The 183,006-nt window shown below is 58.8% G+C and carries 172 protein-coding genes, 4 tRNA genes, 1 pseudogene and 1 riboswitch (1 of these 178 only partly in view); of the genes and pseudogenes, 90 read left to right on the plus strand and 87 right to left on the minus strand.

Annotation, left to right across the window (positions count from 1 at the left end; all coding sequences use genetic code 11):
* Both GS605_RS07370 and GS605_RS07375 read right to left on the minus strand, forming a co-directional pair.
* Window positions 1-47: transfer RNA gene (locus GS605_RS07370), tRNA-His, on the minus strand; it reaches 30 nt to the left of the window's first position.
* A gap of 47 nt (window positions 48-94) precedes the next feature.
* Window positions 95-577, minus strand: a complete 483-nt coding sequence (locus GS605_RS07375) for a GNAT family N-acetyltransferase (RefSeq protein WP_171723516.1) — start codon at window positions 575-577, stop codon at window positions 95-97.
* Window positions 578-654: 77 nt separating this feature from the next.
* Here GS605_RS07375 and GS605_RS07380 point away from each other — a divergent pair, with 77 nt between their 5' ends.
* Window positions 655-843: a DUF6324 family protein gene (locus tag GS605_RS07380; RefSeq protein ID WP_152457562.1), complete on the plus strand. Its 189-nt coding sequence runs from the start codon at window positions 655-657 to the stop codon at window positions 841-843.
* A 2-nt stretch (window positions 844-845) separates the two neighbouring features.
* On the opposite strand, the gene GS605_RS07385 is transcribed toward GS605_RS07380, so the two are convergent.
* Window positions 846-1,277, minus strand: a complete 432-nt coding sequence (locus GS605_RS07385; protein ID WP_152457561.1) for an MmcB family DNA repair protein — start codon at window positions 1,275-1,277, stop codon at window positions 846-848.
* 114 nt (window positions 1,278-1,391) lie between these two features.
* Between GS605_RS07385 and GS605_RS07390 the strand changes: the two genes are divergently transcribed.
* Together GS605_RS07390 and GS605_RS07395 are read left to right on the plus strand one after the other, a co-directional pair.
* Complete coding sequence (locus GS605_RS07390; RefSeq protein ID WP_171723517.1) at window positions 1,392-1,715, plus strand: helix-turn-helix transcriptional regulator; 324 nt, start codon at window positions 1,392-1,394, stop codon at window positions 1,713-1,715.
* Window positions 1,708-2,133, plus strand: coding sequence for an SRPBCC domain-containing protein (locus GS605_RS07395; protein ID WP_171633406.1), 426 nt, complete (start codon window positions 1,708-1,710; stop codon window positions 2,131-2,133). The genes GS605_RS07390 and GS605_RS07395 overlap by 8 nt, the downstream gene beginning before the upstream one ends.
* A gap of 214 nt (window positions 2,134-2,347) precedes the next feature.
* On the opposite strand, the gene GS605_RS07400 is transcribed toward GS605_RS07395, so the two are convergent.
* The 5 genes from GS605_RS07400 to GS605_RS07420 form a co-directional block, all read right to left on the minus strand.
* Window positions 2,348-2,653, minus strand: coding sequence for a hypothetical protein (locus GS605_RS07400; RefSeq protein WP_171723518.1), 306 nt, complete (start codon window positions 2,651-2,653; stop codon window positions 2,348-2,350).
* A 59-nt stretch (window positions 2,654-2,712) separates the two neighbouring features.
* Window positions 2,713-3,195, minus strand: a complete 483-nt coding sequence (nusB, locus tag GS605_RS07405; RefSeq protein WP_171119535.1) for a transcription antitermination factor NusB — start codon at window positions 3,193-3,195, stop codon at window positions 2,713-2,715.
* Entirely contained in the window at window positions 3,192-3,743 is a 552-nt protein-coding gene (locus GS605_RS07410) for a 6,7-dimethyl-8-ribityllumazine synthase (protein ID WP_171723519.1), read from the minus strand. Before GS605_RS07410 ends, nusB begins: the two co-directional genes overlap by 4 nt.
* Window positions 3,744-3,745: 2 nt before the next feature.
* Window positions 3,746-4,867, minus strand: a complete 1,122-nt coding sequence (gene ribB / locus GS605_RS07415) for a 3,4-dihydroxy-2-butanone-4-phosphate synthase (protein WP_171723520.1) — start codon at window positions 4,865-4,867, stop codon at window positions 3,746-3,748.
* A 99-nt stretch (window positions 4,868-4,966) separates the two neighbouring features.
* On the minus strand, window positions 4,967-5,554 hold the full coding sequence (locus tag GS605_RS07420; RefSeq protein WP_171723521.1) for a riboflavin synthase: 588 nt from the start codon (window positions 5,552-5,554) through the stop codon (window positions 4,967-4,969).
* Window positions 5,555-5,706: 152 nt separating this feature from the next.
* Between GS605_RS07420 and GS605_RS07425 the strand changes: the two genes are divergently transcribed.
* The 3 genes from GS605_RS07425 to GS605_RS07435 all read left to right on the plus strand — a co-directional run bounded on the left by GS605_RS07425 (window position 5,707) and on the right by GS605_RS07435 (window position 10,214).
* Entirely contained in the window at window positions 5,707-6,996 is a 1,290-nt protein-coding gene (locus GS605_RS07425) for a capsule biosynthesis protein (protein WP_371807731.1), read from the plus strand.
* Window positions 6,997-7,076: 80 nt separating this feature from the next.
* On the plus strand, window positions 7,077-8,210 hold the full coding sequence (locus tag GS605_RS07430) for a polysaccharide biosynthesis/export family protein (RefSeq protein WP_348539510.1): 1,134 nt from the start codon (window positions 7,077-7,079) through the stop codon (window positions 8,208-8,210).
* 3 nt (window positions 8,211-8,213) lie between these two features.
* Window positions 8,214-10,214 (plus strand): capsular polysaccharide biosynthesis protein, encoded by a 2,001-nt coding sequence (locus GS605_RS07435; protein WP_171723523.1) that lies wholly within the window; start codon window positions 8,214-8,216, stop codon window positions 10,212-10,214.
* A 2-nt stretch (window positions 10,215-10,216) separates the two neighbouring features.
* On the opposite strand, the gene ribD is transcribed toward GS605_RS07435, so the two are convergent.
* The 4 genes from ribD to GS605_RS07455 form a co-directional block, all read right to left on the minus strand.
* Window positions 10,217-11,317 (minus strand): bifunctional diaminohydroxyphosphoribosylaminopyrimidine deaminase/5-amino-6-(5-phosphoribosylamino)uracil reductase RibD, encoded by a 1,101-nt coding sequence (gene ribD / locus GS605_RS07440; RefSeq protein ID WP_171723524.1) that lies wholly within the window; start codon window positions 11,315-11,317, stop codon window positions 10,217-10,219.
* Window positions 11,314-11,784 (minus strand): transcriptional regulator NrdR, encoded by a 471-nt coding sequence (gene nrdR, locus GS605_RS07445; RefSeq protein WP_117869416.1) that lies wholly within the window; start codon window positions 11,782-11,784, stop codon window positions 11,314-11,316. The genes ribD and nrdR overlap by 4 nt, the downstream gene beginning before the upstream one ends.
* Before the next feature lie 120 nt (window positions 11,785-11,904).
* Complete coding sequence (locus GS605_RS07450; protein ID WP_171206899.1) at window positions 11,905-12,318, minus strand: secondary thiamine-phosphate synthase enzyme YjbQ; 414 nt, start codon at window positions 12,316-12,318, stop codon at window positions 11,905-11,907.
* A 21-nt stretch (window positions 12,319-12,339) separates the two neighbouring features.
* Window positions 12,340-12,744 (minus strand): hypothetical protein, encoded by a 405-nt coding sequence (locus GS605_RS07455; RefSeq protein WP_171723525.1) that lies wholly within the window; start codon window positions 12,742-12,744, stop codon window positions 12,340-12,342.
* A 458-nt stretch (window positions 12,745-13,202) separates the two neighbouring features.
* Here GS605_RS07455 and GS605_RS07460 point away from each other — a divergent pair, with 458 nt between their 5' ends.
* Entirely contained in the window at window positions 13,203-14,243 is a 1,041-nt protein-coding gene (locus GS605_RS07460) for an AraC family transcriptional regulator (protein ID WP_171723526.1), read from the plus strand.
* A gap of 178 nt (window positions 14,244-14,421) precedes the next feature.
* Here the strand turns inward: GS605_RS07460 and rpoD are convergent, their stop codons facing one another.
* The 4 genes from rpoD to GS605_RS07480 all read right to left on the minus strand — a co-directional run bounded on the left by rpoD (window position 14,422) and on the right by GS605_RS07480 (window position 20,397).
* Window positions 14,422-16,410 (minus strand): RNA polymerase sigma factor RpoD, encoded by a 1,989-nt coding sequence (gene rpoD, locus GS605_RS07465; RefSeq protein ID WP_171633431.1) that lies wholly within the window; start codon window positions 16,408-16,410, stop codon window positions 14,422-14,424.
* Between the two features lie 113 nt (window positions 16,411-16,523).
* Window positions 16,524-18,470, minus strand: a complete 1,947-nt coding sequence (gene dnaG / locus GS605_RS07470) for a DNA primase (protein WP_171723527.1) — start codon at window positions 18,468-18,470, stop codon at window positions 16,524-16,526.
* Window positions 18,471-18,550: 80 nt separating this feature from the next.
* Window positions 18,551-18,847, minus strand: coding sequence for a hypothetical protein (locus GS605_RS07475; protein WP_152457544.1), 297 nt, complete (start codon window positions 18,845-18,847; stop codon window positions 18,551-18,553).
* A gap of 119 nt (window positions 18,848-18,966) precedes the next feature.
* Window positions 18,967-20,397, minus strand: coding sequence for a Glu/Leu/Phe/Val dehydrogenase (locus GS605_RS07480; protein ID WP_171723528.1), 1,431 nt, complete (start codon window positions 20,395-20,397; stop codon window positions 18,967-18,969).
* Window positions 20,398-20,732: 335 nt separating this feature from the next.
* On the opposite strand from GS605_RS07480, the gene GS605_RS07485 reads away from it, so the two are divergent.
* From GS605_RS07485 to GS605_RS07495, 3 genes are read left to right on the plus strand one after another with little or no spacing between them, the layout of a single operon-like run.
* Window positions 20,733-22,370: a TadE/TadG family type IV pilus assembly protein gene (locus GS605_RS07485; RefSeq protein ID WP_171723529.1), complete on the plus strand. Its 1,638-nt coding sequence runs from the start codon at window positions 20,733-20,735 to the stop codon at window positions 22,368-22,370.
* Entirely contained in the window at window positions 22,367-22,897 is a 531-nt protein-coding gene (locus tag GS605_RS07490; RefSeq protein ID WP_171723530.1) for a TadE/TadG family type IV pilus assembly protein, read from the plus strand. Before GS605_RS07485 ends, GS605_RS07490 begins: the two co-directional genes overlap by 4 nt.
* 4 nt (window positions 22,898-22,901) lie before the next feature.
* Window positions 22,902-23,498, plus strand: coding sequence for a TadE/TadG family type IV pilus assembly protein (locus GS605_RS07495; protein ID WP_171723531.1), 597 nt, complete (start codon window positions 22,902-22,904; stop codon window positions 23,496-23,498).
* Here GS605_RS07495 and GS605_RS07500 read toward each other — a convergent pair.
* Entirely contained in the window at window positions 23,460-23,939 is a 480-nt protein-coding gene (locus tag GS605_RS07500; protein ID WP_171723532.1) for a hypothetical protein, read from the minus strand. The two genes, GS605_RS07495 and GS605_RS07500, sit on opposite strands and share 39 nt — an antisense overlap.
* Window positions 23,940-24,096: 157 nt before the next feature.
* Between GS605_RS07500 and GS605_RS07505 the strand changes: the two genes are divergently transcribed.
* The gene (locus tag GS605_RS07505; protein ID WP_171723533.1) at window positions 24,097-25,008 is read left to right on the plus strand and encodes a pirin family protein; all 912 of its coding nucleotides are present in this window, start codon (window positions 24,097-24,099) and stop codon (window positions 25,006-25,008) included.
* A 21-nt stretch (window positions 25,009-25,029) separates the two neighbouring features.
* On the opposite strand, the gene GS605_RS07510 is transcribed toward GS605_RS07505, so the two are convergent.
* Entirely contained in the window at window positions 25,030-25,617 is a 588-nt protein-coding gene (locus GS605_RS07510) for a TetR/AcrR family transcriptional regulator (protein ID WP_171723534.1), read from the minus strand.
* A gap of 102 nt (window positions 25,618-25,719) precedes the next feature.
* Between GS605_RS07510 and GS605_RS07515 the strand changes: the two genes are divergently transcribed.
* From GS605_RS07515 to GS605_RS07540, 6 genes are all read left to right on the plus strand, one after another.
* The gene (locus GS605_RS07515) at window positions 25,720-25,968 is read left to right on the plus strand and encodes a hypothetical protein (RefSeq protein WP_171170524.1); all 249 of its coding nucleotides are present in this window, start codon (window positions 25,720-25,722) and stop codon (window positions 25,966-25,968) included.
* Between the two features lie 127 nt (window positions 25,969-26,095).
* Window positions 26,096-27,382 carry a homoserine dehydrogenase gene (locus GS605_RS07520; RefSeq protein WP_171723535.1) on the plus strand — a complete coding sequence of 429 codons (1,287 nt, stop codon included), beginning with the start codon at window positions 26,096-26,098 and terminating at the stop codon, window positions 27,380-27,382.
* 69 nt (window positions 27,383-27,451) lie between these two features.
* A complete protein-coding gene (gene glpX / locus GS605_RS07525) occupies window positions 27,452-28,435 on the plus strand; it encodes a class II fructose-bisphosphatase (protein WP_171633455.1) in 984 nt (327 codons plus the stop codon).
* Between the two features lie 93 nt (window positions 28,436-28,528).
* Window positions 28,529-30,271, plus strand: coding sequence for a single-stranded-DNA-specific exonuclease RecJ (gene recJ, locus GS605_RS07530; protein WP_171723536.1), 1,743 nt, complete (start codon window positions 28,529-28,531; stop codon window positions 30,269-30,271).
* 98 nt (window positions 30,272-30,369) lie between these two features.
* Window positions 30,370-30,444 (plus strand) — tRNA-Glu (locus GS605_RS07535).
* 24 nt (window positions 30,445-30,468) lie between these two features.
* Window positions 30,469-30,543, plus strand: a tRNA-Glu gene (locus GS605_RS07540).
* A gap of 10 nt (window positions 30,544-30,553) precedes the next feature.
* Here the strand turns inward: GS605_RS07540 and GS605_RS07545 are convergent.
* Genes GS605_RS07545 through GS605_RS07575 form a run of 7 tightly spaced genes read right to left on the minus strand, consistent with a single transcriptional unit; the run spans window position 30,554 to window position 37,940 of the window.
* Complete coding sequence (locus GS605_RS07545) at window positions 30,554-32,395, minus strand: V-type ATP synthase subunit A (RefSeq protein WP_171723537.1); 1,842 nt, start codon at window positions 32,393-32,395, stop codon at window positions 30,554-30,556.
* Complete coding sequence (locus tag GS605_RS07550; RefSeq protein ID WP_171723538.1) at window positions 32,392-33,084, minus strand: hypothetical protein; 693 nt, start codon at window positions 33,082-33,084, stop codon at window positions 32,392-32,394. Before GS605_RS07550 ends, GS605_RS07545 begins: the two co-directional genes overlap by 4 nt.
* A gap of 1 nt (window position 33,085) precedes the next feature.
* Entirely contained in the window at window positions 33,086-33,763 is a 678-nt protein-coding gene (locus GS605_RS07555) for a hypothetical protein (protein WP_171633464.1), read from the minus strand.
* Window positions 33,763-34,206: an ATP synthase subunit C gene (locus GS605_RS07560; RefSeq protein ID WP_152457528.1), complete on the minus strand. Its 444-nt coding sequence runs from the start codon at window positions 34,204-34,206 to the stop codon at window positions 33,763-33,765. Before GS605_RS07560 ends, GS605_RS07555 begins: the two co-directional genes overlap by 1 nt.
* Window positions 34,203-35,999: a V-type ATP synthase subunit I gene (locus tag GS605_RS07565; RefSeq protein WP_171723539.1), complete on the minus strand. Its 1,797-nt coding sequence runs from the start codon at window positions 35,997-35,999 to the stop codon at window positions 34,203-34,205. Before GS605_RS07565 ends, GS605_RS07560 begins: the two co-directional genes overlap by 4 nt.
* Complete coding sequence (locus GS605_RS07570) at window positions 35,996-36,601, minus strand: V-type ATP synthase subunit D (protein WP_171723540.1); 606 nt, start codon at window positions 36,599-36,601, stop codon at window positions 35,996-35,998. The genes GS605_RS07565 and GS605_RS07570 overlap by 4 nt, the downstream gene beginning before the upstream one ends.
* Window positions 36,579-37,940, minus strand: coding sequence for a V-type ATP synthase subunit B (locus GS605_RS07575; protein WP_171723541.1), 1,362 nt, complete (start codon window positions 37,938-37,940; stop codon window positions 36,579-36,581). The genes GS605_RS07570 and GS605_RS07575 overlap by 23 nt, the downstream gene beginning before the upstream one ends.
* A 245-nt stretch (window positions 37,941-38,185) precedes the next feature.
* Between GS605_RS07575 and GS605_RS07580 the strand changes: the two genes are divergently transcribed.
* The 8 genes from GS605_RS07580 to GS605_RS07615 all read left to right on the plus strand — a co-directional run bounded on the left by GS605_RS07580 (window position 38,186) and on the right by GS605_RS07615 (window position 45,744).
* Window positions 38,186-39,925: an ABC transporter substrate-binding protein gene (locus tag GS605_RS07580; RefSeq protein WP_171633478.1), complete on the plus strand. Its 1,740-nt coding sequence runs from the start codon at window positions 38,186-38,188 to the stop codon at window positions 39,923-39,925.
* Window positions 39,926-40,007: 82 nt separating this feature from the next.
* Window positions 40,008-41,057 carry an ABC transporter ATP-binding protein gene (locus GS605_RS07585; RefSeq protein WP_171723542.1) on the plus strand — a complete coding sequence of 350 codons (1,050 nt, stop codon included), beginning with the start codon at window positions 40,008-40,010 and terminating at the stop codon, window positions 41,055-41,057.
* A gap of 1 nt (window position 41,058) precedes the next feature.
* On the plus strand, window positions 41,059-42,135 hold the full coding sequence (locus GS605_RS07590; RefSeq protein ID WP_171723543.1) for an ABC transporter ATP-binding protein: 1,077 nt from the start codon (window positions 41,059-41,061) through the stop codon (window positions 42,133-42,135).
* On the plus strand, window positions 42,132-42,995 hold the full coding sequence (locus tag GS605_RS07595; RefSeq protein ID WP_152457521.1) for a carbohydrate ABC transporter permease: 864 nt from the start codon (window positions 42,132-42,134) through the stop codon (window positions 42,993-42,995). The genes GS605_RS07590 and GS605_RS07595 overlap by 4 nt, the downstream gene beginning before the upstream one ends.
* Window positions 42,992-43,789, plus strand: a complete 798-nt coding sequence (locus GS605_RS07600) for a carbohydrate ABC transporter permease (protein ID WP_152457520.1) — start codon at window positions 42,992-42,994, stop codon at window positions 43,787-43,789. The genes GS605_RS07595 and GS605_RS07600 overlap by 4 nt, the downstream gene beginning before the upstream one ends.
* A gap of 8 nt (window positions 43,790-43,797) precedes the next feature.
* Complete coding sequence (locus tag GS605_RS07605; RefSeq protein ID WP_171633483.1) at window positions 43,798-44,199, plus strand: DUF2160 domain-containing protein; 402 nt, start codon at window positions 43,798-43,800, stop codon at window positions 44,197-44,199.
* 65 nt (window positions 44,200-44,264) lie between these two features.
* Window positions 44,265-44,660 (plus strand): BlaI/MecI/CopY family transcriptional regulator, encoded by a 396-nt coding sequence (locus GS605_RS07610; protein ID WP_170346648.1) that lies wholly within the window; start codon window positions 44,265-44,267, stop codon window positions 44,658-44,660.
* Complete coding sequence (locus GS605_RS07615) at window positions 44,647-45,744, plus strand: M56 family metallopeptidase (protein ID WP_171633486.1); 1,098 nt, start codon at window positions 44,647-44,649, stop codon at window positions 45,742-45,744. Before GS605_RS07610 ends, GS605_RS07615 begins: the two co-directional genes overlap by 14 nt.
* A gap of 10 nt (window positions 45,745-45,754) precedes the next feature.
* Here GS605_RS07615 and GS605_RS07620 read toward each other — a convergent pair whose 3' ends face one another.
* From GS605_RS07620 to xylF, 5 genes are all read right to left on the minus strand, one after another.
* On the minus strand, window positions 45,755-47,110 hold the full coding sequence (locus GS605_RS07620; RefSeq protein WP_171723658.1) for an MATE family efflux transporter: 1,356 nt from the start codon (window positions 47,108-47,110) through the stop codon (window positions 45,755-45,757).
* Between the two features lie 198 nt (window positions 47,111-47,308).
* The gene (xylA, locus tag GS605_RS07625) at window positions 47,309-48,616 is read right to left on the minus strand and encodes a xylose isomerase (protein WP_171633489.1); all 1,308 of its coding nucleotides are present in this window, start codon (window positions 48,614-48,616) and stop codon (window positions 47,309-47,311) included.
* Window positions 48,617-48,626: 10 nt separating this feature from the next.
* The gene (locus tag GS605_RS07630) at window positions 48,627-49,424 is read right to left on the minus strand and encodes an ATP-binding cassette domain-containing protein (protein WP_171633864.1); all 798 of its coding nucleotides are present in this window, start codon (window positions 49,422-49,424) and stop codon (window positions 48,627-48,629) included.
* Entirely contained in the window at window positions 49,424-50,722 is a 1,299-nt protein-coding gene (locus GS605_RS07635) for a sugar ABC transporter permease (protein WP_171723544.1), read from the minus strand. The genes GS605_RS07630 and GS605_RS07635 overlap by 1 nt, the downstream gene beginning before the upstream one ends.
* A 75-nt stretch (window positions 50,723-50,797) precedes the next feature.
* Window positions 50,798-51,817 carry a D-xylose ABC transporter substrate-binding protein gene (gene xylF / locus GS605_RS07640; RefSeq protein WP_171723545.1) on the minus strand — a complete coding sequence of 340 codons (1,020 nt, stop codon included), beginning with the start codon at window positions 51,815-51,817 and terminating at the stop codon, window positions 50,798-50,800.
* Between the two features lie 153 nt (window positions 51,818-51,970).
* On the opposite strand from xylF, the gene GS605_RS07645 reads away from it, so the two are divergent.
* The gene (locus GS605_RS07645; protein WP_171633497.1) at window positions 51,971-53,188 is read left to right on the plus strand and encodes an ROK family transcriptional regulator; all 1,218 of its coding nucleotides are present in this window, start codon (window positions 51,971-51,973) and stop codon (window positions 53,186-53,188) included.
* 1 nt (window position 53,189) lies between these two features.
* Window positions 53,190-54,689, plus strand: a complete 1,500-nt coding sequence (locus tag GS605_RS07650) for a CRTAC1 family protein (RefSeq protein ID WP_253283243.1) — start codon at window positions 53,190-53,192, stop codon at window positions 54,687-54,689.
* On the opposite strand, the gene GS605_RS07655 is transcribed toward GS605_RS07650, so the two are convergent.
* From GS605_RS07655 to xylB, 3 genes are read right to left on the minus strand one after another with little or no spacing between them, the layout of a single operon-like run.
* The gene (locus GS605_RS07655; RefSeq protein WP_371807732.1) at window positions 54,690-55,988 is read right to left on the minus strand and encodes a cytochrome-c peroxidase; all 1,299 of its coding nucleotides are present in this window, start codon (window positions 55,986-55,988) and stop codon (window positions 54,690-54,692) included.
* Entirely contained in the window at window positions 55,985-56,932 is a 948-nt protein-coding gene (locus GS605_RS07660; protein ID WP_171723547.1) for an aldose epimerase family protein, read from the minus strand. The genes GS605_RS07655 and GS605_RS07660 overlap by 4 nt, the downstream gene beginning before the upstream one ends.
* Entirely contained in the window at window positions 56,932-58,389 is a 1,458-nt protein-coding gene (xylB, locus tag GS605_RS07665; protein WP_171723548.1) for a xylulokinase, read from the minus strand. The genes GS605_RS07660 and xylB overlap by 1 nt, the downstream gene beginning before the upstream one ends.
* Before the next feature lie 322 nt (window positions 58,390-58,711).
* Here xylB and GS605_RS07670 point away from each other — a divergent pair, with 322 nt between their 5' ends.
* Both GS605_RS07670 and GS605_RS07675 read left to right on the plus strand, forming a co-directional pair.
* A complete protein-coding gene (locus GS605_RS07670; RefSeq protein ID WP_171723549.1) occupies window positions 58,712-61,141 on the plus strand; it encodes an FAD-dependent oxidoreductase in 2,430 nt (809 codons plus the stop codon).
* A gap of 30 nt (window positions 61,142-61,171) precedes the next feature.
* Entirely contained in the window at window positions 61,172-62,176 is a 1,005-nt protein-coding gene (locus GS605_RS07675; RefSeq protein ID WP_171633509.1) for an Ldh family oxidoreductase, read from the plus strand.
* A gap of 62 nt (window positions 62,177-62,238) precedes the next feature.
* Here GS605_RS07675 and GS605_RS07680 read toward each other — a convergent pair whose 3' ends face one another.
* The 13 genes from GS605_RS07680 to GS605_RS07740 all read right to left on the minus strand — a co-directional run bounded on the left by GS605_RS07680 (window position 62,239) and on the right by GS605_RS07740 (window position 73,617).
* A complete protein-coding gene (locus tag GS605_RS07680; RefSeq protein ID WP_171723550.1) occupies window positions 62,239-62,946 on the minus strand; it encodes an ABC transporter ATP-binding protein in 708 nt (235 codons plus the stop codon).
* Entirely contained in the window at window positions 62,946-63,677 is a 732-nt protein-coding gene (locus tag GS605_RS07685) for an ABC transporter ATP-binding protein (protein WP_171119617.1), read from the minus strand. Before GS605_RS07685 ends, GS605_RS07680 begins: the two co-directional genes overlap by 1 nt.
* Window positions 63,674-64,621 (minus strand): branched-chain amino acid ABC transporter permease, encoded by a 948-nt coding sequence (locus tag GS605_RS07690; RefSeq protein ID WP_171119494.1) that lies wholly within the window; start codon window positions 64,619-64,621, stop codon window positions 63,674-63,676. The genes GS605_RS07685 and GS605_RS07690 overlap by 4 nt, the downstream gene beginning before the upstream one ends.
* Window position 64,622: 1 nt before the next feature.
* Window positions 64,623-65,474, minus strand: coding sequence for a branched-chain amino acid ABC transporter permease (locus GS605_RS07695; RefSeq protein WP_171633515.1), 852 nt, complete (start codon window positions 65,472-65,474; stop codon window positions 64,623-64,625).
* A gap of 65 nt (window positions 65,475-65,539) precedes the next feature.
* Window positions 65,540-66,820, minus strand: a complete 1,281-nt coding sequence (locus tag GS605_RS07700; protein WP_171723551.1) for an ABC transporter substrate-binding protein — start codon at window positions 66,818-66,820, stop codon at window positions 65,540-65,542.
* 95 nt (window positions 66,821-66,915) lie between these two features.
* Window positions 66,916-67,326: a Rid family hydrolase gene (locus GS605_RS07705; protein WP_171723552.1), complete on the minus strand. Its 411-nt coding sequence runs from the start codon at window positions 67,324-67,326 to the stop codon at window positions 66,916-66,918.
* Window positions 67,323-68,504, minus strand: coding sequence for a malate dehydrogenase (locus GS605_RS07710; RefSeq protein ID WP_171723553.1), 1,182 nt, complete (start codon window positions 68,502-68,504; stop codon window positions 67,323-67,325). Before GS605_RS07710 ends, GS605_RS07705 begins: the two co-directional genes overlap by 4 nt.
* Window positions 68,504-69,127 carry a BMC domain-containing protein gene (locus GS605_RS07715; protein ID WP_171633523.1) on the minus strand — a complete coding sequence of 208 codons (624 nt, stop codon included), beginning with the start codon at window positions 69,125-69,127 and terminating at the stop codon, window positions 68,504-68,506. Before GS605_RS07715 ends, GS605_RS07710 begins: the two co-directional genes overlap by 1 nt.
* Window positions 69,124-70,503 carry an aldehyde dehydrogenase family protein gene (locus GS605_RS07720; RefSeq protein ID WP_171723554.1) on the minus strand — a complete coding sequence of 460 codons (1,380 nt, stop codon included), beginning with the start codon at window positions 70,501-70,503 and terminating at the stop codon, window positions 69,124-69,126. Before GS605_RS07720 ends, GS605_RS07715 begins: the two co-directional genes overlap by 4 nt.
* The gene (locus GS605_RS07725) at window positions 70,503-71,687 is read right to left on the minus strand and encodes a hypothetical protein (RefSeq protein WP_171723555.1); all 1,185 of its coding nucleotides are present in this window, start codon (window positions 71,685-71,687) and stop codon (window positions 70,503-70,505) included. Before GS605_RS07725 ends, GS605_RS07720 begins: the two co-directional genes overlap by 1 nt.
* Before the next feature lie 22 nt (window positions 71,688-71,709).
* Window positions 71,710-72,018: a BMC domain-containing protein gene (locus GS605_RS07730; protein WP_117869464.1), complete on the minus strand. Its 309-nt coding sequence runs from the start codon at window positions 72,016-72,018 to the stop codon at window positions 71,710-71,712.
* Window positions 72,019-72,058: 40 nt separating this feature from the next.
* Complete coding sequence (locus tag GS605_RS07735; protein ID WP_152457497.1) at window positions 72,059-72,325, minus strand: EutN/CcmL family microcompartment protein; 267 nt, start codon at window positions 72,323-72,325, stop codon at window positions 72,059-72,061.
* Window positions 72,325-73,617 (minus strand): glutamine synthetase family protein, encoded by a 1,293-nt coding sequence (locus tag GS605_RS07740; protein ID WP_171723556.1) that lies wholly within the window; start codon window positions 73,615-73,617, stop codon window positions 72,325-72,327. Before GS605_RS07740 ends, GS605_RS07735 begins: the two co-directional genes overlap by 1 nt.
* A gap of 91 nt (window positions 73,618-73,708) precedes the next feature.
* Between GS605_RS07740 and GS605_RS07745 the strand changes: the two genes are divergently transcribed.
* The gene (locus tag GS605_RS07745) at window positions 73,709-74,848 is read left to right on the plus strand and encodes an FAD-dependent oxidoreductase (protein ID WP_171723557.1); all 1,140 of its coding nucleotides are present in this window, start codon (window positions 73,709-73,711) and stop codon (window positions 74,846-74,848) included.
* Here GS605_RS07745 and GS605_RS07750 read toward each other — a convergent pair.
* The 5 genes from GS605_RS07750 to GS605_RS07770 form a co-directional block, all read right to left on the minus strand.
* The gene (locus GS605_RS07750; RefSeq protein WP_171633536.1) at window positions 74,845-75,195 is read right to left on the minus strand and encodes a DUF1127 domain-containing protein; all 351 of its coding nucleotides are present in this window, start codon (window positions 75,193-75,195) and stop codon (window positions 74,845-74,847) included. The genes GS605_RS07745 and GS605_RS07750 overlap by 4 nt on opposite strands.
* 87 nt (window positions 75,196-75,282) lie before the next feature.
* On the minus strand, window positions 75,283-75,978 hold the full coding sequence (locus GS605_RS07755) for a type 1 glutamine amidotransferase (RefSeq protein ID WP_171723558.1): 696 nt from the start codon (window positions 75,976-75,978) through the stop codon (window positions 75,283-75,285).
* Complete coding sequence (locus tag GS605_RS07760; RefSeq protein ID WP_152457492.1) at window positions 75,975-77,399, minus strand: FMN-binding glutamate synthase family protein; 1,425 nt, start codon at window positions 77,397-77,399, stop codon at window positions 75,975-75,977. The genes GS605_RS07755 and GS605_RS07760 overlap by 4 nt, the downstream gene beginning before the upstream one ends.
* Complete coding sequence (locus tag GS605_RS07765) at window positions 77,384-78,097, minus strand: glutamate synthase (RefSeq protein WP_152457491.1); 714 nt, start codon at window positions 78,095-78,097, stop codon at window positions 77,384-77,386. Before GS605_RS07765 ends, GS605_RS07760 begins: the two co-directional genes overlap by 16 nt.
* Entirely contained in the window at window positions 78,094-79,038 is a 945-nt protein-coding gene (locus GS605_RS07770) for a glutamine amidotransferase (RefSeq protein WP_171723559.1), read from the minus strand. The genes GS605_RS07765 and GS605_RS07770 overlap by 4 nt, the downstream gene beginning before the upstream one ends.
* A 128-nt stretch (window positions 79,039-79,166) precedes the next feature.
* Between GS605_RS07770 and GS605_RS07775 the strand changes: the two genes are divergently transcribed.
* The 3 genes from GS605_RS07775 (at window position 79,167) to GS605_RS07785 (ending at window position 84,812) form a co-directional block, all read left to right on the plus strand.
* Window positions 79,167-79,838, plus strand: coding sequence for a GntR family transcriptional regulator (locus GS605_RS07775; protein WP_171633543.1), 672 nt, complete (start codon window positions 79,167-79,169; stop codon window positions 79,836-79,838).
* A gap of 253 nt (window positions 79,839-80,091) precedes the next feature.
* Entirely contained in the window at window positions 80,092-80,484 is a 393-nt protein-coding gene (locus GS605_RS07780) for a hypothetical protein (RefSeq protein WP_171723560.1), read from the plus strand.
* A 38-nt stretch (window positions 80,485-80,522) separates the two neighbouring features.
* Complete coding sequence (locus GS605_RS07785) at window positions 80,523-84,812, plus strand: thiopeptide-type bacteriocin biosynthesis protein (RefSeq protein WP_171723561.1); 4,290 nt, start codon at window positions 80,523-80,525, stop codon at window positions 84,810-84,812.
* Between the two features lie 168 nt (window positions 84,813-84,980).
* Here the strand turns inward: GS605_RS07785 and GS605_RS07790 are convergent, their stop codons facing one another.
* The 4 genes from GS605_RS07790 to GS605_RS07805 are packed head-to-tail and all read right to left on the minus strand — an operon-like array spanning window position 84,981 to window position 89,608.
* Window positions 84,981-87,203: a geranylgeranyl reductase family protein gene (locus GS605_RS07790; RefSeq protein WP_171723562.1), complete on the minus strand. Its 2,223-nt coding sequence runs from the start codon at window positions 87,201-87,203 to the stop codon at window positions 84,981-84,983.
* 1 nt (window position 87,204) lies between these two features.
* Window positions 87,205-88,179 carry a polyprenyl synthetase family protein gene (locus tag GS605_RS07795; RefSeq protein WP_171723563.1) on the minus strand — a complete coding sequence of 325 codons (975 nt, stop codon included), beginning with the start codon at window positions 88,177-88,179 and terminating at the stop codon, window positions 87,205-87,207.
* On the minus strand, window positions 88,172-88,627 hold the full coding sequence (locus GS605_RS07800) for a hypothetical protein (protein ID WP_171633556.1): 456 nt from the start codon (window positions 88,625-88,627) through the stop codon (window positions 88,172-88,174). The genes GS605_RS07795 and GS605_RS07800 overlap by 8 nt, the downstream gene beginning before the upstream one ends.
* Window positions 88,628-88,657: 30 nt before the next feature.
* Window positions 88,658-89,608 (minus strand): S8 family serine peptidase, encoded by a 951-nt coding sequence (locus tag GS605_RS07805; RefSeq protein ID WP_171723564.1) that lies wholly within the window; start codon window positions 89,606-89,608, stop codon window positions 88,658-88,660.
* Between GS605_RS07805 and GS605_RS07810 the strand changes: the two genes are divergently transcribed.
* The gene (locus GS605_RS07810) at window positions 89,594-90,046 is read left to right on the plus strand and encodes a hypothetical protein (protein WP_171723565.1); all 453 of its coding nucleotides are present in this window, start codon (window positions 89,594-89,596) and stop codon (window positions 90,044-90,046) included. The genes GS605_RS07805 and GS605_RS07810 overlap by 15 nt on opposite strands.
* Window positions 90,047-90,071: 25 nt before the next feature.
* Here the strand turns inward: GS605_RS07810 and GS605_RS07815 are convergent, their stop codons facing one another.
* Both GS605_RS07815 and GS605_RS07820 read right to left on the minus strand, forming a co-directional pair.
* Window positions 90,072-94,301, minus strand: coding sequence for a PKD domain-containing protein (locus GS605_RS07815; protein WP_171723566.1), 4,230 nt, complete (start codon window positions 94,299-94,301; stop codon window positions 90,072-90,074).
* A 48-nt stretch (window positions 94,302-94,349) separates the two neighbouring features.
* Window positions 94,350-95,093, minus strand: coding sequence for a hypothetical protein (locus GS605_RS07820; protein WP_171723567.1), 744 nt, complete (start codon window positions 95,091-95,093; stop codon window positions 94,350-94,352).
* Window positions 95,094-95,447: 354 nt separating this feature from the next.
* Here GS605_RS07820 and parE point away from each other — a divergent pair, with 354 nt between their 5' ends.
* The 4 genes from parE (at window position 95,448) to GS605_RS07840 (ending at window position 99,423) form a co-directional block, all read left to right on the plus strand.
* On the plus strand, window positions 95,448-97,406 hold the full coding sequence (parE, locus tag GS605_RS07825) for a DNA topoisomerase IV subunit B (RefSeq protein WP_171723568.1): 1,959 nt from the start codon (window positions 95,448-95,450) through the stop codon (window positions 97,404-97,406).
* Entirely contained in the window at window positions 97,399-97,680 is a 282-nt protein-coding gene (locus tag GS605_RS07830) for a hypothetical protein (protein WP_171723569.1), read from the plus strand. The genes parE and GS605_RS07830 overlap by 8 nt, the downstream gene beginning before the upstream one ends.
* 12 nt (window positions 97,681-97,692) lie before the next feature.
* The gene (locus GS605_RS07835) at window positions 97,693-98,094 is read left to right on the plus strand and encodes a hypothetical protein (protein ID WP_171723570.1); all 402 of its coding nucleotides are present in this window, start codon (window positions 97,693-97,695) and stop codon (window positions 98,092-98,094) included.
* A 360-nt stretch (window positions 98,095-98,454) separates the two neighbouring features.
* Complete coding sequence (locus tag GS605_RS07840) at window positions 98,455-99,423, plus strand: UDP-glucuronic acid decarboxylase family protein (RefSeq protein ID WP_171723571.1); 969 nt, start codon at window positions 98,455-98,457, stop codon at window positions 99,421-99,423.
* 83 nt (window positions 99,424-99,506) lie between these two features.
* On the opposite strand, the gene GS605_RS07845 is transcribed toward GS605_RS07840, so the two are convergent.
* On the minus strand, window positions 99,507-100,118 hold the full coding sequence (locus GS605_RS07845) for a hypothetical protein (RefSeq protein WP_171633575.1): 612 nt from the start codon (window positions 100,116-100,118) through the stop codon (window positions 99,507-99,509).
* 144 nt (window positions 100,119-100,262) lie between these two features.
* Between GS605_RS07845 and GS605_RS07850 the strand changes: the two genes are divergently transcribed.
* Window positions 100,263-100,610: a hypothetical protein gene (locus GS605_RS07850; protein ID WP_171723572.1), complete on the plus strand. Its 348-nt coding sequence runs from the start codon at window positions 100,263-100,265 to the stop codon at window positions 100,608-100,610.
* A 39-nt stretch (window positions 100,611-100,649) separates the two neighbouring features.
* Here GS605_RS07850 and GS605_RS07855 read toward each other — a convergent pair whose 3' ends face one another.
* Both GS605_RS07855 and GS605_RS07860 read right to left on the minus strand, forming a co-directional pair.
* A complete protein-coding gene (locus GS605_RS07855) occupies window positions 100,650-101,489 on the minus strand; it encodes a DMT family transporter (RefSeq protein ID WP_171633580.1) in 840 nt (279 codons plus the stop codon).
* A 98-nt stretch (window positions 101,490-101,587) separates the two neighbouring features.
* The gene (locus GS605_RS07860) at window positions 101,588-102,358 is read right to left on the minus strand and encodes an alpha/beta hydrolase (protein WP_171723573.1); all 771 of its coding nucleotides are present in this window, start codon (window positions 102,356-102,358) and stop codon (window positions 101,588-101,590) included.
* A 103-nt stretch (window positions 102,359-102,461) separates the two neighbouring features.
* Between GS605_RS07860 and GS605_RS07865 the strand changes: the two are divergent.
* Window positions 102,462-103,217: pseudogene (locus tag GS605_RS07865) on the plus strand (hypothetical protein); the annotation flags it as partial.
* 7 nt (window positions 103,218-103,224) lie between these two features.
* On the opposite strand, the gene GS605_RS07870 reads toward GS605_RS07865, so the two are convergent.
* A complete protein-coding gene (locus tag GS605_RS07870) occupies window positions 103,225-103,899 on the minus strand; it encodes a TIGR04283 family arsenosugar biosynthesis glycosyltransferase (RefSeq protein ID WP_171723574.1) in 675 nt (224 codons plus the stop codon).
* A 73-nt stretch (window positions 103,900-103,972) separates the two neighbouring features.
* On the opposite strand from GS605_RS07870, the gene GS605_RS07875 reads away from it, so the two are divergent.
* Both GS605_RS07875 and GS605_RS07880 read left to right on the plus strand, forming a co-directional pair.
* Window positions 103,973-104,710, plus strand: a complete 738-nt coding sequence (locus GS605_RS07875) for a folate-binding protein YgfZ (RefSeq protein WP_171723575.1) — start codon at window positions 103,973-103,975, stop codon at window positions 104,708-104,710.
* A gap of 113 nt (window positions 104,711-104,823) precedes the next feature.
* Window positions 104,824-105,765: an ABC transporter transmembrane domain-containing protein gene (locus tag GS605_RS07880; RefSeq protein WP_171633590.1), complete on the plus strand. Its 942-nt coding sequence runs from the start codon at window positions 104,824-104,826 to the stop codon at window positions 105,763-105,765.
* A gap of 53 nt (window positions 105,766-105,818) precedes the next feature.
* On the opposite strand, the gene efp is transcribed toward GS605_RS07880, so the two are convergent.
* On the minus strand, window positions 105,819-106,382 hold the full coding sequence (gene efp, locus GS605_RS07885) for an elongation factor P (protein ID WP_170346480.1): 564 nt from the start codon (window positions 106,380-106,382) through the stop codon (window positions 105,819-105,821).
* 218 nt (window positions 106,383-106,600) lie between these two features.
* On the opposite strand from efp, the gene GS605_RS07890 reads away from it, so the two are divergent.
* The gene (locus GS605_RS07890; protein ID WP_037310273.1) at window positions 106,601-106,921 is read left to right on the plus strand and encodes a DUF6280 family protein; all 321 of its coding nucleotides are present in this window, start codon (window positions 106,601-106,603) and stop codon (window positions 106,919-106,921) included.
* An 87-nt stretch (window positions 106,922-107,008) separates the two neighbouring features.
* Here the strand turns inward: GS605_RS07890 and GS605_RS07895 are convergent, their stop codons facing one another.
* The gene (locus GS605_RS07895; RefSeq protein WP_171723576.1) at window positions 107,009-107,578 is read right to left on the minus strand and encodes a cobalamin biosynthesis protein CobQ; all 570 of its coding nucleotides are present in this window, start codon (window positions 107,576-107,578) and stop codon (window positions 107,009-107,011) included.
* 62 nt (window positions 107,579-107,640) lie between these two features.
* On the opposite strand from GS605_RS07895, the gene GS605_RS07900 reads away from it, so the two are divergent.
* The gene (locus tag GS605_RS07900; RefSeq protein ID WP_171723577.1) at window positions 107,641-109,098 is read left to right on the plus strand and encodes a cobyric acid synthase; all 1,458 of its coding nucleotides are present in this window, start codon (window positions 107,641-107,643) and stop codon (window positions 109,096-109,098) included.
* Window positions 109,099-109,101: 3 nt separating this feature from the next.
* Here the strand turns inward: GS605_RS07900 and GS605_RS07905 are convergent, their stop codons facing one another.
* From GS605_RS07905 to GS605_RS07915, 3 genes are all read right to left on the minus strand, one after another.
* A complete protein-coding gene (locus GS605_RS07905) occupies window positions 109,102-109,875 on the minus strand; it encodes a hypothetical protein (RefSeq protein ID WP_171723578.1) in 774 nt (257 codons plus the stop codon).
* 73 nt (window positions 109,876-109,948) lie between these two features.
* Entirely contained in the window at window positions 109,949-111,367 is a 1,419-nt protein-coding gene (locus GS605_RS07910) for a TolC family outer membrane protein (protein ID WP_171633600.1), read from the minus strand.
* A 94-nt stretch (window positions 111,368-111,461) separates the two neighbouring features.
* The gene (locus GS605_RS07915) at window positions 111,462-112,115 is read right to left on the minus strand and encodes a protein-L-isoaspartate O-methyltransferase (protein WP_171723579.1); all 654 of its coding nucleotides are present in this window, start codon (window positions 112,113-112,115) and stop codon (window positions 111,462-111,464) included.
* A gap of 225 nt (window positions 112,116-112,340) precedes the next feature.
* Here GS605_RS07915 and GS605_RS07920 point away from each other — a divergent pair.
* Window positions 112,341-112,414: transfer RNA gene (locus tag GS605_RS07920), tRNA-Cys, on the plus strand.
* Between the two features lie 56 nt (window positions 112,415-112,470).
* Here the strand turns inward: GS605_RS07920 and GS605_RS07925 are convergent.
* Complete coding sequence (locus GS605_RS07925) at window positions 112,471-112,854, minus strand: hypothetical protein (RefSeq protein WP_171723580.1); 384 nt, start codon at window positions 112,852-112,854, stop codon at window positions 112,471-112,473.
* A gap of 189 nt (window positions 112,855-113,043) precedes the next feature.
* Between GS605_RS07925 and GS605_RS07930 the strand changes: the two genes are divergently transcribed.
* The 8 genes from GS605_RS07930 to cobJ all read left to right on the plus strand — a co-directional run bounded on the left by GS605_RS07930 (window position 113,044) and on the right by cobJ (window position 123,385).
* Window positions 113,044-114,900, plus strand: coding sequence for an SLC13 family permease (locus GS605_RS07930; RefSeq protein WP_171723660.1), 1,857 nt, complete (start codon window positions 113,044-113,046; stop codon window positions 114,898-114,900).
* Window positions 114,901-115,127: 227 nt separating this feature from the next.
* A riboswitch (cobalamin riboswitch) is annotated at window positions 115,128-115,335 on the plus strand.
* Window positions 115,336-115,426: 91 nt separating this feature from the next.
* The gene (locus GS605_RS07935) at window positions 115,427-115,798 is read left to right on the plus strand and encodes a DUF1636 domain-containing protein (protein WP_171633608.1); all 372 of its coding nucleotides are present in this window, start codon (window positions 115,427-115,429) and stop codon (window positions 115,796-115,798) included.
* Window position 115,799: 1 nt separating this feature from the next.
* Window positions 115,800-116,855, plus strand: a complete 1,056-nt coding sequence (gene cobW / locus GS605_RS07940; RefSeq protein ID WP_171231961.1) for a cobalamin biosynthesis protein CobW — start codon at window positions 115,800-115,802, stop codon at window positions 116,853-116,855.
* Window positions 116,856-116,858: 3 nt separating this feature from the next.
* A complete protein-coding gene (gene cobN / locus GS605_RS07945; RefSeq protein WP_171723581.1) occupies window positions 116,859-120,152 on the plus strand; it encodes a cobaltochelatase subunit CobN in 3,294 nt (1,097 codons plus the stop codon).
* Window positions 120,149-121,270 carry a cobalamin biosynthesis protein CobG gene (locus GS605_RS07950; RefSeq protein ID WP_171723582.1) on the plus strand — a complete coding sequence of 374 codons (1,122 nt, stop codon included), beginning with the start codon at window positions 120,149-120,151 and terminating at the stop codon, window positions 121,268-121,270. Before cobN ends, GS605_RS07950 begins: the two co-directional genes overlap by 4 nt.
* Complete coding sequence (locus tag GS605_RS07955; protein ID WP_152457460.1) at window positions 121,270-121,899, plus strand: precorrin-8X methylmutase; 630 nt, start codon at window positions 121,270-121,272, stop codon at window positions 121,897-121,899. The genes GS605_RS07950 and GS605_RS07955 overlap by 1 nt, the downstream gene beginning before the upstream one ends.
* Complete coding sequence (locus tag GS605_RS07960) at window positions 121,896-122,624, plus strand: precorrin-2 C(20)-methyltransferase (RefSeq protein WP_171723583.1); 729 nt, start codon at window positions 121,896-121,898, stop codon at window positions 122,622-122,624. Before GS605_RS07955 ends, GS605_RS07960 begins: the two co-directional genes overlap by 4 nt.
* Entirely contained in the window at window positions 122,621-123,385 is a 765-nt protein-coding gene (gene cobJ / locus GS605_RS07965) for a precorrin-3B C(17)-methyltransferase (protein ID WP_171723584.1), read from the plus strand. The genes GS605_RS07960 and cobJ overlap by 4 nt, the downstream gene beginning before the upstream one ends.
* Here cobJ and GS605_RS07970 read toward each other — a convergent pair.
* The gene (locus tag GS605_RS07970) at window positions 123,376-124,107 is read right to left on the minus strand and encodes a cobalt-precorrin-6A reductase (RefSeq protein ID WP_171723585.1); all 732 of its coding nucleotides are present in this window, start codon (window positions 124,105-124,107) and stop codon (window positions 123,376-123,378) included. The genes cobJ and GS605_RS07970 overlap by 10 nt on opposite strands.
* Here GS605_RS07970 and cbiE point away from each other — a divergent pair.
* The 13 genes from cbiE (at window position 124,106) to mdoH (ending at window position 138,816) form a co-directional block, all read left to right on the plus strand.
* Entirely contained in the window at window positions 124,106-125,305 is a 1,200-nt protein-coding gene (gene cbiE / locus GS605_RS07975; RefSeq protein WP_171633622.1) for a precorrin-6y C5,15-methyltransferase (decarboxylating) subunit CbiE, read from the plus strand. The genes GS605_RS07970 and cbiE overlap by 2 nt on opposite strands.
* Window positions 125,302-125,682, plus strand: coding sequence for a cobalamin biosynthesis protein (locus GS605_RS07980; protein ID WP_171723586.1), 381 nt, complete (start codon window positions 125,302-125,304; stop codon window positions 125,680-125,682). Before cbiE ends, GS605_RS07980 begins: the two co-directional genes overlap by 4 nt.
* Window positions 125,679-126,473 (plus strand): precorrin-4 C(11)-methyltransferase, encoded by a 795-nt coding sequence (cobM, locus tag GS605_RS07985; RefSeq protein WP_171723587.1) that lies wholly within the window; start codon window positions 125,679-125,681, stop codon window positions 126,471-126,473. Before GS605_RS07980 ends, cobM begins: the two co-directional genes overlap by 4 nt.
* Window positions 126,460-127,782, plus strand: coding sequence for a cobyrinate a,c-diamide synthase (locus GS605_RS07990; protein WP_171723588.1), 1,323 nt, complete (start codon window positions 126,460-126,462; stop codon window positions 127,780-127,782). The genes cobM and GS605_RS07990 overlap by 14 nt, the downstream gene beginning before the upstream one ends.
* Window positions 127,779-128,507, plus strand: a complete 729-nt coding sequence (cobA, locus tag GS605_RS07995; protein ID WP_171723589.1) for a uroporphyrinogen-III C-methyltransferase — start codon at window positions 127,779-127,781, stop codon at window positions 128,505-128,507. The genes GS605_RS07990 and cobA overlap by 4 nt, the downstream gene beginning before the upstream one ends.
* Entirely contained in the window at window positions 128,500-129,270 is a 771-nt protein-coding gene (gene cobF / locus GS605_RS08000) for a precorrin-6A synthase (deacetylating) (protein ID WP_171633636.1), read from the plus strand. The genes cobA and cobF overlap by 8 nt, the downstream gene beginning before the upstream one ends.
* A gap of 58 nt (window positions 129,271-129,328) precedes the next feature.
* Window positions 129,329-129,787: a DUF302 domain-containing protein gene (locus GS605_RS08005; protein WP_171613504.1), complete on the plus strand. Its 459-nt coding sequence runs from the start codon at window positions 129,329-129,331 to the stop codon at window positions 129,785-129,787.
* A gap of 78 nt (window positions 129,788-129,865) precedes the next feature.
* Entirely contained in the window at window positions 129,866-131,485 is a 1,620-nt protein-coding gene (locus GS605_RS08010; protein ID WP_171723590.1) for a thiamine pyrophosphate-binding protein, read from the plus strand.
* Window positions 131,472-132,656 carry a CaiB/BaiF CoA-transferase family protein gene (locus GS605_RS08015; RefSeq protein WP_171723591.1) on the plus strand — a complete coding sequence of 395 codons (1,185 nt, stop codon included), beginning with the start codon at window positions 131,472-131,474 and terminating at the stop codon, window positions 132,654-132,656. The genes GS605_RS08010 and GS605_RS08015 overlap by 14 nt, the downstream gene beginning before the upstream one ends.
* Window positions 132,657-132,835: 179 nt before the next feature.
* Window positions 132,836-134,206: a tetratricopeptide repeat protein gene (locus GS605_RS08020; RefSeq protein ID WP_171723592.1), complete on the plus strand. Its 1,371-nt coding sequence runs from the start codon at window positions 132,836-132,838 to the stop codon at window positions 134,204-134,206.
* A gap of 28 nt (window positions 134,207-134,234) precedes the next feature.
* Entirely contained in the window at window positions 134,235-135,452 is a 1,218-nt protein-coding gene (locus GS605_RS08025) for an OpgC family protein (protein WP_171723593.1), read from the plus strand.
* Window positions 135,449-136,948, plus strand: coding sequence for a glucan biosynthesis protein (locus GS605_RS08030; RefSeq protein WP_171723594.1), 1,500 nt, complete (start codon window positions 135,449-135,451; stop codon window positions 136,946-136,948). Before GS605_RS08025 ends, GS605_RS08030 begins: the two co-directional genes overlap by 4 nt.
* On the plus strand, window positions 136,945-138,816 hold the full coding sequence (gene mdoH / locus GS605_RS08035; protein ID WP_171723595.1) for a glucans biosynthesis glucosyltransferase MdoH: 1,872 nt from the start codon (window positions 136,945-136,947) through the stop codon (window positions 138,814-138,816). Before GS605_RS08030 ends, mdoH begins: the two co-directional genes overlap by 4 nt.
* On the opposite strand, the gene GS605_RS08040 is transcribed toward mdoH, so the two are convergent.
* Together GS605_RS08040 and GS605_RS08045 are read right to left on the minus strand one after the other, a co-directional pair.
* Entirely contained in the window at window positions 138,817-139,641 is an 825-nt protein-coding gene (locus tag GS605_RS08040) for a PHB depolymerase family esterase (RefSeq protein WP_171723596.1), read from the minus strand.
* Window positions 139,638-140,078: a rhodanese-like domain-containing protein gene (locus GS605_RS08045; RefSeq protein ID WP_171723661.1), complete on the minus strand. Its 441-nt coding sequence runs from the start codon at window positions 140,076-140,078 to the stop codon at window positions 139,638-139,640. Before GS605_RS08045 ends, GS605_RS08040 begins: the two co-directional genes overlap by 4 nt.
* Before the next feature lie 256 nt (window positions 140,079-140,334).
* On the opposite strand from GS605_RS08045, the gene GS605_RS08050 reads away from it, so the two are divergent.
* From GS605_RS08050 to selD, 7 genes are read left to right on the plus strand one after another with little or no spacing between them, the layout of a single operon-like run.
* Window positions 140,335-143,205: a monovalent cation/H+ antiporter subunit A gene (locus GS605_RS08050; RefSeq protein WP_171723597.1), complete on the plus strand. Its 2,871-nt coding sequence runs from the start codon at window positions 140,335-140,337 to the stop codon at window positions 143,203-143,205.
* Window positions 143,205-143,564: a Na+/H+ antiporter subunit C gene (locus tag GS605_RS08055; protein ID WP_171633661.1), complete on the plus strand. Its 360-nt coding sequence runs from the start codon at window positions 143,205-143,207 to the stop codon at window positions 143,562-143,564. Before GS605_RS08050 ends, GS605_RS08055 begins: the two co-directional genes overlap by 1 nt.
* The gene (locus GS605_RS08060) at window positions 143,561-145,105 is read left to right on the plus strand and encodes a monovalent cation/H+ antiporter subunit D (RefSeq protein WP_171723598.1); all 1,545 of its coding nucleotides are present in this window, start codon (window positions 143,561-143,563) and stop codon (window positions 145,103-145,105) included. The genes GS605_RS08055 and GS605_RS08060 overlap by 4 nt, the downstream gene beginning before the upstream one ends.
* Entirely contained in the window at window positions 145,105-145,602 is a 498-nt protein-coding gene (locus GS605_RS08065) for a Na+/H+ antiporter subunit E (protein WP_171633666.1), read from the plus strand. Before GS605_RS08060 ends, GS605_RS08065 begins: the two co-directional genes overlap by 1 nt.
* Window positions 145,599-145,868: a K+/H+ antiporter subunit F gene (locus GS605_RS08070; RefSeq protein WP_152457439.1), complete on the plus strand. Its 270-nt coding sequence runs from the start codon at window positions 145,599-145,601 to the stop codon at window positions 145,866-145,868. Before GS605_RS08065 ends, GS605_RS08070 begins: the two co-directional genes overlap by 4 nt.
* Window positions 145,869-145,875: 7 nt before the next feature.
* Entirely contained in the window at window positions 145,876-146,262 is a 387-nt protein-coding gene (locus GS605_RS08075; protein WP_171633669.1) for a Na+/H+ antiporter subunit G, read from the plus strand.
* 5 nt (window positions 146,263-146,267) lie between these two features.
* Window positions 146,268-148,427 carry a selenide, water dikinase SelD gene (selD, locus tag GS605_RS08080; RefSeq protein ID WP_171723599.1) on the plus strand — a complete coding sequence of 720 codons (2,160 nt, stop codon included), beginning with the start codon at window positions 146,268-146,270 and terminating at the stop codon, window positions 148,425-148,427.
* Here selD and mnmH read toward each other — a convergent pair.
* Genes mnmH through GS605_RS21005 form a run of 3 tightly spaced genes read right to left on the minus strand, consistent with a single transcriptional unit; the run spans window position 148,418 to window position 150,598 of the window.
* Window positions 148,418-149,470, minus strand: a complete 1,053-nt coding sequence (gene mnmH, locus GS605_RS08085) for a tRNA 2-selenouridine(34) synthase MnmH (RefSeq protein ID WP_171723600.1) — start codon at window positions 149,468-149,470, stop codon at window positions 148,418-148,420. The two genes, selD and mnmH, sit on opposite strands and share 10 nt — an antisense overlap.
* Window positions 149,471-149,517: 47 nt before the next feature.
* The gene (locus tag GS605_RS08090) at window positions 149,518-150,183 is read right to left on the minus strand and encodes an SOS response-associated peptidase (RefSeq protein ID WP_171633676.1); all 666 of its coding nucleotides are present in this window, start codon (window positions 150,181-150,183) and stop codon (window positions 149,518-149,520) included.
* 43 nt (window positions 150,184-150,226) lie between these two features.
* On the minus strand, window positions 150,227-150,598 hold the full coding sequence (locus GS605_RS21005; RefSeq protein WP_253283244.1) for a hypothetical protein: 372 nt from the start codon (window positions 150,596-150,598) through the stop codon (window positions 150,227-150,229).
* Between the two features lie 69 nt (window positions 150,599-150,667).
* Between GS605_RS21005 and GS605_RS08095 the strand changes: the two genes are divergently transcribed.
* Window positions 150,668-151,891 (plus strand): sulfotransferase, encoded by a 1,224-nt coding sequence (locus GS605_RS08095; RefSeq protein WP_253283245.1) that lies wholly within the window; start codon window positions 150,668-150,670, stop codon window positions 151,889-151,891.
* A 61-nt stretch (window positions 151,892-151,952) separates the two neighbouring features.
* Here GS605_RS08095 and GS605_RS08100 read toward each other — a convergent pair whose 3' ends face one another.
* Window positions 151,953-153,530 carry a bifunctional UDP-sugar hydrolase/5'-nucleotidase gene (locus GS605_RS08100; RefSeq protein WP_171723601.1) on the minus strand — a complete coding sequence of 526 codons (1,578 nt, stop codon included), beginning with the start codon at window positions 153,528-153,530 and terminating at the stop codon, window positions 151,953-151,955.
* A 107-nt stretch (window positions 153,531-153,637) separates the two neighbouring features.
* On the opposite strand from GS605_RS08100, the gene GS605_RS08105 reads away from it, so the two are divergent.
* Genes GS605_RS08105 through arsC form a run of 4 tightly spaced genes read left to right on the plus strand, consistent with a single transcriptional unit; the run spans window position 153,638 to window position 155,797 of the window.
* Window positions 153,638-153,976 (plus strand): DUF952 domain-containing protein, encoded by a 339-nt coding sequence (locus GS605_RS08105; RefSeq protein ID WP_152457432.1) that lies wholly within the window; start codon window positions 153,638-153,640, stop codon window positions 153,974-153,976.
* Window positions 153,973-154,404 (plus strand): DUF1330 domain-containing protein, encoded by a 432-nt coding sequence (locus GS605_RS08110; RefSeq protein ID WP_171723602.1) that lies wholly within the window; start codon window positions 153,973-153,975, stop codon window positions 154,402-154,404. The genes GS605_RS08105 and GS605_RS08110 overlap by 4 nt, the downstream gene beginning before the upstream one ends.
* Window positions 154,401-155,459: a quinone-dependent dihydroorotate dehydrogenase gene (locus GS605_RS08115; protein ID WP_171723603.1), complete on the plus strand. Its 1,059-nt coding sequence runs from the start codon at window positions 154,401-154,403 to the stop codon at window positions 155,457-155,459. The genes GS605_RS08110 and GS605_RS08115 overlap by 4 nt, the downstream gene beginning before the upstream one ends.
* On the plus strand, window positions 155,456-155,797 hold the full coding sequence (arsC, locus tag GS605_RS08120; protein WP_171723604.1) for an arsenate reductase (glutaredoxin): 342 nt from the start codon (window positions 155,456-155,458) through the stop codon (window positions 155,795-155,797). Before GS605_RS08115 ends, arsC begins: the two co-directional genes overlap by 4 nt.
* On the opposite strand, the gene GS605_RS08125 is transcribed toward arsC, so the two are convergent.
* From GS605_RS08125 to GS605_RS08135, 3 genes are read right to left on the minus strand one after another with little or no spacing between them, the layout of a single operon-like run.
* Window positions 155,794-157,110 (minus strand): MATE family efflux transporter, encoded by a 1,317-nt coding sequence (locus tag GS605_RS08125; RefSeq protein ID WP_171723605.1) that lies wholly within the window; start codon window positions 157,108-157,110, stop codon window positions 155,794-155,796. The genes arsC and GS605_RS08125 overlap by 4 nt on opposite strands.
* A gap of 2 nt (window positions 157,111-157,112) precedes the next feature.
* The gene (locus GS605_RS08130; protein WP_152457427.1) at window positions 157,113-157,631 is read right to left on the minus strand and encodes a PaaI family thioesterase; all 519 of its coding nucleotides are present in this window, start codon (window positions 157,629-157,631) and stop codon (window positions 157,113-157,115) included.
* Between the two features lies 1 nt (window position 157,632).
* Window positions 157,633-158,052: a PaaI family thioesterase gene (locus GS605_RS08135; RefSeq protein WP_171723606.1), complete on the minus strand. Its 420-nt coding sequence runs from the start codon at window positions 158,050-158,052 to the stop codon at window positions 157,633-157,635.
* A gap of 115 nt (window positions 158,053-158,167) precedes the next feature.
* On the opposite strand from GS605_RS08135, the gene GS605_RS08140 reads away from it, so the two are divergent.
* From GS605_RS08140 to GS605_RS08175, 8 genes are all read left to right on the plus strand, one after another.
* The gene (locus GS605_RS08140) at window positions 158,168-158,536 is read left to right on the plus strand and encodes a MerR family DNA-binding transcriptional regulator (RefSeq protein ID WP_117869541.1); all 369 of its coding nucleotides are present in this window, start codon (window positions 158,168-158,170) and stop codon (window positions 158,534-158,536) included.
* A 267-nt stretch (window positions 158,537-158,803) separates the two neighbouring features.
* The gene (locus tag GS605_RS08145; RefSeq protein ID WP_152457424.1) at window positions 158,804-159,205 is read left to right on the plus strand and encodes a MerR family DNA-binding transcriptional regulator; all 402 of its coding nucleotides are present in this window, start codon (window positions 158,804-158,806) and stop codon (window positions 159,203-159,205) included.
* Between the two features lie 42 nt (window positions 159,206-159,247).
* Window positions 159,248-161,029 carry an acyl-CoA dehydrogenase C-terminal domain-containing protein gene (locus tag GS605_RS08150; RefSeq protein ID WP_171723607.1) on the plus strand — a complete coding sequence of 594 codons (1,782 nt, stop codon included), beginning with the start codon at window positions 159,248-159,250 and terminating at the stop codon, window positions 161,027-161,029.
* Window positions 161,030-161,082: 53 nt separating this feature from the next.
* Window positions 161,083-161,295, plus strand: a complete 213-nt coding sequence (locus tag GS605_RS08155) for a hypothetical protein (protein ID WP_152457422.1) — start codon at window positions 161,083-161,085, stop codon at window positions 161,293-161,295.
* 60 nt (window positions 161,296-161,355) lie between these two features.
* Entirely contained in the window at window positions 161,356-161,994 is a 639-nt protein-coding gene (locus GS605_RS08160) for a glutathione S-transferase family protein (protein ID WP_171723608.1), read from the plus strand.
* A gap of 11 nt (window positions 161,995-162,005) precedes the next feature.
* Window positions 162,006-163,217, plus strand: coding sequence for an acetyl-CoA C-acetyltransferase (locus tag GS605_RS08165; RefSeq protein WP_171633703.1), 1,212 nt, complete (start codon window positions 162,006-162,008; stop codon window positions 163,215-163,217).
* A complete protein-coding gene (locus GS605_RS08170) occupies window positions 163,217-163,705 on the plus strand; it encodes a cupin domain-containing protein (protein WP_152457419.1) in 489 nt (162 codons plus the stop codon). Before GS605_RS08165 ends, GS605_RS08170 begins: the two co-directional genes overlap by 1 nt.
* A complete protein-coding gene (locus GS605_RS08175) occupies window positions 163,698-165,899 on the plus strand; it encodes a 3-hydroxyacyl-CoA dehydrogenase NAD-binding domain-containing protein (protein ID WP_171723609.1) in 2,202 nt (733 codons plus the stop codon). The genes GS605_RS08170 and GS605_RS08175 overlap by 8 nt, the downstream gene beginning before the upstream one ends.
* 56 nt (window positions 165,900-165,955) lie before the next feature.
* Here the strand turns inward: GS605_RS08175 and GS605_RS08180 are convergent, their stop codons facing one another.
* Window positions 165,956-166,729 carry a Hint domain-containing protein gene (locus GS605_RS08180; protein ID WP_348539514.1) on the minus strand — a complete coding sequence of 258 codons (774 nt, stop codon included), beginning with the start codon at window positions 166,727-166,729 and terminating at the stop codon, window positions 165,956-165,958.
* 282 nt (window positions 166,730-167,011) lie between these two features.
* A complete protein-coding gene (locus GS605_RS08185) occupies window positions 167,012-167,947 on the minus strand; it encodes a DMT family transporter (protein ID WP_171723610.1) in 936 nt (311 codons plus the stop codon).
* Window positions 167,948-168,094: 147 nt separating this feature from the next.
* On the opposite strand from GS605_RS08185, the gene GS605_RS08190 reads away from it, so the two are divergent.
* Entirely contained in the window at window positions 168,095-169,108 is a 1,014-nt protein-coding gene (locus GS605_RS08190; protein ID WP_171723611.1) for a hypothetical protein, read from the plus strand.
* 6 nt (window positions 169,109-169,114) lie between these two features.
* Here the strand turns inward: GS605_RS08190 and upp are convergent, their stop codons facing one another.
* The 7 genes from upp to GS605_RS08225 form a co-directional block, all read right to left on the minus strand.
* On the minus strand, window positions 169,115-169,747 hold the full coding sequence (upp, locus tag GS605_RS08195; RefSeq protein WP_171633718.1) for a uracil phosphoribosyltransferase: 633 nt from the start codon (window positions 169,745-169,747) through the stop codon (window positions 169,115-169,117).
* On the minus strand, window positions 169,744-170,730 hold the full coding sequence (locus GS605_RS08200; protein ID WP_171723612.1) for an adenosine deaminase: 987 nt from the start codon (window positions 170,728-170,730) through the stop codon (window positions 169,744-169,746). Before GS605_RS08200 ends, upp begins: the two co-directional genes overlap by 4 nt.
* On the minus strand, window positions 170,727-171,938 hold the full coding sequence (locus GS605_RS08205) for a phosphopentomutase (RefSeq protein WP_171723613.1): 1,212 nt from the start codon (window positions 171,936-171,938) through the stop codon (window positions 170,727-170,729). Before GS605_RS08205 ends, GS605_RS08200 begins: the two co-directional genes overlap by 4 nt.
* Window positions 171,935-173,242 (minus strand): thymidine phosphorylase, encoded by a 1,308-nt coding sequence (locus GS605_RS08210; protein ID WP_171723614.1) that lies wholly within the window; start codon window positions 173,240-173,242, stop codon window positions 171,935-171,937. The genes GS605_RS08205 and GS605_RS08210 overlap by 4 nt, the downstream gene beginning before the upstream one ends.
* A gap of 4 nt (window positions 173,243-173,246) precedes the next feature.
* Window positions 173,247-173,663 (minus strand): cytidine deaminase, encoded by a 417-nt coding sequence (locus tag GS605_RS08215; RefSeq protein WP_171723615.1) that lies wholly within the window; start codon window positions 173,661-173,663, stop codon window positions 173,247-173,249.
* A 68-nt stretch (window positions 173,664-173,731) separates the two neighbouring features.
* On the minus strand, window positions 173,732-174,835 hold the full coding sequence (locus tag GS605_RS08220) for a cupin domain-containing protein (RefSeq protein ID WP_171633728.1): 1,104 nt from the start codon (window positions 174,833-174,835) through the stop codon (window positions 173,732-173,734).
* A complete protein-coding gene (locus tag GS605_RS08225; protein WP_171723616.1) occupies window positions 174,798-175,502 on the minus strand; it encodes a hypothetical protein in 705 nt (234 codons plus the stop codon). The genes GS605_RS08220 and GS605_RS08225 overlap by 38 nt, the downstream gene beginning before the upstream one ends.
* Window positions 175,503-175,687: 185 nt before the next feature.
* On the opposite strand from GS605_RS08225, the gene GS605_RS08230 reads away from it, so the two are divergent.
* From GS605_RS08230 to GS605_RS08240, 3 genes are all read left to right on the plus strand, one after another.
* Entirely contained in the window at window positions 175,688-177,961 is a 2,274-nt protein-coding gene (locus GS605_RS08230) for an NADP-dependent malic enzyme (RefSeq protein ID WP_171723617.1), read from the plus strand.
* A gap of 365 nt (window positions 177,962-178,326) precedes the next feature.
* Entirely contained in the window at window positions 178,327-180,216 is a 1,890-nt protein-coding gene (gene prpE / locus GS605_RS08235; protein ID WP_171633735.1) for a propionate-CoA ligase PrpE, read from the plus strand.
* 89 nt (window positions 180,217-180,305) lie between these two features.
* Window positions 180,306-181,757 carry an amidase family protein gene (locus GS605_RS08240; protein WP_171723618.1) on the plus strand — a complete coding sequence of 484 codons (1,452 nt, stop codon included), beginning with the start codon at window positions 180,306-180,308 and terminating at the stop codon, window positions 181,755-181,757.
* 241 nt (window positions 181,758-181,998) lie between these two features.
* On the opposite strand, the gene GS605_RS08245 is transcribed toward GS605_RS08240, so the two are convergent.
* Entirely contained in the window at window positions 181,999-182,760 is a 762-nt protein-coding gene (locus GS605_RS08245) for an NAD kinase (protein WP_245217987.1), read from the minus strand.
* Window positions 182,761-183,006 lie beyond the last annotated feature (246 nt).

The raw sequence follows: 183,006 nt of genomic DNA on the forward strand, positions 1-183,006 counted from the left end.
CCTCTGGATCCACAATCCAGCGCTCTAACCAACTGAGCTAAGGCGGCACTCGTGAGGGGCGATGTACCGAACACGCCCGCGGAATGCAAGAGGATTAAAGCCGAAATTTCCAGCTTTGTTCGACAAGGTCGACACCGAAGGAATGCACCGCTTTGCTGTCTGTCAATTCCCAGCCGGACGCCTTGTAAAGTGCGCAGGCGGCAGTATGGCTTTCGTGCGTCCACAGAACCATTTCTTTGTATCCTGCCCCGCGTGCGAAGGCAGTGCATGCTTGCAACAGGCGCTTTCCCAGCCCCAGCCCTCGTGCTTTCGGGACAAGCAGAAACAGCCGCAACTTGGCGGTATTCCGGTCAACAGCAACGCAGAAAATACTGCCCAGACGCTGCCCGTCCTGCTCGGCGATCCAGCCTCTTTCAAGCTCGGGGTCACTGTTGGCGATGAAGTCGTCAAGGATGCTGGCCACCAAGGGCGCAAAGCTGTCATCAAACCCTTCGTCGCGCGCATAAAGCAGACCGTGCTGTTCAACCAGCCACCCGGCGTCATCGGGGTGAAAGGGTCTGAGAACGGCGTCTTCCATATCTCATCTGACCGCAAAGGTGACTTGATTCTCAACCCCGTGCGCGCTAGCAGGAACGCTCAGTCTCGGAGGCACAGATGGGCATCAATACCGAACGCGACATTCAGGCAAACCTGCAAATCGGTCCGACCGATCAGGGTATGGTCCGCCTGTTCATCGAAGCTGACGGCATCGAAATACCGATGGATTTTGACCCGGAAGAAGCAGAAGAAATCGCCGACGAAATTCGCGCTGCGGTACAAGCCGCCCTTGCGGTCAAAGGCTGACCTTACAGCCTGGGATCCCGAAGCGCGTGTAAACGGCGCGCGGCATCCGTTGCAAATTTCTGGATCATCTTCTTGCGCCGCGCCGGTGCGATTTTGTCCTCGGGCGCCATACGCACGATTTCCGCATCATAGGCATCGGCGATGATCAGGCCTGTTTCATCAGGCAACAGATCGGTCGGGAATTCTGTATCGACGGCCCAGAAGAATCGGTCACACCATTCCAAATAGCCCTGCCATTTCGAATCCGACTGATAATCGGCACGGCTGGATTTGCACTCAATCACCCACAACTCACCCTTTGGCCCCAGCCCCATCACGTCCACGCGCAACCCGCGCGCAGGCACAAATTCTTCTACGGAAACAAAGCCATGCGCCGCAAGATGCCGAGCGACGCCACGTGCCAGTCTCTGTCCAGGTTGCAGATCCAAAGTCATAGCCGAAAATGTGAACAATTAGCGAACAAAAGTAAAGCACCTTTGCGTCTTGACATAGTACCTTTTGGTATCGCATTAATATAGTACCAAACGGTACTATTCCTGAGGTTGCTTATGGAGAACCAAACTCAAAACGCGTTTCGCGCGCTGGCCGATCCCACACGCCGGAACATCGTGCGACTGCTCTCGTCACAGGACATGACGATCGGGCAGTTGACGGACCGGTTCGACATAACTCGGGCTGCGGTCAAAAAACACCTGACGATTCTGTCCGACGGTGGGTTGATCACAGTCGAAGCGCGCGGCCGGGAACGCATCAATCGACTTGAACCACAGGGTATGGCCCCGGTGCTCGACTGGCTCAGCTATTTTGACCAGTTCTGGGATGATCGCCTCAACTCTCTCAAGGAAGCTATTGAAAGGAAACAAAATGACTGATGCCGTATTGAAGAAATCGATTTTCCTCAGGGCGGAACCGGAAACCGTTTGGGCTTATCTGACAGAACCTGACCATCTGGCGGAATGGTTCCACAAACCGGAAAGAACACTGGCAGAAGGTCAGAAGCTTGAGATGTTCGGCACGACAAGCGGCGACTTACTGATCTGGGGAGAGGTCCGTATCGCCCGCCCCCCCAAATATCTTGAACACACCTTTACCGTCAAACCGATGGGGGACGCTGTAAGCGTGGTCAAATGGACATTGGAACCGGTCTTGGGCGGCACACGTCTTGAGCTTGTGCACGAAGGATTACCGCAAGGCGTCGCAGCATTTGATCTGATCCTGGCTCTGGACAAAGGGTGGGATGAACATTTCGGCAAGTTGCGTGTGTCATTGCACGAAACTGTTGACGCCTGACCTCTTGCGCGAACCCGTCAGACACCCTACTTAAGCGCGTGGCGGGTTCTGCCCTTCTTGTGACAGGTAGCATTCTGGTGGCCTTAAGCAATTCCGAGGGGGCTGGCTCTGTTCAGGTCTTGGCCTGATTACCCGGCGCCCACCTGTACATACAGGTCCTCGGGAATCAAACCGCACGGTTGACTGGTGGTCCCGCCGCACTTTCTCTGAAATATCAGCGCCCTGCGTGGGCTTCCTGTTTCACGGTTGCCGGCTCGAAGCTGTGTGCGACCGGTGTTCCCCGACGCGGCCCCTGCGGCTTTTCCGCCATGCTCATGATCTTGTACGCGAACTGAACGCCGGCAAAGACGATGCCGTTCATGAACCAGATCATCACCAACGCGATCAGCCCGATTTCCGACCCGGAGATCAGATGCCGAAGGTTCGCGACGTTCAGCGCCAAGAGCACCCCGACAAACACGGCCGAAATGACAAAACCCCAGGCGACTTGCGTGATATACAGGCGGATCAGTTTGGGCATGGCGAACCTCCTTGCGCTTCGACAACAATGCTAGCGCATGTCTGGTTCAGGTAAACGTGTCAGAACGCCTCGGGCTGCGCCTCGCGCGCCATGTGATCCAGCACGGCATTGACGAATTTGGGTTCTTTACCTTCTGGAAAAAAGGCACGTGCCACATCGACAAACTCGGTGATCACCACTTTGGGCGGTGTGCCGCTTTGGGTCAGTTCCGCACCCGCCGCGCGAAACAGCGCGCGCAGGGTCGGGTCGATGCGCGCGATCGGCCATTTCGCCACCAGCGCGCGGTCGGTCATCTGGTCGATCGGCGCCTGATAGTTCACGGCGTCATCCACCAGCTTGCGGAACAGCGTGCTGTCGCCCTCAAGCATCTCGTCGCCCTCGTAGACCGCGCCGAACCGGTGGTCCAGAAACTCGTTGACCACCTGCTCGGTCGTCTGGCCCGACTGCTCCATCTGGAACAGCGCCTGCACGGCATAAAGCCGCGCTGCGGATTTCATCAGGCGTTTCCGGTTTGCCGGTTTCGGCGTGTCTGTCTGGGTCATGTTGTCGTTGATCCGTTGCTGTCGCCCGCCACCAGGATGGACTCGGACGGCGGCTTGAATCCGACGCCCTTTTTCGAAGCGCCCCACTTACGGCTGAGCGCGATCAGATGCAAGGCCGCAGCGGCCGCGCCACCCCCTTTATTCATCTTTTCCGGATCGGCGCGGACTTCGGCCTGCTCGTCATTCTCGACCGTCAGGATGCCGTTGCCGATGCACAGCCCCTGTAGGCCCAGCAGCTGGATCGCGCGGCTGGAGTCGTTGCAGACGGTTTCGTAATGCGTGGTCTCACCGCGGATGACGCAGCCAAGCGCGACATAGCCGTCAAAGTTGCACTGTCGGTCGGCCATGGCGATGGCCGTGGGAATTTCCAGCGCGCCGGGCACTTCGACCACTTCGCAGGTGCCGCCAGCCGCTTCGATCTCGGCCGTGGCACCCGCAATCAGGTTGTCGGCGATCGAGCGGTAGAACGGAGCGGCCACGATCAGCAGTTTCACCGGCTTGTCGAAGCTGGGTGTCGGCAGAATTCCGTGTTTGTCTTGTTCAGCCATGTTCAGTCTTCCTTCAGAATCGAGCGGGTGCCGACGATTGACAGGCCAAACGCGTCCAGCCCAAGATACACCGTTTCAGGAGAGTCGGTCAGAAGCACCAGTTCCTGAATCCCCATCTTGGACAGGATCTGCGCCCCAAGACCGGTTTGCTTGATGGTGCGCGGGCCTTCATCCTCGACCGCATACAACGAGTTGCGCGGCTGGCGGAACAGGCAGACCACTCCGCGGCCCTCTTCGGCGATCTTTTCCATCGCGCGCGGCAACTCGCGGGATGATTTCGGACCAAGCCCCAGGATATCCGGCGCTTCATGCAGGGCGTGCGTGCGCGTCAGAACGGGCTCGGGCGTGGTGATGTCGCCTTTGATCATGACAACATGTTCAATGCCGTGGGTCTGATCGGTGAAAATCCGCATTTCCCACTCACCGCCGTATTCCGAGGTGACTGTTTGACGAGAAGTCTCGACAACCAGATTGTCATTGCGCGACCGATAGCTGATCAGATCGCTGATCGTGCCGATTTTCATGTTGTGGTTTTTGGCGAACTCGACCAGATCCGGCAGGCGCGCCATGGTTCCGTCTTCATTCATGATCTCGCAGATCACGCCTGACGGGTTCAGCCCGGCAAGACGCGAGATATCCACGGCGGCCTCGGTATGGCCTGCGCGCACCAGCACCCCGCCCCGCTTTGCCCGCAACGGGAAGACATGGCCCGGGGTGGCGATATGCGCCATCGTGTTCTGTTCGTTGATTGCGGTCGCCACGGTCAGCGCCCGGTCGGCGGCTGAAATCCCGGTGCTGACACCTTCGCGCGCCTCAATCGAAACCGTAAAGGCCGTCTCGTGGCGGGATGAGTTGTTCACGGCCATCATCGGCAGGCCCAGCGCATCTATCCGTTCCGCCGTCATCGGCAGACAGATCAGGCCGCGCCCGTGGGTCGCCATGAAGTTGATCGCCTCGGCATCCGCAAACTCCGCCGGGATCACCAGATCGCCTTCGTTCTCGCGATCTTCGTGATCGACCAGAATGTACATCCGGCCGGCGCGCGCCTCTTCGATGATTTCTTCGATCGGGCTGATCGCGTCACGCAACTGGGCCTCGACCGGTCCGGGGGTTTCAAAGCTCATGGGGCAGCCTTTCACATGGCAGGTTTGCTCGGCGGAATAGACCACTGAGGGCGCAAAGACCAGTCCACAAACGGCGCTGGGGTTTTCCGACGCGACGTATCAGGACATCTCGGCCAGGCGCGCGACGTACCGGGCCAGTGTATCGATCTCAAGATTGACGCGATCGCCCACACCGACATCGCCCCATGTCGTGACTTCCTTGGTGTGAGGGATGAAATTGATGCCAAACTCGCAATCATTCACGTCATTGACCGTCAGCGATGTCCCGTTCAGCGCAACCGACCCTTTGGGCGCTATGAACCGCGCCAGTTCCTTCGGTGCACGCAAGGTGACACGTGTGCTGTCGCCTTCATCTTCGACCGCGACCACATCGGCCACGCCATCCACATGACCCGAAACGATGTGACCGCCCAGTTCATCACCGACTTTCAGCGCTCGCTCCAGATTGACACGTTTGCCGACGGCCCAGGTATCAAGATTGGTCTTCGAAACCGTCTCGGCGCTGATCTGAACATCATACCAATCGTCGCCCAGCGCGATCACCGTCAGGCACACACCATCACTGGCAATCGAGGCTCCGATATCGATACCGGCCGTGTCATAGGCCGTCTTGATCCGGGCGCGCAGATCCCCCTGCTGTTCCAGCTCGGTGACGGTGCCGATGTCGGTGACGATCCCTGTGAACATTCCGTTAACCCTCAGTTCATAACCTGTGCCTGCTTTTCACCGTCGAGGTAAGCCCAATGGGCCGCGCGGGCAAGCCCCGCCTTGCCGTACAAGGCCCAAACGGGCATAGTTTCGGCAACAAAACCAAAAAAAGAGCAGTCCAGATGCCGCAAATGCCTTCAGGCTCAGACAAACGGGTCTTCCTGTTTCTTCAGGGACCTCACGGGCCGTTTTTCTCGACACTCGGGCAGATGTTGCGCGCCACGGGGGCACAGGTCTGGCGGGTTGGGTTCAATGCGGGGGATCAGGCGTTCTGGTTCGACAAGGCAAGTTTCATCGCATTCCGGAACACGCCCGGCGATTGGCCCGAGACATTGAACAGGTTGATTGCCGACAAAGGCGTCACGGATATCGTTCTTTATGGCGACACGAGACCGGTCCACGCCCGCGCAGTTGAGATTGCGAAGTCTCAAGGGCTGACAGTTCACGTTTTCGAAGAAGGCTACCTGCGGCCCTGGTGGGTCACGTACGAGCGGGACGGGTCAAACGGGCATTCGCGCCTGATGTCACTGGATGTCGACCAGATGCGGCAGGCTCTGGCCCGGTCGGACAGCAAAACGCCCCCGCCACCGTCGCATTGGGGGGATATGCGGCAACACATATTCTACGGTGCCCTCTATCATTGGTTCGTCATGTTCCTGAACAAGAGATACCGCAATTTCCGGCCTCATCGTGATCTGTCGGTTTCACAGGAATTCCGGTTGTATTTCAAACGTCTGATGCTGATGCCTGTTCATCGCCTGCAACGCGGCATTGCCACGGCGCGCGTCAGATGGGGGGGCTTCCCCTATCACCTCGTGTTGCTGCAACTGGGGCATGACAGTTCGGTTCAGGCCCATTCCGAATTCTCCTGCATGTCCGATTTTCTGGAACTGGTCATCGCAGGATTCGCGCAAGGCGCACCGGCACATCACAGGCTGGTCGTGAAAGAGCACCCTTTGGAAAACCACCGTGAACCATTGCACCTGCGCGCCATGGAGATTGCCAGGAAACACGGGGTGCAGAACCGTGTTCACTATGTCCCAGGCGGAAAACTGGCAGGTTTGCTGGATGAGGCAAATTCGGCCGTCACCGTGAATTCCACTGCGGGGCAGCAGGTCTTGTGGCGGGGTATTCCGCTGCGTATTTTCGGACGTTCGGTTTATGACAAGACCGACTTCGTATCACAGCAGTCGATCGCCGCATTTTTTGCTGAACCAGACGCGCCGGATGTCGACGCCTATCGCTGTTACCGGCAATTCCTGCTGGAAACCAGCCAGGTTCCGGGCGGGTTTTATTCCCGGCGCGGCAGGCGGCAGTTGCTGCGCCGCGCCGTGGACATGATGCTCAGCAGCAGTGACCCTTATCAGGCCCTTCTGAACAAGAAAGAGGCACCGACGCCACAGTTGAAAATCGTCGAGTAATTCGGTCGCCCTGTGACTGGAAGTTGTGCTGCTTACCGGCTAATCTTCCCGCAACAACAAAAGACTGAGGATATCCGGCAGTGCAATTCTCTCCTAAGCGATGGATGCGGGGGGTTTCCCTTGTGGCCGCAATCGGCTTGATGGCGGCCTGCCAACTTCCGAAATCCGGGCCGAACAAGACCGAAATTCTGGCGGGTGCAGTCCAGAATGGCGGCAACGCGTTTGTCGTCGAAGTCGATGACCGCGTGACACGCCTTACATCCGCCGTGCCTCAGTTTGGCTTTTCGTCCTCGTTCAGCAGCGCCCAGGCCTTGACCGCCGACACTGTCCGCCCCGGTGACGTGCTGGGCCTGACCATATGGGAAAACGTGGACGACGGGTTGCTGTCCGGCGAAACCGGTGCGGCGACCATTCTGGATGAAGTTCAGGTCGACAGCGATGGTTTCATTTTCGTCCCCTATGCGGGTCGGATTCGGGCCGCGGGCAACACGCCCGAACAGCTTCGCGTTTTGATCACGAACAAGCTGCGGGAACAGACACCCGACCCACAGATCGAAGTGCGGCGTGTTGCGGGTGACGGTTCCACCGTCTCGCTGACGGGTACAGTCGCAACCCCCGGCATCTATCCGATCGAACGCCCAACCCGTTCCTTGCTTGGCATGCTGTCCAAGGCGGGCGGGGTCTCAGTAGCGTCAGATATCGCGTTGGTGACGCTGATCCGGGGGGATCAAAAGGGCACCGTCTGGTACGAAGATCTGTTCCGCAACCCAAAACTGGACGTCGCTTTGCGTGGCGGCGACCGCATCTTGGTGGAAGAAGACAGCAGATCTTACATCGCTCTCGGCGCGACCGGGGGTCAGTCTCGCGTGGCCTTTGACAGTCAGGACCTTACCGCCTTGGAAGCTTTGGCTCAGGTCGGTGGTCTGCTAACACTGTCCTCTGATCCAACCGGCATTTTCATTCTGCGGAAAGAGCGTCAGGACATCGCGCGCAGCATCACGGGACGCGCCGACTTGAAGGGGGATCAACGCATGATCTACCTGCTGAACCTGACGGCCCCCAACGGCCTGTTCATCGCGCGGGATTTCGTGATCCGCGACGATGATACGATTTATGTGACCGAAGCACCCTATGCACAGTGGAGCAAATCGATCTCGCTGATCGCTGGTGGCCTGACCCCCATCGCAAACGTCGCCACGCTGACCGGCAACTGATGCATGGTAGCCGATCCGGACAGCGCAGCCGGGGCCGAGCGCACCCGGCTGTTCGTCTACAACGGCGGGTTTCTTACGCAAAAACGCCTGAGACGGATTCTGACGCTTGCCGGATATGACATTCGTCTGGGTCTTCCCAAGGATGGCGATTGCGTGGGCATTTGGGGCAACAGCCCGACCGCGTATCGGGGCCTGCGCATCGCCGAAAAACACCGCGCCCCGGTTCTGCGGGTCGAGGATGCCTTTCTCAGGTCTCTGCACCCGGGGCGCGCCGGTGAACCGCCCTTGGGTCTTTTGCTGGACCGTTCGGGCCCGCATTTCGATGCAGCCGCACCTTCGGACCTTGAGAAGCTGCTGAACACCGATCCCTTGGACGACACCGCGCTGCTGAACCGCGCACGTGCCGCGATGGAGCGGGTCAGGGAATTGCACCTCAGCAAGTATTCCGCGTTTGACCCCGATCTTGCCGCACCTGACCCCGGTTATGTACTGGTCATCGATCAGACGGTTGGCGATGCCGCCGTCTCGGCAAGCGGTGCCGATCGTGCCCGTTTTCTTGAAATGCTTGTGGTCGCGCAGGAGGAAAACCCAGGCGCGCGCATTCTGATCAAGACACATCCAGAAACGATGGCAGGTCATCGTCAGGGGCATTTCACCGATCAGGACCTGTCAGACCGGGTCACGTGGTTTGACAAGCCCATCAGCCCCTGGCCCCTGCTCGAGGGCGCCGTTGCGGTTTATACCGTTTCCTCGCAGCTGGGCTTTGAAGCAATCCTGGCCGGTCACAAACCGCGCGTTTTCGGTCAACCGTTCTATGCCGGGTGGGGCCTGACGCAGGATGAGTTCCCAGTCCAGCGCCGTCAGCGCAACCTGACCCGCGCGCAACTGTTCGCGGCCGCGATGCTGCTTTACCCGACCTGGTACGACCCCTTTCGCGATCAGCTGTGCGAACTGGAAACGGTTCTGGACATTTTGGAGGCGCAGACCCGCGCATGGCGGCAGGACAGGCACGGTTGGACGGCCGCCGGTATGCGCCTGTGGAAACGCAGGCACATGCAGCAGATTTTCGGGCGGCATGGCACGTTGCGCTTTACGGCCACACAACCTGATGCCTCGGATCGCCCCCACATGGTCTGGGCCAGTCAGGCGCGCGACAGCGAAGGGGCCGTTCGTGTGGAAGACGGTTTTTTGCGTTCCCGCGGACTTGGGGCGGCGCTTGTTCCGCCCCTATCCCTGGTAACCGACGAAGTCGGTATCTACTATGACCCCACAAAGCCCAGCCAGTTGGAAAACCTGATCAGCGAGCGTGCAACTTTGCGCCCGGATCAGGAATTGCGCGTTGAACGGCTTATTGAGAGATTGCTGGCCGATGGTTTGAGCAAATACAACACGGGCCAATCCGCGCCGGTTCTGCCCCATGGGCACCGAATTCTGGTGCCCGGACAGGTTGAAAATGACGCCTCGATCCTGCTGGGCACCAACACGGTGCGCAGCAATCTGGACCTGCTGAACACGGCGCGCGAGGCCAACCCCGAAGCTATCCTGATCTACAAACCGCACCCTGATGTCGAAGCTGGGTTGCGGGATGGCCAGATAGACGCAGAGTCAATTGCGGACCTTGTCGTGACCCGAACTGACCCTGCCTCGCTGCTGACGCAGGTGGACGAGGTGTGGACGATGACATCGCTATTGGGGTTCGAGGCATTGTTGCGCGGGGTGAAGGTCACGACTCTGGGCGCGCCCTTCTATGCGGGATGGGGCCTGACCACCGATCTGGATACCGTCCCCGTCAGGCGAGGTGCACGGCCGTCGCTGATGGGCTTGGTACACGCCACCTTGATTGACTATCCACGCTATTTCGATCCGATCACCAGACAACCCTGCCCTGTCGAAGTGGCTGTTGAACGTTTGGCGCTGGGGTATTCGGCACCGTCCGGTCCGTTCAACCGGTTTCTGTCAAAGCTTCAGGGCGCGTTCGCGACGCACGCTCATCTTTGGCGTTGACGTTATTCCGACGCTCTGCGCCAACGGTGCAATACATCCCCGCCGACCGCCTGCGTTTCGATCAATTCGAACCTCGGCGCGGCCTCCAGCGTCTCCAGGCCAAGTGTCCCGACCGCGGCCAGTCCTTCGGCCCCGATGGTTAAACCGGCAGTGAACCCGACCAGCTCGTCCACCAGATCTTCGGCCAGCAGCGAGGCCGCAAGCGCAGCTCCGCCTTCGCAGAAGACGCTGGTCAAACCGGCCTGACCCAGTTGCTGAAGCAGATCCACTGCATCGATATGATGGTCCTTCAACACGCAGGGGATCAGCTTTGCCCCCAATCCCTCCCACGCCTGTGCACGCTCGGCATCCGGGTGATGCGCATGGCAGAGCCAGACAGGTATCCTTGAGGCCGTGCGCGCCAGCTGACCCATCAGGGATATGTCCATATGGCGGGACACCACGACGCGGACAGGCTGATGCTCAACGCCAAGATCCCGAACGGTCAGCGAGGGGTCGTCGGCGCGCGCCGTCCCTGCCCCGACCATCACCGCATCGTGACGTGCGCGCATGGCATGGACCACACGACGTGCCTGCGGTCCGGTGATCCATTGGCTGTGCCCTGTCGAGGTTGCGATGCGCCCGTCGAAACTGCTGGCCATCTTCAGCGTCACAAAAGGTCGGCCTTGTTCAGTCTTGAGGAAGAAGCCTTCCAGATCCCGTTCTGCCTGTTCCGCAAGAACGCCGGTTACGACTTCAATCCCCGCCTCGCGCAACATGGCAAAACCCTGCCCGGCCACGCGCGGATCGCTATCTTCCACAGCGGCTACAACGCGGGATACCCCTGCCGCAATCAAGGCCTGGGCACAGGGCGGCGTCTTGCCGTGATGGGCACAGGGTTCCAGCGTTACATAGGCGGTCGCACCACGTGCGCCCTGCCCGGCCTGAGCCAACGCTTCGGTCTCGGCATGAGGGCGGCCACCCGGTTGCGTCCAGCCCCGCCCAATGATCCGGTCATCACGAACAATGACACACCCCACGGCGGGGTTCGGCCAGCACGTCCCCTGACCGCGCCGCCCCAAAGACAGGGCAAGCGCCATGAATCGCTTATCTGTTTCGTTCACTCGTCAGTCGAAGGCTGCGGCGGGCGCAGTTCGTGGACGAACTCCTCGAAATCATCGGCCGCCTGGAAATTCTTGTACACACTCGCAAAGCGAACATAGGCGACAGTGTCGATCCGCGCCAGAGCTTCCATAACGATCTCACCGATCTTGTTGGACGGGATATCCGTGTCGCCCATGCTTTCCAGACGGCGCACGATGCCCGAAATCATCTGATCGATCCGTTCGGGATCAACGGGGCGTTTCTGCATCGAGATGCGGATCGAACGCTCCAGCTTGTCGCGATCGAAATCTTCGCGTTTACCATTGGTCTTTATGACAACCAGATCACGCAGTTGCACACGTTCGTAGGTCGTGAACCGTCCGCCACAGGCCGGACAGAACCGGCGTCGGCGGATTGCCACGTGGTCCTCTGCCGGGCGTGAATCTTTCACCTGAGTGTCGATATTTCCGCAAAACGGGCAGCGCATCCGCCGTCTCCTCGTCCCATGTTCGGCCTCTTTTTGTAAGCGCTGCGGCTTACTTATCCACAACTATAGGGCAGCCGCTAGGGTTTGGGTAGTCGGAAATTCAAACCGCTAAATAGCGGGTCAGGCCAGATACGCCGCAACCTTCCTTTGATGCGGCGCAGTGCGGTGTTCAAACAGGTAAATCCCTTGCCATGTTCCCAGAACGGGTCGTCCCTGCGACACCGGGATCGTCAACGAAACCGGCAAGAGCGCGGCCTTGATATGCGCAGGCATATCGTCCGGGCCTTCGTAGGTGTGCCGCAGATACGACATGGCGGGGTTGTCTGACGGTGGAACCAGCCGTTCAAAGAACGCCTGAAGATCTGTTTGAACTTCGGGGTCCGCGTTTTCCTGGATCAGCAATGAGCAGGAAGTGTGGCGAACGAACAGGGTCAAGACCCCATCTTTCGCCACCCGTTCAAGCCATTGCAGAACGTCGGACGTGAATTCGTAAAGCCCCGGTCCATGGGTGTGCAAAACGAACTCGGTCTGCATCGTGACTATCCTGCGGGTTGGTCAGTCGTTGAAGAACGGTCGATAATTACACCGTGCATTCGCACCTTGTACAGATTCACTGTTGCCAGGCTGAAACCCGAACGAGACAAAGCTGCTTGGTTGTGCATCGACCGTTTGAGGTTGTTTGATGGAAAACTGAACCGCTGTTCTGCGACCGGTTGTGACACTAGGCCCGTATCCTCGCAACACGTAAATCCGGTCCGTCCAGCCCAATCCCAAGGTTCGACGTGCATAATCCGCGGCGGCGCACCAATAGCCTTCGGCGCGCATGTCGCCGCGGGGGATGACCTCGAAATCCGTGGCGTTTATGGGTTCAGTTCGAAACCCGTTCCGTGCAGCGTCTGCTGTCAATGGAACACTGAAGGCCAAGGCTGCCAACGCGGCGAAAGTGTATGACTGTTTCATGGTAATTTCTTCCCTGATTGCTTGTTCCAAATTGTGACCTCTGAATAGGTTAGTCGAACTTCACTGCGCGCACAGGGTGCCTCACGATCAATTCAGCCCGCCTGGTACATAGCGTGATCCGGCGTGAGCCAGCCTTGACAGCGGATCAGCAGGCCCAAGCCCGGCGTCGCAGAACAACGCGTCACTTGCAGAAAAAGAGCGTGCCGGGGAGCCCTGAGCAGAGATTGGTGATTTCTCCGAGGCTCTGACCTCATCCCCATGAAGGTCCCGACCCGGCAACAAAGCTGATTTGGACAGCCGCGCGCTACACTTCATGCGCGTTCCGGTCAAAACCTTTCGAGAACTTGCCAACAAGTAGTACTCAAGTGCAAAATCCTTTCTGCCAAAAGCCAAAGTCAACAAAGGGATTTCCCTGATAAACTGTTAATGTATTTGAGAACGTAAGGTGTTGTACCACGATGGATGTAGATATCGACCGACTACATTTTTTGATCCAGGCGCTGGATCGCCACGCCGGCAACAGCGAAGTATCCCAGCGGGTATTGCAACAGACCGGGCTGTGTCAGCAGGATATCGCGCCCCCTGCCGCAGTCTACAGCGCACATAAAGAGGCCCTGTTCATCCGGCACGCCTGTGACGCCGTTGGTGACATCACATTTGCGGCGCGCACTGGGCTCGAGGTCACGTCGGCCTCGACCGTAACAGGGTATATCAGTAAATACTCACGCGATTTGAGGCAGGTGATGGAAAACCTGTCCCGTTTTCATGGCATCATCGATCCGGCCATCGGGCTCAGCTTTCGTGTTGCCGGCAACTTCGCGGCCCTTGAGGCCGATTGGAAAGACGCCAGCTTTGCCCGCTATCATCGGCGCACGGAATTCCTGTTGTTCGCTGCGCTGGCCAGGATGAGAAACCTCACGCAGGTGAAGTTGCACCCGATCGAGATGCGCTTTCAGCACAAAGTTGGAAGCCACGCCAAAACCTACGAAAAGCTGGCAGGCTGCCCGGTGGTTTTCAACGCTGAAAAAATCGAGATCATTCTGCCGCTATCTGCGCTGGAATTGAAAGTGCCGACCTATGATCCAAAGCTGCGTGAGCATTTGCTGGAATACGGTGAACGTCTGCTGGCCGAAAAACCACCCCCCAAGCACAAGACCCGCGCCCGTGTCGAAGGTCTGATCACCCGATCCCTGCCCGGCGCAATCCTGCAAGCCGAAGATGCGGCGGCTGATCTGGGGATGAGCCTCAGAACCTTCAGTCGACGCCTCAAGGATGAAGGCACAAGCTATCGCGATATTGTGGACGATCTAAGATGTGATCTGGCCCAGACTTTCATCACAAATGGCATGACTCTGTCTGAAATCTCATACGCGCTGGGGTATGCCGATCAGGCTGCTTTTTCGACCGCCTTCAAACGGTGGACAGGTCAGCCGCCCAGCGCCTTCAAGACCCGAGTGGAACATCCCATTCGGACAGCTGGCCGGGGGTCATCAGCCTGAAAAACCTCGCCCCGGCCTGTCCCATGAGTGGACAAGACCGATATAGAAAGGCACACCGCCACGGCCTTGTGCTATCGCGCCAACGTGATGCGAGAATCAGCCAATGTGAACAAAAAAAGGCGCCTCTGACGGGGCGCCTTTGTTCTGATAGATCTTTTGTTCTGATAGATCTTTGTTCTTATTGATCCAGGAAAGACCGGAGTTTTCGTGAACGGCTGGGATGCTTCAGCTTCCGCAGCGCCTTGGCCTCGATCTGACGGATCCGTTCGCGGGTCACGCTGAACTGTTGGCCGACTTCTTCCAAAGTATGGTCGGTGTTCATACCGATGCCAAAACGCATCCGCAGAACCCGTTCTTCGCGCGGGGTGAGCGAGGCCAGAACCCTTGTGGTGGTTTCCTTGAGGTTTTCCTGAATGGCGCTGTCCAGGGGCAGCACGGCATTCTTGTCCTCGATGAAATCGCCCAGTTGGCTGTCTTCCTCGTCGCCGATGGGTGTTTCCAGAGAAATCGGCTCTTTGGCGATCTTCATCACCTTGCGCACCTTCTCGAGCGGCATCTGCAGCTTTTCGGCCAGTTCTTCCGGCGTCGGCTCACGGCCGATTTCATGCAGCATCTGACGGCCCGTGCGCACCAGCTTGTTGATCGTTTCGATCATGTGAACCGGAATACGGATCGTGCGGGCCTGATCCGCGATCGAGCGGGTGATCGCCTGGCGGATCCACCAGGTCGCATAGGTCGAGAACTTATAGCCACGACGGTATTCGAACTTGTCCACCGCCTTCATCAGGCCGATGTTGCCTTCCTGAATAAGATCAAGGAATTGCAGGCCACGGTTGGTGTACTTTTTGGCGATCGAGATCACCAGGCGCAGGTTGGCTTCGACCATTTCCTTCTTGGCCTGCCGCGCCTCTTTCTCGCCCTTCTGAACCTGCTGCACAATACGGCGGAATTCCGAGATATCCAGACCGACATACTGGCCGACCTGAGCCATGTCGTTGCGCAGCTCTTCGACCTTCGCGGTCGAGCGTTCGATGAACATCTGCCATCCCCGGCCCGGCTTTTCGGCCATCTCGGCCAGCCAGTTCGGATCCAGTTCACGGCCCCGATACGCTTCGATGAACTCACGGCGGTTGATGCGTGCCTGATCGGCCAGCTTGACCATCGCGCTGTCCAGAGACATGACGCGGCGGTTGATGCCATAAAGCTGGTCGATCAGCGCCTCGATCCGGTTGTTGTGCAGGTGAAGGCCATTCACCAGTTCGACGATCTCAGCCCGCAGTTTCTGATAGGTTTCTTCATCCTTTTCACTGAACGTACCGTCTTCGTTCAGCGTGGCCGAAATCCGGCTGTCCTGCATTTCAGACAGCATCGAGAAGTCGGTCGAGATACGCTCCAACGTGGTCAAGACCTGATCCTTCAGCGCCGCTTCCATCGCGGCCAGCGACATGTTGGCCTGATCGTCGTCATCGTCATCGTCATCGTTGTTCAGCGGGTTGCCATCCGCATCCAGCTCGGGGCCGGTATCCTTGGCTGGCTTGTTCGCCTGCACGGCCGAGGTATCGACGACCGGCTCTTCAACGTCACCGTCTTCGTCCAACTGGTTTCCGAACGTGGTTTCCAGATCAATGACGTCCCGCAAAAGAATGTCTTCGGACAACAATTCGTCATGCCAGATTGTGATCGCCTGAAAGGTCAGCGGGCTTTCACACAGGCCCGCAATCATCGTATTGCGACCGGCTTCGATCCGCTTGGCGATTGCGATCTCACCCTCGCGGCTCAGCAGTTCGACCGACCCCATCTCACGCAGATACATGCGCACAGGGTCGTCGGTGCGATCCAGCTTTTCTGTACCGGAACCGGCCAGTGCAACCTCACGGTTGCTTTCCGCGGCAACCAGTTCGGTCGAGCCTTTGTTCTCTTCTTCTTCGGCCTCTTCATCTTCGATGATGTTGATGCCCATCTCGGACAGCATCGACATTACGTCTTCGATCTGTTCAGAACTGACCTGATCAGGCGGCAAGACCTGATTGAGCTGGTCGTAGGTAATGTAACCTTTCTCGCGAGCCTCGGCGATCATCTTCTTGACGTTCGCTTGGCTCATGTCCAGCGAGATTTCCTGTTCCTGCTCGTCGGATTTGCGGTCTTCGTTCGTATCCTTGGCGGCCATTCAATGCTCCTGCAGGGATGGGTGATTCGTCTCAGCCGAATCATTAGCGCGTATAAGTGATTCGGCCACCCGTTTACCCGTTTTTCTTTTCCAGTGCCTTACGAAAACACCACTTATCGGCGTTTCCGCTCGAATTTGATGCCAGACATGATCGCCGCAAACGCGTCTTTCTCGTCACGATTGATTCGCGCCCCATTGTCAGCAATGTCGAAAACGGCCCTATCCTCGTTCTGGCTTCGACTCGTGCGGTTGCGCTCTTCGGCGGCTTGCGCCAGCCGGTAAGTCAGCGCCTCATCGGGCAGATCAGACAACTCTTCTGCCGCTTCGGCAATCTCGGCATCCAACCCCCGGAGCGCTTTGATCTTTGCGAGTTCCTCGGCCAGTGTCATCTCGGCCTTTTCAACGTCGCCTGGCTTGGACACACAGGGGATGACTGCCACATGGCGAAGGGTCAGCAGGTTTTCAAGGGCGTCAGGCCCCATTGATGCGATAATGTGGTCTTTCAGGTTGTCCGGGTCATCAATTGCGTGACGCAGGACAGCATCGCGCAATGCCGCATAGTCAGGATTGTGACATTCCATTTCTTCCAACTGTTGCTCAAATTGGACAACAACCTTGGGATTCAGAATTGAGATCGCCAGAATAGCGGCTTCGCGCAGCTGGATATCCGCGTTTTCCGATGAGGCCAGAAACGAACTGCGCGCGCCCGGCGTCGCGGTCTGCTGCGGCTGCCATTTTCCCCGCGGTTGCCACGGACGGTTTTGAGGTTGTCGTCGCGGGCGGAACAGTTGCCAGCGCAGGTCTTTGATTTCCTGACCGTAATGCAAGCGGATCGAGGGATCTTGGATCAGCTTGATCTTGTCCCGCAGTGCCTTGTCCAGTGCTGCCTTGCGTTCCGGGCTGTCGAATACCTTTCCTTCGGTTTCGCGCTGCCACAACAGTTTGACCATCGGTATGGCCCCTTCCAGAACGGCCTGAACGGCGCCCGGGCCTTCCGTGCGCAACAGATCGTCCGGGTCCTTGCCTTCGGGCATCAAGGCAAAACGCAAGGATTTTCCGGCCTCCAGCAGCGGCAGTGCCAGATCAACCGCCCGCATGGCCGCCCGCAGACCCGCGGCATCCCCGTCTAGTGCAATGATCGGTTCATCCGCGATCCGCCAGAGCAGGTGCAACTGATGTTCAGTAATGGCCGTTCCCAAAGGTGCAACCGACGCGCTAAACCCCGCCTCGGCCAGCGCGATCACGTCCATATACCCTTCGGCCACAATCAGCGGCTGCCCTTTGCCCGCCGCCTGCCGCGCCGGACCTTGATTGTAAAGGCTGCGCCCCTTGTCGAACAACTCGGTCTCGGGCGAGTTCAGGTATTTCGCGTTGTCATTCGGATCCATCGCGCGGCCACCGAATGCAATGCAGCGCCCACGCGGATCCCGGATCGGGAACAATATCCGGTTGCGGAAGGTGTCATAGGGTTTTTTGCCTTTGTTTGAAGGCTTGGCCAGCCCGGCGCCAAGGATCAGTTCCTCTGGGATGCTCTTGCCGCGCAGGTGATCCCAAAGCGCCTGCCAACTGTCCGGCGCAAACCCGATCTCCCACCGATCCAGCGCGCTTTGATCCAAACCCCGGCGCGACAGGTAATCCCGTGCCTCTGCCCCCGCCGCTGTTTTCAGCTGCAAGCGGAAAAACTGCACCGCCTGTTCCATCACATCGGCAAGCTGACTGCGGCGATCCTGCTTTTCCTGTGCTTTCGGATCCCGCGCAGGCATCGGCATGCCAGCCTCTCGGGCGAGGATTTCAACCGCTTCGATGAACGAAACATTTTCCGTTTCTTTCACAAAGCTGATCGCGTCGCCCTTGGCGTGACAGCCGAAGCAGTAATAAAACCCCTTCTGATCATCGACATGGAATGAGGCCGTCTTTTCGTGATGAAACGGGCAAGGCGCCCACATGTCACCTTTGCCTTGATTGGATTTGCGCTGATCCCACATCACCTTGCGCCCGACGACCTGAGACAGGCTCAGGCGGGTGCGCAGTTCATCCAGAAATCCGGGGGGCAGTGACATATGTCAAACCTGACAGAAACAGGAACGCGCGCCAAGGGGATGGCGCGCGTTTGTCCACAGGGAAATGTCCGGGCTGTGGATTATTGCTGCAAACACAACTCAAGCCAAGCAGCGCCCAGATCCTTTTTGCGCACATCGCGCATCTTTTGTTCATAGACCCACGGCGTGATCAACGGAATCGCGGCATTGTAGTTCTCGGGCCATGTCGGGCCACTATCCGCCACGGCTTGCGCCACATCGCGTTCTTTCACGCGGTCCAGCCGCGCCTTTTGGATCGCGGCCACCACATCCGCCTGATATTTGCAGCTTTGTTCCTTAGTTTCCTGAGCGGCCAAAGGGGTGGCCAGTAGAGCCGCGACAATGGCTATACGCAACATGGAGGTCTCCGGGATTCGTTTCTCTGAGTGTCTACTATCCGTCAAACTAACGGGCCGCCATCGACATTCAAGCCGCAGCGCGAACCGGCGGGGCGAAATGATCACCCCGCCCGCCTGATTTACAGCCCCTTGGCGCGATAGCTTTTGGCCACGCGGTCGATCGCCACGATATAGGCCGCAGTACGCAGGTCTTCGACATCGTCGCGGCTGTGCCACACTTCACGCATGGACTGGTAGGCGATCCGCATCGTGTCATCGAGGCCCGAGCGCACCAGTTCAAGCTCATCGGCACCCTTGAGGTATTTTGCTTTAAAGTCCGGAGACATCGACCACGCGTCACCCAGATACCTGTCCAGCCGCTCCAGTTCGCTGACGATCAGTTCATGTCGCGCCTCTTCCTGGCGGCGCTGCATCCGGCCGAAACGAATGTGGCTTAGATTCTTGACCCATTCAAAATAAGACACCGTCACACCACCCGCGTTGGCATACATATCCGGGATGATAACGGTGCCTTTCTTGCGAAGAATCTCATCCGCGCCAGCGGTGACCGGGCCATTCGCTGCCTCGATGATCAAAGGTGCCTTGATCCGCTCGGCGTTGGAAAGGTTGATGACACCCTCAAGGGCAGCCGGGATCAGAATGTCGCATTCAGCCTCCAGAACGCTTGCACCTTCCGCTGAATGAGTCGCGTCCGGATAATCCTTGACGCCGCCATGCTTGACGATCCACTGGCGGACGGCTTCGACGTCGATACCATCCGGGTTAAAAAGCGCTCCGTCCCATTCGATGATACCCACAATGCGCGAACCGTCTTCCTCGCTCAGAAACTTCGCGGCGTGATACCCCACGTTGCCGAGCCCCTGCACCACAACACGCTTGCCGTCCAGCTTGCCCGACAGGCCGGCCGTCTTGACGTCTTCGGGGTGACGGAAAAATTCACGCAGAGCGTATTGAATGCCGCGTCCGGTCGCTTCGACCCGCCCGGCGATGCCACCTGCGTTCAATGGCTTGCCGGTCACACAGGCCCGTGCATTGATGTCGGTGGTGTTCATCCGCGCGTATTGGTCCGCCATCCAGGCCATCTCGCGTTCGCCCGTTCCCATGTCGGGCGCCGGAACGTTCTGCGACGGGTTGATCAGATCCCGCTTGGCAAGTTCATAGGCAAAGCGGCGCGTGATCTGTTCCAGTTCGTGTTCTTCGTATTTCCGCGGATCAATGCAAAGACCGCCTTTCGATCCGCCAAAAGGCGTTTCGACGAGGGCGCATTTGTACGTCATCAACGCAGCCAGCGCTTCGACCTCATCCTGATTCACCGCAGTGGCATAGCGAATGCCGCCTTTGACCGGCTCCATATGTTCGGAATGGACAGACCTGTACCCGGTGAAGGTGTGGATCTCACCGCGCAGACGCACACCGAACCGAACTGTGTAGGTCGCGTTGCAAACCCGGATTTTCTGCTCCAGCCCCGGCGGCAGTTCCATCAGGGCGGCCGCCCTGTTGAACATCAGGTCAACACTCTGGCGAAAGCTTGGTTCTTGGATGCCGGTCATAAAATCCTCCGTACCGCTGGATGACGAAACGTCATGACGTTTTGTCGCACCACTCAAGTCTGGCTGCAATCAAACAATGCACTTTTTTTCATCACCTACCTAACACAGACTTGAGTTTCTGATGGTGAGTCGCCCAATCCGGTCAATCGCTTAACGGATTGTTTTCATTTCATCGACAGACCATGGGAAAACGTGAAAATTATACCCCCTGAGCGCCCAAAAAGGCCAAAACCAAGCCTTTTTCGCCCAATTCACGCCACGTTTGAAAATTAACTTTGTCCCAAATCTCTTTTTCTTTGACGCACGAATTCGACGTGTGAAGCGGAGTAACCAGAATGCTGAATTCCTTGCTTTGTAACGACGGCTCGAAACCGAAGCGCAAAACGTTCAAATTAGAGCAGTTCGCTCGCAACGAAGATGGCGCCTTCACTATTTTCGTATTGTTTATGGTGGTCTTGATGCTGGCGATTACCGGCATGGCCATGGATGTCATGAAATATGAACGCGACCGTGCCAGCCTGCAATCCACACTGGATCGCGCTGTGCTTGCCGCCGCGGACCTCGACCAGGACCTTCCCGCCAAGGCGGTCGTCGATTCTTACATGGACAAGGCCGGGCTGGGCAATTTGAACGCCATTACGACGGTTGTTGAAGGTTTCGGCTCCAAAAAAGTAAGTGCTACAGCCGAAGCCGTTGTTCCAACCCGCTATCTGAGGTTCGGCAAAGTCACCGAACTGGGTCTCGTTGCGACCAGTGCAGCTGAAGAATCCATTGGCGCCGTTGAAATCTCATTGATTCTCGACATCTCCGGCTCAATGTCGCGCTCGTCTGCCACACCATCGAAGACAAAAATCGCAGTTTTGAGAGAAGCTGCGTCAGAATTTGTCAGGCTCATGCTGGACAAACCGAACGAAACGCAGATTTCAATCTCGATTGTTCCTTACGCAACGCAGGTCAACGCAGGAGCATCGATTCTGGACAAGTTCACGAATGTCACCCAAGAACACAGCTATTCGCACTGCGTAAACTTCATTCCAGAACAGTACAGCGATTCTGATCTGGAACGGGATGACACCCTCGAACGCACCGCGCACTTCGATCCTTTCACCTATTCTGAAGGGACTATCGACCTGCCCGTTTGTCCGGTCCGCGCAGGAAGTGCGATCACCCCTGTCACCGACAATATGAACAAACTGCTTGCCCAGATTGCGTCCCTCACCCCAGGTGGGAACACATCAATCGACATCGGTATGAAGTGGGGTACTGCCCTGCTGGATCCGAGCATGCGCGGAATTGTTCGCGACCTGTCGCTGGAACAGGATCCGTCCCATGCAGGTACAACAATTGTGCCATCAAAATTCTCGGTCCGTCCTTCGGACTATGGCACCGACGTTCTGAAAATCGCCATTGTTATGACCGATGGTCAGAATACCAACCAATACATGCTTAATCCGTCGCTGCGCGAAGGCATGTCAGATGTTTGGTACAACTCGGAAGCCGGAGAATACACTGTGTATCATTCTCAGGGTCGTCCGAATTATTTCTGGCCTCAGCAAGATGTTTGGGCGGATCATCCCTACGGAAACCCGGAACCTGAGACGCAGCTGAACGAAGAACCTGGAACAGCCGTTAGGTTGTCATATCCTGAACTGTTTAACCGAGTATCTTTGGCATGGAACGCACGGTACAACTATTACTGGCAGTCCAGCGGTTGGGCGGAATGGTATTCAAAGGCCTACGCGAAAGTTGAAACGTCGGCCAAGAACCAGCGCACCAAGCATATTTGTGATGCGGCCAAAGACCAGGGTATCATTGTTTACGGCATCGCTTTCGAAGCGCCCAGAAGCGGGTACAGGACCCTCAAAGACTGTGCCAGCTCTGACAGCCACGTCTATGACGTAAGTGGCCTGAACCTTGAGAAAGCCTTTGAATCCATCGCATCGTCGATCCGCAAACTGAGGCTAACCCAATGATCAGCGGAAAGCTGTCGCAACTCCGCCTGTTTCGGCAATCCGAGGCAGGGAATGCGACAATCGAGTTCATCATGCTCGTACCCTTCTTCCTGGCGCTTCTCGTGGCAGGAGCCGAACTGTCCATCATCACAATGCGGCATGCTGCATTGGAGCGTGGGGTGGACCTGATCGTAAGGGATATTCGGCTGGGTACGGGTACGGACTGGAATCACGACGTGATCAGGGATCGGATTTGCGAAGTGTCCGGAATCAAGGATTGTACAGGGAATTTGCGACTACAAATGGTCAAGCAGGACGCGTTCGCTGGTATCGTGCTTTCAGACAGCATCCCCTGCACGGACAGTTCCGAAGATCCCAAGCCGGTTTTGGATTTCAAAAGCGGCCAATCCAATGAGTTGATGATCCTGCGAGCCTGCCTGCGCATAGATCCGGTTCTTGAGACCTCAGCCATTGCCAAGCTTGTCCCGGACGCTACCGGCCACTATGCGGTGACCGCAACAACGGCATTCGTACAGGAGCCAGAGTAAGATCATGTCTGTACTCCAATATCTGAAAAATCGCGTCAAAGTCTTCAAGAAAGACGAAAGCGGCATACTGACCGTTGAAGCCCTCATGATTTTTCCATTGATGTTATGGACGATCACGTTCACGTTCACTGCATTCGAGGGGTTTCGTCAAAGCGCCTCCAATCTAAAGGCAGCTTATACGATCAGCGATCTGATTTCGCGTGAAACGCGGGCCGTGACCGATGTGTATATCGACTCGCTGCACGATTTGGCAGGCAAGATGGTCAACAACCGGTCAGATGTGAAGATGCGTATTTCTCTGATTATTTACGATGAGGACGATGATCGCCACTACGTTCGCTGGTCGACCGTACGCGGCTTTGATCAGGAATGGGATGACAACAGGATCGATGAAATCGAAAACCGCCTGCCGCCAATGCCCAATCAGGACACCGTTATTCTGGTTGAAACGTCCAATGAATACATCCCCACATTCAGACCGGGCTGGGATTTTGCGACAGGTATCACCTTTGAGAACTTCATCTTTACCCGTCCCCGCTTTACAAACGAAGTTGCTTGTAACTTAACTCAGACCCCGTTCGTCTGCACAAATAGCGGATAGAATTTCGGACATGAACTTGGCCTCGGCGGCAGATGTCATGCCGCCCACGCCAACCCGGCGACCGATCCGCCACCACAAGCCGGGGGCCCATTGGTTCGTATCTTTGAGCTTGGTGCGAACCAGAAAACCGTTTGACGGCTTGAACGCAAACACACCGCGATCCACCGATTCAATATCAGCCACCTTTGCGATCAATCGGCCTGACCCGGTACGCAATTCCGACTGTGTCAGTTCAATATGGTCCTGGGTCGCGTGCCATACACGATAGGCCAGCCAAAGCGACGCGCCCCCTACAGCAAAAAGAAATACTTGCCACGCCGGTTCGGGCGGCGATGCCAAAGCGACGTATGTGACCAGCATCCCAACCGTCGACAACATCCCTACTCCAATCCACCGTCTGGGGGATGATGCCTGAATCGTTGCCAGCACTTCGTCCTGCATGGATGTCTCCTGTCCGTTTCGCTTCGACTTAGCGATTTTCCAGGGGAAACAACAGGGCTTTGGTTGCGCAGCAAATTTGCACAGCTCCGGTTAATTGACGCTGATTGACCGCAATCACGCAGGGGTTACATGCTGATCAAACGAACCGGAGGCGAATATGTCCCTTAGACCCACACTTGAAACACGCAGGGCCACCCCGACGATGGAAGGGGCTGGCGTGAAACTTCACCGCGCATTCGGGTTTCAGGACCCGTCCGAACTTGATCCATTCCTGCTGTTCGACGATTTCAGGAACGAACGCCCGCAGGACTATCAGGCCGGTTTTCCCTGGCATCCGCATCGCGGAATCGAGACGATTACCTATGTTCTGGCCGGATCGGTCGAGCACTCGGATTCGCTGGGCAACACCGGCACTTTGGGCGCGGGCGACGTGCAGTGGATGACGGCGGGGTCCGGAATCCTGCATCAGGAAATGCCGCAGGGAAACACCTCGGGGCAGATGCACGGGTTTCAGCTTTGGGGCAACCTGCCTTCGGATCAGAAGATGACTGCCCCGCGCTATCAGGATGTTCAAAGCAAGGATATCCCCGAAGTCACTGATGACGACGGCACCACCGTTCGGGTGATTGTCGGAGAGTTCTGGGGCAAAACCGGCCCCGTGGACGGCATCGCGGCAGATCCACAATATCTGGACATCTCGGTTCCCGCGGGTGTGAAGAAGACCTTCCGCATCGACACGTATCGCCGAGCCTTTGCCTATGTCTTTAAAGGTCAGGCAGCCTTTGCAGATGCGTCACGCCCGTCCGGTGTGCTGTTGGAAAAAGAGGTCGCCGGGCAAGAGGTGAATATCCGGGATATGTCGGGCGACCGCACGCTTGTACGTTTCGGGACGGGGGACGAAATCACCGTTCAGGCTGGCCCCGAAGGCGTGCGGTTTCTGTTGATCTCGGGGGCTCCGATCAATGAGCCCGTCGCATGGCACGGGCCTATTGTGATGAACACGCAGGCCGAACTGGAACAAGCCTTTCGGGAGTTGCGTAACGGGACCTTCATTCGCCCTGCGCACTGACACAGTGACGGTCTGGCCCTGTCAGGCCGTCACCGCCTTATGCACCATGTTCCAATAAATCTGTTCGACCTCGTCCAGTGACAGTCGCCCTCCGGACCTGTACCAGGTCATCACACCGTTCAACATGGCAATCACCGCCAGCGTGGCGATCTTGGTGTCCGGTATCGCAAACTGACCAGCCTTCTGGCCAGAGTGAAGGATGTCTTCCAACGCGTTTTCATACTGACGCCGAAGATCTTCGATTTCGGCGAAGTTCCCGGGTGAGAGGTTGCGCAGTTCCATATAGGCGATGAACACCTCGTCCGGGCGTTGCAGGTGGAAACGTATGTGAAAACCGACAAATCGGCGCAACGCTTGCTGGCAGTCATCGCAGCGCTCCAGCGCGTTGAGCGCCGAAAGCAGATCCTGCATATGCTCTCGCATCAACCGATACAGCAAACTCTGCTTGTCCGGCGTGTAATTGTATAGCGCCCCCGCCTGAACGCCGACCTCTTTCGCGATCTGCCGCATCGAAACCGCCGCATAACCGTGGCGGGCAAACAGGTTCAGGGCCGCCTTTCGAATGCGCGGGCCTGTGATATCAGAGTGGGAGCCTTGAGTACGTGCCATCCGCCCACAGTATCTGAACAAATGTTCATATAGAACCCCGCTTGATCGGCGCCGGCAAAAGGTGCATCACGAAAGGACGAACGAAACCGAAAAGCGTGCCACATGAAACTGCTGCCTGTTCTGCCTATTATTCTTGTGTTTGCCGGGTGTTCAGACTTTCCCGAACTTGAAGGCAGTGAACCGGCCTCGGTCAAATCGGCCCCCTACCCGCGTCTTATTCCGGTGCAGGAAACGTTGGGGCCTTCGATTGATCCCGTCAGCCAGGCCGCAGAGGTGGAAGAAGACCTGACGCAGCGCAGCGAGGCGCTGGCGAAAAAGGCTCAGGCGTTGCAAAACGCGCAAACCAACTAAAGCGTGACATTTGACCTCGACAATCCCCCGGTGACGGATTGCACCCTTGGCCTGAACCCGATAAGGCAGCGCTGATCGGGCAGGCGTCCGAATTCAGACAAGTTTCGAGCGGAAAGGAACCCACGACATGACACAGGCACTGCGGCTGGGAATTGCGGGCTTGGGAACTGTCGGCGTGGGTGTCGTCAAGATTGTTCGCCGCCATGCAGATTTGCTGAAGGCGCGCACGGGCCGGTCGATTGAAATCGTGGCCGTATCGGCGCGGGATCCGAACAAGGACCGCGGTGTGAACCTGTCGGATTATGCCTGGGAAACCGACCCGGTTGCGCTGGCGAAACGTGACGATATCGATGTCTATGTCGAACTGATGGGCGGTGAAAACGGTCCGGCCAAGGCCTCGGTCGAAGCCGCGCTGGCCAGCGGCAAAGACGTCGTGACCGCCAACAAGGCATTACTGGCCATTCACGGGCAGGAACTGGCCGAACAGGCCGAAGCTGCTGGCCGCGTCATCCGGTTTGAGGCCGCAGTCGCGGGCGGTATCCCCGTCATCAAATCCCTGACCGAGGGGCTGGCCGGAAACGAGATCACACGCGTGATGGGCGTGATGAACGGTACCTGCAACTACATTCTGACCCGGATGCAATCGCAGCGTCAGGGCTATAACGCCCTTTTCGATGAATGTGCAGAACTTGGGTATCTTGAGGCCGACCCCAATCTGGATGTCGGTGGCATCGACGCCGCGCACAAACTGGCTTTGCTGGCCTCGATCGCTTTTGGCACCAAGCCGAATTTTGACGGGATTGAGATCGAAGGCATTCAGCAAATCAGCCTCGACGATATCGACCAGGCCGAGGATATGGGCTTTCGCATCAAACTGCTGGGCGTGGCACAGCGCACCGCGCGCGGGCTGGAACAACGCATGCAGCCTTGCCTTGTGCCCAGCGACTCGCCCTTGGGGCAATTGGAAGGCGGCACCAACATGGTGGTGATCGAAGGCGACGCGGTTGAACAGGTTGTTCTGCGCGGCCCCGGTGCGGGTGAAGGCCCGACGGCCAGCGCCGTGATGGGCGACGTGTGCGATCTGGCACGCGGGCTGCAAATCCCGACCTTTGGCCGACCGGCCAAATCGCTTGAGGCTGCGGCCCCCGCCGTCACGGGCCTGCCAGCGCCTTATTATCTGCGGCTGGGTCTGCTGGATAAACCGGGCGCACTGGCCAAGGTTGCAGCCATTCTGGGCGATGCCGGTGTTTCCATAGACAGGATGCGCCAGTACGCCCATGCCGAAAGCACGGCGCCTGTGCTGATCGTCACCCACAAAACCACCCGCGCCGCGCTGGACGTTGCGCTGGACGGGTTCCAGGAAACGGATGTGGTTGCCGGTGCCCCCGTCGCGTTGCGGATTGAAGAGGTTTGAACTTGCGACCTGTATGAAACGCAAGCTATGCCGATAGAAACGGCTTAAATGACCAGAGGATACATGACAATGAGTGCTGCCAAAACCGATTTCAACGACCGCCTGCTGTCTCTGGGGCTGGCAAGGGTGGCGGAACAGGCTGCGCTGGCCTCGGCTTCGCTGGTGGGGCGTGGTGACGAGAAAGCCGCCGATCAGGCCGCCGTAAATGCGATGCGCGAACAGCTGAACCTGCTGGACATAGCTGGCGTCGTGGTGATCGGCGAAGGCGAACGCGACGAAGCTCCGATGCTTTATATCGGCGAAGAAGTCGGCACCGGAAACGGCCCCGGCGTGGACATCGCGCTGGACCCGCTGGAAGGTACAACGCTGACCGCAAAGGATATGCCCAACGCGCTGACCGTGATTGCCATGGGCCCGCGCGGCTCGATGCTGCATGCGCCCGACGTTTACATGGACAAGCTGGCTGTTGGTCCGGGCCTGCCCGAGGGTGTCGTCAATCTGGACATGTCTCCACGTGAACGGGTGGAAGCCTTGGCAAAGGCCAAGAACTGCAAGCCTGCGGACATCACCGTCTGCATTCTTGAACGCCCGCGTCACGAGGCGATGATCGCCGAAGTGCGCGAAACCGGAGCATCGATCCGCCTGATCACCGATGGTGACGTGGCGGGCGTCATGCATTGCGCAGAAAGCGAAGTGACCGGCATCGACATGTATATGGGCCAGGGTGGCGCCCCCGAAGGCGTGCTTGCCGCTGCCGCGCTGAAATGCATGGGCGGTCAGATCTTTGGTCGCCTGTTGTTCCGCAACGATGACGAGCGGGGCCGTGCTGCCAAGGCGGGCATCACCGATCTGGACCGGGTCTATTCGCGCGATGAAATGGTGACCGCGGATGTGATCTTTGCCGCAACGGGTGTAACCGGCGGCTCTCTGTTGCCGCGCATCAAGCGCGAGCCGGGTTGGGTGGAAACCACGACGTTGCTGATGCGTTCAAAGACCGGGTCCGTACGCCGCATGTCGTATCGCACCCCCACGTGGCCGCACGATAACGCCTAACGGCTTGCGCCGTTGCCTCCGGCGGGAGTATTTGGGAAAAGATGAAAAGGCCGGGTCCGAAAGGATCCGGCCTTGGTTCACAAGGGGCAGGCAATGGGTTTTCTTGGCGTAGAACAATCACTGACCGGGCGGCGCTGGGTTGGCCCGGAAGCCGAGCTGGAACGGGCTGCCGAGATGATGACACAACAGACCGACCTGCCGCGCGCGGTATGTCAGGTTCTGGCCCGTCGTGGCGTGCCGGTCATGGAGGCGCGCGGCTTTCTGGACCCCAAGCTCAAAGAGCTGCTGCCAGATCCCCGCGATATGAAGGACATGGAAACGGCGGCGGCGCGTTTTCTGGACGCCGTACGCCATTGCCAGAAAATCGCGGTGTTCGCGGATTACGATGTTGACGGCGGCTGTTCTGCCGCGCTGTTGCTGGTTTGGCTTCGGCAGATGGGGTTGCAGGCGACGCTTTATGTGCCGGATCGGATTGATGAGGGATATGGTCCGAATGTTCCGGCAATGCGGGAACTGGCAACCAGCCACGACCTGATCATTTGCGTCGATTGCGGCACGCTCAGCCATGAACCGATTGCCGCAGCCACGGGGGCGGACGTGATTGTTCTGGATCACCACCTCGGCGGCGAAACCCTGCCGGATTGCGTTGCAGTCGTGAATCCCAACCGGCAAGATGAAAGCGGTGATCTGGGCTATTTCTGCGCGGCGGGTGTCGTGTTTCTGATGCTGGTCGAAGCAGGCCGCCAGCTGCGCGCGGCAGGCGCAAAGGGGCCTGACCTGATATCGATGCTGGATCTGGTGGCCCTGGCAACCGTAGCTGACGTTGCGCCTTTGATCGGTGCCAATCGCGCCCTGGTTCGACAAGGCCTGAAAGTGATGGCGCAAAGGCAACGCCCCGGACTTGTCGCGTTGTCCGATGTCTCGCGCATGGACACGGCGCCCAACAGCTATCACCTGGGTTTTCTGCTTGGCCCCCGCGTGAACGCAGGTGGTCGCATCGGGCAGGCCGATCTGGGCGCCCGCCTGCTGAGCACGGATTCCCTGCACGAGGCACAGGCCCTGTCCGAACGTCTGGACGCGCTGAACACGGAACGCCGGGATATTGAAAACGCCGTGCGCGCCGCCGCGATGGAGCAGGCCGAGGGTCGCGGACTCGACGCGCCGCTGGTCTGGGCCGCCGGTGAAGGCTGGCATCCGGGTGTGGTGGGCATCGTGGCGTCTCGTTTGAAGGAAACCGCCAACCGTCCGGCCATCGTGATCGGCTTTGACGGTGATGAGGGTAAAGGCTCGGGGCGTTCGGTCTCGGGCGTGGATCTGGGGGCGTCGATCCAGCGGCTCGCGGCCGAAGGGTTGCTGGTCAAGGGTGGCGGTCACAAGATGGCCGCTGGACTTACCGTCATGCGCGACAAACTGGAACCCGCCATGGAGCGCCTCAGCGAGCTGCTGGCAAAACAAGGCGCAGGTCAGGGCGGCCCTGCCGATATGAAGCTGGAAGGCGCCCTTATGCCGGGTGCCGCGACAGTGGACCTTGTCGAACAGATCGAACAGGCCGGACCGTTTGGTGCCGGAGCCCCTGCCCCGCGATACGCACTTCCGGATCTTCAGGTGCGTTTTGCCAAACGTGTCGGGGAAACGCACCTGAAGTTGTCATTATCCGATGGCATGGGTGGTGGGCTGGATGCGATTGCCTTTGGTGCCTTTGACGGTCCGATGGGCGAGAGACTGTCAAATCATGGTGGCGCACGCTTTCATTTTGCGGGCCGGCTTGAGGTGAACACCTGGGGCGGGCGGCAATCCGTGCAGCTCAGGCTCGAGGACGCGGCAGAGGCAAATTGACGTCTCGCTCGGACGGCATAAAAAACTTTCTCATCCCTGCGTTTTTCGGCTTGCGGGGGTCACGGTGAAACCGTAAAAGGCCCTCCACAAGCCAGCGTGGCCCGTTCGTCTATCGGTTAGGACGCCAGGTTTTCAACCTGGAAAGAGGGGTTCGATTCCCCTACGGGCTACCACTTGTGCTTGCGTCACTACCATGTGGCCCGTTCGTCTATCGGTTAGGACGCCAGGTTTTCAACCTGGAAAGAGGGGTTCGATTCCCCTACGGGCTACCATTTCTCCTGATCAAACCCCGAACTTTTCTCGGCACAGGTTCTCGATCTTTTGCCAGGTGGATTTGTATTCGGGTGTGTTTTCTGCCGCGTAGTGAAAGTTTTTCATCAGCCCGGTCAGTTGCGTAAACACCTGCCTTACCTCGGCCTTGTCGACAAAGACCGCCTTGGATTGCGTCACATCATACACAAGCTTGAACGTCTTTATCTGCCGTTCAAGCGGCACTGTCGCATCGACTGTGTCAAATGCGTCCTGCTGCAAGTAGACCATATCGACGAACAAGGCTTTCTGTTGGGTTACAAAGTCGTCAATTGTGACGCCCTCTTCCCCAGTGACCTGCATCATCTGATCGACCTGTTCGCCTTTTTCGATCAGGGCCAACAGGGTGCGCACTTTGGCTGTCCACCCCGGTTCGGCGTTCCTGTCATACCAGTCGGACAATTGGTCAGTATACCGAGACCAGCTGAGCATCGGATCGACCGCTGGATAAAATCGCTTGTAGGCGCGTTCGGATGACAACCCGAGGAAACACTTGACCGTCGACAAGGTCGACTGGGTTACCGGCTCGTCAAAATTGCCTCCAGCAGGCGAAACCGTTCCGATCAGCGTCAGGCTGCCAAGATCGCCGTCATTCGTTTTCAGTGCCCCGGCGCGTTCGTACAAACCCTTGATCGAGCTTTCCAGATAGGCCGGGAACCCCTCTTCGCCCGGGATCTCTTCGAGCTTGCCCGAGGTCTCGCGCATGGCTTGCGCCCACCGGCTGGTGCTGTCGGCGATCAACAAGACATCATAGCCCATCTGGCGGTAGTATTCCCCCAACGTGATCCCGGTGAAGATCGACGCTTCGCGCGCGGCAACCGGCATGGATGACGTGTTGCAGATGATGATCGTCCGATCCATCAGGCTGCCACCGGTGGTTGGATCGGTCATCTTCGGAAATTCCTCGATGGTCTCGACCACCTCACCTGCACGTTCGCCGCAGGCCACGACGATCACGATATCAACTTTCGCGTTCCGTGCGATCAGGTTTTGCAGCACGGTCTTGCCCGCACCGAACGGCCCGGGAATACAGGCGGTGCCGCCGCGTGCAATCGGAAAGAACGTGTCGATCAGCCGTTGCGACGTCAGCACCGGTTCCGTGGGATACAACCGCTCGGACAGTGCGCGCTTCAGTATGTTTTCCGGCAATGGTCGCCGAACCGGCCATTTCTGCAAAAGCGTCAGCGTATGCTCGCCACCGTCTTCGTCTTCCAGGCGGGCCACGATGTCATGGATCGTGGCCGCGCCTTTTTGCACCCAGACCACCTTGTACGCGCCGGTCCAGTTGAACGGCAGCATGATCTTGTGGCTGAAATGGCCTTCGGGCACCGTTCCGATACTGTCCCCGGCAGTGACCGTGTCGCCCACCTTAACGGACGGCGTAAAGGACCATTTCGCGTTTTCATCCAAGGGCGCGACATCTTCGCCGCGCGGCAGGAAGGTACCAAATGCTGCCGCCACCTTGGGCAAAGGCGACTGCAACCCGTCAAACACCTGCCCCAGCAGCCCCGGACCCAGCTCTACCGACAAGAGCTGACCTGATTGCTCCACCGGGTCGTCGACCGCCACCCCATCAGTGCTTTCATAGACCTGAACGTCCGCCATATCCCCACGTACGCGCAGCACTTCGCCCTTGAGCCTTTCCTGACGCCCACCGGGACCGGAACGCGAAGGCAATATGTAAACCACTTCGTTTTTGACCAGTTGACCGGGGTGGCCGGTCGCGTCCGGATTGGCCTGTATCCGCACAAGCCCTTCCTGAACCAGGACGACGCGTGCGGTCGATGAATGTTTGGCTGAGATTGGGGCTGTCATGCTCTTGCTCCCTCAAGATCGACATCAGCGAAGTCGGCCATGGCCTGTTGTGCCAGTTTCTCAAATCTCTTGGCGGCTTCCGCAGCGCTGCTTTGCGCCCAGCGGTCGAAGATGTTCCAGATCAGAACGTAGATGGCGACCGCCTCGAAATCGAACATGTGACGAGCCGCGTGCCGCTTGAGCTGCTTGTGGCTTATCGACAAAAGCAGACGTTCCAGACCCAGCGGATCTTCGTTTTCCAGCAATTGGGTTGCCTCTTTGATCCAGGGCATGAGCCGTTCCAGCCGAAAGCTGGGATCACCCCAATTGGCGGGGATGTGGCGGCTCCATCGTCCGACTCCGAATGCGCCTGAAGGTGCTGGTTCTCCGCGTTTCCGCAATCGCAGCGCCGCGACCACAGAGCGTAGTTCCATGCGTTCCATGAGGAGTTTACGCAAGGTGGGCTGAGGGATGTCCACCATCGCTTGTTTGCAGCGCTGGATCGCCTGTACGTCGGTGACATCCATGTCGTAGGCGTTCCAGCTCAACGCGTGCTCGAGGATCTTTAGAACTTTGCTGTCCTCCGGTGTCAAAACCGTCAATCGACGGTCCAGCCTGATACGTGACAAGGGCGGCTGCCTGGCAACGAACAACCGTTCCGAACCCGGAAGGCTGCACATCAACGCGATATAGGCGTCCTGCTTTGACATCTCAGCGGATGACCCCTTCCAGAACGGCGCGGAACCGGGGCTGCAAATGCTCCATCAACAGCGACGCCACCGCCTTATCCGTCAGGTCCAGAACAACACCCTGATCTTCTGCGCGAACGCGGATGCCTTCCTGCACGTCATCGGCTGCGTGCAACTCGATATTCTCGCGCAGCATCTTCGCAGTCAGCCCAAGAACATATTTTGTCAGCTTGCCGGATTGAATGTCATCGGCGTTTTGCTTGATGTCTTCCTGCGTGGCGACCCGGGCAGGAAGAACGACGGAAACCCTGCCATTCAAATTTGCACCTTCCCCGGCCCGGCCTACCACCTCGAGGATCATCTGCCTCAGAAGCTCGGGATCGGACATCTCTTTGGTCACGAGGCGTTCGACGTCTGCCCTGAAGCGATCCGTCAGACCCGCCTTCATGGTCAGCACGGCATCCCGCATCGCCGTGTTCAATGCTTCTTCGCCGGCGGCCCTGTAATTATCTGTCTCCGTGCGGGCTTTCTTTTTCAACTCATCGGCTTCGCGCTTTGCCTCTGCCACGATGCGCGCGGCTTCGGCCTTGGCGTCTGCGCGCAATTTCTCGGCTTCGGCCTGACCAGCGGCAACCCCATCGTTGCGCAATTTGTCGATCAGCGCGTCAACCCCATGCGCAATCGTTCTGTCTTGTGCCATCAGCTGATCCCCGCACTGATGACCAACGCAAACACGAACGCAAAAACACCAAACCCTTCGATGATCGCGGCAGGGGCCAGAGCAAGGCCAAAAATCTCGGGCTTTTCCTTGGTCGCATTGATCGCAGCTGCACAGGCCCGACCCTGCCAGATGCCGCAATACATCAGCGCGATACCCGACAGGATGCCAATTCCGAACAGACCGCCCGCGTTTTCAGGTGTCACGTCGCGGTTCAGGGTGAACATGATGACGATCCCATAGATGACCATCGTTGAGGGAAACGCGGATACACCCACGAAACGGCCATAGCCGCCCTCGGTTTCGGTCATGGCCCCGATACTGGCCATACCGGCGATCGAACACCCTATGGCGCTGGCCGCAGCCCCCAACGCCATTGGCGCATAGATACCCAGCCAACCCAGTGTAAGAACAAGCTCATTCATTCCTGAACCTCCTTGCGGGCAAATGGACGAAAGATGACACCTTCATCCGGCAGACCCCATTTAAAGAATTCGATGTAATTGAGACGCAAGCCGTGCACGACGCCGCTCATCATCGCGAGCGCGAAGTTTAATACATGACCTATGATCAATATCAGCAACCCAAACAGAATGCCCGGCCCCCTAAGGGCCTGCATGACCGACACCGCCAGATCATTGAACGTGATCGCCAGCGAGGCCGAAGCAAGGCCCAACGCGAAAAGACGCATATAGCTGAGAACATCCCCAAACGCGCCCATCGCCCCGGCAAGGCTTTGAACCCCTTCGAGCAAACGCCAGATCCAGTCCATCGGCCTCTGGATGACCCGCTCGCTGGAAAACAGCACAATCGCCACGATGCCGGCGGCCAGAATAGCCGCGCCCGGCACCGGCGATTTGCCGTTCATGTAGCCGAGCCAAAGGACAAACCCGCCGATCAGGGCCGCAATCCAGCCCAGATTGGCAACCGCCTTGCGTTGCCCCCATGCCGCGCGGGCCGCAAGTGCGTTGGCCAGGACAAGGTGTATAATGCCAACGACGATCGAGACCATCATCATCGCGCCGAAATCGTTCAAATCCAGCACCTTGAGCCTTGCCCAAATCGAGCCGGCAGCCGGTGATACCCCAAAATAGCTGCCCACCATGACGCCGTAAAACATCGAAACAGCCGAGATGATCAGGCCGAACAGACGCCAGGATCTTTGACCTGCCGTGCCATCCATCCGTCTCCAAAAGGCCAGCACAGCCAGCAGGATGACAGCACCGTACCCGGCATCCGCCACGATCATGGCAAAGAAGATCGCAAAGGACGCCGAGACGATGACGCTGGGGTCCCAGTCCTGATATCCTGGCACCTGATAGAACAGCGCCAGATCGACAGCGGCCCTGCGGTTTTCAGGCTGCTCCAACAAGGTCGGGGGCGTGTCGCCCGGCCCCGGATCTTCAATCAGTACGGCCGAGCCCTTGGCGTTTGCCATGGCAAGAACAGTCTCCACCTGATCCACGGGAACCCACCCCTGCAAAGCAAACACTGCCTCTTCGTCGCGCACTTTCTGCGTTGCATGGGCAAGCTCAGCGGCACTTTCAGCGACGGACAGGTTCCGGCGCATCAATGTCAGATAGCGCGTCAGCGCAACGCGTTCGGCTTCCAACGCCTCGAGGGCGATCTCGGCCTCTTCCAACTGGGCCTCAAGCTCGTGCACAGGCAGCGAGCCAACATGCGTTCGCGGAACAGGAAGAACGCCATCATCGGGTTCGTCAGGTGAAATCAGAACGGCATACAGGTACCGGTGGTCTTCCGCCAATATTGCCCATGGGAATCTGACCTCGGACAGGGCATCCCGGTGCTTCAGCGGCAGCTGATAGAACCACAGCCTGTTGCCAGCCAGCGCATCGGTCGGCGGAAAATCCAAATCACCCCAGGGTCGCACCTGGGCGATGCGATGGGCCAGAAAGTCACGCCGGTCCATCGTATCCCGAATGCGCTGCATGAGGTCGGTCACCTCGCGCACGAAACGGTCCATGTCGAAATCCGGGGCGCGCGTGATCTGACGGCGTGGTTCAGGCACTTCTACAAGGAAACGCAACGCCTTATACGCCTCTCTTGCACCACGATCGCTGATCTTTTCCGGTTCGTTTGGCGGCGGTACAAGCGGCAAAACATGCATGCAGCCAAGGGTCTGAAGCGCCTCAAGCGTGTCCGCCTTTTTTGCAGCCGGCCCTATCAGGGACATCTTTTTCAAACGCGCAACGCTCATGTCACAGCTTCCTGCGCGTGCTTGCGTTTCGAGATCTTTGACCGCACGACAGCCTGCATCTGTTCGTCGCTCAGGTAGATGCGGATTTTTTTGATGTTGGCCTTGGCGCGCGGGATCAGAACCTTTTCGAACAAGTTGACCCGCTGGGTAATGGTGGCCACCGCCTTGTCAAAGATTCGAACGCGTTCTTCGGCAATCTTCACCCGCACCCGCGCTTCGATGACGTCGTGCAGCAAAAGCGCAGCGGCATCGACCCAATGGGGCTTGGCCAAAACGGAATACGGGCGCACCACCAACTCGATCCGATCAAGGTCAGGCAGTTTGACCCCTACCACATTGACCTCTTTGACCTTGTAGTCCTTGAGTTTGACCAGCCCATCGAGAGCGACACCCTGCTGGGCCAGCATCGGCAGCTTTTCGCCAACCTGCTGCACCAACGCCTGCACCATTTGCTCGAGGCGGTCGACCTCTTCCCGGGCCCGGGCCCGTTCAGCCATCAACTGTTGTCTCTTCAGGTCCAGCGACGGCAGGAACCGCTCATAGCTTTTCAGCTGCGTCTGCTCGCGCGCAAGCGACGATTTATTCAGCTGCAACCGCGCCATTGGCATCCTTCGGGAAATACTTGTCGATCAACGCCTGCTTCATCAGCAACTGTTCCGGCGCAAAACACTCTGCCAGCGTCTTCCAACCCAGATCCAGCGCCTCTTCCAGCGGGATCGAAACATTGATGTCCATGAACCGAGACCGGAACAGGCCGCCGAATTTCAGCAATTGGTGATCATAGTCTGACAGGTCGAAGGCCATCGCCTGTTTTTGCGAGGCATCGCGGCTTTCAGAATAGAAACGGATCATCGTGTTCATGATCTGCCCGTGATCTTCACGGGTGCTCTTGCCGATCACGTTCTGCTTGAGGCGCGACAGGCTGCCGAACGGATCGATCACGCCGGAATGCAGATAGAACTGCCCTTCGGTGATATAGCCGGTGTTGTCAGGCACCGGGTGGGTTACGTCGTTGCCGGGCATGGTCGTGACGGTCAGAACCGTGACCGACCCGCCTTTGGCATAGTCACAGGCTTTTTCGTATCGGCGCGCAAGCTGCGAATACAGGTCCCCCATATAGCCGCGCTGAGATGGCACCCTCTCCTGACTGATGCCTACCTCTTTCATCGCGTCAGCATAGGCGGTCATGTCCGTCAGCAGGACCAGCACGCGTTTGCCCTCTTCCACAGCGAATTTCTCGGCCACTGCCAATGCCATGTCCGGCACCAGCAGACGTTCGACCAAAGGATCCATCGCCTGATTGACGAACATGACGGTGCGCGAAAACACACCTGCATCTTCGAACGAGGTACGAAACGTGTGGTAGTCGTCAAAAATCAGCCCCAGCCCGCCAAAGATCACGATATCCGCGTCGGCCTGAATACCGATTCGGCTGAGGAACGCGTTGAATGGCTCGCCTGAAACCGAGAAGATCGGAATTTTCTGGCTCTCGACCAATGTGTTGAACACGTCGATCATCGGCACATCCGTGCGGATCATTCTGTTTGGAACCGCGCGTTCCGCCGGATTGACGGTCGGTCCGCCAATATCGATGTGCGGTTCCGCAGACAGGTCGGGGCCTCCATCAATGGCCACACCGGCGCCATCAAAAACGCGGCCCAGAATGTTGGCCGAATAAGGTGTCTGCATCGGGTGACCGAGAAAGGTTGCCGTTGCTTCGGTCGATATGCCCTTGGTGCCGGAAAACACTTGCAACGTGACGACATCGCGGTCGATGAAGATCGTCTGAGCCAGTGTTTTTCGGCCATCCACCGTCTCGATCACAGCGAGGTCGTTGAACCGGACAGCCGGTCCCCCCTTGCTCTGGATCGGAACCCGGACCTTGATTGTGTCCCCGACGATTTCCAGAACACGCGTGTACTTCAACAGACTTCGGGACATTGCTTATCCTCACTGTTCCAAGTCGTTTTTCGTAATTCGCGCCGCACGTCTCAGCGGTAATTTTTGTAATGACAATCCTAGCTTACAACGAATTCAAAAATTGGCAAACGAGTTCGGCCCCGCCCCTTTCGAAATTCCTGAACGTCAATTACTAAATTTTTAGTTTGACACATACGCAGGAAATCGCTGATGCTGTGCGTCATCCGGTTTCCGCCGGAGAACCATAAATTTTTGGGAGGAGACAGATGCGGAGACATCTACTTTCCGCAGTGGCGGCGGCTGCCGTCATTGCGGGGCACGGTCCTGCTTGGGCCGACGAAGCCGCAGCACAACGTTGGATCGACGACGAATTCCAGCCATCGACCTTGTCGAAAGACGAACAAATGGCCGAGATGCAGTGGTTCATCGAAGCTGCACAGCCTTACGCAGGTATGGAAATCAACGTCCTGTCCGAAGGTATCCCGACACATTCCTACGAATCCGAGGTGCTGACCAAGGCGTTCGAGGAAATCACCGGTATCAAGGTCAACCACCAGATTCTGGGTGAAGGTGAAGTGGTTCAGGCCGTTCAAACCCAAATGCAAACGGGTCGCAACCTGTATGACGGCTATGTCAACGACAGTGACCTGATCGGCACCCATTCGCGTTTGCAGCTGGCCTATCCGCTGACGGACATGATGGGCGGTGACTGGGCCGCGACGACTTCGCCGACGCTGGATCTGGATGACTTCATGGGCATTCAGTTCACCACCGGTCCTGACGGCAAGCTGTATCAGCTGCCGGACCAGCAGTTTGCGAACCTATACTGGTTCCGCAAGGACTGGTTCGATGATGAGGCGAACAAAGCCGCGTTCAAAGAAAAGTACGGCTATGATCTGGGCGTTCCGGTCAACTGGTCCGCGTATGAAGATATCGCCGAGTTCTTCACCAATGATGTGAAAGAAGTCGATGGTACCACGATCTACGGCCACATGGATTACGGCAAGCGCGCGCCCGACCTCGGATGGCGCATGACCGATGCCTGGCTGTCGATGGCCGGTGCCGGCGACAAGGGCGAACCGAACGGTGTGCCTGTCGACGAATGGGGCATCCGCATGGAAGCGGGCACCTGTAACCCTGTTGGCGCTTCGGTGTCGCGTGGTGGTGCTGCAAACGGTCCGGCTGCGGTCTATGCGATCCGGAAATGGGATGAATGGCTGCGGGCCTATGCGCCTCCGGGTGCCGCGTCTTATGACTTCTACCAGTCGCTGCCCGCACTCAGCCAGGGCAACGTGGCCCAGCAGATCTTCTGGTACACGGCCTTCACCGCCGACATGGTCAAGCCGAAGTCCGAAGGCAACAACACCGTGGATGACGAAGGCACGCCGCTGTGGCGGATGGCACCCAGCCCGCACGGCCCCTATTGGGAAGAAGGCCAGAAGGTTGGCTACCAAGACGTGGGGTCCTGGACGTTCCTCAAATCGACCCCCTCGGATCGTGCCCAGGCAGCCTGGCTTTATGCCCAGTTCGTGACCTCCAAAACTGTCGACGTGAAGAAGTCCCATGTGGGTCTGACCTTCATCCGCGACAGCTCGGTCAACCACGAGTCGTTCACCGAACGCGCACCCAAGCTGGGTGGTCTGGTCGAGTTCTACCGCTCGCCTGACCGCGTGGCATGGTCGCCGACTGGCATCAACGTGCCGGATTATCCGAAGCTGGCCCAGATCTGGTGGCAGCAGATCGGTGACGTGAACTCGGGCGCCTTCACCCCGCAAGAGGCGATGGATCGTCTGGCCGAAGAGATGGACATCACCATGGCCCGGATGCAGGCCGCGGATGAAAGCGCCGGTGTCTACGGCGGCTGCGGTCCACGCCTGAACGAGCCGCAGGATCCGTCCTTCTGGTTGGAAAAAGCAGGTTCGCCCAAGGCCAAGCTTGAGAACGAAAAGCCGCAAGGCCAGACTGTCAACTATGACGAACTGGTTCAGCGCTGGCAGTCTCAGTAAGCCGTTGAAACCCGGGGGTGCCGCATCAGGCACCCCCACTTCAAGACCAGTGCATTGCACTGAAGGACCGGAACCCACGGACATGATCGAACTTCAAGACGCGACCAAAAGGGTCGGCAACGTCATACATATCAAGCCCACAAACCTGACCCTTCAAACAGGCCACTTCAACGTGCTGCTGGGCGCGACGGGCTCGGGCAAGACCTCTCTGATCAAGATGATGGCCGGGCTGGACCCGATCGCCTCGGGCAAGGTCCTGATGGATGGGCAGGACGTCACACGGCTGAATACGCAGAAGCGAAAAATCAGCCTCGTGCACCAGTTCTTCGTGAACTACCCGCATATGACCGTATTCGACAACATCGCCTCGCCCCTGCGCGTGGCAGGCATGGCGCAATCCGAGGTCGAAGGTCGCGTGGAAGAGGCCGCCGACCTGCTGCAATTGCGACCGATGCTGCACCGCCGCCCGCACGAGCTGTCGGGTGGGCAACAACAACGCACAGCGCTGGCGCGTGCCATTGCCAAAGAAAGCCGCGCCGTGTTCCTTGACGAACCGCTGGCCAACCTTGACTACAAACTGCGTGAAGAACTGCGCGAGCAGCTGCCCGACCTGTTCGCAGGTCGCGGGGCCGTGGTGGTCTATGCCACGTCCGAGCCCGAAGAGGCGCTGCTGCTGGGCGGCTACACCGCCCTGATGGAAGATGGTCGCGTGACCCAGTTTGGGCCAACCGCTGACATCTATCGCAACCCCGAGAACATCGCCGCCGCGCGGGTCTTTTCGGACCCGCCGATCAATGTCGCACGCATCACCGTTTCCGCTGCGCAGGCGCAACTGGCTGGAGGAGGTGGCTGGGCCGTAACCGACATGGCCGACGGAGATTACATGGTCGCGGTGCGGCCGCATCGCGTGACGCCGTTCCGTACGTCTGACGCGGACGTGGAACTGACCGGCCGAGTGATCGTGACCGAGCTTTCGGGCTCGGATTCCAGCGCGCATTTCCAGCATGGCGAGGACGCCTGGGTGTCGCTGGCCGCCGGGGTCCACCCCTATCAGGTGGGCGAGGACCACACATTCTTCATGAACCCGGCCCATTGCCGGTATTTCGGCCAAGACGGCAAAAGGGTGGCCTGACATGGCACAGATCAAACTTTCGAACCTCCGCCACAGCTACATGCCGTCGCCAAAAGGCCCCGAGGATTATGCGCTGAAGGAAATCGACGTGACCTGGCGTGATGGCGGGGCCTATGCCCTGCTGGGCCCGTCGGGCTGCGGCAAGTCCACGCTGCTGAACATCATCTCGGGCCTGCTGACCCCGTCCGAAGGGCAGATCCTGTTCGACGACCGTGACGTGACCGCTCTGCCCCCTGATCAGCGCAACATCGCACAGGTGTTCCAGTTTCCGGTGATTTACGACACGATGACCGTGGGCGAGAACCTGGCCTTTCCGCTGAAGAATCGCGGCGTCGATCCGGCGTCGATCAAGCGCCGCGTCGATGCGATCGCTGAGATGCTGGATGTCACCGACATGCTAAACACCCGTGCCAGCGGCCTCAGCCCGGACAACAAGCAGAAAATCTCGATGGGTCGCGGCCTGGTCCGCGACGACGTGAACGCGGTGATGTTCGATGAACCTCTGACCGTGATCGACCCGCATCTGAAATGGAAGCTGCGGTCCAAGCTGAAAGAACTGCACCAGCGCGTCAAGGCGACGATGATTTATGTCACCCACGACCAGACCGAGGCCCTGACCTTCGCGGACGAGGTCGTGGTGATGCAAGAGGGCGAAGTGGTGCAGATCGGCACCCCGGTAGAATTGTTCGAGCGCCCGCAGCATACGTTCGTGGGCCATTTCATCGGCTCGCCCGGCATGAACGTGCTGCCTTGCGAAGCGCGCGGCGACCGCGCCCTGTTCGAAGGGCACGAAGTCATGCTGGAAGGTCCCATTCATGGTGATGGCGGCCGCACCGATCTGGGTATTCGCCCGGAATATGTCGGCTTCGGCGAGACCGGCATCCCGGCGCATGTGACCAAGGTTTCCGACATCGGTCGCCACTTTGTGGTCAGCGCGATGGTCGGCAATACCGCCCTAAAGGCCGTGACCGAACACAGCGCGCCCGAACCCGGATCACAGGTCTTCCTGCAATTCAAACCCGAACAATCCCGCGTCTACCGCGACGGCTGGATCGCAACCGAGGAGCGGGCCCAATGAGAACAGAAAATCAAAAAGCGTGGTTCTTTGTCCTACCCGTGCTGGCACTGGTCGCGTTCAACGCGTTGGTGCCGATGATGACAGTGGTCAACTATTCGGTGCAGGAAACCTTTGGCAATAACCAGTTTTTCTGGGAAGGCCTGGGTTGGTTCGAACAGATCCTGCGGTCGGACCGGTTTCAGGCAGCACTTGGACGACAGTTCCTGTTTACTTTCCTGATCCTGATCATCGAAGTGCCTCTTGGCATCATCGTGGCCCTGTCTATGCCGCGCAAAGGTTTCTGGGTGCCTGTCTGCCTGGTGCTGATGGCCCTGCCGATGCTGATCCCGTGGAACGTCGTTGGGTCCATGTGGAACATCTTCACCCTGCCCAAAATCGGTCTGTTGGGATATTTCCTGAATGACGTTCTGGGCATCAACTATGACATGACGCAACAGCCGCTTTCGGCCTGGATCACCGTCATCGTCATGGATGTCTGGCACTGGACGTCGCTGGTCGTGTTGCTGTGCTATGCAGGCCTCGTGTCGATCCCGGACGCCTACTATCAGGCGGCCAAGATCGACGGCGCAAGCCCATGGTCGGTGTTCCGCTACATCCAGCTGCCCAAGATGAAGACGGTTCTGACCATCGCGGTCCTGCTGCGGTTCATGGACAGTTTCAACATCTATACCGAGCCCTTCGTGCTGACCGGGGGTGGGCCCGGCAACTCGACCACCCTGCTGTCGATCGACCTTGTGAAGATCGCGCTGGGGCAGTTCGACCTTGGCCCTGCGGCTGCGATGAGCCTGATCTATTTCGCCATCACGCTGCTGGTTTCGTGGCTCTTCTACACCCTCATGACAAAGGATGACGCGCAATGAAGAAGCGGTCTCTCATCCCGATCCTCTATATCGCGTTCCTAATGCTGCCGATCTATTGGCTGGTGGCGATGTCCTTCAAGACTACGAACGAGATCCTGTCGGGCTTTTCCCTGTTCCCCCAGACCTTTACGCTGGAGAATTACATCACCATCTTCACGGACCCGACGTGGTACTGGGGCTATATCAACTCGATCACCTATGTGACGTTGAACACGGTGCTTTCGGTCAGCGTTGCCTTGCCCGCTGCCTATGCGTTTTCGCGGTATCGGTTTTTGGGCGACAAGCAGCTGTTCTTCTGGCTGCTGACCAACCGGATGGCCCCGGCAGCGGTCTTCGCCTTGCCGTTCTTCCAGCTCTATTCTTCGATCGGCCTGTTCGACACGCATCTGGCTGTGGCACTGGCGCATACATTGTTCAACGTGCCGCTGGCAGTTTGGATTTTGGAAGGCTTCATGCGGGGAATTCCAAAAGAGCTGGATGAAACCGCCTATGTCGACGGCTATTCCTTCCCGCGTTTCTTCGTGACGATCTTCCTGCCCAATATCAAAGCGGGCGTGGGCGTGGCGGCCTTCTTCTGCTTCATGTTCTCGTGGGTGGAAATGCTGCTGGCCAAGACCCTGACCGCGGTCGAGGCCAAACCCATCGCCGCCGTGATGACCCGCACCGCGTCCAGCGCGGGCTATGAATTGGGCCTGCTGGCCGCCGCCGGCACCCTGACCATCATCCCCGGCGCCATCGTCATCTGGTTTGTCCGCAACTACATCGCGCGTGGTTTCGCGATGGGACGTGTGTGAGGTTCGATATGCGTAAACTTCTTCTCACCCTTCTTTTTCTGCCTTCCGCGACCTTTGCCCAGCAGGCCGGATGGGGCAGCGTCGGCCAGCCAGAGGAAAAAGGCTTTTCCTGGACTGCGCCACTGTGGCCCGACTTCTGGATGGCCTGGACCCCGGCGACACTTGCCGTATTTGTCGGCATCTTTTCGGCCATCGCACTGATTGGCATTCTTGAGGGCTTCAAGTATCGCGATGGCATAGAACGGCGCGGTGTACTGGGGCTGACAACCACATTGGGCGATCGGCTCTTCATCACCCTTCTGGGGTCCGCCTATATCTTCCTCGCCTGGCTGGGCCTTGTCGGGCAGCCGGTATGGACACCTCTTTTCCTGTCTATCGGCTGGGGCGTTTTTGTGTTCTGGAAAGTTTAGACTTTGAGAAATCGCGAAAGGATGCTTGTCTGTCAGGCATACTAAACATGACAACACCGAGATCGATGCGAAAGAAAAAGACAACAAATCTGCTGACCGAGGTTGAACTGGAGTTCATGAACGAGCTCTGGGCCCTCGGGCAAGGCTCGGTGCGAGATGTCCTGGACCGCCTGCCTTCGGAGCGCAATCTGGCCTATACATCCGGTGCCACGATCCTGCGCATTCTGGACGAGAAAGGTTTTGTGGAAAGCCGCAAGACAGGAAAGACCCTGATCTATACGCCGCTTCTGGAAAAGGACAGATATCAGGCCCGGTCTTTGCAAAACCTGTCCCGCACTCTGTTCGACGACACACCCGCCACACTGGTGGCCCGGCTTGTCGATGATGCGGGGCTGAGCGAAGCCGACCTGGAGGAAATTCGAGCACTGGTAGAAAGGAGACTGCAAAATGACAGCGGTTAGACCGGTTCTCGACACGTTTATCGAACTCAACATCGTGCTGGCCTTGTCAGCCGTCATCTGGCTGGCGGCCCGCGCAGCCCTGACCCGAACAGCCCTGCGCCACAGCTATGTCGCGCAGTTGCGTGCGCTCAAGGCGCTGTGCGTGTGCGTCCTGATCAGCCCGTTTCTTGCGTTGGGCGTGTCATCATTCGCCTCTTACGCATGGCCGGGCAGCGCCATGGCGCTTGGCGACATCGCCGTTGCCGCCTATCTGCGCGGCGATATCGCCATGCCCGCCACCCAGTTCGAGGCCTTGCTGAACACCCGTGAACGGTGGGTGGACCTTGCATTGTCAGGGCAACAGCCGGTGATCACTGCCCTTGCAACGCTGCTTGTTTTGGTCGCCGCCCTGTTTGCGGCCCGCGCTCTGAGGGACGCGGCGATGATCCGTCAGACAGTCAAATCCAGCTTTCTTTGGCGGCAGTCGGCCAAGGTAGACATTCGTCTTTCGGATCGCATCACCGTACCGTTCGCTGTGCGCGGATTGCGCCGTCGCCATGTCGTTCTGCCAAGCCATCTGCTGGATACCCCGCACGAACTGCGCTTTGCTTTGGCGCACGAGCTTCAGCATGTTCGGGCCGGTGACGTGGAATGGGAACTGGGCTTTGAAATGCTGCGCCCGTTGTTGTTCTGGAACCCAGCCTATCTGATGCTCAAGTATCAGTTCGGCCGCTTGCGTGAACTGGCATGCGACCAGTCCGTGGTGGCCCGCAAACGGATCGATGCGCGCGAATACACTTCCTGCCTGCTGGATTATTGCGCGCGTACGATCTCGGCAAACAATCCTCGCGTTCTGAATGTTGCGTTTGTGACGGGCGGCAAGGCCAAGCGCGTGCTGCGTCAGCGCGTGCTTGCATTGACCGATGCACAGCCGGCGGTGCCCACCCTGCCCGCTCTGTTCTTGGGGATGGCATTGACCTTCGCCACCCTTCTTGCATTGGGGTCTGCGTCGATCCAGCAAACGCAGGACTGGAGCCATGACCGCCTGATGCTGTCAACCGTGGTCAATCTGGAACGGCTGGAAGCACGCAATCAGGGGAACTGATCCGACCTGATCACCAGCCGCGACGCCCGAACAGCGAATGAAGCCGACCCTGATCTGAAAAAGGCTCGAGCGCTTGCGAGCGCTCCAACCGCGCCACGACCCGCGCGACCATAACCCAGCCTATGACTGCAAAGATGACGCCTCCAAACGCCTGCCCCAGCAGAACGCCGGATGCGCCGGCGATCTGTGAACCAATCGTCGCGAAAACCCAAGTGCCGATAGTGTGACGACCCCAGTTTATCCATGTGGAATAGACCGGATGCCCCAGATTGTTGAAGCTGGCATTTGTCACGAAGATCACGCCATTGAAGAACGAAGCCAAAGCCAACGGACCGCAGAACAGATAGATCAGACTTCGGGTTTCGCCCTCGGCTGCGAACAAATCTGCAATCGGGGCGCGCAGCAAAAACAAAATGGCCGACATGCAAACGACATAAAGGGCCGTGAACTTGATCCCTGCCAGAAAGGCAGCGCGCACACGATCGAACTTTTCGGCCCCGAAATTCTGCCCGATGATTGGCCCTATCGCGCCTGACAGAGCGAAGATGACCGAAAACGCCACCGGCAAAAGGCGCCCGATCACGGCCATGCCCGCAACCGCATCCGTTCCATATTGCGCGATTTCCCGCACAACGATTGCATTGCCGATCGGCGTGGCGACATTTGTCAGCACCGCTGGAATTGCAATCGCCCGCACGGGTCGCAAATCCTTTGCAACCTGCTTCAGTGAAGGGTGCGCAAATCCCCGATGCACCCGAAGCGCTGGCCACAACGCCGCCCCCAACATGCACAGCCGCGCCAGGACCGAGGCGATAGCGGCCCCATCCAGCCCCAGCCCGACCGCAAAGATCAGTATCGGGTCCAGAACCGCATTCACCACTCCGCCGTAGATCGTGGCCATCATTGACCTCCGCGCATCGCCATGAGCGCGCAGCACGGCCATCGCCGTCATCGCAATGGACATCACGAACATGGTCGGAAGGATGATCGACACATAACGCGTCGCCAGCCTCAGAACCTCTCCTTCCGCGCCAAGCAAGGACAGCAGGTAGCTGAGGTTAAACAAGACCAGTCCCGAGGTCGTCAGCCCGGCAATCAGCCCGATAACGGCCACGCTGGACGCGTAATGCCTTGCTTGTTCAGCCCGCCCGGCCCCCAGTTCGCGCGCAACCAGCGCCCCGGCGGAAATCGACAATCCGATATTGATCGCGTTGGTGAAAAACAGCAGCGTCCCGGCATAGCCCACCGCCGCCGCCAGCGCATCGTTGCCCAACATCGAGATGAAGATCATATCGACAAAGTCGACGGCAAAAATGGCCATCAGGCCAATGCTGGTGGTCAATGACATGCGTGTCACATGCAGCATCAGACTGCCGCTCAGAAACACCGCTTTGCCTGCCGATTGATCCGCCAAAACCCTGCTCGCCCCACTTGTTCGACCCCGACGGGCCTTTGATGCCGTTGCGCCCAGCAAGGGAAAGCCCCGGGCAACGCTGAAGCAAACTCACGCGTTTCCGGGGCATTGTACACAAGTTATTTTAAGGACCGGCTGATCCCACGGGGATCAAACAAATCGGTTCACGTAGTTCTCGAGGATTTCCTGACGCCCCGAGCGCGGATCTGGATTGAGATCCTCGGCCAGCACCCGCGCTGCAATCTCGTCAAGACCAGAGGTCAGCATTGCCTGCGCCTCGGGCGTATTCCAGCCCGTGTACCGATCAGCCAGCGCTTGTTCCAATCCGCCATCTTCGATCATCGCTGCCGCTGCTTTCAGGCCCCGGGCACAGATATCCATCCCGCCCACATGCGCGGCGATCAGATCTTCGGCGTCGATCGACTGCCTGCGCAGCTTGGCATCGAAATTGGTACCGCCGGTGGTAAATCCACCCGCTTTCAGGATGTGGTAATAGGCCAGCGCAACCTCGGGAGTGTTGTTGGGGAACTGATCCGTATCCCACCCGGATTGATAATCGTTCCGGTTCATGTCGATGGAGCCCAGCATCCCTTCGGCTGCGGCTACGGCAATCTCATGTTCAAAACTGTGCCCCGCCAGAATCGCGTGACCCTGTTCGAGGTTCAGTTTGACCTCATTCTCAAGCCCGTATTTGCGCAGGAAACCGATGCAGGTCGCGGCATCGAAATCATATTGGTGCTTTGATGGCTCCTGCGGTTTGGGTTCGACAAGGATCGCACCTTTGAACCCGATCTTGTGCTTGTACTCGACCACCATGTTCAGGAACCGGCCCATATGATCCAGCTCGGTTTTCATGTCGGTGTTGAGCAGCGTCTCGTACCCTTCGCGCCCGCCCCACAGCACATAGTTTTCGCCGCCCAGTTTGTGGGTGGCATCCATGCAGGATTTCACCGTGGCGGCAGCAAAGGCAAAGACGTCGGGGTCGGGATTGGTGCTGGCACCGCCCATCCAGCGGCGATGGCTGAACATGTTGGCCGTACCCCACAACAGCTTGGTGCCGGACACTTGCATCTTTTCACCGATATAGTCGGTGATCTCGTTCAACGTGTGGAGATTTTCGGCGAAGTTCCCCTGTTCAGGTCGGATATCGGCATCATGCCAGCAGAAATAGGGCTGTCCCAGAATCTGGAACATCTCGAACGCGATATCGGCCTTCATCTTGGCGCGGCCCATGTCATCCTGTGGGTGCCAGGGGCGCTCGAAAGTGGGGCCGCCAAACGGATCTCCACCCTCCCACGCGAAGGAATGCCACCACGCCACGGCAAAACGCAGGTGATCCTCCATGCGCTTGTCCAAGATGATCTCGTCCGGGTTGTAGTGGCGGAATGCGAGCGGGTTCTTGCTGTCCTCGCCTTCAAATTGGACTTCTTCAATTCCCTGAAAGAAACCGCTCGTCATTTCGCTTACCTCATTCCGTCTTTTCGCCGGGCTTTTTGCCCAGAATGATCATCGACAACAGATCGTCATCGGTGACGTCTGCGATATCGACCGTTCCAACCAATTGCCCGTTCTTCATGACCGAGGCCCGGTCACACAGCTCCATCACCGCGTGTACATCATGGTCGATCAGGAAAATCCCGATCCCCTGCGCCTTAAGCTGTTGGATCAGGTCCGCCACCATCTGTGTTTCGTGCGGGCCAAGTGCGGCCGTGGGCTCGTCCATGATCAGGATACGCGCGTTGAAATACACCGCCCGTGCAATGGCCACCGATTGACGCTGACCGCCCGACAGGGCCGAGACCGGATCATTGAACTTCTGAAAGTTCGGGTTCAGCTGCGCCATGATCTTGCGGCATTCCGCCTCCATCGCGGCGTCGTTGACCAGGCCAAAGGGCGTGACCATTTCGCGGCCCAGAAACAGGTTTGAACTTGCATCAAGGTTGTCCGCCAGCGCCAGCGTCTGATAGATCGTCTCGATATTGTTGGCGCGCGCGTCGCGGGGGTTGTTGATCTCGACCTTCTTGCCGTCGATCAGGATTTCGCCATGGTCCATCTGATAGGCGCCCGAAAGAACCTTGATCAGGGTGGATTTACCGGCCCCGTTGTGGCCCAGAAGGCCCACGACCTCGCCCGGGTAGAGATCTACCGACACATGGTCTACCGCCTTGATACCCCCGAAGGAAATCGAGATATCGCGCATTTCCACCAGCGGAGGCTGGCCGGACCCACGGCCCGAAGCTTGGTTCTGTGTTTCTTGAGCTTGCATCATTTCGCCCCCAGACGTTTGCGATAGACGATGTCGATATAGACGGCCAGAACCAGGACGGTGCCGACGACAATGTTCTGGAACGGCGCGTCAACGCCAACCATGGCCATGCCCGATTGCAGCGCCTGCATGATCAACGCGCCAAGGATTGCGCCGTAGATCGTTCCGATGCCGCCGGACAGCGCCGTTCCACCAATCACGGCAGCGGCAATAACGCGAAGCTCATCCAGCGTTCCGATATCATTCGAGTGATTGGCCAGCCGGGCCGAGGCCACAACCGCCGACAGCGCGCACAGGAACCCCATCAGGGCAAAGATCTTGACGGTCATCAAACGGGTGTTGATACCCGACAACTCGGCCGCGTCCGGGTTGCCGCCGGTGGCAAAGATGTAGCGGCCAAAGCGGGTTTTGCGGGCCACGACGGTCAATGTCACCGCCACAATGATCAGGATCAGGACCGAGATCGGAATGCCGTATCCCACAACCAACCCTTCCGGCATGGTCTCGCCGCGCGCTTCGAACATGCGTTCAAGACGACGGGTCGGGATCGCATAGCTGTTGACGATCAACACGTACCCCATGATGGCAAGGCCGATGATCCCGGCCAGCGTTGTTTCAGCCCAGACCGGCTTAACAGGGAAACCATGAGCGGCTTTGGACCGGCGACCGCTCCACAACGCCCAGATCGCAACAGCCGTGGCGGCAAGGCCGAACAGGAGGCTGACGGTTGTTCCCAAGGTTCCGTTTGTCCCCCCGAACATCAGAAACGTGCTGTCCAGCGGGCCGATCGTCTGGCCGTCGGTCATGTACCAGGCGACGTTGCGCCAGACCAGAAAACCGCCAAGCGTCACGATAAAGGCTGGGATGGTCAGATACCCCACCATCCAACCGTGGAACGCGCCGATCAATGTGCCGACCACAAGGCCCACAACCAAAGTGATCGCCCAGGTCGCCGGGTGGTTCAAACCCATTCCCAATACGTTGGGCAACAGCTCGGTCTGGGTCATCGCCATCACGGCAGATGTGGTCGCCAGCAGCGCCCCAACCGACAGGTCAATGTGGCGCATGACTATGATGAACACCATGCCGCAGGCCATGATCGCAACCGAGACGGTCTGGATCGACAGATTGAACAGGTTTCTGGGCGTCAGAAAGCGGCCGTCCGTAAAGATGTTGAAGCCGATGCACAGGATGATGAAGGCGCCGATCATGCCCAATAGCCGCATATCCAGTTCCAGTTGCTGAAACAGGTTGGACTTTGCTTTTTGGGGTACCGGCTGAGACGAAGTTTCGGTCATATCCGATCTTTCATGTTCAGCTATGATCTCTGGCCCACCCTTGCGGGCCAGAGATATCATGGTTTGGAACTTGGATTAGTTACAGGGTGCAGGGCCGTTTTCGACGCCCTGACACAGGTCTTCCAACGGAATCCAGCCAGCATCGACCACGACGGACAGGTTGTCTTTGGTGATCGGTACAGGCGCAAGGAAGACCGAGTTCATTTCGGTCCCACCGGGCGAAGTCCAGCTGATCGCGCCTTCGACATCCGCAGGGCTTGTTCCGTTGCTCAACGCAACCGCGATTTCACCGGCAGCTTTGCCCAACTCGCGTGCGTCTTTCCAGACCGAGACGGTCTGCGTGCCCTTGGCAACACGATTCAGCGCCGCGTGGTCGCCATCCTGACCCGAGACCGGAATGCCGTCCATGCCTTGTGCGGTCAGGGCTGCAACAACGCCACCAGCAGTACCGTCATTCGAGGCGACCACGGCATCAACGTTGTTTTCATTCGCGGTTAGGATCTGTTCCATGTTGCGCTGTGCGTTCGCAGGCAGCCAACCGTCGGTGTAAGCTTCACCCACGATGACGATATCGCCGCTGTCAACGGCGGCCTGAATGATCTCTTGCTGACCGCCGCGCAGGAAATCCGCGTTCGGATCCGTGGGCGAGCCCTTGATCATCACATAGTTGCCTTTCGGCATCGCCTCGAACACCGCGCGGGCCTGCATCCGGCCAACTTCAACGTTATCGAATGTCAGATAGAAGGCACGATCATCTTCGATCAGACGGTCATACGCGATGACCGGAATGCCTTCGTCTGCCGCCGCCTGCACAGCCGGGCCGATGGCCTGGGAATCCTGCGCCAGAATGATCAGCGCATCAACGCCCTGGGCGATCAGACTTTCAATATCCGACAATTGCTTGGCAGAAGAAGATTGGGCATCAGACGAGATGTATTCCGCACCGCCCGCTTCCAGTGCAGCCTTGATCGCCGCTTCGTCGGTCTTCCAACGCTCTTCCTGGAAATTCGACCAGCTTACGCCGACCGTGGGCTCTGCGAATGCGGCTGTCCCCATCAGGACCGCCACGACAGAGGCGCTGAGAATTCGTTTCATGATTTCCTCCCGGTTTCATTGGGCCATCGTTTCATGATTCGTGGCCCCGATAATTCTGAGTAGCATATTTATTTCAGTCGGTAAAATATTTATGCTATCGGTAACTGAAAAAACCACCTAGGTTGAAACAGGGATCAGATTCGCGAGGGCAAGATGCTGAAAAGCAAAGCTTCTTCAAATGCCACGGACCAAAGGAACGTCACTCGCCTGCGCGTTCTGGAAAAAATCCGGGCCACAGGCACCATTTCGCGAATCGACATCGCCAGCGCGTTGGAGACCAGCCCAGCGACCATCACGACCGCCACTGCCGATCTGCTGTCTGCCGGTCTGATTGAGGAAATAGAAAGCGAAACATCTTCCAAATCAGCGCGCCGCGGCAGACCGCGGGTACAATTGAAACTGAATGGCGCGTCACATCTGATTGCGGGCGTGAAAGTCGCCCGCCAGCAGGTTTCAGTCATTCTCGTGGATTTCGAAGGAACCGAAATCACTTCGTACACGCATCCGCTGGACCAAGCCCGCATGGCCCCGAATGCGTTTGCCAAAAAGATCCGCGCCGTGCTTGATCAGGCCTGCGCCTCGGCAAACCGATCCCTTGCCGATTTGTCAGGTGTCTGCATCGGCATCGCTGGCCTTATCGATGCAAATCAGAACTTCGTGCATTGGTCATCTTCGCTGACGGAACGAAATGTGGATTTGAGCCCGCTGTTGTCCGAGGTGCTCCCCTGCCCTGCCTTCATCGAAAACGACGCCAATCTGGTCGCAAAGGCAGAACAGCTTTTCGGATTGGGAAAGGGGCTGAAGAATTTTTTGGTTGTTACGATCGAACACGGCATCGGCCTGGGCATCGTTCTTGATGGCAAGCTTTATCGCGGTGAACGCGGATGCGGCGCAGAATTCGGGCACCTCAAAGTTCAGTTGGACGGCGCCTTGTGTCAGTGCGGGCAGCGCGGATGCCTCGAGGCCTATGTGGGGGAATACGCCCTGATCCGCGAAGCCACGATCGCCAGTGAAGCAACGGATCCCCGCACTCTTGTCGATATACTCGCGGCAGCAAAAGCCGGCGACGCCCGATCCATTTCCGTTCTGGCCCGCGCGGGCCAAATGTTCGGGATGGGGGTTTCGAACCTGATCAATCTGTTCGACCCCGAATGCATTATCCTGTCCGGCGCCAGAGGTCGCTTTGATTACCTGCATTCGGACGAGGTGATGGCACGTGTCCAAAACGGCGTCGTCAGCGTCGACGCGCCGTTGCCGGAAATCAAGGTCAACCACTGGGGCGATTCAATGTGGGCAAAAGGGGCAGCGGCTTATGGGATTGAACAAGTCTCTATCCTGAAGGTCAGGGAACTGGCGGCTCATGCGAACTAAGATGGCAATCTTGCTTGCGGTAGGTTCCGCTGCCGCTGCGGACATCGCTCCACCCCGCTTTCAAAAGGTGGAAACCCCCGGCCATGTTTACGATGGCGGCTGGGAACATTTCGTCGGCGGGGGTGTCGCGGTCTTCGACTGCAATGATGACGACCGCCCTGAAATGTTCGTGGCTGGCGGATCAAACCCAGCACAATTGTTCATCAACACATCCGACACAGATGTCAGTTTTCTTCCGGATGCGCCAGGTCAGTTATCCTTGACCCGTGTGACCGGCGCATACCCGGTAGACATTGATGGCGATGGGATCCTGGACCTTGCGGTCTTACGCGTAGGCAAAGACCTGTTGCTGCGCGGCAAACCGAACTGCGCGTTCGAGCCGTTCACGGCACTGGGTTTTCAGCCTCAGGACCATTGGACCACCGGCTTTTCCGCCACTTGGGAACGCGGGCAAACCCTGCCAACGCTGGCCTTTGGAACCTATGTCGACCGAAGCAATCCGGACGGACCTTTTGAGGCTTGCGGGCCGACGCTTCTGTACCGACCCCAAGGCGAAAAGTATGGCGATCCTGTCCGTTTGGAACCCGGTCACTGTTCCCTTTCGATCCTGTTTTCCGATTGGGCGCGCACGGGCCGCGCGGATCTGCGTGTCAGCAATGACCGCCACTACTATGTGCGTGGCGGGCAAGAGCAATTGTGGGCTATGGAAGACACCCCGCGCCTGTACAGCAAGGCCGATGGATGGCTGCCCTATTCGATCTGGGGCATGGGGATCGCCTCGCGGGATCTGACCGGTGACGGTTTTTCCGATGTTTACCTGACGTCCATGGGGGACCAGAAATTCCAGGTTTTTGATCCTGCATCAGATGGGCCAACATGGCGGGATGCAACCTACGACCGTGGAACAACGGCACACAGGCCACATGCAGGAGAAGACGGCCGCCCCTCGACCGGCTGGCATGCACAGTTCGGGGACGTCAACAATGACGGGCTGGACGACATTTTCGTCGCCAAAGGCAATGTCGAGCAGATGCCCGACGCGGCGCAGAACGACCCCAACAACCTGTTGATGCAGACCGCCGACGGTCAGTTTGTCGAAACAGCATCACAAGCTGGTGTCGCGTCCATGGCAAAGTCCCGCGGCGGGGCACTGGCGGATTTCAACGGGGATGGGTGGTTGGATTTGGTGGTGGTCAATCGCGGCTCGGACCTTGAGGTTTTCCAGAATGAACCGACGACCGGCAACTGGCTCATGATTGATCTCGGCCAGAGCCACCCCAACAGACAGGCAGTCGGCGGTTTTATCGAGGTCAGGACGCCCGAGGGCATTCAAACCCGTGAAGTGACCATTGGCGGGGGGCACGCCAGCGGAATTGCCGGGTTCAACCACTTTGGTCTAGGAAACTTCGAAACTGCGGAAACAAGGGTGATTTGGCCTGATGGTGAACATGGAGATTGGCAGAAGGTAGATGCCAATCAGGTAATCCGCCTCGGCCGTTGATCATTGATCGACGGGCAATCCGCTGGGAACCGTTTGGGGAACACCCAGCCGCACAGCCGGATCTTCCAGCGTGCCCAGAAAACTCAAGATGGCATCGACCTCGTCATCACTCAGGTCGATGGGCGCCAGATCGTTCGACGCTGCTATGGCTTCGACATGCTGGGGGTCAAGCAAAGCCTTTTGATCCTCTGCCCCGAAAAACTCTGGCAGGTCAGCCATTTCGATGGCGTAGTTCCGCAACGCGGAAACCGGATCCAGATGATGGCGCACGACATCTTCAAGCCGTGCGTAGGCACCGCTGTGGCCATATGGCGCCGTCAGGGTCACGTTGCGCAGCGAAGGCGTGCGGAATGCGAAGGCATCATCCTTGTCGCCCGTGACGCGCAGTCGCCCGTCATCCCGCACATGATTTTCGAAACGGGCTGATTTTCCGGGGCCGATCTGAGGCATGGCGATGGAATGGAACCCGTGATCGGTCTGGAACCAGCCGGAATGGCAGGCACTGCATCCAGCCTTTCCGTAGAACAGCGCCATCCCCAGTTGCGCTTGTTCGGGCAGCCTGTCTTCGCCGCGCATCGCACGATCAAACAGGCTGTTGTCAGCCCGCCACTCAAACGCGATGAAATCGGCAATGACATTGGCGATTGCGGTAAAGGAGATGTCTTCTCCGGGCGCGATGTCATCAAATCGCCTTTGATACTCTGGTATCGCCGCCACGCGCGCGGCGATCAGATCCCAGGCGCCACCCTCTTGGGTCAGCAAGCCGAGTCGTACGGCCTTGCTCACCTCGTTTTCAGAATAATGCCCCGCCATTTCGTCAGGCGACAGCACCGGAAACATCGCCTGCGCTGCCAAAGCCGATTTGAACCCCGGCCTCATATGCGTCCCCAACGGCGTTCTAATGCCATTGGGCTGTGACGGATCCGCCTCGAGGCGACCGTCATGAAAAAACGTCGTGAATTCCAGCGCCCCGAGATTCCACATTGCGGGCGAGTTCCGGGGAATGCGCTGTTCGGGTCTGTTGTCTTGTGTGACCTTGCGCTGACCACCCAGCCCGACCCCACCTTCGCCGATACCCAGTGAAAACCCGTCGGACGTTCCCAGCTTCGGATGATGACAGGTTGCGCAGCTTATGTTCTTGTTGCCCGACAGGATCGGATCGTAGAACAGCAGTTGCCCCAACTCTGCGTTAGCAAAGTCAGGTTCGATGAATTCCGGTTTCGGACCAAAGTCTTGCGCCTGAGCAATTGAAAGCGACATCCAGATGCCTACGGCATTTGCTGCAATCTGAAGTCTCATGATCGTTCCTCGGAAATCTCAAGTGTCAGAGTTTGTCGATACGGGTTGTCCGGCGTATGGATGACGGACGGGAACGCAGGGACATTCACGGCGTTCGGATATCCTGACGGCTCAATGCACAGCCCCGCACACGGGCTAAATCGGCCTGACAGATGTGCCCCGGCATAGACCTGTGCGCCGGGTTGATCTGAATACAGGTTCATCCTCAATCCCGAAGGTGCCGTGACCTCTGCCACCGGATGGTCACGGTTTCCACTTTGATCAAACACAAAATAATGGTCCAGCTCGCGCCCCTCTGCCCCGACGGTGCGGGACAACGCGAAATCTGGCACATTATCGCCGACGGCGGAGATATCTCCGGAAGGAACGGAACGCGCGTCCAGCTCCAGCACCCGGTTCGATCTTAACCTGAGCCGACAGTCCATGATATCCTCTGGACAGCCCAGAGTGTAATAATTGTGCTGCGCGATGCTGATCGGCGTTGGGCGATCCGGACGCGCCCTGATTGTGTAGATCAGACGCGGACAGGTCAGTTCGACATGCACCTCGAAATTGACCGCTCCGGGAAAACCGCCTTCACCTTCAGGTGAAGTCAAGGACATAACCGACTGATTTGGAGAGGTTTTCACGATATCCCAGTATTTGCGTGACAGCCCGCTCGGACCACCATGCAGCGTGGTCGGCCCTTCGTTTGCTGTCAGGTGATGAACACGCCCCTGCAATGCAAACTGTGCCCCGCCGATGCGGTTGGCCACTCGCCCGACCATCGCGCCAAGGTAGAACGGGTCCGACAGGTAATCCTGCGGGTTTTCGTAGCCCAATATCAAAGGTGTTTCGCCAAGCCACCAGCCTTGCGTGATTGCGCCATAGTTCAACAGGGAAACGGACATGTTTCCGTCTTCCAGAAGGACCTGCTCGACAGGCATGCGTTTGGGATCAGCCATCAGCGCGCGGCCAAAGGGGACAAAGCAGCATAGTATTCGCGATACCGCTGATATTCCGCCTCATATGCGCCGGTCAGTTCGAGACGTGGTTCAACACGCTCAGCGACTTCCGGGGACAGCATGACTTCCTTGGGGTCGGCGCCGTCCACCGCACATGCAGCAAGACGCGCTGCGCCTATGGCTGCGCCAAACCCACTTCCATCGGGCACAGCAAGCGGCGTGTTCAGAACCGTGGCCAGCGTTTCCAGCCAAAACCGCGACCGCGCCCCGCCACCGACGACCAGCAGACTTTCGGGATTGGTGCCCGTGCTTTTGAGCGCCTCCAAACAATCGCGCATGGCAAAGGAAACCCCCTCGGTCACGGATTGCGTCAGATCAGCGGGTTCCGATGCGATATCCAGCCCCAGGAATGCCCCGCGTATGTCACTGTCGTTGTGAGGCGTCCGTTCACCGGACAGGTAAGGAAGGAATGTGATCTTTGACGGCCCCTTCACTGAATCCGGCAGGGTCGACGCCAGCGCACCGACGGGTTGACCGAGATGGCGCGACAGCCAGTTGAGACTGTTGGTGGCCGACAGGATCACACCCATTTGAATCCAGCGATCCGGAACCGCATGACAAAAGCAATGAACCGCTGTTTCCGGCGCGGGCGCATAGCTTTCCTTTGCGACCAGCAGCACACCCGAAGTGCCCAAGGAAAGAAATCCGCTGCCCTCGCCAATACTTCCGATACCGCAGGCCGCCGCCGCATTGTCACCGGCCCCGCCGGCAACCACGACGGGCCCGGTCAGGCCCCATTGCCCAAGGATATCTGACCGCAGCTCTCCGCCTGCCGAACTGCCTTCAACCAGCTCTGGCATTTGGTCCCGGCGCATGTGGCTTAGATCCAGCGCGGTATCCGACCATTCTCGCTTTCCAACGTCCAGCCACGCCGTACCGGCGCTGTCGGACATGTCGCTGACATAGGATCCGGTGAGCCAGAAACGCAGATAATCCTTCGGAAGCAACACTTTGGATGTCTTTTTATACACGTCGCGCTCGTGTCTGCGCACCCATTCCAGCTTGGGTGCGGTGAAACCCGGAAAAACGATGTTCCCGGTGATCGCGCGCATCGACGGCAGACCATCCAGCTCCGCAGCTTCCTGCGCTGATCTCGTGTCGTTCCAAAGGATACAGGGCCGCAGCACATTGCCATCCCGATCCAGCAACGTGGCACCGTGCATGTGGCCGCTCAGACCGACGCCGCGCACCGCAGAAAATGCAGCACCGTTCAACGCGCGCAATTGGGCAACGACGTTCTGGCAGGCTTCCACCCAATCGGACGGATCTTGTTCCGACCAGCCGGGATGCAACGTCGATGTCTCGACACCTGCTTCGGCTTCGGCGACGACTTTGCCCTCTTCGCTGACCACAATTCCCCGAAGACCTGACGTCCCCAAATCCAGACCGAGATACACGCGATTTCCCCCTTCGTATGCCGCACGGATCGCGGACGCAACAAAGCGCACCCCAAGCCGATGTCAGACCTTACCAGCACAGTTTGCGCTAACACAACAATTCCAAACAAGAGATGGCCGGTATTTTCGCGCACCGCCTCACAGAATGCGCGAGATCATCGGCAAACCCGATCATGGTTTAACTGAACTCAGCTGGAGCGGAAAATTTTTCGAATTGCCTGACACGGATTTCACGTAAACAGTTCAATCAGTTCTCGGCCCGCTGATTTCGTTTTGACTGACCCTCTGGAAACGAAAACAGCCTCAGGAAGGAATGCGTCGAATGCAGTCACATGCCAAGGTTGTCGTCGTTGGAGGCGGATGCGTTGGGGCTTCGGTTCTTTATGGTCTGACGCAGCATGGATGCACCGATGCAGTCATGCTGGAGAGAACGACGCTGACCTCCGGCTCTACCTGGCATGCGGCGGGTCTGCTGGTCACCTTCGTGCGATCCCACAACGTTTCGAAGATGACGATGGAGACCATCCGCATCTATTCCGAAGTCGAAAAGAAGATCGGCGCCTCGGTCGGACTGCGCCAGGTGGGCCAGTTGCGCGTTGCCAATACGCAGGAACGCTGGGACGAGTTCCTGTCCTATGTCTCGATTGCCGAAGCTGCCGGTGTGCCCTGCAAACTGCTGACGCCAGAAGAAATCGCCGAACTGCACCCTCTGCTCAACCAATCGGAACATATTCGCGGCGGCATCCTGCATACCGAGGACGGCTATGTGAACCCTGCTGACATCACCATGGCAATGGCCAGGCTGGCGCGCGAGAAAGGCGCCAAAGTGTTTCAGAACACCGAAGCGCTGGCTTATGAAAAACTGGAAAACGGTCATTGGAAGGTGACAACCAATCAAGGTGAGATCACTTGCGAACATCTTGTCTTCGCGACCGGAAACTATGCCCGCGAAAACGCGCGCCGTGTTGGTCTGGATCTGCCTTGCATTCCAATCGTTCACCAATATTGGACGACCGAAACCGTTCCGCTGCTGAAAGAACGCCGCGCGCAAGGGTTGCCCGAGTTCCCGATCCTGCGGGATGAAGATTACGGTGCCTATCTGCGCGAAGATGTGGGCGGCATTCAGTTCGGCCCATATGAGTTCACCAAAGACCTCAAGCTATTTGCCGAAGATCGCGTGCCGCCTGACTTTGGCGCCGACCTCTTGCCCGAAGATTTCGACGCGGTCCAAGCGCAGTGGGAACGTGCCATCGAGAGGGTTCCGACACTTGCAGAGGTAGGTATCAAGGCCAACACCCGAGGTCCGTTCCAGATGACACCGGACGAGTTGCCGCTTGCGGGACCCGCACCGGGGCATGAAAACCTGTGGCTGGCCGAAGGCATGCCCGGCGGCATATTGTGGGGTGGAACCGTTGGTGAACGTCTGGCCCGCTGGATTGTCGATGGGGATCCGGGCATGGACATGTCTGAACTCGACCCACGCCGTTTTTCGGATTACGCGTCCAAGCGGTGGACCATTGACAAGGTGCGCGAAACGTGGGGGACCCACATGAACGCGCACATCCCCGGAGAAGATTTTCCCGGCGCGCGCCCGATGAAAACGATGGGGTCCTACGATCTGCTGAGCGCGCATGGCGCCGTCTGGACCAGCTTCAACGGATATGAGTTTCCGCGCTGGTTCGCCAAATCGCGCGAGGACGCTGTTCCGGAACATTCCTTCCGACGCACCAACCACATGGAACGCGTTCAGGAAGAGGTGCGCACCACCCGTGACGTGGCCGGATTCATCGAGATGTCGCCGATGACCAAGTTCACCGTGGGCGGACCGGGGGCTGCCAAATGGCTGGATGGCGTTATGGCGAACAGGCTGCCCAAAGTGGGGCGAATGACCCTGTCGTTTTTGTTGAACCCAAAGGGCGGCATGGATGCGGAATATACGGTCGTCCGCTATGCCGAGAATGATTTTTACCTGGTTTCCACCCCGAACTGGCGCGCCTACAACTGGGATCAACTGCGACGTTTGCTGCCCAATGACAGCTCTATCCTTCTTGAGGATGTTTCAGAACAACTGGGCGTGATTGCACTGGCAGGCCCCAAGGCACGAGAGATCCTGCAACCATTGACCGACAATGATCTGTCGAACGAAACCTTCCCCTGGCTTTCTGCGCAAATGGGTGAAGTGGGGTACGCCAAGGGCGTTCATCTGCTTCGCGTGTCCTATACCGGCGAGCTGGGGTGGGAACTGCATCATCCGGTCGGTTACAACCGCCATCTTGTTGACCTGCTGCTGAAGGCCGGTGTGAAACCTTTCGGGCTTGAGGCACTGGAATCCATGCGTCTTGAAAAGTCTTATCGCGCCATCAATCGCGAAATCTGCAAGGACATGACGCCATACGAGGCCGGCCTTGATCGGTTCGTGGTAACAGATGGTCGCGACTTCATAGGCAAGGCCGCTCTTTTGAAACAGAAAAAGGATGGCGCGTACCGGCGGTTGGTCACGCTGAAACTGCCCTTCGGCGAAACATCGGTGATGTTTGACGAGGGTGTCTATGCTCAGGGCAAGCTGATCGGCCGTGTTACCTCGGGCGGGTTCTCTTATTATTGCAACCACGACATTGCGATGGCACTAGTGCCACAGAACATGACGGCGCCTGGAACGAAAATGCAGGTGCTGGTCCACAATGAGATGCGCGACGCCGTGGTCATCGACACATGTGCTGTCGATCCCGCAAACACACGCCCGCGCGCTTGAGTGCGAAACAGAAAGACGGGACTCGAACGGATGACCGAACAACCGACAAAAACGCTTTCTCTTGCCGAAGTTCGGGACTTGGCCAAATCGGTTCTTGTTTCTGCCGGAGCGGACACGCGCAGCAGTGATGTACTTGCCGATATCGTCACCCGGTCTGAACGGGACGGCCCGCGCAGCCACGGGTTGCGCATGTTGCCGGTCTATGTCCAAAGCTTCACGTCCGGCTATGCCAACGGGCACGCGAAGCCCAAAACCGAAAAGGTTGCCCCGGGCGTTTTGCGCTGTGATGCCGACAACGGGTACTATCAGGTTGCAGCGACAGCAGCCCGCGAGGATCTGATCGCGATGGCCCGGGAAAACGGGATTGCCGCGTTCACCTGCGCGAACTGCCACCATCTGGGTGCGTTACGGTTTGACACAGAACCTTTGGCCGAAGCCGGATTGGTGGCCTTTGCCGTGATCAACTCGTTGTCCATGGTGGTTCCGCAAGGTGGGGTTCGCCCGGTTTTTGGCACCAACCCCATGTCTTTTGCCTGCCCGCGTGATGGCGATGCGCCCGTGGTCTGGGATCAGGCCTCGTCCATGGTGGCCCTCATGGATATCCGCATGGCCGCCGCCGAGGGGCACGACCTGCCCCGCCCTGCCGGTCTTGATCCCCAAGGCGAGCCCTCGACAGACCCAAATGCCATCCTTGAAACCCGCAGCCTATTGCCGTTCGGAGAGCATAAAGGGGCCGCGATCGCCTTCATGGTAGAGGTGTTGGGCGCCGCGCTGGCGGGAGGAACCCTGTCCGTTGACAACAAAGAGCGCGAATCTTTCGGCGCCCTGAACATCAAAGGTGGAGCGACCCTGATTGCCATCGATCCCACCCGGTTCGGCAACGCGGCCTTCAACGAATATGTCGCCCGCATCTGCGCCGAGATTTCCGGCAACGGGTCCGCCCGGGTTCCGGGCGACGGTCGCCTTGCAAAACGGGCAGCCGCCGAAGCCCAAGGCATCGCCGTGAGTACCGAGGTTCTGGCCGCACTTGGCTGAAACTGAAATCACCCGCCATCGAATGGCCGGACGGCACCTGCCCGGCTTTCCAACCACGCCACTCAATGGCCGCCGAAATAGGCCTCGAGCAAGCGTTTGTCATTTCTCAGTTCGTCAGCCGTGCCCGACGTCTGCATCCGCCCGGACTCCAGCACATAGATGCGGCTGGCAAGCGACAGGGCAAAATTGGCATTCTGTTCCGTGATGACGACGGTCAGCCCGTATTCCTTGTTCAGCTGACGGACGACTTCGGCAATCTCGTGACAGATCTTCGGGGCAAGACCGATCGTCGGCTCATCGACAAGCAGCAGTTCCGGGCTGCTCATCAAGGCCCTGCCAAAGGACACCATCTGCCTTTCCCCGCCGGATTGGGTCGACGTCTCCTGCCCTTCCCGTTCTTGCAGACGCGGGAAAAGACTGTGCACCATCTCAAGGTTGTTTTCGATGTCGTCTCGTGCGGTGAAGGCCCCCACCATCAGGTTGTCGCGCACCGACATATAGGGGAACAGGTTGAACCGCTCGGGCGCATAGCCCACCCCGTGACGCACGATTTCCGAAGGGCTTCGACCGGCAAGGCTGTGCCCGCGCAACCGGATGTCGCCTTCGATTTTCACAAGGCCCATGATGCTGTCCAACAAGGTGGATTTACCTGCACCGTTCGGGCCGACCACGGCGACAATCTCACCGGGCTGCACCGTGATCGATATATCGGTCAACGCCTGGGCCTTGCCGTAAAACGCGGACAGGTTCTCGATTTCCAGATAGGACATCAGACGCTCCCCAGATACGAGGCTTGAACGGCCGTGTCGTTCATCACGTCGCTGAACGCGCCTTCGGCAATCATGGTGCCCCGCTCGATGGCGATGGCGCGGTCGATCAGCGGTTCCAGCGCCGGCAAATCATGGCTGACGATCAAAAAGGTCATCCCGTCCTTGCGCATGGATTGTATGAGATCGGAAATCTGCGCGATTTCACCGACTGTCAGACCTGCAAACACCTCGTCCAGCAACATGACACGCGGTGCGGTGGCCATGGTTCGGGCCATTTCAAGCTTGCGCAGATCACCCATGGCCAGTTCGGCGGGTGAGCGGCTCAGATCCGTTTCCGTGAACCCGACACTCAGCGCGAGCTCTTTTTCCCTGTCCGTATCCGGCGGCGAAACGATCATGCGCCAGATGTCGTCCGGCATCAGGCCCACCCTGATGTTTTCTGCAACACTCATGTCGCCGAACGGCCGAGGTATCTGATAGGTTCTACTGACCCCGGCCCGGATACGCTGAGGCGTCGACAGCGCCGAAATCTCATTGCCGAACAGCTCGATCGTACCGCTGTTCTGCCGCAATTCGCCCATGATCTGGCTGAATACCGTCGTCTTTCCCGCGCCATTCGGACCGATCAGGCCCAGCGACTCTCCTTCTTGCAGGGAAAAGGACAGATCATTCGTGGCCACCAGCCCGCCGAACCGTTTGACAAGACCGGAAACTTTCAGCGCAACGGTCATGCCAGCCCCCCTTTCCGCAGTCTTTGAAAGCCGCGTTGCACAAGTTCAACCAATCCTTTTGGCTGATACATGTAGAGAAGCAGTGCGATGGCACCGTAGACGAAATACCGTTCAGCCCCGGGAAGCACGGGGCGCAGGTATTCCAGAAGGAACGTCATGAAGAACGCACCGATCATGGGGCCGATGATGGTCGATGTTCCGCCCAGCAAGGCCGCCACGATGATGGTGAAAAGAAAGTTGATGTCAAACAGCGCGCGGGGCGCAAGTGAGCCCAGATAATGGACATAGAACGCTCCGCCCAGACCTGCGATGAACGCGCTGGTCAGAAACGCAAAGGCCTTCAACCGCGTGGTGCTGAGGCCCGAACCGCGCACGCTTTCTTCATTCATCCCGATGGCGGCCAGTGCAGTGCCCAGCCGGGTTTTCATCAGCAGCCACATGCTGACCGCCACGCTGAGCATCAAGGCCGTGGACAGGTAGTAGCCGTTTGCCGCGCCTCGTGTCAGGGTTTGAATTCCCGACATCCCGCGTGTGCCGCCGGTCAGATCCGGACGGATCACCTGAACCAGCTGATAGAGCAGCTCCATGAAAGCCAGTGTGACCAGCGCGAAGTAGCTGCCGCGAATGCGCAGAGCGGGCAACAACACAATCAGGCCTGCGATCATCGTAACCAACACGGCCACAGGGATTGAGATTTCGACTGGCACGTCAAACCGTTTGGTCAGGATGGCAGTCGTATAGGCCCCGATACCGATCAGGAAGGGATGCCCGAAACTCACATACCCGGTCCTGCCCGACAGCACATCCCAGCTGATGGCGAAGATGGCCAGATAGTTGGCAAAGATCATCGTGCGCAGCGTCCCGTTCGAGACGACCTGGGGCAACAGCAGCATCCCCGCAATCAGGCCGCCCCAAAGGACAAAGTGAAACCAGCGCAGACCCATGTTACAACTCCTCGCGGCCGAACAGGCCCTGCGGTCGCGTCACCAGCACGCCGATGATCAGCAGCATGGTGAAGACACCGCGCAGTTCCGGCGCTAGGGTGGCGACAACGATGACTTCGAGAAAGCCGACGATATGAGCAACGACCAGCGTGCCGATGATCGACCCGATGCCGCCCACAATGACGACGGCCACCGAGATGATCAGAGGTGCAACCCACATTGACGGCGAAAGCTGCGTATAGCTGGCGAAAAATACGCCGCCCAGCGCACCCAGTGCCCCTGAGATACCCCATGTGATCAGGTTGATCCGATCCGGGTCGATCCCTGAAATCGCGGCCCCCTTGGCGTCCATCGACACCGCCTGCATCGCCCGCCCCGTATGTGTCAGGCGGACAAAAGCATACAGGCCCAGCAAAATGGCCCAACTGATCATCGTTGCGATCAGGATATTATAGGTGACGGACGCTCCGGCCACGTTGATCACGCCCGGCACGATCGGCAGCAGGATCTTGCTGCTGTCGCCAAAGACAAGAACGATCCCGGCCTGAATCACGACCGCCAGGATCAGCGTCGATATTTCGACGGCCACGTGATCCCCTTTCAGGGTCTTGACGATCAGGCGGTATTTCAGCACCCCCATCAGAACGCCCAGAACCACGGCCACTGCGACGCCCATCAGCTTTGGCATTCCCAGCGTCTGGGACACCCAGAAATACATATACCCGCCGACCATCAGATAGGCACCGTAGGCCAGGTTCAGGACCCGACCGATGCTGAAGATCAGCGTGAAACCCATTGCGATAAGCGCATAGAGACCGCTGAGCAAAAGCCCCTGGATCAGTATCTGCAACATGTAAGGATCCCTGGCTGCGGGTGCGCGCGCCCGCGCACCCATTTCAAGCTAAGCGAACGGACAGGTTACTGTTTGACCCAGCTTGGCAAAGTGAATTCACCCGTCGCGTATTTCTCGGGATAGACAACGGCGGCGGTGCCGTCCTCGTACCACTGGACCACGACCATTGACGGCGCGGCATCGTCGAACGGCTCGGACAGATCAAAACGGATATTGTGCGGGTAAGTACGGCCAGTCACGGGCTCTACCTCGTCATCGCCCCAGAATGCGTAACGCAGCCACAACTGGCCATCCAGTTCTAGAACCAGATCCTGTTTCTTCATCGCATCGGCCCAGCCTTCGACATTGTCGAAACCGCCAGCCTCTTCGGCTGCGGCCATCGCCTGTTTCAGCCCATGATAGGCGTTGAACCCGTTGAAATGCGGCAGCAGCGGGCGGCTGTCATACTTCGCCTGATAGGTATCGACAAACTCCTGGCTGGCCGGATCGAGCCGAAACCCGACCGAAGGGATCGGAGACAGGGTCGAGATACCGCCACCGGCACCACCCGTATCTTCCCAATATTCCATACCCAGCGCAGCGACGTTCACGCCCGTCATCGCCATCGGCACCTGGAGTTTCACGTATTGCGATGACACAACCTGCGAATTCACCGACGAGACCTGATAGATGAAGTCCGCCCCGGTATCCTGCGCACGGCTGAAGATCGGAGCAAAATCGACGGTGGCGACGTCATACGTGATGATGTCCTTGACCTCGATACCCGCAACCGGTGCAAGCGCTTCGGTGACAAGGCCGGTGATCGCCTCGCCAAAGGCCGTATCTTCCGCCAGAATGACGACGGAATCCCACCCCATTTTTTCCTTCAGAACATCCGCGCCAAAGTTGATGTACAACGTGGCCAGCGCCTCATCCGAGGCGATGTTCATGAAATAGGGCGCCATGCTTTCAGGGTCTTCGACCACCATGTCGATGATGCCGATGTAGGATGTCCAGGTGTCCAGCGTCGGAATCCGGTATTCCTGCATGCGGGGCAGCCATCCCAGCGACACATCGTCAATCGAGCCCGAGATGATGAAATCAACCTCTTCCGTTTCCGCAAGGTATTCATAGGCCCGGATGCCCTCGGTCGGGTCCTGTCCGGTATCCGCCGAGACCAGGGTGATCAGTTCGCCCATCACGCCGCCATTTGCGTTGAGCTCTTCAATCGCAATCTCGGCCCCGCGCAGCGTCGACAATCCGGTGTCCGAGGAAAGCGACCCAATGAATCCTACCTTGATTTCCGCTCCGGCCGCCGAGGCCATGAGCGCGATGCATGTTCCGCTGAGCAGCGCTGTCTTGATCATCACATTAGCTCCCTGTGTCTCATTATGCCCTCTTGTATTCTGTATACAGTACACAAGAAGATGGTTCGATCAATTCCTTTCTTGAAGACTCATGTTCAGAATCCGCTGATTTCGCCGTTTTCATCGTGGATCACGGCATCCACGTCGATTTCCACCATCAGCCCCGGCTGAGTCAGCCCAGCCTGAACAGCCGTCAGAACCGGATCGATCCCCTTAAAAACTTCGCCATGCGCCTGCGCGAACGCGCTCGCTTGGGAGAGATCGGTCAGATAGGCGCGAACCCGCCCCACATGTCGCAGTTCGGCGCCAACCTCTTTCAGTGCGTCATCGATGCGAGACAGGATGTAAAAGGTCTGCGCACCAACGTCCCCGGGCGCGTGGATGCGGCCCGTCGGCTCGATGGCCGTTGTTCCGGCAACCCAGACAAAGGGGCCGATGCGCTTGGCCCGAGAGTACGAGGCCACCTCTTCAAACCGTCCGCCGGATTTCCAAAAACGCAGGGTCACAGGCCCAGCCTCACCCGGATCGCTTCGGCCGCGTTTTGCAATGCCGCGTTTTCTTCGGCAGTTAACCGCAACTCCTCGACCTCAACCAATCCGCCTGCACCCAGATGGGCTGGCACGCCCAGCACGACACCGTCGATGCCGTATTCCCCGTGCAGCATGACCGAAACCGGAACCGGGCCTGTACGCGCGCCCCGAATGTGATCAATCAATTCGATCGAGGCATGAGCCGGAGCTATCGTTGCAGAACCTGATTTCCGAAGCGCGACCACCTGACCGCCCCCGGTGATCGCATCCTGAACACAGGCTTCGATCTGTTCGCGGGACAGAAATACATCCAGCGGACGGCCTTTGATCCTGGCCCGGCTGGGGATCGGGGCCATTTCGTCCCCATGACTGCCAAGCGTGAAGGCTTCGACGTCCGCAGGCGTGACACCCGCAGCCATTGCCAGCGCGTTGCGAAACCGGCTGCTGTCCAGCGTTCCTGCCATACCCAAAACCTGTTCGCGGGGGAAACCTGTTGCACGCAGCATCTCGACCGTCATTTCGTCCAGCGGGTTGGTCACCACGATCACGATGGCATTTGGTGCGGCTGACCGGATCGCTTCGGCCGACTGACGGATCACGCGGGCATTCACATCGATCAGATTGGCACGTGTCATGCCCGGACGGCGGGCTCGTCCGGCCGTGACGACGACCACATCCGCCCCGGCCACCAGATCCATCGCTTCGCCACCGACACATCGGGCCCGCGCACCAGTGATCCCGGACGTATGATTTAGGTCCAGCGCAGTCGAAGCCGCCAAACCCGGAGTGATGTCGATCAGCGCGATTTCATCCGCCATGTCCGCCATCGCCGCCAGATGCGCGATATTGCCGCCAACACCCCCCGCCCCGATCAAGGCAAGTTTGCCCAGCCTGCGGGCTTTGCGCGGCGCACGCGAAGGGGCAACCCATTTGGGTGAACGGCGGTACAGCACCCGGCGCATGGAAACAGCACCATCCGTACGCGGCGGTTTCGGTCGCTCCAGCGGGCCATCCACCAAGGAGATACCAACACGCTCTGCGGTTTCACGCGCAAGGGCCGTCACGATGTCACCCGGCAAAACCTCGAATACGATCCTGCCCCGACGGCGCGCATTCTCGACCGCATCCGAGCCTATGACGCGTGGGGTTGCCATCAGCTGTCCTGCCCGTCCACCGCCTCGATTGCACGCGTCGCGGCCTCGACGGCGGTTTTGACCGAATTTTCAGACCCCGAGATGAACAAGCGACCAAACCGCCCCACCGCACGCACCTCGACGATGTCAATCTCGGCGGCCTTTTCGGCCTCATTCGCGGCAATCGAGATATAGGCGGCCGGCGCGCATTCCACGATCCCCAACGTCTGCCCCGGCACGATCAATGCGCCCTTGCGCCATTTGTTCAAAAGCTGCGCCTGATAGGGCTCGACACTTGTGATGATTTGCGTGGAACTGATGGCAGGCTTCAATCGATCCGTCATGGAAGCCCCAAGTTCGGCCAGCATCGCGTCCCGTGCAGCGGACACTTCGGCGTTTGAAGGCGAGCGGAGGATGAAGAATCCGAACTCGCGCTCGACCATCTGCGTCGTCGCTTCGACCGAGGACGCCTTGAGCGCCCGGTCGATCAGCGAGAATACACCATTGCCCGGCGCGAACTCTCCGATCAGCACGGTGTCACCGGACAAAGGCACTGACCCTTGCACCGTCGCGCCGTTGTAAGCGGCGAATTTCGGTTGCAGGTTGTCGATCTGCATCAGCGCCCGGATCGTGATCTCGCTCATGCGCCATACTCCTCGTAAATGTCGCGCCAGGGTCTGCTTTCATACGCGACCCGCTTGATGTTGATGAGATGCAGGGCGGTGACGTTGTCCGAGGTGATCGACCCCGACCACGTACCGGTACCCAGCATGAAGGATGGTTCAAGGTCGGTGGAATACCCCATGCCGCCCATGATCCCCGGCGTATTCACCAGGACCCGCCCCGTGGGCACGGTGGAAAACCGAGCGACCACCTCGGGGTCATCGGAATGGATGACCGAGGAATGTCCCCAACCTTCGAATTTGGCAATGGATTGCGCCAGTTCGATGCCGTGATCGGTGGAGTTCGCCTCGTAAAAGGCCAGCACCGGGTTCAGCTTTTCAGCCGAAAGCGGGCGTTGCCACCCCACTTCGGTCTCTTCCGACACCAGGCAGCGCGTGCGCGGCGGAATCGAGAACCCCGCAGCATCGGCCAGCGCCTGAGGGCTTTGGCCGACGCGTTCGGGATCCATTGCCTGAACACCCTTGAAGATGACCCGAGCCAGCCGATCAGCCTCGGCCGGGGTACAGAAATAAGCGCCTTTGAGTTTCAGTTCATGGCGCAGATCGCGTGCAATTTCAGGATCGGCGACCACGGCCTGTTCGCTGACACAAGCCGTGCCATAGTCAAAGCTTTTTGACGTCACGATCATCTCGGCAACTTCGGACAGATCGCGCGCCTTGGACTTGTGCACGTAACACGGCACGTTCCCCGCCCCGACCGCAAGCGTCGGTTTGCCGCTGGAATAGGCAGCCTTGACCATGGCAGGGCCACCTGTCGCCATGACAACCGACGTGCGGCGATGCTTCATCAACTCGGCGGTGCCCTGAATGGTCACGGCGTCCAGGCATTGTATCAACCCTTTGGGCGCGCCCATCTGTTCGGCAACGCGCGCCATGATGCGGACGGTTTCCTTCCCGCATTCCACGCCGCGCGGATGCGGGGCACAGACGACGGCATTTCCCGCCTTCACCGCAGACAGAACCTTGTAGATGATCGTGGAGGTCGGATTTGTCACCGGGATAAGCGCCGCGACCACACCCATCGGCTCTCCGAAAGCCGCGATCTTTGTCGCATCGTCCCGCCACAGCAGACCCAGCGTCGTGACATCCCGCAGGTAATCGGCGACCGACAAGGCGTTAAACAGATTCTTGACCCGCTTGTCTGCTACGTTGCCGTACCCGGTTTCCTCGACCGCCAATTGCCCCAAACGTTCGGCTTCAGGTTCGATCGCCCTAGCCATGGCATCGACGATGGCATCCACCTGTGTCGGGTCGGTACCGAGAAAGGCGCGATAGGCTTCGAAAGCCGTTTCAGCAGCGCGCCGTGCGGCGGCGATGGATTTCAGATCAGCGTCCATCACGAGGCTCCGGTGGCAATGGTGTCAAAGATACGGCGGGCCTGATCGACATCGCCTGCAGAAATTCCGATGGTTTCCAGCCTGCGCCCGGACGCGGCCACGTCAGCGCCCAGGATGCGATCCGTCATGCAGATCAGGCTTTCCGTCAGAGGCGCAGTCAAACCTGCGAGCTTTGCGGCGGAAACAAGGGGCACCAATGATCCCAAGACGCCGTCGCGCATCAATTGGCGCGCGGCCTGCCGATCCGGGACCGGACGCGCGCCCGCCCCCCGCTCGGCGCCGGCATAGGTCGCGATCCAGTCATCGGTCTCGGGCAGGTTTCGAACGCCAAAGGCCTTAGCGACCTGCCGCCTTTCGCCAGCCAACCCGTGGATCACCTCATGCTGTTCCGGCCCTATGAGCGCAGAGAATGTCCGGTTGCCTTCCAGCGGCATCCCGCCCATCGGCACATCCGGTCCACCGGCCCCCAGCCCCGCGCCACCAAGGATCAACGCCGGAATCTCGACCGCTGCGGAAAGATCGGCAAAGCCTGAGGCCAGAACCGAATCCAGCGGCTGGATGTTCGAAAGATAGGGTTGCAGCGCTTCAAGAACGTCCGCGCGGCCTCGGGGCAATGTCGCAGCAGCCATCGGTGCCGCCTGCGTCAGGGTCAGGCCCGCACCTTCGGCCTGGTACCAGTATGGCAGGCCCTGCGCCTCGACCAGAGTGACGTCGGCAGTGCAGCCGCCTATTCGCAGCATCCAGACCGCTTCGACCGCGCCCAAAGAGCGACCGGGCGCCAGAACAAGCACCTGCCCATCGTGCAGATGATCGGCCAGCACCATCGCATAGGTGCGCTGTTTGTGGATCGGTCCGGTCAGAAAGATCGCCTGTGCGTCCTGCACTGCTGCATCCAACTCTGCCGTGGTGCGGATTGAAGGCCCGTCGCGATCCACCTGATACGTGCCCACAGGCCCTTCGCCGCGAATGCCAATGCCCGAGGATTGGGCAAGCAATGACAGTTCCGCCCCATAGGCCGAAAACAGTGTAACCTCAGCCCCTTCCGCCAGACACAGCGCTGCCAGAAGACGGGCATCCGGGCCGCCACCCAATACTGCAATGCGCTCAAACCTTTGGGCAACAGGTGCATCCCGTGTCGCGCCACGTGTCACCGCGCGCGTGAAATCCTCGAAACCGGCTGACATGGTACCTCCTCAAAGGGGCTGATCAGGCCGACGACCCGGCACCCAGCCCGTCGATGATTGCCTCAAGCTCGTCATGCGGCCGCGCGATCACGTGAACCGAGACCACCTCGCCCACCTTGTTGGCCGCTGTCGCGCCTGCATCGGTGGCGGCTTTGACCGCGCCGACCTCGCCGCGCACAAGGGTCGTCACCAGCCCGCCGCCAGCTTTGGTCTGACCCACGATGGCAACGCTGGCTGCCTTGACCATCGCATCGGCGGCTTCAATCGCGCCGACCAGGCCGCGTGTTTCGATCATGCCCAGGGCCATCTGCCCCGCCACTGGTTTCGCCATTTTCTGTTCCTCCAAAAATAGATGTTTCGCGTATTGTGATTCAGGTCGTCGAGACGCGGTCGATCACCGCGATGATGGCCATGTCCACAGGGGCCGTGGACAACCCGGCCGCCATGCGGGCCGCAGACCCGCTGACAACCAGCACCGTATCCCCGACCCCAGCGCCGCAGGTATCGACCGCAACCCGCGCGGGATCGATCAGGCTGCCCTTGCTGTCGACCAGATCCGTCACCAGCAGCTTTGCTCCGACCAGCCTGGCGTCCTTGGCAGTTGCCGTGACAGTTCCAGCGACCTTGCCCAAGTGCATCAGAACGCCCTCAGGTAGCGGTCCAGTTCGACCTGTGTGACCTGTTGATTGAAGAATTCTAGCTCTCGCTCGGCCTGTTGCAGGACCAGTTCCCACTGCATTTCACCCATGACATCGCGCAGCCATTCCGACCCGCGCGCCAGATCGATGGCGGTTGGCAAATCGGTTGGAATTGGATCTCCGATCCCTTCTTCATACCCGTTGCCCGTCGTAGGCTCCGAAGGGGACAGCCCCTGTTCGATCCCGTCAAGCCCGGCGGCAATCTCGGCCGCAAGCAACAGATACGGGTTGGCGTCTGCACCGGCATCGCGCTTTTCCACCCGCACGGCACTGTCCGAGCCTTCGATGACCCGAATACCAACCGTACGGTTGTCATAGCCCCAGCTCGTGTTGATCGGGCAGAACGTATAGGGCTGGCGACGGCGGTATCCGTTGACCGTGCCGCTGCCGCAAATCGCCGTCTCGCACATGCGCTTTTGCAGACCTGCGATGAAGGACTTTCCGGTGCCGTTGATCTTGCCGTTGTCGGCAAAGGCGTTTTTGCCGTCTTTCCACAACGAGTAATGCGTATGAAACCCGTTGCCCGATTGATCAAAAAACGGCTTGGGCATGAAAGTCGCCAGATAGTCGTGCGCGATCCCCAACTGGCGGATCAGGGATTTGAACAGAACGACACGATCCGCAGCTGCCAAAGCTTCACCATAGCGAATGTTGACCTCGATCTGGCCGGCCGCATATTCCGGGTTCGACTGTTCGATGGGAATGCCACATTCGTTGATCTGCTGACGGATCGGGCCAACGATGTGTTCCATCCGGGCGGCGCGGCCCAGGCCATAGACCTGGATGCCCGTGTCGCGGGGCTGGCCGGTTTCTGGGTCCAGCAGATAGAACTCCAATTCCGTGCCGACATTCACCTCGAACCCCATGTCGCGGGCCCGGTCCACCTGCCGCACCAAAGCCTGACGCGGATCGATCGGCACCGGTTTGTGATCCATGCCCTCAGCGCGGCCAAAACAGACGGCCACGCCCGGTTCCCACGGGACAGCGACAGGCTTTGTCATCGGAAAGACATGCATGTCGGGATAGCCGTTGTCGAAATTGACGTAAGGCGTATCCCAGACGTCGCAGGTCATATCGATCGCCAGCAGTGCAATCGACAGAGCATTGCCGCTTTTGCAGACATGATCCCAATGGCTGGCCGGAATGCGCTTGCCACGCATGATGCCGTTGAGATCCCCGACACCAAGAATGACGGTATGTGTGCCCTCGGGCAGATCAAACCCCGAACTCATTTGCGCGTGCTCCCTGTTTTTAGCTTTATAATTGTTGTATTCTGTATACAGTATTCACAAAGCCAGTCAGGAAACAAGGAAAATCTGCGCCATGTCCAAAAGCTCGGTCATCGTTGTCGGAGGCGGCATAGTCGGCGTCATGACGGCGCTTACACTGCAACGGCGCGGCGAGGCCGTGACATTGATCGACAGGTGGGAGCCGGGACATTCCCGTGCATCTTCAACAGATTACAACCGGGTGATTCGCGCCATATCCGGGCGGGACGAGTTCTATACACGCTGGGCGCGCGAAAGCCGCCTGCGCTGGCTGGAGCTGCAAGCCGAAAGCGGCCAGAACCTGATGTATGAATGCGGCGCCTTGATTCTGGCGACGGCGGGGCATTGCGACTGGGAAGACGCAACCGCACAAACTTTCGACCGGGTCGGGGTGCCCTATTACAAATTCGGTCGGTCGGATATCGAATCGCGGTTCCCTCAGTTCAAGGTCACCGACATCGAATATGCGCTGTTCGAACCCGAAGCCGGAATGCTGATGGCGCATCGATGCGTTCTGACCGGTTTGGATCTGTTCCGAAAGGCAGGAGGCAAAGTACAACGTGGTCGCGTCACCACAGATGGATCGGAACGTCCGATGCTTGACGGCAAACCGCTCGAGGCTGATCTGATCATCATGGCGACTGGCCCATGGATGGCTGACATGTTTCCCAGATCGATCAAGCCGATCTCGACCGTGGTTGGCGTAAATGTCCTCTACACCTCAACACCCGACGGGTCGGAAGATTTCGACATGAGCCGGATGCCCTGCTGGATCGATCACGGGCAAGGGTCATTTGGTCTGCCGTCGTCCGAAGGCTCCGGCGTAAAGGCGGCGGTTGTCATCCCGGACAAGATCGATCTGGACAATGATGAACGGCTGATCCGCCAGGAAACACTGGGCCGCACACGCAGCTATATCCGCCACCGGCTTCCGGGTTTAGAGGGGCAAAGGGTCGTGGATTCCAAGTTCAACCAGATCATTCTGACCCCGGATACACATTTCATTGTCGACTGGCACCCCGAGCATGAAAACGTGCTGTTCGCCGGCGGATGCTCTGGTCATTTGTTCAAGCACGCCCCGGTGTTTGCAGAATTTGCAGCAGGCGTTGGGCTGAAGGATTTTGGAACCGCGGACCGGTTCAAGATCAGCGGCCGCAGAAAGCTGAGCCCGAAGGAAAGCCCCAGTGGACGCTAACCATCCAGGAGGGCGCGATAAATTCCAGCATTTGGGCATTTGCCCTGGGGAAGTCGCGCGCCCGCCCGGATCGCGTCACGGCAGGTTTCGGCCTGAAGGCAGTGCCCGCATTTTTCCGCCAGTTCCAACCCCAGCTCGGGGTGCGCGTTCAGGTCTGCCTCGGTCAGTCCGAATTGTCCGGCCATGGCGAGTATACGCTCTCGTGCCTGTGGTGCGCCCGATCGCAACATGGCCAGATCCGCGCGGGACAAGCCAAGGTCTGAAAGCTCTCTGTCACTCAGGTTTTCATCCCGAGGTGAGCTGACGATGCGCGCTATTTTCTGAAAGAAATCTGTGTATCCCGACATATCGCGGCCTCCTCCACCACGTTATGGATACAGTATACACAGTATTTCAAAGCCGGAATTGATCAGGATCAAGCGGGTTTTCAGGTTTTACGTCCGACCGCAGGAATTGCGAAACAAGTCAACCGCCTGCGCGGCGGCCAGATCCTTCGGCACATGTGCCATCTCAATCGAGGCCAGCCCCTCATCCGCCTTTTGCGGTGCAAGGAACACGTCGCGCCCGCGCACGAACAATTCACGCAGATGGCTTGCCCGGTATTCGGGATGGAATTGCACGGAACGGGCTGGGAAATCATAATCCAAGGCCCCTACCGGGCAGTGATCCGCCGACCCAGTCACCTGCGCCGAAGGCGGAACCTGCGTGACCTGATCCTGATGCCAGACAAAGGCATCTACGCTGGTTCCACCATAGTCGAAGCCTCGTGCGCCGACGACATTGCCGATCTCGGCTTTCTCGGCTTTGCCGCCATAGACATCCGCCATGATCTGATGACCAAAGCAGATGCCGAAGACCGGCTTGGCATGGTCCCGGCACAACTCCAGGAAATCGCGAAGGGGCCGCATCCACTTCGTGTCATCGTAGACGCCGAATTCGGACCCTCCGACAACAACCCCATCAAAATCCCCGAGCTGAGGCAATGCCTCGCCATCAACCACATCCACCGTGGAAAATCGGGCTTCGGGCAGATGTGGTTCAAGCCATGCGCGGATCTGCTGGGCCGTACGCGGCAGCCCCTCAAGCAGCGGCAATGGATGAAGGGTCAACTCAAGAAGCGCGATCCTCACCAGTCGAAGGCCCGGTCGATGCCCGCCATCTTGACGCCGGTAAAGGCCGAGGCCTGAAAACTGAGCGCGCGCAGATCTTCGGTTTCCAGATTGTGCACCGAAGATTTGCCGCAGGCCTTGGCAAGCGCCGTGATCTCCATTGTCATCGCGGTCAGATACCGCGCGACGCGCTCTGCACCTGCATGCGGGTTCATACGCGCCTCAAGGTCAGGATCCTGCGTTGCGATCCCAACCGGGCAACGGCCCGTATGGCAGTGATGGCACGCCCCCGGCGATGTTCCCAGCGCCTGGTAATCGTCCAGATATCTGGGAGTGTTGCATCCCAGCGCGACCATCGCGGCATTCCCGATCATGACCGCATCCGCCCCAAGCGCCAGACATTTGGCCGCGTCCACACCTGATCGAATCCCGCCCGCGGCGACAAGCGAGACCTTGCCGCTCATCCCGCACTCATCCAGCGCTTCGCGTGCCGCGCGTATGGCACTCATGGTCGGTATGCCCGTGTGATTCAGCAGCAACTCGGGTGACGCACCGGTGCCGCCCTCGGCCCCGTCCACCACGACGACATCCGCGCCCGCCTTTGCAGCCACGGCCACGTCGAACCGCGGCCGCGTGGCCCCCATCTTGATAAAGATCGGCACCTGATAGTTCGTGGCGATGCGCAATTCCTCGATTTTGACGGCCAGATCGTCAGCCCCAAGGAAATCGGGGTGCCGGATGGTGGATCGCTGATCGACCCCTTCGGGCAAAGTGCGCATTTCGCTGACCCGCGGGCTGACCTTCATTCCCAGCAGCAGACCGCCGGTGCCCGGTTTGGCCCCCTGCCCGACCACCAGTTCAAGCGCATCGGCGCGGCGCAGGTGATCCAGATCGACCCCATAGCGGGCAGGCGACATCTGGTAGAGCAGGCGTTGGGAGGCTTCGCGCTCCTCTTCCAGCATGCCGCCTTCGCCGGTGCAGGTCATGGTGCCCACCTTCGAGGCACCATAACCAAGCGACGCCTTGGCCGAGGCCGAGAGCGCGCCGAAAGACATCGATGCGATATAGATCGGGATTTTCAGTTCCAGTGGCCGTTCCACCAATCCGCGCCCGCCGCCAAGAACCGTCGTCGTATCGCAGCTCTCGCGGTATCCTTCCAGCGGAAGGCGGGTCATCGTCGCCGGGACAAATGTCAGATCGTCGAATGTCGGCAACTGCTTGTTGAACGTGTTGTAGCCACGCACCTGATACCGCCCAAGCTGCGCCAATGCGTGAACTTCCGATATCGCTTCGGGCGTCCAGCGGGTTGATCCCCCTTCATCATAAGACGAAGGCACACCAGCCGGTCGTCCATCGACCGCACCTGCGTCGCGGAACCGTATTTCTTCCTCTGACGCGACCTCGAACGGGTAGTCATAGGGTTTACTCAGATCATGAGCCATGCGCTTGCGTCCCTGCTTTCAAAATACCAAAGGCGCTGGCCAGAGACCATTTTGCGCCAGTTACGAGAGCTGTCGACAAGCCCCAGAGGGTCAAGGATCGCATCGACCTCGGCCACCTCTTCGGCAGTGGGTTCGATCACCGAGACGTCCACACCCAGGCTGTCAACTTCGCCTGCGACCCAAACCTCGCCTTGCCACAAAGCGTCCGCACAGGATTCACCCGCACCGCCCAGCGCAATGATGCGTCCCGCATGCGCCATGAAACCGGATTGGTATCCGATCTTGCCCTCGACCACGATGTTGCCGCCCTTCATGGCAACACCGACACGCGGCCCGGCATCACCTTTGACATGAATTGTGCCGCCAATCATCGCCGCCCCGCAGGACATGCCCGCATAGCCACCGACAGTGATGTGACCCTTGGCCATCCCTTCGCCCACGGCCCACCCGCAATTGCGTTCGATAGAGATGTTGGCGCCAGTGTTCAGACCGCCGCAATAGTACCCCACCGAACCTTCGAAAGTGATGTCCACATTGTCCGGCAGGCCCACGCCCAGATTGTGTCGCGACAGCGTATCGACAACCCGGATCGGCCGTCCTGATGCGCAGGCTGCCATGATATCCCGGTTCACCTCACGAATGTGCCGCTTGCCGACTTCGATGACGATTTCATCCATCTGTCTTGCTACCTCGCTCATGCTGCCAGGCTCCGGTTGCCGACACCCCAGATGCCGGTCAGCGACGGGCCATCATAGTTGATCACGTCGCATTCTTCGGCCATCACGCGACGCACCGCCTGTTCTTCGGTCGCGGCGGCCAGGTCCCCATTGCGATTGACCACAACTAACGGCTTCATCGCGAACCGATCCTTGGCAAATCCGATCCCGTCCGGCGTTGCGATCATGTAGGTGAATACTCCGTCGATAGAGGTAATCGACTTCTTCAGCGCCTGTTCCATCGTCAGACCCGCTTTCATCTGGTCACTGACCCAGACCGCAATCAACTCGCTGTCATTCTCGGTCAGAAAGCGATAGCCCTTTCGGCTCAACTTGTCGCGCCATGTGAAATAATCGGTGATCTGGCCGTTATGCACGATCGCCACATCCGAAAACGGCCGCGCCCAGAACGGGTGTGAAGCGTTGGGCAGAACCGAGCTTTCCGTCGCAAGCCGCGCGTGGCCAAGACCATGGGTGCCGATGATGTCGCGCACGCCATGCTTTTCGGCAACCGCTTCGGCGCCGCCGATGTCCTTGATGATCTCAAGACTGCGGCCGCAGGACTGCACTTCGAACCGGTCCGTCAGTTCATCTGCGTCCCGCACCCAGGCCTGCAAATCAGTCGGGTCCGAGATTTCCGCGCGAAAGCAATAATGCCGGTTCTCATCGGTTACGATCTTCGGATCGGACAGAAAGCAAGAGCCGTGATCCTTCAACACCGCCTCAAACGCATTCAGGTCAGCATCCTGCCGGGATTTGTCAAATCCCATCCCTCGTAAAACATATCCGGTGTCTCGTGGCGGCCCATAAACTGCAAACCCGGTGCTGTCTGCGCCACGGTGTTCCTGCGCATCCATCAGGTCTACCAGGTCCGCCCCGACCTGCCCGGGTGCGGTAAGAATCCTTCCAGCGATTCCACACATGAAGAGCTCCCTGTTCAACTGTGTTTGTATACTGTATACAGTACACGGACAATAGCAAGCCCATTCGCCTTGGCACCAGATGCTTTTTTGAATACAGAATTCACAAAACACGGAAAGAGAGGCTCCGAGTGGCTCTGAAACAGATAAAAACACAGCGCAGACGGCTGGCGGACGAGGTTTATGATCAGTTGGTCGAAGCCATAATGAGCCGCGAAATCTCTGCCGAAGACCGATTGGTTCAGGAAAAGCTGGCAGCGGAACTGAACATCAGCCGCACCCCGGTTCGCGAGGCTTTGATGCGGCTGGAAACCGAAGGTGTTCTGGAAGTCGCCGCAAGCGGTGGTTTCCGGCTGGCCCGCATGGATCAAGCCGAAGTCCGGCAGCTGTATCAGGCCCGCGCCGCAATCGAAGGTCAGGCCGCCCGGATTCTTGCGGCCCACGCAGACCCCGCGGTTCTGGAGGGTTTGCGCGCGCTGATTCGTCGTGAAGAAAACTTGACCAATCCTACGACGCGCGACTATTTCATTGCCAACCGGCGCATTCACCGCGCCTTCATGGTTGAAGCGGGAAACAAGTTCCTGCTGGACATGTTCGACATGATCTGGGGCAAGGCCATGGCCTTTCACCTGTTTTCCGCAATCGAAAATGTCGATATCTCACAGTCTCTGGGTGATCATCAGGCGCTTGTCGACGCGATTGAAACCGGAGACGTGACAGAAGCACTGGAAACCTTTACCGCCCATATTCAGGCCGGGTTCGATTTGCAGATCGAGGGGCTGAAAGAAGCGGACAACGGCTGACGCACGGAACCGTCGGCAGGGCGGACCGCGCCGGTTCGCCTGCCTGAAACCGGCTCATGCATCGCGGGCAATGCCACCAAGTATCCGCGCGCTGTTCTGACGGCTTCATGACAAAACGGTCATTTTCGTCTATTATTGAAATCTCTCATTACAAAGACCCTCCGATTCCATCGGAGTTGATATTTGGACGACACATTTTTCCACAGGCGGTCCCAAGTCGACTATTCGACCACCTCAGATTCCGGAGAGAGAAATGAGTGCTGACGAAAACGACAATCGCAAAGAACACGATTACACCGAAAGCGAAAAGACAGATCCGGAATGCCGGTCTGTCGATGACAGGCTGACCGCGATCGAGCAGCGCCTCGACCAGTTGATGCGCGTCATGGAACCAGGCCCGGAAGACAGGCTGGAAACCGTCGAACATCGCGTGGACGCGCTTTTGACGTCCATCGAATCCCTGGGCGAGTTGGGGGATCATTCTTCTGGCTTCAATCCCACGTCCACCGGTCCTGCCTTCGGCTTCGTTGACGCCGGCAGCGTTGGGGCCCCGACGCGCCGCACGTTCAGCTGGGCCAAAAATTGCTGCAAGAATTGGTGCAGCATCCGTGCCAGCAGCAAAGGGTGCCATCCAAACGCCTGCTGAATGGTAAATCTCGCGTGGCGGAGAATTTATTTTGTTCAATGTCTATTTCATCAACGCGGATTGAAGCGGCAATACAGTCCATTGCAGGGTCGATTGTGGCGGCCCCGATCAGAACTGATGCTATCGGACTGGGAAGCGCCGTCGCCGGAGAGGCGATGGCATTGCTGGCGGCAGACAAGTTTCTGAAGGATGATCGCGTGCGATCCGCCGCGTCACGTCGCCTTGCGACCATCTGGGCTTGCGACCGAGACCTGCGCGGAGCCCCTGTTTCTATGTTCGATGGCCGCGCCGGCCTTGGGTTGCTGGCCTGTCATGCTCTGGACGCCAATCCAAACGATCCCGAAGCGCAACTGGCGCTTGACCGTGCCCTGCGTTCGGTTGCGCAACGCCTTCTCGAAGCCCCCTGGATGGGGCATTTCGATCACGTGTCCGGTCTTGCGGGTATATCCGTATTTTTGTGCGAACCGAAATCCCGGACGGCCCGTCTTGGGGGAAAGTCGCTGTGCCTGCGTTTAGCCGAGGAGCTTTGGAGGCACTCGGCACGCACAGAACGGGGGCTTGCGTGGACAGAACCTTTTTCCTCTCCGGAAGACGAGACCGGCCCCCTGAAGACAACGCGGTACCTCGTCAACATGGGGCTGGCGCATGGTTCTCCTGGCGTCGTTCTGGCTCTGGCTCGCCTGGGTCGGCGGCACGCGTTCACACCGCGACACATCGAAGACCTCAAAGACGCGGTCCTGTTTCTCCTTTCGCACCGGGGCGCGTTTTCAGACAGCGGCCTGTCATCCTGCTTTCCCTGCATGTCAGCGCTCAGTCATGCGTGGGAGGTACCGTCACGTCTTGCGTGGTGTTATGGCGACCTAGGTATCATATACACCGCGCTCGCGGCGGCGAGGCTGGTGGGTATGGAGGACGAAATACGCGATGTCGCATCGCGGGTTCTGGTATCCTGCGTCGACAGACCTATTCGTGAGACAGGTATCAATGACGGCGGGCTGTGCCATGGCGATGCCGGAATTGTCGTGATGGCCCTTGCCATTCGATCGCTTTTTCCCAACGCGGACGTCGATCCCCTGATCGAAAAGCACGCCGAACGGCTTTTGTCCCTCGTTGAACGGGAATTGAGCCCGGACGGGCTTCCCGCGATCGGCGCAGGCTGGAAGACGTTTCAATCGACGGATCTTTTGACCGGGTCGAGCGGCGTTTTGTTGGCACTGCTTGCCCTAAGGGACACGGGTTACCTCGGATATCTGAAATTCATGGGGCTGGATGTTGAACAGAATGTCCACTGCCCGTCCCATCCGAAACCGCACAGCTCTCGTCCGTTCCTCGGAATTCGTGTTTGTACGCGTTCACCGCAGCACGATCTTGGCGGAGTCACAAAAAGCACCCGAAAAAAGGATCTGGAAAAGCGTGCATCAGATTTAATTCGCGATCCGGCCTTTGCCTTGTCGTTGTTCATTGCACGACCTGGTTTCTTTTCGAAGGTCATGCGGGAACTCGAGAAAGGCGAAGGCCTCTCCCCCGCAGTCCTCGGCACATTGTATCGGTTTGTTTACAGAATGTGTTTTCGCCCGACGCCGTTCGGCGCATTCGCGGCAGTGGGCACGGCAGTACCTGTTGCAGGCAAGGGCATCGTCACCGTGGCCGACCACCATCTGGATATGGATCTGGACTGTGGGTTTTTGTCCCATATTGCCGCCGGACTCGCCGAAACGCAAAGCACAAGGGTGCGGTGCAATCCATCGGCCTGGTGGGAACAGGACGTTCTGCACTGGATAACCAACGGGGATCTCGACGGCCCTTGGAACCACGAACAGATCGTTGCAGCGGCGGATTCCGATCTGGCAGAGTTCATCTTTGATGTCGATTCCGTCCCGATTTCCGATCTGGAAACGGCCCTTAGAGACCGATCTTTCAAATCTGCCGTGACGATCTCGGATCTCTGTCGGTCCGAGGCTCTGATACCACGGAAAGACCCAATACTTCTGGGACATGACGCAACCGCCAGAACCCTGAAGCGGCTGGAAAGAGATATGACCGCCCGCCAAAAGAGAGGTTTGGCGGCGCTCGGGCATGATCTTGATGCCGCGCGTGAAACCCCTTCGATGATCGCGTTAAAGCAACTGAGGCGAACAGCTGACTCTTTCGCCCCGGGTTGGAGAGGTGATTTTCTGCATGTCGATGCGCATTGCGTCGGCACGTTGGAAACACCACTGCGCGCGGTGCAGGCACTGACCGACGCATGGAACATTTTGGAGAAGATCGGCTTTCGCGTGCCAAAGCCAAACCGTTTTCTGGAATTTGAACGGCGTTTCCTTGACCGTTACGGTGACCGCGCCGTGTTGCTGGGTCAGGCCGTGGATGCCGAAAGCGGGCTTGCATATCTCGGCATGCCGCTGCGAATGGATTTCGTTACAGGTACGGGATCGTCAAGTGATGCCCCTAGGCAAAACCTTCAGGAATTTCCGCTGGAACCCGATTGGGACGCGCACAAGTGGGTGCTTTGCGCGCAGGATATCGAGATCCTGCATGCCCGCAACACGGACCAGACCCCTTTCGCCATCCAGGATGGCGTTCTTCTAAGCAAAGTAGGACGCAGTGTAGGGCACAACCCCGTCTGGACGGCCTATCCCGAAGGTATTTTCCCGGGCGGGCCCAAGGCGATTTTCGGCCGTTTCTCAAGGCGAAATCAGTTGATCGCAGACGCGTTGATGCAACACAGCCCCACGCGTGAAGAGGATTCGACAATTGTCGAAGCAGACATCCTGTGCGCCACGGACCCCCGGTCATCAAACATCCTCAGACGCGCCAGCCTTTCCCGGTATGTCATCGAGATCCTCGGCGACAGCGGGTTACCGCCCGAACTGAGGATTCCGCTGCACGATCTGTGGATTCGCCACGATGGCAGTCGGTTCCGACTGTTCTGGGGCAGCCAAGGCGTCGAGGTCATTCCACAACTGCACGCTGCCCACCAAAGCCCTCCCGGGGCGCCGGCTGTCTATCTTCTGCTCATCGACATCGCCATGCACATGCGGCAACCGTCGGTGATCTGGTCGTGGCAATCGCAAAGCAATCGGAACCGGCTGCCCAGGGTCTGTGCTGGAAATGTGGTCCTTGCGCCGCAACGGTGGCGTCTTTGCATCCCGACACAGGTGGTCAGGTCGGGCAAAGCGGAATTCTGGCTGGAAGCCAACCGACAAAAACTGGAATTGCCGCGATACGTGGCCCCTACGGATGAGGCCAGCGACATGGCCACGCCATGGGATCTGGACAACCCCTTTTCCACTGCGAACCTGATCAAGACGTTGAAAAAAGGGCCGCTTTCGATCTGCGAGTACCTTCCAACGCCCGAGGATTGGTGGATCGACTCGTCGCATGGTCGATTGGCCTCTGAACTGGTTTATGCCCCAGCAAAGCCAGTTGATACGCCCTTTGTCGAATACGATGCCAACCCGACCGCATGGCAACCGCTGGGGCACGGCACTGAAGAGGCCGGGTCATGGTTGTATCTGCGGCTTTTCGGGGATGCCATGAAGCTGGAACAGTTCCTGAAACTGCAATCGAACAGGTTGGTGCTGTGGCAGAAACGCAATCTGATCGAGAACTGGTTCTTCGTAAGATATGCAGACCCGGAGCTTGAACTGCGCCTCCGCATCAAGTTTTCAAACGATCATGACAGAGTTCTGAGGAACCGGGTGCTTGTTCACTTGCAGAAAACGGCCGGTGGATTGGTGGACAGGTTTCTTGTTGACGAATACCTGCCTGAAACGGCGCGCTACGGCGGAGAACTGGGGCTCGGCGCATGCGAGAGGATATTCGGCGCCGACTCGATCACTGCGCTTGATGTGCTCAACGATCCGAAGATCGGCCGGTCCAGACGGTGGATGGCGTCAGCCGCCAGTATCGACGCCCTGTTCGAAGATTTGGAATTGCCTACAGGTGTTCGGCTGGCGATCTCCGAGCGCTGTTCGCAAAACTACGGCGGCGGCCCGGCGTCGTGCCGGATTGCGCGTCGTGCTATTGGAAAGGAATGGAAAAGTGCGTGTGTTGTTCTGAGTGAGCTCGGGGTGGGCAAAGGCATTCATTCGCGGCCATCGCGCTGGAACGCACGTGCGGCCAGGCTTCATCCGGATCTTGGACGCCTTCAGCGAGAAGAACAGGATGGCCGGTTGGGAAGCAGCTTGGCCGACGTTCTGGGAAGCCTCGCTCATATGTCCATCAACCGGATCCTCCACTGGGGAACCGCCGCGGAAGAGGCGGTCATCCACGAGGCGCTGTGTCGACATTATCGAACCAAATTGAACCACGGGTGGAAATCGTCCTAAGCGGCATGCTCACGGCAGCGGGTTGGAACCTGAACCGTCCGCCCGAAACATGGGCTGTCCACACTTACCCCCTGCTCCCGAATGAAGCACCCGGCGCATGGGGCAAGGCAACGCGAACGGTTGCGCTTTTGACCTACAGCGGGACACCACTGAACCTGGATCGCACTTTTACAGCACGCGGCGTTTTGGGACGTGTCGACTTACCGCGTAACCTGCAAGCGCCGAAAGCGATTTTGCCACGCCGCCCCGTGGCACGGGGCTTAGCGCTGCTATTGCCTGATCGCGGTATTCTTCAGGCAATTTCTGCCTCTTGATATGGCGCGCGGCCGGAGAAAGCTCTGCCAAAAACCGCGCAGGGTCGCGGTGACTAAGGAAAGCACGGGCTGCCGCGCCCCCGGTTTGCCGCTGGGCTGCCTCGAGAACAGGCACGCTGAACAGGCCGCTCGAGAGGTCTGACGCAAATGGGGTGCTGCCCGGGGGGCGGTCCAGGGCCAGTTCATCCTCGGTCAGCAGGTAAGCCAGGCCAAGATTCTCGCCATAGTCGCGAAGGGCGTCTGACAGATCGTTTTGTTCGGCAAGCATCGCACCGAGTTCACAAGGCAGTCGGAAGAATGCAGCCATGCATTGCCGCATCTGCGCGATGCGCTTTTCGACCGCCAGATCCGGTTGCCATGCGGTCCGAAGCTCGGACACCCGGCCTTCACAGGCCGAGGCCATGGTACTCAGGATTGGTGGCACCAGATCCGGGCAGTCCTGTGCGCCGACTTCATGCGCCTTCGCCAGAAGATAATCACTTGTGAGTATCCCAAGCTTGTCGCCCCAGTTGGCCTTGGCGTCGGATGTTGCGGCCGCGGCCTCGACCCCTCGAATACCGCTTTGGGCAAGAAACCCCAGATACGCAAGTTCCAGCGCCGTGGCCGCGGCACGACGCCTTTTTGCCTCAACATCACCCAGATAGGACGTCAGCAAAAGCAACAGCGAAGGTCGAAACGCAACCATGTCAGCCCGCTTGCCCGCGAAGGACATGCGCGTCAGAAACGGCCAATCGGTGCGCACGATGTGATTGAGGCGTGCGCCCACATCGCGCAGGTCGTCCCCAAGCGGCATCTCGGGCACGCGTACAAGGGGCGACACGTCATCCAACATGGCGCGTTCCACATCACCGCCAGTGCCTTCAGGCACCAAAACGGCGCGGCGCAGCATGTTGTGGACCGGCTTTTCGCTTTCGAACGTATCGTCCAACACGCGCCAGATGAACTCGTATCTGCGGCTTGCGCGGTTCCCGAGCGTGAAGTACCCGGCAAAGCGATCCCCCAACAAAAGCGCATAGTCGTCTGCCGCCACCCAAGGGCCTGCCCCTGTGCGGAGACATCGATCAGTGGTTTGCGCCGCAAGCACACCGGATTCCAGCGCAAAGCTAATTCCTTCGCCTGTAAACGGGCTGATAAGACCGGCGGCGTCCCCTACCAGCAACAGACCTGAATGGGCGGCGCGTTCCGGTGCGAAATCGAACCTCAGCGGTGCCCCCAAGGTCGTACCGGACAACTGAATGCCCGAATATTCCGGATAATCCTTTCGGAGCGCGTCCAGAAATTGGTCGAACAATGTTCTGACATTGGTGTCAAACGCCCTGCAGAACAGCCCGACACCGACATTTGCAGTTCCCTTCCCCGTTGGGAATGCCCAGCCATAGGACGGCAACAAGTACCGGTCCGTAACATCAGTCAACGGCAGCATTATTTCCAGCAGTGGCGGAGTGTCTCCGCAGCCATCGACATAACCGCGAAGCGCGGTGCCATAGCCTTGTTCCGGTGTTTCCCGCAATCCCGCTGCTTTCGCCAATCGAGACGCGGCCCCGTCTGCGGCGATGACCATGTACCCGGTCAGAAACACTGTCGCGCCATCCTGCATCCGAGCGGTGACACCTGTGACAGTCCCGCTTTCATCCGTTACCAGATCGTCGGCACGGCATTTCGGCAAGAAAGCCGCTCCTTCCGCGCGGGCCTGACGCAAAAGACAGTCATCCAGTATCAAACGGGGTACAACCAGCCCATAGTCGTCTTCGCCCTCGTATCGAAAATCCCGGTGGCCCCTGTTGCGCATATGGACACGCACGCCTTCGACCTCCTGTTGATCTGTAAGCGCGGACAGGATGCCGAGGCGTTTCAGCTGAGAGATACCGGACCGGGTGATCCCGTCTCCACAGCTTTTGTCCCGAGGGAAATCCTCACGGTCGATCAGAATGACCTTTCGACCTCTCCGCGTCAGCTCGATGGCGGCAGCGCTGCCGCCGGGCCCCGCACCGACAATGATGGCGTCCCATGTCTCGGCGGCGGCTTCCGCAGGTGTCGCAAGCGGCAGATCCTCGGCAAGAGGGCCGAAACCGTCCATGTCAGGCCCTCCTTTCCACAGAGAGCCGGGCGAGGTTTGCCAGCGAGTCGCGTAGCACATGATCGTCCAGCCCCGAGATGACCTGTACGGCCGCTTCGGATTTGTCCCGCGCCAACTGTTCCGTAGCTTCGACCGCACCCGAATTGCGAATGATCTCTACAGCGCGCGAAATATCCGCATCCTGCATTTCAGCCAGCCTCAACCTGGCCCGCAATTCATCGGCGGCCTGACCGTTCTGACCCAGGCACAGGAGCACCGGCATCGTATAGGCCCCTTCGCGCAGATCAGAGGCGGACCCCTTTCCAAGCTCGGTGCTGCTTGCAATGTAGTCCAGAACATCGTCGCGCAGCTGAAATGCAAGGCCGAGGCACTTTGAATAGGTGATCAGTGCGTCTCGTTCCTGATCACTTACGTCTGCCAACATCGCCCCCAGCGATGCGGCGAGAACAAACAGCTCGGCCGTCTTGCCCTCGAGCATTTCAAGATGCTCTTCAATGGTCCAATCGGCGTTGTAGGCGTTTTCTGCTTCGCGCAACTGCCCCAGACACAGCGCGGAACAGTGTTTGCCAGCCAGCTCAGAGGCTTTGGGGCTGATGGAATCCAACAGGTTTAGTGCACGGGCCAGAATGAATGTTCCGGCGAAGCTGGCGATGGGCGAAGACCAGCGACGGTTCACGCTTTCCGCTCCACGCCGAAGTTCGGCCCGGTCCATGACGTCGTCATGATAGAGCGACGCCACATGGATCATTTCGACAGCCGCCGCCGCCTGAATTGCGCGCTTGCGGCCTTCTGTGTCGGCGAGGCTTCGCGCGGTAAGCAGCAGAAGAATTGGCCGCAACCGTTTCCCGCCAGCGCCGATAAGCCAGTGGGCTATCTCTTCGAAACCCGGCTGGTCCGAGGCGACAGCATCCAACATGGATGCTTCAACCTGGGGTATCGTGGCCCGGACCTGTTCGTCCTGCAACCAGTCAGACATCCGCAATCTTGCGGAACTGCGCCAGCGTCTTCTGCAAACGCTTCGACCTGAGCGCCGCTTCAGAGTTCCTGATGAAACTGTCGTAGCCCTCGTGCAGTGCTGCGGACTCGGCGCGAACAACAATCTCACCACGGTGGAAAGCGTCCATTACGGTCATCCTGCCTTCGGAAATGGCCACGAGAGCTTCCGGTGAGATCGCGCCGACGCCCCGGCCTTTCCCTTTGCGCTTTTGGCTCGGGTTGATGTGAACTTCACCGCTCATCACCGAAACTTCGACCGACCCCATACCAAAAACACCAACCGTTGCACTGGCGCCCTCGTACTGCTTGACCAGTTCAGCATATTCCTTCTTGGCGTCCGCCTTGAAACCCGCCAAAGCATCTTCGGCCAGTTTTTCGACTGCCTTTGCACCCTCTTCCGGCTGCATCCGCTGTTCATAGTCTGCCACGTTCGTATCCTCCGTTCCAGAATTTCCAAATCAGACCGAGCCGACCGCCGCCCGAGCATCCACACGCCCGGCGCCCTGCTGCGTGGTCGGTGCGCCGATATCGACGGCGGTGGCCATGAGAACTGCCTTGATGTCAGCCGGCAGCAGTGTCGGGTTTCGCTGCAACATCAGCGCCGCGACCCCGGCGACATGGGGGCAGGCCATCGAGGTGCCGCTGGCCTCGAGATGAAGCGGATCTATCACCGTCGCGCCGCCATTCATGTCATTGCCGGTCGCCGATCGCGATGCCACGATATCCACGCCGGGGGCGGTGACATCCGGTTTGTCGCGTCCATCCGGCGTTGGTCCGGGACTGGAGAAACCGGCCATGTTGTCGCTGTCATCGCTTGCGCCGACGGTGATCACGCTCTGCGCAATACCCGGACAGCGAATGCGCGTGTCATAGGTGCCGCAACTGTCATTGCCCTCGTTGCCCGCGGCCACCACAAAGGTCACCCCGGCGGTCGAAGCCGCATCAGCGGCGACACACAAAACGCATGTTCCGTCCGGATCGACCCAATTGCCGTTTCTGTGCGAAAAGCCCCAGGAATTGGAAAGAACATCCATCCCGTCCGCGACGGCCTGTTGGATTGCCGCAACGCAGTTTGGAGCGTTCCCACTGCCAAACTGATCCAGCAGCTTGTAGTCGTGGATAACCGCCCCCGTGGCGACACCACGGAACGTCGCGCCATTGCTGGCGACAACACCCGCACAATGAGTACCGTGCCCGTTCAGGTCGCCCAACCCCTCGCCGGTAAAATCCTGTTGGGTGCCGAAATTTCCGGCAAGTTCGGGATGTGTCTGGTCCACGCCCGTATCCAGAACGGCAACATCCACTTCGGCACCGTTGATCCCGCTGGCTTCCACGACATCGGCATTGATCAGCGGACGACTGTTATCCAGGTCGATCAGGATCTGGTTTTTGCAATGAACTATCTTCATGACATCGGCGCGCCCCGCGATATCCGTAAGGCGCTGATCATCGGCAAGGACAACCAGACTGTGAGTCAGCCAAAACGACCGTTCGACCTCAATCCCCCGCTCTTCAAAGCTTCGGGCGATTTTGCCCACCACGTCTTCACCATGGCGTCGGTGTTGCATGATCGAACGGCGGCGCTGGCGCCGGTCGAACGCACGGGGCGGGCGATCCGGCGATGCCCTGCCGCTGCGCAGCGAGACCAGCACGCGATGCCGGGGAAGCTGGGCGGTTTCGGTTTGGCCAAGCAGGGCGTTCAGGCGCGCCTCTTTTCGGTTGGCCAAGAGGTCGCGCAAGATAATGCTGTCCATCTTCAAGATGGACTCGCTGCCAAACTCGGCACGAAGCTTCTCGATTTCACGACGTTCCGCTCTTTCGAAGCGATCAACGTGTTCCCGGCTTAACTCGGACATTTCGTGCTCCTTTAGATCATGGTCTTATGGGGTTTTCAGGAATGGCCTGACGTTTGGTGGAATGGGTAATCATCACCACGGAAGGATCGTTGGCCATTGTCGCGATGGCCCCGGGCGAAAGTTCGACGGCAACACTGTCGATCAGCCACAGTTCGGTAATCCCGACACCGCCCAGGCTTTCCAGGGTGCCGACCAGGGGCCGTGTGCGTCGGCGGAAATAATCTTCGCGTGCCTTCGTTTCGGCGCGCCGGAAAGAGGGCGCATTGCCTTCGGTGTCTGGCGCCAAGCGCAATATGACCTGCACCGAGTTCCCATCATCGCCGTCTGTTGCGGCCTTCGCCAATTCCGATCGCAGCTGAGTGTCCAGCTTGCCCCAAGCCGCCTCGGACAGGCCGAACGGATGGGGGCTGTTGGTTTCGGTCAAGGTTCTGTCCTCCGTGGTCGTCCCTGCACTGAACATGGCCGGTGCGACGGCACGGTCGAAGCGCGGATTCACGACAATGCCGGGCCCCGGTTCAGGTTCTGCCGAGGGCGTACTGCGCGGGTGTTCCGGCAGGAAACACAGTTCGATCAACGCCGCTTCCTGCGCGCGCATAGCGAGGGTCACCATACCGCTCGCCTGCACTTCGATAATCTGTACCCCCTGCTGCTGCGTTCCTGTCTGGGTCGTCAGGACATTGCCCGCCGCATCAAGTGCGATGATCGTTATGGGCTTTCCGCCAGCAAAGCTCAGCTTGAGGCGGGCCCAATCAGCAACGACCGGCAGATGGGCAAAGACACCGGCGATGGAAAGCAACAGTTTGGGTGTGCCTTGCGGCTGGAACCCGCCAATGATCTGAAGAAGGCTGCCCTTGGTCGGCAGGAACCGCACACCGCCGACGTTCAATACCGGATGGCGGGAAGGCAGTTTCTGGCCGCGAAAATCAATGCAACGTTCACGCGGTGGAATTTCCGGATCGGGCTTCGGCTGCTCCGGACAATGCGGCTGAATCGCGATGAAAGCGCAATCATCAATATAGCCAAGCGCATCGTTGCGCGGATCATCTCCGCTGAACTCCAGAAACACCGTCACGGCCTCGGCTTCCGCCGTCACGCGGCCCCGCAATTGCCGCCAGGCACCGTCTAGATTGCCGGTCCACCATTCCACCCAGGGCGCCCGCGGATCATCACCACCGCGCGGATCCAACCCTAGAGCATAGCCGCCTGCGTCGCCGGCCTCCTTCGCGAACCAACACGAGAACTCATAATCCCACCCCGGATTCGAACCCAGCGATTGCCACAGGCCGACACGAAGGCCGCGCTGCGCGATGACCCTTTGGGACCTGTCCCCGGTCCGGACGATGCAACCTTCGCAGTCAAAGGCATCGGCGGGGATCGGGGCCAATTGCGGAACGGGATTTCCCTTTCCGGCATGAAAGGCTGCCAAGTCGGTCAGCCATGCATAGGGTGTCCAGAAGCGACCGACATTGCCCGCTGGAAGCGAACGGAAACCATCTTCGAAACCAGGGTTCAGCAAATGCACGACCCGGACGGTCAGGTCATCCTGACCAAAGGCGCCATCGTCATCCATGACGGTACAGATGGCCCGGAAGTCACCACAGTTTTCATAGATATGTGAGGCGGTCGCCGTGCCTTCGGCTGCCGGTGGTTCATTCGTTTCCTCGATCAGGGCCGTGCGGGGTTCACTGCAATCGCCGAAATCCCACTTGGCCGTATGCGTGTCGCACCAGCCGGGATCCCCGAAATCGGCGACAAGCGTGATCGGTGTGCAGACATATGCATAAAGGTCCGGGCCAGCTTCGACTTCGGGCGGAACATTGGTCACGGTGACACGCAAGGTGTCGATGGCCTCGCCCCCGTTGACGTCGCGAATACGCACCGTGACGGTGTATTCGCCATTGTCGCACCAGGCATGGGTCACGGTCGACGTGCCTGTCGCCGCAGGAGGAGCATTGGTTTCAGAAATAACGCCGGGTTTGGGCGCGTGGTGATCACCGAAATACCACATGGACTCGTGGGTGTCGGGGTATTCGACATCTCGGAACCGTGCGACCAGAGTGACCTCTTCGCCCTCCTGCACCGTCAGATCAGGGCCGGCATCCACTGTCGGCGGCACATTTTCGACGGTAACAAGCGAGAAACTGCGACTGCGCGCGCCGCCCGGCTGGTTGATCGTCAGCGCATGTTTTGCGGTGTAGACACCGCTTGCAGCATAGACATGCTGAATCGAGGGCAAGACCGCGGCCGGTGTTCCGTCACCCGGCAACCACTCGTACCCTGCGTCAGGATGTTCATTCGCAGCCGCAAGCGACATGGCCGATGCGGCCGCACCCGACCGTGCACCACCCGAATCCGCCGGGACGACATCCGTGGCTTCGCAACTGCTTATGACAGTGAAATCTCCGGCAATTTCAAGACCGTCGGTATCAATCACGATCGGGTCCGAAAATACCGCTTCGACCCGCCCGATCCTGGCAAGGTTCTCCGGCCAGCCGGTGATACCCGTGACCGTATTGGTAACTTCATCTGACAGGATTTCACTGCCCATGCTTTCGGCAATTCCCCGGACGACAAGGGCCACGATCACAACGACCAATGCGCCCAGAATTCCGAAAGCGCCGAATGACAATATCGCGGCGATTGCCGTCAGCACCCAAAGCAGCACGGATTCTTCGGGATCGACATCGCTGTCGATTTCAAAGTGATCCATTTGCTGCCCACCGGTTGGGCCCAGCGAACCGTTCGGCTGCCAGCGCAATCCGACATCATTGAAAAAGTCGGCATCCACATCAATACTGCCCAGGATCGCGTCTACGACCGTCACCTTGCCCGATATTCTGATCGCCCCGGCCCTGAGGCTCACGTCCAGATCGGTCAGCCGGACTTCGCGCCCGTCAGGTGTAAAGGTCTTCGGAAGGTCATCATCCGACAATTCGGCTTCGATGCGCGCCGTTTCAATCGATGCTTCAACCTGGGCCGCGCTGATGGCAATTGCAAAATCCCTGTCAGCAGGGATGAAATTGGCAAGCCCGCCTACGTCACCACCGCCATCATCGTTCAAGGCGATCGCCAGAAACTCGTTTGTCACGCCGACGGTGATACTGTCGACTTCAAACTCTTCGTCCGTTGCCTCTGGCCCCCAGATGTAAACGAAATCGCGGGCCTCAAGATCCTGATGAAAAAAGTCGCCGATGAATTTTTCGATCTCGGCTACTGTCGGGGCCGCAATTGAAATCTCGCCCAGCCCACTGGCCAATTCCTGCCCCCGCGACACCAGTTCGCTGGATATCTGGGCGTCGAGGTCAATCGCGACCAACGGGATCGCCGCCAGTTGATCACGGTTGTCGATGTAATTGTCACCCTCTGGCCCATATTCCGGACCGGCGGGGTTGATCGCGTCCACGGTAACGATGGCCGCGTTTAAATCCGTGCGGAATTCCGAACCGACCCGATTGAAAGGTGCCGTGATGTTGATCCGCGTTTCGATCCCCATGGGGTCCTGCGGATTGAAAAAAAGCTGTACCGTCGGCCCAACGACAATGTTGAACATGCGCAGATAGACCGGCAACGAAATTGTTATGTCACCGCCTGACACGATGGTTTCAATATCGTGCGCCGCGTCCGAGGCGTCGTTGAAGATTTCCGCATGGACATCCGTCGTCAACGCTCCCAAGGCAAATTCCAGCTCGGTCTCATCGATGACATGGGGGATGGAGGGAAAGGCCGGATCGATCGGTCCGCCGGGGCCACCGTTCTCATAGGCTTTGTCCACGAATTCACTTGCGAACAACTCGATATTGGACGCAATCGGATCGCCGCTGGTCAGCGTGGCGGACACCTGGTTGCGAGGCAGTCCATCCAACAGCCATCCCACATCCTGACGCCCGGGAATTAGACTGATCGGCGCAGCCGCAGCAAGATCGGCCGTCATCGTCAGCATTTGCGCCGATGGAACCGGGGGGTTTTCGATTTCGATCTGGATCAGGACACCAAGTCGAATTTCGGCACCGGTGATGTCCGGACGCAAGCTGGCGTCCAACTGGTCTTCGGGAATCTGAACAGACCCGTCAGCTACAACAAAACCGCCAAAGGTTTCACCTGCGGGAACATCCATGAATTCGGGAATGCGGCCTTCATCGCCGGGATCATCGTCGCATTCCGCGGACTTCCACGCCCCCCGAATGACCTTTCGCAGGACCTCTTCTGAGGCTTCGACGACAACTTGGTATCCTCTTGTATTTGCCATCCTGACGTCCTCGGTGTGACGGCGCGAGGAAATCGCGCCCGGGTGTCTTCAAGCAGTGCCGGTGACAACGGCGCGGGGCGTGATATTGACCAGCCTACGTTTCCCGGTTCGCACGGCACGATACAGCGCCTCAGTCGCAAAACGCGGTGTCGATGCATCAAGTTGCCGGTAGGCAAGTAACGGAGAGATGATTTTGTGCGCCTTACCCAGCGCTTCCAGCGGATCAGGAATCTTCACGGGCTCAATCAAACTTGGATCGATCCCGGCGACGGATTTGCCTTTGGCTTTCCCAGGAAACTGGCGCGCGATTTCTGATGCCTTGACCTTGGCCACCTTCACTTTGGAGGTGGAATAGCGCACTTTTCGCATCGGCAAGGACAAGGGAGACAGGTCAGGGCGTTTCGAAGTATCATCGACCAGCTTCAACTCGTCGAAAAGGACCACAGCCAGATCGTGTTCCTGCCCGGGGTCAAATTCATGCCCGGACGCGGCGAAAATCTTTTTTCGCAAACTTTTGCGTTCAACGATCTGTTTCTTGGAAAACCGCGCTCTGTCCTCCAGCTCAAGTCGGCCAGACAGGTCCAATTCGAACCCAAGCTCCTCAAGCGCCAACACGGGGTTAATCAGCGCAGCACGAGCAAGCTCTGGGGTGACATTCAAACGGGCAGCAATATCATGCACTGCTGCTTGAACGTCCTGAAACGTAGCCATAGCAGCCTTCCAATTACGAAATAAACGTAACTCTTGAACGCTTGGAACTGATAGATAGATACTTTGGGAGTCTGCCTTCACGATATATTTTTAAAGCGATTCCGTCAATGAGCCGGAGACGCAGCAAGGCTGACTTCAACCCGATCGCGTAACGTTATTTGTCGCGTCGCTGGTTTTATCGGACGGGTTTATCGTGAATTTTGCGGCCTGGAATACAGGCCCTGACCAACTATCGATAACAGCAGTGCGGAACCTTCCCGCGCCACGGCCAGGGGCGTTGGTTTCAAGCAAAACCGCCAATCGTGACGTTCGACGAATTGTCCAAGCATTCCGCGGCCCCGCGCCTTCTATCCGTCCACAACACCTCGCGCCCCTCTTCCCCCGGACCACATCACCTGCCATAATGGGGGAAACTCAAAAACAAGAGCAGCACCCATGCCCGACGATCTGTTGACGCCAGAAGCGACCACAACTTATGACGCCTCCTCGATCGAGGTGCTCGAAGGTTTGGAACCGGTCCGCAAGCGACCCGGCATGTATATCGGCGGCACGGATGAGCGCGCTTTGCACCATATGGTGGCCGAGATCCTCGACAACTCGATGGACGAGGCCGTGGCAGGCTATGCCAACCGGATCGAGGTGGAACTGCACGCCGATTACGCCCTGACCGTACGCGACAACGGGCGCGGCATCCCGATCGATCCGCACCCCAAGTTCCCGGACAAATCCGCGCTCGAGGTGATCCTGTGCACATTGCACGCGGGCGGCAAGTTCTCGGGCAAAGCGTATCAGACCTCGGGTGGTCTGCACGGCGTGGGCGCTTCGGTGGTGAACGCGCTGTCGGATTCGATGGTCGTACAGGTGGCGCGCGACAAGACGCTGTTCGAACAACGGTTCTCGCGCGGTGTTCCGCTGGGCCCTGTGGAAAAAGTCGGCGCCGCCCCCAACCGGCGCGGCACGACCGTAACCTTCCACGCGGATGAGGAAATATTTGGCCACCACCGGTTCAAACCGGCGCGCCTGTTCAAATCGATCCGGTCCAAGGCCTACCTGTTCTCGGGTGTGGAAATCCGTTGGAAATCAGCCATCGACGACGGTGAAACCCCGACCGAGGCCTCGTTCCACTTTCCCGGCGGCCTGTCGGATTACCTGAAAGAGACGATGAACGGCTCGTCCACCTACGCCGAGCAACCTTTTGCGGGCACCGTCGATTTCAACGAGAAATTCGGCACCCCCGGCAAGGTCGAATGGGCGATCAACTGGACACCGTCGCGTGACGGGTTCATCCAGTCCTATTGTAACACCGTTCCCACCCCCGAAGGCGGCACCCATGTGGCCGGTTTCTGGGCCGCGATCCTCAAGGGGATCAAGGCTTATGGCGAGTTGATCAACAACAAGAAGGCCGCCCAGATCACGCGCGACGACCTGCTGACCGGGGGCTGCGCGCTGGTCTCGTGCTTCATCCGCGAACCGGAATTCGTCGGCCAGACCAAAGACCGCCTTGCCACGGTCGAGGCGCAGCGGCTGGTGGAAAACGCGGTGCGCGACCATTTCGACAACTGGCTGGCCGCCGACACGAAATCCGCCGGCGCGATCCTCGACTTCCTGATCCTGCGGGCCGAAGAACGCCTGCGCCGACGGGCCGAGAAGGAAACACAACGCAAGTCCGCCACTAAAAAACTTCGTCTTCCCGGCAAGCTGGTGGACTGTTCCAGTTCAACACGCGAAGGCACCGAACTATTCATCGTCGAGGGCGACTCTGCCGGCGGCTCGGCCAAAATGGGGCGCGACCGCAAAACGCAGGCCCTGCTGCCCTTGCGCGGCAAGATCCTGAACGTGCTGGGCGCGGCCAGTTCGAAACTGGGCACCAATGCCGAGATCAACGACCTGACGCAGGCGCTGGGCGTGGGGCTGGGCAGCAAGTTCAACCTCGACGATCTGCGCTATGACAAGGTCATCATCATGACCGACGCGGATGTGGACGGGGCGCATATCGCGTCCTTGCTGATGACGTTCTTCTTCACCCAGATGCGCCCGATGATTGACGCGGGTCACCTGTACCTGGCCTGCCCGCCTTTGTACCGCCTGACCCAGGGTGCCAAACGCGTCTATTGTCTGGACGAGGCCGAGCGCGACGAGTGGCTGAAAAAAGGTCTGGGCGGCAAGGGCAAGATCGACGTGTCCCGCTTTAAGGGTCTGGGCGAGATGGACGCCAAGGACCTGAAAGAGACCACGATGGACCCGGCGTCCCGGAAATTGATCCGGGTCACCATCGACGAGGACGAACCCGGCGAGACCGGAGATCTGGTCGAGCGTCTGATGGGGAAAAAACCCGAGCTGCGGTTCCAGTACATTCAGGAGAACGCGCGGTTTGTGGAGGAGCTGGATGTTTGATGGAAAAGTCAAGGACGGAAAAGTTCGTTGGAAGAACCTTAGATGGGATAACTTCGTTTATCTGTTAGATGGCCCCATGACCAAAAGTTTCTTCTTAATACCGGTTTTTGGTTATCTTATTATTTTTAAAGACTATTTCATAGAGAGCGCTGATTTTTCCACACTTGTCGGCAACGAAAAAACTACCTTCGTAATTTCCCCCGGTTCACGGGTGCGTTTTGTTTACTTTGGAATGATTTTTGTCGGCATTGCATATGCTATCTATTTGCTGTGAAGACCAAGCGTCATGTCGCGCTCAACCAACCAAGCCGGGTACCTCGAGTTTGCAAAAAGAAACTTCACTTTTAGGAACTATGAGGACATCTATGACGAGATTTGCAAAGAAGGTGCCTATTCAATTTATGGGGAAGATCATTTGGACCAATGGGAAGACTTCAAAATACTCGTAGGAGGTAAGGAATTCGAAAGCTCAAAGAAGGTCTACGGCGATAAAGTGCACTTCACCGAAACACAATCTCGTTTTGAAGGTATGATCAGAGCATTGGTAATTGACTACTATATTAGGGGAGTTCGAAGCCGCAGAAGCTCTCTAATTCTTTGTATTTTTTTAGCCATGGTGGGATACCTTTTGATCATCATACCAAGTGGCGATCTTTTTGCACGTGTGGTCCAAATTACTTTCTTTTGAATGTCGAGGATGGGACTGAAGCCAAGTCCATCAAACGGCCACGTAACAAGGGTAGGATGGGGGGCTCTTACCCATCGAGTTTCCTGCGTTGAGATGGGAGCGAACACCTAGACTAGGTTATCACAAACCTCTCGTCCGGCCCGAGGGTGGGTGCGGAACGCGCCTGCCCTTGGGGGCGGGTCGGGCGCGTGCTTGATGCTTTGCATCAAGCATTGGATGGATGGGAAAACCCACCAACACCAAACACGCCCTCAAAAAACCAAAATCTACTGCAATTCAAATCCCTTCGGTTTACTAATCAGATCAAGACCCGGCTTCCCCGTGACAAGCTGGCTTGGATTTAACGATTAAGGATTTGCAATGGCCCGCCTTTATGACAGTCGAAAACGTGTTCTCGTAACCGGTGGGGCCGGGTTTCTGGGCTCGCATCTGTGTGACAGACTTCTGGATCAGGGGCATGAGGTTTTGTGCGTCGACAACCTGTTCACCGGCACCAAGCGCAATATCGACCATCTGCACAGCAACCCGCGGTTCGAGTTCATGCGCCATGATGTGACCTTCCCTCTGTTTGTGGAGGTCGACGAGATCTATAACCTCGCCTGCCCGGCCTCACCCGTGCATTATCAGCACGATCCGGTGCAGACGACCAAGACCAGCGTTCATGGCGCGATCAATATGCTGGGTCTGGCGAAACGGCTGAAATGCAAGATCTTTCAGGCCTCGACCTCCGAGGTCTATGGCGACCCGACGATCCATCCGCAGACCGAAGATTATTGGGGCAACGTCAACCCGGTTGGTCCGCGATCCTGCTATGACGAAGGCAAACGCTGCGCCGAGACCTTGTTCTTCGATTACCACCGGCAGATGGGGTTGGAGATCAAGGTCGCCCGAATCTTCAACACCTACGGGCCCAGAATGCACCCCGCCGATGGGCGCGTCGTGTCGAACTTCATCATGCAGGCCCTGACGGGTGATCCGATCACGATCTTTGGCGACGGTACGCAGACCCGGTCTTTCTGTTACGTGGATGATCTGATCGAAGGGTTCATCCGCCTGATGGAGACCGGCGCGGACGTGACCGGCCCTGTCAATCTGGGCAATCCCAACGAATTCTCGATGAACGAACTGGCCCGCGAAGTGCAGGCCCTTGTGGGGGCCGAGACTCCTGTCAGTTTCAAGGAGTTGCCAGAGGATGACCCGAAACAGCGCCAGCCCGATATCACACTGGCGCGCACCCTGCTAGGCTGGGAACCCAAAGTGCAACTGAAAGAAGGATTGCACGCAACCATCCGGTATTTCCGAGACCTTCAGGCCGAAGTCGAGACCTAGGGCCAAGGCCCGGTTTAAGATCCGGGCACGCCCCCAGCCCCTGTCCTGCCCCGGCGCTTGCAGAACCTTCGCAAAGCACCGCCTTATTCGAAATCTGCCTGATCCAGCAGCGTATAGGTGAACTTGTTGCCAAACGCGTCGCGCCCGGCTTCGCATTTCAGCAGAAACTCGGCAAAGTGACGCTGATCGGCGAATACCTGACACCCGGCGGAATAGATCGTATTCGCCGTGTCATCGTCACCGTTGTTTGGCCCCTTGTGCAGATTTATGCCGAACATCCCGCTTTGAGGATTAACAAGGTTCAGGTTTCCATCCCTGTTGTTGTCCCGAAACACGGTAACGTTTCCCAGCCTTTGACACAGCGCCTTGTGGCCTCCGGGCCGGCCTCGTTTATGAATATCGATCTTGTAGCAGGACCGATATTGCCCCGACGCCAGAATGGCCGTCCCATCCGGGTTTATCGGGTTCTTCAGGTAGTGATCGCTGGGATCGGCCGTCATCGGGTAATACGCTATATCCCAAACGCCAAGAAACCGGTGAAACACCGTCATGACATCATCGAATTTCTTGGGTGAAACCGGGTGGGCGCGAATGCCCACTATGTTCAGGTTCCAATCGACAGTTGGGGTGTCGAAAACTACGTAATCCTTTTGGGACATGACATCCATAATCGCTTCCACAGAGGGTCTGAACATCTCTCAATTCTCCTTAAACAATGCGGCCATGTTACCACAGAAGTGACCGACCGTAAAAATCGTCCCCTTGGCTTGTCGCTGAGCGCGTAGGATTTTCGTTGCCTAACCCGTTGATCTCGTTCAAACTTGCTGAAACAAGAAACCATGATTGAGGTCCAGGCGTCCAAACCCTTTTTGATCGACAACAGATTTGCAGGACGAGAGGACGACCTGAAAACACTGACCTATGGGCTGGCCTTTGCTATGCTGGCGACCCAGGCCCCGGCGCAAAAGACGCTCAGCCTGGCATCTCCGATCCCGGACGGAACGGAAACACGGTTTTGCTATTACAAGGGGCTGGCTTTTTCCCCGGATTCCTTCATCGTGATCTTTGGCCACAACACCGTCACAGAAACGATCAACACGCACGAGGAACGCCTGCTGCGATGCGTAAGCAGCGACAAAGGCACCATGCACTGCAAGCCACAATGCACGTTTCAGGTCGGCCGCTAAGCCAGAGGTATCACTGTCGCCCGAGGCTTTTCCGCCGGATCAGACCGTCATTCCGATCAGGGCGACACCCACGGCCATGAGCACCGCGGCACCCAACCGTCGCGCCCAGTTCCCTTCCTTGAGGAATACGAACCCGATCAGTGCGGCAAAGATGACCGAAGTTTCCCGCAGCGCCGAAACCGCGCCCAACGGTGCGAAATTCTTGGCGTACAGCACCAGACCATAAGCTGTCATCGATACCAGCCCGCCAAGAATGCCGATCATCCATACTTTGGCCGGCAGGTCTTTTAAGGTCGCACGTTTCCGAACTCCGACAAACCCGGCAATGAACAGGTGCAGAAACGCCCCCCATGCCCAATAGCTGAGCGTGTTGCCCGACAGCCGAACACCGATCCCGTCTACGACCGAATAGATCGAAATGCAGAACCCGGTGCCCAGCGCAAACATCAGTGCACTGCGCCCAACGCCCGAGCGCAGAGCTTTCCAACTGCTCAGCTGGATGCCCACGGCAATCAGGGCGATACCTGTCCAGGCCTGAAAAGGCAGCACTTCTCCGACCAGGACCATTGCCCAAAGCGAAACCAGCGCCGGGACAATCCCACGGGCGATGGGGTAGACCACACTCAGATCACCGTGCTGATAGGCTTTACCCAGCATGAAATAATAACCGAAATGCACAACGGTCGAGAGCAGGATGTAAATAAAGCTCTCTGGGTTTGGCAGCGGCAGCAGCATCACCATGACCGCCGCAGGCAGCACTTGACCCAGAGCGACCAAACCCAGCATCGTGGTTCGATCAGCCGCTGTCTTCACGATTGCATTCCACACCGCGTGCAGCAAAGCAGCCGAAAGAATAATAAGGACAACGAACAGGGTCATGTCCGGACCTTTCCCGCAGAGGTTTCGCGCCAAAAGGGTCAACTGCCCTATTCACTTGGCGCGATGTCTGCAAAGGGTGGATTGTTGTCAAGCCCGTTTCAGGTCACCTGGGTTGTCATCCAAGTCTCGATCATCGAGGCCGGCCCTTCCCAACCCGGCTCCATGAACAGGAAATGCGCATGGTCTTCGACCAGCAAAAAGGTTCCGCGATCCCCATAGCGCGCTGCCAGTGCGCGGCAGGTATCGGGGTTAACAGCCCTGTCTTCGGCACCCGTGACCACCAGAACCGGGCAGTCAACCTTGTCGAAATCAACCTTGATTGCGTGATGGTCATCAAACATCCAAAAGAACATTTCAAACATCACGCGCCCGCTTTCTGCGCCCAATCGGTCGAATACAGCGTGTTGTTGCGCCTCATCCATCTTGTTCAGAGCAAACGGGGCCATCAAATCGAACCCGACCCGCATCGGCTGCTTCCAGAATGGGCCGCCTTCCATCAAGGTGCGCGGTACAGCGCGTTCATCATCGGTTTCGGGCAAGGTGCCCCAAGGCGCATTGGGATTGATCAAAACGATGGCACTGGCCAAACCACAAGACGCCACTTGCTGTGCCACCACCCCAGCAATGGCATGCCCCAAAATGACAGGTTTGCGATCCAGTCCTTTTACAAAATCGGCGATGTCGTTGGTGTAGTCCATGACACTAGTATCGGTCAGACCCGGGTCGGGGTCCGCTTTCGGATCACCGTCGTGGTACCGCAAGGCAGGAACGTGAACCGTCCAACCTCGGTCCCGAAAGAAGTCCGCGTAATCCTGCATACACCAAGGTCCGGCAAATGCTCCGTGGATAAGAACGATTTCTTTGGTCATCGAAGTCCCCCCTGCGCTGTTTCCAGTATGGGGATATGGTAAGACGTTACAACTGCCCGTGATCCCTGTTGCAGGTCGAAGCACAGGTCCTAAGATTGGACCCATGAGTTTTGTGACCGACAATCAATTGCCCCTGCTGATCCTGTTCTTTATCATCGGCTCTATCGGCACTGCTTTTCTGTTTCGCAAACCGGCCGGGCACCGGGCGTGGAAACTGGCTGATCTGGTATGGGTTGTGCTGGGTGGCATCGGGGCATTGGTGGCTGTTTTGGCCGGGCTTTACACCTCGGACAGCTCGCGACTGGACCGACAGATCGACGTAGCCTATGCCGCGACGCTGGCATTTGACAGGGACGCGGCCCGGTTCCGCCTACGGTTCTGTGATCCGGCCTATGATCCGGATACCGCCGTTTTATGCGAAAAGGTTGAATTCCTTTCTGCTTCGACCGCCAGCAACTCGGAACTACCCCTGTTCATCGCGGTCACGAACGAAGTGGCCCCCCTACAGGGGCTTCACTTCCTGGTTGGGGGTCAGTCCAGGGACGAAATGGACGAAATACGTGACATGGCCGCCAAGGCCGATGCCTTTGACATCGACCAGTTCCTTGTCTTCACTTCACTGGACGAAAGCACACAGACCGCCATTGACAATATGCGTCGCAAGGTTCCCGCGATTGCGGGCGACTATCTGATACTTGCGCAGAGCTACGATGACCTGATCGCGCAGGTCGGGAAGCTGAAAGAAGAATGGGAATACCTACAGGACAATGCTCATATTCTTGTCCTGCAAATCGTGGCCCTATGCCTTGTCAGTTTTGCGGCACCGTTTCGGCTGGGGAAATCCGTGGTCGAACTGCGCACCACGCTCAGCGACGATACGTCTGCGCCAAAGCTTGCGGGTCAGCCCCAAGAAAGTAACGCAGAAGAGTCCACAGGTTCCGAGCTCCGCGCCGAATCCACCCCGCCCGCTCATACCGCTCCGCACTCGTAAAGGCGCGTGTGTTCAGAACAGTTACCTTTGGCAACGCGCGCACCAAAGCCACATCTTCCATCAACGGCTGGTCGGGAAACCCGCCTGCCGCTTGATAGGTGTGACGCGGAACCAGCAACCCCTGATCTCCGTAGGGCAATCCCAGCATCCTGCTGCGCAGATTGGCCCAGCCAGCCACCCAGGCCGGCGCGATCCCGCGCGCGCGGAACGCCAGCTGAAACGCGGCAGGTTTGGCTGATGGCAAGTGGGCGCTGACGGTCTCGCTCCACCCCTTTTGCAGCACTGTATCGGCATGAAGAATCAGCAGCCAATCCCCTTTGGCCTGCGCGCACCCTCGGCGCAACTGGCCGCCTCGGGATGGCGGGCCGGTCACGACCATCGCACCGGCCTCTTCCGCAATATCCGGCGTGTGATCGGTTGAGCAGGCATCGCTGATGATCAATTCCCGGATCAACCCGGCATGCACCCCTTCCATCAAAGCCCCGAGACATTCGGGCAAAGCGTCGGCAGCGTTGAGGGTCGGGATCACGACGGTAATAGGCGCGGGCACGTCTGATAACCTCTGGTCTTGGCATCGGAACTTCCTATATCACGAGGCCTGAGGAAATGACGAGGACCAAGCCATGCCCACCCGCCGCATTCTGTGCCTGTCCGGCTCGGATACCGAAAGCTTTTTGCAGGATCTGATTACCAACGACATTAAGGGGTTGGACAACGGGCTGGTCTATGCCGCTCTGCTTACTCCGCAGGGAAAGTACCTGGCGGATTTCTTCCTGAAACGAGATGACGACGGAGTTCTTCTGGATGTGGCCGAACACCTTGCGGATGATCTGGTCAAACGTCTGACGATGTACAAGCTGCGTGCGGATGTGACGATCGAGGGAACCGATCTGAACCTGCAACGCGGCACCAAGGCTGCGCCGGAAACCGCCCTGCCCGATCCCCGCCACCCGGAGATGGGCTGGCGCAACTACTCCCCCGAACCCGAGGGCGATGACGGAACCGACTGGGATGCACTGCGCGTCCGGCACTGCATTCCCGAGTCAGGCATTGAACTGACCCCGGACAGTTACATCCTGGAATCCGGGTTCGAAGCGCTGAATGGCGTGGATTTCAAAAAAGGATGTTATGTCGGGCAGGAAGTGACCGCGCGCATGAAGCACAAAACCGAATTGCGCAAAGGTCTGCGACGCGTCGTTGTCCAGGGCTCGGCCCCGGTGAGGACCGAGATCAGTGCAAATGGCAAACCTGTCGGAACATTGTACACACAGGCCGGCGGAAATGGGATCGCGTATCTGCGATTTGATCGCGCAGGCCCTGAGATGCAGGCCGCAGACGCCACGGTGCGGCTGGAGGACTGAGCCCACCTTGTTGCGAAATCGGCACGACCCGCGCATCAGCTTGTATCGAAAAGTTTGAACCCGTTGTCCTGCACTGCCAAAGTGCAGGACAACAGGACGAACCGGATACCCGCATGTTTCGACTTTATTCCGCGATCTGGCGCGCCAGTGCGGGGCGGCAGATCATCCTCATCATGCTGTCCGTCGCAATTGCGGGCCTTGCCGCCGTGCCGCTTGAGTTTCAGCGCGACATCGTCAACCACCTGACATCCGACGATGTCGGGACTGAAAAACTGATCCAGCTGGGCATCGGCATGATGGCCGTCATCCTGCTGAGCCTCGCCCTGAAATGGGTACTAAGCTATCGCGCCGGAACCTTGGGCGAAGACATGATCCGGCTGATCCGTCAACGCCTGCTTTGGCGTTCGACCGACCTGAAGGATTCAGACGAAGGCCTGCGCAAAGGCACCATGACCACCGCCATTTCGGCCGAAGCCGAAGAGTTGGGCAAGTTTGCCGGTGGAGCCTTTTCGGATCCGGTCGTTCAGATTGGAACGCTGATCAGTGTGATCGGCTATATCTCGTCCACGCAACCAGGTCTGGGGCTGATTGCGTTGTCAATGATCGTGCCGCAAATCATCATCGTTCTGGTCTCGCAGCGCAAAGTGAACACTTTCGTGGCGGAACGGGTTCGAATTCTGCGCGGTGCCACCGACCGGCTGACGACCGAGGATATCGAAGCCGTCGAGCGGGATATCAACACCATGTTCGATGACATTTACGACACGCGGCGGCGGATGTTCCTATGGAAACTGTCGGCAAAGTTCCTGCTGAGCGTGATCAACGGGGCCGGCACCGTCGGTATCCTGATGCTGGGGGGATATCTGGTCTTGCAGGGCAAAACGGATGTGGGCACCGTGGTGGCCGCCACCAGTGGGCTCAGCCGCATTCAAGGACCCACTGCCTTTTTGATCGCATTCTATCGTCAGGTCAGTGCCAATCGCATCAAATATGAACTGATGCTGGAATTGTTTGGCCCAGACCCAACACGGTATCGTTATCGCCCTAACGCATAAAAAAGACCGCGCGGCGAATGCCTGCCCGGTCTCTTATAAAAAGTGACGAAACGTCACGCGCGTTCGGAATATTCCATCGTTTCCGTGTTCACGACGATCATTTCGTCCTGGCCGATGAAGGGGGGAACCATGACTTTCACGCCATTGTCCAGCAGCGCGGGCTTGAACGAGTTTGCCGCCGTCTGGCCCTTTACGACCGGTTCGGTCTCGACGATCTTGCAGGTCACTTTCTGCGGCAGCGTCGCGTTCAGCGCCTCGCTTTCGTAGAATTCGACAACAATGGTCATGCCATCTTGCAGAAACGGACGACGGTCACCCAGCAATTCTGCTGGTAATTCAATCTGTTCGTAGGTTTCTGAATCCATGAACACCAGCATCCCGTCGGATTCGTACAGGAATTGCTGATCCTTCTGCTCCAGACGCACGCGTTCGACCTTGTCCGCCGAGCGGAAGCGTTCGTTCAATTTCGAGCCATTGCGCAGGTTGCGCAGTTCCACCTGTGCAAAAGCCCCACCTTTGCCCGGCTTTACATGGTCAACTTTGACCGCTGCCCACAGGCCACCGTTATGCTCAAGCACATTGCCGGGGCGAATTTCGTTCCCATTTATCTTGGGCATTACATAAATCCTTCACAAACGGTTGATGCATCAGTTGCGGTCCCTATATCTGGCGGGAACACACCTGACAAGACAACGACACCTAGTGCTGCAGGTGCAGCAAGCCATGCAAGTGACGCAACGCAACTATGCATTTTAGCTGTATCCGAATCGCACCTAATCGGTCATAAGGACCCTCACGCCGAAAATGCAAGAGCAAGAACAACAAGGAAGACGAGATGAGAGATTTCGTTGACGGCACTGCCTTTAACAATGAGCAAGGCAATCGTGCGCGCAAACTTTTCGCGGCCGTTGTCCTGGCTGCGCTTGATGATGCTATCGCCGATGACAAGAAATACGGCAATGGCCCCGAACAAATCGCCCGCTGGGCGCGTTCGCGCGATGGGCGCGAAGTTCTGTCCTGCGCAGGCATTGACCCGAACGAACGGGTTGTCAGCGGGCTGATGGAGTTCGTTGGCCGTGGCGTGCGCACCTCAGTCGCATTGTCACGCGAGGAAAGCGAGCGTCGCAACGCCGCACAGCAGGCTGAAGCTGCCTGAACCAAAGTAGATTTAATTTGAACAAACGCGCTCTGCCTATCAGAGCGCGTTTTTCTATGCCTGATCGTCAGGTAAGAAGCCAATGGCTCAAAAGAACAACAGCCATTGCCGCACCACCCAGAATTCAGCTGCCAGCATGGTCGCGAACAGGGCTTTGCCCCAGACCGGCAATCCACGCTGCCAAAGCAGAACATATGCTGCCAGACAGACAAAGGCTGACACCGGAGCCACCCACAAAGCATGATGGTCGCTGTCCCAATAGCTGACAGGGCTGCTGAACACCCAGTCGCTGATGGGCCAGAACTGTGGCCGTCCGTCGCCCGCATGAAGCAGGAAATCTGTCGCTAGATGCAACAGACCCGCCGCTGCACCGACAGCCAGAACGTGCCAACCTCTCCAGACTGCCAGCAGGAATGCCAGCCCCCAGAGGATAAAGGAATTGTCTATGGCGAATACGGTCTGCCACGCCGGGGAAAAGTAAAGCTGCCCGAAGACCACCTGCTCAGGGATGCTCAGAACAAACAGGGACACGCCCGCCATGACATACAGGGACAGATCCGGCATTAACGCTCCCAGCAGCGCAGCCCAGAGGATACATCCTTGCGGCGGCCGGGCAAACGCGGCAGCCCCGATCAAAAGATGCGCAGGCGTATTCATCCGGGGCTTTCCCTTTCGGCTCAAATCAGATCATCTGCGCCCAGACTTATAGGAGACAAGGCATGGTTCGCGCCATCATGATTCAAGGGACCGGCAGCAATGTCGGAAAATCGGTTCTGGTGGCGGGGCTGGCGCGCGCCTACACGCGCCGGGGCCTTCGGGTCGCGCCGTTCAAACCACAAAACATGTCGAACAATGCAGCCGTCACCGAAAACGGTGGCGAAATTGGCCGCGCACAAGCCCTTCAGGCCCGTGCGGCAAAGCGGGCAACACACACGGACATGAACCCTATTCTGCTCAAACCCGAGACGGATACCGGCGCGCAGATTATCGTTCAGGGGCAGCGCGCTGGCACGATGAAGGCCGGTGACTATCGCAAGGACAAATCCAAGCTACTGGGCGCAGCGCTGGAAAGCTTTGACAGGCTTTGCGCCGACGCTGATCTGGTTCTGATCGAGGGCGCTGGCAGCCCGGCTGAGACCAACCTGCGCAAAGGTGACATCGCCAATATGGGATTTGCCCGTGCAGCGGACATCCCTGTTGTACTGGTCGGGGACATTCATCGTGGCGGAGTGATTGCGCAGATCGTCGGTACTCAGGCCGTTCTGGACGAAGACGACGTGGCGCAGATCAGGGGTTTTGCCATCAACCGCTTCAAGGGCGACGTGTCCCTGTTTGACGAAGGCCGTGATGACATCTCGGCCCGAACAGGCTGGCCCTGCCTTGGGGTCGTGCCCTGGTTTCACGACGCCTGGAAACTGCCGGCCGAAGACATGATGGACATCCGTTCCCATACCGGCGGCGTGTGCAAGGTCGTTGTGCCCCAACTGGAGCGTATGGCCAATTTCGACGATCTCGATCCGTTGTCTGCAGAGCCCGGCGTGAGCGTCGAGGTCATTCCAGGCGGACGTCCCCTGCCCGGCGATGCGGATCTGGTTCTGCTTCCCGGCAGCAAGTCCACGATCGGAGATCTGAGCTATTTTCGTGCACAGGGCTGGGATATCGACCTGTATGCACATGTTCGCCGCGGTGGACATGTCCTTGGGTTGTGCGGCGGCTATCAGATGCTGGGCAAGACCATTTCCGATCCTGATGGCGTGGACGGCCGGCCGGGCAAAGTTGATGGATTGGGGTTGCTGAACGTCGATACCACAATGGGCGGGCAGAAACAGGTCATCTTGCGTTCCGCCCATGCCCTGCCAGACCGAGAACCGGTCAGCGGATACGAAATCCACATGGGCCATACCGACGGCCCGGACCGCGCCCGCGCATGGCTTGAGGTCGAAGGCAGACCAGAAGGCGCCGCCAGCAGCAACGGTCGGGTCAAGGGCAGCTATCTGCATGGAATTTTCTCGTCAGACGCATTTCGTGCCCGTTATTTGTCAACGCTGGGCGTGACGTCGGACATTGCCTACGAAGACGGTGTAGAGCAGGCGCTGGATGATCTGGCCGATCATCTGGAGCGCCACATGAATCTTGACCGGATGCTGAGCCTGGCCCAGCCACCACAGCGCGGTTGAATCTTATCCCAGATCTTTCGCGGCGAGCGCGCGCGCGATTTCCCGCCGCACCATTTTGCGCACGTTTCGCGTGATCCGCTCGCCCATCGCGCCTTGCAACTCCTGGCGGACAACTTCCGCGATCAGCTCACGCAATGTTTCTTCATCCAAATCCGTTGCCGAAACGTTTTCAACGACTTCAGTGGCACGATCGGATTCAGCCGGTCGTCCCGCCCGGATGAACTCTGCGTTTTGTACCGAAGCGGACTCGGGCTGCGGATCGTCCGTATCTTCCTGATCAGTCAGAACGACGGTCCTTGCGGCCGCAAACTCCTCTTCGACGTTCCACGGCAGGGAATGCGTCGGTGTGCCGGAATAGGCGTCTGCGCTGTCGCCATCCGGCTCCCATTGATCCTCGGTTTGCGCAATCGCCGCTTCCAGCGCTTCGATCTTGGCACTCAGACTGATCGCGGGATCATCGGTTGAGCCGGTTGCCGCGGAATGTCCCTCGGTCGCGTCATCCGCAGTGTTGGCAGGATCACCTGCCCTGACGATGTCGCAGGCACGCAGCAGCATCGGCTTGGCCGAGTCGGCAACATCAGCAGACGGCTTGGCGGGCATGATCTCGGGCTGAGCGGGTTTGCTGATGCGCAGCGCGTCCGTCAGCACCAAACGCCCCGGCTTTCGCGTAGCACCCTGTTGATCCGAGGAGGATTTACCGCGACTGTCTTCACTGACCAGACGTTTGACCGAAGACAGAACGTCTTCGATCCCTGCTTTCACGACATTATCAGACATTGTTCTCTACCGCTCTATCGTTGGATCGAGTGTAGCCAAACAATCCGAGCCCTACAACAAATAGTATTGCCGGTTAGTCCCGACGCAACGCTTTGAGGACTCGATCCAGATCCTTGCTCTGTTTGCTGACACGCGCGGGGGCTTTCTTGACCAGATTATAGTACAAAGTCGGGTCATAGATCTGAACCGCCAGGCCAAGACGTTCCGCCGTCAAAAGGCCCTGCGCCTGCAACAGCTGATACGCTGCGCGGGATCGTTCCGTTCGCGACGCCACTTCGGCCAGCTGCGCGTCCAGCAAATCCTGCTGAGCATTCAGAACGTCCAAAGTGGTCCGGGCACCCAAGGTCGCTTCTTCCCTGATGCCATCAAATGCAACCTGTGATGCGCGAACCCGTTCCGTCGACGCCCTGAGGCTGGCACTGGCTGCCTGGAACGCTGCATACCGGTCCGTAACGCCCTGTGTGATATTCTTTTGTACGTTCAGAAGATTCGCACGAGACGCATCCCGGTTTGCCATAGCGCGCCGCACGTTCGCGGCCAACCGGCCACCGGCGTAGATCGGCTGTGTAAAGTCCAGTGACACGGTCGCGTCATTCACATAGTCGTTGTTGTCATAGCTTTCACGCACACCCGCATCAGCATTCAAACTGACATTCGGCCCAAGGTTGGCCCGTTGCTGCTGTACAATCAGATCAAAAGCGCGGACCTGATGCTGCGCCGACAGAATCGCCGGGTGGTTGCGTTGCGCGAGGCTGATCGCTTCTGCCTCGCTCCGTGGAAGATTGGGCAGGCTGGGTTGACCGGCCGTCCTCCCTGGCGCCTTGCCGACCGCATTGACATACTCAGCCTGCGCGATGCTCAGTTCACCACGAGCGACAGCCAGATCAGCTTGAGAACTTGCCAACTGCGCTTCGGAAAGCGCCACGTCCGTGCGCGTCACTTCGCCAACCTCGAAGCGATCATTCGATGCGCGAAGCTCTTCCGCCGAAACATCCACGTTGTTCTGGCGAATTGCGACTGTCTCTTCCTGAAGCAGCACGCCCAGGTAAGCATTTGCAGCGCGGATAAGCACCTGTTGCTCAATGTCGATCAGGGTTTGTCTGGTCGACAGAACCGTTTCCTGCGCCGATTGTTTGCCCAGAACCGAGGCGCCACCATCATACAGAAGCTGGGAAAGCCTCAGCCCGGTGAAAAACCGGGACGGCTCGGTCGTTGTGACCACATTGTTGGTCCGAGACCGGGTATAATCTTGGCTGACCTGTACAGTCCAGTTGATGATTGGCCGCAATGCGGAAAGCGCGATTGCCACGTCTTCATCTGCCGCGCGCAGCAGCGCCCGGTTCTGCTCCAGCAAGCCGCTTGTATTATACGCGCCGATGAAGGCGTCTGTTATGTTGTCAGCCCACGCCGGACGCCCTGGCATAACGCTGATGGCAAGTCCCGCGGTCACTGCGAATGCCCTGACCAGCTTGCCTGTCGCTGAACCACGCATACCGAAATCCTCTCAAACGAAATTACACTGCCCTGAAGGCAGTTTGCGGTCTTCTTTTCAACTAATCAAGGCGCCAGCAGAATCTATCGGCGAACTATAGCGAAAATGCACACTCCGCCGAAAAGCTCTCTAGTATCGGTGCACTGGCGTTGAAGGCATCCCTCCAGCTGACCCGGCCTCCGGTCTTTCGACCGATCCGCACAGTTCCAAGATTGCCTTCAACAAACAGGCATGCAATCCGGCCATGTTCCTTGAGCTGATCCAACAGGGCGTCGGGAATCCGTTCAACACCGCCCTGCACCATGATCGCATCGTAAGGGCCGTGCTCAGCCGCACCCTGCTCCAAAGGACCGACGTGGATAATGGCATTGTCCACATCGGCCTCAGCCAATAGGCTTTGCGCCTCGGACGCCAGCGAGTCGTCGCTTTCCACACCAACAACCAACTGCGCCATACGCGCGGCAACCGCAGTGGAATACCCCGTCGCCGGACCGATATCGAGAATCATCTCGTCGTTCGAAATGTTGAGCGCATCCAGCATTTTAGCAAGCGTTCTCGGTTCGAGCATACAGCGCCCGTTGCCCAGATCGATCACACTGTCGGCATAGGCGGCCTCACGCTGTGCGTCAGGCACGAAGTTTTCGCGCGGGACGTTCAACATCGCCTCAATGATCGGGAACTTTGTAACATCCGAAGGCCGGATTTGCGTATCAACCATAGTGCGGCGCCGGGCAGCGAAATCTGTCATAGGATCTCTCGAGTCATTCCCAAAGTTACCCGGCTTTTGCCACATCCTGAAACGCCCAGCAACGGCCCTGTTGACGCAACCCCCTTGCACCTGTGCGTTTGCGGTTGCGGGCTTCGGCAAATTTCAATCTGGTCGTCAAAAATGCGCGCAATCCTCTGGACGCCCCTTGGGAAAGCTGCTAAAACCCCACGCACACCACGGCAAGTATTTGATTTTACTTGAAAAGGCGAGTTGGCGGAGTGGTGACGCAGCGGATTGCAAATCCGTGTACACCGGTTCGATTCCGGTACTCGCCTCCACTACCTCCAACGACTTGCGATACTTTTTCCCTCCTCGAGGTTCAATATCCAACCAACTATTGGATTTTTCGTGTTGCGATCTTCTTCTGTTCCATCCGACTGCGAGCATTCTGGGCATATGCCGCCAGCTTGCGTTTAGGCAACACCCCGCCGTACTTCCTTGGCATCTTCACCTCGAAATGATCAGAATTGGTGACCTGAATTATTTGTCCGGCCCGTTTAGGTGTAAACCATTCTTGTGGGCAGTTTGCGATCAGGGACGGCCAAGCCGGCCCTTTGCCCGGTTCAGGCGGCGGCAGAATGGTACTGCAAACAAAGCTGTCGGATTGTCTGTTGTTCGTGGCTGGAATTGACTTGCCATTACCTGTGCTGCTTCGACCTTGTTGGAACGGCATCGCGCCGGTACGAAACGTGCTGGTTTCTTCATGCAATTTGGTCAATCCTTCTTTCTGACGTGTTCGTCAAACGGGGTTCCCGAAAGCATTGCTCCCACAGCAACCATTGAGCAACATTATGTCTCAACATCGCCGAAAAACGAAACTTCATGACAAGTCGGGAAGGATGAACTAGGAATCTAACAAAGAAAAAGTTCTGGACGTATTGTGGAACATATTGCCTTTACCTTCGAGATGGGGGTCGTTTGCACCCTTCTGGCTTTCACCGTTTTTCTGTTCGTTTCCGAGATCATAAGGATCGACCTTTCCGCAATATTGGTTCTGGTTCTCATAGGCTTGCTCAGCTACGCGCCCGGGCTGGAAAATCTGGCGGATGTCACCCTTCTGTTCGACGGCTTCGCATCCAATGCCGTCATCTCGATCATTGCGGTCATGATCGTCGGGGCCGGTCTGGACAAGACGGGGATCATGAACAAGGTGGCTGCCGTCATACTCAAATACGGCGGCAAATCCGAAGGCAGGGTTGTACCAATCATTTCCGGCACCGTTGGCGTCATATCCTCGTTCATGCAGAATGTCGGCGCCGCTGCTCTGTTTCTGCCGGTTGTCAGCCGAATTTCCACACGGTCAGGCATACCGCTGTCGCGCCTGCTCATGCCAATGGGATTCTGCGCCATTTTGGGCGGCACAATGACGATGGTCGGGTCGTCTCCTCTTATCCTGCTGAACGATCTGATCCTGACGGCAAATGACAGTCTGCCGGCCTCTCAAAAAATGGAGCCCTTCGGCCTGTTCTCGGTCACGCCGATCGGTGCGGTTCTGATCCTGACGGGAATTGGTTACTTTCTGCTGTTGGGACGCTGGGTTTTGCCCGAGGCTGAAGGACCTGACAATACGGGTACCGGACAAGGGACACAGGAATACCTGCAAAGGGTCTATGGCCTCAAAGCTGATGTGTTCGAAGTCGTGGTGCCCGAGGACAGCCCCCTGGTCGGCGAGATTCTGGCCGACATCAACCACGAAAACCACCTGTACATCATTTCAACCTTCTATCGCGGCAAAACCTCGATGGTTCAGGTTTTGACAGCGGAAATTGCAGCGCCGTGTCGGCTGGCCATCGTCGGCCGCCGTTGGGAGGTCGAGAAGTTCGCCGAGAAATACGGGCTGAACGTTCTTCCGGACTTGGACATTTTCGTCGAAGAGTTCGCCCCAACCAATGCAGGCGTGGCCGAGGTGGTCATCACGCCTGACAGCAAGCTGATCGGCAAATGCCCCCGCGAGCTTTTGTTTCGCAAGACCTACGGGATGTCGCTGCTGGCCATTCACCGCGGCGAAGAGACGCTGAGCCATGTCGAGACCGAGGATCACGAATCCACTCAGATCGGGCTCGAAAAGTTTCAGGCGGGCGACATGCTTGTGGCCCATACCAGATGGGACAACCTGATGCGGATCAAACGAGATCCGGATTTCGTCGTTGTGACGACAGACTTTCCTCAGGACGAGCTGAGGCCGCAGAAAGTCGGCTGGGCCCTGGCATTCTTCGCCATTTCGCTGTCGTTGATCCTGTTCACGGACGTCCGGCTTTCACTCTGTCTTCTTACCGGCGCGGTGGGCATGATGCTGTCCCGTGTGCTCAGCGTGGACGAGGCGTACCGCGCGGTCGGATGGAACACCGTATTCCTGCTCGCCTGCCTCATACCTTTGGGACAAGCCGTGCAGAACACAGGCACGGCCGCGTGGATCGCCCAGCAGATCATGATAATTCTGGACGGCTGGCCGCTCTGGTCGCTGCAAACCGGCATCGCCATTCTGGCGACGGCCTTTTCCTTGGTCATGTCCAATGTGGGGGCCACAGTTCTGCTGGTGCCTCTGGCGGTATCGATTGCGGTGGCGGCGGGTGGAAACCCGGCCGTCTTTGCCCTGACGGTCGCCATATCGACCTCGAACAGCTTCATCATCCCAACCCATCAGGTAAACGCGTTGATCATGGGTCCGGCCGGATACAAGGTGATGGATTTCGTCCGCTCCGGCGGAATAATGACAGCGCTGTTTCTAGTCGTCTCGCTGCTCATGATAAACGTCATCTATTAGCGCAAGAGGATCCGCGGTGTTCGGTGGTCTTTTCCCATCATCGGGACAGGTTCAGTCAAGGCACCCGTTCACCATAGTCTACGCCCCTTGCTAACATACTGTTCGTCGCCCGGCCCATCTCAGGCTGGGTCCCGGCACGCCATGCCGCCCATCGACGCCCACAGGTCGCTTTCCATGCCTCTGCATCATTGTTGCGCGCGACTCGCTTGACAAGCAGGCCAGCGGTGCCGCATGTCCCTTTCGTTGGTGTCGGTGACAGCCGATGAAAAGGGAATGCGTCAACGGTCTTGCCGCCAAACGCAGCCGCCCCCGCGACCGTGAACGGAGAGGATGCCCAATGCCACTGGCCCGAAAGCCGGGAAGGCGGGACATCCGACAGAGGCCCGCCTCTGGCATCCGCAAGCCGGGAGACCTGCCAACAACCGAAGTTGAAACCGGGCGGGGTGTTCCGGTGTCGGGTCCATGACCATTCGTGGCCCGCATGAAACCCCGTCCCCCGCGAAGAGGATTTGGGGGGATGAGAGACATGACCGATACCGCACCAGTCGAGTTGCTGGTCTGTACCACCTGCCGTCGCGGCCTGCCTGTGGAAGATGACACGCAACGCCCGGGCGCTTTGTTACACAAGGCTCTGGAACAGGCGGACCTGCCCGACGGTGTCACCCTGAAAGCCGTTGAATGCCTGTCAAACTGTGATCAAGGCTGTTCGATCGTGTTGCGCGGGCCGGGCCGCTGGACCTTCGTGTATGAAAACCTGAACGAAACAGATCATGTCGACGTCATCGTCGACGGCGCGACCAAGTATCTGGCCACCGAAGATGGTTTGGTGAAATGGCGCGAACGCCCCGAACATTTTCGCAAGAACTGTGCCTCGCGCATTCCCCCCATTGGAGCCTGACATGTCGAACCTCGAAAAACTCCCCGTCACAGTAATCACCGGCTTTCTGGGCTCGGGCAAGACCACTTTGGTGCGTCACCTGATGCAGAACCCACAGGGCAAGCGCCTTGCTGTCGTGGTCAACGAGTTCGGCGATGTAGGCGTCGATGGGGACATCCTGAAATCCTGCGCCATTCCTGATTGCCCGGCGGAAAACATCATGGAACTGGCCAATGGCTGCATCTGCTGCACCGTGGCAGATGATTTCATTCCCACCATCGAGGCCCTGATGGCGTTGGAGCCACGCCCGGATCACATCCTGATCGAAACCAGCGGTCTGGCCCTGCCGAAACCGCTGCTCAAGGCATTCGACTGGCCTGACATCCGCTCGAAGATCACCGTCGACGGCGTGATCGCCCTGGCCGATGCCGAGGCCGTGGCCGCAGGCCGCTTCGCGCCCAATGTCGAAGCAGTGGATGCGCAGCGCATGGCCGATGACTCGATCGACCACGAAACGCCCCTGTCCGAGGTGTTCGAGGATCAGATCTCGTGCGCTGACATCATCCTGCTGACCAAGCCCGACCTCGCCGGCCCCGAAGGCGTGGCCAAAGCGCGCGAGATCATCGCCGCCGAGGCGCCGCGCCCCCTACCCGTCGTCGAAGTGGCCGAAGGTGCCGTGGACGTGCGCGTTGTGCTGGGTCTGGAAGCCGCCGCCGAAGATGACATGGACGCCCGACCCTCGCATCACGACGGCCATCACGATCACGAGCATGACGATTTCGAAAGCATCATCGTCGAGCTGCCCGAGCAGACCGATCCGGCCCAACTGGTCGCCAATATCGAACGCCTGGCCAATGAACTGAACATCCTGCGCGTCAAAGGGTATGCCGCCGTTCAGGGCAAACCCATGCGCCTGCTGGTCCAGGCAGTGGGTGCCCGCGTGCGTCACCAGTATGACCGCCCGTGGGAACCCGGTGAAGAACGCCGTTCGCGTCTGGTCGTCATCGCCGAGCATGACGATATCAAAGAGGCGGAAATCCGCGAAATCCTCGTGGGTGTGCGTGAGGCCGCCGAGTAAGCCATGCACGTCGTCTTTCGCGAAAGCCACGGGCTCGAGGAAACCGAGACCCCAACCGATCTGGGCCAGAGCCCAGCGGACCTGGTGGTGCTGTCCTTTTCGGACAGCGACCTAGGCGCTTTCGCGGCGGGCTGGCATCGTGGTGGCGGACCGGAAGGGCGAATGCCGACCCTGCGGCTGGCGAATTTGACGGCTCTGAAACACCCGCTGTCGGTCGATACCTATGTCGAACAGACGCTTCAAGGCGCCAAGGGCATTCTGATCCGTCTGATCGGCGGGGTGCCCTACTGGGCTTATGGGTTGCAGCAGGTTCTGGCGCTGGCGCAGGCCAAGGGCATCGCACTGGCGGTGCTGCCCGCCGACGGGCGCGCGGACACGCGGCTGGATGACTATTCCACCCTGCCGGTCTCGACCCTGCGGCGTCTGGCGCATCTGTGCGATACCGGCGGCGAGGTCGCGGCACAGGCCGCGCTGGCGCAGATGGCTTTGGCGGCGGGGCTTTATGCCGGTCCGGTGATGGGCGCCAAGACCTTGCCCGAATGTGGCGTGTGGTGTCCGGATCGCGGCGTAATCCCGGTGGAAACCGCATTCGAAGGCAAGACCAAACGAATCCTCGTCACCTTTTACCGCGCTTACCTGACCTCGGCAGACACCGCCCCGATCGCAGCCCTGATCCGCAGCCTGCGCGCCCGTGGATACGCGGCGGTGGGCCTGTTTGCCCCGTCTCTCAAGGCGCCTGTAGCCGCCGAATGGTTGCGGGAACAGGTTGTTGCGCTGAACCCATCTGCCATTATCAACGCCACTTCGTTTTCGGGAAAAGGCGCGTCGGGAACGTCGCCTCTGGACGCTGCAGGCGTGCCGGTGTTTCAGGTCGCTCTCGCCACCTCGCGCCGCAAAGCCTGGGCCGAGGCGGAACGCGGTTTGTCCCCGGCCGATCTTGCCATGCATGTGGTACTGCCCGAGGTGGATGGACGGATCTCAGCAGGAGTTGCGTCTTTCAAGGAACCCGGAAAACGCGATCCGCATCTGGAATACGCGCGCTTTGCACACCGTCCCGAACCGGACCGGATCGAAGCGATCATCGACCGTGTATCGGGCTGGCTTGCACTGAACGACAAACCCAAGGCAGATCAGATTCCTGCGTTGGTCCTGTCCACCTATCCCGGCAAAGACTGGCAGATGGCCCATGCGGTTGGCCTCGACGCGCTGGCCTCGGCCCAGGCGATGCTGTCCGATCTTGACGAAGAAGGCTATGACATCGCGACTGGCGAGCCGATTGCCGACACTCTTCTGGACGCACGGATTTCGTGGTCGCTTGGGGATTATCAGGATGCGCTTGCGGAATTGCCCGAGACCCTGCGCGCTGATCTGCACACCGTTTGGGGCGCGCCCGAAGATGATCCGGCCTGTGCCGATGGGGCCTTCCATTTCACCGCGCTTCGGCGCGGCAAGGCGCTGGTCGCGCTGCAACCCGAACGCGGCACGCCCGAGCTGCGGGATGACGACTATCATGACCTCTTGCGCACCCCACGCCACGGTTATGTCGCCTTCTATCTGTGGCTGCGCAAAGGGTTGGGTGCCGATGCGCTGATCCATATCGGCGCGCATGGAACGCTGGAATGGTTGCCCGGAAAATCGGTCGCCTTGTCTGCTGATTGCTGGCCCGAGGCGCTGATCGGCGATCTGCCTGTAATCTACCCGTTCATCGTGAACGACCCGGGCGAGGCCGCGCAAGCCAAGCGCCGGATCGGAGCCGTCACGCTGGGCCACATCCCGCCCCCGATGAAGGAAAGTGGCACGCCGGATCGGATGGTGCGGCTTGAATCGCTGCTGGATGAGTTTTCGAACGCCGACGGGCTTGACCCCAAACGCCGCGACCGCTTGCAGGAAGATATCCGTGATGAGGCGCAGGCGATAGGGCTGGAAAGCGATCTCGGCCTCGATCAGGCTACCTGCACCGCCGAGGCTATCACCCGCATCGACCGCTTTGTCTGTGACATCAAGGAAAGCCAGTTTGGCGACGGGCTGCACATCTTTGGGCGCGTGCCCGAGGTGACGGGCAGTTTCGATCCGGCCCCTTCGGCCCACGCCGAACGCGACGCGTTGATTAAAACGCTCGAAGGCAAGCGGATTGATGCCGGGCCTTCGGGGTCCCCCTATCGTGGCCGGTCAGATGTTCTGCCCACCGGGCGGAACCTTTACACCACCGATCCGCGGTCGGTTCCGACCCGTGCGGCCTATGCTCAGGGTGTGAAACTGGCCGAGGAACTGGTGCGGCGCCATCTTCAGGAAGAAGGCGATTACCCGAAGGGGCTGATCATCGATCTGTGGGGGTCAGCCACCATGCGCACGGCGGGCGAGGAATTCGCCATGGCCTTGCACCTGCTGGGCGTCAAACCCGTGTGGGACAAAGGGTCCGAGAGGGTTTCCGGCATCGAGGTTCTGCCGATCACCGACCTGAGCCGCCCGCGCCTGGACGTGACCCTGCGGGTCTCGGGCCTGTTCCGGGATGTTTTCCCGACGCTGTCCGCTTTGTTTGGCCAAGCGGTTCGCGCATTGGCCGCGCGCGATGAAGCGACGGATTGGAACCCCTATGCCGGGCAGGCGCCGGCAGCGCGGGTCTATGGACCTGCGCCCGGAAGTTACGGCGTCAATATGACCGAACTTTCCGAAGTGTATACCGACGAGGCCCGTGCGCAGGCCGGTGAAGCGTGGCTAGAGGCCAGCTCTTTTGCATTGGAAGGCGAACACATCTCGCAGGACAAGGACGGCATCACCCAACGCGTTGCAAATGCGGACAGCTTTGTCCACTTGCAGGACCTGACCGAAACCGATCTTCTTCTGGCCAACGATTATGCCACGCACGAGGCAGGCTTTGCCGCCGCCAAGAAGATCGCCGGCGGAACCGCGCAGCTGTACCATCTGGACAACACCAACCCCGAAAACCCGCGTGCCCGAACTTTGCGTGAAGAAATCAGCCGAGTCGTCCACGCCCGTGCCGCCAACCCCGGCTGGATCGCCGGAATGCAACGCCATGGTTTCCGGGGGGCGGCCGAAATCGCGGCAACGCTGGATCATATGGCTTCTTTCGCGCATCTGTCTGGCACGGTCGCACCACATCTTTTTGACCTCTACCACGATGCCACTCTGGGCAACGAAGAGGTCGACGCGTTCCTGCAAGAGGCCAATCCCAAGGCGCGTCAGGCCATGCAGGACCGGTTTCGCGCGCTGCTTGAGGCCGGGCTTTGGAACACGCGCCGGAACTCTATCAGGGCTGATCTGGAGGGATTGAGATGAGTGCACCGATCGTTCAGGGCTGGTGCCCGGGCGCCCATCGTCCGATGATGTCCGGTGACGGTCTGGTCGTCAGGGTCAGGCCCCGGCTGGCGCGTCTGGACGCCGATCAGGCACTGGGACTGTGCAATCTGGCTGACCGCTTTGGCAACGGCTCGATCGATTTGACCAATCGCGCCAATCTGCAATTGCGGGGCGTGGAAGAGGAAGACCATCAGCCTCTGCTCAAAGAGCTTGCCGCGCTGAACCTGCTGGATGCGGAACCCGGTATCGAAATACGCCGCAATATTCTGGTTACACCGCTCTATCAGGCGGGCGATTTGACTGCTCGGCTGACCCATGAACTGATTGACCGGCTTGCGGAGCTGCCGGCCCTGCCGGCAAAGTTCGGTTTTGCAATCGACACGGGCCCCGAACGTCTGCTGGCGTCGGATTCGGCTGATATTCGTCTGGAAACCAGTGCAGGCGGCCTGATCCTGCGCGCCGATGGCTGCGAAACCGGGCGGAGCGTGACCGAGACCGACGCCATTGACCACGTGATCGCGCTGGCGATGTGGTTTGCCGAAACCTACACGCCCGAGACACGCCGCATGGCGCGCGTCATCGTCGCCCTGCCGCAGGAATGGCAAGGATGTGCGCCCGGTTCTGTTGGCGCAAAGCTTCAACCGGGCCCCTGTGAACTGGGTGCCCTTTACGGCGCGGCTTTTGGGTCGCTGCCTGCGCGCAAGCTGTATGACCTGATCGAGGACAGCGGCGCTTGCGCCCTGCGCGTCACCCCGTGGCGGCTGATCCTGCTGGAAGGCGGGGCGGCGATACCTGCCCCGGCCTTTGTCGAAAATGGAACCGATCCGTTGATGACCACCGACGCCTGCCCCGGCGCGCCGTTCTGCCCGCAGGCGCAGACCAAGACGCGCGACATCGCCCGGGCGTTGGCGTCGCGGGTGGCCGGACGCCTGCATGTTTCAGGCTGTAGCAAGGGATGCGCTCGCATGGGTCCTGCCGACATCACATTGGTGGGCGCAAACGGACGATTTGATCTTGTCAAACAGGGCCGCGCGGGGGATGAGCCCAGCCAACGCGGGCTCGACCCGGAAACACTCATGACTATGGACTTCACCTGATGCCCTATACATACGAAACCGATGGCGCGGCGATCTACAAGGAAAGCTTTGCCACCATCCGGTCAGAGGCTGATCTGGCCCGGTTTGATGCCGATGAAGAGCAGGTTGCCGTTCGCATGATCCACGCCGCGGGTATGGTCGGACTGGAAGAGTTCGTGCATTTCTCGCCCGGCTTCGTGCAGACGGCCCGCACTGCTTTGGAAAATGGCGCACCGATCCTGTGTGATGCGCGCATGGTCAGCGAAGGTGTCACCCGTTTTCGCCTGCCCGCCGACAACCAGGTGATCTGTACCCTGCATGACGAACGCGTACGCCCCCTGGCTGCCGAGATGAGCAACACCCGTTCCGCCGCTGCGCTGGAGCTGTGGCGGCCGCATCTGGAGGGCGCGCTGGTCGCCATAGGCAATGCGCCCACCGCACTGTTCCATTTGCTGAACATGCTGGAAGACCCGGATTGCCCGCGCCCTGCCGCGATCATCGGCTGCCCGGTTGGCTTCGTCGGCGCGGTGGAATCCAAGGATGCGCTGTGGCAGGCGCAACCGGTGCCATCCTGCATCGTCAAAGGTCGTCTGGGCGGCAGCGCCATCACGGTGGCGGCCATCAACGCCATCGCAAGCCGGGCGGAATGAAGATGGGCACCATATACGGTGTGGGCCTTGGCCCCGGCGACCCGGATTTGATGAGCGTCCGGGCTGATCGCCTGCTGCGCAATGCAAAGCATGTGGCGTATTTCCGCAAACCAGGTCGCAGTGGTCAGGCCCGCAAGATCGTCAACGGGATGATCCCTGAAGGCGCGGTCGAGTTTCCGATGGAATATCCCGTAACCACCGAGATCCCGGTGACAGACCCGCGCTACAACGAATTGCTGGCAGCTTTCTACGAAAACTGCACCGCCCATCTCAAGGCCCTGTCAGAACGGGGTGAGGACGTGGTTGTTCTGTGCGAGGGCGATCCTTTCTTCTATGGCTCGTTCATGCATCTATACAGCCGACTGCGCCAAGACGCGCCGGTTGAAGTTGTACCCGCCATTACCGGCATGTCCGGAGCCTGGACCGCGACCGGAGACCCGATCACCTGGGGTGATGACGTTCTGACCGTGCTGGTTGGCACCCTGCCGGAAGACACGCTGGCGGAACGCATGGCTCTGACCGATGCATTGGTCGTGATGAAAATCGGACGCAACATCGACAAGGTGAAACGCGCTCTGAAGACCGCTGGCCTGTATGACCGGGCGTGGATCGTGGAATATGCGCAGATGCCGAACCAGACGGTGACAAAGCTGTCTGAAGCCTGCGAGAAGATCACCCCGTATTTCTCGATCATCGTCGTGCACGGTCAGGGGCGGCGACCATGAGCGGCTGGGTCAAGATTGCCGGTCTGGGGCCGGGTGACGAGGCGCTTGTTACACCAGAAGTAACAGCCGCGCTGGCCGAAGCCACCGATGTTGTGGGCTATATCCCATATGTGGCGCGTATTGCCGAGCGCCCCGGCCTTACACTGCATGCCAGTGACAACCGGGTCGAAATCGACCGCTCGCAACACGCGCTGCAAATGGCTGCCGATGGCAAACGGGTGGTCGTTGTATCCTCGGGCGATCCCGGCGTGTTTGCCATGGCGGCGGCCGTCTTCGAAGCACTGGAAAACGGCCCTGCGGAATGGCGTGACCTTCAGATCGATGTGCTGCCGGGGATCACGGCGATGTTGGCTGCATCCGCGCGCGCGGGTGCCCCGATGGGACATGATTTCTGCGCCATCAACCTCAGCGACAACCTCAAACCATGGTCATTGATCGAAAAACGCCTGCGCCTTGCCGCACAGGCGGATTTCTCGATGGCCTTTTACAATCCCCGCTCGAAGTCTCGCCCGGAAGGCTTTGTAAAAACGCTGGAAATCCTGCGTGAAGAGTGTGAGCCCGAACGTTTGATCCTGTTCGCCCGCGCCGTATCGCGGGCCGATGAAGAGATGCGCATTTCGACACTGGCCGAAGCCACGCCCGACATGGCGGATATGCAGACTGTGGTGATCGTGGGGTCATCCCGAACGCGCGTCATCGAGCGCGATGGCGCACCCATCGTTTACACCCCTCGCTTCACCCCTGGTGAGGATCAGGGATGAGACAGCCAGTCCAGAACCTGTGCGACCTGCGAAAACTCGGTCCGCTTCGGCAGAACCGGGCGGTCGATCATCAGCACGGGCATGCCCAGCGCCCGCGCCGCGTCCAGCTTGGCGCGCGCGCCCGTGCCGCCTGCGTTCTTGGACACGACCAGCTGCGTCCCATGGCGCTGCATCAACGCCCGGTCGTCGGCTTCGGTAAACGGCCCTCGGGCGACGACCACCTCTGCGTTCGGCAAGGGCAGCTCATTGGGCGCATCCACCAGACGCAGCAAATAGCGATGCTGGGGCTGGGCCGAGAAGTCCTCAAGGTGCATGCGGCCAACGGCAAGGAAAACACGCTGAGCATCGCCGGACAATGCGTCGACGGCGGCAGCGATGTCGGGCACATGACGCCAGACATCGCCGGGCTGCGACACCCAGGCCGCGCGGGTCAACGCGGCCAATGGCGCCCGCGTCGCGGCGCATGCCTCGATCGCGTTCCGACTCATCCGGGCCGCAAAGGGATGGGTCGCGTCCACGACATGGGTGATGGCATTCTCATGGATATAGGCAGCCAGACCCTCCGGACCGCCGAAACCGCCGACCCTTACCGGCAAGGGCTGAGGACGCGGGTTTTTCACCCGTCCGGCGTAGGAATACACAGCCGCAATCCCTTGTTGCGAAACAGCTTTGGCCAGCGCGTTGGCCTCGGTTGTGCCACCAAGGATCAGGAGGGTTGTCATGTCTGAATCTCCGTGGCTGACCGTTCTGGGACTGGGCGAAGATGGGTTTGATGGCCTGTCGCCATCCGGCCGTCAAGTGCTGGACCGGGCCGAAGTGATCATGGGGCCGCCGCGCCACCTGTCATTGCTGCGCGAAACAGGGGCGGAGCGTGTCGAATGGCCTGTGCCGTTCTCGGAAGGTCTGCCGATCCTGAAAGGATTGCGTGGCCGGCAGACCGTTGTTCTGGCCTCGGGCGATCCGTTCTGGTTTGGCGCAGGCTCTGTCATTGCGCGCAATTTCGATGCCGGTGAATGGACCGCCCTGCCCGGCCAATCCACCTTTTCGCTGGCGGCTGCCCGGCTCGGCTGGCCTTTGGAAAGCACACTGACCTTCGGCCTGCACGCCGCGCCGCTGACCCGTTTGCGTCCTCATCTGGCACCGGGAGCGCACGCGATCCTGTTGCTGCGTGACGGAAAGTCCGTGGCGGAACTGGCACGGTATCTGACCGAGACAGGCTTTGCCGACTCGGCCCTGCATGTGATGCAGGCCCTAGGTGGCCCGCGCGAAAACACCCGAACAGTCACGCTGACCGAGGCGCTTTTGGGTACGTTCGACCATCCGGTCTGCGTCGGTCTGGAGGTTTCCGGTGCAGGACCTGCCCTTTCCAAGGCGTCTGGCAAACCGGACCACATCTTCGAGACGGACGGTCAGATCACCAAACGCCCGATCCGCGCCCTGACACTCTCGGCGCTTGCCCCGCAACGCGGCGAACATCTGTGGGATATAGGTGGAGGCACAGGTTCGATCAGCATCGAATGGCTGATGTGTGATCCGACCCTTTCCGCGACGTGTTTCGAGCCCCGTGCCGACCGGGCTGAGCGAATCCGCCGAAATGCAGATACGTTGGGGCAAGATCGATTGAATGTAGTACACGGAACCGCACCAGAAGCGCTGTCAGGTGTCGACCTGCCGGATGCCGTTTTCATCGGCGGAGGATTGAGCGCCAATCTGCTGGCGTGGCTGCGCGATGCGCTTCCTAAAGGCACACGCCTTGTCGCCAATGCAGTCACATTGGAAAGCGAGGCCCTGCTGGCACGTTGGCACGAAGACTTGGGCGGTGACCTGCTTCGGATAGAACTTGCACAATCAGCCCCGCTGGGACCAAGGCGCGGCTGGAAGTCCGCCTATCCGGTGGTACAGTGGAGCGTGACGCTATGATCGTTGCTGGCCTCGGTTTCTCCTCTTCTGCGACAGCCGACAGCTTGCGTGAAGCGTTTGACGCGGCAGCCGCAAACCACGACGTCGCCGCCTTGGCAACCGTGGCCGACAAGGAAGGTCATCCGGCCCTGACATCCTTTGCAGAAGAGGTGTCTCTGCCCTTACATTTCGTTGCCGCAGGCGATCTGGCCGGTCAACGTACACTCACCTGCTCAAACCGCAGCCGCGCAACCTATGGCACCGGAAGCGTGGCCGAAGCATCCGCATTGGCGGCCGCCGGAAAGCACTTTGGCCCGGGTGCGCGGCTGCTTTCACCCAGACAGATTTCAGACGACCGGCTGGCCACATGCGCCATAGCCATCGGAGGACAAACATGACCGTTCATTTCATCGGCGCCGGACCGGGCGCCGCCGACCTGTTAACGCTGCGCGGGCGCGACATCATCGCATCCTGCCCCGTTTGCCTTTATGCAGGTTCCCTGGTTCCGGAAGAAATTCTTGGCCACTGCCCGGAAGGCGCAAGAATCGTGAACACCGCGCCAATGGATCTGGATCAGATCATGGCCGAGATCGAGGCCGCACATCAGGCCGGCCAGGATGTGGCCCGTCTGCATTCCGGCGACCTGTCGGTCTGGTCGGCGATGGGGGAACAGATCCGCCGCCTCAAGGAAATGGGCATCCCGGTCAGCGTAACCCCAGGCGTTCCGTCCTTTGCGGCGGCTGCGGCGGCTTTGGGAACCGAGCTTACTCTGCCCGGGCTGGCGCAATCCGTGGTTCTGACCCGGACGCCGGGCCGTGCATCTTCCATGCCCGAAGGCGAGACGTTGGAGAATTTCGCACGCACGGGGGCGACACTTGCCATTCATCTGTCCATCGGCAATCTGGACAACGTCATTGCCGATCTGACCCCGGCCTATGGGGCCGACTGTCCGGTCGCCGTGGTCTATCGCGCAAGCTGGCCGGATGAACGGATCATCCGCGCGACGCTGGGAACGCTCAAAGAGGCGCTGGATGACAGCATCTCACGGACTGCGTTGATCATGGTCGGTCCGGCACTGGCGGGCGAAGGTTTCGACGAAAGCTGCCTGTATTCGAAAGATTACGACCGCCGCTATCGCCCGCAAAGCGCCGAGAGCCCCTGGTCAAGCTGGAGCCATGGTGATGATTAACCCTCCGGGCCTTCTGATTTCCGCCCCGTCTTCGGGCACGGGCAAGACAACGGTCATGCTGGGCCTGTTGCGCGCGTTGGCCGAGGATGGCCTGACCGTTCAACCGTTCAAGAGCGGACCGGACTATATCGACCCTGCCTTCCACCGAGCCGCGTCCGGGCGGGCTTCGTTCAATCTTGACAGCTGGGCGATGGGCGATCCTTTGTTGAACGCGATCTCTGCGCAGGCCGAAGGCGCCGACATCGTGGTGGCGGAAGGTTCGATGGGCCTGTTCGATGGCGTCGCCAAGCCGGGTGAGTTGGGTCATGGGTCCAGCGCCGAGACCGCTGCACGGATGGGTTGGCCGGTTGTGTTGGTGCTGGATGTCGGCGGCCAGGCGCAGTCTGCGGCGGCCACCGCGCTGGGGTTCAGGATGTACAACCCCGATCTGCCCTTTGCCGGCGTCATTCTGAACCGCTGTGCCAGCCCCCGGCACGAGCGTCTGACCCGGCTCGGGATGGAACGTGCAGGCCTGCCGGTTCTGGGTGTGCTTCCGCGCCGAGGCGATCTGACCCTACCCGAGCGGCATCTGGGGTTGATCCAGGCCGTCGAACACCCGGATCTGGAAAGCGCCATCGTGGGCTATGCCGCATTTCTGCGCGAACATGTGGATCTCGAGGCGATCAAACAGGCGGCTTCCTCAGGCCCCATTGGGCCATCGTCAGACGCGCTGCCGCGCCCTCCGGCCCAGCGGATTGCACTGGCACGGGACGCGGCTTTTTCTTTCACCTATCCACATTTGCTGGAAGGCTGGCGCACCGCCGGGGCCGAAATCCTACCCTTCTCGCCACTGGCTGACGAAGCCCCGGCGGCGGATGCCGACTTGGTCTGGCTTCCCGGCGGATATCCTGAACTGCATGCCGGGACGTTGGCTGCTGCAAAAACCTTCCTCGCGGGTCTGCGCAAGCACGCGGAAACAAGGCCTGTGCATGGCGAATGCGGTGGGTATATGGCGCTGGGTCATGCGCTGATCGACAAGGATGGCGTGCGGCATGAAATGGCTGGCCTGCTGGGGCTGGTGACGTCGTACCAAAAACGCAAATTCAACCTGGGCTATCGCAAAGCGGAACTCTTGGCCCCGATGCCGGGATTTGCACAGAATGCGGCGCTGCGCGGGCATGAGTTCCACTATTCCTCGATCGTGGATCAGCCTGACGCGCCACTCGCCCGTGTGTTCGATGCCGAAGGCGCAGAAGGACCTCAGACCGGCTCTGTTCGCGGCAATGTCACAGGTACGTTCTTTCACCTGATTGCGGAGGCAACTGCATGAGCGGATTTGTGTCTTTCATCGGCTCGGGCCCCGGCGATCCGGAGTTGCTGACGTTGAAGGCCGTCAACAGGATGCAAAAGGCCGATGCGATTTTGTTCGATGACCTCAGCAGCGGGCCGATTCTGAGCCACGCGCGCGAAGACGCCGATCTTGTGGGCGTGGGCAAACGGGCCGGTCGCCCCTCGCCCAAACAGGACCATGTCAGCCGGTTGCTAGTGGACTACGCCCGGACCGGCCAACATGTCGTGCGGTTGAAATCCGGCGATGGCGGCATGTTCGGGCGGCTTGAAGAAGAGCTTGTTGCCCTTCGTGATGCGGGCATTGAATTCGAGATCATCCCCGGCATCCCGTCTGCGGTGGCTGCCGCAGCTGCCGCAGGTATCCCGCTGACGCGCCGTCTGACCGCACGGCGCGTGCAGTTCGTGACGGGACATGACGTCAGCGGCGCGCTGCCGGACGATCTGAACCTGACCGCACTGGCCGATTCTCAGGCCACCACCGTTGTATTCATGGGCAAACGTACTTTCCCGCTTCTGGCAGAAGCGCTGCATTCACACGGCCTGTCATTGGACACGCCTGCCCTGATGGCTGAATCTGTTTCGACCCCGGATCAAAAGCTGACGCGCAACACCATCGGTGCTTTGGCCGAACAGCTAAAATCCGAGATCGGCACGGCTCCGGCCCTGATCTTTTACGGGCCGCTGGCGGAGTTCGAAGATGATTGATCTGAGCCTGATTGGCATCGGCACCGGCAACCCGGATCACGTGACCTTTCAGGGCGCGCAGGCGATCCGGTCGGCCGATCTGATCCTGATTCCCCGCAAGGGCGAAAACAAGGCCGATCTGGCCGGGCTGCGTGAGGACATCATCGACCGGGTAACCGAGACACCGCCAAGGTTAGCCTATTTTGACATCCCAAGGCGCCGGGCGGACGATGGCTATCTGCGCGGCGTGGACGAATGGCACGACGCCATTGCGCTGCGCTGGCACGAGGCGATCGAGGCTCACCCGGGGGCGCAGCACATTGCTCTGCTGATTTGGGGCGACCCGTCCCTGTATGACAGTTCGCTGCGCATTGCGGCGCGGCTGGACCCCAAGCCCAACACCAGGGTGATTCCGGGCATCACGGCCTTGCAGGCTTTGACCGCGGCTCATGCGATCCCGATCAATGATCTGGGCGCACCCTATGTCGTGACCACCGGGCGTCGTATCCGGGATGAAGGCTGGCCTGAAACCGCTTCGAAAGTCGCCGTCATGCTGGACGGGGAATGCTCGTTCCAGTCCCTCAGGATGGCAGAGTATGACATCTGGTGGGGGGCCTATGTGGGCATGAAAGAAGAGCTGCTGATCAGCGGCCCTTTGGATCAGGTCGCGCAGCGGATCCTTGACACGCGCGCCCGCGCCCGAGCCGACCATGGCTGGATCATGGATATCTACGTGCTGAAGAAACGCGACGTGCAGCAGCGCGCGGCGAACACGGATTCGTGACTGCGCAGAACTCTCAAGTCTGGCACACAGGTCAGAGCAAGATACCGGAGACGCGTTGATGAAAGCCTTCATTCCCCTGCTCTGCCTGATCGCGTTGCCCCTGTGGGCTCAGAATGCGCCCGAGGGCTGGGCCGTATACCCAACCCAGAAACCGTATGCGGAACTGGTTGACGCAACCAAAGCCGCGATCAAGGAAAACGGGCTGATCGTCGTGACTCAGGCGGGCCCGACCAAAGCGGCGGCAGCACGTGGGATATCGATTCCCGGAAATCGCGTGATCGGCGCTTTCAACAATGACTACGCCGTGCGGGTTCTGGAAACCTCGGTCCACGCGATGATCGAGGCCCCGATCCGGTTTTACGTTACCGAGAACAAAGACGGGACGGCGAACCTGTCGTATAAAACCCCCAGTTTCGTCTTTGCGCCCTACGCCTCGGAAGGCGGTCAGAACCTGATGGATATTGCAGCAGAGCTTGACTCGACGTTTCAATCGATCGCTGAACGCGCAGTCAAATAGTCACACTGGCGTGAACCGCCTTGCGTCCGGGAACGTCCTCCGCAATCTGCTTGAAACGGTTCTATCGGAGCATGACTGATGCAAGACCCCTCGCCCCGCGCTGCGGATATTCTGGCCCAACGCTTATATGAAGCGGGGTGCCGACACGCATTTGGGATGCCGGGGGGCGAGGTTCTGACGCTGGTCGATGCGCTGGAAAAGGCTGGGATCACCTTTCATCTGACCAAGCACGAAAACTCTGCCGGGTTCATGGCCGAGGCCGTTCATCATCGCGACGGTGCACCTGCGATTCTGGTGGCCACTCTGGGTCCGGGCGCAATGAACGGGATCAATGTGGTAGCGAACGCTTTGCAGGATCGTGTGCCGATGGTCGTTCTGACCGGATGCGTCGATGCGGACGAAGCGTTGACCTATACCCATCAGGTCATGGATCACAGCCGGGTTTATCGCTCGATCACCAAAGGCACTTTTACACTGACAGCCAAAGGCGCAGATATCATAGCCGACAAGGCGGTGTCATTGGCCATGCAGCCACGACCGGGCCCGGTTCATATCGATGTCCCGATCTCGGTTGCCGACACGCCTGTTACCGGCGTGAAATGCCGCCGGCTGGCCAAGGTTGCGCCGGTCAGCCCCGGTGGCGAATGCCTGGAAAAGGCCCGCCGCTGGGTGGCCGAGGCCGAACGCCCCATTGCCATCATCGGCCTGGATGTCCTTTATGACGACTCGCGCAGTGTGGTACAGGCGTTCCTGGAACACTTTGGTATTCCTTTCGTGACGACCTACAAGGCCAAAGGCGTCGTGCCCGAGGATCACCCACTGTGTCTGGGTGGCGCGGGGCTGTCGCCGCTGGCTGACAAGCATCTTGTGCCTCTGATCGAACAATCGGATCTGGTATTGTGTCTGGGATATGACCCGATCGAAATGCGCCCCGGCTGGCGTGAGATCTGGGATCCGGAAGAAAAGCGCGTCATCGATATCTCTGCCGTGGTCAACGACCACTACATGCATCAGGCTGGATTGAATCTTGTCGCCGACACGGGCGAGACATTGGAGGCAATTGCCAAAGGCAACCCGGCCCATGAAACATGGCCGGGCAACGAACCCGCGCAGGTCAAAGCCGCGCTGGCAAAGGCCTTCGCCACCGATGAAAACTGGGGCCCCGCTGCCGTCATTGCCGAAACCCGTGCCGTCCTGCCGCCTGAAACGTTGGCCACGGCCGACAGTGGCGCGCATCGCATTCTGCTGAGCCAGATGTGGGCGTGCAACGAAGAACGCGGGTTGATCCAATCCTCGGCGCTCTGCACCATGGGCTGCGCTGTTCCGATGGCCATTGGCCTGAAACTGGCCGAACCGGACCGCCCGGTGATCAGCTTCTCGGGCGATGCCGGGTTCCTTATGGTTGCGGGCGAGTTGTCGACAGCGGCTGAAATGGGCGGCAACCCGATCTTTCTGGTCTTCGTGGATGCCAGCCTTGCCCTGATCGAATTGAAACAGCGCCAGCGGCAGATGGGCAACACGGGCGTCGATTTCGGCCATCATGACTTTGCCGCCATGGGCCGGGCCTTTGGCGGCAATGGCCATACGGTTCATAACAGGACAGAGTTGCGCACCGCACTGGAAGCTGCTGTAAAGGCTGAGACATTTACGGTGATTGCTGCAGAAGTTGAGCGTGGAGGCTATGATGGCCGCATCTGAAGGCCCGTTGAAGGGTGTCAAGGTTCTGGACCTTAGCCGGATTCTGGCAGGCCCCACCTGCACGCAACTGCTGGGCGATCTGGGTGCAAGCGTCATCAAGATCGAAAACCCGGCAACCGGGGGCGATGACACGAGGCAATGGGGGCCGCCCTACGTGAGCGATGCCGAGGGCAACCGCTCGGACCTGAGCGCCTATTTCATGTCGGCCAACCGCAACAAGAAATCCGTCGCGCTGAATATCTCCTCGACCGAGGGTCAGGCGGAAATCAGACGGTTGGCGTCACATGCGGACATTCTGATCGAGAACTTCAAACCGGGCGGCTTGGCCAAGTATGGGCTGGACTACGCCACCCTGTCGCAAGAGTTTCCAAGCCTCGTGTACTGTTCAATCTCGGGCTACGGTCAAACCGGCCCGAATGCCAGCAAGCCCGGCTATGACCTGATGGCGCAAGGCTATGGCGGGATCATGTCGCTGACCGGAGACCCCGAGGGCGCCCCCATGAAAGTGGGTGTTGGCATCGCCGACGTGATGTGCGGGATGTATGCGACTGTTGGAATCCTGGCCGCGCTGCGCCACCGCGACCTGACCGGCGAAGGCCAACAGATCGATCTGGCGCTGGTGGATTCTCAGATTGCCTGGCTGATCAATGAAGGCGTCAACTATCTGACGTCAGGCGATGTTCCGCAAAGACGCGGCAACGGGCACCCGAATATCGTCCCCTATGACGTCTACGAAACCGCTGATGGGCACGTGATTCTCGCGGTTGGAAATGACGGCCAGTTCAGAAAGCTCTGCGACTTCATCAATGCTCCTGAACTGGCAGGCGATCCGAGATTCGCGACCAACCCGGCCCGTCTGGAACATCGTGATGCACTGAATTCCATCCTTCGCCCCGCAGTGAAGGCGCTGGACACCCAGACCGTCATTTCCGGCCTCGAAGCTGTCAAAGTGCCCGTCGGCCCGGTTCAGACGCTGGATCAGGTGTTCAACACGGAACAGGTGGCCGCAAGACGAATGCAGATTACCATGCAGGCCCAGCCGGGTCAGGTCAACCTGATCGGGAATCCTCTGAACCTGTCTCGCACGCCTGTAACATATCGAAACGCTCCACCGGTCTGTGGAGCCGATACCGCGGCCGTTCTGAGCGCAAAAAACCCGTTCGAGGATTGAAATACTTGCACAATTAGGCGGCAAGTCGCTGAAACATGCCCTTGAATCGGCGGTTTTTTTCGCCTTTTTCGCACACGTCATTTCACCAATTCGAGAGCAGCGTCGATACTGTTACGCCGCTCTTGCACACTCTGTTACATCGAACAGTGTCAAATATCGCAATCAGATTGGACCCAAGCATGAAACAAGACGTTTTCGGACAGATGAACACCCTGACCCAGCCGGCGGCCGTCGAAGCGTGGAATGGTGTTCTGCTTGGGTTCATGGCTCATGCCGCTGTCACGCCTCAGCATTTGGGCAAAGTGCTTGAACTCGAGCCCGACTTCGCGCTGGGTCATGCGATCAAAGGTCTGTTCATGGCGCTGCTTGGACGGCGAGAGATGATGGCGGTTGCCGTCGAAGCGCTGGCTGCCGCCAATGCGGCGATGGAACGTCAGCCCGTAACTGAGCGCGAACGTCTGTATGTGGAGTCGCTGGCCCTGTATCTGGCCGGCCAACAGGCGCAGGCGGTTCAGACATTCGAAACAATCCTGCGTGACCATCCGCAGGACACTCTGGCGATGAAACTAAGCCACGCAACCCGCTTCGTTCTGGGTGATGCGGGCGGAATGCGCCGCTCGATCGAGCGGGTGTTGCCCGCTTATGAACCCGATCATCCGGGGCGCGGCTATCTGCTGGGCTGTCATTCCTTCGCACTGGAAGAAACAGGCGCTTACGAAAAGGCCGAAATCGCGGGCCGTCAGGCGCTGTGGATGGTGTCCGATGATGCCTGGGGCCTGCACGCGGTGGCCCATGTCCACGAAATGACGGGCAATGCGCAGCTGGGCCTTGACTGGCTGGCCGGTCGCGAGGCGGCCTGGGCCCACTGCAACAACTTCCGTTACCACGTGTGGTGGCACAAGGCACTGATGCATCTGGATCTGGGTCAGGTCGATCAGGTGATCGAACTGTATGACAACCATATCCGCAAGGACAAAACCGACGATTATCGTGACATTTCAAACGGCACTTCGCTGTTGATGCGGCTTGAACTTGAGGGGGTAAATGTCGGAAATCGCTGGGAAGAGCTGGCTGATCTGAGTGCCGCACGAACGGAAGACGGCTGCCTGATCTTTGCGGATCTGCATTATCTGCTGGCGCTTACCGGTGACAATCGCGCTGATGCCACGGCCAAGATGCTAAACCGCATGAACAAGGATGCGGCCCGCGCCGACGACGACACCACCCGCCGCATGGCAGACCCCGGTATCGCTGCGGCCATGGGCCTGGAGGCCTTTGGCGACGGCCACTATGGAACCGCCTTTGATCATCTGCTCGCGGCGCGCGATTCCATGCAACTGGCCGGTGGCAGCCACGCGCAACGTGATGTATTTGAACGCATTACCATTGATTCCGGCCTGCGCGCAGGTCGCCTGGACGCGGTGGAACGCATTCTGGATGACCGTCGCGCCAAGCGCGCCGGGGGCGAAGACAATTATGCCATCGCGCGTCGCGCTCTGATCGACGCGGCCCGCGACAGCGGTGACGTCCAAAGCGTCCCCGCCGAATAACAAGAAGACCAAGAAGGACAGAAAACGTATGGCGACCATATCGCCCGCTTCTGATTTTGTACCCGCTGCGGCCCCGGCCGCAGCCCCCGCCAGTGCGCGTGATCCGCGTCTGGATTTCTATCGCGGCATCGCGATGTTCATCATCCTGATCGCCCATATTCCCAACGACCCCTGGGCAAAGTGGATTCCTGCCCGCTTTGGGTACTCGGACGCTACCGAGATTTTTGTGTTCTGCTCGGGCATGGCCTCGGCCATTGCGTTTGGCGGGGCATTTCTGCGCAAGGGATGGTGGATGGGCACCGCCCGAGTGGCCTACCGCATCTGGCAGGTCTATTGGGCGCATATTGCCCTGTTCTTCTTTGTTGCAATGACAATGGCCGCGTTGGATCAGACCGGCGCGTTCGAGAAAACCTATGTCTCGTCGTTGAACCTTCAGCATTTCTTCAATGACCCGGCCCCGCAAATGGTCGGGATTTTCACACTGACCTATGTGCCGAACTACTTCGATATCCTGCCGATGTATCTGGTCGTACTGGCGCTTATGCCGCTTTACATGGCGCTCTATCGAGTCAGTTTCTGGCTGATGGCGGCAGTTTGCGTGGCCATCTGGTTCGTCGCGCAAACCGGCGCGCTTGCCCTTCCCGCTGAACCCTGGTCCCAGCGCCAGTGGTTCTTCAACCCCTTCGGATGGCAATTGCTGTTTTTCACCGGCTTCGCCTTCATGCGCGGTTGGATTCCGGCCCCGCCCGTGTCGAAATCCTTGATCTGGGTGGCGATTGCCTTTGTCGTGTTGTCAGCCCCGTTCGGGTCATGGAAAGTCTTCACCTGGATCAACACGGCTGCACCCGAGCTTGGCGCAGTGATCCGCAAGGGCTGGCCCCTGACCGAAGAGCTGCGTGGCAAAACCGAGTTCGGCCTTCTTCGATATGTCCACTTTCTGTCGCTGGCCTATCTGGGATGGGTTGCAGCGGGCGAACAAGGCCACCGCCTGATCGCGACGGGTCATGGTGTGGGCGCACGTATCTGGCAATTCCTGCTGGCCGTCGTCACCAAGGTCGGCCAGCAATCCCTTGCCGTATTTGTGTTTTCCATGGCTGCGGCACGGCTGATCGGTGTCGCGCTGGATCAGGCTGGGCGGGATGTCGCCACTGTCTTTGTCGCCAACATTATTGGGTTTGCGATGATCATCGGCGTTGCCTATCTGGCAGCTTGGTTCAAGTCACAACCCTGGAAGTCGAAGAAATGAATTTTACCCGTCGCGCATTCCTCGTCTCGACGACTGCTTTGGCCTTCGCTCCATCCGCTTATGCGACGAGCGGTGAGACGCCTTTTGACCGCGACTATGTAATCGAGGTGGCCCGCGATCTGGCCAGCCGCCCCTATGTGGAACGCGAGATGGTACCGCAGGAATGGCAGGATCTGACCTATCAGCAGTACCGTTCCATCCGGTTCCGGCTTGACCGGGCGCTGTGGTATGAAACCGAGACGCCCTTCAACGTGGATTTCTTCACCCCCGGCCTTTATTTCCCGCGCACCGTCAAGGTGGAAACGGTCGAGAACGGCATGACCAAGCCGGTCGCCTTCGATCTGGAAATGTTCGACAAGTCCGAAGACGTGCCGCAACTGCCGATCGATGACACGCTGGGCTTCTCGGGCCTGCGCCTGCGCACTGAAATGCACCGCCCCGGCAAGACAGATGAATTCTGCGTCTGGCAGGGGGCCAGCTATTTCCGCGCCATTGGCCTGCACGAGGTTTACGGACTGTCGGCGCGGGGTCTGGCGTTGAAAACCGGCGATCCGGATGGCGAGGAATTTCCCGAATTCATCCGTTTCTGGCTGGAACGTCCCGAACCGGGCCAACGCAACATGGTCGTGCATGCATTGTTGGACAGCCCCAGCGTGACCGGCGCCTATCGTTTCAACGTCACGGCGGGCGCGGATTGCATTATGGATGTCGAGGCAACGCTGTTCCCGCGCGAAGACCTGCCCCATGTAGGGATCGCTCCGGGAACTTCGATGTTCCTGTTCGACCAGACCAACCACAGCCGGTTCGACGATTTCCGCCCTGCTGTGCACGACAGCGACGGGTTGATGATCCGCAATGGCGCGGGCGAGGTCCTGTGGCGTCCGTTGGCCAATCCGACCCGATTGCAGGTCTCATCCTTCGTCGATACAAACCCACGCGGGTTTGGTCTGATGCAGCGCAAACGAGAGTTTTCGGACTACGCCGATCTCGAGGCCAATTACCACAAGCGCCCGGGCCTGTGGGTCGAGCCCCAAGAAGACTGGGGCAAAGGCTCGGTCACGCTGGTCGAGATCCCGGCAGATCAGGAAATCTATGACAACATCGTCGCCTATTGGAGGCCCGCTGAACCCTATGCGGCAGGCAGTCAGGTTGATCTGTCCTATCGCCTGATCTGGGGGGAAGAACCCCAGCGCACACCGATGCCGCGCGTGATCAACACCGCGATGGGCGAGAACACCTTTGGCGAAGGCCGGCTGGCCATCATCGATTTTGAAGACAGCGAACTGTTCGAGGACCTGGGCGCAATCACGGTCTTTGTGGATTCGCCACATGCGGAAACTTCGGAAGGCGTCTTGCAGCGCAACCCGGATACCGGCGGTCCACGGCTGGCGTTTTCATTCCAGCCCGGCGAACGCAACCATGTCGAGTTGCGCGCACAATTGTTGAAAGACAAACAGCCTGCCTCAGAGGTCTGGCTGTACCGTTGGACCACATGAGCCGCGATCTGCATATCATGCCGCCCGAGGCCCCTCTGGCGATGCCTGCGCAGAACTTCAGCGCACGGTTCCGGGATGCCGATGCGCCTTCCGGTCAGCACAAATCCGCTGCCGGTTTCTGGCGCGCGCTGGCTTTTTCGCCCGCGATGGCCGCCACTCTGGCCTTGCTGTGGGTCATGAGCGACTGGTTCGGCGCGGAAGGCATCAACGTGGTCGAAGCCATCCTTTTGACCTTGATTTCGTTCAACTTCTTCTGGATTTCCTTCACCGTCTGCACTGTTTTGCTGGGCATGGTGTCGCTGGCGAAACAGGAACGGCCTGAGCGTCGGACCGCGGCGCAACCCCTGCGGGTGGCCCTGCTGACCCCGGTCTACAATGAAGTCCCCTGGAACGTGTTGGGCAATGCCCGCACCATGCTGGAGGATCTTCAGGCGCGCGGCGGTAAACACCACTATGCCATGTTCATTCTGTCGGACACGCGCGATCCCGAGATTGCGGCGCAGGAACAGGCCAGCGTCGAAGCACTGCGCACCACCCTGGCACCCGGGCTTGAGCTGTATTATCGCCGCCGCGAACAGAATACCGACCGCAAAGTTGGCAACATCGCCGATTGGGTCAGCCGTTGGGGCGCGGATTGGGATGCCATGCTGGTGCTGGATGCTGACAGCCTGATGACCGGGCGCGCAATCCATCGCCTGACTGATGCACTGGCATGCGATCCGGGTGCGGGCTTGATTCAAAGCTATCCGCAGTTGATAGGCGCACAGTCAGTCTTTGCCCGGATGCAGCAATTTGCAAATGGTGTCTATGGCATCGCCTTTGCCGAAGGTCTGGCCCGTTGGTGCGGGCAAGAAGGCAACTATTGGGGCCATAACGCGATTATCCGCACCAAGGCCTTTGCCACCAGCGCCGGCCTGCCCAAGCTGCGTTCGTTCAGCGGTCAGGACAAGCTGATCATGAGCCACGATTTCGTCGAGGCCGGCCTGCTGCGCCGCGCCGGATGGGCCGTGCGATTTCTGCCGCGTATTCGCGGGTCATATGAAGAAACACCGCCGACCCTCATCGATCACGCCATGCGGGACCGCCGCTGGTGTCAGGGTAACTTGCAACACCTGAAATTGCTGGGTTCTTCCGGATTCCGTGCCGTATCGCGATTCCACATGTTCCACGGCGCGGTCGGCTATCTGATGTCCCCGTTGTGGTTTGCACTATTGTTGATGTGGGCGCTGATCGGTCAGGGTCAGGATGCCTCTGTCCTGCATTATTTCAGCCCCGACAATCCTCTGTTCCCACAATGGCCCGAGATGTCGGAAACCCGTCACGTGCTGATCATTCTGGTCATGTACGCGATGCTGTTGGCCCCCAAGGTTCTGGGCGTTCTGGCCCTGCCGTTGAGCGGTGTACGCTACGCGGATTTCGGTGGCGGGCGCAAATTCCTTGCCTCTTTCCTGGCCGAGGTTCTGTTGTCGATCCTTTACGCTCCGATCCTGATGGTGCAACAGATGATCGCTGTGTTCCGTACGGCTTTTGGCATTCAGCGCGGCTGGTCGCCTCAGGCCCGCGACGGTGGCACCTATGGTCTGCGAACGCTGATCCTGTGCCATGCGCTGGAAACCGTAAGCGGAGTGGCGCTGAGCGTCGGTATCCTGTCCGGTCTGGTGTCGGTCTGGCTGGCCCCGATCGCCATCAGCCTTGCGCTGGCTATCCCGTTGTCCGCGCTCAGCGGTGTCTCGGCAGGTGCCGCGCGCAAGATGGTCGGAATGCGGGAAGACTTCAGCGAACCCGCCATTACCCGGTCAGCGCGCCGATATCGCGATGAACTGAAGCGACTGGTCGAAGGCAAAGGCAACATGACCCCGGCCGAGTGATCAACTGCCGGGAAGCCCTTCGTACCAATCGATTATCATGTCGGCCCAGCCCGCGGGAACGGTGTGCCCTCCGGGGAACAGAGCAAATTCCAGCGCACTGCCTTCGGCACAGGTGGTCCAGCGGCGGCGCATGAAATCACCCGTCGCGCTGAACCCGGTCGGTTTGTGATCGACACAACCGTTCGCATCGCGCCAGATTTCGAGACCCGCATAGATATCACCCTGCTGAAAGCGTCCTCCGCCCAGCAAGCGCCCTTCCAGCGGCACCACATTGTCGGTCCAGCCATGCGTGTGGAACATACGGATCGGACCTTTGCAGGTTTCGGGGTGCGGGCGCCAGAAACCACCGGACACCGGGACATAGGCCGAGAACGTATCGGGGCTCTCGCAGGCCAGATAGTTGACCATGAAAGCTCCGGCGGAAAACCCGCCCAGCAGGACACGGTCAGTGTCGATGCCAAACCGCCGTGCCGCGTCTTGCACCGCTTCGGTCAGAAAGGCGGCTTCGTCCCGCTCACCAAAACCGGGATAGAAATTCCAGCTTTTGGTGCCGCCCCGGTCGGGCCTTTCCAACCCCTCAGGGGCCATCACCGCATAGCCGCGCTCCAACAGCGGTTCGACCATCCCGCGATTGCGCATCGTGCCCGACCCGCTGCCGCCATACCCATGCAGGAACACCACCATGGGCGCATTGTCCGCGTCGGGCAGTTCGATGTGATAGGCACCCATGGGTGTCTCACAGGTATCCTCTTGACCGGCACACCCCGCGAAAGCGGTCTGCCCGGTCACTGCCAAGGCCAACGCCAGACTGAATTCCCGGATCATCCTGCATCCTCATCATATTTGCGCACCGGCAATCCGGCCCGAACCCATCCCGGCCCTGCGGCCGAACCCAACATACCCTCGGGCACGTCGATCACATTGGTGAATCCAGCTTCGATCAGGCGGTTGCTCAGGCGTGCCGAGCGAACGCCGCGCGCGCAAATCAAGGCCACCGGGGTCGCCGGATCGCCGCCAGCCAATTCCGTCAGTGCTTTGACAAAATCCTCGCGCCGCATGTCCAGCGGCACGGCACCTTCGCCTATGCCCGATGCGCGCCATTCACGCGGCGTGCGGATATCGATCAACAGAACGTTTCCCTTCGAGGCCTGCTCATGGGCCTCGGCAACCGTTATCCGGCCGCCGTCGTGGTCTTCGGGGATCAAACGGTATTCCCTGATCGCAAACCCGCCTGCAATCGCCGCGCATGCGCCGATCAACATCCATCTTCGCGCTCGGTTCACTTTCTCGGCCAAGCTTCAGCCTCCTGTTCGCTGACAAGTGTTCTATCACAGATGGTCTGAAACGGGGGCGTTGAAAAACCCGGCCCGCATCAAGATCACGTCATTTTTTCGAATCCTTGCAGAGTTTCTGATGGGGCCAATAGGACTCTGTAAAAAAGTTACAATATCTGGACAGTCGGGAAAATATCCTTACAAAATTGGCTTCACACTGACCGCCCAGACCGGAGTATCGCACTTGTCCCTATTCCTTATCGCGGCCCTTCCCTTCCTCGGCGCTGTTTTTCCTGCCCTGCTGATCCGGGCAGGTCGGAACGCAGCCGCCTCCGCCGCCGGGTTAACCACATTCCTGGCCCTGATGGGACTGTTGATCCATGTCCCTGCGGTGATGCGCGGAGACGTCGTGACCGCCCGGTTCGACTGGATACCGGGGCTGGGGCTGAACGCGAACTTCATGCTGGACGGCCTGGGATTTTTGTTCGCGTTGCTGATCCTCGTCATTGGATTGCTCATCATTCTCTACGCACGGTTCTACCTGTCGCGCGAAGATCCGATGGGGCAGTTCTATACCTACCTGCTGCTGTTTCAGGGGGCGATGGTTGGTATTGTCCTGTCCGACAATATCCTGCTTTTGATTGTTTTCTGGGAGCTTACATCGCTCAGCTCATTCCTGCTGATCGGCTATTGGAAGCACCTTCCCGAAGGTCGGCAGGGCGCGCGCATGGCCTTGGCCGTCACCGGCTCTGGCGGCTTGGCGATGATCGCCGGGATGCTGATCCTCGGCAATATCGTGGGGTCTTACGATCTCAGCGTCATTTTGCAGAACAAAGAACTGATCCAGGCCTCACCCTACTACATGCCTGCGCTGATCCTGATCCTGCTGGGCTGTTTTACCAAGTCGGCGCAGTTCCCGTTTCATTTCTGGCTGCCGCACGCCATGGCCGCGCCGACACCGGTTTCAGCCTATCTGCACTCTGCCACCATGGTGAAAGCGGGCCTGTTCCTGATGGCACGGATGTGGCCGGTTCTGGCAGGCACGGATGCGTGGTTCTATATCGTCGCCACGACGGGGCTGGTCACCATGCTGATTGGCGCGTCTATCGCGTTGTTCAAGGACGACCTTAAGGCGCTGCTGGCGTTTTCGACCGTTTCGCATTTGGGCCTCATCACCATGCTGCTGGGCTTTGGCACAAAGATTGCAGCCGTCGCTGCCGTGTTTCACATCATCAACCATGCAACGTTCAAAGCCGCCTTGTTCATGACCGCCGGGATCGTGGATCACGAAACCGGCACGCGCGATATCAAAAGACTGGGTGGCTTGCGCCACCTGATGCCGATCACCTTCACAATCGGCACGATTGCCGCCCTCTCGATGGCCGGGCTGCCGCCTCTGAACGGTTTCCTGTCCAAAGAAATGATGCTTGAGGAAACCGTGCACACCACATGGATGCACTCTCATTACCTGGTGCCGGGGCTGGCGCTGTTGGCTGCGTTGTTCTCGGCCGCGTATTCCTTCCGCTTCGTCAGCCACGTCTTTCTTGGACCTCAGCGGGAAGATTATCCGGCACATCCGCATGATCCGCCCGTAGGGTTGTGGATTGCGCCCGCTTTCCTGGTCGTACTTGTCATTCTGATCGGCCTTTATTCCGCGACCATTGTCGGCCCATTGGTCGCAGTAGTGTCCAGCGCGGTGATCGGCGGCGAGAAGCTTCCGTATTACTCGCTGAAACTCTGGCATGGCTTCACACCGGCGCTTTACATGTCGGTCGTGGCCACGCTGGGCGGTCTATTCCTACTGGCGTTGCACAGACGAGGTGAGCGGATCTGGAACGCCCTGCCCCGCCCCGAAGCCAAGCAGATCTTTGAAGCAATCATAGAAGCGCTGACCCGGCTGAGCCGCTGGATCACCGATGAGATGCACAACGGGGTCCTCAGCCGCTATGCGATCATCTTTGTCGCCTTTACCGTTGGCCTGGGCTATTACGCGTATTCGACCGGAACCATCGGCATTGAAACCCGCGTTCCGCTGCCGGCTCAGATCATTCCGATCATTGGCTGGATCTGCCTTGTGGGTGCGACGCTGGGCATTATGTGGTTCCACCGGAATCGTCTTTTGTCACTGGTATTGATCGGTGTCGTCGGCCTGATCGTTTCGATTGCCTTCAACTATCTCTCGGCCCCGGACCTTGCCTTGACGCAAATCTCGGTCGAGGTGGTGACAATGATCCTTTTGTTGCTGTCGCTGAACTTCCTGCCGACCGAAACGCCCTGGGACAGTTCAGCGGCGCGGCGCTGGCGGGACGCGGCGATTTCCGTGGTCGCGGGCCTTGGCACCGGTGCGTTGATCTACGCGATGATGATGCGCGATTTCGCGTTCCCGACGATTTCAGAGTTCCATCTGGCCAATTCCTACAAAGGCGGCGGCGGCACCAATGTGGTCAATGTGATCCTCGTCGACTTCCGGGGTTTTGATACCTTTGGCGAGATCATCGTTCTGGGCATCGCCGCGCTGATCATCTTTGCGCTGACGGAATCCGTTCTCGGTACAAATGTCCGCAGTTACCTGCTGAACCGCAAACCGCATTGGCCGCAATCCGGGGATTCGCATCCGCTGATGATGGTTGTGGTCACCCGCGTCATGATGCCGATCGCACTGATGGTCGGGGCGTATATCTTTTTCCGCGGGCACAACCAGCCCGGCGGAGGCTTTATTGCCGGCCTGATCGTCGCCATCGCTTATCTGATGCAATACATGGCCAGCGGTTATACCTGGGCCATCGAGCGGCAGAGGTTCTATTACCACGGCACCATCGGCTGGGGTGTTCTGATCGCTGCGGCAACCGGGTTGGGCGCGTGGTTCAACGAACGCCCCTTCCTGACCAGCGATTTCGGCTACATCAACTGGCCTCCGCTTGAGGAATTCGAATGGGCCACCGCCATGCTGTTTGATACAGGCGTATTCCTGGCAGTTCTGGGTGCGGTCATGCTGGCATTGGACAGCCTGTCCCGCTTTGCGTGGCAACCGGGGATGGCACAGGAATTCCCGATGGATATCAATCCCCTGCGAGACAACCCACCGGAAGAGCAACAAGAGAAGGAGCAGGCCTGATGGAAGCGCTCGTAGCCTCTGCCGTCGGTATCATGACCGCTGCCGGGATCTTCCTGATCCTGCGCCGCCGGACGTTTCCGGTCATTCTGGGCCTGTCTCTGATCACATACGCGGTGAACGTTTTCCTGTTCGCGACCGGACGACTGGCGCTGAACGCGCCTGCGGTTCTGAACAAGTACAAGGACGTGCCCTATACCGACCCACTTCCACAGGCGTTGGTCCTGACGGCCATCGTGATCTCGTTCGGGATGACCGCCGTGATCGTGATGATCTCGCTCAGCGCATACCTGTCCGCCAAGAATGACCATATCGACATGACCGCCCAGGACAGTGTTGACGCGCCGGGAGATGACGCATGAACCACTGGATCGTTGCGCCGATCGTCCTGCCCGCGATTCTGGCCCCTTTCATCATCATGGTCCTGCGATACCATCTGGACTTGCAACGTATCTTCTCGGTCGCGGGTGTCGTGGCTTTGCTTGGGATTGCGCTGACAATCACGGCTCAGGCCTCGGGCGGGGACATTCAGGTGTACGAGCTTGGCGACTGGCCCGCCCCCTTTGGCATCGTTATGGTGCTGGATCGCATGTCCGCAATGATGGTTCTGCTGACCGCCCTGCTGGCCCTGCCGATCGTGCTTTATGCCATCGCCTCGGGCTGGGATGACCGGGGCAAGCATTTCCACGCGCTGTTTCATTTCCAGCTCATGGGCGTCTGTGGCGCCTTCCTGACCGGCGACGCCTTCAACCTTTTCGTGTTCTTCGAGGTGCTGCTGATCGCGTCTTACGGCCTTATGACCCATGGCGGTGGCGCGGTACGGTTGAAAGCGGGTGTGCAGTATGTGGCGTATAACCTGTTGGGGTCGACCCTCTTTCTGTTTGCCCTTGGCACGATCTATGGCGTGACCGGAACGCTGAACATGGCGGACATCGCCGTGCGCGTTGCGGAGATCCCAGCCGAAGATACCGCATTGTTGCGGGTTGGTGCGGTGTTGTTGCTGCTGGTCTTCTGCATCAAGGCTGCCGTTCTGCCGCTGCACTTCTGGCTGCCCGCCAGCTATGCCAACGCCCCGCTGCCGGTTGCGGCCCTGTTTGCAATCATGACCAAGGTAGGAGCCTATTCGATCCTGCGAATGTACACTCTGGCCTTCGGTCCCGACGTCGAAGTCACGCAGGGTCTGGTTGGCGATTGGTTGCAACCCGCGGCGCTGCTGACGCTTGCTGTCGGCGCCGTCGGCATTTTGGGATCGCAGCATATTGCCCGCATGGTTGCCTTTTGCGCCATCGCGTCCATGGGTACTTTGCTGATCGCGATTTCACAGTTCACGCCCGGCGCGACGGCAGCCGCCCTTTATTACGTGTTCCATTCGACACTTGCGACCGCGTTGCTGTTCCTCATTGCTGACCTGATCATGGAACGGCAGGGAGGGGCCATAGCCCCCAAGCCGCCGATGCCGCAAAACGGGTTGATTGCCGCCCTGTTCTTTGTCGGCGCCATCGCGATGGCTGGAATGCCGCCGTTGTCCGGCTTTGTTGGCAAGCTTTTGGTTCTGGACGCTTCGCGCGATGCATCCGATGCCACCTCGGTCTGGGCCGTTATCCTGATTGGATCATTCGTCACCATCGTCGGGCTGGCCCGTGCCGGGACGCTGATCTTCTGGAAAAGCTACGACGCTGAGGTTGTCACAACCGATGAAACCGCCGAAGGCGAAAACGCGTCTGCCGCCGCCGCCCCCGAACCGCAACCCGGCGTTGCTTTTACGGCTGTGTTCGGGGCCGTGGCAGGTCTGATCCTGCTGACCCTGTTCGCGGGTCCGGCCCTGGAGTACACGAGCAAAACCGCAGAGCAGTTGTTTACCCCTGAAAACTACATCTCTGCCGTCTTGGGAAGGGAAGAGTGATGAAACTGCTGCGCCGAATTTTCCCGCACCCTCACCTGACGATTTTGCTGACGCTTGTCTGGATTCTGCTGGCGAACAAGCCTTCGCTGAATTCTTTGATCTTTGGCCTGATCCTCGGGATCATCATTCCATTCGTCACACAACCCTACTGGCCGGATCGTCCCAAACTTCGCAACTGGCCAATGGTTGTGGAATACATGCTGGTGGTGCTTTGGGATATCGTGGTTGCGAACGTGACGGTGGCCCGGATCATCCTGTTCAAACGCAATGACAACCGCCAGCCCAACTGGGTCTGTGTCCCGCTTGAGCTGCGCACACCCGAAGCGATCACGGTTCTTGCGGGCACCATCACGATGACTCCGGGCACCGTCAGTTGTGATTTGTCAGCTCAGGGGCATAATCTGCTGGTGCACTGTCTTGATGCCCCCGACCCCGAGGCCGTGCGGGACCAGATCAAACAGCGCTATGAACGTCGCCTGAAGGAGATTTTCGAATGATCGACTACGCGATTTATTTTGCATTTGCCTGTTTCGGTGCGGCGATCATGATGTGTCTGTGGCGTATCATCACCGCTGACGGGGTCGGCACCCGGGTTCTGGCCTTGGACACTATGGTAATCAACACAATCGCCCTGATGATCCTATATGGGTTGGATCAGGGGACCGAGATCTTTTTCGAGGCCGCCATGATCATTGCCATGCTCGGTTTTGTTTCCACCGTGGCCTATGCGCGCTTCATGTTGCGCGGCAACATTATCGAATGAGGGCGGGATGACATTCATCGTGGAACTGCTGATCGCCTTTTTCCTGATCGTCTCGGGTATCTTCGGCTTTGTCGGGTCTTTTGGCATGATCAAGCTGAATGACCCAATGTCCCGCCTGCACGCCCCGACCAAGGCAACGACCTTGGGGGTGGGCGGCGTGCTTCTGGCTTCGATCGTGCATTCTGTTCTTCTGGAAGGAAAGCTGTCCCTGCACGAGCTGCTGATCACTCTGTTCCTGTTCCTGACCGCTCCGATCACGGCCCTGTTCATTGCAAAATGGCACATACACCGGCATGAAAAACCCGAAGACCTGCCGGATGCCGGCGAGGATGAACTTTGGGCCACCCACGCCGTCGAGCAGGTCGAAGACGTTCCGGATCATAGCGCGAATTGAAACCGATGCATATTCCTCCGCTGCCCCTGACCCGCGATCTGGTTCTTGTTGGCGGAGGCCACACCCACGCGCTGCTGCTGCGCAAATGGGGGATGGACCCGTTGCCCGGGGCGCGTGTGACCGTGATAAACCCCGGCCCGACGGCCCCGTATTCCGGAATGCTGCCAGGCTATGTCGCCGGGCATTATGACCGGTGGCGGCTGGACATCGATCTGGTCAGACTGGCCCGCTTCGCAGGCGCACGCGTCATTCTGGGCGCGGTCGATGGAATCGATACCGAACGTCAGGAAATCCATGTTCCCGGGCGTCCTCCGGTGGGTTTCGATGTGGCATCGATCAATGTTGGGATCACTTCGGACATGCCCGCAATGCCCGGCTTTGCGGAACATGCTGTACCGGCCAAACCACTTGGACCATTCGCGGCAGAATGGGCTGCTTATCTGGCGGGCAACGGCCCTGCCTCGGTCGTCGTGATCGGCGGTGGAATCGCCGGGGTTGAACTGGTCATGGCGATGGCTCATGCGCTCAGGGCCAAGGGTCGGTCAGCGCAGGTTACGCTGATCGACAATGCCATTGCCTTGACGGCCACCAAACCCAAAGCGGCAGAGACGATCCGCCGTGCGATGCAGGATCTTGGTGTAGAGGTGATCGAAAACGCCGCGATCAGCCGGATCGCTTCGGATCACGTCGCTTTGCAGGATGGGCGCAAGATCCCGGCCGGTTTCGTGACAGGTGCGGCCGGAGCCCGCCCCTATGGCTGGATCGAAAAGACCGGGCTGGACCTTGAGGATGGCTTCATCCGGGTAAACAGCTACCTGCAATCCAGCGATCCCGTGGTTTTTGCCGCCGGTGATTGCGCCTATCTGACGGACAATCCCAGACCCAAAGCCGGTGTTTATGCAGTGCGCGAAGCACCGGTTCTGTTCGACAATCTGCGCGCGGCGCTGGGGGCTGGACGAATGCGCAAGTACATCCCGCAGAAAGATTACCTGAAGCTGATTTCGCTGGGCGGCAAGTCAGCGCTGGGCGAGCGGTTGGGGTTGTCCCACAGCGGAGCGATGATGTGGAAATGGAAAAACCACATCGACCAGACTTTCATGAACAAGTTCCGGGACCTGCCGCAGATGAAACCCCCTGCGCTGCCGCGCGCACATGCCGCCGGGCTTGTCGAAGCGCTGGGCGAAAAACCGATGTGTGGCGGATGCGGTGCCAAGGTCGGGCGCGGAGCATTGCAGGTGGCGCTGAAATCGCAGCCCGATCCCGTTCGCCCGGATATCATCCCCCTGCTCGGCGACGACGCGGCTCTGCTTCAGACGGGCGGGGTTCGGCAGGTCATGACATCAGATCACCTGCGGGCTTTTACCAATGATCCCGCACTTATGGCGCGCATCGCCGCTGTACATGCCCTGGGGGATGTGTGGGCCATGGGGGCCGCACCTCAGGCGGCCACGGCAACGATCATCCTTCCGCGCATGTCTGCTGCCCTGCAACGCCGTACCATGTCGGAAATCATGTCGATCGCAGGAGACGTCATGCGGGACGCCGGTGCCGATATCGTGGGCGGGCACAGTTCCATGAGTGACGAGATGACAATCGGATTCACACTGACCGGCCTGTGCGACGGCGACCCGATAACACTGGCCGGCGGGCAACCGGGCGACTGTCTAATCCTGACCAAACCCATAGGAAGCGGCGTTCTTATGGCGGCCGAGATGGCAGGCCAGGCCAATGGTGCCTGGGTCGCCGCAGCCTACCGGCACATGGCGCAGCCGCAGGGAAAGGCGGCCCGCATATTGGCCGGGGCCCATGCGATGACCGACGTGACCGGGTTTGGTCTGGCCGGACATCTGCAAGGTATCTGCGACGCTTCCGGATGCGGGGCCACGATGGATCTGGATGCCGTGGAGTTGATGGATGGCGCGCAGGAACTGACGGACCGGGGTGTTCGATCAACCCTTTTTGCAGACAACCGGGCAATAGCACCTGCCCTGCCCGCCGAGGGCAAAGCCGCCCTGATATTCGACCCGCAGACAGCAGGCGGCCTGCTGGCCGCAGTGGCGGCAAAGGATGCCGATACCGTCCTGGAAGACCTCAGGAACGCCGGATATCCGGCCATGGCAATCGGCGAGCTCACCGATGCACCGGGACTGCGCCTTCAGGACTGATCCAGCAGGGTTTCGATCCGGGTGGCCGCCTCGCTCAGGCCGGCATCGTTCAAAAGGGCGATCTCAATATCGGCCAGAACCTTGACGGAACGGGATCGCCGCGCCTTTGCGTATGCCGGGTCGTAATGCTGCTCCATCAGGGCCTGGGTCAGCACCTGTTTTTGACCTGCTTCGATCAGCTGCATCCAACCATCCACGACCTCGTGCCCGCGATGAAAGCGCAGCGGCGACAACCGGTCCCGCAAACGGTCGCCGTCAGACAGGATGTCGTCGTAGGCCTGAACGAGATAGGCGGCGCGCGCCTCGAGCGGAGCCGTGATGTTCACCCGTGGGGCTGAACACAAAGCGTTCCACAGGCTGGGCGGCAATATCAGGCTGCCGATCTTGGACGATTCCGCTTCGATGACGACCGGGCGCGCCGTATCCATCGCACAAAGCGCCCCTGCCAGGGCCGATTCAAAAGCTTTCTGGCTGGGCTGGCCGCCCGGTCTTTCCCCCAGCAGGGAACCCCGGTGATTGGCCAGTGCTTCGAGGTCAAGAACCTGCACTCCGCGTGACTGCAAACGTGCCAGCAATTCTGTCTTGGCCGTTCCGGTATAGCCATCCAGCGCCACCAACCGATGCGGCAACGGATCATCGTACAAATACGCATTCACCAGCCTGCGGTAGGTGCGATAGCCGCCCTCGATTACATCCGCGCGCCAGCCGATTTGTTGCAGCATCCATGTGAACGACCCGGAACGCTGTCCGCCGCGCCAGCAATAGACCAGAGGGCGCCAGCTTCCTTCGTGGTGGCTTAGATGTTGCTCGATGTGGTTGGCCGCATTGCGGAACACCAGAGCGGCCCCGAGTTTACGCGCCAGAAACGGGCTCTCCTGTACATACATGCTCCCGACACGGGCGCGTTCCTCGTTGTTCAGAACCGGCAGGTTGATCGCGCCTGGCAGATGATCTTCAGCGAACTCTGCCGGGCTGCGCACATCGATGACCGTGTCAAAACCATGCGCATAAAGCTGTGTCAGATCAGAAAAGGTCAGGGCCATGCCGAAGGTCTAGCTTGCCGCGTTTGCAAAGAAAAGGCCGCACGCCCTCACTCGTGCAAAGGCTTGATCAGATCAGGTCCGCTGGCCCGGTTCGAGTTCACGACCGGATCAACGCGATGAAACGTCAGCACATCCTCTGCCCCCGGCTGCATCAGACGAGCAGCGCCCTTTCCCGCTTCTCCCAACCACAATGACCAATGCTCGGGTTCGAGGATCAGGGGCATCCGGTGATGGATGGTGCCAAGGTTTTCGTTGGCCGCCGTCGTCACGATGGCACAGGTGCTCTGACGGTTTTCATCCACCCCCCAGTCCTGCCAGATCCCCGCAAAGGCAATGGGGGCGCCGTCCCTGCGATGGATGTACCAGGGCAAGCGCTTTCCCTCGTCCGTCTTGGTCCATTCGTAGAACCCTGTTGCGACAATCAGACAGCGACGCGACCGGCAGGCATCACGAAAGGCAGGCTTTTCCGCCAAAGTCTCGGCACGGGCGTTGATCAGCAAAGGCCCGGCGGTTTCCGTCTTGTACCAATGCGGCAAAAACCCCCAGCGCAGCGCATCCAGACGCCGACCTGAGTCACCACCCCGAACCACATGCACCTGATTTGTCGGACAAACATTGAAGTTCGGCACGGTTGGCAACGCGTTCGCCGGGCGCGCGGAAAACAGCTGCGCCATCGCGTCATTGGGAAGAGTTATTGCAAACCGTCCGCACATGGGTAATCAACCGACGATACAATCTTGATACTGGCACAGGATCTTACGGGGTCATATGGATAACCAAATAACGCAATCCCTCAAGAGCAAAGCAATGGCCCTTTTGGATGCGGGCAAGCTGCCACAGGCGCTGAAATAGGCCCAGCTGGGTATCAAGAAATTCCCAAAGGACGCTGACTACCAAGCCATCGCCGGTTTCGTTTTGACCGAAATGAAGCAGTACAGGAAATCCATTCCGCATTTCATTGAAGCCTCGCGGATGAAGCCCGATGATCCACAATTTGCCGAGAATCTGGCTAACGCCTTGATGCAAACAGGGCAAATTGTGCAGGCATTGACCTACGCAGAGAAAAAGATTGAACGATTTCCAAACAATCGGGAACTCACCAGAGTCATCGACGAAATTCAGCGCCAAGGGGAAAACTGGCGATCCATCATCCAGTTCACAACACACAAACTGGCGTCAGATCCGGACAACGCGGAGTTGCTTTCAAAGCGTGCCCGCGCCTTCCAAAGCATCGGTTTTGTCGAGGAAAGCACGCGGGATATCCAACGCGCGTACGAGTTGGCACCAAAGAACACAACGATTGCATTGCAAACGGCCATCAATCTGCATCAGGCCGGTGACAGAGCCCAAGCGATCAAAGTTCTGCAAAACATACTGGAAACCGATCCCCACAACCCGAATGCCCTGTTGCAATCCGCAATATTGACCGCATCGGAAAACGTGCCGCAGATGATCCCTGCGTTGAACGAAGCCATCGCTCAGACAGATCAACCATTGCAAGAGCTCGAGTTTGCCAAAGCACATCTGATCGAAAAAAGCGAAGGCTTGGCCAAGGCTTTGCCGCAATTTGCAAAGGCAAACGCAATCCAACAGAGTATTCTGCCCTACGACCCCGAAATCGAAGAGAACAAAATATCCGATATTCTGAACCTGTTCCCTGAAGGGTCGCCTGGGGTCAGTGCAGAGCAAAACAGTATGCCGGTACCAATTTTTGTTATCGGTCAGCCGCGATCCGGAACCACTTTGATGGAGATGATGCTGAGCTCTGCGCCCGGTATCGCCGGTTGCGGCGAGCTAATGCTGATGACCGACCTTTCCGCCAAGTTTTATTCGTCTGGCACGTCGCTCGATTCAGAAGCCGCGAAGGCGATTGCCCAAAGCTACCTGGACCAGATGCCTGGGATTCCGGCGGATTCAATCGCCTTTGTCGACAAGATGCCGCACAACTATCAAAATGTCGGCTTCATTCTTGCAGCCTTCCCGAATGCCCGGATCATCAACATGTTGCGGGATCCACGCGATGTCGGTTTGTCAAAATGGATCCAGCGGTTCCTAGCAGATGGCATGAACGACACATCCAACCTTGAAGCGATCGCGCATACCGCAAATCTGTATCGCCGTTACATGTCTCATTGGGATAAGCTGTTCGGAAACCGCATTCTGACAATGCCCTATGAAGAACTGGTGGCGGACCCCCTGACCCACAGCCAGCGCGTTGCCGAGTTTTGCGGTATTGAGTGGTGCCAATCCATGGTACATCCCGAAAAGAACACCAGACAGGTGCGAACGGCCAGCGTGGATCAGGTGCGCAACAAGATCTCGACCAAGTCAATCGGACGCTGGCGCGAGGTCGCGGATCAGATCAAACCGATGCTGGATGGCTTTGACCCGGAACTTTGGCCGGAATACGATTTCAGTTGATCCGCAAAAGCAGAAAAGCCGCATCATGATGACGCGGCTTTTGTTCTTTTCAAAAACAAAGTCACTTCTGCTGGATGCGTCCGTCGACATAAGGCTGGTACGGCGCGTTTTCAGCCAGATATTCCGCGGTTACATCCGCAAGATCCGGACCGAAGTCATAGGCGTTCTTGTTATCGCCTTCGAACATTGAATACCCATCGCCGCCATTGCGGACGTAGTTGTTGGTTACGGCCAGGTAAGTTTTGTTCGGGTCGATCGGAACGAACCCATCACCCTCGGCGACCATCACATCAATGATACGCCCTTCGTTCGGCGCTACGCTGGGATCCCAGGTAAAGCGCAGGCCTGCCACTTGCGGGAACCGGCCCTTGACCTCTTCCACCTGGCTTACGCCGTTTTCCAGCGCGTCAATAACGGTCTGCCCGGTGATCTCAAAAGTGGACAGCGTGTTCTGGAACGGCAGCACGGTCAGCACTTCGCCCATGGTCACGTCTCCGGGGTCGATAGACGCCCGCAAACCACCCGAGTTCGCGATGGCAATCTGAACGCCCTGATCGGCAACCCGCGCCAGCATCGCATCGGCAACAAGATTGCCCATCTGGCATTCCTGTACGCGACATACAGAGCGATCCCCCTCGATGGCCTCGGCCGCGCTGGCGACAACCTTGTTTCGGATTTCATCCAGAGGCTGAGCAAGTTCCGCGATCCGATCCAATGCGGCCTGATCCTCGGTCACGGTGTTGTCCATGATCAAGGGTTCACCAACCGCTTCGACCACATTGCCGTCATCATCAAACGTGACGTTCAGTTCGCCCAGAAACTTGCCGTAGGCATAGGCTTGAACGATCTGCACACCGTTGACCACCGTCGGATAAGGGCCCACGGCCTTGTCCGATGCATTCGAAAGATAGGTGTTCGAATGGCCGCCAACGATCACGTCGACGCCGCTTGTCTCAGCCGCGACACGCTGATCGACGCCATAGCCCGAATGGCTGAGTACGATGATCTTGTTGACGCCTTCGCCCGTCAGCTTGTCGACCTCGGCCTGAACCGCGGGCACCGGGTCTGAAAAGGTCACGTTGGGACCGGGCGACGCAAGTTCATGCGTATCGATCGGCGTCAGCCCGATCAGGCCAATCTTTTCGCCCCCCACCTCGATCACGGTGGATTTCTTGATGTGGTCAGTCAGAAGTTCTTCGTCGCGAATATCGGCATTGGACATCAGGACCGGGAAATCAACCGCGTCGATAAAGCCACGCAACACTTCCGGGCCGTCGTCAAACTCGTGATTGCCCACGGTCATGGCATCATAGCCCAGCTTGTTCATGAACTCGGCAGCGACCTTGCCCTTGTAGTACGTGTAGAAAAGGGACCCCTGAAACTGATCGCCGCCATCCACCAAAATCGAATTGTCGGCACGTTCACGTGCGTCTTTCACGGCTGTGACCAGGCGCGCCGATCCACCAAAGCACTTCCCTTCGGCATTGTCTTCCGCATCGCATCCGCTGTCGTATTTGTTGATCGGCTCGAAACGAGCATGAAAATCGTTGGTGTGCAAAATTGTCAACTTGTAGTCGGCTGCCGCAACTCCGGCGGTCAGGCTCAGAACCGCGACTGAAGTCAAAATTCGGGTCTGCATTATGGTACTCCCAGTTATTATTTGTGGTGATCGTGCGCGCATGACGGCAGAGAGTCAAAGAAGAAATCCGACTTGATTCCATCTTCCGCGCGGGGCATCAGGTCCGTATGCTGATTTACAAGATTTTCCGAGCCGAAGAGTGGGCCACCTTGCAGGACCAAGGTGCCTCGAACGGTGCTCCGATCGACGTCGCTGACGGGTTTGTCCACTTTTCCACCGCTGAACAAGCCGCTGAAACAGCAGCCAAACATTTTGCCGGTGTTGATGGTCTGGTTTTGCTGGCCTGTGACGCAGATGCGATGGGCGACGACCTGAAATGGGAGGTCTCGCGCGGCGGTGCCCTGTTCCCGCATCTCTATCGCCAAATCCGGATGAGCGATGTTGTCTGGTCACGCCCTCTGCCGTTTGACGGCACCGCGCACCAGTTCCCAAAGGATATGTCATGACATCCTATATTGACCCGGACCGCGACCAGTTCGAGGCCTTCAAGGCATTGGATCGGGACAAGCCGATCGAAATGCTCAACCTGGTGAACTTTCGGGCCAAGGCGCAGTACCCACCCGCGCATGAACTGGCGGATGCAGACCTGACCGGAGCGCAAGCCTATCAGAACTACGGGGCTGAAACCGCTGCGATCATTGAACGTATCGGGGCGCGCATCCTCTGGCGTGGGGTGTTTGAAGCAACCCTGATTGGCCCGGCGGACGAGGTGTGGGATGCCGTTTTCATTGCCCGCTATCCAACGGCACATGCATTTTTGGAAATGGTCACCGACCCGGCCTATCAGGCGGCGGTGATCCACCGTCAGGCGGCGGTGGAAACGTCGCGCCTGATCCGATGCGGTTCTGGTGAAGCCAAGGCGACATTCGGATGAAACTGATAGAAAAACTGGGCCTTGCCGCCCTGCACCGCATGGACCCCGAGACCGCCCACGGGATGTCGATCAGGGCGTTGAAGTCAGGGCTTGCTCCTGCACCCGGGCCGGTAACGACGCCGCGCCTGAAAACGGTCGTTGCCGGGCTGACCTTGCCGAACCCGGTTGGGCTGGCCGCCGGGTTCGACAAGAATGGTGAGGTTTTGGCCCCGCTGTCCCGCGCCGGGTTCGGTTTTGTCGAGGTCGGGGCGGTCACGCCGCGCCCGCAACCGGGAAACCCCAAACCCCGCCTGTTTCGCCTGACCGAGGACAAGGCAGCCATCAACCGCTTTGGCTTCAACAATGAAGGCATGGAGGTGATGGCCAAACGGCTGGCAGACCGCCCCAAAGACGCGGTCATCGGCCTGAATCTGGGGGCCAACAAGGACAGCGAAGACCGTGCCGGAGATTTTGTCAAAGTGCTGGCCCATTGTGCCGAACACCTGGATTTTGCAACCGTCAACGTGTCATCCCCGAATACGGAGAAGCTGCGGGATTTGCAGGGCAAAGCCGCTCTCACCGCGTTGTTGAGCGGTGTGATCGAGACACGTGACGCGCTGCCGCGCCCGCTGCCGATCTTCCTGAAAATCGCTCCGGATCTCACCGAGGCGGAATTGCAGGACATCGCCGAGGTCGCACGCGAAACCGGGGTGGACGCTGTGATCGCCACCAATACCACCTTGTCCCGCGACGGGTTGCGCAGCGCGCAGAAAAACGAAAGTGGTGGTTTGTCGGGCGCCCCGCTGTTTGAAAAGTCGACCCGCGTACTGGCTCGGCTGAGCAAACTGACGGACGGGGATATCCCCCTGATCGGCGTGGGCGGCATCGGCACTGCCGAGCAAGCCTATGCCAAGATCTGTGCCGGGGCATCGGCCGTGCAGTTCTATACCGCAATGGTGTATGGCGGCATTTCCCTGGCGGCCGACATCGCCAAAGGGCTGGATGACTTGCTGGCGCGTGACGGTTTTGACACTGTATCGCAAGCCGTCGGCAGCAAACGAGAGGATTGGCTGTGATCGAATACTGGCACAACCCCCGCTGTTCCAAATCCCGCGTCGGTCTGGCGCTTTTGGAAGAAAACGGTGCACAGGTCTGCGTTCGAAAGTACCTGGAAGACGCGCCGTCAATCGACGAGTTGCGCGCTGCGCAATCCGCCCTTGGGCTGTCGCCCATCGAAATGATGCGCACAGGAGAAAAACGGTTCAAGGAACTGGGGCTGGCCAAAACCTCGCCCGACGAAGATCTGATCCGTGCCATGGCCGAAGACCCGATCCTGATCGAGCGCCCTCTTGCAATTGCCGGAGACAAAGCCGCCATCGGGCGTCCGCCGGAAAACCTGTTGACGTTGCTCTAGGCCACCTGGGCCTCAAGCTTGGGATAGCGCCAGCCCATCGTCACACCACGCGCGATATTGAGAACCATCAGCGCAGCCCACAGGCCGTGGTTGCCGAAGACAGGCACCAGCATGAACAAAGCGACCACATAGATCGCCACCGACTGAATCATCGCGTTTCGCATGGCGCGGGTCCAGGTGGCGCCGATGTAGATACCATCGAACATCCAGCTTGCCACCCCGATCACCGGGGCGATCGCGGCCCAGAACAGGTATTCGCGCCCGGCTTCACGCACCTGTGGTGAAGTTGACATCAGGTCGATCAGTGCCGGTCCGGCAACGAAGAAAACCGCCGCCAGCAACAGCGCCCCCCCGACACCCCATTGCGAGGCCATGACAGAGGCGCGACGCACCTGATACCTGTCTCTGGCACCGACTGCGCCTCCGACCAGCGCTTCGGCGGAAAAGGCAAACCCATCAAGCGCAAAGGCGGTGATTTCAAGAAATTGCAGCAAAACTTGATTGGCCGCCAGATTCACGTCACCCAGATCCGAGCCAACAAAAAGGAATGTCGTGAACGATCCGGTCAACAGAACCGATCGCAGCATGATATCACCGTTGACCTGCAACATACGCCGCAGCCGGGCGGCATCGAAAACCCGAGCCCAATCGCGCCAGATTCCATCTGCGAACCCATCCCGGCAAAGCCACAACCCCAAAGCCAATCCGGTCCATTCTGCAATCAGGGTGGCAATGGCAACCCCCTCGACCCCCCAGCCAAGGCCCAAAACGAACCACAGGTCTAGACCGATATTCAACCCGTTCATCCAGACCTGAAGGATGAACACGCCGCGCGTACGTTCGACGGCGATCAGCCAGCCGGTAACGGCATATAACGCGATGGTGGCGGGCGCCCCCCAGATGCGGATTTCCAGATAGGATCGGGTCAGAGCTTCAACTTCGGGGCTTGCCGGGGAAAGCGCGAACGCACCCGCAAACACGGCCACCTGCGCAAGGATAAAGAACAGCCCTGCCGCGCCTCCCAGGATCAGGCCGCGCATCAGCAGCGCCCGGGTTTCGACGGTATCGCCTGCCCCGCGTGCCTGCGCCGCCATCCCGGTCGTGCCCATCCGCAGGAAACCGAAGATCCAATAGACTGTGGACAGGATCACAGCCCCGATGCCGACCGCCCCGATCGGGGCCGCCTCGCCCATCTGACCGACAACGCCCGTATCCACCGCACCCAGTATCGGCACGGTGGCATTCGACAGAACTATGGGCACCGCGATCTTCAGCACCCGCCTGTGCGTGATGGGCGCCGAGGTGTCCTGCACGGTCAGCTCTTATCTCTGGGAGGTTGCGGCATCAGGAAATGTCCGGAAGCCTGCGCAAACAGTTTCGCATGGTTATCCTGCCAGGCTTCGACCCGGACCGAGGCATACCGCCGCCCGGATCTGCTGATGAAGGCCCGTGCATATGCGTCCCGTGGAAGGCCCGAGCGCAGATAGTCGACGGTAAAGTCGATGGTCTTGGGAAAGCGGATATTCGGGTCGGTCACAATCGCCTCTCCGTCGATCTCGCCACTTTCGATACGTGGGAACATATGTTCCCAACTGAGGGTGATGACAGCGGTCACTTCGAGGAATGCCGCGGTTACACCGCCGTGAATCGCAGGCAGAAACGGGTTGCCGATCAACTTGTCGTCGAAGTTCAGAACACCGGTCAGTTCGTCCCCGCGCCGGTCGAAGCTGATATTGAGAAAGCGGATATACGGGACGCCGTCAACCAGCGCTCGCAACGCTGCATCGCGTCGCTGCTTGACCACCTGCATTGGTTCGGGACGAGGTCTTGCCATGTTATTTCCCCTCAACCGTAAAGGACCCCGAGGCCGTGGCCACCGGCAGGTCTTTGTCCTGGTCCATAGCCGTCGCTCGTACAAACGCCACGTTCCGCGTGATGTGATAGCAGACGGCGTGCGCTGTAACCGTCTGACCCGGTGTCGCCGCGCGCATGTAGTCAATGCGCAGATCAATCGTGGCTGTCCCGCCGGGGGCCGACGGGTGGCTCATCACGGCAGCACCGCAGCACGTGTCCAGAATTGTGGAAATCGCCCCACCGTGAATTACCCCAGTGCGCGGATCACCGATCAGATCCTCATTGTAGGGCAACGTGATCTCTGCCTCGCCCTCGCCGATCTGCGTGAGCTTGAGGTTCAATGCCCGCGCATGGGGGATCGCCTCGATAAACTGGCGGGCTAAAACTGTCTTGTCGACCATAGGTTTGCGTCCTGTTCTCTGCCCGTCCTTTATGAGCCGCTGTTTCCGCAAAGGGCAAGCCCACCTGTTGCGCTTGGGATCGGGACCGCCTAGGTTGCTGACAAGGAGATCGGGAATGTCCAACAACCGTTTGTCATTCAAAGAGATGTGCGCCGAGTTCGACGTGACCCCGCGCACTCTGCGCTATTACGAATACATCGAGCTTTTGCAACCGGACCGTGAAGGTCGGTCTCGGTTTTACGGCCCGCGCGAATGCGCGCGGATGAAGCTGATCATGCGCGGCCGCAAGTTCGGATTCCCCCTGGAAGAGATCCGCCAATGGCTTTTGATCTACGAAGATCAGGGCAATGAGGCGCAAATGGCCACCTTCGTCGAGATGGCGGATCGCCAGATGAGCGAGCTTCAGCAGCAGCGCCAGCAACTGGACGAAGCCATGGACGAGCTCAAGCGTCTGCGCGACCAGACGGCCAAGTCCTTGGGATAGCCGCCCCCAATCCGAAAATTCGAATTGATCACCCTGAATCTGCGCAAACAGATGCGCGGTGTTTCCGCAATTGCGACAGCTTTGGCGGGAAATTCCGCATGACGCTACGGAAAGAAAATTGCGTCAGACCGTGCTTACGTGACCGGATGTTACGTCAACTTTAAAATGACGCAGCGTCTGGATTACGTAAACGTCACTCTCGTGTTGTAAAGCGCGTACCAACTGCGCAACTCATATCTCATGACGCCAGTGACGAGAGTATGACGAATGACCGAAGATGTGATGACCATCCGTGAGATGTGCGAGACCTATGATGTCACGCCACGCACCTTGCGGTTCTATGAGGCCAAGGAACTTCTGTTCCCGATCCGTGAAGGCCAGAAACGTCTGTTCACCAAGCGTGATCGGGCGCGGCTCAAACTGATCCTGCGCGGCAAACGATTTGGGTTCAGCCTGGAAGAAATTCGGCAATTGCTGGATTTGTACCATGTCGGCGACCAGCAGGTCACACAGATGACCCGCACCTATGAAATCGCGTGCGAGCGTCTGGAGGACATGGAAGCGCGCCGCGAAGAGCTGACGCAGGCCATCGACGATCTGAAAGAGCAGTTGCGCTGGGGCGAGAAAGTCATCGCCTCGATGAAACAGGAAAAGAAGGCAGCCGAGTAACCTCGACCTGTCATCCGGACATATGAATTAAGGGAGCTTCACATGCCCGTTTACAACGCGCCAACCAAAGACATGCAGTTCATCCTGCACGACGTACTGAATGTCTCGCAGTCGGACATACCCGGCTATAACGAACTGGAAGCCGAGTTTACCGGCGCGGTTCTGGAAGAAGCTGGCAAAGTTGCCACCAATGTTCTGCATCCGCTGAACGTGGTTGGCGACACCGAAGGGTGCCGGTTGGAAAACGGTATTGTGTACACCCCGACCGGGTTCAAGGAAGCCTTCGAGCAGATGAAGGAAGGCGGCTGGACTGGCCTCGACATGCCGGAAGAGTATGGCGGCCAAAACATGCCCTATGTGCTGGGCACTGCTGTGGGTGAGATGTTCTCGGGCTCTAACCAGGCCTTCACCATGTACCAGGGCCTGACGCACGGCGCGGCCTCGGCGATTCTGGCGCACGGAACGGACGAGCAGAAGAACAAGTACCTGCCCAAAATGGTCAGCTGTGAATGGACCGGTACCATGAACCTGACTGAACCGCATTGCGGCACCGATCTGGGCCTGATGCGCACCAAAGCGGAACCGCAGGGCGACGGCAGCTACAAAATCTCGGGCCAGAAGATCTTTATCTCGGCTGGCGATCACGACATGGCCGACAACATCATCCATCTGGTGTTGGCAAAAATCCCCGGCGGCCCCGAGGGTATCAAAGGCGTATCGCTGTTCATCGTCCCCAAGTTCATCGTCAACGAAGACGGCTCTTTGGGCGAACGCAACGGCGTCTCGGTCGGCAAGATCGAAGAGAAAATGGGCATCCACGGCAACTCGACCTGCGTCATGAACTATGACGAAGCCACCGGCTGGCTGCTGGGCGAAGAGCACAAGGGCATGCGCGCCATGTTCACCATGATGAACGAAGCGCGTCTGGGTGTGGGTATGCAGGGCCTGTCGCAGGCCGAAGCGGCGTACCAGAACGCTCTGGAATATGCCAAGGATCGTTTGCAGGGGCGCGATGTGACCGGTGTCAAAAATCCGGATGGTCCGGCCGATCCTCTGATCGTGCATCCTGATATCCGTCGCAACCTGATGGATCAGAAAAGCTTTACCGAAGGCGCGCGCGCGTTCATCCTTTGGGGCGCGACCATGATCGACAAGGCGCACCGCGCAGGAGACAAGGATGCGGACGGGCTCATCTCGCTGCTGACCCCGGTCATCAAAGGCTTCCTAACCGACGAAGGCTACGACATGACCGTTCAGGCGCAGCAGGTCTATGGGGGCCATGGTTACATCGAAGAATGGGGCATGTCGCAATACACCCGCGATGCCCGGATCGCCATGATCTATGAAGGCGCCAACGGCGTACAGGCGTTGGACCTTGTTGGCCGCAAACTGGCGCAGGATGGCGGTAAGCACGTCATGGCCTTCTTCGACATGGTCAAAACCTTCTGCAAGGAAAACTCAGGCCAGAACGAGGCTTATGACAAAGCCTTCATCGAACCGCTGAAGGCTGCGTCCAAGGATCTGCAGGCGGCTGGTATGTATTTCATGCAGGAAGGCATGAAAAATCCGAACAACGCGCTGTCCGGTTCCTATGACTTCATGCACATGTTCGGTCATGTCTGCCTGGGCCTGATGTGGGCCCGTATGGCCAAGGCCGCACAAGAAGCGCTGGACAGTGGCACGTCGGACAAAGAGTTCTACGAGACCAAGATCGACACCGGCCGCTTCTACATGGCCCGCCGTCTGCCCGCCACGGCGTTGCATCTGTCGCGCATTCAAACTGGCGCAGATACGGTCATGGCGCTGGAGGCTGCGAACTTCTGATCTTTCTCCGGTTCCGGGGCCCCGCCCCGGAGCCGGTTTTCGGAGGAGATACAATGCCAAAACGATTTCGCCTGACCCGCCGATTCCCGGTCGCCATGACCGAGGACGGCTATCGAAAGCTCAGGGCTTTTGCCCGTGAGGCAGGATTAGATGAAGGCGAAGCGCTGTCTTTTCTGTTCGAAAATTTCAACAGCGTCATTGATGAAGACAACCTTACCCATCGATTGCGTCTTTTCAATTCCGAGTTGGAGGCGCGCAAGCGCTAGGCACCAGAACCGCCAAGCTAGGATGAAAGATGCACTAAACGCCACGGGAGGGGCGATTGCATGACCATAAAACTGCACTGCTTCGGAGAAAGCGGCAATTCCTACAAGGCCGCTCTGGCGCTGGAAATGTCTGGCCTCGATTGGGAACCGGTCTTTGTCGATTTCTTCAACGGCGTCACCCGAAGCCCCGAGTTCCGTTCGGAAATCAACGTGATGGGCGAAGCGCCCTTCATGGTCGATGACGATTTCCAAACCTCCCAATCCGGTGCCATTCAGGCCTATGTGACTGAAAAATCAGGCAAGTTCGGAGGCAAAAACCGGGAAGAGAACTATGACATCCTGCGCTGGGTGCTGTGGGACAATCACAAGCTTAGCTCGATGGCGGGCCTGACCCGGTTCCTGATCAACTTTCTGCCCGAACAGCATCGCAACCCGGATGTGATCGCCTTCAACCAGGGCCGCCTGAAGGCCGCTTATCAGGTGCTGAACGCGCATCTGGAAGGCCGTGACTGGATCGTCGGCGACGGCGTGACCAACGCCGATCTCAGCTGCTGCGGCTATCTGTATTACCCCGAACCATTCGGCTTTGACCGTGCCGACTGGCCCAACATCGACGCCTGGCTGACTCGCCTGTCCGAACAGCCCGGCTGGAAACACCCCTATGACCTGATGCCCGGCAACCCGTCGGATCGAGCTTGAGGAGAAGACCCATGACCGAAGCTTATATTTATGACGCCCTGCGCACCCCGCGCGGCAAGGGCCGCAAGGATGGCAGCCTGCACGAGGTAACCTCGGTACGCCTGTCCGCCCTGACCCTGAACGCGATGAAGGAACGCAACAACCTGGAAGGCCACGCCGTCGAGGACGTGATCTGGGGCAACGTCACGCAAGTGATGGAGCAAGGCGGCTGTCTGGCACGTTCGGCGGTTCTGGCCTCGGATCTGGACCAGTCGATCCCCGGCCTGGCGATCAACCGCTTCTGCGCGAGCGGGATGGAAGCCGTGAACCTGGCCGCAAACCAGGTCAAGGGCGGCGCGGGCGACGCTTATATCGCCGGTGGCGTCGAGATGATGGGCCGTGTTCCCATGGGCAGCGACGGGGCGGCGATTGCCGTTGACCCCTCTCTGGCGATGGAGACCTACTTTGTGCCGCAGGGCATCTCGGCCGACATCATTGCCACAGAGTACGGGTTCAGCCGCGATGACGCAGACGCTCTGGCGGTTGAATCGCAAAAGCGCGCGGCCGAAGCTTGGGCCGACAACCGGTTCGAAAAGTCGATCATCACGGTCAAAGACCAGAACGGCCTGCCCATTCTGGACCGCGACGAATACATGCGCCCGGGCACCGACATGCAAAGCCTTGGCGCGCTGAACCCGTCCTTCCAGATGATGGGCGAGCAGATGCCCGGCTTCGACAAAGTGGCGATGCTGAAATACCCACATCTTGAGCGGATCAATCACATCCACCATGCGGGCAACAGCTCGGGCATCGTGGATGGGGCTGCGGCCGTGCTGATCGGCAACAAGGAATTCGGCGAGAAATACGGCCTGAAACCGCGCGCCCGCATCAAGGCCACCGCCAAAATCGGTACCGACCCGACCATCATGCTGACCGGCCCAGTTCCAGTGACCGAGAAAATTCTGGCCGACAACGGCATGAAGATCAGCGATCTGGACCTGTTCGAAGTGAACGAAGCCTTCGCCTCGGTCGTACTGCGGTTCCAACAGGCGTTTGATGTCGACCCGGCGTTGGTGAACGTCAACGGCGGGTCAATCGCGATGGGTCACCCGCTGGGCGCAACCGGTGCGATCATCATCGGCACCTTGCTGGATGAACTGGAGCGTCAGGACAAGGAAACCGGTCTGGCCACGCTTTGCATTGCGTCCGGCATGGGTGCGGCAACGATTATCGAGCGGGTCTGATGCCCAAGCTGGATCTCTCTCAGATCCCGTTCAAGGGGGGCTCGTCCTATCCGGGCAAGCTGGCCGAGGCGACCGCTGGTCGTTTCGTGCAGCGCGTCGGGGATGCGGGCGGGTTGACCCAATACGGGGTCAACATCGTGCGGCTGGAGCCTCAGGGCCTCTCGTCGCTGCGCCACTACCATATGGAGCAGGACGAGTTTGCCATCATGCTCAGCGGCAAATGCGTGCTGATCGATGACGATGGTGAGCATGAGATGCTGCCCGGTGACTGCGCCGCTTGGCCCGCTGGTGAGGCCAATGGCCACCACCTTGTGAACAAGACCGATGCGCCCGCGACCTTTCTGGTGGTGGGCACACGGACCCCGACCGAGACTGGCTATTACAGCGACATAGACATGATGGTGAAGGATGATGAAAACGGATTCTCTTTCACCCGGAAAGACGGCAGCCCGCTGACGGCTGACCAGATTGGAGATGACAATGACTGATTTCACTCTGACCAAAGACGCGGACGGCGTCGCCTTTGTGACCTGGGACGCCCAGGGAAAATCCATGAACGTGCTGACCCGCGAGGCTTTTCAAGAAGTCAGCCAACTGATTGATCAGGCCCTGAGCGACGACGAGATCAAAGGTGTTGTCATTACCTCGGGCAAGGAAGGCTCGTTTGCCGGCGGAATGGACCTGAACACATTGGCCACTATCCGTCAGGAAGCGGGGGACGAACCTGCGCAGGCGTTGTTTGATTTCGTCATGGGCGGGCATCACATCCTGCGCAAACTGGAATTGGCGGGCATGGACCCCAAGACCAAGAAAGGTGGCAAGCCCATCGCCTGCGCGATCAACGGAACCTGCGCCGGGATCGGGACCGAGATCGCACTGGCCTGCCATCACCGCGTCATGACAAGCAACCCAAAATCCAAGATCGGGCTGCCCGAAATCCTGCTGGGCATCTTCCCCGGCGGCGGCGGCACCATCCGTTACAGCCGCATGGTGGGCGCCATGGCGGCGGCCCCGGCACTGCTTGAAGGCAAGATGATGGACCCGGCCAAGGCCAAGGGCGCGCAGTTGATCGACGCAGTTGCCGACGATCCGGTCGCTGCGGCCAAGGAATGGGTTCTGAATGCCAAGGACGCCGACCTGGTGAAACCCTGGGACGCGAAGGGCTACAAGATGCCCGGTGGTGCGCCCTACCACCCTGCCGGTTTCATGACTTTCGTGGGCGCGAGCGCCATGGTTCATGGGAAAACGCAAGGCGCCTTCCCCGCGGCCAAAGCCCTTCTGAGCGCAATCTATGAAGGCGCGCTGGTCGACTTTGACACCGCTTTGAAAATTGAAGCCCGCTGGTTCACCAACGTTCTGATGAACCCGTCCTCGTCGGCGATGATCCGGTCACTGTTCCTCAACAAGGAAGCGCTTGAAAAAGGCGCGGTCCGTCCGAAAGGTGTGCCCGATCAGCGTGTTAAGAAGATCGGCGTTCTGGGCGCTGGGATGATGGGGGCCGGTATCGCGCTGGTTTCGGCCCAAGCTGGCATGGAAGTCGTTCTGGTCGACCGCGATCAAGAGGCGGCCGACAAAGGCAAAGCTTACACCGAAACCTATCTGGACAAGGGTATCAAGCGCGGCAAGGTCACGGCCGAAAAGAAAGAGGCCATGCTGGCCCGCATCACGTCGACACCGGATCTGGACCATCTGAATGGGTGTGACCTGATCATCGAAGCCGTGTTTGAAGACATGGGCGTAAAGGCCGAGATGACCAAAAAGGTCGAGGCAATCATCCCCGAGGACTGCATCTTTGCCTCGAACACCTCGACCCTGCCGATCACCGATCTGGCCAAGGCAAGCGTGCGTCCCGACCAATTCATCGGCATCCACTTCTTCTCACCGGTCGAGAAGATGTTGCTGGTCGAGATCATAAAGGGCAAGGAAACCGGTGATCGCGCCGTTGCCAAGGCGCTAGACTACGTGCGCCAGATCCGCAAGACGCCGATCGTGGTCAACGATGCGCGCTTCTTCTACGCCAATCGCTGCATCATTCCGTACATCAACGAAGGCGCACGGATGATCACCGAAGGCGTGAGCCCCGTGCTGATCGACAACGCTGCGCGTCAGTTGGGCTTTCCGGTTGGTCCGATCCAACTGACCGATGAAACCTCGATTGATCTGGGGGCCAAGATCGCTCGGGCGACCAAGGCAGCCATGGGCAATGCCTATCCGGAAAGCCCCTCGGACGATCTGATCTTCTGGATGGAAGAACAGGGCCGCCTGGGCCGCAAGGCGAATGCCGGTTTCTTCGACTATGACGAGAAGGGCAAGCGCGTCGAATACTGGAAGGGCCTGCAAGACAAGTATCCGCTTGCCGATGACCAGCCTGACCTGATCGAAGTGCAGGAACGTCTGATGTTTGCTCAGGTTCTGGAAGCTGTCCGCGCGCTGGAAGAGGGTGTTCTGGAAGACATCCGTGAAGGCGACGTGGGCGCCATTCTGGGCTGGGGCTTTGCGCCGTGGTCCGGTGGTCCGCTCAGCTGGCTCGACATAATCGGTACGCCCTACGCAGCCGAAAGATGTGATCAGCTGGCCGAGAAATATGGCGAACGCTTTGCCTGCCCGCCGCTGCTGCGTGAGATGGCAGAAAAGGGTCAAACCTTCTACGGGCGTTTCAACCCCGAAGCAAAGGCTGCCTGAATCAGTGACGCAGGCGCGTGAGATCACGCGCCTGCATCGTTTTTGTCAGTGTTTGGTTAGATCTGCCATTCGGGCCGCAGAAACAGCACCGGCGCGTTTGGACGCCCCGGTCGACCCGGCCGCCTGACCCCAGAGGGCGGACGGATTGGAAATATCGGTTCCTGCGGAATGGGTGCAGGCAGGGCACCCAATGGGTTGGCAAGGGCTGACATATCTCCCCTGCTTGCAATCAGGTTGACCAGCTTTGGGCCGGTCTCTTCATCGGCGACATCGTAACCAGCCCCGCTGACCCTGCCGCGCATGTTAAACAGGCCGGAAGGGCAGTAAGCTTGCAGGCCGCCCTCGATAAAGATCACCTGATCTTCGTCGAAAAACAGGGAACGGACCTCGAACGACGATCCCGGTGCCTGCGACATAAGCCGACCCACGCCATTCAGCAGTCTTGCGGATACGACGGAACATCCGCTGACATTGGCATCAAACTGCGACAGGTTCAGAGCGATGCCCTGCTCGGGCATCAGCCAAACGGGGCGCCCGTTATACGCGGCGCGTGCCGGCACGAAAACCGGCAAATACTCGGAACGGCGCTCTTCGGCAGGAATGACCACGACGCTGGTCGAGATGCGGCGCACCTCTTTGAACCCGTGATCCAGAGTTCGGACGAGATCGCCGACTGCAATGCGCTCAACCGGTTTCCATCCGCTGGTTGTCGCAACCTTCGTGTCGCTCAAAAAACCACCACGGCGCGCGTTCACGGCATGGTTCAAACTGGTTGGATCAGTGTCGGACGACTGATCAAGATAAACAGAAATACTCGTAACTTCAGACACGTGCCTAACCCCCTTTGGCACAAACTCACTATGCCAAACAGCTAACATCAAAAATCGGGGCTGTCTTATTTCAGACATATTTTTGCCCATTTTGGGCCGTCACAGCGCATTTCCGGGGCGATTTGGTAAACACTTGCAAGACATAAACAGGCTTTTGTGCAATTTCCGAAACGGTCAGCATGAATGGATCTTACGAATCCATTTGCACCTGTTCCGTTGAAATGAACCTGCTTGTTGAGGTTGCAGCGTGCAAAAAACGTTGGCAGAGCGCTATTGTACGTGTCAGGCAAAATCTTGCTGGGTGGATGACCGCCTGGCCCGCCAGCCCAGCAAAACCCCTGCCGTCGCGATCAGGACAATCCCGGACACTTGCATCAAATCGAGGGTCTGACCCAGTGCGACGAATGCAAAGAGCGGCCCGAAAATCATCACCGAGTACTCGAACACGGCCACGTAAGAGGTCTCGCCTATCTGATAGGCTTTGATGAGCATGAAGACCGCAATCGTCGACCCGACCGCCTGAATAACAATCCATTGCAGCGCGGGCCCCACTTCCCAGACCCAACCCCGTGTAACAAAGCCGTCCGGCCCGTCCAGCGTGGCAACGGGTGCAAGCGTGAACAAGGCGGCGCCCACGGCCCCCGACAGCCCAAGGGTAATGACCATCGCAGCCAGCATCGCAACCGTGCTTTCACGCGCGCAATATGTCCGCGTCATGATCGAACTCAAGGCATAGAAAAAACCTGCCGCAACTGGAAAAACCGAACGCATGTCAAATTCGACAGGGTTTGGCTGCAAAACCAGAAGAGTGCCCGAAAAACCGACCAACACAGCCAGAATGCGCCACGGCCCGATCTTTTGCCCAAGCGCAATGGACGAAATCAACAGCACGAAAATCGGCGAGGTGAACAACCCTGCCAGAGCTTGCGCAATCGGCATCATCGACAGCGATGCAAAATAGAAAAACATGGCCGTCGTAATCAGAAGACTGCGTAAGATGACCGCCCTCCACCGTTGCGGCCTCAGCCCGCCCAGCCCCAATAGGGACAGCCCGACAATCAGCGGCAGCATCAGCAATGCCCGCATAAAATGGAACTGCCACAGCCCGACCGTCTCGGCCAGCAGGATCACAACATTGTCGATCACGCCGATAATTGCCATTGCTGCTACCATAAGGGCTGAAGCCAGCACCGGAGAGGTGGTCGTATCTGCCTGCATGTTCGCGCCCTTGTTGCGATCAAAGATCGGCGATCTTTTTCCTGACGGGTATCCAGCACAAATCGGAATACCTGCGCAACAGGTTTGCGTACGGCGTTTTCACCATGCTAAGCTGCGGCAAAACAATTTCGAGCAGACCCCAACCAGATGACGGCCCTGAAACAGTACCAGCGGATCGAAGCCACCGGTCTGTGGCGCCCTTCGCCCGATGAACAGCGGCGCGAAGTTGTGGTATCGATTGGCAAGGCGACCCTGACCATCTCCGATTTCAATGACAGGGCTTTGACGCATTGGTCTTTGGCGGCGCTTGAAAGACAGAACCCCGGTGTCTTTCCGGCTGTTTTTTGCCCCGACGGTGATCCGGATGAGACACTGGAACTGGGAGAATCCGAAACCACGATGCTTGAAGCGATCGATCGGCTGCAACATGCCATCGAACGTTCGCGCCCCCATCCCGGCCGTTTGCGCTGGATGAGCGTCGGAGGCGTTGTGGCCGCGGTTCTGGCCGTATTGTTGTTTTGGCTGCCCGGTGCGTTGCAAAACCATGTTGTCTCGGTCGTGCCCGAAATCAAACGACAGGAAATCGGAGACACGATACTGCGTCGGATCGAGCGCGTCTCGGGACAGGCCTGCTCGTCTGTGGATGCGCAGGCGTCACTGGATCGGTTGGCCAGTCGTACGGGCGTACGGCAGATCATTATTCTGCCCGCCGGCGTTCAGGACAGTCTCAGCTTGCCGGGTGGCACCGTTCTGTTGAACCGGGCGCTGGTTGAAGACCACGAAGACCCTGCTGTCGCAGCAGGTTATGTTATTGCAGAACGCGCGCGGGCGGCGCTCAACGACCCGCTGGATGATCTGCTGGACAGAACCGGAGCGGCCTCGGCCTTTCGGCTGTTGACGACCGGGGAACTGACACCTGAGATCATCGACACCTATACCGAACAGGTCCTTTCGCAGCCCCGACCTTCCCTTCCGGACGATGACTTGCTGGCGATGTTCTCGCAAAGCGCCCTGCCCTCTACCCCTTACGCCTATGCTCAGGACATTACCGGTGAATCAGTACTGGGTCTGATCGAGGCCGATCCCATGGCCGGCCGGACACTGGAACAGGTGTTGCCGGACCGTGATTGGGTCCGGCTACAAAACATATGCGGTGAATAAGCCGGGTTACTTGGTTCCGAACATCCGGTCGCCCGCGTCACCCAGACCCGGCATGATATAGCCTTTCGAGTTCAGCTCGCGGTCCAATGCGGCAGTGACGATGTGCACATCCGGGTGCGCCTCTTTCATACGCGCCACACCTTCCGGCGCGGCCAACAGGCACAGAAACCGGATATCCGTCGCCCCCGCCTCTTTCAGCAGGTCAATCGCCGCGGCCGAGCTGTTGCCGGTGGCCAGCATCGGATCCACCGCGATAACCAAACGGTCTTTCAGGCTCTCGGGTGCCTTGAAGTAATACTGCACGGGCTTCAGCGTTTCTTCGTCGCGATACAGACCGACAAAGCCGACACGCGCAGAGGGAACAAGCTCCAGCACCCCATCCAGCATTCCGTTTCCGGCACGCAGGATCGACACCAGCGCCATTTTCTTGCCCGCCAGTATGGGAGCGTCCATCTCTTCCATCGGCGTTTCGATATTACGCGTGGTCAGGGGAATGTCGCGCGTGACCTCATAGGCCAGCAGCAGCGTTATTTCGCGCAGCAACTGCCGGAACACGGCGGTCGAAGTGCCCTTGTCCCGCATGAGCGTCAGTTTGTGTTGCACCAGAGGGTGATCGACGATGGTCAGATGTTCGCTCATGTTTTCTCCAGTCTTTTCTTGACCCGCGCACGGGTAGCGTCATCGCAAAAGGCCGCTTCCAGGGCGGTTTCGTTCAGGGCCGCAAAATCTTCGGCCTCCCAGCCGAAAGCTGCGTTCAGCATTTCATATTCCCGCCGCATGGTCGTGTGAAAAAATGGCGGGTCATCCGTTGAGACGGTGACCTTCACGCCCGCATCACGCAAGGCCGCGATTGGATGTGTCGCAAAATCCGGGAAAAGCCCCAAAACCACATTCGATCCCGGACAGACCTCAAGAGTGATGTCCCGGTCGACCAATTCGCGAACAAGGTCCGGATCCTCGATGGCGCGAACACCGTGCCCGATGCGCTCGACCCCCAGATCGCGGACGGCATCGCGCACGCTTTGAGGGCCTCCAAACTCACCGGCATGTGTCGTCAGCCGCAGGCCGGCCTCGCGCGCGCAGTCAAACGCCCATTTGAAATCGCCCTGAGTGCCAACGGATTCATTGCCACCCATGCCAAAACCGGTGATCCAGTCGCCCGCAGTCTCTGCCGCGCAATAGGCGCTGCGCTTGGCTTGATCGGGGCCGAAATGGCGAACACAAGTAATGACGCCGCGCAGGGTGATGTCAAACTTGCGCTCGGCCTCGTCCGCCGCGTCCTGAATGGCGTTCAGATAGTCCCGCCAGGCGTGCAGGTCGCCGCCGCCACAAAAATCGGGGCTCAGAAAAGTCTCAGAATAGACGACACCGTTTTTGGCGCTTTCTTCAAGAATGGCCAATGTCAGCCGCCGGAAGTCTTCGGGCGTCTTCAGGACTTCGCAAGCAGCTTCATACACATTCAGGAAATGCGCGAAATCTCGGAAATCATAGGATCCGTCCGGCTTGAAGATACCGCTCAGATCCACTCGTTTTTCATGCGCAAGCTGACGTATGAATGCCGGTGGCGCGGCGCCTTCGTGATGCAGGTGCAGTTCTATTTTCGGCAGATCGGCGACGCTCATAGAAAGTTCCTTCCCGGCCCTTGCGCCGGAATGTTCAGGTGGTGGGCGATGCTGGCGGCAATATCGGCAAAGTCCACCTGGCCGATCTGCCCCGTGCCCGACCCGGAAATCAGAACCGGCACTTGTTCACGTGTGTGATCTGTCCCGGTCCAGCTGGGATCATTGCCATGATCGGCGGTCAACAACAACAGGTCGTCGGGGCGCAGCCTGGCCAGAATCTTGCCGATCTCGTGATCGAACCATTCCAATGCTCGGGCATAACCGCTGATATCGCGGCGGTGGCCGTAAAGACTATCGAATTCAACAAAGTTGGCAAAAGTCAGGCTGCCCTGTTCGGCGTCATCCACCAGCTCTGAAAGGTGCCGCATGAGTTCAGCGTCCGACCCTTTGCGCAGCGTGTCGATACCCTGCATGGAAAAGATGTCGCCGATCTTGCCCACCGCGTGCACCTTCCGCCCGGCATCCTGCACCCAATTGGTCAGAACCGGTGCGGGCGGCAGAATGGCGAAATCCTTGCGGTTGGCAGTCCGTTCGAATCCCGCCTCTGGCGAGCCGACAAAGGGGCGCGCAATGACACGGCCCACTTTCATCTTGTGCAAGCGCGGTGCAAGTGCGCGGCACATACCCAGCAAACGGTCCAGTCCGAAACTCTCTTCATGGGCTGCGATCTGAAACACACTGTCGGCTGAGGTGTAGCAGATCGGCCAGCCGGTTCGCATATGCTCGGCACCCAGTTCGGCGATGATCGCCGTGCCCGAGGCATGGCAATCGCCAAGGATGCCTTCGGTCCCGGCGGCCTGGGCCGCTGCGCGGCTCAGGCCCGCGGGAAAAGCCGGAACAGTATCGGGGAAATAGTGCCAATCCCACGGCACCGGCAGACCTGCCAGTTCCCAGTGGCCCGAGGGCGTGTCTTTGCCGGGCGAATGCTCGCGCGCGCAGCCCCACAGCCCATTGGGTTTCGCGTTCAATCCGGGGGTTGCGTCCCCAGACGCCAGTCGCGCAGCCGCACCCAAACCCAGCGCATCGAGGGTCGGCAGGATCAAAGGGCCCGAGCGCCCGTCTTCGGCCCGCCCTAAGGCACAGGCCTGCGCGATATGGGCCAGCGTATTTGCCCCACTATCCGGGACGTCGCCATTGAAAAAACGATCGGCATCAGGCGCACCGCCTATTCCAACGGAGTCCATGACGACGAGAAATGCACGGCTCATACGCTGATCCTTTCGTGGATCAGATCCGGAAACGTCGGAGCCATACCGCTGATCTCAATCGCGCTCAGCACGGTTTCAGCTGCTCGGCGCGCGGCATCTTCCCGAGCAGCATGGATCACTGCAATCGGCGCGCCTTTTGACACGCGATCCCCAAGCCGAAGAACACTGGATATTCCGACGGCGGGGTCGATCTCATCACTTTCGACCTGACGGCCACCGCCCAGCGCAACCACGGCAAGACCCAGAGCTTCTCCGTCAACGGCCGAGATGAAGCCGTCCTGCGGGGCCGGAACCTCTTGGATGACATTCGCCTCAGGCAGGAAGCGGGCCCAGGTATCGACAAACTGAACCGGGCCACCAACCGCTGCCATCATACGCCCGAACCGTTCGGCAGCGCGGCCGTCACGGATGGTTTCAAAGATCTTCTCACGCCCTTCCTCAACCGTTCCGCACATTCCTGCATCGGTCAGCAGGACCCCCCCCAGCTCGGCGGAAATGTCTGCCAAAGGGGACGCATTCGACGTGGTCAGCACCTTCATCACTTCCGCGATTTCCAAGGCATTCCCCAACGCCGGGGCCAATGGTTGGTTCATATCCGTGATCACCGCCGACGTGCGGCAGCCTGCTGCGTTTGCTGTCTCGGTCAATGCGGTGGCCAATTTGCGGGCATCTTCCATCGTTTTCATGAAAGCACCGCTGCCGGTTTTGACATCCAGAACCAGCGCGTCCGGGCTGGCGGCCAGTTTTTTGGACAGGATCGACGCCGTGATCAGATCCAGGCTCTCGACCGTCGCGGTCACATCCCGCACCGCATAAAGGCGCTTGTCTGCCGGCGCGATCTGGCCGGTCGCCCCGACGATGGCCGCGCCGGTATCGCGTAAAATCTGCGCAAGGCGGTCTTGCCCGATCTGAGTGCTGACTCCCGGTATCGCCTCTAGCTTGTCCAGCGTTCCGCCGGTATGCCCAAGACCCCGGCCCGAGATCATTGGGACATACGCCCCACATTCCGCCAGCGCCGGAGCAAGAACCAGACTGACGCTATCCCCGACCCCTCCGGTCGAGTGCTTGTCGATCACCGGCCCGTCCACGTCCCACGTCAGAACGTCACCGCTGTCGCGCATCGCAATCGTCAGATCCGCACGCCCCCGAGGGCCCAATCCGCCCATGCAGACAGCCATGGCGAATGCCCCGGCCTGCGCGTCGCTGACGCTTCCATCCGCAAGCCCCTGCGCAAACCAGGTCAGCTCCTCGCGACCGGGCACCTCCTGCCTGCGCAGTTTTGCTATGATCGAGCGGGCATCCATGCGTTCAGACATCCTCCATATGAGACGCGTCGAATGCGCCCGGCAACAAATCCCCGATGGTTGTCTTAAATTCAGCACCGTCCACGGTTGCCAGAGTAACCTTAACGTCGCGCTTGCCAAACTCGGCCAGTTTCTGGCGACACCCACCGCAAGGCGGCACAGGCTGAGGGCTGGAGGCGACCACATAGACCTCGGTCAGTTCCTGCTCACCTGCGGCGACCATCGCGGCAATTGCGCCGGCCTCGGCACAAGTGCCTTCGGGATAGGCCACGTTTTCAACGTTGCACCCGGAAAAGATCTGACCCGTCGAAGTCCGAAGCGCTGCGCCAACCTTGAAATTCGAATAAGGCGCATAGGCGTTTTCGCGGACTGACAAGGCAGCGTCTTTGAGCGACATGGCGATTCCCCGTTTTTTGATCATCTGGTCAGAAATTTGGATCGTTACGTAAAAAGGCCGAGGAATTGAAGCCCCCAGCCAGTGTTTTTCAGTCAGCCCAGTGTTGTCGTGAACGTACCGGGCAAGGTTACTTCCAGCAACTCGATGTTGTCCGAGGGCGAGGACAAGCGCGTGCGCATCCCGGGCGGGATGACAAAGGCATCTCCTTGCTCCAGCCGGTAGGGCTCGCGCCCCTCGCCTTCCAGTGTTACCGCCCCGTCCATCACGAAGGTAAAGTGAATGTCCGTATCGTGACTGGCCCATTCGGTATCGCCCTGCCCTTTGCGTACGACCTGGACGCCAGCGACCCCTTTGGTGTTCTCGGCAATTGTCGTATCGCGGCAGATGTAACCTGGAAGACGGAATGGCACCCATTCAGCATCCTTGGCCTGGTTGTAGACAAAGCGCTGCCCCTGCCATTCACGGTCCGGGCGAAAATGCGGCGTGGGAAGCTGCATATCATGGTCGATTTCCGTGACATGTTCCGCTGGCACACCTATCTCGATGACCTGAACATTGTCTGACGCCTCGAGCACGCGGTGACGAATTTCCGGCGGCTGGATAAAGCAATCCCCTGCGGTCAGGCGCATTTTCTCTCCCTGATCCTCGTAGACGACATCCACCCAGCCATGAATGCAGAATATCAGCTGGAACCCGACTTTGTGAAAATGCACCATATCGGGCACCGGGCCCCCGTCCGGGATGCGGATATGGCTGGCGATGATCGATCCACCCAGACGATCCGGCACCAGATCGCGATAGTGCATCCCCGCCCGACCGATGATCCATGGCGCCTGATCCTTGAGCCTGCGCACCACAAAGGAATGAACTGTTTCAGGCATCACCAGCGGCGGATTACGCTCTTCGATTTCGATCCGGGTCCCATTCGGCGCGACAAGAACGCGTTGGCCATCTGCAAAGCTTTCCGGGTCATCTGTCAGGATGCGCAATGTTCCCGGAGCTTCGGGCGCGTCTTTTTCAATCCGCAGCCGCAGACCGTGCCCCGAAAACACTGCGACGCGCGGATCGTCCGCGGGATAGATCATGTCCATCTGCATCCCCAACACCTTGGTATAAAAGGGGATGTCGTTTCGAATTTCCTGGGTAGGCAACCGGAATTCAGCTTGGGTCCGGGAAGGCACGTATGTCTTTGTCATGAGATGTCTCGTCAGAATTCGATTTTGACCATCCGATCAGAACAGAGGCCAAAATGCCAATCGAAAAGAACATCTCGAGCGTTTCTTCCATCACAAAAAGGCGCGTCTTCACAACTGACGACAAAGCTTGGCCGTGCAGACCGGTGAATTCTTCAAGAAGCTGAGCGATGACGGCAAGACAGCCGGCCGCAATGAACACGATCAGAAAAGACGCGCGCTGTTTGACAGCACACCATCCCGTCGGGATCCCATGCCAGATGACACCGCCCAGAACAACGCAGGCCAGAACGACCCTGACCAGAGTGACGTCCAGCACCACATCCAGACCGTCAAGGATCAGGAACGGCAAACTGCCTTCAGGATAAACGCCTGCTTCCAGCTCACGCTCGGCCAACAACAGGAATGTCAGCCCGATATACAGCCGGGTGACACCTGGATATCGCCACAAAGCCGCCACACCTGCTGCAAACAAACACGCGGCGGAAATTGTTTCAAACAACCCGCCTTCCTGATTGAAAACCAGTGCCTGTTCTGGCCAGATGCCAACAGCACCAAGAAGCACAACACCTGACAGCACCGCAAACCAAAGGATTAGCCGCACAACTCCGGTATCCGACACAGAACCGGAAAACAGGCCATCGACCTGATCATTTGCCTTGAAAGTCATTACTGCTTCGTCTTGCCTGAGTGTTTGTTCGTTTCGCAAAGTTGCCTAGATGTAAAAAAAATATGTCAAAATTCAACCCATTTCGGGTGTGCAACTGCGCCACGTCGGCAAAATTACGCAACGTAGCCAAGCTTGGACGAATAGTTTAATGTTAAATCAAATTCTAAGAGGGAACTGAAACTTCAATGTCTGACACCCCCAGCCTGCGACAGGCCGCGCTTGACTATCACGCCCATCCGAAACCCGGAAAACTTGAGATCAAGGCCACGAAACCGATGGCCAACGGTCGCGATCTGGCGCGCGCCTATTCGCCCGGCGTGGCCGAGGCCAGCCTTGAAATCAAAGCCGACGCCGCAAACGCGGAAAAGTACACGGCGCGCGGCAACCTTGTCGCCGTGGTATCCAACGGCACCGCGGTTCTTGGTCTGGGCAATATCGGGGCGCTGGCCTCGAAACCAGTGATGGAGGGCAAAGCCGTCCTGTTCAAAAAATTCGCTGGTATTGACTGTTTTGATATCGAAGTAGACCAGCCTGATCCGGAAAAGCTGGCGGATATCGTCTGCGCACTAGAACCGACATTCGGGGCCATCAACCTGGAAGACATCAAGGCACCGGATTGTTTCATTGTCGAAAAGCTGTGCCGCGAGCGCATGAACATTCCCGTTTTTCACGACGATCAGCACGGAACCGCAATTGTCGTCGGGGCTGCGGCCAAGAACGCTTTGCATGTGGCGGGGAAATCCTTTGCGGACATCAAAGTCGTATCAACCGGCGGCGGGGCTGCGGGGATTGCCTGCCTGAACATGCTGGTGAAACTGGGTGTGAAACAGGAAAACATCTGGCTGTGCGATATTCACGGGCTCGTCTACGAGGGGCGCGCCGAGGATATGAACCCGCACAAGTCGCAGTTTGCGCAGAAAACGGAATTGCGGACTCTGGATGATGTAATCGGCGATGCGGATCTGTTTCTGGGCCTGAGTGGCCCGAATGTCCTGAAGCCTGAAATGGTTCAGAAAATGGCCGATCGTCCGATCATCTTCGCACTGGCCAACCCAACGCCAGAAATTCTGCCTCAGGCCGCGCGTGAGGTTGCACCGGACGCGATCATCGCCACGGGGCGCAGCGATTTTCCCAATCAGGTCAACAACGTATTGTGCTTTCCGTTTATCTTCCGGGGCGCTCTGGATGTGGGCGCCACCGAGATCAATGACGCAATGCAGATCGCCTGCGTTGACGGCATTGCGGAAATGGCCCGCGCGACGACAAGCGCCGAGGCCGCAGCCGCCTACAAGGGCGAGCAACTGACCTTTGGGCCGGATTACCTGATTCCGAAACCTTTTGATCCGCGTTTGGTGGGTGTCGTCTCGTCTTCCGTTGCCAAGGCAGCCATGGAAAGCGGCGTCGCAAAGCGCCCCATCAAGGATCTTGAGGCCTATAAGGAAAAACTCAACCAGTCTGTTTTCAAGTCGGCGCTTTTGATGCGCCCCGTATTCGAGGCCGCGGCCGTCGCATCCCGTCGCATCGTATTTGCCGAAGGCGAAGATGAAAGGGTGCTGCGGGCTGCACAGGCCATTCTTGAGGAAACAACGGAAACACCGATCCTGATCGGACGCCCCGAAGTCATCGAATCCCGATGCGAAAAACTGGGCCTGACCATTCGCCCGGGCACAGACTGCCAGATCGTGAACCCGGAAAACGATCCGCGTTATTACGATTACTGGAACTCGTATCATCAGATCATGCAGCGCCGAGGTGTGACCCCGGATCTGGCCAAGGCGATCATGCGCACAAATACAACCGCCATCGGCGCGATTATGGTGCATCGGGGCGAGGCTGACAGCCTGATCTGCGGCACGTTCGGCGAGTATCGCTGGCATCTGAATTATGTTGAACAGGTGCTTGACGATGGAAACCTGCGTCCGCACGGCGCGTTGTCGCTGATGATTTTGGAAGACGGCCCCCTGTTCATCGCCGATACGCATGTCCGGCAATTGCCGACACCCGAAGAACTGGCGGAATCCACCATTGGCGCCGCGCGGCATGTTCGCCGATTTGGGATCGAACCCAAGATCGCATTCTGTTCGCAATCACAATTCGGCAATCAGGCAGAAGGATCGGGAAAGCGCCTGCGCGCTGCATTGGACATCCTGGACCAGAAACCGCGCGACTTTGTCTATGAAGGCGAAATGAACCTGGATGCGGCCCTTGATTCGGATCTTCGGGCACGGATTTTTCCGGGTTCTCGCCTACAGGGCGCGGCAAATGTGCTGATCTTTGCTCATGCGGATGCGGCCAGCGGCGTGCGCAATATCCTGAAAATGAAAGCGGACGGGATCGAAGTTGGCCCCATTCTGATGGGAATGGGCAACAAGGCGCACATCGTCACCCCGTCCATTACCGCACGCGGTTTGCTGAACATGGCTGCCATCGCGGGGACACCGGTGGCGCATTACGGGTAAGCCGGCCGCCCCACGCCCTGCACCGCATCCCCACAGGGGTGCGGTTAACACAATTCTCACCTTTTGACTGCTATATGTGGTTGCTTCTCCTTGGGAGCCATGGGGCACACGAAAGAATGGTGAATTGGCTTTGCGCCGAGTCGCCTCGGACGTGATCTTTTGCACAGTCGAATTTGCAAGTTTGCAAAATGGCCTTTTTGGCGCAGAAAATCCAATGCTGGAAAAGATGTTTGCAAAAATTTGCAAGCTGTTGCGCGAATTACTGCAAATATTTTGCGATAAACTGACGCGTCGTCATTTGACGCGCTTGCCCGATAGTTTTCTGGGTCCTAACACAAAGACCAAGTCGTTGTGAGGAGGACGAGATGGCGTATCAGGACGTTTATGACAGTTGGAAGAAAGACCCCGAGGCGTTCTGGATGGACGCCGCCAAGGGGATCGATTGGGTCAAAGAACCCAGCAAAGCTCTGTTCGACGACAACGCGCCTTTGTATGAATGGTTCAGCGACGCACGGGTCAATACCTGCTGGAACGCCGTGGACCGCCACGTGGAAAACGGGCGCGGCGAGCAGACAGCCATCATCTATGACAGCCCGATCACCCATACCAAGCGCGAGATTTCCTATGTCGAGCTGCGCAACCGCGTGGCCAATCTTGCCGGCGCGCTGCGGGCGAAAGGTATCGAGAAAGGTGACCGCGTCATCATCTACATGCCGATGATCCCCGAGGCGCTTGAGGCGATGCTGGCCTGCGCACGTCTGGGCGCTGTGCATTCCGTTGTGTTCGGCGGATTTGCCAGCAACGAACTGGCGGTCCGTATCGACGACGCCAAACCCAAAGCCGTCATTGCAGCGTCCTGCGGTATGGAACCTGGCCGGGTCGTACACTACAAGCCGCTTCTGGACGGTGCCATCGAACTTGCCAAGCACAAGCCGGATTTCTGCGTCATCTTTCAGCGCGAACAGGAAGTTGCGCAGCTGATCGAAGGGCGCGACTACAACTGGCACGGGTTCCAGTACGGTGTCGAACCGGCGGAATGTGTTCCCGTCGACGGCAATGATCCGGCCTACATCCTGTACACATCGGGCACCACGGGGGCACCCAAGGGTGTCGTGCGTCCCACTGCCGGACATCTGGTGGCACTGAACTGGACCATGAAGAACATCTATGACGTTGATCCCGGTGATGTATTCTGGGCGGCCTCCGATGTGGGTTGGGTCGTTGGACATTCCTATATCTGCTATGCCCCCCTGATCCACGGCAACACGACGATTGTGTTCGAAGGCAAACCGGTCGGCACCCCTGATGCGGGAACCTTCTGGCGCGTGATCTCGGAACACAAGGTTAAAAGCTTCTTCACCGCCCCTACGGCGATCCGTGCCGTGAAACGAGAAGACCCCAAAGGCGAATTGATCGCCAAGTACGATCTGTCTCATCTGCGGGCACTGTATCTTGCGGGGGAACGGGCTGACCCCGACACCATCATCTGGGCGCAGGATGCGCTGAAGGTTCCGGTGATCGACCATTGGTGGCAGACCGAAACCGGATGGGCCATCGCAGGAAATCCGCTGGGTATCGAAGAGCTTCCGATTAAGCTGGGTTCGCCCGCGAAACCGATGCCCGGCTATGATGTGCAAATTCTCGACGAAGGCGGCCACCCAATGAAAGCCGGCGAACTGGGGGCCATCGCGGTCAAACTGCCATTGCCTCCGGGCACCCTGCCGACCTTGTGGAACGCCGAAGAACGGTTCCGGAAGTCATATCTGGAGCATTTCCCCGGGTATTATGAAACCGGCGATGCCGGCATGATCGACGAGGACGGATATCTTTACATTATGGCCCGCACCGATGATGTCATCAACGTCGCGGGTCACCGCCTGTCGACCGGGGGGATGGAGGAAGTGCTTGCCGCTCACCCGGACGTCGCGGAATGCGCGGTGATCGGCGTATCGGATCAGCTTAAAGGTCAGATGCCCGTTGGGTTCCTGTGCCTGAATGCCGGCGCTGATCGGGATCATGGCGACGTGGTTCAGGAGGTCGTCAAGATGGTGCGGGAAAAGATCGGCCCGGTGGCGGCCTTTAAACTGGCCGTCGTCGTCGACAGGTTGCCCAAGACACGTTCGGGTAAAATCCTGCGGGGTACGATGGTGTCGATTGCAGACGGTCAGGATTACAAAATGCCTGCAACGATCGATGATCCAGCCATTCTTGACGAGATCAAAGAGGCCTTGCAGACAATCGGTTACGCCAAGTAACCCGAGGGGCGGCATTAGCCGCCCATTTTTTGTCTTCTCTTGCAACCGGAAGCAGCCCCTCTACTGTCACGTTAAGACAGTGAGGACCCATGACACACACCGATATCTGGCGTCTCAGCGCCACAGACCTGACCACCCTGACAAGACGCGGCGACCTGAGTGCAACCGAGGCGGTTCGGGCCTCGATCGAGCGAATGGATGAGGTCAACCCCGGTTTGAATGCGGTGGTGGAAGACCTGCGCGAGCAAGCGTTGGAACGTGCCGAAGCGCTGGACAATGCGCGGGCTGGCGGCAAACCCACGGGTCCGCTGCATGGCGTGCCGGTCACGATCAAGGTGAACGTTGACCAAAAAGGCCATGCCACAACCAACGGTGTCGTCGCATTGAAAGATGTGATTGCACCGGATGACGCCCCGGTTGTGAGCAATCTGCTAAAGGCAGGGGCTGTTGTTGTCGGGCGAACCAACACGCCCGAGTTCTCTTTCCGCGCCGACACGGACAATCCGCTGTATGGGCGTACGCACAACCCCTGGGGGCGGCATATCTCGCCCGGCGGCTCTTCCGGTGGCGCTGGCGTCGCGGTCATGGCCGGAATCGGCGCGCTGGCCCACGGCAACGATATCGGCGGCAGCCTGCGCTTTCCCGCGGCGGCCAACGGAGCCGTGACCGTGAAACCCGGGCTGGGGCGTGTCCCGGCGTGGAACCCAAGCCAGAAAGTCGAACGCGGTTTGCTGGCGCAGTCGATGTCAGTTCAGGGTCTGATAACCCGGTCGGCTGCTGACCTGCATCTGTCCATGCCCAGCCTGATCGCCGCCGACGCGCGTGACCCGTTTCACGTGCCGATGCCCTGGCGTGGTCCTGATCCCGACGCGCCCATCAAGGTAGCCTTCACCAAGAACACATTCGGCTATGCCCTGCACCCCGAGGTGGAAAAAGCGCTCGACACGGCACGGGACGCACTGACCGATGCGGGTTATGTGGTGCAAGAGATTGACCCGCCTGATGTATTTGAATGCGGTCGGATCGGTTACCGTACGCTGATGGGTGAAGTGCTCACGCTCATGCAATCAGATATCGAAACGGCCGGTTCGAAAACCATTCAGAATATCTTTGCGGTCTATTTCCAGGAGTTCCCGCCAATTGTCGAAACCGAGATTGTTCAGATGCTGGCCAAACGAAGCCACTATGCGCGGGAATGGTCCCTGTTTTTACAAGATTACCCTTTGGTGCTGTCGCCTTTCCTGCCACAGCCGTTCTTCAAACCTGACCGGGACACCGAAGGCGCCGACGGAGTGCATGAGGTTCTGGGGTGCGCCGTTTATTCCTATGCGATGAACTTTCTGGGCCTGCCTGCGGCATGTGTCCCGGCCCGGCTGGCTGAATTGCCAAAGGGCCCACAGCCGATCAATGTTCAGATTGCAGCACAGCGCTGGCGCGAAGATCTGGCGGTGGATGCGGCCTCGGCAATCGAGGCACGCGTGGGCCAAATGTGCCTGCCGCTTTGGGAGAAGTCAGAGTTGCAGGGCGGCTGCAAAAAATAGACCCCGGGACATTGTACCCGGGGTCCGACTGCTAAAATAAGCCCGGATTTCTGATGACGAGCGTAGCACCACCCACCCTCGCCAGCGCAAAATCTGCGCAATCATTCGAATACGCCGTTCAGGTGGCCACTCACTCCCACCTTGGCGTGTTCTCCGGGCAATTTCACATTAGCCAATCGTTAAGGGAATTCCTGTGAACTGCTTCACATAGGCGTGAGAAAAAATTCGGAGATGGCCGATTTTACGTGAATTGTTCGGATATTAGACGCTCTTCCAACCCATGGCCGGGGTCGAAAAGGATACGGTGCGCAATGGCTGGTTCCGACCTGATCTCGACCCAGTCTATATCCGGGAAAGAAACGGAATCAGCAGCCACGATGACGGGTCGCTTGTCAGCTTCGACCACATCGAACCTGACTTTCGCCATTTTCGGCAACAAGGCACCGCGCCACCGCCGTGGGCGAAACGCCGCGATGGGTGTCAGGGCCAGAACGTCAGCGCCAATCGGAACAATCGGCCCATGCGCGGAATAGTTATAGGCGGTCGATCCCGCAGGAGTGGCAAGTAATGCCCCGTCACAGACCAATTCGGCCATGCGCACCCGGTCGTCTACGCTGATCTTGAGCCTTGCTGCCTGAGGACCGGCGCGTAGCAATGACACTTCGTTGATCGCCAAGGCTTGGTGCAGTTTTCCTGATTGGTCCATCGCCTGCATGGCCAACGGGTTGATAACCTCTTCTTCGGCATCCTCCAACCGCGCCATCAGATCGTCTTCGTGATACTCATTCATCAGAAAGCCGATCGTGCCGCGATTCATCCCGTAAACCGGAGTATCGAGATGCTGCACATTGTACAAAGTGTGCAACATGAAGCCATCACCCCCAAGAGCAACCACAACATCTGCGTCGCGGGGCGCCACATTACCGTGTTTGGACACCAGAATATCCCGGGCCGTTTGCGCCACTTTGACCTCACTGGCAAGAAAGGCGATTCTTTTTTTCATGTTTTCCGGTTTCCGGTGCTGCACATTTGGTTCCGAAACAAACATACCTTTCCCCGATAGGCCAGTCTTGACGCCGCAGCGGGCCAAATCGTCGCTTTAAGCCTTTTGCGAATGTGGCGTTTCCGATAGGAAATCCGCAAGATTTTTACCCAGCCATGTGGAGCGCCCATGAACGCCAATCTTCGTGATACCGGATTTTTCACCCAGTCCCTTTCTGATCGTGATCCCGAGCTTTTTGGCTCGATC

The sequence above is a fragment of the Ruegeria sp. HKCCD7559 genome (assembly GCF_013110575.1).
In the GTDB taxonomy this organism is placed as follows: domain Bacteria; phylum Pseudomonadota; class Alphaproteobacteria; order Rhodobacterales; family Rhodobacteraceae; genus Ruegeria.

Excerpts from the sequence above, each read along its gene's own strand:
- mnmH (WP_171723600.1), bottom strand. The coding sequence starts at position 149,470 with ATGGCCCTGACCTTTTCTGATCTGACACAGCTTTATGCGCATGGTTTT.
- GS605_RS07780 (WP_171723560.1), top strand. The coding sequence starts at position 80,092 with ATGAGTGCTGACGAAAACGACAATCGCAAAGAACACGATTACACCGAA.
- GS605_RS07570 (WP_171723540.1), bottom strand. The coding sequence starts at position 36,601 with ATGGCGCGGTTGCAGCTGAATAAATCGTCGCTTGCGCGCGAGCAGACG.
- GS605_RS08165 (WP_171633703.1), top strand. The coding sequence starts at position 162,006 with ATGACCGAAGCTTATATTTATGACGCCCTGCGCACCCCGCGCGGCAAG.
- GS605_RS08145 (WP_152457424.1), top strand. The coding sequence starts at position 158,804 with ATGACCGAAGATGTGATGACCATCCGTGAGATGTGCGAGACCTATGAT.
- GS605_RS07735 (WP_152457497.1), bottom strand. The coding sequence starts at position 72,325 with ATGCACTTGGGCAAGGTCGCTGGAACTGTCACGGCAACTGCCAAGGAC.
- selD (WP_171723599.1), top strand. The coding sequence starts at position 146,268 with ATGCATATTCCTCCGCTGCCCCTGACCCGCGATCTGGTTCTTGTTGGC.
- GS605_RS08005 (WP_171613504.1), top strand. The coding sequence starts at position 129,329 with ATGAAAGCCTTCATTCCCCTGCTCTGCCTGATCGCGTTGCCCCTGTGG.
- GS605_RS07510 (WP_171723534.1), bottom strand. The coding sequence starts at position 25,617 with ATGGCACGTACTCAAGGCTCCCACTCTGATATCACAGGCCCGCGCATT.
- GS605_RS07500 (WP_171723532.1), bottom strand. The coding sequence starts at position 23,939 with ATGCAGGACGAAGTGCTGGCAACGATTCAGGCATCATCCCCCAGACGG.
- cobJ (WP_171723584.1), top strand. The coding sequence starts at position 122,621 with ATGAGCGGCTGGGTCAAGATTGCCGGTCTGGGGCCGGGTGACGAGGCG.
- GS605_RS07875 (WP_171723575.1), top strand. The coding sequence starts at position 103,973 with ATGCCCACCCGCCGCATTCTGTGCCTGTCCGGCTCGGATACCGAAAGC.
- GS605_RS07835 (WP_171723570.1), top strand. The coding sequence starts at position 97,693 with ATGTCGCGCTCAACCAACCAAGCCGGGTACCTCGAGTTTGCAAAAAGA.
- GS605_RS08030 (WP_171723594.1), top strand. The coding sequence starts at position 135,449 with ATGAATTTTACCCGTCGCGCATTCCTCGTCTCGACGACTGCTTTGGCC.
- GS605_RS08040 (WP_171723596.1), bottom strand. The coding sequence starts at position 139,641 with ATGATCCGGGAATTCAGTCTGGCGTTGGCCTTGGCAGTGACCGGGCAG.
- GS605_RS07545 (WP_171723537.1), bottom strand. The coding sequence starts at position 32,395 with ATGACAGCCCCAATCTCAGCCAAACATTCATCGACCGCACGCGTCGTC.
- GS605_RS07730 (WP_117869464.1), bottom strand. The coding sequence starts at position 72,018 with ATGGCGAAACCAGTGGCGGGGCAGATGGCCCTGGGCATGATCGAAACA.
- GS605_RS07810 (WP_171723565.1), top strand. The coding sequence starts at position 89,594 with ATGAACTATCTTCATGACATCGGCGCGCCCCGCGATATCCGTAAGGCG.
- recJ (WP_171723536.1), top strand. The coding sequence starts at position 28,529 with ATGGGTTTTCTTGGCGTAGAACAATCACTGACCGGGCGGCGCTGGGTT.
- GS605_RS07395 (WP_171633406.1), top strand. The coding sequence starts at position 1,708 with ATGACTGATGCCGTATTGAAGAAATCGATTTTCCTCAGGGCGGAACCG.
- GS605_RS07670 (WP_171723549.1), top strand. The coding sequence starts at position 58,712 with ATGCAGTCACATGCCAAGGTTGTCGTCGTTGGAGGCGGATGCGTTGGG.
- GS605_RS07575 (WP_171723541.1), bottom strand. The coding sequence starts at position 37,940 with ATGTCCCGAAGTCTGTTGAAGTACACGCGTGTTCTGGAAATCGTCGGG.
- GS605_RS07650 (WP_253283243.1), top strand. The coding sequence starts at position 53,190 with ATGGCAATCTTGCTTGCGGTAGGTTCCGCTGCCGCTGCGGACATCGCT.
- GS605_RS08075 (WP_171633669.1), top strand. The coding sequence starts at position 145,876 with ATGACATTCATCGTGGAACTGCTGATCGCCTTTTTCCTGATCGTCTCG.
- GS605_RS07760 (WP_152457492.1), bottom strand. The coding sequence starts at position 77,399 with ATGGCTCATGATCTGAGTAAACCCTATGACTACCCGTTCGAGGTCGCG.
- GS605_RS07585 (WP_171723542.1), top strand. The coding sequence starts at position 40,008 with ATGATCGAACTTCAAGACGCGACCAAAAGGGTCGGCAACGTCATACAT.
- GS605_RS07475 (WP_152457544.1), bottom strand. The coding sequence starts at position 18,847 with ATGTTGCGTATAGCCATTGTCGCGGCTCTACTGGCCACCCCTTTGGCC.
- GS605_RS08170 (WP_152457419.1), top strand. The coding sequence starts at position 163,217 with ATGCCCAAGCTGGATCTCTCTCAGATCCCGTTCAAGGGGGGCTCGTCC.
- GS605_RS08045 (WP_171723661.1), bottom strand. The coding sequence starts at position 140,078 with ATGTTGATCGGCGCATGCGCGGCGATTGCAGGCGGGTTTGCGATCAGG.
- GS605_RS08245 (WP_245217987.1), bottom strand. The coding sequence starts at position 182,760 with ATGAAAAAAAGAATCGCCTTTCTTGCCAGTGAGGTCAAAGTGGCGCAA.
- GS605_RS08015 (WP_171723591.1), top strand. The coding sequence starts at position 131,472 with ATGGCCGCATCTGAAGGCCCGTTGAAGGGTGTCAAGGTTCTGGACCTT.
- GS605_RS07520 (WP_171723535.1), top strand. The coding sequence starts at position 26,096 with ATGACACAGGCACTGCGGCTGGGAATTGCGGGCTTGGGAACTGTCGGC.
- GS605_RS07960 (WP_171723583.1), top strand. The coding sequence starts at position 121,896 with ATGAAGATGGGCACCATATACGGTGTGGGCCTTGGCCCCGGCGACCCG.
- GS605_RS07950 (WP_171723582.1), top strand. The coding sequence starts at position 120,149 with ATGAGTGCACCGATCGTTCAGGGCTGGTGCCCGGGCGCCCATCGTCCG.
- efp (WP_170346480.1), bottom strand. The coding sequence starts at position 106,382 with ATGCCCAAGATAAATGGGAACGAAATTCGCCCCGGCAATGTGCTTGAG.
- GS605_RS07385 (WP_152457561.1), bottom strand. The coding sequence starts at position 1,277 with ATGACTTTGGATCTGCAACCTGGACAGAGACTGGCACGTGGCGTCGCT.
- GS605_RS07970 (WP_171723585.1), bottom strand. The coding sequence starts at position 124,107 with ATGACAACCCTCCTGATCCTTGGTGGCACAACCGAGGCCAACGCGCTG.
- cobM (WP_171723587.1), top strand. The coding sequence starts at position 125,679 with ATGACCGTTCATTTCATCGGCGCCGGACCGGGCGCCGCCGACCTGTTA.
- GS605_RS08210 (WP_171723614.1), bottom strand. The coding sequence starts at position 173,242 with ATGGATGCCCGCTCGATCATAGCAAAACTGCGCAGGCAGGAGGTGCCC.
- GS605_RS07805 (WP_171723564.1), bottom strand. The coding sequence starts at position 89,608 with ATGAAGATAGTTCATTGCAAAAACCAGATCCTGATCGACCTGGATAAC.
- GS605_RS07840 (WP_171723571.1), top strand. The coding sequence starts at position 98,455 with ATGGCCCGCCTTTATGACAGTCGAAAACGTGTTCTCGTAACCGGTGGG.
- GS605_RS08065 (WP_171633666.1), top strand. The coding sequence starts at position 145,105 with ATGAAACTGCTGCGCCGAATTTTCCCGCACCCTCACCTGACGATTTTG.
- GS605_RS07420 (WP_171723521.1), bottom strand. The coding sequence starts at position 5,554 with ATGTTCACAGGGATCGTCACCGACATCGGCACCGTCACCGAGCTGGAA.
- GS605_RS07620 (WP_171723658.1), bottom strand. The coding sequence starts at position 47,110 with ATGCTGCATGTGACACGCATGTCATTGACCACCAGCATTGGCCTGATG.
- GS605_RS08175 (WP_171723609.1), top strand. The coding sequence starts at position 163,698 with ATGACTGATTTCACTCTGACCAAAGACGCGGACGGCGTCGCCTTTGTG.
- GS605_RS07410 (WP_171723519.1), bottom strand. The coding sequence starts at position 3,743 with ATGGCTGAACAAGACAAACACGGAATTCTGCCGACACCCAGCTTCGAC.
- GS605_RS07565 (WP_171723539.1), bottom strand. The coding sequence starts at position 35,999 with ATGAGCGTTGCGCGTTTGAAAAAGATGTCCCTGATAGGGCCGGCTGCA.
- GS605_RS07905 (WP_171723578.1), bottom strand. The coding sequence starts at position 109,875 with ATGTCTGATAATGTCGTGAAAGCAGGGATCGAAGACGTTCTGTCTTCG.
- GS605_RS07690 (WP_171119494.1), bottom strand. The coding sequence starts at position 64,621 with ATGGGTCTGCGCTGGTTTCACTTTGTCCTTTGGGGCGGCCTGATTGCG.
- GS605_RS07895 (WP_171723576.1), bottom strand. The coding sequence starts at position 107,578 with ATGAATACGCCTGCGCATCTTTTGATCGGGGCTGCCGCGTTTGCCCGG.
- GS605_RS07785 (WP_171723561.1), top strand. The coding sequence starts at position 80,523 with ATGTCTATTTCATCAACGCGGATTGAAGCGGCAATACAGTCCATTGCA.
- GS605_RS07890 (WP_037310273.1), top strand. The coding sequence starts at position 106,601 with ATGAGAGATTTCGTTGACGGCACTGCCTTTAACAATGAGCAAGGCAAT.
- cobF (WP_171633636.1), top strand. The coding sequence starts at position 128,500 with ATGATTGATCTGAGCCTGATTGGCATCGGCACCGGCAACCCGGATCAC.
- GS605_RS07745 (WP_171723557.1), top strand. The coding sequence starts at position 73,709 with ATGTCCAAAAGCTCGGTCATCGTTGTCGGAGGCGGCATAGTCGGCGTC.
- GS605_RS08190 (WP_171723611.1), top strand. The coding sequence starts at position 168,095 with ATGACGGCCCTGAAACAGTACCAGCGGATCGAAGCCACCGGTCTGTGG.
- GS605_RS07700 (WP_171723551.1), bottom strand. The coding sequence starts at position 66,820 with ATGATCAAGACAGCGCTGCTCAGCGGAACATGCATCGCGCTCATGGCC.
- GS605_RS07645 (WP_171633497.1), top strand. The coding sequence starts at position 51,971 with ATGCTGAAAAGCAAAGCTTCTTCAAATGCCACGGACCAAAGGAACGTC.
- GS605_RS07795 (WP_171723563.1), bottom strand. The coding sequence starts at position 88,179 with ATGTCTGACTGGTTGCAGGACGAACAGGTCCGGGCCACGATACCCCAG.
- GS605_RS07515 (WP_171170524.1), top strand. The coding sequence starts at position 25,720 with ATGAAACTGCTGCCTGTTCTGCCTATTATTCTTGTGTTTGCCGGGTGT.
- GS605_RS07460 (WP_171723526.1), top strand. The coding sequence starts at position 13,203 with ATGGATGTAGATATCGACCGACTACATTTTTTGATCCAGGCGCTGGAT.
- GS605_RS07455 (WP_171723525.1), bottom strand. The coding sequence starts at position 12,744 with ATGAAACAGTCATACACTTTCGCCGCGTTGGCAGCCTTGGCCTTCAGT.
- GS605_RS07685 (WP_171119617.1), bottom strand. The coding sequence starts at position 63,677 with ATGACCGTTGCGCTGAAAGTTTCCGGTCTTGTCAAACGGTTCGGCGGG.
- GS605_RS08155 (WP_152457422.1), top strand. The coding sequence starts at position 161,083 with ATGCCAAAACGATTTCGCCTGACCCGCCGATTCCCGGTCGCCATGACC.
- prpE (WP_171633735.1), top strand. The coding sequence starts at position 178,327 with ATGGCGTATCAGGACGTTTATGACAGTTGGAAGAAAGACCCCGAGGCG.
- GS605_RS07615 (WP_171633486.1), top strand. The coding sequence starts at position 44,647 with ATGACAGCGGTTAGACCGGTTCTCGACACGTTTATCGAACTCAACATC.
- GS605_RS08130 (WP_152457427.1), bottom strand. The coding sequence starts at position 157,631 with ATGGCAAGACCTCGTCCCGAACCAATGCAGGTGGTCAAGCAGCGACGC.
- GS605_RS08225 (WP_171723616.1), bottom strand. The coding sequence starts at position 175,502 with ATGACTTTCAAGGCAAATGATCAGGTCGATGGCCTGTTTTCCGGTTCT.
- GS605_RS07860 (WP_171723573.1), bottom strand. The coding sequence starts at position 102,358 with ATGACCAAAGAAATCGTTCTTATCCACGGAGCATTTGCCGGACCTTGG.
- cbiE (WP_171633622.1), top strand. The coding sequence starts at position 124,106 with ATGTCTGAATCTCCGTGGCTGACCGTTCTGGGACTGGGCGAAGATGGG.
- GS605_RS07790 (WP_171723562.1), bottom strand. The coding sequence starts at position 87,203 with ATGGACGGTTTCGGCCCTCTTGCCGAGGATCTGCCGCTTGCGACACCT.
- GS605_RS08100 (WP_171723601.1), bottom strand. The coding sequence starts at position 153,530 with ATGCAGACCCGAATTTTGACTTCAGTCGCGGTTCTGAGCCTGACCGCC.
- dnaG (WP_171723527.1), bottom strand. The coding sequence starts at position 18,470 with ATGTCACTGCCCCCCGGATTTCTGGATGAACTGCGCACCCGCCTGAGC.
- GS605_RS07605 (WP_171633483.1), top strand. The coding sequence starts at position 43,798 with ATGCGTAAACTTCTTCTCACCCTTCTTTTTCTGCCTTCCGCGACCTTT.
- nusB (WP_171119535.1), bottom strand. The coding sequence starts at position 3,195 with ATGACCCAGACAGACACGCCGAAACCGGCAAACCGGAAACGCCTGATG.
- GS605_RS07425 (WP_371807731.1), top strand. The coding sequence starts at position 5,707 with ATGCCTTCAGGCTCAGACAAACGGGTCTTCCTGTTTCTTCAGGGACCT.
- GS605_RS07480 (WP_171723528.1), bottom strand. The coding sequence starts at position 20,397 with ATGACCGGCATCCAAGAACCAAGCTTTCGCCAGAGTGTTGACCTGATG.
- GS605_RS07695 (WP_171633515.1), bottom strand. The coding sequence starts at position 65,474 with ATGTTGCAGATACTGATCCAGGGGCTTTTGCTCAGCGGTCTCTATGCG.
- GS605_RS07815 (WP_171723566.1), bottom strand. The coding sequence starts at position 94,301 with ATGGCAAATACAAGAGGATACCAAGTTGTCGTCGAAGCCTCAGAAGAG.
- ribB (WP_171723520.1), bottom strand. The coding sequence starts at position 4,867 with ATGAGCTTTGAAACCCCCGGACCGGTCGAGGCCCAGTTGCGTGACGCG.
- GS605_RS07635 (WP_171723544.1), bottom strand. The coding sequence starts at position 50,722 with ATGACCGAAACTTCGTCTCAGCCGGTACCCCAAAAAGCAAAGTCCAAC.
- GS605_RS07580 (WP_171633478.1), top strand. The coding sequence starts at position 38,186 with ATGCGGAGACATCTACTTTCCGCAGTGGCGGCGGCTGCCGTCATTGCG.
- GS605_RS07590 (WP_171723543.1), top strand. The coding sequence starts at position 41,059 with ATGGCACAGATCAAACTTTCGAACCTCCGCCACAGCTACATGCCGTCG.
- GS605_RS08185 (WP_171723610.1), bottom strand. The coding sequence starts at position 167,947 with ATGCAGGCAGATACGACCACCTCTCCGGTGCTGGCTTCAGCCCTTATG.
- GS605_RS07715 (WP_171633523.1), bottom strand. The coding sequence starts at position 69,127 with ATGAGCGAGATCACGATCCGGGCGCTGATGCAGATCGACAACCTGCAA.
- GS605_RS07595 (WP_152457521.1), top strand. The coding sequence starts at position 42,132 with ATGAGAACAGAAAATCAAAAAGCGTGGTTCTTTGTCCTACCCGTGCTG.
- GS605_RS07980 (WP_171723586.1), top strand. The coding sequence starts at position 125,302 with ATGATCGTTGCTGGCCTCGGTTTCTCCTCTTCTGCGACAGCCGACAGC.
- GS605_RS08115 (WP_171723603.1), top strand. The coding sequence starts at position 154,401 with ATGAAACTGATAGAAAAACTGGGCCTTGCCGCCCTGCACCGCATGGAC.
- GS605_RS08215 (WP_171723615.1), bottom strand. The coding sequence starts at position 173,663 with ATGATCAAAAAACGGGGAATCGCCATGTCGCTCAAAGACGCTGCCTTG.
- xylA (WP_171633489.1), bottom strand. The coding sequence starts at position 48,616 with ATGACGAGCGGTTTCTTTCAGGGAATTGAAGAAGTCCAATTTGAAGGC.
- GS605_RS07770 (WP_171723559.1), bottom strand. The coding sequence starts at position 79,038 with ATGTGTGGAATCGCTGGAAGGATTCTTACCGCACCCGGGCAGGTCGGG.
- GS605_RS07375 (WP_171723516.1), bottom strand. The coding sequence starts at position 577 with ATGGAAGACGCCGTTCTCAGACCCTTTCACCCCGATGACGCCGGGTGG.
- GS605_RS07610 (WP_170346648.1), top strand. The coding sequence starts at position 44,265 with ATGCGAAAGAAAAAGACAACAAATCTGCTGACCGAGGTTGAACTGGAG.
- GS605_RS07550 (WP_171723538.1), bottom strand. The coding sequence starts at position 33,084 with ATGTCAAAGCAGGACGCCTATATCGCGTTGATGTGCAGCCTTCCGGGT.
- mdoH (WP_171723595.1), top strand. The coding sequence starts at position 136,945 with ATGAGCCGCGATCTGCATATCATGCCGCCCGAGGCCCCTCTGGCGATG.
- parE (WP_171723568.1), top strand. The coding sequence starts at position 95,448 with ATGCCCGACGATCTGTTGACGCCAGAAGCGACCACAACTTATGACGCC.
- GS605_RS07675 (WP_171633509.1), top strand. The coding sequence starts at position 61,172 with ATGACCGAACAACCGACAAAAACGCTTTCTCTTGCCGAAGTTCGGGAC.
- GS605_RS08140 (WP_117869541.1), top strand. The coding sequence starts at position 158,168 with ATGTCCAACAACCGTTTGTCATTCAAAGAGATGTGCGCCGAGTTCGAC.
- GS605_RS08090 (WP_171633676.1), bottom strand. The coding sequence starts at position 150,183 with ATGTGCGGACGGTTTGCAATAACTCTTCCCAATGACGCGATGGCGCAG.
- GS605_RS07855 (WP_171633580.1), bottom strand. The coding sequence starts at position 101,489 with ATGACCCTGTTCGTTGTCCTTATTATTCTTTCGGCTGCTTTGCTGCAC.
- GS605_RS07915 (WP_171723579.1), bottom strand. The coding sequence starts at position 112,115 with ATGACAGATTTCGCTGCCCGGCGCCGCACTATGGTTGATACGCAAATC.
- GS605_RS07660 (WP_171723547.1), bottom strand. The coding sequence starts at position 56,932 with ATGGCTGATCCCAAACGCATGCCTGTCGAGCAGGTCCTTCTGGAAGAC.
- GS605_RS08055 (WP_171633661.1), top strand. The coding sequence starts at position 143,205 with ATGGAAGCGCTCGTAGCCTCTGCCGTCGGTATCATGACCGCTGCCGGG.
- GS605_RS07560 (WP_152457528.1), bottom strand. The coding sequence starts at position 34,206 with ATGAATGAGCTTGTTCTTACACTGGGTTGGCTGGGTATCTATGCGCCA.
- GS605_RS07400 (WP_171723518.1), bottom strand. The coding sequence starts at position 2,653 with ATGCCCAAACTGATCCGCCTGTATATCACGCAAGTCGCCTGGGGTTTT.
- GS605_RS07880 (WP_171633590.1), top strand. The coding sequence starts at position 104,824 with ATGTTTCGACTTTATTCCGCGATCTGGCGCGCCAGTGCGGGGCGGCAG.
- GS605_RS07910 (WP_171633600.1), bottom strand. The coding sequence starts at position 111,367 with ATGCGTGGTTCAGCGACAGGCAAGCTGGTCAGGGCATTCGCAGTGACC.
- GS605_RS07485 (WP_171723529.1), top strand. The coding sequence starts at position 20,733 with ATGCTGAATTCCTTGCTTTGTAACGACGGCTCGAAACCGAAGCGCAAA.
- xylF (WP_171723545.1), bottom strand. The coding sequence starts at position 51,817 with ATGAAACGAATTCTCAGCGCCTCTGTCGTGGCGGTCCTGATGGGGACA.
- GS605_RS07830 (WP_171723569.1), top strand. The coding sequence starts at position 97,399 with ATGTTTGATGGAAAAGTCAAGGACGGAAAAGTTCGTTGGAAGAACCTT.
- GS605_RS07935 (WP_171633608.1), top strand. The coding sequence starts at position 115,427 with ATGACCGATACCGCACCAGTCGAGTTGCTGGTCTGTACCACCTGCCGT.
- GS605_RS07750 (WP_171633536.1), bottom strand. The coding sequence starts at position 75,195 with ATGTCGGGATACACAGATTTCTTTCAGAAAATAGCGCGCATCGTCAGC.
- GS605_RS08230 (WP_171723617.1), top strand. The coding sequence starts at position 175,688 with ATGTCTGACACCCCCAGCCTGCGACAGGCCGCGCTTGACTATCACGCC.
- GS605_RS07900 (WP_171723577.1), top strand. The coding sequence starts at position 107,641 with ATGGTTCGCGCCATCATGATTCAAGGGACCGGCAGCAATGTCGGAAAA.
- GS605_RS07495 (WP_171723531.1), top strand. The coding sequence starts at position 22,902 with ATGTCTGTACTCCAATATCTGAAAAATCGCGTCAAAGTCTTCAAGAAA.
- GS605_RS07710 (WP_171723553.1), bottom strand. The coding sequence starts at position 68,504 with ATGGCAACCCCACGCGTCATAGGCTCGGATGCGGTCGAGAATGCGCGC.
- GS605_RS07720 (WP_171723554.1), bottom strand. The coding sequence starts at position 70,503 with ATGGACGCTGATCTGAAATCCATCGCCGCCGCACGGCGCGCTGCTGAA.
- GS605_RS08010 (WP_171723590.1), top strand. The coding sequence starts at position 129,866 with ATGCAAGACCCCTCGCCCCGCGCTGCGGATATTCTGGCCCAACGCTTA.
- GS605_RS07955 (WP_152457460.1), top strand. The coding sequence starts at position 121,270 with ATGCCCTATACATACGAAACCGATGGCGCGGCGATCTACAAGGAAAGC.
- GS605_RS07765 (WP_152457491.1), bottom strand. The coding sequence starts at position 78,097 with ATGAGCGAGGTAGCAAGACAGATGGATGAAATCGTCATCGAAGTCGGC.
- GS605_RS07725 (WP_171723555.1), bottom strand. The coding sequence starts at position 71,687 with ATGTCAGCCGGTTTCGAGGATTTCACGCGCGCGGTGACACGTGGCGCG.
- GS605_RS07845 (WP_171633575.1), bottom strand. The coding sequence starts at position 100,118 with ATGTTCAGACCCTCTGTGGAAGCGATTATGGATGTCATGTCCCAAAAG.
- GS605_RS07680 (WP_171723550.1), bottom strand. The coding sequence starts at position 62,946 with ATGTCCTATCTGGAAATCGAGAACCTGTCCGCGTTTTACGGCAAGGCC.
- cobA (WP_171723589.1), top strand. The coding sequence starts at position 127,779 with ATGAGCGGATTTGTGTCTTTCATCGGCTCGGGCCCCGGCGATCCGGAG.
- upp (WP_171633718.1), bottom strand. The coding sequence starts at position 169,747 with ATGAGCGAACATCTGACCATCGTCGATCACCCTCTGGTGCAACACAAA.
- GS605_RS07380 (WP_152457562.1), top strand. The coding sequence starts at position 655 with ATGGGCATCAATACCGAACGCGACATTCAGGCAAACCTGCAAATCGGT.
- cobN (WP_171723581.1), top strand. The coding sequence starts at position 116,859 with ATGCACGTCGTCTTTCGCGAAAGCCACGGGCTCGAGGAAACCGAGACC.
- GS605_RS07600 (WP_152457520.1), top strand. The coding sequence starts at position 42,992 with ATGAAGAAGCGGTCTCTCATCCCGATCCTCTATATCGCGTTCCTAATG.
- GS605_RS07630 (WP_171633864.1), bottom strand. The coding sequence starts at position 49,424 with ATGCAAGCTCAAGAAACACAGAACCAAGCTTCGGGCCGTGGGTCCGGC.
- GS605_RS08025 (WP_171723593.1), top strand. The coding sequence starts at position 134,235 with ATGGCGACCATATCGCCCGCTTCTGATTTTGTACCCGCTGCGGCCCCG.
- GS605_RS08160 (WP_171723608.1), top strand. The coding sequence starts at position 161,356 with ATGACCATAAAACTGCACTGCTTCGGAGAAAGCGGCAATTCCTACAAG.
- GS605_RS07655 (WP_371807732.1), bottom strand. The coding sequence starts at position 55,988 with ATGAGACTTCAGATTGCAGCAAATGCCGTAGGCATCTGGATGTCGCTT.
- GS605_RS07435 (WP_171723523.1), top strand. The coding sequence starts at position 8,214 with ATGGTAGCCGATCCGGACAGCGCAGCCGGGGCCGAGCGCACCCGGCTG.
- GS605_RS07390 (WP_171723517.1), top strand. The coding sequence starts at position 1,392 with ATGGAGAACCAAACTCAAAACGCGTTTCGCGCGCTGGCCGATCCCACA.
- cobW (WP_171231961.1), top strand. The coding sequence starts at position 115,800 with ATGTCGAACCTCGAAAAACTCCCCGTCACAGTAATCACCGGCTTTCTG.
- GS605_RS07505 (WP_171723533.1), top strand. The coding sequence starts at position 24,097 with ATGTCCCTTAGACCCACACTTGAAACACGCAGGGCCACCCCGACGATG.
- GS605_RS08220 (WP_171633728.1), bottom strand. The coding sequence starts at position 174,835 with ATGACAAAGACATACGTGCCTTCCCGGACCCAAGCTGAATTCCGGTTG.
- nrdR (WP_117869416.1), bottom strand. The coding sequence starts at position 11,784 with ATGCGCTGCCCGTTTTGCGGAAATATCGACACTCAGGTGAAAGATTCA.
- GS605_RS08105 (WP_152457432.1), top strand. The coding sequence starts at position 153,638 with ATGCTGATTTACAAGATTTTCCGAGCCGAAGAGTGGGCCACCTTGCAG.
- glpX (WP_171633455.1), top strand. The coding sequence starts at position 27,452 with ATGAGTGCTGCCAAAACCGATTTCAACGACCGCCTGCTGTCTCTGGGG.
- GS605_RS07740 (WP_171723556.1), bottom strand. The coding sequence starts at position 73,617 with ATGAGTTCGGGGTTTGATCTGCCCGAGGGCACACATACCGTCATTCTT.
- GS605_RS07555 (WP_171633464.1), bottom strand. The coding sequence starts at position 33,763 with ATGGCACAAGACAGAACGATTGCGCATGGGGTTGACGCGCTGATCGAC.
- GS605_RS08110 (WP_171723602.1), top strand. The coding sequence starts at position 153,973 with ATGACATCCTATATTGACCCGGACCGCGACCAGTTCGAGGCCTTCAAG.
- GS605_RS07850 (WP_171723572.1), top strand. The coding sequence starts at position 100,263 with ATGATTGAGGTCCAGGCGTCCAAACCCTTTTTGATCGACAACAGATTT.
- GS605_RS08200 (WP_171723612.1), bottom strand. The coding sequence starts at position 170,730 with ATGAGCGTCGCCGATCTGCCGAAAATAGAACTGCACCTGCATCACGAA.
- rpoD (WP_171633431.1), bottom strand. The coding sequence starts at position 16,410 with ATGGCCGCCAAGGATACGAACGAAGACCGCAAATCCGACGAGCAGGAA.
- GS605_RS08205 (WP_171723613.1), bottom strand. The coding sequence starts at position 171,938 with ATGAGCCGTGCATTTCTCGTCGTCATGGACTCCGTTGGAATAGGCGGT.
- GS605_RS08150 (WP_171723607.1), top strand. The coding sequence starts at position 159,248 with ATGCCCGTTTACAACGCGCCAACCAAAGACATGCAGTTCATCCTGCAC.
- GS605_RS08070 (WP_152457439.1), top strand. The coding sequence starts at position 145,599 with ATGATCGACTACGCGATTTATTTTGCATTTGCCTGTTTCGGTGCGGCG.
- GS605_RS08240 (WP_171723618.1), top strand. The coding sequence starts at position 180,306 with ATGACACACACCGATATCTGGCGTCTCAGCGCCACAGACCTGACCACC.
- GS605_RS08135 (WP_171723606.1), bottom strand. The coding sequence starts at position 158,052 with ATGGTCGACAAGACAGTTTTAGCCCGCCAGTTTATCGAGGCGATCCCC.
- GS605_RS07990 (WP_171723588.1), top strand. The coding sequence starts at position 126,460 with ATGGTGATGATTAACCCTCCGGGCCTTCTGATTTCCGCCCCGTCTTCG.
- GS605_RS07490 (WP_171723530.1), top strand. The coding sequence starts at position 22,367 with ATGATCAGCGGAAAGCTGTCGCAACTCCGCCTGTTTCGGCAATCCGAG.
- GS605_RS07450 (WP_171206899.1), bottom strand. The coding sequence starts at position 12,318 with ATGCAGACCGAGTTCGTTTTGCACACCCATGGACCGGGGCTTTACGAA.
- GS605_RS08060 (WP_171723598.1), top strand. The coding sequence starts at position 143,561 with ATGAACCACTGGATCGTTGCGCCGATCGTCCTGCCCGCGATTCTGGCC.
- GS605_RS08020 (WP_171723592.1), top strand. The coding sequence starts at position 132,836 with ATGAAACAAGACGTTTTCGGACAGATGAACACCCTGACCCAGCCGGCG.
- GS605_RS07930 (WP_171723660.1), top strand. The coding sequence starts at position 113,044 with ATGGGGGTCGTTTGCACCCTTCTGGCTTTCACCGTTTTTCTGTTCGTT.